This window comes from Sphingomonas sp. Root241 (assembly GCF_001428865.1).
In the GTDB taxonomy this organism is placed as follows: Bacteria; Pseudomonadota; Alphaproteobacteria; order Sphingomonadales; family Sphingomonadaceae; genus Sphingomonas.
In genome coordinates, this window is record NZ_LMIV01000001.1 from 1382321 (window position 1) to 1605587 (window position 223267).

At 66.1% G+C, this 223267-nt stretch carries 225 protein-coding genes and 4 tRNA genes (2 of these 229 cut by a window edge); 122 read left to right on the top strand and 107 right to left on the bottom strand.

All coding sequences use genetic code 11. From position 1 onward, the window contains the following. Positions 1-1115: the final stretch of a hypothetical protein gene (locus tag ASE13_RS06395; protein WP_056612784.1), read on the top strand. It extends 1120 nt beyond the left edge of the window; only the last 1115 of its 2235 coding nucleotides appear in the window; its start codon lies off the left edge, out of view; the stop codon is at positions 1113-1115. On the opposite strand, the gene ASE13_RS06400 is transcribed toward ASE13_RS06395, so the two are convergent. After that, complete coding sequence (locus tag ASE13_RS06400; RefSeq protein ID WP_056612787.1) at positions 1112-1603, bottom strand: hypothetical protein; 492 nt, start codon at positions 1601-1603, stop codon at positions 1112-1114. The genes ASE13_RS06395 and ASE13_RS06400 overlap by 4 nt on opposite strands. A gap of 83 nt (positions 1604-1686) precedes the next feature. On the opposite strand from ASE13_RS06400, the gene ASE13_RS06405 reads away from it, so the two are divergent. Together ASE13_RS06405 and ASE13_RS06410 are read left to right on the top strand one after the other, a co-directional pair. After that, positions 1687-1763 (top strand) — tRNA-Arg (locus ASE13_RS06405). A 419-nt stretch (positions 1764-2182) separates the two neighbouring features. Next, a complete protein-coding gene (locus tag ASE13_RS06410; RefSeq protein ID WP_162254672.1) occupies positions 2183-3163 on the top strand; it encodes a right-handed parallel beta-helix repeat-containing protein in 981 nt (326 codons plus the stop codon). An 82-nt stretch (positions 3164-3245) separates the two neighbouring features. Here the strand turns inward: ASE13_RS06410 and ASE13_RS06415 are convergent, their stop codons facing one another. The 7 genes from ASE13_RS06415 to ASE13_RS06445 form a co-directional block, all read right to left on the bottom strand. Next, entirely contained in the window at positions 3246-4823 is a 1578-nt protein-coding gene (locus ASE13_RS06415; protein ID WP_056612792.1) for a pectate lyase, read from the bottom strand. 65 nt (positions 4824-4888) lie between these two features. Further along, positions 4889-5101 carry a hypothetical protein gene (locus tag ASE13_RS06420; protein ID WP_056614825.1) on the bottom strand — a complete coding sequence of 71 codons (213 nt, stop codon included), beginning with the start codon at positions 5099-5101 and terminating at the stop codon, positions 4889-4891. 65 nt (positions 5102-5166) lie between these two features. Beyond that, positions 5167-6420 carry an N-succinylarginine dihydrolase gene (locus ASE13_RS06425; RefSeq protein WP_056612793.1) on the bottom strand — a complete coding sequence of 418 codons (1254 nt, stop codon included), beginning with the start codon at positions 6418-6420 and terminating at the stop codon, positions 5167-5169. Between the two features lie 5 nt (positions 6421-6425). After that, the gene (locus tag ASE13_RS06430; protein WP_056612795.1) at positions 6426-7436 is read right to left on the bottom strand and encodes an arginine N-succinyltransferase; all 1011 of its coding nucleotides are present in this window, start codon (positions 7434-7436) and stop codon (positions 6426-6428) included. Next, positions 7433-8641, bottom strand: coding sequence for a hydrolase (locus ASE13_RS06435; RefSeq protein WP_056612796.1), 1209 nt, complete (start codon positions 8639-8641; stop codon positions 7433-7435). The genes ASE13_RS06430 and ASE13_RS06435 overlap by 4 nt, the downstream gene beginning before the upstream one ends. A 172-nt stretch (positions 8642-8813) precedes the next feature. Continuing rightward, positions 8814-9707, bottom strand: coding sequence for a YdiY family protein (locus ASE13_RS06440; protein WP_056612798.1), 894 nt, complete (start codon positions 9705-9707; stop codon positions 8814-8816). Positions 9708-9766: 59 nt separating this feature from the next. Continuing rightward, complete coding sequence (locus ASE13_RS06445) at positions 9767-10261, bottom strand: RNA pyrophosphohydrolase (RefSeq protein WP_056612800.1); 495 nt, start codon at positions 10259-10261, stop codon at positions 9767-9769. Between the two features lie 197 nt (positions 10262-10458). Between ASE13_RS06445 and ASE13_RS06450 the strand changes: the two genes are divergently transcribed. The 4 genes from ASE13_RS06450 to ASE13_RS06465 all read left to right on the top strand — a co-directional run bounded on the left by ASE13_RS06450 (position 10459) and on the right by ASE13_RS06465 (position 16030). Beyond that, positions 10459-12399 carry a 2-oxoacid:acceptor oxidoreductase subunit alpha gene (locus ASE13_RS06450; protein ID WP_056612802.1) on the top strand — a complete coding sequence of 647 codons (1941 nt, stop codon included), beginning with the start codon at positions 10459-10461 and terminating at the stop codon, positions 12397-12399. After that, positions 12396-13430, top strand: a complete 1035-nt coding sequence (locus tag ASE13_RS06455) for a 2-oxoacid:ferredoxin oxidoreductase subunit beta (RefSeq protein WP_056612804.1) — start codon at positions 12396-12398, stop codon at positions 13428-13430. The genes ASE13_RS06450 and ASE13_RS06455 overlap by 4 nt, the downstream gene beginning before the upstream one ends. Positions 13431-13634: 204 nt before the next feature. Next, positions 13635-14873: an SAM-dependent methyltransferase gene (locus tag ASE13_RS06460; protein WP_056612806.1), complete on the top strand. Its 1239-nt coding sequence runs from the start codon at positions 13635-13637 to the stop codon at positions 14871-14873. After that, positions 14873-16030 (top strand): serine hydrolase domain-containing protein, encoded by a 1158-nt coding sequence (locus ASE13_RS06465; RefSeq protein ID WP_235536866.1) that lies wholly within the window; start codon positions 14873-14875, stop codon positions 16028-16030. The genes ASE13_RS06460 and ASE13_RS06465 overlap by 1 nt, the downstream gene beginning before the upstream one ends. A gap of 130 nt (positions 16031-16160) precedes the next feature. Here the strand turns inward: ASE13_RS06465 and ASE13_RS06470 are convergent, their stop codons facing one another. Further along, positions 16161-16871 (bottom strand): SDR family NAD(P)-dependent oxidoreductase, encoded by a 711-nt coding sequence (locus ASE13_RS06470; RefSeq protein WP_056612808.1) that lies wholly within the window; start codon positions 16869-16871, stop codon positions 16161-16163. A gap of 21 nt (positions 16872-16892) precedes the next feature. After that, complete coding sequence (purF, locus tag ASE13_RS06475; RefSeq protein ID WP_056612810.1) at positions 16893-18350, bottom strand: amidophosphoribosyltransferase; 1458 nt, start codon at positions 18348-18350, stop codon at positions 16893-16895. 130 nt (positions 18351-18480) lie between these two features. On the opposite strand from purF, the gene ASE13_RS06480 reads away from it, so the two are divergent. From ASE13_RS06480 to ASE13_RS06500, 5 genes are all read left to right on the top strand, one after another. After that, entirely contained in the window at positions 18481-18729 is a 249-nt protein-coding gene (locus ASE13_RS06480; RefSeq protein ID WP_056612812.1) for a Rho termination factor, read from the top strand. 101 nt (positions 18730-18830) lie between these two features. Continuing rightward, positions 18831-19193: a phosphoribosyl-AMP cyclohydrolase gene (gene hisI, locus ASE13_RS06485; RefSeq protein ID WP_056612814.1), complete on the top strand. Its 363-nt coding sequence runs from the start codon at positions 18831-18833 to the stop codon at positions 19191-19193. Then, positions 19190-19681, top strand: a complete 492-nt coding sequence (locus ASE13_RS06490) for a hypothetical protein (protein WP_056612816.1) — start codon at positions 19190-19192, stop codon at positions 19679-19681. Before hisI ends, ASE13_RS06490 begins: the two co-directional genes overlap by 4 nt. A 161-nt stretch (positions 19682-19842) precedes the next feature. Further along, the gene (locus ASE13_RS06495; protein WP_056612818.1) at positions 19843-20295 is read left to right on the top strand and encodes a hypothetical protein; all 453 of its coding nucleotides are present in this window, start codon (positions 19843-19845) and stop codon (positions 20293-20295) included. A 32-nt stretch (positions 20296-20327) separates the two neighbouring features. Then, positions 20328-20681, top strand: a complete 354-nt coding sequence (locus ASE13_RS06500) for a hypothetical protein (protein ID WP_056612820.1) — start codon at positions 20328-20330, stop codon at positions 20679-20681. Positions 20682-20697: 16 nt separating this feature from the next. On the opposite strand, the gene ASE13_RS06505 is transcribed toward ASE13_RS06500, so the two are convergent. The 4 genes from ASE13_RS06505 to ASE13_RS06520 form a co-directional block, all read right to left on the bottom strand. Next, complete coding sequence (locus ASE13_RS06505; protein ID WP_235536867.1) at positions 20698-21807, bottom strand: GGDEF domain-containing protein; 1110 nt, start codon at positions 21805-21807, stop codon at positions 20698-20700. Between the two features lie 238 nt (positions 21808-22045). Continuing rightward, the gene (locus ASE13_RS06510; protein ID WP_056614834.1) at positions 22046-23866 is read right to left on the bottom strand and encodes a DUF885 domain-containing protein; all 1821 of its coding nucleotides are present in this window, start codon (positions 23864-23866) and stop codon (positions 22046-22048) included. A gap of 16 nt (positions 23867-23882) precedes the next feature. Then, complete coding sequence (locus ASE13_RS06515) at positions 23883-24332, bottom strand: NfeD family protein (RefSeq protein ID WP_056612822.1); 450 nt, start codon at positions 24330-24332, stop codon at positions 23883-23885. 3 nt (positions 24333-24335) lie between these two features. Beyond that, on the bottom strand, positions 24336-25328 hold the full coding sequence (locus ASE13_RS06520) for an SPFH domain-containing protein (RefSeq protein ID WP_156404762.1): 993 nt from the start codon (positions 25326-25328) through the stop codon (positions 24336-24338). A gap of 50 nt (positions 25329-25378) precedes the next feature. Here ASE13_RS06520 and ASE13_RS06525 point away from each other — a divergent pair, with 50 nt between their 5' ends. The 6 genes from ASE13_RS06525 (at position 25379) to ASE13_RS06545 (ending at position 30270) form a co-directional block, all read left to right on the top strand. Continuing rightward, positions 25379-26191, top strand: a complete 813-nt coding sequence (locus ASE13_RS06525; protein WP_056612823.1) for an HpcH/HpaI aldolase/citrate lyase family protein — start codon at positions 25379-25381, stop codon at positions 26189-26191. Positions 26192-26309: 118 nt separating this feature from the next. Beyond that, positions 26310-26657, top strand: a complete 348-nt coding sequence (locus tag ASE13_RS06530) for a hypothetical protein (protein ID WP_056612825.1) — start codon at positions 26310-26312, stop codon at positions 26655-26657. Positions 26658-26742: 85 nt separating this feature from the next. After that, positions 26743-26865 carry a hypothetical protein gene (locus ASE13_RS20325; RefSeq protein ID WP_268801281.1) on the top strand — a complete coding sequence of 41 codons (123 nt, stop codon included), beginning with the start codon at positions 26743-26745 and terminating at the stop codon, positions 26863-26865. 62 nt (positions 26866-26927) lie between these two features. After that, complete coding sequence (guaB, locus tag ASE13_RS06535; protein WP_056612828.1) at positions 26928-28385, top strand: IMP dehydrogenase; 1458 nt, start codon at positions 26928-26930, stop codon at positions 28383-28385. Between the two features lie 161 nt (positions 28386-28546). Next, positions 28547-29731, top strand: a complete 1185-nt coding sequence (locus tag ASE13_RS06540; RefSeq protein WP_056612829.1) for an RsmB/NOP family class I SAM-dependent RNA methyltransferase — start codon at positions 28547-28549, stop codon at positions 29729-29731. Positions 29732-29763: 32 nt separating this feature from the next. Then, the gene (locus ASE13_RS06545) at positions 29764-30270 is read left to right on the top strand and encodes a tetratricopeptide repeat protein (RefSeq protein WP_056612831.1); all 507 of its coding nucleotides are present in this window, start codon (positions 29764-29766) and stop codon (positions 30268-30270) included. Here the strand turns inward: ASE13_RS06545 and rsmA are convergent. From rsmA to ASE13_RS06565, 4 genes are all read right to left on the bottom strand, one after another. Next, positions 30267-31082 (bottom strand): 16S rRNA (adenine(1518)-N(6)/adenine(1519)-N(6))-dimethyltransferase RsmA, encoded by an 816-nt coding sequence (rsmA, locus tag ASE13_RS06550; RefSeq protein WP_056612834.1) that lies wholly within the window; start codon positions 31080-31082, stop codon positions 30267-30269. The two genes, ASE13_RS06545 and rsmA, sit on opposite strands and share 4 nt — an antisense overlap. Continuing rightward, a complete protein-coding gene (gene pdxA / locus ASE13_RS06555; protein WP_082596623.1) occupies positions 31079-32083 on the bottom strand; it encodes a 4-hydroxythreonine-4-phosphate dehydrogenase PdxA in 1005 nt (334 codons plus the stop codon). Before pdxA ends, rsmA begins: the two co-directional genes overlap by 4 nt. Positions 32084-32099: 16 nt before the next feature. After that, on the bottom strand, positions 32100-33446 hold the full coding sequence (locus ASE13_RS06560) for a peptidylprolyl isomerase (RefSeq protein ID WP_156404763.1): 1347 nt from the start codon (positions 33444-33446) through the stop codon (positions 32100-32102). A gap of 113 nt (positions 33447-33559) precedes the next feature. Continuing rightward, positions 33560-35875 carry an LPS-assembly protein LptD gene (locus ASE13_RS06565; RefSeq protein WP_056612838.1) on the bottom strand — a complete coding sequence of 772 codons (2316 nt, stop codon included), beginning with the start codon at positions 35873-35875 and terminating at the stop codon, positions 33560-33562. 114 nt (positions 35876-35989) lie between these two features. Between ASE13_RS06565 and ASE13_RS06570 the strand changes: the two genes are divergently transcribed. Both ASE13_RS06570 and ndk read left to right on the top strand, forming a co-directional pair. Next, positions 35990-36430: a DNA polymerase III subunit chi gene (locus ASE13_RS06570; protein ID WP_056612840.1), complete on the top strand. Its 441-nt coding sequence runs from the start codon at positions 35990-35992 to the stop codon at positions 36428-36430. A gap of 316 nt (positions 36431-36746) precedes the next feature. Beyond that, complete coding sequence (gene ndk / locus ASE13_RS06575) at positions 36747-37169, top strand: nucleoside-diphosphate kinase (RefSeq protein ID WP_056612842.1); 423 nt, start codon at positions 36747-36749, stop codon at positions 37167-37169. Between the two features lie 165 nt (positions 37170-37334). Here the strand turns inward: ndk and ASE13_RS06580 are convergent, their stop codons facing one another. Continuing rightward, the gene (locus ASE13_RS06580; protein ID WP_056612843.1) at positions 37335-38630 is read right to left on the bottom strand and encodes a M10 family metallopeptidase C-terminal domain-containing protein; all 1296 of its coding nucleotides are present in this window, start codon (positions 38628-38630) and stop codon (positions 37335-37337) included. Between the two features lie 228 nt (positions 38631-38858). Here ASE13_RS06580 and ASE13_RS06585 point away from each other — a divergent pair, with 228 nt between their 5' ends. Then, entirely contained in the window at positions 38859-39098 is a 240-nt protein-coding gene (locus tag ASE13_RS06585; protein WP_056612845.1) for a DUF6894 family protein, read from the top strand. Here ASE13_RS06585 and ASE13_RS06590 read toward each other — a convergent pair whose 3' ends face one another. The 6 genes from ASE13_RS06590 to ASE13_RS06615 all read right to left on the bottom strand — a co-directional run bounded on the left by ASE13_RS06590 (position 39099) and on the right by ASE13_RS06615 (position 45711). After that, entirely contained in the window at positions 39099-40415 is a 1317-nt protein-coding gene (locus ASE13_RS06590; protein WP_056612848.1) for a sensor histidine kinase, read from the bottom strand. A 133-nt stretch (positions 40416-40548) separates the two neighbouring features. Beyond that, positions 40549-41268 carry a response regulator gene (locus ASE13_RS06595; RefSeq protein WP_056612850.1) on the bottom strand — a complete coding sequence of 240 codons (720 nt, stop codon included), beginning with the start codon at positions 41266-41268 and terminating at the stop codon, positions 40549-40551. A gap of 78 nt (positions 41269-41346) precedes the next feature. Further along, positions 41347-41811, bottom strand: a complete 465-nt coding sequence (locus ASE13_RS06600) for an EF-hand domain-containing protein (protein WP_056612852.1) — start codon at positions 41809-41811, stop codon at positions 41347-41349. 357 nt (positions 41812-42168) lie between these two features. Further along, complete coding sequence (locus tag ASE13_RS06605) at positions 42169-42942, bottom strand: acyl-CoA thioesterase (protein ID WP_056612854.1); 774 nt, start codon at positions 42940-42942, stop codon at positions 42169-42171. Further along, a complete protein-coding gene (locus ASE13_RS06610; protein WP_056612856.1) occupies positions 42939-44432 on the bottom strand; it encodes a class I adenylate-forming enzyme family protein in 1494 nt (497 codons plus the stop codon). Before ASE13_RS06610 ends, ASE13_RS06605 begins: the two co-directional genes overlap by 4 nt. 61 nt (positions 44433-44493) lie before the next feature. Next, the gene (locus ASE13_RS06615; RefSeq protein ID WP_200955581.1) at positions 44494-45711 is read right to left on the bottom strand and encodes an MFS transporter; all 1218 of its coding nucleotides are present in this window, start codon (positions 45709-45711) and stop codon (positions 44494-44496) included. 190 nt (positions 45712-45901) lie between these two features. Here ASE13_RS06615 and ASE13_RS06620 point away from each other — a divergent pair, with 190 nt between their 5' ends. From ASE13_RS06620 to ASE13_RS06630, 3 genes are all read left to right on the top strand, one after another. Beyond that, complete coding sequence (locus tag ASE13_RS06620; protein ID WP_056614845.1) at positions 45902-47122, top strand: acyl-CoA dehydrogenase family protein; 1221 nt, start codon at positions 45902-45904, stop codon at positions 47120-47122. Positions 47123-47293: 171 nt separating this feature from the next. Further along, positions 47294-48364 (top strand): acyl-CoA dehydrogenase family protein, encoded by a 1071-nt coding sequence (locus ASE13_RS06625; protein ID WP_056612858.1) that lies wholly within the window; start codon positions 47294-47296, stop codon positions 48362-48364. Positions 48365-48826: 462 nt separating this feature from the next. Then, on the top strand, positions 48827-51571 hold the full coding sequence (locus ASE13_RS06630; protein WP_056612860.1) for a TonB-dependent receptor: 2745 nt from the start codon (positions 48827-48829) through the stop codon (positions 51569-51571). Positions 51572-51621: 50 nt separating this feature from the next. On the opposite strand, the gene ASE13_RS06635 is transcribed toward ASE13_RS06630, so the two are convergent. Next, a complete protein-coding gene (locus ASE13_RS06635) occupies positions 51622-52857 on the bottom strand; it encodes a TetR/AcrR family transcriptional regulator (protein WP_056612862.1) in 1236 nt (411 codons plus the stop codon). A 141-nt stretch (positions 52858-52998) separates the two neighbouring features. Here ASE13_RS06635 and ASE13_RS06640 point away from each other — a divergent pair, with 141 nt between their 5' ends. The 5 genes from ASE13_RS06640 (at position 52999) to ASE13_RS06660 (ending at position 58216) form a co-directional block, all read left to right on the top strand. After that, positions 52999-54282, top strand: coding sequence for an acyl-CoA dehydrogenase family protein (locus tag ASE13_RS06640; RefSeq protein WP_056612864.1), 1284 nt, complete (start codon positions 52999-53001; stop codon positions 54280-54282). 149 nt (positions 54283-54431) lie between these two features. Continuing rightward, the gene (locus ASE13_RS06645) at positions 54432-55517 is read left to right on the top strand and encodes a Zn-dependent alcohol dehydrogenase (RefSeq protein ID WP_056612865.1); all 1086 of its coding nucleotides are present in this window, start codon (positions 54432-54434) and stop codon (positions 55515-55517) included. Continuing rightward, on the top strand, positions 55514-56533 hold the full coding sequence (locus ASE13_RS06650; RefSeq protein WP_056612867.1) for a phosphotransferase family protein: 1020 nt from the start codon (positions 55514-55516) through the stop codon (positions 56531-56533). The genes ASE13_RS06645 and ASE13_RS06650 overlap by 4 nt, the downstream gene beginning before the upstream one ends. Before the next feature lie 111 nt (positions 56534-56644). Further along, a complete protein-coding gene (locus ASE13_RS06655) occupies positions 56645-57412 on the top strand; it encodes an SDR family oxidoreductase (RefSeq protein WP_056614848.1) in 768 nt (255 codons plus the stop codon). Positions 57413-57430: 18 nt separating this feature from the next. After that, positions 57431-58216: an SDR family NAD(P)-dependent oxidoreductase gene (locus tag ASE13_RS06660; protein ID WP_056612869.1), complete on the top strand. Its 786-nt coding sequence runs from the start codon at positions 57431-57433 to the stop codon at positions 58214-58216. Here ASE13_RS06660 and ASE13_RS06665 read toward each other — a convergent pair. The 6 genes from ASE13_RS06665 to ASE13_RS06690 form a co-directional block, all read right to left on the bottom strand. Then, positions 58213-59106 carry a PhzF family phenazine biosynthesis protein gene (locus ASE13_RS06665; RefSeq protein WP_056612871.1) on the bottom strand — a complete coding sequence of 298 codons (894 nt, stop codon included), beginning with the start codon at positions 59104-59106 and terminating at the stop codon, positions 58213-58215. The two genes, ASE13_RS06660 and ASE13_RS06665, sit on opposite strands and share 4 nt — an antisense overlap. Positions 59107-59122: 16 nt before the next feature. Then, a complete protein-coding gene (locus ASE13_RS06670) occupies positions 59123-60004 on the bottom strand; it encodes an acyl-CoA thioesterase (protein ID WP_056612873.1) in 882 nt (293 codons plus the stop codon). A gap of 135 nt (positions 60005-60139) precedes the next feature. Beyond that, positions 60140-61243, bottom strand: a complete 1104-nt coding sequence (locus ASE13_RS06675) for an acyl-CoA dehydrogenase family protein (RefSeq protein WP_056612875.1) — start codon at positions 61241-61243, stop codon at positions 60140-60142. Positions 61244-61371: 128 nt separating this feature from the next. Continuing rightward, positions 61372-62532, bottom strand: a complete 1161-nt coding sequence (locus ASE13_RS06680) for an acyl-CoA dehydrogenase family protein (RefSeq protein ID WP_056612877.1) — start codon at positions 62530-62532, stop codon at positions 61372-61374. A 167-nt stretch (positions 62533-62699) separates the two neighbouring features. After that, positions 62700-64727 carry a 3-hydroxyacyl-CoA dehydrogenase NAD-binding domain-containing protein gene (locus ASE13_RS06685; RefSeq protein WP_056612879.1) on the bottom strand — a complete coding sequence of 676 codons (2028 nt, stop codon included), beginning with the start codon at positions 64725-64727 and terminating at the stop codon, positions 62700-62702. A gap of 156 nt (positions 64728-64883) precedes the next feature. Next, entirely contained in the window at positions 64884-66113 is a 1230-nt protein-coding gene (locus tag ASE13_RS06690) for a serine hydrolase domain-containing protein (RefSeq protein ID WP_235536868.1), read from the bottom strand. A gap of 143 nt (positions 66114-66256) precedes the next feature. Between ASE13_RS06690 and ASE13_RS06695 the strand changes: the two genes are divergently transcribed. Next, the gene (locus ASE13_RS06695) at positions 66257-68020 is read left to right on the top strand and encodes a class I adenylate-forming enzyme family protein (RefSeq protein ID WP_056612882.1); all 1764 of its coding nucleotides are present in this window, start codon (positions 66257-66259) and stop codon (positions 68018-68020) included. 117 nt (positions 68021-68137) lie between these two features. On the opposite strand, the gene ASE13_RS06700 is transcribed toward ASE13_RS06695, so the two are convergent. Further along, positions 68138-68425: a GIY-YIG nuclease family protein gene (locus ASE13_RS06700; RefSeq protein WP_056612884.1), complete on the bottom strand. Its 288-nt coding sequence runs from the start codon at positions 68423-68425 to the stop codon at positions 68138-68140. 2 nt (positions 68426-68427) lie between these two features. Then, positions 68428-69936 carry a glycerol kinase gene (locus ASE13_RS06705; RefSeq protein WP_056612886.1) on the bottom strand — a complete coding sequence of 503 codons (1509 nt, stop codon included), beginning with the start codon at positions 69934-69936 and terminating at the stop codon, positions 68428-68430. 181 nt (positions 69937-70117) lie between these two features. Here ASE13_RS06705 and ASE13_RS06710 point away from each other — a divergent pair, with 181 nt between their 5' ends. From ASE13_RS06710 to ASE13_RS06725, 4 genes are all read left to right on the top strand, one after another. After that, on the top strand, positions 70118-71254 hold the full coding sequence (locus tag ASE13_RS06710; RefSeq protein ID WP_056614851.1) for an AI-2E family transporter: 1137 nt from the start codon (positions 70118-70120) through the stop codon (positions 71252-71254). Between the two features lie 43 nt (positions 71255-71297). Beyond that, positions 71298-71374 (top strand) — tRNA-Asp (locus tag ASE13_RS06715). Positions 71375-71457: 83 nt separating this feature from the next. Further along, positions 71458-71534 (top strand) — tRNA-Asp (locus tag ASE13_RS06720). 99 nt (positions 71535-71633) lie between these two features. Next, positions 71634-72548, top strand: coding sequence for a hypothetical protein (locus tag ASE13_RS06725; RefSeq protein WP_156404765.1), 915 nt, complete (start codon positions 71634-71636; stop codon positions 72546-72548). On the opposite strand, the gene ASE13_RS06730 is transcribed toward ASE13_RS06725, so the two are convergent. The 5 genes from ASE13_RS06730 to ASE13_RS06750 form a co-directional block, all read right to left on the bottom strand. Beyond that, positions 72545-72967: a DoxX family protein gene (locus ASE13_RS06730; RefSeq protein WP_082596409.1), complete on the bottom strand. Its 423-nt coding sequence runs from the start codon at positions 72965-72967 to the stop codon at positions 72545-72547. The two genes, ASE13_RS06725 and ASE13_RS06730, sit on opposite strands and share 4 nt — an antisense overlap. A gap of 33 nt (positions 72968-73000) precedes the next feature. Continuing rightward, entirely contained in the window at positions 73001-73234 is a 234-nt protein-coding gene (locus ASE13_RS20240; protein ID WP_268801283.1) for a DUF2842 domain-containing protein, read from the bottom strand. Continuing rightward, positions 73216-73770 carry a 5-formyltetrahydrofolate cyclo-ligase gene (locus tag ASE13_RS06740; protein WP_200955582.1) on the bottom strand — a complete coding sequence of 185 codons (555 nt, stop codon included), beginning with the start codon at positions 73768-73770 and terminating at the stop codon, positions 73216-73218. Before ASE13_RS06740 ends, ASE13_RS20240 begins: the two co-directional genes overlap by 19 nt. A gap of 225 nt (positions 73771-73995) precedes the next feature. Further along, a complete protein-coding gene (locus tag ASE13_RS06745) occupies positions 73996-74298 on the bottom strand; it encodes a cell division protein ZapA (RefSeq protein WP_056612897.1) in 303 nt (100 codons plus the stop codon). Next, on the bottom strand, positions 74298-74486 hold the full coding sequence (locus ASE13_RS06750) for a hypothetical protein (protein ID WP_056612899.1): 189 nt from the start codon (positions 74484-74486) through the stop codon (positions 74298-74300). Before ASE13_RS06750 ends, ASE13_RS06745 begins: the two co-directional genes overlap by 1 nt. Positions 74487-74700: 214 nt before the next feature. Here ASE13_RS06750 and tkt point away from each other — a divergent pair, with 214 nt between their 5' ends. The 3 genes from tkt to ASE13_RS06765 all read left to right on the top strand — a co-directional run bounded on the left by tkt (position 74701) and on the right by ASE13_RS06765 (position 78962). Further along, the gene (gene tkt, locus ASE13_RS06755; protein WP_235536935.1) at positions 74701-76608 is read left to right on the top strand and encodes a transketolase; all 1908 of its coding nucleotides are present in this window, start codon (positions 74701-74703) and stop codon (positions 76606-76608) included. A gap of 52 nt (positions 76609-76660) precedes the next feature. Continuing rightward, positions 76661-77668: a type I glyceraldehyde-3-phosphate dehydrogenase gene (gap, locus tag ASE13_RS06760; RefSeq protein ID WP_056612904.1), complete on the top strand. Its 1008-nt coding sequence runs from the start codon at positions 76661-76663 to the stop codon at positions 77666-77668. A 103-nt stretch (positions 77669-77771) separates the two neighbouring features. Next, positions 77772-78962 (top strand): phosphoglycerate kinase, encoded by a 1191-nt coding sequence (locus tag ASE13_RS06765; RefSeq protein WP_056612906.1) that lies wholly within the window; start codon positions 77772-77774, stop codon positions 78960-78962. Here the strand turns inward: ASE13_RS06765 and ASE13_RS06770 are convergent, their stop codons facing one another. Further along, positions 78963-79481 (bottom strand): TlpA disulfide reductase family protein, encoded by a 519-nt coding sequence (locus ASE13_RS06770; protein ID WP_156404766.1) that lies wholly within the window; start codon positions 79479-79481, stop codon positions 78963-78965. It lies immediately after the preceding gene. Between the two features lie 229 nt (positions 79482-79710). Between ASE13_RS06770 and ASE13_RS06775 the strand changes: the two genes are divergently transcribed. Both ASE13_RS06775 and ASE13_RS06780 read left to right on the top strand, forming a co-directional pair. Beyond that, positions 79711-80625 carry a class I fructose-bisphosphate aldolase gene (locus ASE13_RS06775; RefSeq protein WP_056612910.1) on the top strand — a complete coding sequence of 305 codons (915 nt, stop codon included), beginning with the start codon at positions 79711-79713 and terminating at the stop codon, positions 80623-80625. 77 nt (positions 80626-80702) lie between these two features. Next, positions 80703-81005 carry a putative quinol monooxygenase gene (locus ASE13_RS06780; RefSeq protein WP_056614857.1) on the top strand — a complete coding sequence of 101 codons (303 nt, stop codon included), beginning with the start codon at positions 80703-80705 and terminating at the stop codon, positions 81003-81005. 3 nt (positions 81006-81008) lie between these two features. Here the strand turns inward: ASE13_RS06780 and ASE13_RS06785 are convergent, their stop codons facing one another. Beyond that, positions 81009-81227 (bottom strand): hypothetical protein, encoded by a 219-nt coding sequence (locus ASE13_RS06785; protein WP_156404767.1) that lies wholly within the window; start codon positions 81225-81227, stop codon positions 81009-81011. Between the two features lie 124 nt (positions 81228-81351). Further along, entirely contained in the window at positions 81352-82110 is a 759-nt protein-coding gene (locus tag ASE13_RS06790; RefSeq protein ID WP_056612912.1) for a DUF72 domain-containing protein, read from the bottom strand. Here ASE13_RS06790 and thiE point away from each other — a divergent pair. The 30 genes from thiE to ASE13_RS06935 all read left to right on the top strand — a co-directional run bounded on the left by thiE (position 82109) and on the right by ASE13_RS06935 (position 108033). Further along, positions 82109-82801: a thiamine phosphate synthase gene (gene thiE / locus ASE13_RS06795; protein WP_056612914.1), complete on the top strand. Its 693-nt coding sequence runs from the start codon at positions 82109-82111 to the stop codon at positions 82799-82801. The genes ASE13_RS06790 and thiE overlap by 2 nt on opposite strands. 74 nt (positions 82802-82875) lie before the next feature. Next, the gene (locus ASE13_RS06800) at positions 82876-83904 is read left to right on the top strand and encodes a L,D-transpeptidase family protein (protein ID WP_414885303.1); all 1029 of its coding nucleotides are present in this window, start codon (positions 82876-82878) and stop codon (positions 83902-83904) included. 5 nt (positions 83905-83909) lie between these two features. Next, on the top strand, positions 83910-84512 hold the full coding sequence (locus ASE13_RS06805) for a M23 family metallopeptidase (protein ID WP_056614862.1): 603 nt from the start codon (positions 83910-83912) through the stop codon (positions 84510-84512). Positions 84513-84600: 88 nt separating this feature from the next. Further along, on the top strand, positions 84601-85017 hold the full coding sequence (locus ASE13_RS06810) for a GFA family protein (RefSeq protein ID WP_235536870.1): 417 nt from the start codon (positions 84601-84603) through the stop codon (positions 85015-85017). 54 nt (positions 85018-85071) lie between these two features. Then, a complete protein-coding gene (efp, locus tag ASE13_RS06815; RefSeq protein ID WP_056612920.1) occupies positions 85072-85635 on the top strand; it encodes an elongation factor P in 564 nt (187 codons plus the stop codon). A gap of 165 nt (positions 85636-85800) precedes the next feature. Then, complete coding sequence (locus ASE13_RS06820; RefSeq protein ID WP_056612922.1) at positions 85801-86616, top strand: inositol monophosphatase family protein; 816 nt, start codon at positions 85801-85803, stop codon at positions 86614-86616. After that, a complete protein-coding gene (locus ASE13_RS06825) occupies positions 86613-87506 on the top strand; it encodes an SMP-30/gluconolactonase/LRE family protein (RefSeq protein WP_056612924.1) in 894 nt (297 codons plus the stop codon). Before ASE13_RS06820 ends, ASE13_RS06825 begins: the two co-directional genes overlap by 4 nt. Before the next feature lie 101 nt (positions 87507-87607). Next, entirely contained in the window at positions 87608-87982 is a 375-nt protein-coding gene (locus ASE13_RS06830) for an NADH-quinone oxidoreductase subunit A (RefSeq protein ID WP_029724239.1), read from the top strand. Next, entirely contained in the window at positions 87973-88509 is a 537-nt protein-coding gene (locus ASE13_RS06835) for a NuoB/complex I 20 kDa subunit family protein (protein ID WP_056612926.1), read from the top strand. The genes ASE13_RS06830 and ASE13_RS06835 overlap by 10 nt, the downstream gene beginning before the upstream one ends. Then, positions 88506-89420 (top strand): NADH-quinone oxidoreductase subunit C, encoded by a 915-nt coding sequence (locus tag ASE13_RS06840; protein ID WP_056612928.1) that lies wholly within the window; start codon positions 88506-88508, stop codon positions 89418-89420. The genes ASE13_RS06835 and ASE13_RS06840 overlap by 4 nt, the downstream gene beginning before the upstream one ends. Next, positions 89417-90658: an NADH-quinone oxidoreductase subunit D gene (locus ASE13_RS06845; RefSeq protein ID WP_056612931.1), complete on the top strand. Its 1242-nt coding sequence runs from the start codon at positions 89417-89419 to the stop codon at positions 90656-90658. Before ASE13_RS06840 ends, ASE13_RS06845 begins: the two co-directional genes overlap by 4 nt. 29 nt (positions 90659-90687) lie before the next feature. Further along, entirely contained in the window at positions 90688-90993 is a 306-nt protein-coding gene (locus ASE13_RS06850) for a nuclear transport factor 2 family protein (RefSeq protein WP_414885311.1), read from the top strand. Next, the gene (locus tag ASE13_RS06855) at positions 90990-91601 is read left to right on the top strand and encodes a hypothetical protein (RefSeq protein ID WP_156404769.1); all 612 of its coding nucleotides are present in this window, start codon (positions 90990-90992) and stop codon (positions 91599-91601) included. The genes ASE13_RS06850 and ASE13_RS06855 overlap by 4 nt, the downstream gene beginning before the upstream one ends. After that, a complete protein-coding gene (locus ASE13_RS06860; RefSeq protein WP_056612937.1) occupies positions 91594-92265 on the top strand; it encodes a complex I 24 kDa subunit family protein in 672 nt (223 codons plus the stop codon). The genes ASE13_RS06855 and ASE13_RS06860 overlap by 8 nt, the downstream gene beginning before the upstream one ends. After that, a complete protein-coding gene (locus ASE13_RS06865) occupies positions 92262-92435 on the top strand; it encodes a hypothetical protein (protein WP_156404770.1) in 174 nt (57 codons plus the stop codon). Before ASE13_RS06860 ends, ASE13_RS06865 begins: the two co-directional genes overlap by 4 nt. Then, positions 92436-93740, top strand: a complete 1305-nt coding sequence (gene nuoF, locus ASE13_RS06870) for an NADH-quinone oxidoreductase subunit NuoF (RefSeq protein ID WP_056612942.1) — start codon at positions 92436-92438, stop codon at positions 93738-93740. Then, the gene (locus ASE13_RS06875) at positions 93737-94435 is read left to right on the top strand and encodes a hypothetical protein (RefSeq protein WP_156404771.1); all 699 of its coding nucleotides are present in this window, start codon (positions 93737-93739) and stop codon (positions 94433-94435) included. The genes nuoF and ASE13_RS06875 overlap by 4 nt, the downstream gene beginning before the upstream one ends. Further along, positions 94428-96443: an NADH-quinone oxidoreductase subunit NuoG gene (gene nuoG / locus ASE13_RS06880; protein WP_056612946.1), complete on the top strand. Its 2016-nt coding sequence runs from the start codon at positions 94428-94430 to the stop codon at positions 96441-96443. The genes ASE13_RS06875 and nuoG overlap by 8 nt, the downstream gene beginning before the upstream one ends. 133 nt (positions 96444-96576) lie before the next feature. Next, a complete protein-coding gene (nuoH, locus tag ASE13_RS06885; protein WP_056612947.1) occupies positions 96577-97632 on the top strand; it encodes an NADH-quinone oxidoreductase subunit NuoH in 1056 nt (351 codons plus the stop codon). Next, positions 97629-98081 carry a hypothetical protein gene (locus ASE13_RS19755; RefSeq protein ID WP_156404772.1) on the top strand — a complete coding sequence of 151 codons (453 nt, stop codon included), beginning with the start codon at positions 97629-97631 and terminating at the stop codon, positions 98079-98081. The genes nuoH and ASE13_RS19755 overlap by 4 nt, the downstream gene beginning before the upstream one ends. Position 98082: 1 nt before the next feature. Beyond that, positions 98083-98568 carry an NADH-quinone oxidoreductase subunit NuoI gene (nuoI, locus tag ASE13_RS06890; RefSeq protein WP_056612949.1) on the top strand — a complete coding sequence of 162 codons (486 nt, stop codon included), beginning with the start codon at positions 98083-98085 and terminating at the stop codon, positions 98566-98568. Positions 98569-98601: 33 nt separating this feature from the next. Next, the gene (locus ASE13_RS06895; RefSeq protein ID WP_056612951.1) at positions 98602-99213 is read left to right on the top strand and encodes an NADH-quinone oxidoreductase subunit J; all 612 of its coding nucleotides are present in this window, start codon (positions 98602-98604) and stop codon (positions 99211-99213) included. Next, on the top strand, positions 99210-99515 hold the full coding sequence (gene nuoK, locus ASE13_RS06900; RefSeq protein WP_056612953.1) for an NADH-quinone oxidoreductase subunit NuoK: 306 nt from the start codon (positions 99210-99212) through the stop codon (positions 99513-99515). The genes ASE13_RS06895 and nuoK overlap by 4 nt, the downstream gene beginning before the upstream one ends. Beyond that, on the top strand, positions 99515-101602 hold the full coding sequence (gene nuoL / locus ASE13_RS06905; RefSeq protein WP_056612955.1) for an NADH-quinone oxidoreductase subunit L: 2088 nt from the start codon (positions 99515-99517) through the stop codon (positions 101600-101602). The genes nuoK and nuoL overlap by 1 nt, the downstream gene beginning before the upstream one ends. After that, positions 101599-103176, top strand: a complete 1578-nt coding sequence (locus tag ASE13_RS06910) for an NADH-quinone oxidoreductase subunit M (protein WP_056612957.1) — start codon at positions 101599-101601, stop codon at positions 103174-103176. Before nuoL ends, ASE13_RS06910 begins: the two co-directional genes overlap by 4 nt. After that, a complete protein-coding gene (gene nuoN / locus ASE13_RS06915) occupies positions 103176-104636 on the top strand; it encodes an NADH-quinone oxidoreductase subunit NuoN (RefSeq protein ID WP_056612958.1) in 1461 nt (486 codons plus the stop codon). The genes ASE13_RS06910 and nuoN overlap by 1 nt, the downstream gene beginning before the upstream one ends. A 41-nt stretch (positions 104637-104677) precedes the next feature. Further along, on the top strand, positions 104678-105334 hold the full coding sequence (locus ASE13_RS06920) for a biotin--[acetyl-CoA-carboxylase] ligase (RefSeq protein ID WP_056612960.1): 657 nt from the start codon (positions 104678-104680) through the stop codon (positions 105332-105334). Between the two features lie 11 nt (positions 105335-105345). Then, entirely contained in the window at positions 105346-106128 is a 783-nt protein-coding gene (locus ASE13_RS06925) for a type III pantothenate kinase (protein ID WP_056612962.1), read from the top strand. Next, complete coding sequence (locus tag ASE13_RS06930; RefSeq protein ID WP_056612964.1) at positions 106129-107763, top strand: ribonuclease J; 1635 nt, start codon at positions 106129-106131, stop codon at positions 107761-107763. A gap of 3 nt (positions 107764-107766) precedes the next feature. Beyond that, a complete protein-coding gene (locus ASE13_RS06935; protein ID WP_056612966.1) occupies positions 107767-108033 on the top strand; it encodes a DUF1467 family protein in 267 nt (88 codons plus the stop codon). Positions 108034-108270: 237 nt separating this feature from the next. On the opposite strand, the gene ASE13_RS06940 is transcribed toward ASE13_RS06935, so the two are convergent. Then, entirely contained in the window at positions 108271-110562 is a 2292-nt protein-coding gene (locus ASE13_RS06940) for a hypothetical protein (RefSeq protein WP_082596413.1), read from the bottom strand. A gap of 80 nt (positions 110563-110642) precedes the next feature. On the opposite strand from ASE13_RS06940, the gene ASE13_RS06945 reads away from it, so the two are divergent. Beyond that, positions 110643-110936: an Hpt domain-containing protein gene (locus ASE13_RS06945; RefSeq protein ID WP_056612968.1), complete on the top strand. Its 294-nt coding sequence runs from the start codon at positions 110643-110645 to the stop codon at positions 110934-110936. A 94-nt stretch (positions 110937-111030) separates the two neighbouring features. Here the strand turns inward: ASE13_RS06945 and ASE13_RS06950 are convergent, their stop codons facing one another. The 8 genes from ASE13_RS06950 to manD form a co-directional block, all read right to left on the bottom strand. After that, positions 111031-112209 (bottom strand): vWA domain-containing protein, encoded by a 1179-nt coding sequence (locus tag ASE13_RS06950; RefSeq protein ID WP_056612970.1) that lies wholly within the window; start codon positions 112207-112209, stop codon positions 111031-111033. A gap of 8 nt (positions 112210-112217) precedes the next feature. After that, positions 112218-113612, bottom strand: a complete 1395-nt coding sequence (locus ASE13_RS06955) for a hypothetical protein (RefSeq protein WP_156404773.1) — start codon at positions 113610-113612, stop codon at positions 112218-112220. Positions 113613-113649: 37 nt separating this feature from the next. Next, positions 113650-114222, bottom strand: coding sequence for a CHAP domain-containing protein (locus ASE13_RS06960; protein WP_056612974.1), 573 nt, complete (start codon positions 114220-114222; stop codon positions 113650-113652). A 61-nt stretch (positions 114223-114283) separates the two neighbouring features. Continuing rightward, complete coding sequence (locus tag ASE13_RS06965) at positions 114284-115129, bottom strand: DUF817 domain-containing protein (protein ID WP_056612976.1); 846 nt, start codon at positions 115127-115129, stop codon at positions 114284-114286. Positions 115130-115134: 5 nt separating this feature from the next. Continuing rightward, complete coding sequence (locus ASE13_RS06970; protein WP_056612978.1) at positions 115135-115560, bottom strand: GFA family protein; 426 nt, start codon at positions 115558-115560, stop codon at positions 115135-115137. Then, positions 115557-116402, bottom strand: coding sequence for an AAA family ATPase (locus ASE13_RS06975; RefSeq protein ID WP_056612980.1), 846 nt, complete (start codon positions 116400-116402; stop codon positions 115557-115559). The genes ASE13_RS06970 and ASE13_RS06975 overlap by 4 nt, the downstream gene beginning before the upstream one ends. Positions 116403-116440: 38 nt before the next feature. Then, positions 116441-117106: a DUF6975 family protein gene (locus ASE13_RS06980; RefSeq protein ID WP_056612982.1), complete on the bottom strand. Its 666-nt coding sequence runs from the start codon at positions 117104-117106 to the stop codon at positions 116441-116443. A gap of 239 nt (positions 117107-117345) precedes the next feature. Next, complete coding sequence (manD, locus tag ASE13_RS06985) at positions 117346-118557, bottom strand: D-mannonate dehydratase ManD (RefSeq protein WP_056612984.1); 1212 nt, start codon at positions 118555-118557, stop codon at positions 117346-117348. 77 nt (positions 118558-118634) lie between these two features. Between manD and ASE13_RS06990 the strand changes: the two genes are divergently transcribed. Next, positions 118635-119405, top strand: coding sequence for a FadR/GntR family transcriptional regulator (locus tag ASE13_RS06990; protein WP_056612986.1), 771 nt, complete (start codon positions 118635-118637; stop codon positions 119403-119405). A gap of 119 nt (positions 119406-119524) precedes the next feature. Here the strand turns inward: ASE13_RS06990 and ASE13_RS06995 are convergent, their stop codons facing one another. The 3 genes from ASE13_RS06995 to ASE13_RS07010 all read right to left on the bottom strand — a co-directional run bounded on the left by ASE13_RS06995 (position 119525) and on the right by ASE13_RS07010 (position 120834). Beyond that, entirely contained in the window at positions 119525-120121 is a 597-nt protein-coding gene (locus tag ASE13_RS06995) for a hypothetical protein (protein ID WP_056612988.1), read from the bottom strand. A gap of 129 nt (positions 120122-120250) precedes the next feature. After that, on the bottom strand, positions 120251-120502 hold the full coding sequence (locus tag ASE13_RS07000; RefSeq protein WP_056612990.1) for a hypothetical protein: 252 nt from the start codon (positions 120500-120502) through the stop codon (positions 120251-120253). A 242-nt stretch (positions 120503-120744) separates the two neighbouring features. Next, positions 120745-120834 (bottom strand) — tRNA-Ser (locus ASE13_RS07010). Positions 120835-120940: 106 nt separating this feature from the next. Between ASE13_RS07010 and ASE13_RS07015 the strand changes: the two genes are divergently transcribed. The 8 genes from ASE13_RS07015 to ASE13_RS07050 all read left to right on the top strand — a co-directional run bounded on the left by ASE13_RS07015 (position 120941) and on the right by ASE13_RS07050 (position 129436). Further along, complete coding sequence (locus tag ASE13_RS07015) at positions 120941-121987, top strand: lytic murein transglycosylase (RefSeq protein ID WP_082596414.1); 1047 nt, start codon at positions 120941-120943, stop codon at positions 121985-121987. After that, positions 121971-122954 (top strand): SPOR domain-containing protein, encoded by a 984-nt coding sequence (locus ASE13_RS07020; protein WP_056612994.1) that lies wholly within the window; start codon positions 121971-121973, stop codon positions 122952-122954. The genes ASE13_RS07015 and ASE13_RS07020 overlap by 17 nt, the downstream gene beginning before the upstream one ends. A 23-nt stretch (positions 122955-122977) precedes the next feature. Beyond that, positions 122978-124138 (top strand): D-alanyl-D-alanine carboxypeptidase family protein, encoded by a 1161-nt coding sequence (locus tag ASE13_RS07025; protein WP_056612996.1) that lies wholly within the window; start codon positions 122978-122980, stop codon positions 124136-124138. A 102-nt stretch (positions 124139-124240) separates the two neighbouring features. Further along, a complete protein-coding gene (locus ASE13_RS07030) occupies positions 124241-125215 on the top strand; it encodes an AAA family ATPase (protein ID WP_056612998.1) in 975 nt (324 codons plus the stop codon). A 40-nt stretch (positions 125216-125255) separates the two neighbouring features. Continuing rightward, a complete protein-coding gene (locus ASE13_RS07035; RefSeq protein WP_056613000.1) occupies positions 125256-125681 on the top strand; it encodes a MerR family transcriptional regulator in 426 nt (141 codons plus the stop codon). Between the two features lie 10 nt (positions 125682-125691). Beyond that, positions 125692-127494, top strand: coding sequence for an acyl-CoA dehydrogenase C-terminal domain-containing protein (locus ASE13_RS07040; protein WP_056613002.1), 1803 nt, complete (start codon positions 125692-125694; stop codon positions 127492-127494). Positions 127495-127535: 41 nt separating this feature from the next. Then, positions 127536-128012: a PH domain-containing protein gene (locus ASE13_RS07045; RefSeq protein ID WP_056613003.1), complete on the top strand. Its 477-nt coding sequence runs from the start codon at positions 127536-127538 to the stop codon at positions 128010-128012. Then, positions 128009-129436, top strand: a complete 1428-nt coding sequence (locus ASE13_RS07050; protein ID WP_056613005.1) for a PH domain-containing protein — start codon at positions 128009-128011, stop codon at positions 129434-129436. Before ASE13_RS07045 ends, ASE13_RS07050 begins: the two co-directional genes overlap by 4 nt. 1 nt (position 129437) lies before the next feature. On the opposite strand, the gene ASE13_RS07055 is transcribed toward ASE13_RS07050, so the two are convergent. The 4 genes from ASE13_RS07055 to ASE13_RS07070 all read right to left on the bottom strand — a co-directional run bounded on the left by ASE13_RS07055 (position 129438) and on the right by ASE13_RS07070 (position 133822). Next, positions 129438-130832, bottom strand: coding sequence for a cell wall hydrolase (locus ASE13_RS07055; protein ID WP_321164330.1), 1395 nt, complete (start codon positions 130830-130832; stop codon positions 129438-129440). A 180-nt stretch (positions 130833-131012) separates the two neighbouring features. Further along, positions 131013-131933, bottom strand: a complete 921-nt coding sequence (gene cysK / locus ASE13_RS07060; protein ID WP_056613008.1) for a cysteine synthase A — start codon at positions 131931-131933, stop codon at positions 131013-131015. Further along, positions 131930-133252 (bottom strand): MFS transporter, encoded by a 1323-nt coding sequence (locus ASE13_RS07065; protein ID WP_056613010.1) that lies wholly within the window; start codon positions 133250-133252, stop codon positions 131930-131932. Before ASE13_RS07065 ends, cysK begins: the two co-directional genes overlap by 4 nt. 66 nt (positions 133253-133318) lie before the next feature. Beyond that, on the bottom strand, positions 133319-133822 hold the full coding sequence (locus ASE13_RS07070; protein ID WP_056613012.1) for a hypothetical protein: 504 nt from the start codon (positions 133820-133822) through the stop codon (positions 133319-133321). Between the two features lie 173 nt (positions 133823-133995). On the opposite strand from ASE13_RS07070, the gene ASE13_RS07075 reads away from it, so the two are divergent. Then, positions 133996-134340 carry a hypothetical protein gene (locus ASE13_RS07075; protein WP_056613014.1) on the top strand — a complete coding sequence of 115 codons (345 nt, stop codon included), beginning with the start codon at positions 133996-133998 and terminating at the stop codon, positions 134338-134340. 15 nt (positions 134341-134355) lie between these two features. On the opposite strand, the gene ASE13_RS07080 is transcribed toward ASE13_RS07075, so the two are convergent. The 8 genes from ASE13_RS07080 to ASE13_RS07110 form a co-directional block, all read right to left on the bottom strand. After that, positions 134356-134880 (bottom strand): glycine zipper 2TM domain-containing protein, encoded by a 525-nt coding sequence (locus tag ASE13_RS07080; RefSeq protein WP_056613015.1) that lies wholly within the window; start codon positions 134878-134880, stop codon positions 134356-134358. Positions 134881-135024: 144 nt separating this feature from the next. After that, positions 135025-135450: a hypothetical protein gene (locus ASE13_RS07085; protein ID WP_056613018.1), complete on the bottom strand. Its 426-nt coding sequence runs from the start codon at positions 135448-135450 to the stop codon at positions 135025-135027. Next, the gene (locus ASE13_RS07090) at positions 135443-135835 is read right to left on the bottom strand and encodes a hypothetical protein (RefSeq protein ID WP_056613020.1); all 393 of its coding nucleotides are present in this window, start codon (positions 135833-135835) and stop codon (positions 135443-135445) included. Before ASE13_RS07090 ends, ASE13_RS07085 begins: the two co-directional genes overlap by 8 nt. A 116-nt stretch (positions 135836-135951) precedes the next feature. Continuing rightward, positions 135952-136110 (bottom strand): hypothetical protein, encoded by a 159-nt coding sequence (locus tag ASE13_RS19760; RefSeq protein WP_156404774.1) that lies wholly within the window; start codon positions 136108-136110, stop codon positions 135952-135954. A 199-nt stretch (positions 136111-136309) separates the two neighbouring features. Continuing rightward, positions 136310-136735 (bottom strand): type II toxin-antitoxin system VapC family toxin, encoded by a 426-nt coding sequence (locus ASE13_RS07095; RefSeq protein WP_056613022.1) that lies wholly within the window; start codon positions 136733-136735, stop codon positions 136310-136312. Beyond that, on the bottom strand, positions 136732-136980 hold the full coding sequence (locus tag ASE13_RS07100; protein WP_056613023.1) for a type II toxin-antitoxin system Phd/YefM family antitoxin: 249 nt from the start codon (positions 136978-136980) through the stop codon (positions 136732-136734). Before ASE13_RS07100 ends, ASE13_RS07095 begins: the two co-directional genes overlap by 4 nt. Before the next feature lie 35 nt (positions 136981-137015). After that, positions 137016-137750 (bottom strand): hypothetical protein, encoded by a 735-nt coding sequence (locus ASE13_RS19765; protein WP_156404775.1) that lies wholly within the window; start codon positions 137748-137750, stop codon positions 137016-137018. A gap of 101 nt (positions 137751-137851) precedes the next feature. Next, positions 137852-140164 (bottom strand): ATP-dependent helicase, encoded by a 2313-nt coding sequence (locus tag ASE13_RS07110; RefSeq protein WP_056613027.1) that lies wholly within the window; start codon positions 140162-140164, stop codon positions 137852-137854. A 72-nt stretch (positions 140165-140236) separates the two neighbouring features. On the opposite strand from ASE13_RS07110, the gene ASE13_RS07115 reads away from it, so the two are divergent. Together ASE13_RS07115 and ASE13_RS07120 are read left to right on the top strand one after the other, a co-directional pair. Then, positions 140237-140422: a hypothetical protein gene (locus tag ASE13_RS07115; RefSeq protein WP_056613029.1), complete on the top strand. Its 186-nt coding sequence runs from the start codon at positions 140237-140239 to the stop codon at positions 140420-140422. Positions 140423-140485: 63 nt separating this feature from the next. Further along, positions 140486-142126 (top strand): inorganic phosphate transporter, encoded by a 1641-nt coding sequence (locus ASE13_RS07120; RefSeq protein WP_056613031.1) that lies wholly within the window; start codon positions 140486-140488, stop codon positions 142124-142126. Positions 142127-142156: 30 nt separating this feature from the next. Here ASE13_RS07120 and ASE13_RS07125 read toward each other — a convergent pair whose 3' ends face one another. Then, positions 142157-142360, bottom strand: coding sequence for a hypothetical protein (locus ASE13_RS07125; protein ID WP_056613033.1), 204 nt, complete (start codon positions 142358-142360; stop codon positions 142157-142159). 126 nt (positions 142361-142486) lie between these two features. Here ASE13_RS07125 and ASE13_RS07130 point away from each other — a divergent pair, with 126 nt between their 5' ends. Further along, positions 142487-143758 (top strand): MFS transporter, encoded by a 1272-nt coding sequence (locus tag ASE13_RS07130; RefSeq protein ID WP_056613035.1) that lies wholly within the window; start codon positions 142487-142489, stop codon positions 143756-143758. 281 nt (positions 143759-144039) lie between these two features. Here the strand turns inward: ASE13_RS07130 and rsmD are convergent, their stop codons facing one another. Then, entirely contained in the window at positions 144040-144579 is a 540-nt protein-coding gene (rsmD, locus tag ASE13_RS07135) for a 16S rRNA (guanine(966)-N(2))-methyltransferase RsmD (RefSeq protein WP_056613037.1), read from the bottom strand. Then, positions 144579-145880, bottom strand: coding sequence for a pseudouridine synthase (locus ASE13_RS07140; RefSeq protein ID WP_235536937.1), 1302 nt, complete (start codon positions 145878-145880; stop codon positions 144579-144581). Before ASE13_RS07140 ends, rsmD begins: the two co-directional genes overlap by 1 nt. A 207-nt stretch (positions 145881-146087) precedes the next feature. On the opposite strand from ASE13_RS07140, the gene ASE13_RS07145 reads away from it, so the two are divergent. Continuing rightward, positions 146088-146519, top strand: a complete 432-nt coding sequence (locus tag ASE13_RS07145) for a response regulator (protein ID WP_056614868.1) — start codon at positions 146088-146090, stop codon at positions 146517-146519. Positions 146520-146533: 14 nt separating this feature from the next. Here ASE13_RS07145 and ASE13_RS20330 read toward each other — a convergent pair whose 3' ends face one another. After that, complete coding sequence (locus ASE13_RS20330; protein ID WP_268801284.1) at positions 146534-146659, bottom strand: hypothetical protein; 126 nt, start codon at positions 146657-146659, stop codon at positions 146534-146536. A 56-nt stretch (positions 146660-146715) separates the two neighbouring features. Continuing rightward, a complete protein-coding gene (locus ASE13_RS07150; protein WP_056613039.1) occupies positions 146716-147861 on the bottom strand; it encodes an aromatic ring-hydroxylating oxygenase subunit alpha in 1146 nt (381 codons plus the stop codon). Positions 147862-147918: 57 nt separating this feature from the next. Between ASE13_RS07150 and ASE13_RS07155 the strand changes: the two genes are divergently transcribed. The 4 genes from ASE13_RS07155 to ASE13_RS07170 all read left to right on the top strand — a co-directional run bounded on the left by ASE13_RS07155 (position 147919) and on the right by ASE13_RS07170 (position 152330). Further along, positions 147919-149280, top strand: coding sequence for an AmpG family muropeptide MFS transporter (locus ASE13_RS07155; RefSeq protein ID WP_056613041.1), 1362 nt, complete (start codon positions 147919-147921; stop codon positions 149278-149280). Continuing rightward, positions 149280-150041 carry a tetratricopeptide repeat protein gene (locus ASE13_RS07160; protein WP_056613043.1) on the top strand — a complete coding sequence of 254 codons (762 nt, stop codon included), beginning with the start codon at positions 149280-149282 and terminating at the stop codon, positions 150039-150041. Before ASE13_RS07155 ends, ASE13_RS07160 begins: the two co-directional genes overlap by 1 nt. Beyond that, positions 150038-150535, top strand: a complete 498-nt coding sequence (locus tag ASE13_RS07165; RefSeq protein WP_056613045.1) for a DUF2939 domain-containing protein — start codon at positions 150038-150040, stop codon at positions 150533-150535. The genes ASE13_RS07160 and ASE13_RS07165 overlap by 4 nt, the downstream gene beginning before the upstream one ends. Before the next feature lie 256 nt (positions 150536-150791). Further along, positions 150792-152330 carry a PQQ-dependent sugar dehydrogenase gene (locus tag ASE13_RS07170; RefSeq protein ID WP_056613047.1) on the top strand — a complete coding sequence of 513 codons (1539 nt, stop codon included), beginning with the start codon at positions 150792-150794 and terminating at the stop codon, positions 152328-152330. Between the two features lie 11 nt (positions 152331-152341). On the opposite strand, the gene ASE13_RS07175 is transcribed toward ASE13_RS07170, so the two are convergent. The 15 genes from ASE13_RS07175 to purM form a co-directional block, all read right to left on the bottom strand. Beyond that, positions 152342-152782, bottom strand: coding sequence for a DUF6628 family protein (locus ASE13_RS07175; RefSeq protein ID WP_056613050.1), 441 nt, complete (start codon positions 152780-152782; stop codon positions 152342-152344). 70 nt (positions 152783-152852) lie between these two features. Continuing rightward, positions 152853-154166, bottom strand: coding sequence for a bifunctional folylpolyglutamate synthase/dihydrofolate synthase (locus tag ASE13_RS07180; RefSeq protein ID WP_056613053.1), 1314 nt, complete (start codon positions 154164-154166; stop codon positions 152853-152855). 112 nt (positions 154167-154278) lie between these two features. Then, positions 154279-155139, bottom strand: coding sequence for an acetyl-CoA carboxylase, carboxyltransferase subunit beta (accD, locus tag ASE13_RS07185; RefSeq protein ID WP_056613054.1), 861 nt, complete (start codon positions 155137-155139; stop codon positions 154279-154281). Continuing rightward, a complete protein-coding gene (trpA, locus tag ASE13_RS07190; protein WP_056613057.1) occupies positions 155136-155942 on the bottom strand; it encodes a tryptophan synthase subunit alpha in 807 nt (268 codons plus the stop codon). Before trpA ends, accD begins: the two co-directional genes overlap by 4 nt. Next, complete coding sequence (gene trpB / locus ASE13_RS07195) at positions 155939-157183, bottom strand: tryptophan synthase subunit beta (RefSeq protein ID WP_056613059.1); 1245 nt, start codon at positions 157181-157183, stop codon at positions 155939-155941. Before trpB ends, trpA begins: the two co-directional genes overlap by 4 nt. A gap of 96 nt (positions 157184-157279) precedes the next feature. Continuing rightward, complete coding sequence (locus ASE13_RS07200; RefSeq protein WP_056613061.1) at positions 157280-157918, bottom strand: phosphoribosylanthranilate isomerase; 639 nt, start codon at positions 157916-157918, stop codon at positions 157280-157282. After that, entirely contained in the window at positions 157918-158427 is a 510-nt protein-coding gene (locus ASE13_RS07205) for a GNAT family N-acetyltransferase (protein WP_056613063.1), read from the bottom strand. The genes ASE13_RS07200 and ASE13_RS07205 overlap by 1 nt, the downstream gene beginning before the upstream one ends. Before the next feature lie 45 nt (positions 158428-158472). Beyond that, complete coding sequence (locus tag ASE13_RS07210) at positions 158473-159165, bottom strand: lysozyme inhibitor LprI family protein (RefSeq protein WP_056613065.1); 693 nt, start codon at positions 159163-159165, stop codon at positions 158473-158475. A gap of 24 nt (positions 159166-159189) precedes the next feature. Continuing rightward, complete coding sequence (gene pyrF / locus ASE13_RS07215) at positions 159190-159864, bottom strand: orotidine-5'-phosphate decarboxylase (RefSeq protein ID WP_056613067.1); 675 nt, start codon at positions 159862-159864, stop codon at positions 159190-159192. Further along, a complete protein-coding gene (locus ASE13_RS07220; RefSeq protein WP_056613069.1) occupies positions 159861-160190 on the bottom strand; it encodes a hypothetical protein in 330 nt (109 codons plus the stop codon). The genes pyrF and ASE13_RS07220 overlap by 4 nt, the downstream gene beginning before the upstream one ends. Before the next feature lie 205 nt (positions 160191-160395). Beyond that, positions 160396-162684 (bottom strand): patatin-like protein, encoded by a 2289-nt coding sequence (locus ASE13_RS07225; RefSeq protein WP_056613071.1) that lies wholly within the window; start codon positions 162682-162684, stop codon positions 160396-160398. Beyond that, positions 162681-163379, bottom strand: coding sequence for an endonuclease/exonuclease/phosphatase family protein (locus ASE13_RS07230; RefSeq protein WP_056613073.1), 699 nt, complete (start codon positions 163377-163379; stop codon positions 162681-162683). The genes ASE13_RS07225 and ASE13_RS07230 overlap by 4 nt, the downstream gene beginning before the upstream one ends. A gap of 54 nt (positions 163380-163433) precedes the next feature. Beyond that, a complete protein-coding gene (locus ASE13_RS07235) occupies positions 163434-163793 on the bottom strand; it encodes an MmcQ/YjbR family DNA-binding protein (protein WP_235536871.1) in 360 nt (119 codons plus the stop codon). After that, positions 163790-164311 (bottom strand): phosphoribosylglycinamide formyltransferase, encoded by a 522-nt coding sequence (purN, locus tag ASE13_RS07240; RefSeq protein ID WP_056614870.1) that lies wholly within the window; start codon positions 164309-164311, stop codon positions 163790-163792. Before purN ends, ASE13_RS07235 begins: the two co-directional genes overlap by 4 nt. A 141-nt stretch (positions 164312-164452) precedes the next feature. Further along, positions 164453-165547 (bottom strand): phosphoribosylformylglycinamidine cyclo-ligase, encoded by a 1095-nt coding sequence (gene purM, locus ASE13_RS07245; RefSeq protein WP_056613077.1) that lies wholly within the window; start codon positions 165545-165547, stop codon positions 164453-164455. 141 nt (positions 165548-165688) lie between these two features. On the opposite strand from purM, the gene ASE13_RS07250 reads away from it, so the two are divergent. Genes ASE13_RS07250 through ASE13_RS07265 form a run of 4 tightly spaced genes read left to right on the top strand, consistent with a single transcriptional unit; the run spans position 165689 to position 171260 of the window. Beyond that, on the top strand, positions 165689-166972 hold the full coding sequence (locus ASE13_RS07250) for a hypothetical protein (protein ID WP_056613079.1): 1284 nt from the start codon (positions 165689-165691) through the stop codon (positions 166970-166972). Next, positions 166969-167574 carry a hypothetical protein gene (locus ASE13_RS07255; RefSeq protein ID WP_056613081.1) on the top strand — a complete coding sequence of 202 codons (606 nt, stop codon included), beginning with the start codon at positions 166969-166971 and terminating at the stop codon, positions 167572-167574. Before ASE13_RS07250 ends, ASE13_RS07255 begins: the two co-directional genes overlap by 4 nt. A 46-nt stretch (positions 167575-167620) precedes the next feature. After that, positions 167621-169762, top strand: coding sequence for an RNA degradosome polyphosphate kinase (locus ASE13_RS07260; protein ID WP_235536872.1), 2142 nt, complete (start codon positions 167621-167623; stop codon positions 169760-169762). A 4-nt stretch (positions 169763-169766) separates the two neighbouring features. Next, a complete protein-coding gene (locus ASE13_RS07265) occupies positions 169767-171260 on the top strand; it encodes a Ppx/GppA family phosphatase (protein WP_056613087.1) in 1494 nt (497 codons plus the stop codon). A 13-nt stretch (positions 171261-171273) separates the two neighbouring features. On the opposite strand, the gene ASE13_RS07270 is transcribed toward ASE13_RS07265, so the two are convergent. Both ASE13_RS07270 and rnd read right to left on the bottom strand, forming a co-directional pair. Further along, on the bottom strand, positions 171274-171567 hold the full coding sequence (locus tag ASE13_RS07270) for an I78 family peptidase inhibitor (RefSeq protein WP_056613089.1): 294 nt from the start codon (positions 171565-171567) through the stop codon (positions 171274-171276). Further along, positions 171564-172736, bottom strand: coding sequence for a ribonuclease D (rnd, locus tag ASE13_RS07275; RefSeq protein ID WP_056613091.1), 1173 nt, complete (start codon positions 172734-172736; stop codon positions 171564-171566). The genes ASE13_RS07270 and rnd overlap by 4 nt, the downstream gene beginning before the upstream one ends. Before the next feature lie 95 nt (positions 172737-172831). On the opposite strand from rnd, the gene aspS reads away from it, so the two are divergent. The 3 genes from aspS (at position 172832) to ASE13_RS07290 (ending at position 176977) form a co-directional block, all read left to right on the top strand. Next, positions 172832-174670 carry an aspartate--tRNA ligase gene (gene aspS / locus ASE13_RS07280; RefSeq protein ID WP_056613093.1) on the top strand — a complete coding sequence of 613 codons (1839 nt, stop codon included), beginning with the start codon at positions 172832-172834 and terminating at the stop codon, positions 174668-174670. Between the two features lie 90 nt (positions 174671-174760). Then, positions 174761-176152: an L-serine ammonia-lyase gene (locus ASE13_RS07285; RefSeq protein ID WP_056613095.1), complete on the top strand. Its 1392-nt coding sequence runs from the start codon at positions 174761-174763 to the stop codon at positions 176150-176152. A 51-nt stretch (positions 176153-176203) separates the two neighbouring features. Next, a complete protein-coding gene (locus ASE13_RS07290) occupies positions 176204-176977 on the top strand; it encodes a polyphosphate kinase 2 family protein (protein WP_056613098.1) in 774 nt (257 codons plus the stop codon). Positions 176978-177018: 41 nt separating this feature from the next. Here ASE13_RS07290 and ASE13_RS07295 read toward each other — a convergent pair whose 3' ends face one another. Next, positions 177019-177648, bottom strand: coding sequence for a carbonic anhydrase (locus ASE13_RS07295; RefSeq protein ID WP_056613100.1), 630 nt, complete (start codon positions 177646-177648; stop codon positions 177019-177021). 116 nt (positions 177649-177764) lie between these two features. Here ASE13_RS07295 and lipA point away from each other — a divergent pair, with 116 nt between their 5' ends. Both lipA and ASE13_RS07305 read left to right on the top strand, forming a co-directional pair. Further along, a complete protein-coding gene (lipA, locus tag ASE13_RS07300) occupies positions 177765-178697 on the top strand; it encodes a lipoyl synthase (protein WP_056613102.1) in 933 nt (310 codons plus the stop codon). Next, on the top strand, positions 178697-179194 hold the full coding sequence (locus ASE13_RS07305) for a type II toxin-antitoxin system RatA family toxin (protein ID WP_056613104.1): 498 nt from the start codon (positions 178697-178699) through the stop codon (positions 179192-179194). Before lipA ends, ASE13_RS07305 begins: the two co-directional genes overlap by 1 nt. Here ASE13_RS07305 and ASE13_RS07310 read toward each other — a convergent pair. Continuing rightward, complete coding sequence (locus tag ASE13_RS07310) at positions 179119-179655, bottom strand: CinA family protein (RefSeq protein ID WP_056613106.1); 537 nt, start codon at positions 179653-179655, stop codon at positions 179119-179121. The genes ASE13_RS07305 and ASE13_RS07310 overlap by 76 nt on opposite strands. 38 nt (positions 179656-179693) lie before the next feature. Further along, on the bottom strand, positions 179694-180836 hold the full coding sequence (locus ASE13_RS07315) for a bifunctional 2-C-methyl-D-erythritol 4-phosphate cytidylyltransferase/2-C-methyl-D-erythritol 2,4-cyclodiphosphate synthase (RefSeq protein WP_056613108.1): 1143 nt from the start codon (positions 180834-180836) through the stop codon (positions 179694-179696). 84 nt (positions 180837-180920) lie between these two features. On the opposite strand from ASE13_RS07315, the gene dusB reads away from it, so the two are divergent. The 5 genes from dusB (at position 180921) to ASE13_RS07340 (ending at position 188139) form a co-directional block, all read left to right on the top strand. Then, positions 180921-181919, top strand: coding sequence for a tRNA dihydrouridine synthase DusB (dusB, locus tag ASE13_RS07320; RefSeq protein WP_056613111.1), 999 nt, complete (start codon positions 180921-180923; stop codon positions 181917-181919). Next, complete coding sequence (locus ASE13_RS07325) at positions 181895-182992, top strand: two-component system sensor histidine kinase NtrB (RefSeq protein WP_056613113.1); 1098 nt, start codon at positions 181895-181897, stop codon at positions 182990-182992. Before dusB ends, ASE13_RS07325 begins: the two co-directional genes overlap by 25 nt. Beyond that, a complete protein-coding gene (gene ntrC / locus ASE13_RS07330; protein ID WP_056613114.1) occupies positions 182989-184431 on the top strand; it encodes a nitrogen regulation protein NR(I) in 1443 nt (480 codons plus the stop codon). The genes ASE13_RS07325 and ntrC overlap by 4 nt, the downstream gene beginning before the upstream one ends. A gap of 70 nt (positions 184432-184501) precedes the next feature. Further along, a complete protein-coding gene (locus tag ASE13_RS07335; protein ID WP_056613116.1) occupies positions 184502-186763 on the top strand; it encodes a sensor histidine kinase NtrY-like in 2262 nt (753 codons plus the stop codon). Continuing rightward, positions 186760-188139, top strand: coding sequence for a sigma-54-dependent transcriptional regulator (locus tag ASE13_RS07340; protein WP_056613117.1), 1380 nt, complete (start codon positions 186760-186762; stop codon positions 188137-188139). The genes ASE13_RS07335 and ASE13_RS07340 overlap by 4 nt, the downstream gene beginning before the upstream one ends. Before the next feature lie 152 nt (positions 188140-188291). Here ASE13_RS07340 and ASE13_RS19770 read toward each other — a convergent pair whose 3' ends face one another. Further along, positions 188292-188699: a hypothetical protein gene (locus ASE13_RS19770; RefSeq protein ID WP_156404777.1), complete on the bottom strand. Its 408-nt coding sequence runs from the start codon at positions 188697-188699 to the stop codon at positions 188292-188294. Between the two features lie 98 nt (positions 188700-188797). Here ASE13_RS19770 and hfq point away from each other — a divergent pair, with 98 nt between their 5' ends. The 3 genes from hfq (at position 188798) to ASE13_RS07355 (ending at position 191141) form a co-directional block, all read left to right on the top strand. Further along, the gene (hfq, locus tag ASE13_RS07345) at positions 188798-189373 is read left to right on the top strand and encodes an RNA chaperone Hfq (RefSeq protein ID WP_268801285.1); all 576 of its coding nucleotides are present in this window, start codon (positions 188798-188800) and stop codon (positions 189371-189373) included. 6 nt (positions 189374-189379) lie between these two features. Continuing rightward, positions 189380-190672 (top strand): GTPase HflX, encoded by a 1293-nt coding sequence (gene hflX / locus ASE13_RS07350; RefSeq protein WP_056613119.1) that lies wholly within the window; start codon positions 189380-189382, stop codon positions 190670-190672. A 79-nt stretch (positions 190673-190751) separates the two neighbouring features. After that, positions 190752-191141, top strand: a complete 390-nt coding sequence (locus ASE13_RS07355; RefSeq protein WP_056613121.1) for a hypothetical protein — start codon at positions 190752-190754, stop codon at positions 191139-191141. A gap of 409 nt (positions 191142-191550) precedes the next feature. On the opposite strand, the gene mazG is transcribed toward ASE13_RS07355, so the two are convergent. Further along, positions 191551-192315 (bottom strand): nucleoside triphosphate pyrophosphohydrolase, encoded by a 765-nt coding sequence (mazG, locus tag ASE13_RS07360; protein ID WP_056613123.1) that lies wholly within the window; start codon positions 192313-192315, stop codon positions 191551-191553. A 194-nt stretch (positions 192316-192509) separates the two neighbouring features. Here mazG and ASE13_RS07365 point away from each other — a divergent pair, with 194 nt between their 5' ends. Both ASE13_RS07365 and chrA read left to right on the top strand, forming a co-directional pair. Continuing rightward, complete coding sequence (locus ASE13_RS07365; RefSeq protein WP_056613125.1) at positions 192510-193346, top strand: chromate resistance protein ChrB domain-containing protein; 837 nt, start codon at positions 192510-192512, stop codon at positions 193344-193346. After that, positions 193343-194752: a chromate efflux transporter gene (chrA, locus tag ASE13_RS07370; RefSeq protein ID WP_056613127.1), complete on the top strand. Its 1410-nt coding sequence runs from the start codon at positions 193343-193345 to the stop codon at positions 194750-194752. Before ASE13_RS07365 ends, chrA begins: the two co-directional genes overlap by 4 nt. 35 nt (positions 194753-194787) lie before the next feature. Here chrA and ASE13_RS07375 read toward each other — a convergent pair whose 3' ends face one another. After that, positions 194788-195504, bottom strand: a complete 717-nt coding sequence (locus ASE13_RS07375) for an MOSC domain-containing protein (RefSeq protein WP_056613129.1) — start codon at positions 195502-195504, stop codon at positions 194788-194790. 80 nt (positions 195505-195584) lie between these two features. Between ASE13_RS07375 and ASE13_RS07380 the strand changes: the two genes are divergently transcribed. The 6 genes from ASE13_RS07380 to ASE13_RS07405 all read left to right on the top strand — a co-directional run bounded on the left by ASE13_RS07380 (position 195585) and on the right by ASE13_RS07405 (position 201981). Next, a complete protein-coding gene (locus tag ASE13_RS07380) occupies positions 195585-196313 on the top strand; it encodes an enoyl-CoA hydratase/isomerase family protein (RefSeq protein ID WP_056614877.1) in 729 nt (242 codons plus the stop codon). Next, positions 196310-197041: an N-formylglutamate amidohydrolase gene (locus tag ASE13_RS07385; RefSeq protein WP_056613131.1), complete on the top strand. Its 732-nt coding sequence runs from the start codon at positions 196310-196312 to the stop codon at positions 197039-197041. Before ASE13_RS07380 ends, ASE13_RS07385 begins: the two co-directional genes overlap by 4 nt. 106 nt (positions 197042-197147) lie before the next feature. Next, the gene (gene ilvD, locus ASE13_RS07390; RefSeq protein ID WP_056613134.1) at positions 197148-198869 is read left to right on the top strand and encodes a dihydroxy-acid dehydratase; all 1722 of its coding nucleotides are present in this window, start codon (positions 197148-197150) and stop codon (positions 198867-198869) included. A gap of 306 nt (positions 198870-199175) precedes the next feature. Then, positions 199176-199394: a hypothetical protein gene (locus ASE13_RS07395; RefSeq protein WP_235536873.1), complete on the top strand. Its 219-nt coding sequence runs from the start codon at positions 199176-199178 to the stop codon at positions 199392-199394. After that, positions 199391-200794, top strand: coding sequence for a bifunctional ADP-dependent NAD(P)H-hydrate dehydratase/NAD(P)H-hydrate epimerase (locus ASE13_RS07400; RefSeq protein WP_056613136.1), 1404 nt, complete (start codon positions 199391-199393; stop codon positions 200792-200794). Before ASE13_RS07395 ends, ASE13_RS07400 begins: the two co-directional genes overlap by 4 nt. Next, positions 200785-201981 (top strand): class I SAM-dependent RNA methyltransferase, encoded by a 1197-nt coding sequence (locus tag ASE13_RS07405; protein ID WP_056613138.1) that lies wholly within the window; start codon positions 200785-200787, stop codon positions 201979-201981. Before ASE13_RS07400 ends, ASE13_RS07405 begins: the two co-directional genes overlap by 10 nt. Positions 201982-202127: 146 nt before the next feature. Here ASE13_RS07405 and truA read toward each other — a convergent pair whose 3' ends face one another. Both truA and fmt read right to left on the bottom strand, forming a co-directional pair. Then, entirely contained in the window at positions 202128-202874 is a 747-nt protein-coding gene (truA, locus tag ASE13_RS07410) for a tRNA pseudouridine(38-40) synthase TruA (RefSeq protein WP_056613141.1), read from the bottom strand. Beyond that, on the bottom strand, positions 202871-203773 hold the full coding sequence (gene fmt / locus ASE13_RS07415; RefSeq protein ID WP_056613143.1) for a methionyl-tRNA formyltransferase: 903 nt from the start codon (positions 203771-203773) through the stop codon (positions 202871-202873). Before fmt ends, truA begins: the two co-directional genes overlap by 4 nt. 98 nt (positions 203774-203871) lie before the next feature. Here fmt and recR point away from each other — a divergent pair, with 98 nt between their 5' ends. The 4 genes from recR (at position 203872) to ASE13_RS07435 (ending at position 207244) form a co-directional block, all read left to right on the top strand. Next, positions 203872-204468, top strand: a complete 597-nt coding sequence (gene recR, locus ASE13_RS07420; protein ID WP_056613146.1) for a recombination mediator RecR — start codon at positions 203872-203874, stop codon at positions 204466-204468. Between the two features lie 45 nt (positions 204469-204513). Beyond that, the gene (gene def, locus ASE13_RS07425; RefSeq protein ID WP_056613147.1) at positions 204514-205041 is read left to right on the top strand and encodes a peptide deformylase; all 528 of its coding nucleotides are present in this window, start codon (positions 204514-204516) and stop codon (positions 205039-205041) included. Positions 205042-205217: 176 nt separating this feature from the next. Then, the gene (locus ASE13_RS07430) at positions 205218-206489 is read left to right on the top strand and encodes a DNA recombination protein RmuC (RefSeq protein ID WP_056613149.1); all 1272 of its coding nucleotides are present in this window, start codon (positions 205218-205220) and stop codon (positions 206487-206489) included. Positions 206490-206545: 56 nt separating this feature from the next. Further along, a complete protein-coding gene (locus tag ASE13_RS07435; RefSeq protein ID WP_056613151.1) occupies positions 206546-207244 on the top strand; it encodes a tetratricopeptide repeat protein in 699 nt (232 codons plus the stop codon). Positions 207245-207427: 183 nt separating this feature from the next. Here the strand turns inward: ASE13_RS07435 and ASE13_RS07440 are convergent, their stop codons facing one another. The 8 genes from ASE13_RS07440 to ASE13_RS07475 form a co-directional block, all read right to left on the bottom strand. Further along, positions 207428-208132, bottom strand: coding sequence for an META domain-containing protein (locus ASE13_RS07440; RefSeq protein WP_056613153.1), 705 nt, complete (start codon positions 208130-208132; stop codon positions 207428-207430). A 226-nt stretch (positions 208133-208358) separates the two neighbouring features. Continuing rightward, positions 208359-209162, bottom strand: a complete 804-nt coding sequence (locus ASE13_RS07445; protein WP_056613155.1) for a TrmH family RNA methyltransferase — start codon at positions 209160-209162, stop codon at positions 208359-208361. A 139-nt stretch (positions 209163-209301) separates the two neighbouring features. Further along, on the bottom strand, positions 209302-209574 hold the full coding sequence (locus tag ASE13_RS07450) for an HPr family phosphocarrier protein (RefSeq protein WP_056613157.1): 273 nt from the start codon (positions 209572-209574) through the stop codon (positions 209302-209304). Then, positions 209571-209978, bottom strand: coding sequence for a PTS sugar transporter subunit IIA (locus ASE13_RS07455; protein ID WP_029934455.1), 408 nt, complete (start codon positions 209976-209978; stop codon positions 209571-209573). Before ASE13_RS07455 ends, ASE13_RS07450 begins: the two co-directional genes overlap by 4 nt. 1 nt (position 209979) lies before the next feature. Then, the gene (gene rapZ / locus ASE13_RS07460; protein ID WP_082596417.1) at positions 209980-210912 is read right to left on the bottom strand and encodes an RNase adapter RapZ; all 933 of its coding nucleotides are present in this window, start codon (positions 210910-210912) and stop codon (positions 209980-209982) included. Then, positions 210909-211352 carry an HPr kinase/phosphorylase gene (locus tag ASE13_RS07465; protein ID WP_056613160.1) on the bottom strand — a complete coding sequence of 148 codons (444 nt, stop codon included), beginning with the start codon at positions 211350-211352 and terminating at the stop codon, positions 210909-210911. The genes rapZ and ASE13_RS07465 overlap by 4 nt, the downstream gene beginning before the upstream one ends. After that, positions 211352-212926, bottom strand: coding sequence for a sensor histidine kinase (locus ASE13_RS07470; RefSeq protein ID WP_056613162.1), 1575 nt, complete (start codon positions 212924-212926; stop codon positions 211352-211354). Before ASE13_RS07470 ends, ASE13_RS07465 begins: the two co-directional genes overlap by 1 nt. Further along, a complete protein-coding gene (locus ASE13_RS07475) occupies positions 212895-213602 on the bottom strand; it encodes a response regulator transcription factor (RefSeq protein ID WP_056613163.1) in 708 nt (235 codons plus the stop codon). The genes ASE13_RS07470 and ASE13_RS07475 overlap by 32 nt, the downstream gene beginning before the upstream one ends. A gap of 178 nt (positions 213603-213780) precedes the next feature. Here ASE13_RS07475 and ASE13_RS07480 point away from each other — a divergent pair, with 178 nt between their 5' ends. The 5 genes from ASE13_RS07480 (at position 213781) to ASE13_RS07500 (ending at position 219283) form a co-directional block, all read left to right on the top strand. Continuing rightward, positions 213781-215394: a phosphoenolpyruvate carboxykinase gene (locus ASE13_RS07480; RefSeq protein WP_056613165.1), complete on the top strand. Its 1614-nt coding sequence runs from the start codon at positions 213781-213783 to the stop codon at positions 215392-215394. A gap of 158 nt (positions 215395-215552) precedes the next feature. Next, complete coding sequence (gene metG, locus ASE13_RS07485; RefSeq protein WP_056613167.1) at positions 215553-217055, top strand: methionine--tRNA ligase; 1503 nt, start codon at positions 215553-215555, stop codon at positions 217053-217055. Then, positions 217052-217831: a TatD family hydrolase gene (locus tag ASE13_RS07490; protein ID WP_056613169.1), complete on the top strand. Its 780-nt coding sequence runs from the start codon at positions 217052-217054 to the stop codon at positions 217829-217831. Before metG ends, ASE13_RS07490 begins: the two co-directional genes overlap by 4 nt. A 13-nt stretch (positions 217832-217844) precedes the next feature. Beyond that, the gene (locus ASE13_RS07495) at positions 217845-218612 is read left to right on the top strand and encodes an MBL fold metallo-hydrolase (protein WP_056613171.1); all 768 of its coding nucleotides are present in this window, start codon (positions 217845-217847) and stop codon (positions 218610-218612) included. Positions 218613-218629: 17 nt separating this feature from the next. Then, positions 218630-219283 (top strand): TIGR02281 family clan AA aspartic protease, encoded by a 654-nt coding sequence (locus ASE13_RS07500; RefSeq protein ID WP_082596419.1) that lies wholly within the window; start codon positions 218630-218632, stop codon positions 219281-219283. 347 nt (positions 219284-219630) lie between these two features. On the opposite strand, the gene ASE13_RS07505 is transcribed toward ASE13_RS07500, so the two are convergent. The 3 genes from ASE13_RS07505 to ASE13_RS07515 all read right to left on the bottom strand — a co-directional run. Continuing rightward, on the bottom strand, positions 219631-219984 hold the full coding sequence (locus tag ASE13_RS07505) for a response regulator (RefSeq protein ID WP_056613173.1): 354 nt from the start codon (positions 219982-219984) through the stop codon (positions 219631-219633). Between the two features lie 39 nt (positions 219985-220023). Then, a complete protein-coding gene (locus tag ASE13_RS07510) occupies positions 220024-222405 on the bottom strand; it encodes a response regulator (RefSeq protein WP_056613175.1) in 2382 nt (793 codons plus the stop codon). A gap of 91 nt (positions 222406-222496) precedes the next feature. Next, positions 222497-223267 carry the final stretch of a M13 family metallopeptidase gene (locus ASE13_RS07515; protein ID WP_056613177.1) on the bottom strand. 1320 nt of this gene lie beyond the right edge of the window, so 771 of the gene's 2091 nt are visible here — the last part of the coding sequence; its start codon lies beyond the right edge, outside the window — the gene reads right to left on this strand; its stop codon occupies positions 222497-222499.

Sequence of the window (223267 nt, forward strand, 5' to 3'; positions counted from 1 at the left end):
TCGCCGCGGGTGCGTTGATGCCGCAGACGTTCCTGTTTTCAGGGATCGCCCGGTTGTGGGAGGGCGACGGGCTGCCGATCAAGATCCTGGTGGCGGCCCTCCTCGTGGCGTTCTTCGTCGGGTTCGGCATCGCCAACCCCGGCGGCATACTCGGCGAGATGCATGAGCAATTCGCCTTCCTCGCCGTCGCCACCGTGGGGCTGATCGCGACCGGCATGCGCATCCCTTATCTCGTCGCGCTGGCAGGCGGGCTGTTCCTGTTCGGCGGCTATCGCGCGATCGACATCTCGTTGAGCGGCGACCGGACGCGCAGCTATTTCGGCGTCTACACCGTGAACGACCAGCCCGGAGAACGGCGGCTCGCGCACGGCACGACGCTGCACGGCATCCAGCTCAAGGGCGCGCGATCGCGATTGCCGACGACTTATTACGTTGCCGGATCAGGCGTCGGCCGCGCCATGCTGGCGGCGCCGGCGCTGTTCGGCCCCGCCGCGCGGATCGGCGTCGTCGGACTCGGGACCGGCACGTTGGCTTGCTATGCGCAGCCGGGCCAGCAGTGGCGCTTCTACGAGATCGATCCCGAGGTGGTCGATTTGTCGCGCGATTCGGGCAAATTCACCTTCCTCCGGCAATGCGCGCCTCAGGCTCGGATCGTCGTGGGCGATGCGCGCCTCCGCCTTGGCGAGGCCGCACCGGCGAGTCTGGACCTGCTCGCGCTCGACGCCTTCTCGTCGGATGCCGTGCCGATGCATCTGATGACCACCGAAGCGTTCGAGACCTATGGCCGTGTGCTCGCGCACGACGGGCTGCTGCTGGTGCATATCTCCAACCGGTTCCTCGCGCTGTCGCCGGTCGTCGCAGGTGCGGCTGCGCAGGGCGACTGGCATGCCGCACGGCTTGTCTACCAGCCGAGTGCGCTGGAGGCGCGCGATGAAGCGAGCGTTTCGGACTGGATCGCGCTCTCGCGCGATGCGGACACGCTCGCGCGACTGACGGCGAACGATCCGCAATGGTTTCCGCTGGCGTCCAAGCCCGGCTTCACGCCCTGGACCGACGACTATGCCTCGGTGGTGCCGGTGATGCGCGCCTTCAATCCGGCACTCGCCGACGATTAGGCGCCGGCGAGCGCTGCCTCGAGCGCGCCGATCCGGTCGGCCTGGGCATTCGCCATCGCGTCGGTGGCGGCCACTGCCGATTCGAGCGCGGGGTAGGGCGGCTGTCCCGCCTTGCCGCGTTCGATCACGATTCCCTCCAGGTCGGCCAGTGCGATCAGCGTCGGAGCACGCAGCGATTCGAGCGTGCTGAGCGCCGCCTGCGCGTCGAGCCATGCCTCGGAGCCTTCAGGAACGCCGCGCGCCACCGCCACCTTGGCCTCGGCCTCCTGCGCCGCCGTCGCGAATCGCTGGTTGCCCGCCGCCAGCGATGCCGTGACTTCGGCGATTCGCGCATCGAGCGCGGCATCGGGTGTCGCGACCGGCACCGGGCGCTCGGGCTCGGCGAAGCTCTGGGCCTCGATGGGTCGCGGCAACAGGGACGGATAGCTATCGGGGCTCTGGGTGCAGCCCGCAAGGGCGATCAGGGCGAACAGGGGCAGGCTGCGCATGGTCGTGCTCTATGCTTGTGGAAAACCGCACGCAACGGGGTTGCGCTCAGGAGATTCGGCTTCTAAGGACGCCGCTCCAATGCGCGCCCGTAGCTCAGCTGGATAGAGCATCAGACTACGAATCTGAGGGTCGGACGTTCGAATCGTTCCGGGCGCGCCACTTCCCTACTGTCGAAACACCCGCCCCGACGGGCGAGCGATTTCGAGCGTTCGAAAGCCGCTGCAGCGGCTTTCCGCAGGGAAAGAAGTCGGGACGAGCAGGATGCTTAAATTCCGGCGGCTTGGGAATTAAACCAGCAGGATAGCGGCCAGTGTTCAGGCGTTGAAGCTGCCCACGGTCCCAACATAGTCTAAATGTTTCAGACTGCATGGTTGCCAAGTCACGAATGCTGGCGCAATCTTTCGGTGACCGCCGAGAGCCGATTCGTGGCCTGTACCTAGGCGGTGGGCGCACCGGGGCCCGTTTCAGATAGAATAGCCCCAGTCAACTTTAGCGTATCACGTGCTCCGGAGCGGCTTGCTCGTTCGGGAACCGTCGGTGCGATGGAAATGTGCGCAAACGCCACAGGGGAGAAAGTTATGAACTCAACATCTATGCGGATTTCTGCGGTCGCCGGCCTTTTGGCAGGCTCGCTTCTGTTTGCGGCCCCGGCCGCCGCTCAGGCAACGCGCACCTGGGTTTCCGGCGTCGGCGACGACGTCAATCCATGTAGCCGCACTGCGCCGTGCAAGACCTTCGCGGGAGCCATTTCGAAGACTGCCGCCGGGGGCGAGATCAATTGTCTGGATCCTGCGGGCTATGGCACGCTCAACATAACCAAGTCGATAACCATCGACTGCACCGGGACGTTTGGCAGCGCTCTCTCGTCCTCGACTACCGGCTTCCTGGTGAATGGCGCCGGTATCGATGTCGTCCTGCGCGGGCTGTCGATTAACGGCGGCACACCTGTCAGCCCCGGTGTGAACGGCATACGCTTTCTCAACGGGTCCTCGCTCCTCGTCGAGGATTGCATCATCCTCGGCTTCCGGTCCGGGTCTCCGAACGGCTTTGGTATCAAGGTCGAGCCGAGCACCGCGGCCACGGTTTCCGTCAGCAATACCGTAATAACGAACAACGGCACCGGCGCCACCGGTGGCGGGGTCCTGATCCAGCCCACCGGCGCCGGGGGCACCGTGCGTGCCACGTTCAACAATGTGCAGATCGTCAACAATCTGGGCGATGGCGTGCGCGTGGACACGACGGGCAACAGCGGATCGGGCGTCGCGGTCACGCTCGAGGACGTCCGGATCAGCGGCGGCACACGTGCCGTCTCGGTCAATACGCCGGTCGGTGCTGCGGGTGCCGCTATCCTGATCAATGACTCGGTCGTCAGCAATGCGAGCAGCGCTGGCTTGCAGACTACTGGTCAGAACGCCGTCATCCGCGTCTCTGACACCAGCATCATCGGCAACGGCACCGGCATCAGCCCGGTGGGTGGCGTGATCGCGACGTTCGGCAATAATCGGGTCGTGGGCAATTCGGCCAACGGCGCGTTCAACCTGACGCTTCCGCCGTCCTGATCGGGCAATCTTGACAACAAATGGAGCGGGCCCTGTTCGGGCCCGTTTCCTTGTCCGGGATCGGCGCGGTCGGCGCCCCGGTTTATTGCCCCAGGGCGGCGATCAGCACTTTCATGTTCTCGATATAGGTGCCGGTCGAAATTCCCACCACAGGGTGATCGGTCTCGTATGGCGAGGTGTCAGTCGCGTCGCCGACCTTGGTGCGGCTGAAATCGCCCGAGGCCGGGGTGGTGGCGCCGTCGCCGGCATAGGGATTGCTCGTCGCCTTGAGCTCGGTCGGCCACCAGCCCGCCGCGTTGAGCGACTTGACCAATGCATCGGGCGAACGCTTGCCGCTGGCGGTGTTGAGGTCCGACGTCGCAGTCTCCTCGACGAGGAAATAGCGCGGCAGCGGCTGCGGCGCGCGCAGCGGCGAGGCACTGGCGATCGTCGCCGGATCCGAGGCGATCAGCTTGTCATATTCGCGGCGCAGGCCGGGCACGTCGATCGCGCGCGTCGAGCTGTAATGCGTGATGGTATTGGCGGGGTCGTAATCGGCATAATATTCGCCATTGACCACGTTCGAGCCGCGGCGGTGGACGTAGAGCGGGCGATTGGTGTCGATCTCGATGAAGGTGGGATAGGCGCGGCCGTTCTTCACCTGGTCGGCAGGCAGCTTGACGGACTCGAGCCAGTCGATCGCCTCGGGGATGCGCGCGAGGAACTTCTTGTCGCCGGTCAGCCGATAGAAGCGGAGCAGCTGCTTGATGTTCGCGGCGGTGGTGTGGGTGACCAATGCGGTCGGCTCATAGGTGCGCGCGCCGACGGGCTTCAGGTCGAGCGTATATTGCAGCCCCCAACCGGCCTGCGGCTTCGCCTGCTGGGTCACCAGAGTGATGTTCATCGCGCGGATGATGGCGTCACGCACCCGCGCATCGCCGCCCAGCGCTTGGTACGCGTAGAGCAGGAACTGGATATTCTCGCCGGCGACATCGTCGTTGAAGGTGATGAAGCTGGTGTAATCGGGCTTGCCGTGGTGGCTGAACTCGTTCTTGAGCGGGAAGCGCTGCGGCCAGCCGCCGATCGGATATTGGCTGTCGAGCACGAAGTTCAGCGCCTTCTTGAGCGCGGGCAGATATTTCGGATCATGCTTCTCGACATAGAGGCGCAGCAGGAACTGCATCGACTCCGAGGTGCCGGCATCGTCGAAGGTGGCATTGCCCCAATAATGCTGGAATTCCTCGAGCCGCCACGCGTTCTTGCCGATCGTGTCATACCAGCGCCGGGTTGAGGCCTCACCGCCGAAATCGCCGAAATAATGCCAGCCGCCGCTCTCCTGCTGGATCGCGATCAGCGCATTGGCGGCCTTCTCCGCCGCCGCGTAATAATAAGCATCGCCGGTGGCGTGGTAGGCGTCGAGATAGAGATGGCCCATCGTCGCGGTGCCCGGGGGCTGGACCCAGATCATCGTCGGGAACGCCTCCATCTCGCCCCAGCGGCGCGACATGTCGGGGAGATAGGACCAGACATAGCCGCCATTGGTGGCGACCTTCTCGACCATGAAGCGCGTGGCCCGCTTCATGGTATCCTCGATCTGGCGCTTGTCCGGAGCCGCGGCGGCGGGGACGGCGAGGCTCGCCGCAAGTGCCCATCCCAATGCCTTCAGCAGCAGTGCCCGCATTCATCCGACTCCACATTTCTATCGTTGGAGACGGTTTAGCAAAGGCCGAATGACACCGGTAGCAGCTATTGGGGAATATCGAAGGTATCAAGGATCTTGGCGCCGGCCATGAACACCGCAAGCGGGCAGAGCACGAACAGCATCTTGCCGCCGAGACCGGGGAAGCGATCGAGATAGTGCATGCCGCGCTCCACTGCGCCGGTGCCGAGCCCGTAGATCACGAGATAGGCCTCGAACTTGGTCTTGATCGTGAAGAGGCGGCGGACGCGATCGAACATGCCGAACATGAAGCAAGCGCCGGGCCAAGCTCGGAAATCCGCCATTCGCGCGTTAACGAAGATGGTTACCTGTCAATTAATTCGACAGTTCCGAGTGTTTCCAGCAGCGCGCGGCGAGCGGACTCGATGCGCGTCACCAGTGCCGGATCGCCGATCGCATCCGCATCGATCGCCTCGGGCCAGTGCGCCTCGACCACCGATGCGATCAGATCCAGCCGCGCCTCGTCGACGAGGAAGCGCGAGTCGATCGTGGCGGGATCGGCGACGACGCGGAGCCGCAGACAGGCCGGGCCGCCGCCATTGGCCATCGACTGGCGGACATCGACCACCTCGACATGGCGGATCGGCCCGTTGCCCGCGACGTGCGCCTCGAGCCACGCCCGGACGCTCGGCGTCTCGCGCGCTTCCTCGGGGACGATCAGCGCGGTCTCACCCGAGGGTAGGGTGACCAGCTGGGCATTGAACAGATAGGAGGCGATGGCATCGCCGAGGCTGACCTGGTCGGCAGGCACTTCGACGATCTCGACCTCGGGTAGTGTGGCGCGGAGATCGGCGTAGAAGCGCTCCTTGTCGGCAAAGGCGTGCTCGTGCGCGAACAGCACGCGGCCGTTGGCGACCGCGACGACATCGTTGTGGAACGCGCCGGCGGCGATCGCTTCCTCCGATTGCTGGACGAAGAGCGTGCGGGCCGGATCGAGCCTGTGGCCGCGCGCGACTGCGTAGCTGGCATCGGGGTGCTGGCGGGCCGGGAAGGGGCCGCCGCCGATCCCATAGACGAAGACCTCGATGCCGGGCGCATCATGGGCGGCAGCGAGACGCATGTGATTGGCCGCGCCCTCGTCACCGAACGGGGCGGGAACGGGCGCGTGGACCGCGAAGGCGGTGTCGGCGAAGGCGAGGCGGAGCTGCGCCAGCGTACCGGGCCATTCGTGGCTGCGATGCGGCATGGTCACGAGATTGGCGACGGTCAGGTGGCAGCGGCCGTCGGCAGTGTCGGGAGCTGGCGAAACGGTCGCGGCATTGGCTGCCCACATCGCCGAGGCGGACATCGCCTGCGCCTGCAGATGCGGGGCGGTGGCGGAATAGTCGGTGGCGAGGCTGGCCAGCCAGCGGCGATCGGGGCGGGCGTGGGGGAGTAGGACGCCCTGGGCGAGGCCCAGCCGCAGGTTCGCCCGCATCTTGGCGATGCCCTGCAGCGCCGCCGCGCGGGGATGCGCGGTCAGGCCGCGGTTTCGCGTCGCGGCAAGGTTGCCCGGGCTGAGACCGGCATAATTGTGGCTCGGGCCGATGATCCCGTCGAAATTGATCTCAACCAGCATCGATCTCACCGCGCGACATGGAGCACTTCGTCGCCGGCCGAGACGCCGAGCACAGACGCGGCGGCGGGATCGATCGCCACGCCCTCGTCCGATGACGTCACCTTGCCATAGCAGGCCTGAAAACTGGCCAGCCGGCCCGAGGCGAGCATTGCGGGTTCGCCGCCCGGTCCGACGCCGGTCACCCGCGCCACCTTCGCCTCGCGTACCGTGCGGACAAGGTCGGTACGCGCGGTCATGGTCGGGCCGCCGTCGAAGATGTCGATATAGTTCTCGAAGGCGAAGCCCTCGCTTTCGAGCATCCGCATCGCCGCACGGCCCGAGGGATGGGGCAGGCCGATCACCGAACGCGCGCTCTCCTGGAGCATCGCGGTGTAAATGGGATGCTTGGGCATCAGGTCGGCGATGAACTGGTTGCCATGGGTGGCGTTGAATTCGTCGGCCTGTTGGAAGTTCATCCCGAAGAAGCGCCCGGCGACGCCGTCCCAGAAGGGCGAGCCGCCTGCCTCGTCGATCACGCCGCGCAATTCGGCCAGCACCCGCTCGGCGAAGCGCGCGCGGTGCCGGGCGATGAACAGATAGCGGCTGCGCGCGAGCAGCATGCCGAGCCCGCCGGCGCGCTCGCCAGGATGCAGGAACAGCCCGCCGACTTCGCTCGAACCCTCAAGATCGTTGACCAAGCTCAGGATTTCGGCGCGAAAAGTCCGGTTGAGCTCCTGGCTGTGCTTGGTCACCGTGCCCATGCGATAGCTGTAGAAGGGCCAGTGCTGGCCGACATGGGTGAAGATCTGGCAGGTGCCGCGAACCTCCCCGGTGTCGACATTTTCGAGCACCAGCACGAAGAGGTCGTCGAACAGCCCGTCCTCGTCACGCGCAAAGGCGGCGTGGCTGCGGACCAGCTTGGCGCGGAGCGCGTCCTTTTCGGGCGGCAAATTGGTAAAGCCGCCGCCGGTCAATTTGGCCATCTCGTAGAGCGGCTGGAGATCTTCGTCGCGCGCGGCGCGGATGCGGAAGGTCATGCGAACGCTCCATTGGCGATGCGCAGGATGGTGACGGCCGACAATGCGGCGCGTTCGGGCAGACTTTCGGGGATCAGAAATTCCTCCGCTGAATGAATAGAACCCCCGCGTGCGCCCATCGTGTCGACTACGGGGACGCCGCAGGCGGCGATGTTGTTGCCGTCGCAGACGCCGCCGGTGTCCTTCCACGCGACGGGAATGCCGAGATCGGAACCCGCGTCGCGAACCAGGCCGAACAGGCGTTCGGCGCCCGGATCGATCGGCTTGGGCGGGCGATTGAAGCTGCCATGGACCTCGACCCGGACGTCGTGCGACGCCATGACGTCACTCGCCGCTTTCTCGAGCGCGGCCTTGGCGATGGCGATGCTCCATTCGTCGCGCGGGCGGAAATTGACCCGCAGGATCGCGAGATCGGGGACGACGTTGTTGGGCCCGCCGCCGTCGATCCGCGCCGGATTGACCGCGAGCCCGGCGGTCTTGGTTTCGGCCAGCCGCACCGCCAGCGCCGCCGCGGCGACCAGCGCGTTGCGGCCCTCCTCGGGATTGCGCCCGGCATGCGCGCTGCGGCCATGGACGACGAGCGAGAAATTGCCGGTGCCGCCGCGCGCTCCCGCGAGCGTGCCGTCGGGAAGGGCGGGCTCGTAGGTCAAAGCCGCGACCTTGCCGCGCGCCGCGCCCTCGATCAGCGCACGCGAGGAGAAGGAGCCGGTCTCTTCGTCCGAATTGATCAGCACTTCATAGCCGAGCTGCGCAGCTACCGGGCTCGCCTCGACGGCTTCGAGCGCTGCCAGCATCAGCGCCAGCCCACCCTTCATGTCCGCGGCACCGGGCGCATTGAAGCGGCCGTCGTCGAGCCAGCGACCGGTCTGGAAGGGATGATCGGCGCCGAACACCGTGTCCATGTGTCCGGTCAGCAGCATCTGGACCGGCGCATCAGGGCGCACCGCCAGATGGAGGTGGCGGCCATGCCCGATCGACTCGACCCGACCGTCCGACGTCACGCTCTCCGCCGGTGCGGGATCGACCAAGGCGAGATGGCCGGGAAGCGCCGAGAAATTGTCGGCGAGCGCTTCGGCGATCGTCGCCAGCCCGGCCAGGTTGCGCGTGCCGCTGTTGATCGCCGTCCAGGCTTCGGTCCGCGCGAGCATCGGCGCCTGCGCCACATGCTCGACCGCCGCCTGCTCGATGCTGGAAAGCCCGCTCATCCCCGGCTCGTAGCGCGAAATATTATTGCCGTCATCCCGGGCGAACGTTGGAGCCTTATGCAGGCCGGGCATGGATAACTCGTCATCCCGGCGAAAGCCGGGATCTCAGGCAAAGGCGCAGGGAAGGAGCCGCAAGAGATCCCGGCGTTCGCCGGGACGACGGTTGTGGGTCTCAAAAATCTACGACGAGTGCCGCGCGGCTGGTGGTGTCGGTGGTCTGGCGTCCGATCGGCGGCGTGCTTTCATATTGCAGCGTGTACGAAAACTGCGCCGAAAACGGCCCGAACAGCTTCGCCAGCAGCGCCGAGCGGCTCGATACCGTGCTGTTGGCGTCCTGCAGATAGGCCGAGGCATTCTGCGTCACCGAGATGCTCGGCGACAGCTTCAGGCCAAAATCCATGCTGCCGCGCGCCGCGAGGTTGCTCTCGGTCTTGTCGTCGATGAAGCGCGTGAGGCGGTATGCCGGCCCGAGTTCGAGGTCGAGCTTGACCGCCGGCGACTTGATCGCGCTATAGCCCGCGCCGGTCGATACCGAGATGCGATCGTAGAAGCCCGAGAAGCGATCGCTCTCATATTGCGCGGCGCCGTACATGTAGGCGCGATCGTCGAACTTCCAGTTGGGCTCGTAGGCCGCCAGATAACGCTCGCGCGTGACGAGGCCGAGGCTCTCCTGGTAATCGGCCTGGAGCCGCAATTTGTGCCGCCATTCGAGCGCCTCGCGCTTCACTTCGATCGCGGCGGTGAGCCCGATATTCTCGGTATTGCCGGTGCTCATATAGCCGCCCAGCTCGGCGCGGCCCTTCACCAGGTCGAAGAAATCGGCCTCGCGAATTTTCCGGTTGGCCTGAGCGAGGCGCTCGTTGCGCCAGTCGGTCGCGGTCTTGACCACGAGGTCGGCGCTGGCCGGATCGGCGTTCCTGGCATATTTGACGATCACCGCGACGTCGCCCTCGCTACCCGATTGCATCGCGGCATCGAGCATCGATTTGATCGTCGGCGGAATCACGGGATCTTCGGCTGCGGTGTTGGCCAGCAGCAGCGGCAGGGCAAGGAGCAGGGCGCGCATTCGCGTCCCCTAGTCAGATTAATAGGGCATCAAAAGGGCAGCACGCGACGGACCGATCGTTACGCCCGACGAACCGTTTCGAGCTGTTCCGCAAAAATGTCGAGGAGCTGGCGATAAAGCTCTCGTTTGAAAGGGACGATGATGTCGGGCAGTTCGGCGGGCTCGGCCCAGCGCCAGGCGCGGAACTCGGGTTCGGCAGTGGCGATGTTGACGTGGCGGTCCTCGCCGGTGAAGCGGAACAGGAACCAGCGCTGGCGCTGGCCGCGCCATTTGCCCTTCCAGACCTTGGCGACCAGATCCTCGGGCAGATCGTAGATGAGTTCCTCCGGCGCAGTCGCGACCAGTTCGGCATGCTCGCGCGCGACGCCGGTTTCTTCCCAGAGCTCGCGCCAGGCAGCTTCGAGCGGATCCTCGCCCGGATCGATCCCGCCCTGGGGCATCTGCCAAGCCTCGATCACCGAATCGAGCCGCTGCCCGACGAACACGCGGCCGTCGCGATTGACCAGCATCACGCCGGCGCAGGGACGATAGGGAAGGGAGGCGATATCGGTCATGGCGACCCCATACACATTCCCCTCCCTGCAAGGGAGAGGGTTGCGGTGGGTGCCGGGCGAGGGGTCCGATTCCCGCCTCGGGACGACAGCGCAAAGCAACCGTTGCAGCCCTCGCGGCATTTTCTACCTTGGGAGTAGCGCGTGTGAGGCGTAGAGCACTCGCAACGATAGACAAACCGCAGGAATAAAGACCGGCCATGGCCACCGCTGCCCACCAGCTGACGCCCGAGGCGTCGGCCAATCCCGCACCCGAAGCGATCGTCGTCCGCTTTGCCGGCGATTCCGGCGACGGCATGCAGCTGACCGGAGGCCAGTTCACGCTGGCCACCGCGCTGGCGGGCAACGATCTCGCCACGTTCCCCGACTTTCCCGCCGAGATCCGTGCGCCGCAGGGCACGTTGTTCGGCGTCTCGGCCTTCCAGATCAATTTCGGCTCGACCGAAATCGACACCGCCGGCGACCAGCCCGACGTGCTGATCGCGATGAACCCGGCGGCGCTGAAGACCAATGTCGACGCGCTCAAGCCCGGCGGGCTGATCATCGCGGACGAAGGCGAATTCGGCCAGCGCAACCTCGACAAGGCCAAATATGCCGCCAATCCGCTCGAGGATGACAGTCTCGGCAAATGGCAATTGCTCAAGCTCGACATCTCGCAGCTGACCCTCGATGCCGTGAAGCCGTTCGGGCTGGGCAACAAGGAGGCGCTGCGCTGCAAGAACATGTGGACATTGGGGCTGGCGCTCTGGATGTTCGACCGCGACCGCCAGCCGATCATCGACTGGCTCAAGGCCAAGTTCGCCAAGGCACCCGAGCTGGCCGAGGCCAATATCGCCGCATTGAACGCGGGCCATGCCTATGGCGAGACCGCCGAGCTGGGCGCGATGGGCATTTCGCAGCGCCATGTCGCGGCGGCGCCGTCCGAGCCCGGGCTGTACCGCACGATCACCGGTGCCGAGGCGATCTCACTCGGCCTCGTCGCGGGCGCGCAACTCGCCGAGCTGCCGATGTTCTTCGGCGGCTATCCGATCACGCCCGCCTCGGCGATCCTCCACCATCTCGCGCGCTTCAAGGAATATGGCGTCACCACCTTCCAGGCCGAGGACGAGATCGCCGCGATCGCCTCGGCACTGGGGGCCAGCTATGCCGGCTCGCTCGGCGTGACGTCATCCTCGGGGCCCGGCATCGCGCTCAAGGGCGAGGCGATGGGCCTCGCGATCATGACCGAGCTGCCTTTGGTGATCGTCAATTCACAGCGCGGCGGGCCCTCGACCGGGCTTCCCACCAAGACCGAGCAGTCGGATCTCTACCAGGCGGTCTATGGCCGCAATGGCGACTCGCCGATGCCGGTGCTCGCCGCGCGCTCGGCCGCCGATTGCTTCGACGTCGCGATCGAGGCGGTGCGCATCGCCACCCAGTACATGACTCCCGTAATGCTGCTCACCGACGGCTATATCGCCAATGCCGCCGAGCCGTGGAAAGTGCCCGACATGAGCGGCTACGCGCCGTTCCCGGTGACCTTCCACACCGAGCTGCCGGCCGAGGGCGAGAAGTTCCTGCCCTATGCGCGCGACGAGAAGCTCAAGCGCCCTTGGGTAAAGCCGGGCACGCCGGGCCTGCTCCACCGCATCGGCGGGATCGAGAAGGCGCTGGGCACCGGCAACATCGATTATTCGCCGGGCAACCACCAGGCGATGACCGACATCCGCCGCGACAAGGTGCTCGGCATCGACATCCCCGATCAGATCGTCGAGCAGGGGCAGGCGGGCGGCAAGCTCGTCGTGGTCGGCTGGGGCTCGACCTATGGCCCGATCGCCACCGCGGTCCGCCGCGCCCGCGCCAAGGGACTCGACGTCAGCCATGTCCATCTCCGCCATATCTGGCCGATGCCGAAGAATCTTGGCGATCTGCTGAAGAGTTACGAGCACATCCTCGTGCCGGAAATGAACACCGGCCAGCTCAAGACCGTGCTGCGCGACCAGTATCTCGTCAACGCCGTGCCGCTCAACAAGGTGTCGGGCCAGCCCTTCACCATCGCCGAGATCGAAGCCGCGATCGTCCGCCACCTCGGCAGCGACCGCCCCGAGGAGCTCGGCCCCGACGACACCCAGCTGCCCAGCCCGGAGGCTGTGAATCCATGAACGAACTGACCACCATCCGCCCCAGCACGCCCAAGGACTGGGAAACCGACCAGGAGGTCCGCTGGTGCCCGGGCTGCGGCGACTATGCGATCCTCAAGGCGGTGCAGCGCACCATGCCCGAGATCGGCGCCACGCCCGAGAACACCGTGTTCGTCAGCGGCATCGGCTGCTCTTCGCGCTTTCCCTATTACATGGAGACCTATGGCTTCCACACCATCCACGGCCGCGCGCCGGCGGTGGCGACGGGGGTCAAGCTCGCCAATCCCGATCTCGACGTGTGGATCATCACCGGCGACGGCGACGCGCTGTCGATCGGCGGCAACCATACGATGCATCTGCTCAGGCGGAATCTGAACTGCCAGATCCTGCTGTTCAACAACGAGATCTACGGCCTCACCAAGGGCCAATATTCGCCGACCAGCCGCGAAGGCACACGTTCGCCCTCCACGCCGTTCGGCTCGGTTGATCACCCGGCCAAGCCCTGTGCCTTCGCGCTAGGCAGCGGCGCGCGGTTCGTCGCGCGCGGGATCGACGTGCACAAGAATCTGCCCTCGGTGCTGAAAGCCGCGCACGCGCATCAGGGCGCGGCGTTCATCGAGATATTCCAGAACTGCATCGTCTATAACGATGACGTGTTCGAACCCTTCACGGCGAAGCCGAACGCCCAGCTCAACCAGATGTGGTGCGAGCACGGCAAGCCGCTGCTCTTCGCGGGCGGTGCCAAGGGGCTTTCGCTCGATGTGGAGCGGCTGACGCTCAAGGTCGTCGACGTGATCGACGGCGATTGGGAAGCTGCGGGCGTGATCGTCCACAACACCGCCAATCGCGCGATCGCGCACATGCTGGTCGAGATGCCGTTCGGACCGTTCCCGATGGCCCTGGGCGTTCTCTACGACGATCCCGCCCCGACTTTCGAGAGCGCCGTGATCGCGCAGAACAAGGCAGCGAGCGAGGGCAAGAAGCCCGACCTGCAAAAGCTTGTCGCCAAGGGCCAGACTTGGCTGGTCGACAAGGCACCGCACGCATTGTGATCCTTTTCCCCTCCCTCTTAGGGAGGGGCAAGGGGGTGGGTAAGAATAAGGTCGGGCTCGATGCCCGGCCTTTTCTTTATTCCCTGCAGCTCGATGGGCTCGCTAACGCTCGCACCCACCCCTAGCCCCTCCCTTACAGGGAGGGGAGCAGGTTTCGCTCAAACACTCTTGCCCGCACCGTCGCCGCGTGCATGTAGGGGCGTGATGAACGCGCCGACGCGAAGACAGGGTCGCAGACAGGAAACGGGACGCGGCGGCGGACCGTTGGGATTGCTCGCGCCCGTCTTCCATCGCCAGCTCGACCGGCTCGACCATGGGATCGCCGAGGGCAGCCTCGAATTGCTCCTCCCCAATGGCCGCGCGCGGCTGCTCGGCGGACGGGCGGAGGGGCCCGCCGCGGTCGTCGACCTGCGCAGCTGGCGCGCGCTGCTGCGGCTCGCGTTGAGCGGGTCGATCGGCTGGTACGAGGCGTGGGCGGCGGGGGAGTGGGCTAGCCCCGATCCGGTGCAGCTCTTCGCCTTGTTCAGCCGCAACCGTGCCGGACTGGCGCAGCCGGCGCGAGCGACCGGGCCGTGGCGGCTCGCCAAGCGGCTCTGGCACTGGCTGCGGCGCAATCACCGCGGCGGATCGCGCCGGAACATCCAGTTCCATTACGATCTGGGCAACGATTTCTACCGCCCCTGGCTCGACGCTGGGATGACCTATTCGAGCGCCCTGTTCACCACCCCCCGCAGCACGCTCGATCAGGCACAGCACGCCAAGCTCGAAGCGATGCTCGATCGCACCGCCACCGCGCCCGGCGACGCGATCCTCGAGATCGGCTGCGGCTGGGGCTCGTTCGTCGAACTGGCGGTGAAAGCGGGGCGGCGCGTGCACGGCATCACGCTGTCGACCGAGCAAAGGGCCTGGGCCGAGGCGCGCACGGCTGGGCTGGAGGGCGCCAGCTTTGCGCTCACCGATTATCGTGACGTCAGCGGCTATTACGACGCGGTGGTCAGCATCGAGATGGCCGAGGCGGTGGGCCGCCAATATTGGCCCGCTTATCTCGCGACGATCGCGCGGGCATTGAAGCCTGGTGGCCGGGCCGCGCTCCAGGTGATCATCTTCGACGACGCCTTGTTCGAGGGTTATGCCAGCAATGTCGACTTCATCCAGCGCTACATTTTCCCCGGCGGATTGCTGATCCGGACAAGCGAATTCCGGCGTCTTGCCGCCACCAACGGCATGGATTGGCGCGATGAAGCGCACTTCGGGCTCGATTATGCCGAGACGCTCAAGCGCTGGCGCGAGAATTTCGATGCGGCCGCGAGCGCCGGGCTGCTGCCCGCGCAATTCGATGCGCGCTTCGTCGCCTTGTGGCGCTATTATCTCAAATATTGCGAAGGCGGGTTTCGCGGCGGCGGCATCGACGTGGTCCAGGTCACGCTGGTCAAGGAGGGGTGATGAAGAGCTGGAAGCTGGCGGGCGCGTTCGCGCTCGCGACGATGGCGGGTGCTGCAACGGGGCAAAGCGCGCCGCAGGATACCAGCGGCCTCCGGAAAGTCGGCGCCGAAGTGCTGTTCTGGAGCCAGGAAAAGCGCGACGCCAATTTCCCGCACATGGAGAAGATCTTCCCCGGCCATGTCGTCAAAGCCGGCGGCAAGGTCCGCGCGCTGCCCGCCGGCAAGCCGCTGCCCTTCTCCGACGCCGAACTCGACGCCTTCATCGCCGGCCAGAACATTGCGGGGCTGATCGTCCTGCAGGACGGCAAGATCCGCCTCGAACGCTACGCCCGGGGCTATGGCCGGGAAGGGCGCTGGACCAGCTTCTCGGTCGCCAAGTCGTTCACTTCCACCCTGGTCGGCGCCGCGATCAAGGACGGCTATATCAAGTCGGTCGACGAACCGGTGACCAAATACATCCCGGAGTTGGCCGGCAGCGGCTATGACGGCGTCACCATCGCGCAGTTGCTCACCATGACGTCGGGGGTGAAGTGGAACGAGGATTATACCGACGCAAAGTCCGACGTCGCCCGGATGTTCCTCGAACCGGTGCCGGCAGGCGAGGACCCCACCGTCTATTACATGAAGAAGCTGCCCCGCGAGACCGCGCCGGGAAGCAAATGGGTCTACAAGACCGGCGAGACCAATCTCATCGGCGTGCTGGTGATGCGCGCGACGAAGAAGCCGCTCGCCGACTATCTCAGCGAAGAGGTCTGGCGGCCTTATGGGATGGAGCAGGACGCCTTCTGGATGATCGATCCGTCGGGGCATGAGGTCAGCGGCTGCTGCCTGTCGGTTTCGCTGCGCGACTATGCCCGGATGGGGCAATTGGCGCTCGAAGGCGGAAAGGGCGTGGTCCCGGCCAATTGGTTCGCCGAATCGACGCGTCCGCATGCCGATATCGGCGTGCCTGGCCGCGGCTATGGCTATCAATGGTGGACCTATCCGGAAGGGCGTTTCGGCGCGCAGGGCATTTTCGGCCAGACGATCCGGGTGGATCCGAAGAGCAAGACGGTGATCGCGGTATCCGCGGCTGCCGAGAAGGCGAGTGACCGCGACTATGGCCTCGCGCGGACCGCGTTCCTCGACAAATTGTTCGCGGCGGCAGCGGCCAAATAGCCTGTCCTCAAGTTCCCCTCCCGCTTGCGGGAGGGGCTAGGGGAGGGTGCGACGGAGAGGCTCACGCGACTCACGCACGTCAGGCCCTTCCCCGACCCCTCCCGCAAGCGGGAGGGGAGCAAAAGGAAGCTTACTCCACCCGCTCGAAATGCCCGGTCTCGAACCCGCCGACCGCCAGCGCCAGAATCCGCTCCGCCACCACCTCGGGCGCCTTCACCGTCTCCGGATTCTCCCCCGGAAACGCCCGCGCCCGCATCTTCGTCCGCGTCGCGCCCGGATTGAGCACGCCGACGCGCACGCCGCTGATGTGGCGCACTTCCTCGCCATAGCTGAGCAGCAGGTTCTCGAACGCCGCCTTGGACGCGCCATAGGTGCCCCAATAGGCCCGCGGCGTTCGCCCGACGCTCGAGGTGATTCCGATCACCCGCGCCTGCTTCGCCGCCTTCAGCAGCGGATCGAACGCCGCCAGCATCGCCGCCTGCGCGGTGACGTTGAGCGTCAGCACCTTGGCGAATTCCTTGAAGTCGATCGCCGGCACCGCGCTCAAACTGCCCAGCGACGCCGCGTTGAGCACCAGCAGGTCGAGCGCCGGCCAGCGCTCGCCGACTGCCGCGGCGAGCCGCGCCACGCTCTCATTCTCGGTCAGGTCCATCGGCGCGATCGTCGCCGAGCCGCCCGATGCGTAGATCGCCTCCTCGACTTCCTCGAGCCCGCCGGCGGTGCGTGCGGTGAGCACGACATGCGCACCCGCGGCGCCGAGCGCCCTGGCGGTGGCCGCGCCGATCCCGCGGCTGGCACCGGTGACGAGCGCGATACGGTCGGCGAGGGGCTTGTCGGTCATTCGAACTCCAGGAGAATCAGGTCAGCCGACCCGTTCCTCCAGAAGCGCGAACTGGTCAACCGGCGCGAGCTCATCCTGATCGGTGAGCGTGGTCGGATATTCGCCGGTGAAACACGCATCGCAATATTTGGGGTGGATGTCGGCGCGGTGCGCCTCGCCCAGCGCCTTGTACAGCCCGTCGATGCTGACGAATGCGAGGCTGTCGGCATGGATGAAGTCGGTCATCCCCTCGACGTCGAGCTTGGCGGCGAGCAATTTGGCCCGCTCGGGCGTGTCGACGCCGTAGAAGCACGAATGCCGGGTCGGCGGCGAGGCGATGCGCAGATGCACCTCGGCCGCGCCGGCCTCGTGCATCATCTGGACGATCTTGAGGCTGGTCGTCCCGCGCACGATCGAATCGTCGATCAGCACGATGCGCTTGCCCTTGATCAGTTCCTTGTTGGCATTGTGCTTGAGCTTGACGCCGAGGTGGCGAACCTTGTCGCCGGGCTGGATGAAGGTGCGGCCGACATAATGCGAGCGGATGATTCCCAGCTCGAACGGGATGCCGCTCTGCTGGGCATAGCCGATCGCGGCGGGCACGCCCGAATCGGGCACCGGCACGACCAGATCGGCCTCGACCGGCGATTCGATCGCCAGCTGCGCGCCGATCGCCTTGCGCACCGAATAGACGCTGCGATCCTCGGCAATCGAATCGGGGCGCGAGAAATAGACATATTCGAAGATGCACGGCCGTGACGCGACCGGCGGGAAGGGCTTGTGCGAGCTGATCTCGCTGCCCTTGACGATCACCAGCTCACCCGGCTCGACATCGCGGACATATTCGGCGCCGACCACGTCGAGCGCCACCGTCTCCGAGGCGAAAATGATCGAATCGTCGAGCTTGCCCATCACCAGCGGGCGGATGCCGAGCGGATCGCGGCAGGCGATCATGCCCTCAGGCGTCATCACGATCAGCGAATAGGCGCCCTCGACCTGCTTGAGCGCGTCGATGAAGCGATCGATCAGCGTGCGATATTGCGACGTCGCGACGAGGTGAATGATCACTTCGGTGTCGCTGGTCGACTGGAAGATCGCCCCGCGCCGGACGAGGTCGCGCCGCAGCCGCATCGCGTTCGAGATATTGCCGTTATGCGCCACCGCGAAGCCGCCGCTCGCCAGCTCGGCGTAGAGCGGCTGGACGTTGCGGATCGCAGTGTCGCCGGTGGTCGCGTAGCGGACATGGCCCGCTGCGGTGGTGCCCGACAGGCTGCGGATGACGTCGTCGCGGTCGAAATTGCCGGCGACGTGCCCCATCGCGCGGTGGGTGTGGAACTCGCGTCCGTCCCAGCTGGTGATGCCGGCAGCCTCCTGCCCGCGGTGCTGGAGCGCATGGAGTCCCAACGCCACCAGCGCGGCTGCGCCTTCGGAATTGGAAACGCCGAATATGCCGCACTCTTCGTGCAGCTTGTCGTCATCAAACGGGTGCGTGGTAAGCATCAGCCCTCGAGGGGGTTGGGAACTCTTGGAGGCCATATAGGCACTCCGTCGCGATTTGTCGCCGGTTTGTCACAAGGAAATGAACTGCGGGGCTGTTTCGCCGGTTTTTCAAGGCGAAAGGAGCCACATCATGGCCAAGGATCATGGATCGCAGATCAAGAATGACGACCTATACGAGAAGCTGCGCGACGACGGCGCCTCGAAGGAGAAGGCGGCGCGAATCGCCAATGCGAAGGAAGCGGGCACGCTCGACAAGGGCGGCACGCATCTCGAGAACCGTTCGAAGGACGAACTCTACGACGAAGCGAAGGAGATCGGCATCGAGGGCCGCTCGAAGATGGACAAGGACGGGCTGATCGACGCGATACGCGGGCATTAGCGCCAGAAACCGTCATCCCGGCGAAAGCCGGGATCTCATGCAATCCATTCGGCCTGAGGCCCCGGCTTTCGCCGGGGTGACGAGTTAGGTACAGCGGTCCCGTGACCGATAACCGCGACACCAGCCTCGCCCTGAACCCCAAATACGACGCCGCCGGCCTGATCACCGCCGTCGCGACCGACGCCGCGACCGGCGAGCTCCTCATGCTCGCGCACATGAACGCCGAGGCGCTGGAGGCGACGCTCGCCACCGGCGAGGCGCATTTCTGGTCGCGTAGCCGTGGCCGGCTGTGGAAGAAGGGTGAGAGCTCGGGCCACGTCCTGCGCGTGATCGAGGCACGGATCGATTGCGACCAGGACGCCTTGTGGCTCAAGGTCGAGGCGGCCGGCCCGGCCTGCCACACCGGCGAGCGCAGCTGCTTCTTCCGCCGCATCGAGGACGGCAGGCTGGTCCGCGACGCATGAGGACATTCGCTCTGGTCCTCCTCCTCACCGCCTGCTCAGGGAGTGGACAGGGGAGCGGCAATGCCCAGGCATCACAAGACCTCGAAAGCGCCGCGATCGAGCGCGGGCTGGTCCGTGATCCCGACGACAGCGACCTGACCGGCCTCTATGCCCGCGACACCGACCGGATCTGCGTGGTCCGCAAGGGATCCGATTACCGGATCGGCGCCTATGTCGATTATGGCGACCGGATCACTTGCAGCGGTTCCGGCACCGTCGAACGGAGCGGCGAAACCATCAAGGTGACGCTCGGCAAGGACGGGTGCAATTTCGAGGCGCAGTATGACGGCGACCGCATCAAATTCCCCGGTGCGCTCCCCGAGGCCTGCAAGAAGCTCTGCGCGCGCCGCGCCTCGTTCACCGGGCTCGAAGCCGCGCGACTGAGCGAATCCGCCGCCGAAGCCGCCGCGATGCGCGATTCGAGCGCGCGGAGGTTGTGCGGAGACTAGCCGTGCGGTGCGCACGTGTCTGCGTGCCAAAAAAGAAACTCGGACATCGCAGCAATGGCACTCGCTGGGGCATCGAGCCCCGGCCGGAGCCACGCACCGCTGACCACTCCCTTGCAGGGAAGGGGAAGAATTGAATGGCGATACGCCCTAGGAGCCGATCGATGACCGACTTCTCTCCCCGCCTGTTCACTTCCGATGCCGAAATCGTCCGTCTCGGCGAAGGGCTGCTCGCATGCAGCCTCGCGAAAGAGGATTGGACGCATGAGGCCCACCTCGCCGCCTGCCTCTATTTGCTGACCCGACGGCCCGACATCGACGTGGATGCGGAAATCGCCGGGATCATTTCGCGCTTCAACGAGAGCGTCGGCGGAGTGAACGACGATGAAGGCGGCTATCACGACACGATCACCCGCGCTTATCTCGCGGGTGTTCGGCTGTTCCTGCGCGCCCATCCCGAAGGCGGGCTCGCCGAACGAGTCAATGCGCTGCTGGTCTCGCCGGTGGGTCGTCGCGATTGGCCGCTCGGCTTCTATAGTCGCGAGCGGCTCTTCTCGGTGGCGGCACGCCGAGGCTTTGTAGAACCAGACCGTGCGCCCTTGCCGCCGATGTGCTAGAAACCGCGGCAGCGTCACTCAGGAGATCCGCGATGAGCATATTCGATGGTATTCTCGGCCAGGTTACCCAGAACGTCGATATCAAGAATCTCGCGGCCAAGATCGGCCTCTCGCCCGAGCAGGTCGAGTCCGCGGTCGGCGCGTTGGCCAAGGCGCATCCCGAGCCGGGCGACACCGCGCAGGGCGCCGCCTCGGCAACGGGGCTCCCGCTGGACAAGCTCCAGGAGATCATCGGCCATATCGGCGGCGAGGGCGCATTGGCCAATTTCGCGTCGCTGCTTCAAGGGCAGGCAGGTGGAGTCCTCGGCGCGCTCGACAAGGACGGCGACGGCAACCCCATCAACGACATGGGCAACATGATCTCGGGATTGTTCGGCAAGAAGTGACGGCAGCCGAACGGCGTCAGGCGACTGCCTTGCGCTTGCCAGCCACCGCCTCCCGCGTGCAGAAATGCGCGCGGGCCTTGCCGCCGTGCTTGGAGCGGTAGAGCGCCGAATCCGCGCGGGAAAGCAGGCGTTCCAGGTCGCGGCCGGCATCGGGCATCATGGCGATGCCTATGCTGGCGGAAATGTGCATGTTCGTGCCGTCGATCGCATAGGGCGCGCTCAGCTTCTTGATGATCCGGCGCGCGAGCATCTCCGCTTCGCCATTTTGCGCAACGCCGGTCTGCAGCACGACGAACTCGTCGCCGCCCAGGCGGGCGACGGTGTCCTCGCCCCTGACCGTCGCTTCCAGACGACCGGACACTTGCTGGAGCAGCAAGTCTCCCGCCGGATGGCCATGATGGTCGTTGATCGCCTTGAAGCCGTCGAGGTCGATATAGTGAACGGCAACGTTTTCCCCTCTGCGCGAGGCATGTGCGACGGCGTCCTGAAACCGCTCGCGCAGCAACAGGCGATTTGCCAGGCCGGTCAGCGCATCATGCTTGGCAAGCTGCGCCATATCGTGTTCGGTGGTGTGGTGCTGAACCGCTGACCGATAAAGATGTCCCACGCTCTGGAGGCTGAGGAGGGTGATCATGGCGAGCAGAAGCGCCTGGATGGCGAAGAGCTGCGTGTGAAGTGTCTCCAGGTCACTGCTGAATGCGTGCACGGCGAGCGCAGCTATCGTCGGGACAGTCGCCAGCATCAGGCTGGTGATGCAAATCAGCGGCCGTACCGAGGTTCGCGACACGACGCCGGCACCGAAGGCGAAGACCAGGCTCACCGTGATGAGGTGCAGGAGCGGTTGGTGATAGGTGAGCGCCCGAACGTTGAGCCCGGCCAGCAGCAGCGCAAATCCGCAAGTCCCGATCGCGTAGCGTAGCTCCCAGCACTTGAGTTGGCTGATGGAAGCAGCGGTGCCGACACGTCTGAAGGCCTGCATCGTCCACAGGCGGGCCGCGGTGAGCAGTCCGGCGGCGGCGGCCAGGGCGCCGATGATCGGGTCTTGCCATGTGAACGCGAAAAGCGTCGCGACGGCCACGAATACCACGCCCAGCCCCAGGACGGGCAGGCGCATGCCGAACAGCATGTCGATAAAGTCACGATAGACGGGATCGGGAAGCGGAGCGCCCAGATACCTTGCGCTTCGCCGCCGATCTCGCGACGCATATTGGTCCGACCGTCTCATGCCCGGGATAGTGGGTCATCACCCTTAAAGCCGCGTACACGACTCCCTCAGGCATTTTACGATGGTCGCCAGAGTCTTGGGATGTATCGACATTAACATTTCCCCCTCCCTTCTAGGGAGGGGAGCTTTTAGACTTACCCTAGCCTTTTCGCGCCGCCACGTGGCGATCGACCACATGCCCTAGCACCGTCATCGGCACGTTGCCGCCGAGCACAAGGGCGTCGTTGAATGCCTTGAAGTCGTATGCCGGCCCCAGCGCCGCCTTGGCGCGGTCACGGAGGCGATTGATCTCGCTGTGCCCCACCTTGTAGCCGCATGCCTGTCCCGGCCACGAACAATAGCGGTCGACTTCGCCACTGACTTCCTCGACCGATGAGCCGTTGGCGGTGACGAACCAGTCGATCGCCTGTTGCCGCGTCCAGCGCTTGGCATGCAGCCCCGTATCGACCACCAGCCGGCACGCGCGAAACCCGAGCGACTGGAGATAGCCAAGCTTCTCGGCCGGATTGTCGGCATAGACGCCGAGCTCGTCGGCGAGCTGCTCCGCATAGAGCGCCCAGCCTTCGGAATAGGCGTTGAACTGGAGCAGGCTCCGTACAAGCGGCAGCTTGAAGGTGTATTCGCCTTGCCAGACATGGCCTGGGATCGCCTCGTGATAAGCGAGATCGGGCAGGCTGAAGCGGGTGTGCAGGCTCGTCGTGCGCAGGTTGATCCAGAACTTGCCGGGGATCGTGCCGTCGATCGAGCCGGGGCCGCCATAAGCGCCGGGCGCGCCCGGCTCCTCCTCGGCCGGTATGCGACGCACCTCGACATTGCCTTTCACGAGCGTGTTGAACGCCTGCGGCATGCGCCCGCGGATATCGGCGATGCGCGTGTTCAGGAACTTCATGATCTCGGCCCGGCCCGGATCGCCTTCGGGGAAGGTGAAGCGCGGGTCCTTGGCCAGCGCCTCCATCCGCGCGCCGACGCTGCCCTGGCTGTATCCCTCCTTCTTGAGGATCGTGTCCATCTCCGCCTGGATCGTGCGGAGCTGGTCGAGACCCATCTGGTGGACTTCCTCGGGAGTCATCGTGGTGGTCGTACCGGCGCGCAGCGTCCAGGCGTAATAGGCCTCGCCGTCGGCGAACTTCCAGACGCCGGCGTCCGGAGTGGCGCGCTTGCGATGGCGTTCGAGCTCGGCGATCTGCCGGTCGAGCGCGGGCGCGATCTTGTCGTTGGCGAGCATCCACGCGGCGTTGCCGAAATCGCCTTCCATCCCGGCGGTGCGATTGGCGAGCGAAGTGACCAGGCCCCAGCCGGCGGTGTTGCCGCCGCGCGCGAGCTTCAATTGCTTGAGGTTCTTGTCCAGCAGGAAGTCGGGGGCGATCACCCCCTTCGAGGCGGCGATCTTGAGCCGCTCGGTCTCGCCGTCGAGCTGATCGGCATAGGATTCGACGCGATCGAGATAGGCCTCAGCATCCTCGCGGGTCTTCACCTGATGATCGGTGTCGAGCATCCGCGGGACATCGATATAGGCGCCGACATTCTGCGCCACCACATAGGGCGTATTGCGCCAGCTGCCGACCGCGACGTCGCCATAGCCGAAGCCGAACCCCTCCAGCCCGTTCGCATACGAAGCCTGCACCACTTCGACATTGGTCCGCATCACCGGGCTGAGCGCCGCGGCATCGAGCTTGGCCAGCTCGGCGAGCGTCTGGCGAAGATGCGCGACGATCTTGCGCTGCCCCTCGGGCGACCGGTCGGTGAGCTGGTGCTTGAGCGGCGCGCGCGTGTCCTTGTCGATCCCCAGCGAGGTGGCGTTTTCGGGATAGAGCTTGAGGAAGGCTTCGGCGGCGCGCGTGAGCAGCGCGTCGGCCGCCGCGTCCGCATCGGCGAACAGCGCGCCGGCGGAGCGGGGTAGGACAGTGGCCGCAAGGGTCCCGGCGGTGCCGAGCAGGAGCTGGCGGCGATTGGGTCGCATGGTCATTCCTCGAAAATCAGGCAGTCACGGGCTCGACGGTGAGCGACGTACCCGCCGCGCCGATGATCCGCACATGCGTGCCGATCGGTGCGTCCGGCCCGGAGGCGAGCCACTCGCCGTCGCCGACGCGGACCTTGCCCTTGCCGGCGACGATCGGCTCGACGACGGTCACCACTTCGCCGATCAACCGCGCGACTCGGTCGTTGAGCAGCGGATCGGCGCTCGCGACCGGGTTCTGCGCATACCAGCGCCGCCCGATCGCCACTGCCGTCGAAGTTGCGAGGATGAACACCGCCACCTGAAACAGCACTGCGAATTCGGGGATGATCAGCGTCACCACCCCGGTCAGCGCGGCACCGGCGGCGACGAAGACGAGGAAGATGCCCGGCATCAGCAATTCGGTGATGGCGAGCACTGCCGCGAGGATTAGCCAGGCGAGCCCGGGCGTTGCGAGCAGCGCGTCCATCGATCAATCCTCCTTCGGGCCGAAGGGCGCGGGACGTGCGCGCGACGCCGGAGCGGCGGGCGGTGTCGATGGCCGGGGCGGGGAGCCGGTGATCGCTTCCCGCGCCAGCTCGCCGATCCCGCCCAGCGTGCCCATCAGCTGGGTCGCCTCCACCGGGAACAGGATCGTCTTGGCATTGGGCGAGGTCGCGAACTTGCCGATCGCCTCGACATATTTCTGCGCGATGAAATAGTTGATCGCCTGGGTGCTGCCGCTTTCGATCGCGTCGGACACGGCGCGGGTAGCAGTCGCTTCCGCCTCGGCGGCGCGCTCGCGGGCCTCGGCGTCGCGGAACGCGGCTTCGCGGCGGCCCTCGGCCTCGAGGATTTGCGACTGCTTCTGACCCTCGGCGCGCAGGATCTCGGACGCGCGCATGCCCTCGGCTTCGAGGATGTTGGCGCGCTTCTCGCGCTCGGCCTTCATCTGGCGGCCCATCGCATTGACGATGTCGGCGGGCGGACGGATGTCCTTGATCTCGACGCGGGTGATCTTGACGCCCCACGGCGTGGTCGCGTGATCGACGACGTTGAGCAGCCGCGCATTGATCTCGTCGCGCTTCGACAGCGTCTCGTCGAGGTCCATCGAACCCATCACCGTGCGCAAATTGGTCGTCGTGAGCTGGAGCAGCGCGAGATAGAGGTCGGAGACCTCATAGGCCGCCTTGGCGGCGTCGAGGACCTGGAAGAACACCACGCCGTCGGTGGAGATCATCGCATTGTCCTTGGTGATGATCTCCTGGCCGGGGATGTCGATCACCTGCTCCATCATGTTCACCTTGCGGCCGACGCGATAGAAGAAGGCGGGGTAGAAATTGAGGCCGGGCGAGGCGACCGCGGTGAAGCGACCGAAATATTCGATCGTATATTGATAGCCCTGGGTGACGATCTTCACGCTGGAGAAGAGGTAGAGCAGCACCACCGCGACCAGCACGACCAGAAAAATGTTCAGCACGTCCATCCCCCGACTCCCCTCGCAATTCCTGCGCCTTGCTAGCATAGAGTCGCGCCATGACCACAGCCCCACTGGCCCCGCGCACCGCGCTGTTTTTGCCCGCCTCCAATCCGCGCGCGATTGCCAAGGCGAGGGAGTTGGCCGCGGATCTGGTCATCCTCGATCTCGAAGACGCCGTCCGCGATGATTCGAAGGCGACCGCGCGCGCCGCGGCTGTCGAAGCGGTGGCAACAGGTCTCGGGAACCGTTCCTGCGCCATCCGGGTGAATGGTGGCGAGTCACGCGAGCATGCGGCTGATCTGGCCGCGGTCGCCGGCTCCGCCTGCGATTTCGTGGTTTTGCCCAAGGTCGAGACGCCGGAAGAGGCGGCGATGGTCGCCGATGCTGCAGGCAAGCCGCTTCTCGCGATGATCGAGACGCCGAGGGGAGTGCTCGCCGCGGCCGAAATCGCGGCGATGCCGGGGGTGCGTGGTCTGATCGCCGGCGTCAACGATCTGCGCGCGACGCTCGGCATTCCCGCGGATGGCGGCCGCGATGGCCTTGTCCTTTCGCTGCAGATGATCGTGCTGGCCGCGCGTGCCGGAGCGATCTGGGCCCTCGACGGAGTCTTCAACGCGCTCGACGATCCCGAGGGCTTCGCCGCCGAATGCCGGCACGGGCGCATGCTCGGTTTCGACGGCAAGTCGCTGATCCATCCGAACCAGATCGAGATCGCCGCCGCCGCCTTCGGCGCGAGCGAAGCCGAACTGGCCGAGGCACAGGCATTGATCGCGGCCGCGACCGGCGGCGCCGAGCGCTTCGGCGACCGGATGATCGAGGCGATGCATGTCGAGCAGGCACGGGCGCTGATCGCGCGGAACTTACGCTGACCTCCGGGATTTCCCGCTGATTGCGAGATTTGGCCCGAGGATTATGCGGAAATCTCAAACGACTTCCCGAGGTGACGCCTTGCCTGAGCTTCAGACATTGCACGAGCAATTGCTCGAAATGCTCGATGAACTCGACACTTTATGCGAACGTCCTGCCCCGGACGAGGCGGCATTGGCCGGACTGCGGTATCGGCTGACACGCACCAGCGGCGCGCGACGCAAGCTGATCGAGAAGCTCTGCCTCGAACTGCAGACGACGCTTCCCGAGGTCGAAATAGGCCCCATCCGTGCCCTGCGTGAGTCGAATGTCGCCGCCATGACCTCGTCTTCGGATCACATCGGCACGTGGAGCCTGCGTGAAATCATGAAGGACTGGCCGGGCTATTGCCACGCGTCGCGGCAAATCCAGCGGTCGATGCGCGATCAGATCGAACTGGAGAAGACGACGCTCTATTCTCACCTTTGATCGGGTAAACAGTACTGAAACCATCCTTTCTCACATGATCTGAACATCATCGCCTCATGATGCAGATATCTGAGGAGGTGTCGAAATGGACCGTCGCAGCGAAGAACAGCCGAAGGAGCGCCGCGAGGGCGCCGATCGCCGGCAGGATGCGAGTGCCGATTATGACCGTGAGGAGCGCCGCAAGGGCGAACGCCGCGCGCGGCACTAGCAGTTTGCCCTGACCGCGGTTACATGGGCCGCCAACCTCCGACTCAGGACTTGGCGCACCCCATGGATATCCCCCTCGGCCTCACCTTCGACGACGTCCTTCTGTATCCGGGCGAGTCCGAAGTCCTGCCGAGCATGGCGGACACCCGCACTTTCGTGACGCGCAGCCTCGCGCTCAACATCCCGATCATCTCCTCGGCGATGGATACCGTCACCGAAGCCGACATGGCGATCGTCATGGCGCAGCTCGGCGGCATCGGCGTGCTGCACCGCAATCTCGACATCGAGGAGCAGGTCGAGGCGGTCCGCGCGGTCAAGCGCTACGAAAGCGGCATGGTGGTCAATCCGATCACCATGGCGCCCGACGGCACGCTGGGCGAGGCGCGCGCGCTGATGGAGCGCCACAGGATCAGCGGCATCCCGGTAGTGGAGGCGAGCGGCAAGCTCGTCGGCATCGTCACCAATCGCGATGTCCGTTTCGCCGAAAATCCCAGCCAGCCCGTCGCGGAGCTGATGACGCACGACAATCTCGCCACCGTCGCGACCGGGGTCGGCAAGGAAGAGGCGCGCCGCCTGCTCCACCAGCGCCGGATCGAGAAGCTGCTGGTGGTCGACAGTGACTATCGCTGCGTCGGGCTGATCACGGTCAAGGACATCGAAAAGGCCGTCAATTTCCCCAACGCGACCAAGGATCCTGCCGGCCGCCTCTGCGTCGCCGCCGCCACCACCGTGGGCGACAAGGGTTTCGCGCGAACCGAAGCGCTGATCGACGCCGAAGTCGACCTCATCGTCATCGATACCGCGCACGGCCACAACAAGGATGTCGGCCGCGCAGTCGAGCGCGTGAAGAAGCTGTCGAACCGCGTCCAGGTCGTCGCGGGCAACATCGCCACTGCCGAGGCGGCCAAGGCACTGATCGGCTCGGGCGCGGACGGGCTCAAGGTCGGCATCGGCCCGGGCTCGATCTGCACCACGCGCGTGGTCGCGGGCGTCGGCGTGCCGCAGCTCACTGCAGTGATGGACGCGGCAAACGAGGCGGCGAAGTCGGGCGTGCCGGTGATCGCCGATGGCGGGCTGCGCACCTCGGGCGATCTCGCCAAGGCGCTCGCCGCCGGTGCCTCGACCTGCATGGTCGGTTCGCTGCTCGCCGGCACCGAGGAAGCGCCGGGCGAGACCTTCCTCTATCAGGGCCGGGCATATAAATCCTATCGCGGCATGGGTTCGGTCGGTGCGATGGCGCGCGGTTCGGCCGATCGCTATTTCCAGCAGGATATCAAGGATCAGCTCAAGCTGGTGCCCGAAGGCATCGAGGGGCAGGTGCCGTTCAAGGGTACTGCGCGCGACGTGGTTCACCAGCTCGTCGGCGGCGTGAAGGCGGCGATGGGCTATGTCGGCGCGCCGACCATCCCCGAGTTCCAGAAAAAGGCCAAGTTCGTGCGGATCACCGGCGCGGGCCTGCGTGAAAGCCATGTGCACGACGTGACGATCACACGAGAGGCACCGAACTATCCCACGCGCTGAACCAGCTCGCCGCAGTTTGAGCTTCCAATGTAGGATTTCTTCTGCTTCGGGTTGGCGATGGGGTGCGCGGCAAATCTCGGCCCGCTTTTCGAGCGCACAATGATCTTCGATCCAAAGTTTACGAATGACACGCGACTCCCGCAACTTTGGGATGTTGTCAGTTGACTCCCGCTGCCCGCAGCCAGGCGGCGATCGACCTGCTCGACCGGATCATCGCGGCGGCACGCGATCAGGGCGCCGCCGCGGATACGCTGATCGCGCGCTGGTTCGCCGAGCGGCGCTATGCCGGATCGAAGGACCGCCGCGCCGTGCGCGAATTGGTGTACGACGCGATCCGGTTGTGCGGCGAGCGCCCCGAGAGCGGCCGTGCCGCGATGCTGGCACTGGTCGCCGATCGGCCGGAACTCGCCGAGACCTTCGATGGATCGCCTTATGGCCCGGCGGCGATCGAGACCGGCGAGCCCGTTGCGGTGCCCGGCCACGCGCCGGGCTGGCTGATCAAGAAGCTGCGCGCTTCGGATATCGGGATCGAGGAACAGGCCGCTTTGCTCGAGCGTGCGCCGCTGGATATCCGGGTCAATACGCTCAAGACTTCGCGGGGTCGGGTCGCCGCCACCCTTCCGGGCGCGGAGCCGCTCGGCATCGCACCCGATGCGCTGCGACTGCCGCACGACATTCGGGTCGACCAGCTCCCCGCTTATGCCGCGGGCGAGTTCGAGGTGCAGGATGCGGGCAGCCAGCTGGTGACGTTCGCCGCGGGCGCGGAACGGGGCCAGCACGTCGTCGATCTCTGCGCAGGCGGCGGAGGCAAGACGCTGGCCTTGGCGGCGCTGATGGCCAATCACGGCAGCATCCTTGCCTGCGACGTGGATCGCGGGCGGCTGCAGCGCCTGCCCGAGCGCGCCGCGCGGGCGGGGGTGACGATCGCCGAGACGCGGCTGCTCAATCCCAATCGCGAGGCCGAACAGCTTGCCGATCAGGCGGGGCGGGCCGACATCGTCCTCGTCGACGCGCCTTGTTCGGGAACGGGCACGTGGCGGCGCAATCCGGAGGCGCGCTGGCGGCTGACCCGCGAGCGGCTCGACAAATTGGTCGCGACGCAGCGCCACATCATGGGGCTCGCGGCGGAGCTCGTGCGCCCGGGCGGATCTTTGGTCTATGTCGTCTGCTCGGTACTCGACGACGAAGGCGCCGGGCAGGCACAGGCATTTCTCGATGCATATCCCGGCTGGACCGCCCGGACCCTGACCCTCGGCGCGGGAACGCCGCGCGGGGCGGGAATCCGGCTCACGCCGCTGGCGGACTCGACCGACGGCTTTTTTGTCGCGAAGATGATCCGACCGTGATAGCGCCACGCACTTCAGTTTCGGAGATTTTCATGCGGATCACTGCGATTTCGGCCGCCGCCGCGTTGATGGTGCTTTCGGTCTCGACGTCGTTGACGGCGCAGCGTCCCGACGATCAGATCGATCCCAAGTCGCTCGCGTTGCTCCAGGAAGGGCGTGCCGCAAAGGCGGCCGGCAATCTCGACGGCGCGCAGGACGCGCTGGAGAGCGCGCTGGCGGTGGACCCGCGCAACCGCGAGGCGTTCCTCGTGCTCGGCGAGATTGCACGCACCCGCGGCCTGCCGGGCAAGGCGATCCGTCTCTATCGTGAGGCGCTTACGCTCGAGCCGAACGATCTTGCGGCGCTGCGCGGGCAGGGCGAGGCACTGGTCGCCAAGGGCGCGACGGCGAAGGCCAAGGAGAATCTCGCCCGGATCAAGACGATCTGCAACGGCGAGTGCAGTGATGCGACCGTGCTCGCGTCATCGATCGCCAAGGGCCCGCCCCCGACAGCGACCGCACAGGCCGAACCGGCCAAGCCGTCGCCCGCCAAGCCCTAGCCGAGCGCGCGGGCGAGCGCGACGAATTCCTCGACGGACACCGTCTCGGCACGGCGGCTCGAATCCACGCCCAATTGTTCCATCGCTTCGATCGCACCCGGCACGCCTTTGAGGCTCTGGCGGAGCATTTTCCGGCGCTGCCCGAACGCGGCGGCAGTCAGTTTCTCGAGCGTCTTGAGCTGTACGCCCTCCGGCGCGGGCGCGGCGACGATATGGACCACGGCCGACATCACCTTGGGCGGCGGGGTGAAGGCGGAGCGGTGCACCGTCATCGCAATCCGCGGCGTCGAGCGCCACTGCGCCAGCACCGCGAGCCGGCCATAAGCATCGGAACCCGCCGGCGCGACGATCCGCTCGGCGACTTCCTTCTGGAACATCAGTGTCAGGCTCGCCCACCACGGCTCCCACGTCGCCGAGAGCCAGCCCACCAGCAGCGCAGTGCCGACATTATAGGGCAGATTGGCTACCACATGCGGCTTGCCCGCGAACAGCGCCGGTGCGTCGACCTCGAGCGCGTCGCCTTCGATCACCTTCAGCTTGCCGGGGAAGAATTCGCCCAGCTCGGCCAGGGCGGGAATGCAGCGGCGGTCGCGCTCGACTGCGGTAACCGAGGCGCCGGCCTCCAGCAGCGCACGGGTCAGTCCGCCGGGACCGGGGCCGACCTCGAACACTTCGGCACCCGCCAGATCGCCCGGGACCTTGGCGATGCGGGCGAGCAGTTGATGGTCGAACAGGAAATTCTGCCCCAGCGCCTTGCTCGCGCTGAGACCGTGCCTGCGGATGACGTCACGAAGCGGCGGCAGTTCGGTCACAGGCTTGGCGCGGTCGCTTCCACCCGACGCTCGGCCTGCGCGGCGGCCATGCGGATCGCAGCGATCATCGCCCCGGGATTGGCTTCGTCGCGTCCGGCGATGCCGAAGGCGGTGCCGTGATCGGGCGAGGTGCGGACGATCGGCAGTCCCAGCGTGGTGTTCACGCCGTCGTCGAAATGGAGCGTCTTGATCGGGATCAGCGCCTGATCGTGATAGAGACACAAGGCCGCATCATAGCCGGCGCGGGCGCGGGCATGGAACATCGCGTCGGCGGCGAAGGGCCCCACCGCGTCGATACCTTCGGCGCGCAATTGCTCGATGGCCGGCGCGAGGATCTCGATTTCCTCCCGGCCGATCGCACCGCCCTCGCCGGCATGCGGATTGAGGCCGGCAAAAGCGAGACGCGGCCGATCGATACCGAAATTGCGGTACAGGCCGCGCGCAGTCACCCGTGCCTTTGCGAGCACCAGCTCGATCGACAGCAGATGCGGCACATCGGCGAGCGGCACGTGAACCGTGATCGGCACCACCCGCAGCGTCGGCCCGGCCAGCATCATCACCGTATTGTCGCTGGCCACGCCGCAACGCTCGGCCACGAATTCGGTCTGCCCGGGATAGGTGAAGCCGATGCGATAGAGCTGTGCCTTGGAGACCGGCCCCGTGACCAAAGCGCTCGCCGCGCCCGAACGGGTCAGCCCGCAAGCCATTTCGAGCGATTGCAGAGCGCAGCGGGCGCTGTCGACATCGGGCACGCCGGGCGCGACTTCTCCCGCATCACCCACCGAGACGATCGGCAGGGCGTTCGCAAAGACGGCCTCGGCCTCGGCAGGGTCGCTGATCAGGGCGACGGGGCCGTCCCAGACCTTCTGGACCGCCCGCGGATCACCGACCGCGAAGAACGGTGCGAGCGAATGCAGTTCGCGCGCACTCCACGCCTTGGCGGTGATCTCCGGGCCAATTCCCGCGGAATCGCCCATGGCGATGGCGAGCGGGCTGGTCATCCGCTCGCCGCGCACTTCAGCGATATTCGACCAGCGCGTCGCGGCGCAGATCGCGCAGCATGCGCTGGGCGCGCAAGTTGGTACGTTGCTCCTCGAGCTGGTTCTGAACCTGCTCGACCGACGGCTCGTAAGCGTCCTTAGGATCGTCGCGACCGCATAGCACGAGCACCCGAACGCCGTCCTCGACCGATCCGAACGGCTGGGTCACCTGACCCACCTGGAGCGGCAGGATCATGTTCTGGAGCGCCGGCGGCAGTTCCTTGATCGCGATGCCATCACGATCGACGACTTCCGCATTCTGCGCCTGAGCGACGCCGGCGACGTCGCCGCAGCCCTTGATCGCGCGCGTTGCCGTGGCGAACTCGCCGGCACGCGCGGTGGCGGCCGCTTCGGTCGTGCCCTTGGGGAAGTTGATCGCGAGCTGGCGCAGGCTCAGCTTGGCGTCCTTGGGATCCGCGGTCAGCACCTTGCGCTTCTCGGCGAGATACAGAATCGAGAAGCCGGTCGGCAGCTGGATCGGGCCGGCTACCTGGCCAGGCTGCATTTCCTGCGCGGCGCCGGCGAGCTGCTCCGGCAGCATCGCGGGACGGACCCAGCCGAGATCGCCGCCGACCGACTTGGTCGACGCTTCCGAATAGGTCTTGGCGAGATAGTCAAACGGGGCGCCTTCGCGCATCTGCTGGATCATCTTCTGCATGCTCGCATGCACTTCCGGCGCGCGATCCGGCGTCGCGTTCATGTAGATTTCGTAGACGTGATATTCGTCGCTGCCCTTGGCGGCCTTCATGCGGTCGATCATCGCCTTCACTTCGGCCTCGCCGACGTTGATGTTGACGCGACGGCGCAGCAGGCGGTTCCAGGCGATGTCAGCCTCGATCTGGCGGCGGATCGTGCGCTCAGAGGCGCCGACTTCCTTGAGCCAAGCGCGCATCTGCTCGGGCGTCCGCTGGAAGTTCTTCGAGACGCGCGCGAAGCTCTGCTCGATTTCCTTCGGGTCGACGGTGATCTCGTTGGCCTTGGCCTCCTGGATCTGGAGCGCCTCGTCGATCAGCTGGCGCAGCATCTGCAGGCGAAGCTGGTCGCGCTCCTCCGGCTTCAGGTTGAGCTTGCTGATGCCGATGACCATCGCCATGCGCTGATCGACATCGGTGCCGGTGATCACCGTGTCGTTGACGATCGCGGTCGGCTTGCGGATGTTGGGATCGGACTTGCCGAACAACTGGAAGTTCTTGGGAATATCCAGGCCGGTATCCGGCACCTGCTGATCGGGAACGGTCTGCGCGATCGCGATCGACGCGACCCCGGCCAGGCTGAACGCCAGAATAGTCTTGCGGCCGAAGCGAGCCGCCTTTGCAACACCCATGTTCACGTGGAGCCGTACCCTCATCCATCTCGGGGAGATCGTGGCGCATACTCGCCAATTGTGCCTGAACCAAGGCTTGACGGGATTCGGATTACGCCCCGTCGGGCACCACGCTAGCGCCCCAGATTCTTGAATGCCAGCGACAAAAGAAAGCTGTTGCCGCGCCGCGCATCGCCAGTTGTCTCGTAATCGCGCTTCCAGGTGAGGCCGAGGCGAAGGCAATCGTCCTCATAGGTCACGCCGAGCCGGTGGCGCACCGGATCGAAGCCGTCGGCCTGGGAGAGGATGTCCTCGTCGCGATTGGTCAGGTCGACGAGGAGCGCGCCCGACACCGACCAGAAGCGCGCGATCTGGACGCGCCCGCCGATGCGCGCTTCCTCGCGGTCCTGCAGATCCTCGAGCGTCGCGTCGATGTTGCGATTGAGGCGGAGATAGCCGACCTGGAAATAGGTGCTTCGCGAGCCCACGGTCGCGTCGATCTCGTTGCGGCGGATGGCAAAGGTGTCCTTATCGATCCGGTAGCGATGCGTGAAGCTCACGAAATCGCGGAAGCGGACCACGGTGCGCCCGACAATGTCGGACACGCGATCGGCGAGCCCGGTGCCATCGGGGAAGATCGTCGGCCGCGACGTGAGACGGTAGCTCTGGCCGACATTGGCGTCGACGCTGAAGCCGGGGAGGTACAGCGCATAATCGACGCCCCAGGTGAAGCGGGTCGAATCCTCGAACCGGTCATAACCGGGGAAGCGATTGAGCGCGAAAAGGTTGGAATCCTCGAGGTCCACGGCGCGCGCATCCTCGTTGGGGACGGCGAGGTTCTCGAGCTTGGGTGCGGCGACGATCTGGATCCGCGGCGTGATTTTCTGGGTGCCGCCGAGGAACTCGCCGACGAACGGCCATTTCACGTCGATCGCGGCCGCGGCGATGCCCCGGAACCGGAACCCCTCGTCACCACGATAGCTGGGAACGAGCGTCGATAGCGTGTCGTCGGTATTGTAGGCGTCGGCGCGGCCGTAGGCAGTGAAGGTCACCTCCTGGCCCCAGTTGGTGAGCTTGCGCAGATCCCAGCGGGCACTGGCGAAGGCGCGCTGCGAATCCTGGCCGTCCGAGCGCCCGATCGCCAGCGTGTTCAGCTGGAATTCGAAGCGTCCGCCGAGCAGGCCCTCGTCCATGCGCCGGCGATAGTCGAGCTCGGGCAGAACGAAGGGCTGGGAACCCTGCCGGTCGCCTACCCGCAGCGTCTGCACCGCCCAGGCATTGATCGAGAAATAGCTATCAGAATCAATGTGTTCCAGCCGTACATTGTTGCGCAGCCGATCGTCGCGCGAAATGTCGTAGCGCCGGAGGAAGGTGCGATCGGTGGTGAGGCGAATCGAGGCGCTGGCGCTCCATTCGGGCGAGAACTGGAACCGGCCTGAGGCGTCGAGATAGCCGCGGAAATTGTTGCTCGACGTGGCGGGCGTGGTCGGCACCGTCAGGTCGTCGGCGCGGCGGCTATAGGTGCCATAGCCGGTCACGCGATAAGCGCCGAAGCTCTCGACCGCGCGATACTCGCCCTGCAGCATCGGCAGTGCTTCGGTGAAGACGCGCGGCGTGATCGTCAGGTCGCGGTTCGGCGCGAGGCTGAAGAAATAGGGCAGGGCGATCTGGAAGCCGTTGGTGCGATCGAGGCGGACGTCGGGCGTCAGGAAACCGTCGTCGCTGGTGCCGCCCGCCGGATGCGAGAAGACGGGGAGCGGGATCGAGGCGATGCCGAACACCGAGATCCGCGCACCGGTGTAGCGGATGCGCTTCTTGTTCGGATCGTACACCACGCGCCGGGCGGTGATCTTCCACGACGGCTCCTTCGGGCAGTCGTTCGAATCGGTCACTGCGCAGGGCGTATAAGCCGCGTTCTCGACCGTGATGATGCCGTTGTCGCGATGCCCGCGCTGGGCGGCGATCCGCCCGCCCGCCTCGAGCACGACGAGCATGTTCTCGACGGCGCCGTCCTTGAGCGTGTCGGTCAGCTCGATCCGGTCGCCATAAGCGGCGTCGCCCTCCGGATTGACGATGACGATATTGCCCTCGGCGACGACCTTTCCGGTCTTGCGGTTCCAGACGATCTTTTCGGCGCGGAGGCGATCGCTGCGGCGGTACAGCCGGACATCGCCGCTCGCGGTGACAATGTCGTTCTCATAATCGTAATCGAGCTGATCGGCGTTGAACTGGACTTCGTCGGGATTGATCGACGTCGCCTCGGTCGAGGGCGGCGGGGGTTCGACGGGGCGGTCCTGCAGGTTCGCGGCAGGCACATCGACAGTTTGCGGCGAGACGGGCTGGCTCGCCGGCGCTTCGCGCGGATCGGCAGTCTCCTGCGCCCGCGCCTGCGCCGCGAGGCACAGGCCGAGCGCGGCCGAGAGCAGCAGTGCCTTGCGCGAAACGACCATTCCCACCTTTATCTTCACTCCCGGGCACGCGGCACCGTCCGCCCTATCGCAGCGGTTGCGGCATCGCAACGTCACGTGCGTTGGCCCGAACGCACGGAATTGCTAACAGGAGCCATGCAGGTCGACTTCTACCATCTCACCAAACTGCCTCTGGAACGGGCATTGCCGCAGATCGCCGAGAAGGTGCTCGCCACCGGCGGACGGCTGATAATCGTGGCGGGCGAGGAAGGCCAGCGCGCCCGGCTCGATCAATTGCTGTGGAGCTATGCGCCCGAGAGCTTCCTGCCGCACGGCCAGGCCGGGGGCGAGGACGATGCGCGGCAGCCGGTGCTGATCGCCGATACGGCCGCGGCGGCGAACGGCGCCCGCAACATCGCGCTGGCGGACGGCATCTGGCGCGAGGAGGCTTTGGGCTTCGACCGCGCCTTCCATTTCTTCGACGAGGAGCGGATCGCCGAGGCGCGGGCGGCGTGGAAGGGACTGGCCGATCGCGACGGAGTCGAGCGGAACTATTGGAAGCAGAACGACTCGGGGCGCTGGGAAAAAGCGGCATAGATTCCGCGTTGCCGAGGGAAACGTGCAACGATTTTCGCATTTTTGGCGGGCGAGGCGCGTTTGTGGCGATTTGCTCTGGGGAAAGTGCACAAAAGCGCCTCCGAAGTTTGCACATGCACTTCTTGCATTCGTCATTCCGCCCCGGCTGCGGAATCGGGTTCAACCATGTCAAAGAGCGGCCTCGGCGGGGCGCTGGAACAATGGCAGAACATCGCCTTGTAGGAAAGCGCGGGGGCGTGCGCGGCTTGCATCCGCGGCGCCCGGGGACTAGGGAGCCGCGACTTTTCCACAACCCAAATACAGGAGCCGCACGGCCATGGCCGCGACCCGGACCTTTTCGATCATCAAGCCCGATGCCACTCGCCGCAACCTGACCGGTGCGGTCACCAAGATGCTCGAGGAAGCCGGCCTGCGCGTCGTCGCTTCGAAGCGCATCCAGATGAGCCGCGAGCAGGCCGAGGGCTTTTACGGCGTCCACCGCGAGCGCCCCTTCTTCAACGACCTGGTCGAATTCATGATCTCGGGCCCGGTCGTCGTGCAGGTGCTCGAGGGCGAGAACGCCGTCCAGCGCAACCGCGACATCATGGGCGCCACCAACCCCGCCAATGCCGAGCCCGGCACGATCCGCAAGGAACTGGCGGAATCGATCGAGGCGAATTCGGTGCACGGTTCGGATTCGGAAGAAAATGCGGCGAGCGAGATCGCCTTCTTCTTCAAGCCCGAAGAGATCGTCGGCTGATTTCTGGCGCTACTCCAAAGGGGTGGCGGCGAGATAGGAAAACGCCGGTGGGGTTCGCGCCCCGCCGGCGTTTTTCGTTTCTTCGTCATCCCGGCGAACGCCGGGATCGCATGCGGCAGGCACGCGGCCTGAGACCCCGGCTTTCGCCGGGGTGACGGTCCTGTTCTAAAGCAGGAAGTCGGAGCTGTAGAAGTTGAACTCGCCATTCACCTGGAGCTGGAAGTCGGCGACGCCATCGCCGTCGGCGTCCGCGTAGATGAAGGTATGGCCGCCCGCCTTCTCGTAGCGCAGCTGCCCGGCGGTGCCGGTGAAGGCGTTCGCGCCGAGGAAGGCGAAATTCTGGTTGCCGGCGAGGAGCAGGTCGGCGTCGATATTGGTCACCGAGATCCGATCGCCCTGGCCCCGGCTGAAGTCGAAGATCATGTCCGGGCTGCCCACGCTCGAATCGGCGAGCGCGTCGAAGCGGAACACGTCGCTGCCGGCGCCGCCGAGGAACTGGTCCACCCCGGCACCGCCGACCAGCGTGTCGCTGCCGGCGCCGCCGTCGAGCAGGTCCGCCCCGTCGAGCCCGAACAGCGTGTCGCCGCCTTCGCGACCGGCGATCGTGTCTGCATTCGTCGTGCCGGTGATCGTGTTGCTGGACGGGGTTCCGGTGAAGCTCGATTCGACCGCGGCGTTGGACACCGTCACGGCGAGCGTCTGCGTGACGATGTTGGTGCCGTCGCTGGCGCGCACGACGACGTCGTAGACATTGTTGCCGCCGGCATCGGCTGGTGCCTCGAAATCGGGCACGGCGCGGAAGGACAACAATCCGTTCCAGGGATTGATCATGAACAATGCCGCATCGGCGCCGCCAGCGATCGCATAGGGCGTGTTGACGAGGGCTTCGGGATCGATCGCGGCGATCGTTGCGACGATCAGGCTGTTCTCCGAGACCGTCACCGATGCCGAAGCCGCTCCGCCGAACGACGTGAAGCTCGGCGCTTCGTTGGCGTTGTAGACCTGTATGGTCAGCGCCTGTTCGTCGCTGTCCACACCATTGCTGGCGGCGACGACGATTTCGTAGCGATTGTCCCCGTCCGCGTCGGCGGGCGCCTCGTAATCGGGATCCGCATTCCAGGCGAAGCGGAGCGCGCCCGAGGCCGCGTTGATCTCGAACCGGGCGGCGTCCGCGCCCCCGACGATCGAATAGGTGATGCCCGAACCCACATCGCCGGTTGCTTCGACGCGGGTGAGATAGCCGACCATGTTCTCGATCCAGACGAGGTTCGCGGCGTCGGCGCCGTTTTCGGAAGTGATAGTGACGGTATCGTCCACGTCGAGCGTACTGACTGCCGCCGGATCCTGCGTGTTTCTTGCGGAGAGGGAAAATGCCTGGCCGCCGTTAACGGCGTCATGCCTGAGAAAAGCCTTCAGTCCAGCTGCAGGCATCGTCGAATCGAACCAGTTATGTGCGGCCATGATTACACCCTCCCTTGCAATCGATAGCTTCATGCTCGCCAAAACTTGTTGCCGATTTATGAATTTATGCTGGAGCTATCGCTGGATGTTCTTCGCGGGACTGTGCAGATCGGCCGTTGCAGGTCCGCCGAAAGCTCCGTCGGCCGGTGCAACGCCGCGCCGGAGCAAAATCGTGCTGATCCAGATTGATCGCCGCAACCGGTTGAAATTCAGTGCGTTTTAGCACGCATGCCGCTCTATTTCTTCAGCCTGAAGACACGCAACGCGATCCCCCATGCGGAGCGGCAGGGCGAGTTTCCGGATCTGCGTACCGCGCTTGCCGAAGCGCATTCCGCCGCGCGTGCCATGCTGCACACCCGCAGGCGCCATGCGCCGCTCGACATGCATGGCAGCCTCGACGTGGAGGACGAGCATCATCGGCCGGTGGCGCGCATCCTGCTGGCGGACGTGGCGCGCCAGATTTCCTGACTATCCCCGCGGCAGCGTGATCGTCGCGGTGAGGCCGCCGCCTTCGCGGTTGGCGAGCGTAATGTCGCCGCCTGCATCGTTGACGATTGCCCGGGCGAGGGCGAGGCCGAGGCCGATGCCGCCGGTGTCGCGGTTGCGCGAGGTTTCGAGGCGCGTGAACGGATCGAATACCGCGGCAAGCTTGTCGGGCGGGATGCCGGGGCCGCGATCCGCCACTTCGATCGCCACATTCTGCTCGCCGGGCAGCAATCGGACCTGCGCGCCGCCGCCATATTTGACGGCGTTCTCGATCAGGTTGCGCACCGCGCGGCGCATCAGCGAGGGGCGCAGGTGCATCTTGAGGCGCGGCGCTTCCTCGAACTCGACCTGGTGATCGAGCTCGCGGAAATCGTCGACCACGGCGTCGATCAGTGCCGACAGGTCGACATCGGTCGGCGGCTCGCTGGGACGGCCGAGCCGGGCGAGGCTGAGGATGTCGTCGAGCGTGCGGTTCATCTCGTCGATCGTGTCGGCCATGCGATTGCGGTCGTCGTCGTCCTCGACCGATTCGATGCGGACGCGGAGCGCGGCGAGCGGCGTGCGCAGATCGTGGCCGATCGCGCCGAGCATGCGATCCTTCTCGCCGAGCATCGCGTTCACGCGCAGGCTGAGCGTGTTGTAGGCGGCGATCACGGCGCGGACGTCGCTGGGGCCGCGCTCCTCGAGCGGGCCGGCATCGTCGCCGGGGCGGAAATCGCGCGCGGCGCCGGCGAGCGAGCGCAGCGGCTTCGAGATGCGGCGGACGATCCACATCACCGGCAGGAGGATGATGACGTAGAGGATCAGGGTCTGGAAGATCAGCGCCGCGATGAGGCGCCGATCGGAACGGTTCCAGGGCGCGTTGACGGTGAGCCAGCCGGTGCCGGGCTGTTCGACGGCGATGACGAGCACGCTGCCGGGGTTGCGGCCGCCGCGATTTTCTTCGGCGGTCTTCGTGCGGATGCCGGTGTCGATCCTGCCGACGGTGATGCCGAGCTCGGTGAGCTGGCCGCGCAGTTCCTCGGCGACTTCGTTGCGGCGTTCGAGCGCGGGCGGGATCGGATTGGCGGCGAGGCGGCGCACACGGCCGCGATCGGGCGCGATCGGACGGCCGGTGCTGCGCTCGCGCTCGAGCGCGTCGACGATGCGGGTGATCGCGGGGCGGGTCGCCTGGGCGAGGCGGAACTGGGCGCGATCGCGGACGGCGATGGCGAAGTTGAGCGCCTGTGCGGTGAAGAGCGCGACGGCGATGAGCAGCGCCATCTGGCCCGCGAGCGAGCGGGGGAGGAGGCGTTTCATCGATACCAAGGTTCGTCACCCCCGCGAAAGCGGGGGCCCATCTCCGGAACGCAGGGCTGGGCAGCACCCGTCGTACTCGGGGACAGTCCACGAGATGGGCCCCGGCTTTCGCCGGGGTGACGGTCGAAGAATGTCACAGCCGCGTCACTTCGGCGGCGAGGGTGTAGCCGCCGCCCCAGACGGTCTTGATCAGCGAGGGGTTCTTGGCGTCGGGTTCGATCTTCTTGCGCAGGCGGCTGACCTGGTTGTCGATCGCGCGATCGAATGCCGCGGCCTCGCGGCCTTGGGTGAGATCGAGCAACTGGTCGCGGGTGAGGACCTGGCGCGGGCGGGTGACCAGCGCGTGGAGCAGGTTGTACTCGCCGGTGGAGAGAGGGACCGACACGCCTTCGCGGTCGACCAATGCGCGTTCACCGGTCTTGAGCACCCAGCCGGCAAAGGCGAAGCTGCCGGTCTCGGGCGCGTGCTGCTTCGCGCCGCCGGCCGCCATGCGGCGGAGGATCACCTTGATGCGCGCGGCGAGTTCGCGAGGGGAGAAAGGCTTCACGACATAATCGTCGGCGCCCATTTCGAGCCCGACGATGCGATCGGTCTCCTCGCTGCGCGCGGTGAGCAGGATGACGGGAATCTCGCTGGTCTCGCGGATATGGCGGCACAGGCTGAGGCCGTCCTCGCCGGGCATCATGATGTCGAGGATGACGAGATCGATCGCATAGGCCGCCATCCGCGCCCGCGCGCCCTCGGCATCGCCCGCCTGCGTGACGCGAAACCCCTGCTTGGTGAGGTATTGCGCGAGCGGCTCGCGGATCGAGCGTTCGTCGTCGACGAGGAGGAGATGGGGGGCTTCGGACATGATGCGACCGTAACAACTCCGGCGGTGAAAAGAAGTGCCGGGCGGCGAGAGGAGGGTGCCGCCCGGCCAGGGAGAAGCTCAGTTGGCCGCAGGCTTGTCGCCGGCGCGGCGTTCCATCATTCCGCGCATGCGATCGCGCGCGGCGTCGCGCTCGGCCTGATCGATCTTGCCGTCGCTGTTCGCGTCGAGGCGATCGAAGCGGCGAATGGCCTGTGCGCGCTGCTCTTCGAGCGAGATCGCACCGTCGCCATTGGTGTCGGTGCGGCTCATCATCCGGGCGCCGCGGCCTTCGCCGCCATCGGGGCGCTCGTCCTTGGTGATCTTGCCGTCCTTGTTGGCGTCGAGCTTGGCGAAGCGCGCGTCGACATCGGCGAGATATTCTTGCCTGGTGATGACGCCGTCGTTGTTCGCGTCGGCCTTGCCGATATCGCCGCCGCGCATCGGGCGATCCTGGGGCGCGGGGGCGGGCGCCTGTTGCGCGGCATAGGCGCCGCCGGCGAGGAGGGAGGCGCCGAGCAGGGCGGCGGCGAGGGTCTTCTTCATGGCAAACTCCAGCATGAGGGCGGCCCGTGCCGCGACTGGTGTGCGTTTTGATGTGTGCGTGTCGCAGGGGTTTGTCAGGGGCGGGGGAAGTTGTCGCAAATTGTCGCGGGGGGCTACTCAAACCACCGTCATCCCGGCGGAAGCGGGGTGACGTTAGGTATAGAACCTATTCAAGCTGTTGATTTGACTACAGAGTTCGCCCCTCATTTCGTCATCCCCGCGAAAGCGGGGACCCATCTCCGACGTTATCCGCGAACGCGCCGGTGCATTTTGCTGCTCGTCCACGAGATGGGTCCCCGCTTTCGCGGGGATGACGGGTTTTGGATATGACTACCGCAACCTAAGGGAGGCGAGCCCTCAGCCGAAGATCGCGACGCCTTGCATCGCTTCGGCCACCGGTTCGCCGGCGGCGTTCCAGATTGCCATGCGCTGGCTCGAATAGCCGTGATGCGCGGTGTCGGCGCGGGCGTGGAGCAGCCACCAGCCATCCCGGGTGGCGGGCTGGGGCGTGAGGAAGTTGATCTGCCAGTTCAGCGAGCTCAGCGGCGTCTGGCGTTCGGCGGCGAGCTTGAAGGCGCCGGGCGGCAACGCGTCGCCGATCGCCAGCAGCTCGACCATGGGATGCAGATTGTCCCGGCCGCGCAACCGGGCCCAGCGCAGCCATTCGGCTGGGCCGAGATCGCCTTCGGCGTCGCGGAAATTGAAGTTGCCGGTGAAGAAGCTGTCGGGGCCGGTGTAGAGTTCGGCGTCGGGCGCGGGCGGCACGGCCGAGGCGCGCGGCGCGGCGTCGTGCGCGACCTGCGAGGCGAGTTCGGCCATGAAGACGAAGGTCGCGCGCAGGCCGAGGCCGGCTTCGGACGTCACGTCGGACTGGATGAAGGCGGCGTTGCGGCCGCGGCGGAGCTTGGTGGCAGTGACGGTCACATGGCCGGCGAGCGGGCCGATAAAGGCGACCTGCGCCGAGCGGAGCGGGGGCAGATCGGGTTCGAGATCGAGCGCCGCCTGCAGCGCGAGCGCGGCGGAGAGGCCGCCGAACGCCGTGCGGCCCTGCATCCAGTCTGTCGGGATCGCGGTGCGGAAGCCGGCGGCGTTGCGCTCGGCCGCGGCGAGGATGTCGGCGATCGGAGTCATGAATGCAGGTCGCGCAGCTCGCGCTTGAGGACCTTGCCGATCGCGTTGCGCGGGAGCTCGTCGACGCGGCGCAGATCGGTGAGGCGCTGGGTCTTGCCGAGCTTCGCGTTGCACCAGGCGAGGATCTCCGCGGGTTCGCCGCTGCCGACATAGAAGCCGACCGGGGTTTCGCCCCATTGCTCGGACGGCATGCCGACGACGGTGCAATCCGCGACACCCGGATGCTGGGCCAGCACCGCCTCGATATCCGAGGGATAGACGTTGAACCCGCCCGAGATGATCAGGTCCTTCTTGCGATCGAGCAGGGTGAGGAACCCGTCCTCGTCGAAGCGGCCGATATCGCCGTGGCGGATGAAGCGGTTGCCGGCTTCGTCATGCCAGGTGGCGGCGTCGGTGGCGTCGCTGCGGCCGTGATAGCCGCTCATCATCGCGCCGGAGCGGCCGACGACTTCGCCGATCCCGCCCTGCGGGACTTCGCGGCCTTCGTCGTCGATCAGGCGGATGTCGTGGCCGTCGAGCGGCTTGCCGACGGTGTGGAGCTTGTCGGGATGCGCGTTGCAGATGAGGATCGTCGTGCCGCCGCCCTCGGTCATCCCGTAATATTCGATGAGCAGCCCGGGCCAGCGCGCGAGGACATCGGCCTTGAGTGCGGCGGAGAAGGGCGCGCTGGTGCAGGTCTTGAGCATGAAGCTGGAGAGATCGAAGCGGTCGAACTCGGGATCGGCCATCAGGCGCTGATATTGGACGGGGACCAGCATGGTGACGCTGCCGCGGTGTTTTTCGGCGAGCGTCAGATATTCGCGCGCGTCGAACTTCGCCATCAGCACCACGGTCCCGCCCCAGCCGAGCGTGGGCAGGAAGCTGACCAGAGTGGTGTTCGAATACAGCGGCGTGGCGACCATCGTCACCGCTTCGCCGAAGCCTGGAGGGGCGCGGCTGATATGGACCCAGCGCATCGCATGCGGCTGGACGATGCCCTTCGGCGTGCCGGTGGTGCCCGAGGAATAGATGATGTTGAACGGGTCTTCGGGCGTGACCGCGGCCGGGGCGGGAACGCCGTCGCCGAGCCAGTCGTCGAGATGTTCGAGGGCGACCTTGCGGACGGGCACGGGGATATCGTGCGCGGCGTCGTGGAAGAGGATCGGCGCGCCGCAATCGGCGACCATCGCGGCGAGCTGTTCGGGGGTCGCCGAGGGGGCGAGCGGCGCGGCGACGCAGCCGGCCCGCAGCGCCCCGAGGAAGGCGAGGCCGTATTCGAGCGAATTGGGACCGAGGATCGCGACTGCCTGGCCCCGCTTCACGCCGTCGCGCTGCAGAGAGAAGGCGATCCGGTCCATCGTCCGGTCGAGCTCTGCATAGGTGACCACGCGGTCGCCGAAGATCAGCGCGGGCTTGTCGCCGCGTTCGCGGGCATGCGCGCGGATGAGATCGGGCAAGGCCGCGAAGTCGCTCGCGAGCATCGTCCCGGCGGTTGGTGCGGTGTCCCCCATATGTCCGGAACGCTAACCGACCGCCGGCACGAACGCCATACGCAAGTTTCGAAAAAGTGGATCAGCCGGTCGCGGGTGCCGTCCTGACGCGCGGCACGACTCGCAGGACCACGATCAGCAGGGCCGCGAGCGCGAGGGCGGCGGCGAAGACGAAATTGCCCGCGGGAAAGCCGCGCTCGGCGCCGAACGCGAGCGACTGGCTGAGCATCAGCGGCGCGAGGATCAACGCCACGCTGTTGAGGCTGGCCATCCCGCCCTGCAACGCGCCCTGATGCTGCGCGTCGGTCATCCGCGAGAGCAGGGCGTTGATCGAGGGGTAGGCCAGTGCCTGGAACGCGCTGATCGGGATCAGCGCATAGACCATCCAGCCCTGGCGCACGAAGACATAGCCGAGGAATACCGATCCGCCCGCGAGGATGCCGAGCACGACGGTGCGCTCCTCGCCCCAGCGCTTGATCGCGCGGCCGGTGACGAGCGTCTGGACGAGCGCCATCGCCAGCCCCGAGGCGGCGAGCGACCAGCCGATCGCCTCCTCGTCCCAGCCCAAGGCGATTTCGCTCCAGAACGCCCAGGTCGACGGATAGACCATGTGCGCGAACTGCCAGAGGAAGGCCGCCAGCAGCAGCCAGCCGGCATTGCCGGCGTGGAGCAGGGGCTTGAACGCGGCGAAGACATGCGCATTGCCCCAGCGGAACGCGCGGCGGCGCTCGGGGAGCATCGTCTCGGGGAGCGCGACGAGGATCCACAGCGCATTGAGCCCGGCGAGCACCGCCGCGGCGATGAACGGCGCGCGGGTGCCGAAGCCGGCGAGCAGCCCGCCCATCGCGGGCCCGAGAATGAAGCCGATGCCGAACGCGGCGCCCATCAGCCCGAAAGTGGCGCCGCGCTTCTCAGGCGGCGTGACGTCGGCGAGCACGGCGTTGGCCGGACCGTAGGAGGCGCCGGCGATGCCCGCGATCATGCGGCCGACGAAAAGCCAGGCGATGCTTGGCGCGGCCGCCATCAGCGCGTAATCGGCCGCGAAGGCGAGCATCGAGAAGAGCAGGACCGGGCGCCGGCCGAAACTGTCGCCGAGCGTGCCGAGGACCGGTCCGGCGAAGAACTGGGTGACGGCATAAGCCGCGAGCATATAGCCGCCGATCCGCGCGGCATCCTCGAGGCTGACATGCGCGAGCTGGACGATCAGGCGCGGCAGCACCGGCATGACGATGCCGAAGCCGATTGAATCGATCAGGATCGCGCAGAGCACGATCGGCACCGCGCGGTGGTGGAATTGCATCGACTCTATCCCCTTTTTCGGGTGGGTTGTACTTTGCCCGTCATCCCGGCGAAAGCCGGGATCTCGTGCCTTCGGGCCGTTCGCCTGCCGCCTGAGGTCCCGGCGTTCGCCGGGATGACGGGGAGGGCCTTGACGTCTTCCACGCCATACCGCATTTTCGAAACGAGCCGAACACGGCATGGAGAGGATGATGGCGACTATAGCCGAGATCGACGCGCCGACGGACCCGCTGGAGGCATTCCGCGCGCATGCCCGCGAATGGCTGGCGGCGCATTTCCCGCCTTCGCTGAAGGGCAAGGACAATGCGATGTCCGCAGTCGAGGGGCCGCACGAGAACTCGACCGAGGAGGAAGCCTGGCAGCAGGCGATGGGCGAGAAGGGCTGGGGCGTACCGACCTGGCCGAAGGAATATGGCGGCGGTGGGCTGAGCCGCGCCGAGGCGCGCGTGCTGCAGGAGGAAATGGCGCGCGCGGGCGCGTGGAATCCGATCGGCGGGATGGGCGTGATGATGTTCGGGCCGACCCTGCTCGAATATGGCAGCGAGGCGCAGAAGAAGGAGCACATCCCGGCGATCGCCAAGGGGACGGTGCGCTGGTGCCAGGGCTATTCGGAGCCGGGCGCGGGATCGGACCTCGCCAGCCTCCAGTGCTTCGCCGAGGATCGGGGCGACCATTATGTCGTCAACGGCCAGAAGACATGGACCAGCGGCGGGCAATGGGCGGACAAATGCTTCATGCTCGTCCGCACGGACAAGACGAAGAAGCACGAGGGGATCACTTTCCTGCTCTGCGACATGGATACGCCGGGCGTGGAAGTGAAGCCGATCCGGCTGATCTCGGGATCGTCGCCGTTTTGCGAGACCTTCTTCACCGATGTGAAAGTGCCCAAGGCCAATCGCGTCGGCGAGGAAGGGCAGGGCTGGACGATCGGCAAGCGGCTGCTCCAGCATGAGCGGAGCAGCCTGTCGGGCGGCGGATCGACTGCGGGGCGGATGTTCGCGGGCGCACCGCTGGGGCAGCTTGCGAAGAAATATGTCGGGGAGGACGAGCAGGGGCGGATCGCCGATGCCGACCTGCGCAGCCGGATCGTGCGGCACGAGATGGACCTGCGCGCTTTCATGCTGACGCTGCGCCGGGCCTCGCTGGAGGCGAAGTCGAACCAGGGGCCGTCGGCCGCCACCTCGATCATGAAGAATGTCGGGGCGCGGATCATGCAGGAGCGCTCCGAATTGCTGATCGAGATCCGCGGGCTGGCCGGGCTCGGCTGGGAAGGCGAGGGGTTCGAGGAGGAGCCGCTGAAGGACGTGCGCAGCTGGCTCTTCGGCAAGGCGGTGTCGATCTATGGCGGATCGAGCGAGATCCAGAACAACGTGATCGCGAAGCGCATCCTCGGGATGCTGGATCACCAGTGATCTTTAGCCCTCTCCCGCTCTCGCGGGAGAGGGTTGGGTGAGGGTCTTCTTCTGCTTCGATCGTTCGGCACAGGAGAAGACCCTCACCGCTGCGACTAGGCAGCAAGCTGCCAAGTCTCGCTGCCTCTCCCGCGAAAGCGGGAGAGGGGTTTAGGCGAAGAGGGAGTTGATATGGCCGTATTGACCGAAGAACAGACGATGCTCCGCGACATGGCGCGCGAATGGGCGGACAATGAATCGCCCGTCACCGCCTTCCGGAAGATGCGCGATGCGGCGCCGGCGGAATTCTACGATGCCGGGGCGTGGAGGGCGCAGGCCGAGATGGGCTGGGCCGGGATATTGATCCCCGAAGCGCAGGGCGGCGCGGGGATGGGCTATCTGTCGCTGGGTCTCGTGCTCGAGCAGCTCGGGCGCAACCTGGCCGCGACGCCGCTGGCCGCGACTGCCGCGGCGACGAGTGCACTGATCCTCGGCGGATCCGAGGCGCAGCAGGCGGAGTGGCTGCCGCGGATCGCCGCGGGCGAGGTGGTGGCGGCGCTGGCGGTGGACGAAGGGCCGCGCTTCGCGCCGGAGCGGATCGAGACGCGGGTCGAGGGCGGCAAGCTGACCGGCACCAAGCAGTTCGTCGCCGAGGGCGACAGCGCGCAATTGTTCGTCGTGGCCGCCATGGATGGGCTCTATTTGGTTTCGGGTGAGGAAGGGGTGACGCGATCCCCGCGCAGGTTGACCGATTCACGCAGCCATGCCGAAGTCCGGTTCGATGGCGCGCCGGCGGAAAAGCTGGAGGGCGGAGCCGATCTGCTCACGCAGGTGACCGACCGTGCCGCGGCCGCGCTCTGTGCCGAGATGCTCGGCATGGCCGAGGCGGCGTTCGCGCAGACCAACGACTATCTCAAGACCCGCGTCCAGTTCGGGCAGGTGCTCGCGTCGTTCCAGGCGCTGCAGCACCGGATGGCGAAGATGTTCACCGAGCTCGAGCTGATGCGATCGGTGGTCGAGGGCGCGCTGGAGGCGATCGATTCCGGGCGCGGGAATGTCGGCCAGGATGTCAGCCTCGCCAAGGCAGTGGCCGGCGAGACCCTCCACCTCGTCAGCCGCGAGATGATCCAGCTCCATGGCGGCATCGGCATGACCGACGAGCATGACGCCGGCTTCTATCTGAAGCGCGCGCGGGTGCTCGAGGCGATGTGGGGCAATGCCGCCTGGCATCGCGAGCGGTTTGCGCGACTGGGGGGGTATTGAGGTCGCCGCAGGTTCCTGGACTGAGAGCCTGTTCGACCAGTTGATTGGACTAGAGGGCTCGTCCCTCTCTTCGTCATCCCCGCGAAAGCGGGGACCCATCTCCCGAGCGAGCGGCAAAATGCACCGGCGCGCTCGTGGAAATTGTTGGAGATGGGCCCCCGCTTTCGCGGGGGTGACGGCTTTGAACATGGGTCCGACACCTCCTTGGCCTCGCTTCCCGACTTCGCCCGAAACAAACGGGAAAGGTTATCGCGTCACGCTCCTAGCGTTCCTGCCGCCCACTTTCCGAAAGTCGGTTTGCTGGCGCACGCTTGCCCGCCGACTGGTGCAATCGGGCAACACCTGAGAGCCAGTCCCGCTTTGCAACCTTTGTTATGCTTGACGGCCTCTAGGGAAAAGGCTGTTATTCGAGGGTAGGGTATGGAACCGCAAAGTGTTCCGGCCCGTGGTGGGAGAGAAATTATGATGCGGTTACGCCTTCTGTCGGCCTGTGCGGCTCCGGCAATGATCATGGCGCTCGCGGCGCCCGCTTATGCGCAGGATACTCCGGATACCACGACGACGAGCGAGGCCGACCAGCAGGGCGGCGGTTACGATGCGAACGAGATCGTCGTCACCGCGCAGGGCCGCGCCCAGGTGCTCGCCGACGTGCCGCTCGCGGTTTCGGCGATCAGCGCCGAGACGCTCCAGCAATCGGGCGCCACCGACATCCGCCAGTTGAACCAGGTCGCGCCTTCGCTGCTCGTATCCTCGACCGGCAGCGAAGCGAACGGCTCGGCGCGTATCCGCGGCATCGGCACGGTCGGCGACAATCCCGGCCTCGAAAGCTCGGTCGCGGTGTTCATCGACGGCGTCTATCGCTCGCGTTCGGGCATCGGCCTCAACGAGCTGGGCGAGATCGACCGGATCGAAGTGCTGCGCGGGCCGCAGGGTACGCTGGGCGGGCGCAACGCATCGGCCGGCCTGATCCACATCTTCAGCAAGGCGCCAGCGCCGACCTTCTCGGCGGGTGCCGAAGCCACCTATGGCAATTACAACCAGTTGCGCCTGTCGGGCTATGTCAACGCGCCGCTGGGCGACACGCTCGCGGCGCGCGTGGACGGCGTCTATGTGAAGCGCGACGGCTTCTATCACGACGTGGTCAACGATCGCGACATCAACGACCGCAACCGCTTTTTCGTGCGCGGGCAGCTGATGTTCGAGCCGTCGAGCGACCTCTCGATCCGGCTGATCGGCGACTATACCAAGCGCGACGAGGAATGCTGCGCGGCCACCTATCTCAACCGCAGCATGAACCCCTATATCGGTGGGCTCAACGATCCGACGCAGAACAGCATCGTTCGCGTGCTCAACTCTCTGGGCCAGCCCGCGGCGGCGTTCACCGAAGGCTATAGCCGTGACGTCTATGTCACTCCCGGCCGCAGCTACAAGGGCACGACCGAGGATTGGGGCGCATCGCTGCAGATCGACTGGAATCTCGGTGGCGCCAAGCTGACCTCGATCACCGGCTATCGCGACTATTCGAGCGACCAGGGATCCGACACCGATTATAGCTATGTCGACATCCTCTACCGCGCGGCGGACGGCAATTCCTCGCGCCGGTTCAAGACCTTCAGCCAGGAACTGCGGCTTCAGGGCACGGCGTTCAACGAGAAGCTCGACTGGCTGATCGGCGGCTATTACGCGAACGAGGATCTGGAGGTCACCGACAACCTCCGCTTCGGCAGCCAGTACGGCCGCTTCGCCACCTGTCGGCTTGTTTCGGGCGGTGGTCTCGCGGCGCTGTATTCGCCGACCTCGGCGGGATGCCTCGCGGCGCGCCCGGCGGCATTCGGCGCGGCATCGCCATTGATCTATGCGGCGATCGACCGGCTCGACGGGATCAACAATCGCGGTTCGACGCTCGACGTCTATGACCAGAACAGCCGCAACTGGGCGCTGTTCACGCACAATATCGTCCATGTCGCCAAGGGCTTGGATCTGACCCTGGGCCTTCGCTACACCAACGAGCGCAAGAAGTTCGATGCGACCTTCGGCAATGACAATGTCGCCTGTGCGCAGAACCAGGCATCGATCCTGGCGCTGCGTGCGAATGCGGCGCTGACCGCAGTGGTCGACGGCATCCTCGGCCTCTCGTGCCAGGGCAATTCCACCTCCGAGCTCAACGGCGTGTCGATCAACGACGAGCGCAAGGAGGACGAATTCACCGGCACCGCGGTGATCTCGTACAAGGCGACCGAGGACTTGCTGCTCTACGGCAGCTATTCGCGCGGCTACAAGGCCGGCGGCTTCAACCTCGATCGTTCCGCGCTCAAGGTACCGATCCTGCCGTTCGGCGGGCAGGCGGGCGCACAGGCGCTGGTGCACAATCTCCAGTTCGATCCCGAGACGGTCAACGCCTTCGAGATCGGCTTGAAGTATTCGACGGGGCCGTTCAGCCTGAACATCGCGGCGTTCCGCCAGGAGTTCAAAAACTTCCAGCTCAACACGTTCAACGGCACGGTCTTCCTCGTCCAGAACGTCAATGGCTGCAGCGACAATCTGAACGGCGGCGACCGCGACCAGAGCAAGTTCTCCACCGCGGGCAATTACAACGCCGCGGCCGGCACCACTGGGGCGTGCGCGGCGGACAATGTCACCTACGGCGTGCGTTCGCAGGGTGTCGAGCTCGAGGCGTCGCTGGTGCCGCATCGCGACATCCGCGTGGGGCTGGGCCTGACCTATTCGGAGGCCAAGTATCGCGATCAACTCGTCGGCACCGCGGCCGGCGCGCCGCTCGACCAGGCACTCCGCAAGCTGCCGGGCGACAATCTGTCCAACGCTCCCGAGATCGTCGCGACGGCATCGTTCGCGTGGACGCCCGACATCGGCAGCTCGGGGCTGAGCGGATTGCTCTATTTCGACAGCCGCCTGACCGACGACTACAACACCGGATCGGACCTGTTCCCGCAAAAGGAACAGGATAGCTATGCAGTCTTCAACGCCCGTATCGGCATCCGCGGCAAGGACCAACGCTGGGCGCTCGAATTCTGGGGCCAGAACGTCTTCAACCAGAACTACACCCAAGTCGGCTTCAACTCGCCGTTCCAGGAAGGTTCGGTCGGCGCCCCCTTCACCGACCCGCAATATCCGGGCGGCCGGCAGATATTCTCGGCCTATCTGGCCGAGCCGCGGACCTATGGCGTGACGGTGCGCTCGCGCTTCTGAGTTCGCAAAGGCAAAAGGGACGGGCTCGCGGGAGACCGCGGGCCCGTTTCTCAGGCGCCCAGCACCCGATCGTCGAACAGGCCGAAAGCGAGCGTGGAGGCATAGAATGCCACGGCCTTTTCGCGCGGCATGGTGCTAGCCCATTTGCGCATGTCGAACGCGGCGTTCTGGAGCGCCATCAGTGCCTGCGATGCGACGAGCGGATCGATCGCGCGGATCGAGCCTTCGGCGATGCCGTCCGACAGCATGCCGGCGAAGCGGCGGGCGATGCGGTTCGAGCGGTCGATCATCGTGGTGCGCACGCGCGGCGGCAGGCCGGACAGCGCAGTGGTGCGCAGCAACGGGCCGCGCTCGGAGAATTGATAGTCGAGCAACGTGGCGACGGTGCTCTCCAGCCGCTCCCAATGGCTGCCTTCGTGGCTCTCGGCGAGGCGCTGGGCATCGGCGATGATGTCGAAGCTGCGCTTGTAGCAGGCGATCACCAGCTCATCCTTAGCATCGAGATGGTGGTAGAAGCTGCCCTTGGTGACGTTGAGTTCGGAAGCGATGCGCTGGACCGAGGCGCCGCGATAGCCGAGTTCGTTGATCAGCCGCGTGGCGGCGAGCAGGAAGGCCTCGCGCCCCGGCTCGGGCTCGTCATGCTCGAGATCGAGCATCTCCGGCGCCCAGTCCTGGCCCGGCGCGGCGATGCCGGAGCGGAACACGTCCATCAGCCGCGCCTCGACGCGCGGATATTCGTCGACTTCGTAGCGCGGCAGCCAGGCAGTGAGCCAGAAGGTGTTTTCGAGCAGCACATGCGCCCGGGCGCCGTGCAGGTCGGTCTCGGCGCGGGTGGCGCCATTGCCCCAGAGATTGCGGGTCTTGCGGAAGATGTTGCGCCAGCCGGTGAGGAGCTGACCCTTCATCGGGTCCTCCATCGCGCGCAGGTCCGAGAGGATCGCGAAGTCGCGCTCTTCGCCGCGGCGGATGCGCGCGAGCCGCTCCATGTTGATGTTGAGATAGCGCGCCACGCGTGCTTCGGGCGTGGGCTCCTCGAGCGCGGCGTCGAGCATCGCGTCGAGCCGTTCGAGCGTCTGCTCGAAGGCGGCGGCGGCGAGATCCTCCTTGCGCTTGAAATAATAGGTGACCGAAGTCGTGTTGAGCCCGACGCGGCGCGCCACGTCGGCGAAGGTCATTCCCTTCGCGCTCTGTTCGTTGATCGCGTCAGCGGCCGCGGCGAGGATCGCGTCGCGTTTTGCCTGGAAGCGCTTGGTGCTTCCGCCTTCGATGTTGCCCGGTGCATTCATTGCAACTCAGCTTAGCGATTTCGCCGCGCAGCCAAAGCGTTTTTTGAAGGTGCATGTCTCGAATTTCGCTGCGTCGTTCCCCTTTACCGAATATGCGGTACGGTCTAGGCAGATCCAAACAACAGTCTGGAGAGTGCTGCGATGGACTTCACGCTGAGCGAGCGGGAAACCTGGTTCCGCGACCGGGTGAAGTCGTTCATTGATGGCGAGATCCGCCCGCGCGATGGCGAGTATCGCGCGCAGCAGAAGGAGGGCGATCGCTGGAAAGTGCTGCCGGTGATCGAGGAGATGAAGGCCAAGGCCAAGGCGGCCGGGCTGTGGAATTTCTTCATGCCGCCGCATTCGGGCCAGGCCCATGTCGACGACAGTTTCGCGTTCGAAGGCACGCAGCTCAGCAACCTCGAATATGCCTTGTGCGCCGAGGAGATGGGGCGGCTCGGCTGGGCCTCGGAATGCTTCAACTGCTCTGCGCCGGACACCGGCAACATGGAAGTGCTCCACCGCTACGGGACGCGCGCACAGAAGGATGCCTGGCTCAAGCCGCTGATGCACGGCGAGATCCGATCGGCGTTCCTGATGACCGAGCCGGCAGTCGCCTCGTCCGATGCGACGAACATCGAGACGCGGATGGAGCGGGACGGCGATCATTATGTGATCAACGGGCGGAAATGGTGGTCGTCGGGCGTGGGCGATCCGCGCTGCAAGATCGCGATCGTGATGGGCAAGACCAGTCCCGAGGCTTCACGCCATGCCCAGCAGAGCCAGATTCTGGTGCCGTTGGATGCGCCCGGCGTGAAGATCGAACGGATGCTTTCGGTTTTCGGGTATGATCATGCCCCGCACGGGCACGGCGAAGTATTGCTCGAGAATGTGCGCGTGCCGGTGGAGAATGTGCTGCTCGGCGAGGGGCGCGGGTTCGAGATCGCGCAGGGCCGGCTCGGGCCGGGGCGGATCCATCACTGCATGCGCACCATCGGCGTGGCCGAGGAAGCGATCGAGGCGATGGCGAAGCGGCTGGTGAGCCGGGTGGCGTTCGGCAAACGGCTCTCGGATCATTCGGTGTGGGAACAGCGCATCGCGCGGGCGCGGATCGACATCGAGATGACCCGGCTTTTGTGCCTCAAGGCGGCGGACATGATGGACAAGGCGGGCAACAAGGCGGCGCAGCTCGAGATCGCGATGATCAAGGTGCAGGCGCCGACCATGGCGCTGCAAATCATCGACGACGCGATCCAGGCGCATGGCGGCGCCGGCGTGTCGGACGATTTCGGGTTGGCACATGATTGGGCGGGGATCCGCACGCTGCGCCTCGCCGACGGGCCGGACGAAGTCCACAACCGAGCGATCGCGCGGGCGGAGTTCGGGAAACATGGGGACTTCAAGGCGGATCGGGTGTCGTCGGGCGAGATTGGGGTGAGCCGGTAACTACCAACGTCATCCCCGCGAAAGCGGGGACCCATCTCGTGCTCCCGCCACGCATACAACAGCAGTTTTGCGGGGTGCACGCGCCGGAGATGGGCCCCCGCTTTCGCGGGGGTCACGAAGAAGAGACGGATGATCGGTTAGGAGTACACATGAAAGCAGCCGTACTTTTCGAAGCCGGGAAGCCGCTGGAGATCGCCGAGGTGCAGGTCTCGAAGCCCGGGCCGCGCGAGGTGCTGATCCGCACCGTGGCGTGCGGGGTGTGCCGCTCGGACCTGCACTTCGTCGACGGGGCATTCCCGCATCCGGTGCCGACCGTGCCGGGGCACGAGGCGGCGGGGGTGATCGAGGCGGTGGGCAGCGACGTTGCACATCTGAAGCCCGGCGATCATGTCATCACCTTCTTCACGGTGTTCTGCGGATCGTGCGAGATGTGCGTCACCGGGCGGCCATCTTTGTGCATCGATCCCTCGACCCGGCGCCCTGCCGATGCCGAACCGCGATTGAAGCTTGCCGACGGGACGCCGCTCGCGCCGTTCCTCAATCTCTCCGCCTTTGCCGAGATGATGCTGGTCCACGAAAATGCCTGCGTGGCGATCAGCAAGGAGATGCCGCTCGATCGCGCCGCCTTGCTCGGCTGCGCGGTGATCACCGGCGCGGGGGCGATCTTCAACGACAGCCGGGTGCGGCCCGGCGAGACCGTCGCGGTGATCGGCGCGGGCGGGATCGGGCTGGCCGCGATCAATGCGGCGAAGATCGCCGGGGCCGGGCAGATACTCGCGATCGACCCGATGCCAGAGAAGCGCGAGCTGGCGATGAAGCTCGGCGCCACGGGCACGCTCGATCCCAATTCCGAAACGATCGTCAAGGACGTGCTCAAGCGCACCAATGGCGGCGTGCATTATGCGATCGAGGCAGTCGGCCGGCCGAACACCGCCGAGCTCGCCTGGAACATCCTCCGCCGCGGCGGCACCGCGACGATCCTCGGGATGATCGCACCGGGCGGCAATGTCAGCCTGCCGGGGCCGACTTTCCTGACCGGCAAGAAGATCCAGGGCTCGCTATTGGGGAGCACGCGCTTCCCGATCGACATGCCGCGGCTGGTGCAGATGTATCTCGACGGGCTGCTCGATCTCGACACCATGGTGGCCGAGCGGATCACGCTGGGCGAGGTCAATGAGGCGATGGAGAAATTGCGCGGCGGGCACAGCGTGCGCTCTGTGATCGAATTCGCATGAGCGACCTCGACGAAGCGAAGCTGGGCGAATGGCTGGCGGGCAACGTCGCGGGCTTTGCCGGGCCGTTCAGCGTCGAGAAGTTCGCAGGCGGGCAGAGCAATCCGACCTATCGCGTTGATGCGGAGAGCGGATCCTATGTGCTGCGCCGGAAACCGTTCGGGCCGATCCTGCCTTCGGCGCATGCCGTCGAGCGCGAGCACCAGCTGATCGCGGCGCTGCATCCCACCGGCTTCCCGGTCGCGCGGCCTTATGGGCTTTGCGAGGATCCCGAAGTGATCGGCGCGCCATTCTACATCATGGAGATGGTCGAGGGACGGACCTTCTGGGACGGTGCGCTGCCCGACATGGCGCCAGGGCAGCGGACCGCGGTGTACGAGGCGATCGTCGATACGCTGGCGGCGCTGCATTCGGTCGATTGCGCCGCGGTGGGGCTGGGGGAATACGGCAGACCGGGCAATTATTTCGAGCGGCAGGTGGCGCGCTGGTCGAAGCAATATCGGATGAGCCAGACCGACGACATGCCCGAGGTCGAGAAACTGATCGAATGGCTGCCGCGGACGGTGCCGCCCCAGACGCGGACTGCGATCGTCCATGGCGACTTCCGCATCGACAACATGATCTTCGATGCCGCGCAGCCCAGGGTGCTGGCGGTGCTCGACTGGGAATTGTCGACGCTCGGCGATCCGCTGGCGGATTTCTCTTATTTCCTGATGAGCTGGGTGACCGAGCCCGAGGGGCGTTCGGGGGTGAAGGGCCTCACCGGGCCGGCGACGGGGATTCCGACGATCGAGGCGGTGGTCGAGCGCTATTGCGCGGCGACGGGACGCGACGGGGTGCCCGACCTCAATTGGTATTTCGCCTACAATCTGTTTCGGCTGACCGGGATCGTCCAGGGAATCAAGAAGCGGATCATCGACGGCAACGCCTCGAGCGATCAGGCGGCGAAGACCGTCGAGCGGCTGCCGGGGCTGGCGGCGTCGGCATGGCATTTCGCGCGGGAGGTGGGGGCGGCGTGACGGCAGGCATCCGCTCGTGCTGAGCTTGTCGAAGCACGCCGACCCACCCGGCCTTCGCTCGCGGAGAGGTGCCCTTCGACAAGCTCAGGGCGAATGTATTTGGAGAATCAGATGAGCGGATTGTTCGACCTGACCGGCAAGGTGGCGATCGTCACCGGATCGACGCGGGGGATCGGCCGGGCTTCGGCCGAGGCGCTGGCGGCGCACGGCGCGAAGGTGGTGATCTCGAGCCGCAAGCAGGATGCGTGCGACGAGGTTGCGGCTGCTCTTGACGCGCAATTCGGCGAAGGCACGGCGCTGGCGGTTGCGGCGAGCATCTCGGACAAGGCTGCGCTCGAACATCTGGTCAACGAGACCCGGCGCGTGTTCGGCCGCGTCGACATTCTCGTCTGCAATGCCGCGTCGAACCCCTATTATGGGCCGCTCGAGGGGATCGCCGACGATCAGTTTCGGAAAATCCTCGACAATAACATCCTGTCCAACCACTGGCTGATCCAGATGGTCGCGCCCGAGATGCGGGCGCGGAAGGACGGATCGATCATCATCGTCTCGTCGATCGGCGGACTGCGCGGGTCGTCGGTGATCGGGGCGTACAACGTTTCCAAGGCGGCGGACTTCCAGCTCGCGCGCAACTATGCCGTCGAGTTCGGGCCTGACAATGTGCGGGTCAATTGCATCGCGCCGGGGCTGATCAAAACCGATTTCGCGCGGGCATTGTGGGAGGATCCCGAGCGGATCAAGGTCACCAATTCGACCACGCCCTTGCGCCGGATCGGCGAGCCGGAGGAGATTGCCGGCGCGGTGGTGTATCTGGCGAGCAAGGCCAGTGCGTTCATGACCGGACAGGCGATGGTGATCGACGGCGGCGTTACGATCTAGGCCTGACGAGGAGGGAATATGCGCTTCAAGGACAAGGTCGTCATCGTAACCGGCGCAGGATCGGGGATCGGGCGCGCCACCGCGCGGCTGTTCGCCGAGGAGGGTGCGAATGTCGTCGCCGCCGACCTGAGCGAGGCGGTGGACGAGACCGTGGCCGGGCGGGACAATATGCTCGCGATCCGGATGGATGCGGGCGACGAGGGCGATGTCGAGCGGCTGGTCGCCACCGCGTGCGAGCGCTTCGGCGGGCTCGACATCTTCTATGCCAATGCCGGCATTTCGGGCGGGGCTTCGGGCATCTTCGATTCGACCGTCGAGCTTTGGACCGAAGTGCTGCGCGTGAACCTGGTCGGCCCGGCACTGGCGATCAAGCATGCCGGGCCCAGGATCGTCGAGCGGGGCGGCGGCGCGATCCTGTGCACGGCCAGCGTTGCGGGGCTGCGCTCGGGTGCGGGCGGGCCGGCTTATTCGGCGAGCAAGGCGGGGGTGATCAACCTGGTACAAACCGCGGCGCAGCAGCTCGCGACCTCGAATGTGCGGGTCAATGCGATCTGCCCCGGGTTGATCGAGACGGGAATGACCGCGCGTGCCTTCGAATATGCGCGCGAAACGGGCAAGGAAGACAAGCTCGGGCGGCTCAATCCGCTTCGCCGTGCGGGCGCACCGGAAGAGATCGCGCGGGTGGCGCTGTTCCTCGCGAGCGACGAGGCGAGTTACGTCAATGGCCAGGCATGGGTGGTCGATGGCGGGCTTTCCTCCAGCCATCCCGTGACGCGGCAGGAGTTCGGCAAGCCCGCTTTCTAGAGCGTCGCCTCGCCACGCAGCACGGGAACACAGCTGCCGCCGACGCTGGCGCGGATGCCTTCGGCGGCGCGCCAGGCGCGGAGGCGGAGGTCGCTCGGGCGGCCCATCTCGACGCCCTGGGTGACTTCGAAGCGGGCTTCATCGCCGCCGAGGATCGAGAGCAATAGGGCGGCGAGGGTGGCATTGGCGCTGCCGGTGGCGGGATCCTCCCAGGTGCCTGAGAGCGGTGAGAACATGCGGGCACGAATGCGATTGCCGTCGCGGGCGTAGAGGAAGATCGACAGCCGATCGCCGGCGCCGAGATGCTCTTCCGCCACGCGGCGATAGATGGCGATGTCGGGAAGTGCACGCGACAGTGCGTCGGCGGCGACTTCGACGAGAGTGAAATCGACCCCGACGCTGGCGCGGGTGGGGATGTGCGTGGTGGTGACGAGGTCCACGGCGGTAAGGCCGATGCACGACGCGATTGCATCGACCGGCAAGGTGCCGAGGATCTGGAGCGGTTGGGGGGCGTCGATCTCGGCGCCGGTGGCATTGCCTTGGGCATCGCGGGCGATGCGGATTTCGACGAGGCCGGCGATCTCCTCGAAGCGCAGGACGTCGCCGGCTTCGGGGCGCAGGCCGGCGAGGACATAGCCGGTGCCGACATTGGGGTGGCCGGCGAACGGCATCTCGGCGGTACGGTGGAAGATGCGGACCCGCGCAGTGTTGGCAGGATCGGAGGGCGGGAGGACGAAGGTCGTCTCGCTATAGTTCATCTCGGCGGCGAGCGCCTGCATCTCGGCGTCGCTCAGCCCCTCGGCGGCAGTGAATACCGCGAGTGGATTGCCGCCGAAGCGAGTGTCGGTGAAGACGTCGAGGGTGACATACGGAAAGCTGCGCGTTGCCATGCGCCGCTCTTAGTTCCTAGCGGTCGTTGCGCAAGCGGATCAGGCCTTCCTGCGCGACGCTGGCGACGAGGCGCCCGTCGCGGCTGTAGATCTTGCCGCGGTTGAACCCGCGCGCATGGCCGGCCCAGGGGCTGTCGGTGGTGTAGAGCAGCCATTCGTCGAAGCGGAACGGCTCATGCATCCAGATCGCGTGGTCGAGGCTGGCGGTCTGAACGTCGCCGGTCATCCAGCTGACCCCGTGCGGGAGCAAGCAGGTGCCGAGCAGGGTCATGTCGCTGGCATAAGCGAGCATCGCCCGGTGGAGCGCGAGATCGTCGGGTAAGGGGGCGACGACGCGGAACCAGCTATGCTGGACGGGCTCCATCCTGTCGGGGGCGAACCAGTTGCGCGGGTTGACCGGACGGATCTCGATCGGGCGGGCGCGCAGGAAGAAGCGGCGGAATTTCTCGGGAACCTGGTCGCGGATCTGCTCGCGCAGTTCGCGCTCGGAGCGAAGGTCGTCGGGATCGGGGACGTCGGGCATCGCGTCCTGGTGGTGCAGGCCCTCGGACGGCGTCTGGAAGCTCGCCGTCATGTTGAGGATCGGCTGGCCCTTCTGCATCGCGATGACGCGGCGATTGGCGAAGCTGCGCCCCTCGAAATCGCGGACGACGCGGAAGATGATCGGATGGTTCTCGTCGCCCGGGCGCATGAAATAGGCGTGGAGCGAGTGCGCGGTCTTGTCGCCGTCCACCGAGCGTTGCGCGGCCTGCAGTGCCTGCGCGATGACTTGCCCACCGAAGACACGGCCGACGCCACCGGGGAGGCGGGGGCCGCGGTACAGGTCGGTGTCGATCTCCTCGACGTCGAGCAGGGTGGTGAGCTGGGTTACCAGCTCGGCGGGGGTGGGTTCAGGCATTATTCGTCACCCCTGCGAAGGCGGGGGCCCATCTCCGGGACGCGCCGCGCGCATAACAGCCGTTGTACCTCGTGGCCTCTGCACGAGATGGCCCCCCGCTTTCGCGGGGGTGACGGTATTGGGTTTGGAGGCGCATCAATATCCCGCCGCCTGGGCCAGCGCATCGGCGTGGAAATTGGTGTCGCCGAACAGCTCCGCGAGGACCCGCGCGCGCTTCATGTAGAAGCCGATATCATATTCGTCGGTCATCCCGATGCCGCCGTGCATCTGGATGCCTTCCTGCACCGCGAGCGTCGTGGCGAGGCCGGTCATCGCCTTGGCGACGGAGACCGAGTCTGCCGCGCGTTCATCGCCGGCGTCGAGCAGTTGCTGCGCCTTGAGCACCGCGGCGCGGGCGACTTCCATCTCGCTGTAGAGATGCGCGGCGCGGTGCTGGAGTGCCTGGAAGCTGCCGATCAGCTGGCCGAACTGCTTGCGTTCCTTGAGGTACGACACAGTCATGTCCATCGCGCCGCCCCCGACGCCGAGCAATTCGGCCGAGGCGCCGGTGCGGCCGGCGGCGAGCAGGCGGGCGAGGGGGGCTTGGTCGACTTCGCCGACCACGGCATCGGCATCGACTTCGACGCCGTCGAAGCTGAGTCGTGCGGCGAGGCTGGCGTCGGCGAGGCGCCGGGGATCGGCGGTGAGCCCCTTGGCGTCCGCGGGGACGGCGAAGAGCGTGGTGCCATGGTCGGTCGCGGCGGCAACGAGGAGCAGGTCGGCGACATGGCCGTGCGCGACAAACTGCTTGGCGCCGGTGAGGCGGAAGCCATTGCCGGCGCGCTCGGCCTTCATTTCGATCTTGCCATCGTGCTTGGCGCGCTCGTCGATCGCGAGCGCGGCGACGGCCTCGCCGGCGAGGATGCCGGGGAACCAGCGCGCGGCGTGCGGGGTGCCCTTGAGTGCTTCGACCGCGACGACGGCGGTGGTGAGGAAAGGCGAGGGCGAAAGGTTGCGGCCGATCTCCTCGAGTACCACGCCCGCTTCGACATGGCCGAGGCCGAGGCCGTTGTCCGCCTCGGGGATCAGGATGCCGGTCAGACCGAGTTCGGCGAACTGCTTCCACAAATCGCGCGAGAAGCCGGTCGCGTCGTCGGCGTCGCGCAAGCTCCGCATGTGGCTGACGGGGGCGTGCTCGGCGACGAAGTCGCGCGCGGTGTCGCGGAGCATCTGCTGTTCGTCGGTTAGGTAGAGGGGCATTTCTTTCTTTCCTTCCCCCTCTCCCGCTTGCGGGAGAGGGGCGGGGTGAGGGTGAGTCAGATCAATCAGCCGGTCGAGTGAGGCCACCACACACCCTCACCCAACCCTCTCCCGCAAGCGGGAGAGGGCTAAGAAGGCAAATCCAATATCCGCTTGGCGATGATGTTGAGCTGGATCTCGCTGGTGCCGCCTTCGATCGAATTTGCTTTCGTGCGCAACCATGCGCGCGGGGCGGCGCCGTGGTTCGAGGCTTCGCTTTCCCACTCGAGCGTGTCCGATCCACCCGCGGCCATGATCAGCTCGTGGCGGGTCTTGTTCAGCTCGGTGCCGTAGTACTTCATCATCGAGGGCTGGGCGGGATGCGCCTTGCCCGCCTTCAATTCGTCGATGAAGCGTTCCGACATCGCCGCAAAGGCTTTCGAGCGCACTTCGAAAAGAGCGATCTGGGCGCGCAGGATCGGGTCGGCACCCTTGCGTGCGGCCTCGATCAATGGATCTTCGCCGCGGCTGGCAAGGCCCATGCCCGAGATCATCTCGCGCTCATGGCCGAGCAGGTATTTGGCGACGTCCCAGCCCTTGTTCTCGTCATGGACGCGATTGACCTTGGGGACCTTCACATTGTCGAAGAAGGTCTCGCAGAAGGGCGAATAGCCGCTGATCAACAGGATCGGTTTGGTCGACACGCCTTCGCTGGCCATGTCGAACAGCAGGAAGCTGATCCCGCCCTGCTTGTTGGTCTTGTCGGTGCGGACGAGGCAGAAGATCCAGTCGGCCTGATCGGCATAGCTGGTCCACACCTTCTGGCCGTTGACGATATAATGGTCACCGGCGTCTTCCGCCGAGGTGGCGAGTCCGGCGAGGTCGGAGCCGGCATTGGGTTCGCTATAACCCTGGCACCAGCGGATTTCGCCGCGGGCGATCTTGGGGAGATGCTCGCGCTTCTGCTCCTCGGTGCCGTATTTGAGCAGCGCCGGGCCGAGCATCGAGATGCCGAAGCTGTTGAGCGGATTGCGGCATTTGAGGCGCGCCATCTCCTCGCGGAGGATCTTGGTCTCGGCGGGAGTGAGCCCGCCGCCGCCATATTCGCTGGGCCAATCGGGGACGGTCCAGCCGCGTGCGCCCATCCGGTCCATCCAGATTTTCTGGTCGGGGTGCACGAAGACGGGGTTGCGGCCGCCCCAGGTGGCGTCCTTTTCGCCGCGCATCGGGGTGCGCATGGTGGGAGGGCAATTCTCCTCCAGCCAAGCGCGGGTCTCGGCGCGGAAGGTTTCGACGTCGGTATCAGGCATCCTGGTTCTCCATACCCTCTCCCGCCTTCGCGGGAGAGGAGCGAGACTTGGCAGCTTTGCTGCCTAGTCGCAGCGGTGAGGGTCTTCTTCGATCGGTCGTGACGGGCAGAAGAAGAAGACCCTCACCCAACCCTCTCCCGCGAAAGCGGGAGAGGGCTAGGAAGGCGTCACTTGTTGAACTTCTCGCCCTTCTCCGCCTTTTCGCGGAGCAGGGGGGCGACTTCGAAACCGTATTTCTCGAGGCCGTCGACGATCTTCTTGAGGCCTTCGGTGTCGGCCCAGAACATCGGGCCGCCGCGGTACGGAGGCCAGCCATAGCCGTACACCCACACCACATCGACATCCGACGCACGCTGGGCCATGCCCTCGGCGAGGATCAGCGCGCCTTCGTTGACCATGGTGTAGAGCGTGCGGACGACGATCTCCTCTTCGGTGACCTCGTGCTGGGGCACGTTCAGTTTCTCGCGCCACTCGGCGATGAGCTCGGCTACGCGGGGGCTGTTCGAGGGCGTGCGCTTTTCGTCATAATCGTAGAAGCCGGCGCTCTTCTTCTGGCCCCAGCGGCCCTCGGCGGCGAGCGCGTCGCGGATGTTCTCGATGCGGTTGGGATCGCGGTGCCAGCCGATGTCGACGCCGGCGAGATCGGCCATCTGGAACGGCCCCATCGGCATGCCGAAGGCGACATGGACCTTGTCGATCTGCTCGGGCGTGGCGCCTTCGAGCAGCATCTTGTTCGCCTCGACCTGGCGCGGCATCAGCATGCGATTGCCGATGAAGCCGTAGCAGACGCCCGCGATGACCGCGACTTTCTTGATCTTCTTGCTGAGCGCCATCGCGGTCGCGAGCACGTCGTCGGCGGTCTTGGCGCCCCGGACGATCTCGAGCAGCTTCATCACGTTGGCCGGCGAGAAGAAGTGGAGGCCGAGCACGTCCTGCGGGCGGCTGGTGACCGCCGCGATCTCGTCGATGTTGAGATAGGAGGTGTTCGAGGCGAGGATCGCGCCGGGCTTGGCGATCTTGTCGAGCCGACCGAACACGTCCTTCTTGACGTCCATGCTCTCATAGACCGCCTCGATGATCAGGTCGCACTCGGCGAGATCATCGAAGTTCAAGGTCGGCTTGAGGAGGCCCATCGCGCCTTCGACCTGCTCGGCGGTCATCCGGCCCTTGGCGGCCGTGGCCTCGTAGTTCTTGCGGATCGTGCCGGTGCCGCGATCGAGCGCGTCCTGCGCCATCTCGACGATGGTCACCGGCACGCCCGCGGTGAGGAAGTTCATCGAGATGCCGCCGCCCATCGTGCCGGCGCCGATCACGCCGATACGCTTGATGTCGCGCAGCTGGATATCCTCGGCGATGCCGTCGATCTTCGTCGCCTTGCGTTCGGCGAAGAAGATGTGGCGGAGCGCAGCGGACTGGGTGCCCATGATCAGCTTCATGAAGCCCATGCGCTCGGCCTGGACGCCCTCGGCATAGGGCTTGCCGGCGGTCGCCTCGATCAGATCGACGATGGCGTTGGGGGCGTCCATGCCGCGGAAGCGCTTCGCATTCGCCTTGCGGAAGGCTTCGAACACCGCGGGATCGACAGTGACGGGACGCTCGCTAGAGCGCGAGACGGGCTTGCCGATGACTTCCTGCGCGAAGGCGACGGCGTCGGCGAGGAGATTGCCTTCGGTCGCGAGGCGATCGACGAGGCCGACGGCTTTCGCTTGTTCAGCCGAGATCGGATCGCCCTTGGTGGCGAGTTCGAGCGCCGTCTCGACGCCCGCGACACGCGGCATGCGCTGGGTGCCGCCGGCGCCGGGAAGGATGCCGAGCTTGACTTCGGGGAGGCCGAACTTCGCGCTGGGGACGGCGATGCGGTAATGCGAGGCGAGCGCGACTTCGCAGCCACCGCCGAGCGCAGTGCCATGGACGGCGGCGATCACCGGCTTGTCGAGCGCCTCGATCTGATCGACCAGCACGGGGAGCGAGGGCTCCTGCATCGCCTTGCCGAACTCGGTTATGTCGGCGCCGGCGAAGAAGGTCTTGCCCGCGCAGGTGATCACGACCGCCCTGATGCCGTCATCATTCTTCGCTTCCTCGATCCCGGCCTGCAGGCCCTGGCGGACGGCGGCGCCGAGCGCGTTCACCGGCGGATTGTCCGACGTGAGGATCAGGACGTCGCCCTGACGGCTGGTGGTGATGGGGGAAGTCATTTCATTCTCCTGTAAGCCTGTACCGTCATCCCCGCGAAAGCGGGGACCCATCTCGTGCGCTAACGCGACAGTACGACAGCTGTCGTATCGGCGGAGCGTTCCGGAGATGGGCCCCCGCTTTCGCGGGGGTGACGAAGGGGGTGGAAGCGGCGCTGATCATGAATCAGCCAGCGCCGAATAGATCATGGTCTTGAGTTCACGGCGGATCGGGTAGCGCATCGAGGGGGTGAGCTGGGTCATGAACACCATGTGGATGCGCTCGACCGGATCGATGAAGAACGCCGTCGAGAACATCCCGCCCCAATAATATTCGCCGGCCGAGCCGGGCATCAGCGTGCGCGCGACATCGGTGGTGATCGCGAAGCCGAGCCCGAAGCCGACGCCGGCATTAGTGGTCTCGCTGAACAGCGCCTTCGACATCGTCGCGAGGTCCGAACCGCCGGGGAGGTGGTTCATCGTCATCAGCTCGATCGTCTTCGGGCTGACGAGGCGGACGCCGTCGAGTTCGCCGCCGTTCAGGCAGAAGCTGCAGAAGCGGTGATAGTCGAGCGCGGTCGAGACGAGGCCGCCGCCTCCGGAGATCAGCCGGGGGAAGCGCGACCAGGCGGAGGCCTCGCCGCGATCGTACATCACGCGCTTGCCGCTGGCCTCGTCGAGCGCCCAGCAATCGGAGAGGCGGGCGATCTTGTCCTCCGGCACTTGGAAGAAGGTGTCGTTCATGCCGAGCGGAGCGAGGATGCGTGTCGTGAGGAAGGCGTCTAGCCGCATGCCCGAGACGCGCTCGACCACGGCGCCGAGCACATCGGTCGACACCGAATAATTCCATTCGGCGCCGGGGGAGAATTCGAGCGGGAGCTTGCCGAGCGCCGCGACGAATTCGTCGAGCGTCAGATTGCCGTGCCAGCTCTCGATCTTCGACTCGCGATAAGCGGCGTCGACATTGGTGCGGTTCTGGAAGCTGTAGGTGAGGCCCGAAGTGTGGCGGAGCAGATCGATCATCCGCATCGGTTCGGCTGTGGGCGCGGTCGTGAAGGGAGAATTGCCGCCCCCGCCGGCATAGACACCCACCCCCTTCAATTCGGGAAGGACATGGTGGACCGGGGTGTCGAGCGACACCTTTGCCTCCTCCACCAGCATCATGAAGGCGAGGCTGGTGATCGGCTTGGTCATCGAGGCGATGCGGAACAGCGTGCCTTCGTCGACCGAGGCTCCGCCTTCGCGGGCAGGGCCCTGATGCGAGAAATGCACGATCTCGCCACCCTGGGCGAGGAGCAGCTGTGCATGGGGCAGCTTGCCCGAGTCGAGATAGTGCTCCTTCACGAATGCATCGATCCGCGCGAGCCGGGAAGCATCGAATCCGTAGCGTCCGGGCCGTGTCATGTGCATCGGGAGCGGCATACCTCTCGTTCGAATCCGGTCAGGCGCACCTTATCCGTGGTGCGCTTCCCCTATTGCCTTGAGCGCGACACGAATCAACACTAACGTTGTTTCCGGTTGGGCAGCGACGCCCAAACCCAATGTTCAGAAATATGGAGAGACTTGGCTTGGCTCCCGAACCGATCGTGCCGCTCGACCCCGACTGGCCCAAAATGTCGCTAGAGCAGACGAAGGCGCTGCTGACTGCCCCCGGCGCGAAGTTCGAGATGGAGACGATCGACATTCGCGGAGTGCCGACTCGGGTGTGGAAAAACGCGCCGCCATCGCTGCGGATCCTCGCGCAGATGGTGCGAGCCTATGGCGCCCGCGAGTTCACGATCTACGAGAAGGAGCGCGTGACCTTCGAGGCGAACTATCGCGCCACTGCCCAGATCGCGCACAAGCTGGTCGAGATGGGCGTGAAGAAGGGCGACCGCGTCGCGCTGGCGATGCGCAATCTGCCCGAATGGCCGGCGATCTTCTTCGCCGCGGTGAGCATCGGTGCGATCATGGTGCCGCTCAACGCCTGGTGGACCGGCGGCGAGCTCGAATATGCGATGAAGGATTCGGGTGCCAAGGTCCTGTTCGTCGATGGCGAGCGGCACGAACGGCTCAAGCAATGCTACGATCAGCTGCCGGGCCTGGAGCGCGTGGTGGTGAGCCGGGCCAAGGGCGTGCTGGAGGCGCCTGCGATCGCGCTCGAATCGCTGATCGGCGAGACGGGCGGCTGGGGCGAACTGGAGGATATCGGTTTCCCCGACGCCGAAATCGCGCCCGACGACGACGCGACGATCTTCTACACCAGCGGCACTACCGGCAGCCCCAAGGGCGCATTGGGGACGCACCGCAACTTCGTCACCAACATCATGTCGAGCGCCTATGTCGCGGCGCGGACGATGCTGCGCCGGGGCGAGATTCCGCCGGCGACGCCCGAGCCCAAGGTCATGCTGCTCGTCATTCCGCTGTTCCATGTGACGGCGTGTTCGGCGGCGATGATGGGCGCGGTCGCTTCGGGATCGACTCTCGTGTTCATGCGAAAATGGGAGCCCGAGCTGGCGATGGAGATCATCCAGCGCGAGAAAGTCAACGCGACCGGCGGCGTGCCGACCATCGCGTGGCAACTGCTCGAGCATCCGGCCCGCGCCGATTACGACCTGTCGAGCCTGGAGACGATCGCTTATGGCGGCGCGCCTTCCGCGCCCGAGCTGGTCAAGCGGATCTACGAGGAGTTCGGCGCGCTGCCCGGCAATGGCTGGGGGATGACCGAGACCACCGCGACGGTGACGACGCATTCTGGCGAAGACTATCTGAGCCGGCCGACCAGCGCCGGACCTCCCGTAGCGGCGGCGGACCTGAAGATCATGTCGGTCGAGGGCGACCGCGAACTGCCGCTGGGCGAGGTGGGCGAATTGTGGGCGCGCGGGCCGATGATCGTGAAGGGCTATTGGAACAAGCCCGAGGCCACCGCGGCGACCTTCGTGGACGGCTGGGTGCGGACGGGCGACCTCGCGCGGCTCGATGAGGACGGATTTCTCTATGTCGTCGACCGCGCCAAGGACATGATCATCCGCGGTGGCGAGAACATCTATTCGAGCGAAGTCGAGGATGTCCTCTACGCGCATCCGGCGGTGACCGATTGCGCATTGGTCGGCATGCCGCACCGGACGCTCGGCGAGGAACCGGTGGCGGTGGTCCACCTCGCGCCGGGCGCCTCGGCGACCGAGGCCGAGCTGCAGGATTGGGTGCGCGCGCGGCTGGCAGGGTTCAAGGTGCCCGTGCAGGTGCGCTTCGCGAGCGACGTGCTGCCGCGGAATGCGAATGGGAAAATATTGAAGACCGAATTGCGGGCGCTGTTCGCGGGCGAGGCGGCGGCCTGATCTTACCCTTCGTCACCCCCGCGAAAGCGGGGGCCCATCTCCTGGACTTTCCGCGAATACGTCCGCGGTAGATCGGGAGAGCACACGAGATGGGTCCCCGCTTTCGCGGGGATGACGTTATTTGTTGATGTCGAACCAAAGGTCCCGCCAGCCGGGATTGGACTCTTCGATCAGCGCCACTTTCCATGCGCGATTCCATTTCTTGATCCGCTTTTCGCGAATGATCGCGTCCTCGATCCTCTCATGAAACTCGACATAGACGAGGCGGAGAATTTCGTGCTCTGCGGCGAAACGGCTGCCGGTGCCTTCGCGGTGTTGCATGATCCGTTGGGCGATGTCGGCGGTGACGCCGGTATACAGCGCGCCGTTCTTGCGGTTGGTGACGATGTAGATGTACCCGCCCATCTCTACTCGCTCGCCCGTGGGGGGGGCGGGAGATGGGTCCCCGCTTTCGCGGGGATGACGATATTTTGGACGGCCTTTGCCCAGCCTTCGAGCCTCGCGTTCCGTGCACCAGCCTTGAGCTTCGGCTCGAACGTCCGGCAGCTCCCGCGCATCGCCGCCGCCTCCTCCAGCCCGTTGAACAACCCGCAGCCCACGCCCGCCAGCATCGCTGCCCCCAATGCGGTGGTCTCGGCGAAATCCGGCCGATCTACGGGCACGCCGAGCATGTCGGCGAGGTCTTGCGCCAGCCAGTTGTTGGTGATCATGCCGCCGTCGACGCGCAGCCGCGCCCAGTCCGCCCCATCGGCAGCGAAGGCGGTTTTCAGGTCGTGGCTCTGGTGCGCCATGGATTCGAGTGCGGCGCGGACGATGTGCGCGCGGGTGCTGGAGAAGCTGAGCCCGGAGAGCGATGCACGCGCTTCCGGCTCCCACCACGGCGCGCCCAGACCGCTCAAGGCCGGGACGAGATAGACGCCGCCATTGTCGGGGACGGAGCGGGCCAGCGCCTCGGTCTCGGGCGCGGTCTCGATCAGGCCGACCGAATCGCGGAGCCACTGGATCAGGCTGCCGGCGACGAACACCGAGCCTTCGATCGCATAAGTGCGGCGGCCGTCGAGTTGCCAGAGCACGGTGGCGAGCAAGCGGTTCTTGGAGGCGGGTGGAGCGGTCCCCGCATTGGTGAGGACGAAGGCGCCGGTGCCGTAGGTCGCCTTGGTATCGCCCTTGGCGAAGCACGCCTGGCCGATCGTCGCGGATTGCTGATCGCCGGCGAGGCCGCAGATCGGGATCTCGCCGCCGAAGAGTTTGGTGACGCCGAAACGACCGGCGCAGTCGATGATCTCGGGGAGGGCGTCGCGGGGCGCCGAGAACATGTCGAGCAGTCCGTCGCTCCAGCCACCCGATCCGAGTCCCATCAGCAAGGTGCGCGAGGCGTTCGTGGCGTCGGTGATGTGGAGGCCATTGGTGAGCTTCCACACCAGCCAGCTCTCGATCGTGCCGATGGCGAGGCGGTCGCCCGCTTGCTTGAGCTGGGGCCAGTTTTCCATCGCCCAGGCGATCTTGGTGCCCGAGAAATAGGGGTCGAGCAGCAGGCCGGTGCGGGCCTGGACGCCGGGTTCCTCGCCGGCCTCGCGCCACGCGCGGCACATCGCGGCGCTGCGCCGGTCCTGCCAGACGATCGCGGGGGCGAGCGGCTCGCCGGTCGACTTGTCCCAGAACACGATGGTCTCGCGCTGGTTGGTGATCCCGATCGCGGCGATTGCCTGCGCGCCGCCCGCCTTGTCGATCATTGCCTGCGCGCAGGCCCGGCTGCGGGTCCAGATCTCGGCGGCGTCGTGCTCGACCAGCCCGGGACCGGGATAATGCTGGGTGAGCTCGGCGGATTGGGTGCCGACGCATTTGCCCGACGGTTCGAACAGCATCGCGCGGGTGGAGGTGGTGCCCTCGTCGAGGACCAGCAGGAGTTCGCCCATGAAGCCAGCCTAACCCGACTGGCAGGGCGTTGCTACCGCCCCTTGCGGCTCCTAGAAGCGAGGAGAAGGAGAGAGCAGGGTGGACGATCAACCCGGGGCGATGGGCGGCAGCAGCGAGGGCGAGGGCATTCGACCCGTGGCGCCGCGCGAGCCCTTGCCGGCGCCCGAAGGCCAGGAGAGCATGGGCGACGGGCTCAAGCGCGACCGGCTGATGGCCGCGCTGGCGCTGATGATCGGCATCGGGCTCCTGTTCCTCATTCCCTTCGCGCTCAAGGAGGGGTCGCCCTTTTTCCTGCCGCTCACTGCCGCGCTGGTGATCGCGATCGCGATGGTGCCGATGCTCGAATGGCTCGAGCGGCACCGGATGCCGGCGCCGCTGGCCGCTTTGACCTGCGTCTTGCTCTTCCTGATTGCCGCGAACATCGCGCTCGCCTCGATCGTGGTGCCGGCGTGGCAATGGATGCAGCGGCTGCCCGAGAGCATCCCGCAGATTCAGCACAACCTCGAGCCGCTGATCCGCTTCTATTCGAACCTCGAGCGGTTCGTGGACCGGACGCTGACCAATTTCGCCGCCGCGCCGGCGCGGCAACCGGAGACGATCGCCGTGGCGCCGCCGCGCTCGCTGCTCGATCTGTTCACTACGTCGGCGCCGTCGGCGCTGATCGAAATGTTCTTCGCGATCCTGGTGATCTATTTCTTCCTGTCGGGCTGGACCCGGCTCAGGCGCAACGCGATCACCCGGCGGGCGAGCTTCGGCGGCGCGATGGCGACGGCGCGGGTGATCCAGGACGTGGTCGACGATACTTCGGCCTATCTCGGCACGATCACGCTGATCAACGTCACATTGGGACTGATCGTCGCGGGAGCGCTCTGGGCGATCGGCATGCCGACGCCGTTGATGTGGGGCGGCATCGTCGCCTTGCTCAACTACATCCCGTATATCGGCCCGGTGATGGCGGCGTTGCTGCTCGCGATAGGCGGGCTGATGAGCTTCCCCGACATCTGGTGGGCGCTGCTGCCTGCCGTGCTGATGATCGGCGCGCATCTGATCGAGGCGAATGTGGTGACGCCGCTGATCGTGGGCCACCGGCTGACGATCAGCCCGATCCTCATCCTCGTCTCGCTGAGCTTCTGGGGATGGGTGTGGGGGACGCCCGGCGCGCTGCTCGCGGTGCCGCTGCTGATCATCATCCAGACCGTGCTCAACGCCGCGGGCAAGCCCGATATCGCCGGATTCCTGTTCGAACACGGCACGCTGATCCGCCATCCGGGGGAAACCCATGCGCACCGCCGGCAGAGTCGCGACCAATCCGGTTGACACCCCCGGAAGCCGGGGTTAGTGGCGCCTCCTCGCTTCGAGAGCGGGTGTAGCTCAGTTGGTTAGAGCGCCGGCCTGTCACGCCGGAGGTCGCGGGTTCGAGCCCCGTCACTCGCGCCACGCGGGATCCCTTGCGGGAATTCCGATGTGGTCAAATCGTAGCGCCTTCCAAGATGCGGCATGCGTCGCCCCGCCTGGTTCAAGCGGGTGTAGCTCAGTTGGTTAGAGCGCCGGCCTGTCACGCCGGAGGTCGCGGGTTCGAGCCCCGTCACTCGCGCCATGCCGTTCCCATCGCTGTCATTGACAAGCGGGGGCACTCCTATAGCTTCACATCTGCATAACAAAGCAGGTCGCCGTCCGTCCATCCGAGGAGGAAGCGATGCGATCCCGTGTCTTCGCCCAAGTTTTTTCGGCGCCCGCCTTGCTGGCCGCCGCCCTGCTGCTTTCGGGTTGCGGAGCCCAAAGGGACTCCGCGGAGAATGTCAGCGCGGTGGACTATGGCGAAGACGCCTATACCGGCGACAACGCAGCCGAGAACGTCGAAGCCAACGCCACGGGGCCGGAATCGAACGTCGTGACGGTGAACGCCAGCGCCGGCGACGACGTTGTCTTTTGCGAAGCGGTCGACCAGGACGCCAGCGCATCGGAATGCCGGCGCTACACGCGCGAGCGCGCCAACCTGCAAGCCGGTCTCGGGGTGTTCGAGGCGCCCAAGCAAATGAAGCTGGGTGAGAGCCGCGACCTGGTGCTGAGCGTGGGCAAGAAGGCCAATGCCGAAGACGTGCACGCCACGGTCGGCACCGAGCGCGCCAAGCATGTCGAAATCACTACCCAGGTCGGCCACTATATGACCGCCACGTTGAGCGGCGGCGGGTTCGACATCACGCCTCCGGGGCCGCAGGCCAAGACGCTGGCGGCGGACCGAAGCGAGGTCTGGCAGTGGCGGATCAAGGCGAAGGAGGAAGGCGCGCAGAAGCTGATGCTGACCATCTCGGTCGACGCCCAGGCGGCGGATGGCTCGCGCTCGCGCTATGACCTGGAGACCAGGACCTTCGACATCGCAGTGAACGTCACCGACAGCGAACGCCGCGCGCGCAAGGCACAGGAGATCAAGAAAGACCTCGACGCCGGCACCATTGTGCTGAGTGGGCTCGAGAAGCTGTTCATCGCGCTGGCGGCGGTCGTCGTGGCGCTGGGCGGGGTGTGGATCGCGATCCGGACCTTCGGCAAGAAGAAGGACGCCGAGAAACCGAAGGGCGAAGCCCCGAAGGACGATGGGCCCAAGAAGGACTAGCGGCGGGAGAACATCGCATCGATCGCATAGCGGCCCGCGCCGAGCGTCGCGAAGAGCAGCCCGAACAGGATCAGGCTGGTCGCGGGAAAGGCGGCGCGGATGCCGAGCCTGGCATCGACCATCGCGAGCGCGACCGCGAAGTTGACGGCGCAGAGCAGCCCCGCCCAGCGCGTCGCGAGCCCGAGCACGAAGGCGACGCCGCAGGCGAACTGCGCCCAGACCGAAATCAGCGCCATCCATTTGGGCTGGGGAAAGCCGTGCCCGGCGAGGAAGCGCGCGAACTCGGCCATGCGCGCGGCGCTCTGGATATTGTCCCAGACGCCCCAGATCAGAAAGGCGCCGACGACAAGGCGCGCCAGCAGCAATGCCGCATCCGAATACCCTGCAAAACCCGCACTACGCCTGCGCCCGAAAGCCATATTCTCTCCCTTGTTCCCCGATCACGCGACCGCTCAGTCGCGTCTCATTCTCCAGCGCCCGGTTTCCATCCAGAGCAGCAGGGGCTTGAGCGGTGCGATCCAGACGATGCCGAGCACCACATAGATCACCAGCTGGACGAGGATCGGCAGGCTGCCGATCTCCGCCGAGAAGCTGGCGACCAGCACCACCCAGACGAGGATCAGCAGCAGGATCGCGAGCATGCCCGCAGGCTTGCGCCAACTCGCCTTCACTTCTCCGCGTGCCACAACATGCCTTCCTCGGTGATGATCGCGTGCAGCGGCACGTCCCAGATATCGGCGGGGATAGCAGGGACTTCCTGTACCGACCATGCCACGCCGACGCGCCAGGCCGCCTCGTAGCGGGCGAAGGCGCGGTCGTAATGGCCGGCACCCTGGCCCAGGCGATTGAGGCGGCGATCGAACCCGACCAGCGGCGTTAGGATGACGTCGGGCGCGACTTCGGGGCTTGCGGGATCAGGCTGGCGCAGGTTGAACGGACCTGCGACGAGCGGCTCGCCGAGCTGCCAGGCGAGGAAGCGGATCGGCGCGCTGCGATCGACGACGAAGGGCAAAGCAAGCCTGCACCCGGCGGCAGCCGCAGCGGCTGCGAGCTGGGTCGGATCGGCTTCGCTGCCGACCGCGCAATAGGTTGCGACGGTCATGCCTTCGCGGATGCGCTCGACAAAGGCCTCGGGCGCGAGGATGGCCGTCGTCGATTCGGCGGCGAACTGGTCGCGATCGGCACGGAGCTTCGCGCGGAGCGCGGGTTTGTCCAGAATCATGCGCGAATGCGGTGGCGGGACCGCCATGGCCGTTTGCCAGAATATCCTCTGACGCCTGTTACGTCAGGTGGGAACCATGTGCGACAGACCAGGATCTGCACAGGGACAGCTCCCATGGATGATGAATAGCCTCAGGGATAATGCCAAGGCTCGTACCGGGCAGTGCCCGCCGCATATGCATTTAGGGTGGCGGGCGCGGAGAAGCAACCGCGCCGACGTGCGATTTCAAGCCTCGGCGGCGTCTTCTTCCAGCGCAAGGGCCACGGCTTCGAGGCGATCGGCGATCCGCTCGAGCAGCACCGGCGAAACGCCTTCGGGCGGATTGCGCTGCACTTCGTCGACCATGTCGGCGAGAATCAGCGCGAGATACACCAAAGTCCGCTCGGCGTTGAGCCCGCCCGAGGCGCGATGCGCGGTGACCGCATGCTCCTGCAGGATCGATTCGAGGTGGCGAAGATGCGGCTCGTCGCCTTCGCGCGCGGCGACGGAATAGGTACGTCCGGCGATGGTGAGGTCGATATCGGCCATTACTCGGCTTCCACGTTCGACGTCTCGCGGGCGATCAGCGCGTCGAGCGAGCTCACCGCTTCCTCGATCCGTGCGCGCAATTTGGCGTGGCGGCTGGCGAGACGCGCAGTGGCGTAGGCGCGCGCGGCTGCTGCTGCCTCGATCCGCGCGAGCGCCTGTTCGATCCGGTCTGCAGGGCTTTCGGCCATGTTATATCGATTAGGCAGAGCGAGCGGGCGCGGCAAGAGCGCATGCGCCGAACGGCCCATCGATTCTTCGGGAGCGGCCAGCGGCTTTGCCGAACCGGGCCCGTCGAGCGGTTGACGCGCGGGCGCGTGCGTCCCAAAGGCGTCCGCGACCAGCAGGGGAGTCCACGTGTCCGCATCCTTCACCGACTGCGCCAATGCCATCCGCGCGCTATCGATGGACGCCGTGGAGGCCGCCAATTCGGGGCATCCCGGCATGCCGATGGGCATGGCCGACGTCGCCACCGTCCTGTTCCAGAACTATCTGAAGTTCGATCCCGCCGATCCGCACTGGCCCGACCGCGACCGCTTCGTGCTCTCGGCGGGGCACGGATCGATGCTGATCTATTCGCTGCTCCATCTGACCGGCTATGCCCGGCCGACGCTGGAGGACATCCGCAACTTCCGTCAGGTCGGCAGCCCGTGCGCGGGGCATCCCGAGAATTTCGAGCTGGCGGGAGTCGAGGCGACTACCGGGCCGCTGGGGCAGGGCGTGGCGATGGCGGTGGGCATGGCGATTGCCGAGCGGCACCTCAACGCGACCTTCGGCGACGCGCTGGTCGATCACCGCACCTGGGTGATCGCCGGCGACGGGTGCCTGATGGAAGGCATCAACCATGAGGCGATCGGGCTCGCCGGGCATCTCAAGCTCGGGCGGCTGATCGTATTGTGGGACGACAACAAGATCACGATCGACGGCGCGGTGTCGCTCTCGTCGAGCGAGGATATCCCCGCGCGCTACACCGCGACCGGCTGGCATGTCGTCGAGTGCGACGGGCATGACGAAGCGAGCATCACCGCAGCATTCGATGCAGCGCTCGCCGATGAGCGGCCGTCGCTGGTCCGCTGCCGGACGATCATCGGCAAGGGCGCGCCCAACAAGCAGGGTTCGTCCAAAGTGCACGGCGCGGCACTGGGTGCGGACGAAGTCGCCGCTGCGCGCGAGACCTTGGGCTGGCACTATCCTGCTTTCGAGGTTCCCGAAGAGATCCGCGCGGCCTGGCTGGCGGCGGGGAAGCGCGGCGCGGAACCTCATGCTGCGTGGCGGCAACGGCTGGCAAGCGACGGCAATCACGCGGCTTTCGAGAAGCGCGGCAATGTCTCGCCCGACTGGCTGAAGCCCTATGTCGACGGCCTGCTCGCCAATCCGCAGAAGGTCGCCACGCGGAAAGCGTCCGAGATGGCGCTCGAGGCCATCAACGTGGCATTGCCCGAGACGATCGGCGGCTCGGCCGATCTAACCGGCTCGAACAACACGCTGACCAAAGGCCTCAAGCCGCTCACCGCGGCCGATTATTCGGGCCGCTACGTCTATTACGGTATCCGCGAGTTCGGCATGTCGGCGGCGATGAACGGGATGGCGCTGCATGGCGGCGTGATCCCCTATGGCGGCACCTTCCTCGTCTTCTCCGACTATGCCCGGCCGGCGATCCGGCTCTCGGCACTCCAGCGGACGCGCGTCGTCTATGTGATGACGCACGATTCGATCGGCCTCGGCGAGGACGGCCCGACGCACCAGCCGATCGAGCACGTGATGAGCCTGCGCGTCATGCCCAATCTCGACGTCTATCGCCCGTGCGACACGATCGAGACCGCGGAATGCTGGGCATTGGCGCTGGAGAAGACCGACGGCCCGTCGCTGCTCGCGCTCTCGCGACAAAATCTGCCGCAGCTGCGCACCGACGGCGGCGAGAACCGTTCCGCCAAGGGCGCCTATCGCCTGCTCGCAGCCGAGGCGGAGCGCCAGGTGGTGCTGATCGCCACCGGCTCCGAAGTAGAGATCGCGGTCGCCATCCGGACAGAGTTGGAAGCGCGGGGAATCGGCACCGACGTGGTGTCGATGCCGAGTTGGGAGCGCTTCGATGCCCAGAGCGCGGAATATCGCGACGATATCCTTCCCCATCACGTACTGCGCGTCTCGATCGAGGCGGGCACGACGATGGGCTGGGAGCGTTATACCGGGATCGCCGGCATGCGTTTCGGCATCGATGGATTCGGCGCATCGGGCCCTGCGCCCGCGCTCTACGAGCATTTCGGCCTCACCGCCGCGGCAATCGTGCCGCAGATCGTGGCGGCGCTCGCCTGAGCACCCATATAGCGAGCCGAACGGCTCAAATACGAAGCAGGAGTGAAGCGATATGACGAAGGTTGCGATCAACGGTTTCGGCCGCATCGGACGGCTGGTCGCGCGCGCGATCCTCGAGCGTCCCGACAGCGGGCTCGAGCTGGTCACGATCAACGACCTCGCCGATGCCAAGTCGAATGCGTGGCTCTTTTCGCGTGACAGCGTCCACGGCAAATATCCGGGCACGGTGAGCGCCGACGGCAACGATCTCGTCATCGACGGCAAGCGGATCAAGGTGACCGCGGAGAAGGATCCCGCCAACCTTCCACACAAGGACAGTGGCGTCGAGCTGGTGCTCGAATGCACCGGTTTCTTCACCGATCGCGCTTCGGCACAGAAGCATATCGATGCGGGCGCGAAGAAGGTGCTGATCTCGGCGCCGGGCAAGGGTGTCGACCTGACCGTCGTCTTCGGCGTCAATCACGACAAGCTCGAGGCCGGGCACACCATCGTCTCGAACGCGTCATGCACCACGAACTGCCTCGCGCCGGTCGCCAAGGTGCTCAACGACAGCGTCGGCATCGAGCGTGGCCTGATGACTACGGTCCACGCCTATACCAACGATCAGAAGATCCTCGACCAGATCCATCCGGACCTGCGCCGTGCGCGCGCAGCGGCGATGAACATCATCCCGACCACCACCGGCGCCGCGCGCGCAGTGGGCGAGGTGCTCCCCGAACTGAAGGGCAAGCTCGACGGCTCGGCCATCCGTGTTCCGGTCCCCGATGGCAGCCTCGTCGACCTCACCTTCACTCCGAAGCGCGACACCAGCCGCGAGGAAATCAATTCGATCCTCAAGGCAGCGTCGGAGAGCGGCCCGCTCAAGGGCGTGCTCGTCTATTCGGACGAGCCGCTGGTCTCGATCGACATCGTCCATACGCCGGCCTCGTCGACGGTCGACAGCCTGGAGACTGCAGTGATCGACGGCAAGCTCGTCCGCGTGGTCAGCTGGTACGACAACGAATGGGGCTTCTCGAACCGCATGGTCGATACCGCCTCGGCGATGGCGAAGCTGGGCTAACCACCAAAGGCCGTCACCCCGGCGAAATCCGGGGTCTCGTGCCACATGCCGCTCGCTCGCGGCCTGAGATCCCGGCTTTCGCCGGGATGACGAAGAGGGACAAATGGCGCGCAACTTCAAGACGCTCGACGACATGGGCGATGTCACCGGCAAGAGGGTACTCGTCCGCGAGGACCTCAACGTGCCGATGGCCGACGGCGTGGTGACCGACGACACCCGGCTGCGCGCCGCGGTGTCGACCGTCGCCGAGCTGGCGGACAAGGGCGCCAAGGTGATCGTCCTCGCGCATTTCGGGCGTCCCAAGGGGCAGCGTGATCCGAGCATGAGCCTTGCCTTGGTCACCTTGCCGTTCCAGCAGGTGCTGGGGCGCGAAGTGCGCTTCATCGACGACCAGCATGCCGCCGAGGTCATCGACAAGATGCAGGACGGCGAAGTCGGCATCCTCGAGAATACTCGTTTCGATCCGGGCGAAGAGAAGAACGCGCCCGAGACCGTCGAGCGGCTCGCCGCGCTCGGCGATCTCTATGTCAACGACGCCTTCTCGGCGGCGCACCGCGCGCATGCCTCGACCGAGGGTCTTGCGCACAAGCTGCCGGCGTTCGCGGGGCGGCAGATGGAGGCCGAGCTCGACGCGCTCGACAAGGCGCTCGGCAATCCCGAACATCCGGTCGCGGCAGTCGTGGGCGGCGCCAAGGTCTCGTCCAAGCTCGACGTGCTGCGGCACCTGGTCGAGAAGGTCGATCACCTGATCATCGGCGGCGGCATGGCCAACACCTTCCTCGCCGCACGCGGCGTGAATGTCGGTAAATCGCTATGCGAGCACGATCTGACCGGCACCGCCGAGGAGATCCTCGACGCGGCCGGGAAGGCGAACTGCACCGTCCATCTGCCCTATGACGTGGTGGTGGCGAAGGAGTTCAGGCCCAATCCGCCGACACGCACGGTCAATGTCCATGAAGTCGCCGCCGACGAGATGATCCTCGATGTCGGCCCCGCGGCTACCGAGGCCTTGGGCGATGTCCTCAAGAATTGCCGCACGCTCGTCTGGAATGGGCCGATGGGTGCCTTCGAGACGCCGCCGTTCGACGCCGCCACCGTGGCGCTGGCCAAGACCGCGGCCGCGCTGACCAAGGAAGGCTCGCTGGTTTCGGTCGCCGGGGGCGGGGATACCGTCGCGGCGCTCAATCAGGCAGGGGTGGCGGACGACTTCACTTTCGTCTCGACCGCCGGCGGCGCGTTCCTCGAATGGATGGAAGGCAAGGAACTGCCGGGCGTCGCCGCACTCGCGCGGTGATTATTGCGTAGGCGCGCGCTCGCGCAGCAGCGGCACCAATTGCTCGTTGAGTATCTCGAGCGTCAAGGCGCCCGCCTTCGCATAGCGAACCTTGCCGGATCGATCGATGATGTAGTTGGTCGGTACGCCGCCGTCGATCGGGCCATACGGCCCCTTGATCTTCCGGGCGGGCGCGATCTGGAGCCGCCCGAACAGGGGCTTGAGCCTGTATAGCGGGACCGATCCCTCGGTCGTCACTGCATAGACTCGCAGGCCGTGACGCTTCTGGATCTGGTAATAGGTGTCCAGGATCGGGAGTTCGGTCCTGCACGGGACGCACCAGGTCGCCCAGAAGTTCAGCACGACGACATCGCCGCGCATCTCGCCGAGATTCAGCTTGGTGCCGTCGACGAGGGTGAGTTCCGCATCCGGCGCGATCTGGCCGATAACCGGCTTCTTGCCCGCCACGGCGCCGCTCAGGGCCAGTGGCAGCAATGAGAGGCAGACGAGACGCAAGCTCCGCGCTGAAAGTCGATCCATCTGCATATTCCCCCCTGTTGCTTTATTGATGCGGCGCCGGCTCGTGGTCAACGCGGACATTGGTCCTCGCCCGCGAGTGCGAGCGCGCCAGTCTCACGCGGCCCGGCGCCCAACGGCGCCATTTCGCCTCGTTGCGCATCCGGAGCACGCTCGTCAGCGTTGTCAGCAGTTCCCGCCTCTTGTGCGGTGCGATAGGGACCGCGGCATAGCCACCGAATCAGGGGGAATCATGAGCATCACGCCTGCCGTCAAAGCCATTCTCGCCAATTACGAGTCCGATAATCCGGGCGTGAAGGCAAACCTCGCCCGCATCCTGATGCAGGGGCGGCTCGGCGGAACCGGCAAGCTGATCATCCTGCCCGTCGATCAAGGCTTCGAGCACGGTCCAGCGCGCAGCTTTGCGGTCAATCCCGATGCCTATGACCCGCATTACCATTTCCAGCTCGCGATCGACGCCGGGCTTTCGGCGTATGCCGCGCCATTGGGGATGATCGAGGCGGGTGCCGACACCTTCGCAGGGCAGATTCCGACGATCCTCAAGGTCAACAGCTCGAACAGCTGGGCGACGGGCATCAATCAGGCGGTTACCGGCGGCGTCGACGACGCGTTGCGGCTCGGCTGTTCGGCGATCGGTTTCACCATCTATCCGGGCGCCGACGACGTGTTCGACATGATCGAGGAGATCAAGGAGCTCTCCGCCGAGGCCAAGGCGGTCGGCATCGCGACGGTGATCTGGTCGTACCCGCGCGGCGGCAAGCTCTCCAAGGAAGGCGAACTCGCGCTCGATGTCGGCGCCTATGCCGCGCATATGGCGGCCCTGCTCGGTGCGCACATCATCAAGGTCAAGCTGCCGAGCGCGCATATCGAGCAGAAGGACGCAGTGAAATCCTATGAGGGCACCGACTGGTCGGCGCAGTCCGACCGGGTCCGTCATGTCGTGAAGAGCTGCTTCAACGGCCGTCGGATCGTCGTCTTCTCGGGTGGCGCGGCCAAGGGCGAGGATGCGGTCTATCAGGACGCGCGCGACATTCGCGACGGGGGCGGCAACGGCTCGATCATCGGCCGGAACACGTTCCAGCGCCCTCGTGGGGACGCGCTGGCGATGCTCGAAAAGCTGATCGGCATCTACAAGGGCGCCGAATGACTGTTGCGCGCCGCCCTGTGCTCGCAGGCCTCGCGCTAGCGATGCTGGGTGGCCGGGCCATGGCGAAGGGGAGCAAGATGGAAGATCCAATACCGTTCGGCATGATCGGCAAGATCAAGGCGCAGCCCGGCAAGCGCGCCGAGCTGATCGCGATCCTCAACTCGGGCACGAGCACGATGCCCGGTTGCCGCGCCTATCTGATCGCCGAGGACGTGAAGGACTCCGACGCGATCTGGATCACCGAGATCTGGGACGATGCATCGAGCCACAAGGCATCGCTGCAGCTTCCGGCGGTGCGCGATGCGATCGCGAAGGGGCGCCCGCTGATCGCCGGTTTCGAGATCAGCGCCGAGACGCGCCCGGTAGCGCGCCCCGCCTGAAAGTCAGTCCGAGAGCGGGATCGGATCCGCGGCCATTGCCGCCATGACGTCGGGCACGGTCGACCCGACCACCACTTCATGATCCTTGTCGTACGAGATCACTCCCACGTCGTCGCCGGCGAGGTTGATCGTCGTGACGGTGCGCACCAGCGACAAATTGACCAGGATCGGATCGCCGTTGATCGACTTGAGCAACAGGAAGCGGGGTTTGTCGTTGGTCATTTGGGCTGGCTCCGCCGGTCTCGGATAACTTGCACGGCCGTCCGATGCATTCGGCGGCATCGCATTGTTATAGCGGCGTCCCGGCAAGATCGGCGCATTCGCGGTGAATTCTCCTGCATATGCGTCAATGCGCTCGCCCGGCGGATTGCGCGATCATCGCTTTCAGCGTCAGCGCGTCGTGGATGGCATGCGCCTCGGCATCGTTGTTGAAATAGGCCCAGACCGGCCGGCCATTCCTCGCCTGATCGAGCATCCAGTCGGCCCAATCGAGCAGGCGCTCGTCGGAATAGCGGCCCCAATATTTGCCCTCGCCGCCATGGAAGCGGACATAGGCGGCCGGGCCGGTGGCGATCCGCAGACTTTCCGATCCCGGCATGTCGTGCGCGCAGAAGCCCGCATCGTATCGATCGAGTAGTGCGTAGACCTCGTCTATATACCAACTTTTGTCGCGAAATTCGAATGTGTTGACGACATCTTTTGGAAGCAGTTGCAAAAAACTCTCGAGGCGTTCGAGATTGAGGCGAAAGCGCGGCGGGAGCTGGTAAAGGATCGGACCAAGCGCGGGCTTCAGGTGGCGAAACGACGTCATCATCCGCTCGAGCGGTTCCTCGCAATCCTTGAGCTTCTTCGCCTGGGTGAGAAAGCGGTTGGCCTTGACCGCATAGCAAAAGCCTGGCGGCGCCTGTTCGCGCCATGCGTCGAACGTCTCCGCTTTGGGCAGGCGATAGAAGCTGTTGTTGATCTCGACCGTATCGAAATGCTCGGCGTAGAAGGCGAACCAGCGCTTGACCGCCAGCTTCTCGGGGTAGAAGCGGCCACGCCAATGGGCGTAGACCCAGCCCGAACAACCGACACGAATTTTCGCGAGCCCGGAGTTGACCATGCACGATCCCGACGACGATTTCGACGCCGATAACGCGCTGGAAGGCTTCGCGGATCATTTCGTTCGCGACGTTCGTCGCCCGGCCTGCCAGCTCTACCTGATCTCGCCGCTCGATGTTTCGGGCGAGTTCGCGGATCGGCTGGCGCGCGCGCTGGATGCCGGCCCTGTGGCGGCGTTCCAGTTCCGGGTGAAGGGCGTGGACCAGCATGCGGCGGCGGCGCTCGCCGAACCGCTCCAGCGGATCTGCGGCGATCGCGACGTGGCGTTCCTGATCAACGACAGCATAAGCCTCGCCAAAAGGCTGGGCGCCGACGGCGTACATCTGGGGCAGGGCGACGGCGACCCGCGCGAGGCGCGTACGGTGCTCGGGCCCACGGCCCAGATCGGCGTGACTTGCCACGACAGCCGCCATCTCGCGATGGAAGCGGGCGAGGCGGGTGCCGATTATGTCGCGTTCGGCGCCTTCTATCCCACCACGACCAAGGAGGTGCGGCACCATCCCGATCCGGCGATCCTGAGCTGGTGGACGACGGTGTTCGAGATACCCTGCGTCGCGATTGGCGGGATCACGCCGGTCAATGCGCGGCCGCTGGTCGAGGCCGGGGCGGATTTCCTTGCGGTGTCGGCTGCGGTGTGGAGCGGCGATGAAGCCGAGGTAGTGAAGGCATTCAACCAGCTACTTGCGACCTGACCATTCCGCGCGTTCCGGAAACAAGGCAGCCGGCGTTCGTTCTCGCCTGACCTCATTGGCCGGGAGCGCATGTTTTGCAGGTTTTTCATTGGTATAAGGTGTCGGGCCTCGCGCTGGGCGCCGTCCTGTTCGCGTCCGCGCCGATAGCGGCGCAATCCGCGGCGAAGGCGCCCCGGGAGAAACCTCCGATCGACTATTCGATCCTGCATGCGCAGGTGATCCTCGATTCGCTCGGCTTCTCACCGGGGATCGTCGACGGGCGCGAGGGCCAGTCGCTCACCGCCGCGCTCAAGGCGTTCCAGTCGACGCGCGGGATCCAGACCAGCGGGAAGCTCGATCGCGCCACGCTCGGTGCGCTCCACGAATATCGCGCGCGGCGCCCGGTGACGCGTGTGACGCTCGATCCGGCGATGCTCCAGGGACCGTATGTCAATCCGATCCCAAAGGAGCCCGAGAAGCAGGCCGAACTGCCCTCGCTCGGCTACACTCGCCCGCTCGAGAAGCTGGCGGAGATGTTCCACACCACGCCCGAAGTGCTGGTCGAACTCAATCCCGGGGGCGGGGCGATCCAGCCGGGCGCGACCTTCGTCTTCCCCAACGTGCTGCCCACATCGCGCGACTATGCAGGCGATCTCAAGCCCGAGTGGCGCCAGACGCTGACCGACCTCAACGTCGAGGCGCGCCAGCCCACGGGCGACCATATCGTCGTCGACAAATCGGAGAAGGTACTCAAGGTCTTCGACGCCGACGACAGGCTCGTGGCGCAGTTCAGCGCCACGATGGGCAGTCAGCATGATCCGCTGCCGATCGGGGCATGGAAAATCAATGTGATAGATACCAATCCGAAGTTTCATTATAACCCGGACTTGTTCTGGGACGCCAAGAAGGACGACGAGAAGGCGATGCTGCCGCCGGGGCCGAACGGGCCGGTCGGAGTGGTGTGGCTCGATCTCTCCAAGGAGCATTACGGCATCCACGGGACGCCCGAGCCGCAAAACATCGCGCGCACCCAGAGCCATGGCTGCATCCGCCTGACCAACTGGGACGCGGCGCGGCTGGCGCTGATGGTCAAGCCCGGCACCGAAGCCGTGTTCCAGGAATGACGGCCATGCTAAAGCGGCTGACCATGGGGATGGGGATCGTCTTGCTTCTGGGCCTGGCCGCGCTGGCGTCGATGATCCGCATCGTGCCGACGCCGCCTGCCGTGCCTGCGCAGCAGGCGGCACCGGCTCCAGCGCCGGCGCCCGTCGGTGCGTGGCAGCATCCATTGCTCATGGTGCCGGTGCAGGGTGTGCCGCGCGACAAGATCGTCGACACCTGGGGCCAGTCGCGGGCCAACGGCGCGCGGGCGCATCAGGCGACCGATATCATGGCTGCCGGCGGCACCCCGGTGATTGCCGCGGCGCCGGGCAATGTGGAGAAATTGTTCTACAGCGAGGGCGGCGGGGGGATAGCGCTCTATGTCCGTTCGCCCGACCGGCAATGGAGCTATTATTACGCGCATCTCCAGCGTTATGCGCCGGGCGTGGTCGAGGGCATGCCGGTACGCGCCGGCGACCTGCTCGGCTATGTCGGCGACACCGGCAATGCGGGGACGGGCAATTTCCACCTCCACTTCGCCATGTCGCACATGCAGCCGGGCGACAGCTGGTGGCAGGGGCAGCCGGTCAACCCCTATCCGGTGCTTGCGGGTCGCAGCGGCGCCCTTTAACCTCAAGCGAGAGGTAGGGAAAATTCCAATGCAGGGCGGGTGCAACTGCCGATATGTCCGCTTTCGGCTGACGTCGGCACCGATTTTCGTGAACGGATGTCACTGCCGCGTCTGCCAGCGTGAGACCGGATCGGCGTTCGCGATCAACGCGATGATCGAGGCGGACCGAGTCGAGATGCTCGGTGAGGGCGAGCCCGAGATCGTCGTCACCCAATCCGGCACCATGGCGACGCGTTCGGCGCGCTGCCCGCGCTGCGGCGTGGGCTTGTGGGGAACGCATCCGGATTTCGGAGACGCGATACGCTTCGTCCGCGGCGGCACGCTCGACGAACGCGTGATGCCCGACGCGCATTTCTTCACGGTGACGCGCCATCCCCTGGTGCAGGTGCCCGAAGACGTGCCGAATTTTCCCGGGCTGCCGACGCCCGAGGATCCGCCGCTGTGGGACCAGGAGGCACAGGGCCGCATCGATGCCGCGATGGCCGCGTGCTTGCCCGAACGCTGATGCATCGCTAAAGGCCCGGCCTTCGCTCTTTCTCAGCTTACAGGTCTCGATCCCATGAAGATCAGCGGCGTGGACATCCGTCCCGGCAATATCATCGAATATGAAGGTGGCATCTGGCGCGCCGTGAAGATCCAGCACACCCAGCCCGGCAAGGGTGGTGCGTACATGCAGGTCGAGATGAAGAACCTCATCGATGGCCGCAAGAACAACGTCCGGTTCCGTTCGGCGGAGACGGTCGAGCGCGTGCGCCTCGACACGACGGACTTCCAGTTCCTGTTCCGCGACGGCGACCAGCTGACGTTCATGGACAAGGTCACTTATGACCAGATCACGCTCGATGCGGGCATCCTCGGCGATGCCGCGGCGTTCCTGCAGGACGGCATGGACGTGGTTATGGAGCTCTATGACGAGCGCCCGATCTCGGTACAGCTGCCCGACACGATCGAAGCGACGATCGTCGAGGCCGATGCCGTTGTGAAGGGGCAGACGGCATCGTCGTCGTACAAGCCGGCGGTGCTCGAGAACGGCGTCCGCGTGATGGTCCCGCCGCACATCGCCGCGGGAACCCGGATCGTCGTCGACGTCTACGAGCAGACCTACGTCCGCAGGGCGGATTGAGGCCGAGCGGACGAGTCAAATAGCGGCGCTATTTGTCCGATCCGCCGGCCCGGCCGGTGAGCGCAGCTCGACCGACGACGCGGGCTTTGCCCGCGGCGGTCACGGATTGGGGATAGGCCCCACCCCAACCCCTCCCCTGAAGGAGAGGGGCTAGAAGGTACGATTATGGTTTCGCATTCCGGTATCATCACCGTCATCGAGCGCGCCGTCCGCAAGGCGGGACCGCGGCTGCGGCGCGACTTCAACGAGGTCCAGCACCTCCAGGTGAGCCGCAAGGGGCCAGCCGACTTCGTCAGCCTTGCCGACAAGCGCGCCGAGGACACGCTGATCGAAGAGCTCCAGAAGGCGCGGCCCGACTGGGGTTTCCTCGTCGAGGAGCGCGGCGTGATCGAAGGCGACCCCAGCAAGCCGCGCTGGATCATCGATCCGCTCGACGGCACCACCAACTTCCTCCACGGCATCCCGCATTTCTGCATGTCGATCGCGGTCGAGGACCCGTTCGGCAGCCAGGGCAAGCCCGAGATCACGCACGGCTATATCTACCAGCCGCTCACCGACGAGAGCTTCTGGGCCGAGAAGGGCCGCGGCGCCTGGGTGCAGGACCAGCGCCTGCGCGTCTCGGCACGCCGCGACCTCGCCGACGCGCTGATCGCGACCGGCATTCCCTTCCTCGGCCACGGCAATTTCGCCGAGTGGAGCCGCATCTTCGGCGCGGTGGCGCCTGAAGTGGCGGGTATCCGCCGGCTCGGTGCCGCGGCGCTCGACCTTGCCTGGGTCGCGGCCGGGCGGTTCGACGGCTTCTGGGAATCGGACCTCCAGCCATGGGACGTCTCGGCGGGCCTGCTGCTGATCAAGGAAGCCGGCGGCTTCGTCACCGATTATCGCGGCCAGGACCTTGCACGCGAGCGTGGCCAGTTCCTCGCGGCGAACGACGTCCTCCATTCCAAGCTGCACAAGCTGGTGGCGGGCGCGCTCCGGTGATCCGTGCCGGCGCGCTGCTGCTGGCGCTTGGCGCCGCAGCGGACGCGCCGCAGATATTGTTCACCGCGCCGGCGGCGCATCGGCTGGTCGAGGGCATCGCGATCGACGGCGGCGTCGTCTGGCTCTCCAGCGTGCTCGACCGGACGATCCTTGCCCGGACCCGGGGCACAATCCGCCGCTTCGCCATGCCCAAGGGCACGCTCCATCCGATGGGGCTGGCGTTCGATGTGCGGCGGAATTGGCTGTGGATCGCAACGGATTGCCCCGAGCTCCCCGGCATCGCCCGCTGCGACAGCGGCGCGCTGGTCGCAATGGACCGGATGGGCCGGCTCAAGGCAAAGCTCAGCCCCGCCAAGGGCTTCCATCCCGGCGACGTATCGGTAGGCGAGGGCAGTGTGTTCGTCTCGGACACGCTCAACGGCGCGGTCTATCGCTTGCTGCCGGATGGGCGCACCTTCCGGACGTTGATCGCACCCGGCGTGGGTCGCTCGGCGCAAGGCACCGCGCTCACCCCGGACGGCAGGCGGTTGATCGTCGCGGACTATGGCAGGGGTATCGCCAGCGTCGATCTGGAAAGCGGCGCACGAACGCCGCTGCCGCTGCCCGACGGCAAGCCCCTGCGCGGCATGGATGGGCTGGTGCGCGTCGGCGACCGCTATTTCACGATCTACAATGCGAGCAGCCCGGCCTCGCTGATCTCTTTCCGAGTGACGGAAACGGGGATCGAGGCCGATGTCCTGCATCGTGGTGCGCCGCTGACCGATCCCACCCAACTGGCAGTGGACGGCACGCATTTGCTGATCGTCGCGGATGCCGGCTGGCCGGCGGCGACCAAGGGTGACACGGCGCCTCGGCAACCGGTTCCGGTGGTTGTCTTCAACCTGCCCTAACCCCTCCCAGTTGCGAGTGATTCTCAAGGCTTTCGACCCTTGCCGCACTCCATTCACAGTCCTAGAAGCCCCCCAAGATTCCGCATCCGCGAGAAGGCACTTTGGTCGATCTAATCGAATATCTGCCGATCCTGCTGTTCCTCGGCGTGGCACTGGTGCTTTCGAGCGCCTTCGTGTTCCTGCCGATGCTGGTAGGCCGGCTCACCGGCACGCATCAGCCGACGCCGGAGAAGCTCACCGAATATGAGTGCGGCTTCCCCGCGTTCGAGGATTCGCGCAGCCAGTTCGACGTGCGTTTCTATCTGGTGGCGATCCTGTTCATCGTCTTCGATCTCGAAGCCGCGTTCCTCTATCCCTGGGCGGTCAGTGTGTTCGACCTCGGCTGGACCGCGTGGATCTCGATGATGATCTTCATTGCCGAGCTCGCGCTCGGACTGGTTTATGCGTGGAAGAAAGGTGCGTTGGAGTGGGAGTAGAACTCAACCCTCCGCCTGCGGGGACGCTCCCGAATGTGGCGTTCCTCGACGACATCAATGCCGAACTGGGTGACAAGGGTTTCCTCGTCACTTCGACCGAGGAGCTGTTCCAGTGGGCGCGTACGGGCTCGCTGTGGTGGATGACCTTCGGGCTGGCGTGCTGCGCGGTCGAGATGATCCACGTCAACATGCCGCGCTACGACATGGAGCGCTTCGGCGCCGCGCCGCGCGCCTCTCCGCGCCAGTCGGACGTGATGATCGTCGCGGGAACGCTCTGCAACAAGATGGCGCCGGCGTTGCGTCGTGTGTACGATCAGATGTCCGAGCCGAAATACGTGATCTCGATGGGGTCGTGCGCGAATGGCGGCGGCTATTATCATTACAGCTACAGCGTCGTGCGCGGCTGCGACCGGATCGTGCCGGTCGATATCTACGTCCCCGGCTGCCCGCCGACCGCCGAGGCTTTGCTCTACGGCGTAATGCAGCTCCAGCGTAAGATCCGCCGCATCGGGACACTCGAACGGTGAGGGCGCCTGCACCCCGTATGATGCCCAATGACGGCGTAATCGATGCGGCCGCTGCCGTGCTCGGCGACATGCTGGTCGAGAGCAAGGATGCCGTTGGCGAGATTTCGCTGACCGTGGTGCGCGAGCGCCTGGTCGATGCGATGCTGGCGCTGCGCGACACGCCCGGCCTCGAATATCAGCAGCTGAGCGAGATCGCTGGTGCCGATTATCCGGCGCGGCCCGAGCGCTTCGACGTGGTCTATCAATTGCTGTCGTTCACCCAGAACCGCCGCATCCGCGTGCGGGTGACGACCGACGAGGACGCGCCGGTACCGAGCGTGACAGGGATCTGGCCGGTCGCCGGCTGGCTCGAGCGCGAAGTCTACGACATGTACGGCGTGCTGTTCGACGGGAATACCGACCTGCGGCGCATCCTCACCGACTATGGTTTCGTTGGTCACCCACTGCGGAAGGATTTCCCGCAGACCGGCTATGTCGAGCTGCGTTACTCGGAAGAGTCCAAGCGCGTCGTTTACGAGCCGGTCAAGCTGGCACAGGACTTCCGCAATTTCGACTTCATGAGCCCATGGGAAGGCGCGCAATATGTGCTGCCGGGCGACGAGAAGGCAGCTCCCGGGCCTGGGCCCGCGGACACGCCGCAGGCCAAGCCGGCTGCGCCCGCGGCGGCGCCTGCTGCCGATGCTCCCAAGGTGCCCGAGGCGAAGGGTGCGCCGACGCCGCTCAGCGCCGACGAGATCCAAAAGGCGGATGCGCCTGCGGCCAAGGCCGCTAAGCCGCGGGCCAAGCGGGCCAAGACCGACGACAGCACCGCTTCCACCGGCGCCGGCGAGAAATCGCCGGGCAATCGCCGCAAGTCCAAGCCCAAGGACCCTGATGTGGTCCCGACCAAGGGCAAGGGGCAGAACCAATGACCGACACCGTCGAGAAGATGATGGAGCGCGGCGGCGAGGATCGGAAGGATCCCGCCACCGGCGACGTCGCCATCGCCAACTACACGATCAATTTCGGCCCGCAGCATCCGGCGGCGCACGGCGTGCTGCGCCTCGTCACCGAGCTGGACGGCGAGATCATCGAGCGGATCGATCCGCACGTGGGCCTGCTCCACCGCGGCACCGAGAAACTGATCGAGTACAAGACCTACACCCAGGCGCTGCCGTATTTCGATCGCTTCGACTATTGCTCGCCGCTCGCACAGGAGCACAGCTTCGTGCTCGCGGTCGAGAAACTGCTCGACCTCGAAGTGCCGCTGCGCGGCCAGTATCTGCGCGTATTCTTCGCCGAGCTGACTCGCATCTGCAACCACATGCTCAACCTCGGCAGCCACGTCATGGACGTCGGCGCGATGACGCCGAACCTGTGGCTGTTCGAAATCCGCGAGGATTGCCTCAACTTCTTCGAGCGTGCCTCGGGCGCGCGGATGCACTCCAATTACTACCGCGTCGGCGGCGTCCGCCAGGACGTGCCGCTCAAGCTGCTCACCGACATCGCCGACTGGCTCGACAACCGCCTGCCGCGGCTGTTCGAGGACGCGATCAGCCTCGTCGCCGAGAACCGCATCTTCAAGCAGCGCAACGTCGACATCGCCGTGGTGAGCCGCGACGACGCGATCGCCTGGGGCTTTTCGGGCCCGATGATCCGCGCCGCGGGCATCCCCTGGGATATCCGCCGCTCGCAGCCTTACGACGTCTATGACCGCATGGAGTTCGACGTGCCCGTCGGCACCCGCGGCGATTGCTATGACCGGTTCATGGTGCGCGTGGAGGAGGTCCGCCAGTCGGCGCGGATCATGAAGCAGTGCCTGAACGAGATGCCCGAAGGCCCGGTGCTGACGCTCGACCGCAAGGTCGCACCACCGAGCCGCGGCGAGATGAAGCAGTCGATGGAAGCGCTGATCCATCACTTCAAGCTGTTCACCGAAGGCTATCACGTCCCCGCCGGCGAAGTGTATGTCGCGACCGAGAGCCCCAAGGGCGAGTTCGGCGTCTATCTGGTGAGCGACGGCACCAACAAGCCGTATCGCTGCAAGGTCCGCCCGACCGCGTTCAGCCACCTCCAGGCAATGGACTTCATGTCGCGCGGCCACATGCTCGCCGACATCACCGCCATCCTGGGCGCGATGGATATCGTGTTCGGGGAGTGCGACCGGTGAGCGACGACAAGGTGGCAATCGCGCGCGAGATGATCGCCCGCTACAACGCGCAGGACGCCGACGCTTATGTCGAGCTGATGACCGATGGCGCGAGCGAGGCAGGATATCGCGGCGCGGTGGTCCGTGAGGGCAAGGAAGGCGTGCGTTCGGGCCTGAAGGCGATGTTCGCCGAGTTTCCCGGCAACCGCGTCGAAATCCTGGGCAGCTGGCAGCTTGGCCAGACCGCAGTGCTGCACGAGAAGGTGATGCGCTCGCCAGAGGCTGAGCCCTTCGAAGTGATGGCAGTCTATTCTTTCGCCGACGACAAGGTCGATCGGGTGGAGTTCATCCGGTGAGCCAGCGCGATGTCGCACACACTCTCGGCCATTGGACCGGCGTGGCGCTCATCGTCATAGTGCCGGTCGCTCTCGGATATTGGTGGGCTCGTCGCTTGAACGCCAAGCGCGAGGGATGTGATGCGGTACGCTGGCCTATTGCGACGGGATTTGTCGTTTCGCTGCTGATGTTAATAGGACAGTGCGGATCGCCGAGATCGGCGAATCCAACTAGTATCGATGCTGCTGCCAGCGACGAGAAGCACGTGATCGAAGTCATCGACAGCGGGGTAAGCGACCCTTTTCCGGTGGAGGTGGCTCCGCAGGATATTGAGGCGATGCGGCGAGCAATGGATGAGATGATCCTCAAAAACTACGGCGATCAAATCGGTTCGGTTAGCTCGAAAATTTCCGCTGAGAATCTCGGTGCGGGCACCGTGATTCATTACGACGCCCACGCTTCCAAGGGCTCTCGCATCTTTTCATACGTTGGTGTGCAGGCGGGAATGCGGAAGGTAGTCAGTTGCGTTTCGGAAGACGGTATTGAGTTTCCCGCCTGTCGCGAACGCGCGGTACAATTGTTTGGGCAGCCCTCGGTTGGCACCACGAAGAGTTCACAAAATGGCTGACGCCCCACAACTTCCCGACGAGGCCGAGACCCGCGCGAGCTGGGACGCGTTTGCGTGGACGGCCGAGAATGCCGAGAAGGCCAGAGAAATCCTCGGCCGCTATCCGGCGGGCCGGCAGATGTCGTGCACGCTCCCGTTTCTCGATCTGGCCCAGCGTCAGGTCGGCGCGGAGACCAATACGCAGGGTTGGCTGCCTGTGCCGGTGATCGAGTTCGTCGCGCGCGAACTCGAGCTGCCGTACATCCGCGTGTTCGAGGTCGCGACCTTCTACACGATGTTCAATCTCGTGCCCGTCGGCCGCTACCATGTGCAGGTCTGCGGCACGACGCCGTGCATGCTGCGCGGTTCGGACGACGTGCTGGCGGCGTGCAAGAGCCGTGGCATGCACAAGGGGCACACCACCGCCGACGGCATGTTCACGCTCACCGAGGTCGAGTGCCTCGGCAGCTGCGCCTCGGCACCGATGGTCCAGATCAACGACGATAATTACGAGGATCTCGATTACGATCGCACGATCGCGATCCTCGATGCGCTGGCCAAGGGCGAGCAGCCGAAGACCGGCACGCAGGAGCCGGGCCGACACACGGTCGAGGCGGCCGGCGGCACGACCAACCTCACTGCGATGGTGAACGAAAACCACGATTATCGCGGGGAATGGGCATGAGCCAGGACACCAAGAACCTGTTGTTCGTCATCCTCGCGGTGATCGCCGCGCTGGTCGTCGGCGGGTGGCTGCTCAAGATCGCGTTCAAGCTGCTCGGGCTCGTGATCCTGATCGGCTTCGCCGTGGTTGCGTACATCCTGATCCAGAAGATGGTGGGGCGGGGACGCTAAATGCTGCAGGACAAGGACCGCATCTTCACCAACGTCTACGGTTTCCAGCCGTGGAACCTGCCGGCTGCGCTGAAGCGCGGCGACTGGGACAATACCAGGGGCCTGATGGCGATCGGGCAGGACACGATCATCGACCGCATCAAGGCATCGGGCCTGCGCGGGCGGGGCGGGGCGGGCTTCCCGACCGGCACCAAATGGTCGTTCATGCCCAAGGAGCCGCGCCCCGACCGGCCCAACTTCCTGGTGATCAACGCCGACGAATCCGAGCCGGGCTCGTGCAAGGACCGCGAGATCATTCGTCACGATCCGCACAAATTGATCGAAGGCGCGCTGATCGCGGGCTTCGCGATGCGCGCGCGCGCCGCCTATATCTACATCCGCGGCGAATATATCCGCGAGGCCGAGACGCTCTTCGCGGCGGTGGCCGAGGCCTATGACGCGGGCATGCTCGGCAAGAATGCCGCGGGCTCGGGCTATGACTTCGACGTCTTCGTCCACCGCGGCGCCGGCGCGTATATCTGCGGCGAAGAGACCGCGATGCTCGAGAGCCTCGAGGGCAAGAAGGGCCAGCCGCGATTGAAGCCCCCGTTCCCGGCGGGCGCAGGCCTTTACGGCTGCCCGACCACGGTGAACAACGTCGAATCGATCGCCGTCGTCCCGACGATCCTGCGGCGCGGACCGGAATGGTTCGCGAGCTTCGGCGCCGAGAACAACAAGGGCACCAAGCTCTTCCAGATCAGCGGCCATGTGAACAAACCGTGCGTGGTCGAGGAAGCGATGAGCATCCCGTTCCGCGAGCTGATCGAGAAACATTGCGGCGGCATCCGCGGCGGCTGGGACAATCTGCTGGCAGTGATCCCGGGCGGATCCTCGGTGCCGCTCGTCCCCGCGGCGCAGATCATGGATTGCCCGATGGACTTCGACGGCCTGCGCGGCGTCGGCTCGGGCCTAGGCACCGCCGCAGTCATCGTGATGGACAAGTCGACCGACATCGTCCGCGCGATCTCGCGCCTGTCCTATTTCTACAAGCATGAGAGCTGCGGCCAGTGCACGCCGTGCCGCGAAGGCACCGGCTGGATGTGGCGGGTGATGGAGCGGCTGCGCACCGGCGACGCCGACATCAGCGAGATCGACACGCTCCACCAGGTCACCAAGCAGGTCGAGGGCCATACGATCTGCGCGCTCGGCGACGCCGCAGCGTGGCCGATCCAGGGCCTGATCCGCCATTTCCGCCCCGAGATCGAGCGGCGGATCAACGAACGCAACGGCACCGGCGAGGCGCCGATGCAGGAGGCGGCCGAGTGAGCTGCCAAGTCATTGGGCTGAATGGGCTGATCGGAGCGGCGGCGTTGATAAGCTGCGTCGTCATTTCGCCGGCGGCTGCGCAGAAGACCGGCACGCGGCTCGACCAGAACCGTGGGGCGGTCGGATCGATCAGCAAGCTTGATAAAAAGTCTGCGATCCGCGCGACTCACGCGTTCGGCCAGTGCATCGCCTATCGTGAGACCAAGAAAGCACAGCGTTCGCTGGAGCTTCCCTTCGCCTCCGCCGAGCAGCTCAAGGTGCTCAACGAAGCGACCAACTCCTTTGATGCCTGTCTAGGCACGTCGCCGGAATTCGACCTGCTCAGCTTCCCGCCGGTGCTTTTCGCGGGGAGCGCGGCCGAATATTTCGTTCGCCTGAAGTACGCGAAGTCAGACCTTGGCGGCCTTGCCGGGATTACCGATGAGGCACTCGACAAAACCGAGTTTCGTCCACGCAACGCGCTGGAGGATCTCGGTATGTGCGTCGTCCGCCGCAATCCGGGGAATGCGCGCGCGTTGGTGTTGACTCGACCGACGGAAACGGAGGAGGCGGAGGCACTCAAGATTTTGTTGCCGGACATCGGACCGTGCGTTTTCGAGGGGCAGCAGGTATCGCTGAATACGCCGAACCTTCGCGCAATCATTGCCTATGCGCTCTATCGCGCTGCATCAAAGTTGGGAGCGGCGGGTGCCTAAGCTCAAAGTAGACGGAGTCGAAGTCGAGGTGCCGCAGGGCGCCACCGTGCTCCAGGCCTGCGAAGCCGCGGGCAAGGAGATTCCGCGCTTCTGCTATCACGAGCGGCTGTCGATCGCCGGCAATTGCCGCATGTGCCTCGTCGAAGTGAAGCCCGGGCCGCCCAAGCCCCAGGCTTCGTGCGCGCTGCCCGCCGCCGAGGGGCAGGAGATCCGTACCGACAGCCAGATGGTGAAGGCCGCGCGCGAAGGCGTGATGGAATTCCTGCTGATCAATCACCCGCTCGATTGCCCGATCTGCGACCAGGGCGGCGAATGCGACCTGCAGGACCAGTCGATCGCTTATGGCAAGGGCCATAGCCGCTACACCGAGAACAAGCGGGCGGTGACCGAGAAGTATATGGGTCCGATCATCAAGACGATCATGACCCGCTGCATCCAGTGCACCCGCTGCGTCCGCTTCGGCGAGGAAGTGGCCGGCGTGGACGAAATCGGCGCGATCTATCGCGGCGAGGACATGCAGATCACGACTTATCTGGAGAAGGCGTTCAGGAGCGAGCTTTCCGGCAACACCGTCGATCTCTGCCCGGTCGGCGCGCTGACCCACAAGCCGGTCGCGTTCGAATATCGCCCGTGGGAATTGAAGCGGAACCTCTCGATCGACGTGATGGATGCCGTGGGCACCAACATCCGCCTCGACAGCCGCGGCCGCCAGGTGATGCGCGTGCTTCCGCGGATCAACGAGGACGTCAACGAGGAATGGGCGCACGACAAGACGCGCTACCATGTCGACGCATTGGTCCGCCGCCGGCTCGACAAGCCCTATGTCCGCAAGGACGACAAGCTGGTCGAGGCGAGCTGGGACGAGGCGTTCGACGCGATCGCCGCAGTGAATGCGGGTTCCAGCGTCGCGGCGATCGCCGGCGACCTGCTCGATTGCGAGACGATGTACGCCGCCAAGGCGCTGCTAAAGGGCCTCGGCTCGGAACTGATCGAGAGCCGCCAGACGGGCATGGACTATGACGTGTCGAGCCTCGGCGCGGTGGCGTTCAACCCGACCATCGCCGGTGTCGAGGATGCGGATGCGATCCTGCTGATCGGCAGCAACCTGCGTTGGGAAGCGCCGCTGATCAACACGCGGGTCCGGAAAGCGATCAAGAAGGGCGCCAAGGTCTTCGCGATCGGGCCCGAGACCGATCTCACCTACAAGCTCGAATGGCTGGGCAACGACCTGTCGCTGCTCGGCAAGCTGCCCGATCAGGTGGTGCAGGCGTTCGACGGCGCGAAGAAGCCGCTGGTGATCGTCGGCCCCGGCGCGCTGGGTGCGGGCTTCGGCGCGGCGCTCGCATTGGTCGAGCCGATGAAGCTGGTGCGCACGCTCGAGGACGGGTCGGCATGGAACGGCTTCGGCGTGGTCCATATCGCCGCGGCGCGGATGGGGGCGCTGATGCTCGGCTTCGCGCAGAAGGGCGGCATCGCTGATATCGTCGCCGCGAACCCGAGGCTCGCTTTCTTCCTCGGCGCCGACGAAGTCGATTTCTCGAAGTTCGAGAGCAGCTTCAAGGTGTTCATCGGCCATCATGGCGACAAGGGCGCGCATCATGCCGATGTGATCCTGCCCTCGGCGACCTATGCCGAGAAGCCAGGCACCTATGTGAACCTCGAAGGCCGCGTCCAGCGTGCCGACCGCGCAGTGTTCGCGCCGGGCGACGCGCGCGAGGACTGGTCGATCCTGCGTGCGCTCTCCGACAGGCTCGGCCGTACTTTGCCGTTCGACAGCTTCGAGGAGCTGCGCGCGGCGATGGCATCCGAAGTGCCGGCGCTGGGGCAGGAGGGCCTGGTGACCTTCGCGTGGAAGGCGCCCAAGCTCTCCGCCAAGGCCAGCGGTCCGGTCAACTATCCGATCGCCGACTTCTATCTGACCAACGCGATCTGCCGCGCATCTCCGACGATGCAGCGCTGCTCGGCCGAACTGGTCCATGGCGAAGATTTTGCGGAGGCCGCGGAGTGAGCGGGGTCGCCCTTCCTGGTTCCCCTGCGAAGGCAGGGGCCCAGCCCCTTGAACAAATCACGCGCGTTAGCGCGCTCGGCGCATCGCGCCGAGTCTGGGCCCCTGCCTTCGCAGGGGAACAGGGAGTAATCGCATGACCGCCTTCTTCCAGAACTTCGTGGGTCTGCCCTTCGGCTGGGCGTGGTTCGTCGCGACGATCGTCGGCATTCTCGTGATCGCATTGCCGCTGATGCTCGCGGTGGCGATGATCATCTATGCCGACCGGAAGATCTGGGCGGCGATGGCGCTGCGGCGCGGCCCCAATGTGGTCGGCCCGTTTGGCCTGCTCCAGAGCTTCGCCGACGGCCTGAAGGTGTTCCTCCAGGAAACGATCATCCCGTCGAGCGCCAACAAGGCCCTGTTCCTGATCGCGCCGATCATCACCTTCACGGTCGCGTTGATCGTGTGGGCGGTGGTGCCTTGGCAGGCGGGCGTGGTGCTCTCCAACATCAATGTCGGCTTGCTCTACATCCTCGCGGCCTCGTCGCTCGGCGTCTACGGCATCATCCTCGCGGGCTGGTCGTCCAACTCGAAATACCCCTTCTACTCGGCGATCCGCGCTGCGGCGCAGATGGTGAGCTACGAAGTCTCGATCGGCTTCGTGCTGATCTCGGTGGTGCTGTGGGCGGGGACGTTCAACCTCGGCGGTATCGTCGAGGCGCAGCGCGGCCATGTGTTCGGCCTTTTCAACGGCTTCGGGTTCAATCCGCTGCTGTTCCCGATGGCGGTGGTGTTCTTCATCTCGTCGCTCGCCGAAACGCAGCGCGCGCCATTCGACCTCACCGAGGCTGAGAGCGAGCTCGTCGCGGGCTATCAGACCGAATATTCGTCGATGAGCTTCGCGCTCTACTGGCTCGGCGAATATGCCAACGTGCTGCTGATGTGTACGCTCAACGCGACGCTCTTCTGGGGCGGCTATCTGCCTCCGTTCGACTGGGCGCCGCTTTATTGGGTGCCGGGCATTATCTGGCTGTTCGCCAAGATCCTGTTCTTCTTCTTCGTGTTCAGCTGGGTAAAGGCGACCGTCCCGCGCTATCGCTACGACCAGCTGATGCGGCTGGGCTGGAAGATCTTCCTGCCGCTGTCGCTGATCTTCGTGTTCCTGGTGTCGGGGTACCTTATGCTGATGCGAGTGGGGGTGCCCGCGTGATCGTTCTTCGCATTCTATTGACGTTGCCTCTAATTGGGTGCGCGGAGCAACCGTTCGTAGAGCAGCGAGCTGAGACCTTTGAAGGCGTGGGAATGGGATTTGTTTGCTCGAACGTTTCGACGCCACGGAAAAACAAACAGTTCGTGATCGCTGCTGCTCGATTGGATGGGCATAGCATCGTGCGTTACGGCTCCATTCCGGGAGGAGGGCTTCCGCGATTTGCCGGCAAGTTCGTAGATGCGATAAGTTATTATGCGATCCAAGACGGCCCCGATGGAAAAAAGTTGCGGATTCGCGCTGGCGGTCAAGCCTTGGCAGGGCATGAAGAAGTTGAGCTAACTATCCATCAGCTAAAGGCTGGGGAATGGAAGGCTGACGTGTCCGTAAAGGGGAGTGGCGTCGACTATCGAGCCTCCTGCCTTCCTGTCAATTCTGGTGCTGAGAGCTGAAATGAGCATCGCCCAACTCGTCCGTTCCTACACGCTGTGGGAGTTCCTCAAGGCCCACTGGCTGACCTTGCGATACTTCTTCAAGCCCAAGGCGACGATCAACTATCCGTACGAGAAGAACCCGATCTCGCCTCGCTTCCGCGGTGAGCATGCGCTGCGTCGTTATGCGAACGGCGAAGAGCGCTGCATCGCTTGCAAGCTGTGCGAGGCGGTGTGTCCGGCGCTGGCGATCACGATCGAGGCCGAGCCGCGCGACGACGGCAGCCGCCGCACGACGCGCTACGACATCGACATGACCAAGTGCATCTATTGCGGATTGTGCCAGGAGGCGTGCCCCGTCGATGCGATCGTCGAAGGCCCGAACTTCGAATTCTCGACCGAGACCCGCGAGGAGCTGATCTACGACAAGGATAAGCTGCTCGCGAACGGCGACCGCTGGGAGCGCGCGATCGCCGCGAACCTTGCCGCCGATGCACCGTACCGTTAAGCGCACCGCAATCGTCAGGGGCCGCCAGATTCCGTGATCCAGCTTCTCGCCTTTTATCTGTTCGCGACTGTCGTCATCGCCTCCGGGGCGCTGACGATCCTGTCGCGCAATCCGGTGCATTCGGTGCTCTGGCTGATCCTCGCTTTTTTCAATGCGGCGGGACTGATGGTGCTTGCGGGCGCCGAGTTCATCGCGATGCTGCTCGTCATCGTCTATGTCGGCGCGGTCGCGGTGCTCTTCCTGTTCGTCGTGATGATGCTCGATATCGACTTCGCCGAGCTGCGTGCGGGCGTGATGCGCTATGCCGCGATCGGCCTCGCGCTCGCGGTCGCGCTGGTCGCCGAGATCATCATCGCGATCGGCGCCTATAGCGCAGGCGGGGTCCAGCTCGGCCGCCGCATAGCCCCGATCGACGCAGGCGTGCCCAATATCGAGGCGATCGGGCAATTGCTCTACACGCGCTATCTGTTCGTGTTCGAAGGCGCGGGCCTCGTGCTGCTCGTCGCGATGATCGGCGCGATCGTGCTGACCTATCGCCAGCGCAGCGACGTCCGCCCGCAGAACATCAATCGCCAGATCAACCGCCGTTCGAAGGATGCGACGCGCAACATGAACCCACCGGTTGGGCAGGGGGTCGAACTGTGATCTCCGTAACGCATTACCTGGTCGTCTCGGCGATCCTGTTCACGCTGGGCGTGCTCGGCATCTTCATGAACCGCAAGAATTTGATCGTCATCCTGATGGCGATCGAGCTCATCCTGCTCGCGGTGAACCTCAACCTCGTCGCCTTCTCGGCGGCGCTCGGGGATCTCGTGGGCCAGGTCTTCGCTATGTTCGTGCTGACCGTCGCCGCCGGCGAGGCCGCGATCGGGCTCGCCATTCTCGTCATCTACTTCCGTAGCCGGGGCACGATCTCGGTCGACGACGTCAATCGGATGAAGGGCTGATGTCGCCGATTCTCCTCATCGTATTCCTGCCGCTCGCCGCGGCGGTGATCGCCGGCTTGTCGAACAAGGCGTTCGGCAGCGTGCTGCCCAAGGCGCTGACGACGGGTGCGCTGTTCGTCTCGTGCGCGCTCTCCTGGCCGATCTTCATCACCTATCTGCACGGTGGAGCCGAACAGACCGTGGTTCCGGTGCTCAACTGGATGACCTCCGGTGCGCTGCAGGTAGAATGGGCACTGCGGGTGGATTCGCTCACCGCGGTGATGCTGGTGGTGATCACCAGCGTCTCGGCGCTCGTCCACCTCTATAGCTGGGGCTATATGAGCGAGGATGCGGATCAGCCGCGCTTCTTCGCTTATCTCTCGCTGTTCACCTTCGCGATGCTGATGCTCGTGACCGCCGATAACCTCGTCCAGATGTTCTTCGGCTGGGAAGGCGTGGGCCTCGCATCCTACCTGCTGATCGGTTTCTGGTTCCGGAAACCGAGCGCCAACGCCGCGGCGATCAAGGCGTTCGTCGTCAACCGCGTCGGCGATCTCGGCTTCATGCTCGGCATTTTCGGCACCTATCTCGTGTTCGGCACCGTATCGATCAACGAGATCCTCGCCGCCGCGCCCAACATGCATGGCTCGACGATCGGCTTCCTGTGGTTCCGCGCGGACACGATGACTGTGCTCTGCCTGCTGCTGTTCCTCGGCGCGATGGGCAAGTCCGCGCAGTTGGGACTCCACACCTGGCTCCCCGACGCGATGGAAGGCCCGACCCCGGTGTCGGCGCTGATCCACGCCGCGACGATGGTCACCGCCGGCGTGTTCATGGTTTGCCGCCTCTCACCGATGTTCGAGACCAGCCCCGTCGCGATGGGCGTGGTGACCTTTGTCGGCGCCGCGACCTGCCTGTTCGCCGCGACTGTCGGCCTCGTGCAGACCGACATCAAGCGCGTCATCGCCTATTCGACCTGCTCGCAGCTCGGCTACATGTTCTTCGCGGCGGGCGTCGGCGCTTATGGCGCGGCGATGTTCCATTTGTTCACGCATGCTTTCTTCAAGGCTTTGCTGTTCCTCGGCGCCGGCTCGGTGATCCATGCGATGCACCACGAGCAGGACATGCGCTTCTATGGCGGTCTGCGGAAACATATCCCGCTGACCTTCTGGACGATGATGTTCGGCACGCTGGCGATCACCGGCGTCGGCATCCCCGCCGTGTTCGGCAATCCGACTGCGTTCGGCTTCGCCGGCTTCCACTCGAAGGATGCGATCATCGAGGCGGCCTGGGCGGCCGGCGTCCCCAGCGCCTTCTGGGTCGGGGTGTTCGTGGCGTTGCTCACGAGCTTCTATTCGTGGCGCGTCGTGTTCCTGACCTTCTACGGCAAGCCGCGTTGGGCAGGCTCGGAGCATATCCAGCACGCCGCCCATGATGCGCATGGTCATGACGGGCATCATGACGACGCCCCCTCGGCCGAGGATGCCGGGCATGCGCCCGACGCCCATCATGCCGCGCACGACGATCATGCCCATGAGGGGACGGCGGGCTATCATCCGCACGAGAGCCCGTGGGCGATGCTGATCCCGCTGGTGCTGCTGTCGATCGGTGCGATCGCCGCGGGCTTCGTCTTCCACGGCTTCTTCATCGAGGCCGAAGAGGGCGCGCATTTCTGGAACGGCGCAATCGCCTTCGACGCGCATCTGATGCATGCGATGCATGAAGTGCCGCTCTGGGTGAAGCTCTCGGCCACCGTCGCGATGCTGCTCGGCTTCGGAGGTGCCTGGTACGCCTATATCAAGCGGCCCAGCTTCGCCGGTGCCGTCGCCAGCAACTTCCAGGTGCTCTACACCTTCCTTCTCAACAAATGGTACTTCGACGAGCTCTACAACTTCCTGTTCGTGCGCCCCGCATTCGCGATCGGCCGGCTGCTCTGGAAGGCGGGTGACGAGGGGACCATCGACCGCTTCGGACCCAACGGCATCGCCCGTTTGGTCCAGCTCGGCAGCGTCGGCACGGCGCGCCTGCAATCGGGATATCTCTACACTTATGCGTTCATCATGCTGATCGGTCTCACCGCCGCGCTCACCTGGGTGATCGCAGGATGACCGGTTTCCCGATCCTTTCCATCATGCTGGCAGTACCCGCGATCGCCGCGGTCGCCTGCCTGTTCGCCGGCGCGCAGGGCGCCCGCTGGATCGCTTTGGGCGCTACCTTGGTCGATCTGGCGCTCGGCATCTGGCTCTGGGCCAATTTCGACCAGAGCGCTGGTGCGGCGCAGTGGCAGTTCGTCGAGCATGTCCGGCTGTTCGGCATCGGTGGCGTCGATTTCGCCTGGGCGCTGGGCATCGACGGCTTCGCCTTGTTGCTGATCATGCTCTCGGTCTTCCTCATGCCGATCTGCATCGGCGCGAGCTGGGTCGCGATCGAGAAGCGCGTCCCCGAATATATGGCGGCGATGCTCGTCACGCTGATCCTGATGATCGGCACCTTCGCCGCGCAGGACCTTTTGCTCTTTTACGTCTTCTTCGAAGGCGGCCTGATCCCGATGTACCTGATCATTGGCATCTGGGGCGGGGCGAACCGCATCTACGCGTCGTACAAATTCTTCCTCTACACGCTGCTCGGCTCGCTGCTGATGCTGATCGCGATGATCGCGATGCTGCTCAATGCCGGCACCGCCTCGATCCCCGAGCTGATGGCGCACGATTTCCCGGCGCAGTGGCAGACCTGGCTGTGGCTGGCGTTCTTCGCCTCGTTCGCGGTCAAGATGCCGATGTGGCCGGTCCACACTTGGCTTCCCGATGCACACGTGCAGGCGCCGACCGCCGGTTCGGTGATCCTGGCTGGCGTGCTGCTCAAGCTCGGGGGCTATGGCTTCCTGCGCTTCAGCCTGCCGATGTTCCCCGAAGCCTCGGCGCAGTTCATGTGGCTGGTGTTCGCGTTGTCGTGCGTCGCGGTGGTCTACACCTCGCTGGTCGCCTTGGTGCAGTCGGACATGAAGAAGCTGATCGCTTATTCCTCGGTCGCGCACATGGCGATCGTGACGATGGGGCTGTTCGCCTTCAACCAGCAGGGCGTGGAAGGCGCGATGATGGTCATGCTCGGCCACGGCCTCGTTTCGGGCGCGCTCTTCCTCTGCGTCGGCGTGATCTACGATCGCCTGCACACTCGCGAGATCGACCGCTACGGCGGGCTCGCGATCAACATGCCGCGCTATGCACTGTTGTTCATGCTGTTCACCATGGCCTCGGTCGGCCTGCCGGGAACCAGCAACTTCGTCGGCGAGTTCCTCGGGCTGGCGGGCGTGTACCAGGTCTCGACCTGGACCGCGTTGATCGGCACCAGTGGCATCATCCTGGGTGCGGCCTACATGCTGTACCTCTATCGCCGCGTCGTGTTCGGCGATCTGACCAAAGATGATGTCCGCGCGATGCCGGATTTGTCGGTGCGCGAGATTTCGCTGCTCGCCCCTATCGCCGCTGCAGTGCTGTGGATGGGCGTATACCCTGAGAGCTTCCTCAAGCCGATGCGGCCTGACGTCGAGCGGCTGGTCGAGCGGATGAGCCGCGTGATGCCTGCGGGTGACTCGCAGCCGACCGCCGGCAAGCCCGCGCCCGCCGCCGCGCATAATGAGGAACATGCTGCCCCCGCCGCTGCTGCGCACGGGGAGGCGCACTGATGAGCTATTCGATGCAATTGATGATGGTCCTGCCCGAGCTGGTGCTCAGCCTGGGCGCGATCCTGCTGATGCTGGTCGCCGCATGGGGCGGGCAGGCTTCCACCAAGCTGGTGAGCTGGGCGTCGATCGCCGTTCTGATCGGCGCGGGCATCGCGCTGGCGGGGCCGGCTTCGGCCGGCGGCGAGGCGTTCGGAGGGCTCTATCGCCCCGACATGTTCGCCGCTTTCGCCAAGGCGCTGATCTTCTTCGCCGCCGCGGTCTCGATCCTTATCGCGCCTCGTTTTTTCCAGACCACCTCCGGCGACGATCTGCGTCCCGAATATCCCGTGCTCATCCTGCTCTCGGCAGCGGGCATGGGGATGATGGTTTCGGCAGGCGATCTGATGAGCCTCTATGTCGGTCTCGAGCTGCAGAGCCTCTCGGCGTACATCCTCGCCAGCTTCATGCGCCGCGATACCCGTTCGGCCGAAGCGGGCCTGAAGTATTTTGTCCTCGGCGCGCTCGCCTCGGGCATCCTGCTCTACGGCATCAGCTTGGTGTACGGCTTCTCGGGCACGACGCTCTTCGCGGGCATCGCCGATGCCTATGGCACGACGGATCTACGTAGTCCTCAAGGGATTGGCCTGTTGTTCGGCCTCGTATTCGTCTTCGCGGGTCTCGCCTTCAAGATCAGCGCCGTGCCGTTCCACATGTGGACCCCGGACGTCTACGAAGGCGCGCCGACGCCGGTGACTGCATTCTTCGCTTCGGCACCCAAGGTCGCGGCGATCGCGCTCGCCACCCGCGTCGCGATCGAGGCGATGGGCCCGGCGATCCACGACTGGCGCCAGATCGTCATCTTCGCGGCCTTGGCCTCGATCATCTTCGGCGCGGTCGCGGCGATCGGCCAGACCAACATCAAGCGGCTGCTCGCTTATTCGTCGATCAACAATGTCGGCTTCGCTTTGATCGGCTTGGCGGCCGGCGGCGAGGCGGGTGTGTCGAGCGTGCTCTATTACATGGCGATCTACGTGGTCATGACGCTGGGCAGCTTCCTGATCGTGCTCCAGATGCGCGGGCCCGATGGCCAGCCGATCGAGAGCATTGCGAGCCTCTCGGGCATGTCGCGTTCGCGACCGGGCCTCGCGCTCGCCTTCGCGATCTTCATGTTCAGCCTTGCGGGTATTCCGCCATTGCTCGGCTTCTTCGCCAAGCTGCAGGTGTTCGTCGCGGCGGTGCACGCCGGGCTGTTCATCTTCGCGGCGGTCGGCGCCGCTGCCTCGGCGATCGGAGCCTTCTATTATCTGAAGATCGTCAAGACGATGTACTTCGACGAGCCGGGCGAGCCGCTCTCGGGCAAGACCGATCCGGTCGAGGGTGCATTGCTGGTGGTCGCCGCGGCGGTGATCTCGCCGCTCGGCTGGCCACTGCTCGGGCAGCTCGAGCTGTTCACTGCGTCGGCCGCGAAGGCGCTGTTCTGACCGCGACGATCCGGACCGTCGCCGAGACGGGCTCGACCAATATGGATGTGGCCGAACTCGCGCGGAGCGGCGCGAGCGAAGGCCTGTGGCTGCGCGCTGAACGCCAGACATCGGGAAAGGGCCGGCAGGGCAGGGCGTGGGACTCCCCCGCCGGCAATCTCTACATCTCGACTTTGGTCCGCGTGCGGCCCGGCGAGCCTGCGCCCGCGACACTGGCGCTGGTCGCGGCGGTGGCGCTGGAGGAAGCGGTATCGCTGTTCGGCGTGCAGCCGATGCTCAAATGGCCCAACGACCTGCTGGTCGGCGGCGCCAAGCTCTCCGGCATCCTGCTCGAGCGTGTCGAGGACGCAGTGATCATCGGCTTCGGCGTCAACCTCGCGCACCATCCGGTCGATCTCGATCGTCCCGCCACCAGCATCGCCGCGCACGCGCCTGCGCCGGAACCCCAGGTCTTCGCCGAGACGCTGGCCGAGATATTCGCCCGCTGGCTCTCGCGCTGGCGCGACGGCATCGCCCCGGTGCGCGACCGCTGGCTCGCTCGTGCACACCCCCTGGATACCGCGCTTACGGCGCGATTGGCCGACGGGACCTCGACGGAGGGGTTGTTCGGCGGACTCGATGCGCAGGGCGCGCTCATCCTGCGCTTGGCCGACGGCACTACCCGTGTCATTCACGCGGGCGACGTGTTCCTGCTCTGAAGGGAAGGCAAATGCTGCTCGCCGTCGATGCCGGCAACACCAATGTCGTCTTTGCGCTGATCGAGGACGGGGAGATCCGTGCGCGCTGGCGCATCGCCACCGATCCGCGACGCACCGCCGACGAATATGCGGTGTGGCTGAACCAGCTCCTCAACCTCGAAGGCTATGACCGTTCGGTCGTGACCGGAGTGATCATCGGCATCGTGGTGCCGCGCGCGCTGCACAATTTGCAGGTGCTCAGCAGCAAATACTTCAAGACCGAGGCGGTGATCGCCGGGCAGGGGAGTGCCGAATGGGGCTTCCCGCTCGATGTCGAGGAGCCCGGCAGCCTCGGCGCCGATCGCGCGCTCAACATGATCGCGGGGCACGCCCGGCACGAAGGCGATCTGATCATCATCGACTTCGGCACCGCGACCACCTTCGAGCTGGTCGACTATAAAGGCGCCTACAAGGGCGGGATCATCGCGCCCGGGATCAACCTGTCGCTCGACGCATTGGTCACCGCGGCCGCCAAGCTGCCCCGTATCGCGATCTCGGCACCCGAGAAAACCAGCGTGGTGGGGCGCAATACGGTCGACCAGATGCATATCGGCATCTATTGGGGCTATGTCGCGATGATCGAGGGCCTCGTCGCCCGGCTCAAGGCCGAGGTGGGACGCCCGCTCAAGGTCATCGCCACCGGCGGACTGGCGGTGCTCTTCGAAAAGCATACATCGGTCTTCGACACGATCGAACCAGACCTGACCATCCAGGGTCTGGCCATGCTGTGGGAACGCAGCCAGCAAGGAAATTAAGTGACTCCAGGCAACGAACTCCTCTTCCTCGCGCTCGGCGGCTCGGGCGAGATCGGCATGAACGTCAATCTCTACGGCACGCAGGGCAAGTGGCTGATGGTCGATTGCGGCATCACCTTCGGCGACGCCAACTATCCCGGGGTCGACGTGATCCTGCCCGACCTCCAGTTCATCGAGGAACGGCTCGACGACCTGATCGGCATCGTGCTGACGCACGGCCATGAGGACCATATCGGTGCCTTGCCCTATCTCGCCGGCGACCTTGGCGTGCCGCTTTATGCGACGCCGTTCACTGCGGGGCTGATCTACGGCAAGCTCGAGGAAGAGGGCATCACCGACAAGGTCGAGCTCAACGTCGTGAAGGAGGACGGCCCCTTCTCGATCGGGCCGTTCACCATCACCTACACTCCGCTCGCCCATTCGATCCCCGAGGGCAATGCGGTGCTGATCGAGACGCCTTATGGCCGGGTGTTCCACACCGGCGACTGGAAGCTCGAAGAGGCCCCCGCGCTGGGCGGCGCATCGACTGCGGCCGAACTCACCGCGATCGGCGACCAGGGCGTGCTCGCTTTGGTCTGCGATTCGACCAACGTGTTCAACCCCGAGGCATCGGGTTCCGAGATCGACGTCCGCAAAGGCCTCGACGAAGTCGTCGGCGCGGCGACCGGACGCGTGCTTGTCACTACCTTTGCGTCGAACGCCGCGCGGCTCCAGACGCTGGGCGAAGTCGCCGAGGATACCGGGCGCAAGCTCTGCGTCGCGGGGCGTTCGCTCGACCGGATCATCCGCGTCGCCAAGGCGACCGGCTATCTGCGCGACTTCCCCGAGACGATCGACTTCGACACCGCGATGAGCTTGCCGCCGCGGCAGGTGATGATCGTCGCGACGGGCGGGCAGGGTGAGCCCCGCGCCGCGCTCAATCGCATCGCCGAGGATACCCACGTCCTCAAGGTCCATGCCGGCGACACCGTGGTGTTCTCGTCGCGGCAGATCCCGGGCAACGAGATCGCGATCGGCAAGATCATGAACACGCTGGCCGGCAAGGGCGTCGAGCTGATCACCGATCGGCAGGCCTTCATCCATGTCTCGGGACATCCGGGACGCCCCGAGCTGGCCGAGATGTATCGCTGGATCCGGCCGGAAATCATCCTGCCTGTCCATGGCGAGGTGCGGCACATGCACGAGCAGGCACGCTTTGCGAAGGAGCAAGGGATTCCGCAAGCCATCACGCAGGTGAACGGCGACATCTGGAAGCTGGCGCCGGGCAAGCCGAAGCTGGTCGGACAGACGCATGCCGGGCGGCTGGTGCTCGACGGCGACGTGATCCTGCCGGCAGACGGCACGACGATCAACGAGCGGCGGCGGATCGCGCTCTATGGCCAGATCTCGGTCGCGGTCGCGATCCAGGGCGGGCGGCTCAAGGGTGCGCCGCAGATTCGCGTGCAGGGCGTGCCGGTCGAGGAGGATCGTGACGTGTTCCTCGAAGAGGCCGCCGAAGCCGCGGCCGAAGCCGTGAAGAAGGACGGCAGGGATATCGAGAAATTGCGCGAGAGCGTGCGGCTCGCGGTGCGCCGTGCTGCGGTGCGCTTCACCGGAAAGAAGCCGGTGGTCGACGTGCTGGTCGTGGAGCTCTGAGCCATGCGCTGGCAGTCGATGCTCGCGATCTACATATTGTTCTGGGCGTTCTCGGTGTTCCTGGTGCTGCCCTTCGGGGTCCGCACCGCGCAGGAAGCGGGGGCAGAACTCGTCCCCGGCCAGGCCGAGAGCGCGCCGCACGGCTTCAGCCCGAAGAAGATCGCGATCCGCACGACGATCGTCGCAACGGTGTTGTTCGGACTTTTCTTTCTCAACTACATCAACGGTTGGGTGACGGCCGACATGCTCGACTGGGTCCACCGGAAGTAGGATTTCGCGGGCTTAACTTCGCACTTTGCCCGCGGTTCGCGAATGAAAATTGCGGGCTCAAGCATGAAAATGTCGTGATGGGTTGAGTCTGATTCCACACTGTCAAAGAGCCGACAGCGAGGCTGGCACAGCAAATCCTACATTGGAAGTATCTCGTCATCCCGGCGAAAGCCGGGATCTCAGGCTGCGAGCGAACGGGACCGTTGCACGAGATCCCGGCTTTCGCCGGGATGACGGTTAGGTCCGCAGCCGCTCGATGGCCTGGGCGAGGGCGACGTAGAGCTTGCCCATATCCGAGGAGAGCAGGGTGACGCCCAGGGTCGAGCCGTCGCGCAGGGCGAGGATGTGGCGCAGCATCGACTCGAAATCGTGGATGTAACGATTCACGTGCTCGTTGAACGCCGGATCGGCGTCGTAGAGGCGCGCGATCTCGCGGGTTTCGCCCGCATCGAGCAGGCGCACGGCGCGGCGCGTGAAGACGCCACGATCGCCCTTGAGATAGGCGGCCCAGGCGCTGTCGGCGACTTCGGCGGAAAAAGCCTTGGCGATGTCGATCGAGGCCGAGTTGAGCGCTTCGATCAGCAAGGTGGTGCGGCGGGCGAAATTGTCGCTGTCGGCGCGTTCGCGATCGACGCGCTCCTCCTCGATCCGTGCCTCGATCTGCGAGGTCGTCTCGGCGAGCGACATCATCTGCTGGGTGAGCCGTTCGGAAGCACGCGTCGCGGCCGTGACCGCCGCTTCGGTGGTATCGACGAGATCGGCGATCTGACGGCGAACCGTGGCATCGACCGCGCGCTTGAGCGCAGTGCTGCTGGCTTCCTCGAGCGCACTGGCAGCGCTGGGCACGATCGTGGCGAGCGACTCGCGGGCATGGGCGGCGGCGGCGCTGGCGGTCTCGCGCACGCTCACCAGGGCATCGACGAGCTGCGGCGCCGCGGTCTCGGCGAAGCGACGGGTGGTATCGATGGTATCGTCGACGATCGCACCGAGCGAGGCTGCCTGTTCGCTGCCCGTGGCGAGCGTCTCGAGCAACGAGGCCTGGGTCTTGGCGAGCGTGTCGCGCTGCTGCGAGACGACATCGGCGATCGCCTCGATCGCGTCGTGCGTGCTCTCCGCGGCAGTGACGAGCGCGAGCAATTCGGGCTTGGCGCCGGAGACGACCTTGCGGCTGGCGCTGATCCGATCGTCCAGCCGGGCGAGGGCTTCGGGCAGTGTCTCGTCGATTTCGCGCGCGGAGGCATCGAGCGCAGTGAGCAGGTCTTCGGACGTGCCGATCGCCTTACGGGCGAGTTGATCGCCGGTGCGCAATGCTTCCGACATCGCCTCCATCGAACCATGGAGCGCACTGACCGACGCGGCCAGCGACTGGGTGCGATCGGTGCCTGCGGCGTGCAGGACCTGGAGCTCGCGATCGAGCCGGTCGACACCCGAGGAGAGGCCAGCGAAGAGGACGTCGCCGCGTCCCTGCTCCTCGGCCAGGCGTGCGCCGATGCGGCCAATGGCCTCTTCGATCACAGCCATGCGCTCACCGAGCGCTTCGGCGCTGTCGCGGCCGGCGCGGTCGAGCGCGGCCTGATTGGCGCTGAGCATCGCGAGGATCGCCTCGCCCTGCGTGGCGATGCCCTTACGGGCTTCGTCGACGGCGCCGGCAGCACGATCGAGCACGGCGTCTACCGCGACCGACATCTGGCCGGTAACCTGTTCGAGCCGCGAGCTCGCAGTCTCGCTGGTCGCTTCCATGCGGGAGATGTGCGCGGCGAGACGCTCGGCGGCGCCGCCGGCGATCTGGTCGGCCTCGCGGCCACGTTCGGCCAATGCGGTGAGCTGTGTATCGAGCGAGGCGGCGCGCTGGCTGGCGAGCAGCCCCGCATCGTCGATGCGGCTGGCCAGCCCGTGCATTTCCTCATGCGCCTTGGGCAGGGTGGTCAGGATGATCTCGAATCGCTTCTCGGCCTGATCCATCGCATCGCCGAAGGTGCGGATGCTGCCGTCCATCAACTGCGCCTGGTGGCCGACCATATCGGCAGCGCCCTCGACGCGCTCGGCCGCGCGTTCGCCGAGAGAGGCGAGCGCTGTGGTGTGTTCAGCGAGCGCGGCACGGTTCTCGGCGATGCGGGCGGAGATCGTCGCCATCGCCCGGTCGAGCGCGGCGGCTTCGGTACGCATCGCGCGGGCAGTGGCGTCGAAACGGCGGGCTTCCGCGCGACTCGTGCGCATCGCGAGCATGTAGAGGATGCCGATCAGCGCCGGCGGCACGCAGAGCGCCGCGATCAGCTGGATAAGCGCAACCGGCTCCATGCCCTGCTGAAAGGCGGGAAGCGCTAGCCAGCCCATGCCGACGAACCACGCCGCGGCGGCGAGCCATGCCAGCGCGGGAAGGAGCCAGGCGGTATTGCGGCGCGGCGCCTCATCCTCGTCGAAGGAGAGATCCTCCAGCGGCCCGGGCAGGGCCGAATTGTCCGAAAGGACGAGCTCTTCGTTGCCGTTGGACGGCTCGATGGCGACCTGCGCGGTGTTTCCCCCAGTCATGGCGCAACTGTACCATGTTTGGACGTTTCGCCAAATATCGCCGCAACCAAGAATTAAGCCTCTTCGGGGTAGCACGGGGCATGGCATATGACCCCGGTGCAATCGATGCGACGCTGGCGGCAGCGGTGGGCGACGAACCCGCGCTGATCGCCGAATTGCGCGAATCCTTCCTCGAGAGCGTGAGAAAGTGTGTCGGCGCGATGAAATCGGCGGAAGGGCCCGATGCCTGGGCGACGGCGGCGCTGCGGCTCAAAGGACTGGCGGCGAGCTTCGGCGCGGTCCGGCTGATGGCGCTGGCCTCCGAAGCCGTGAACGGCCCCGCGCAGGACGGCGCGGTGCTGCGCCGGCTGCATCGCGCGATCGACAGGCTTTAAACCATTCCGTCATCCCGGCGAACGCCGGGATCTCGTGCTGCGAGCGGAACGTGCCATTTCCTGAGGTCCCGGCGTTCGCCGGGACGACGGTCTGCTACCGCTTCCTGCTCAGCTCGCGCATTGCGGCGTCCAGTCCCGCGAGCGTGAGCGGGTACATGCGATCCTGCATCAGCTCGCGGATGATCCGCACCGACTGGGTATAGCTCCAATGCGCCTCGGGCAGGACGTTGAGCCAGACCGCGGCGGGATAGGTGTTGACCAGGCGCTGCATCCAGACGCCGCCGGCCTCTTCGTTGAAATGCTCGACCGAGCCGCCGGGGTGGCTGATCTCGTATGCGCTCATCGAAGCGTCGCCGACGAAGATCAGTTTATAGTCGTGGCCATATTTGTGGAGCACGTCCCAGGTCGGCGTGCGCTCGGTGAAGCGGCGGCGATTGTCCTTCCACACGCCCTCGTACGGGCAATTGTGGAAATAGAAGAATTCGAGATTCTTGAACTCCGACGTGGCGGCCGAGAACAGCTCCTCGCAGAGCTTGACGAACGGGTCCATCGAACCGCCGACGTCGAGGAAGAGGAGGAGCTTGACGGCATTGTGGCGCTCGGGGCGCATGCGGACGTCGAGCCAGCCTTGCTTTGCGGTGCCCTCGATCGTCGCGTCCATGTCGAGCTCGTCGGCGGCGCCTTCCCGGGCGAAGCGGCGCAGGCGGCGTAGCGCGACCTTGATGTTGCGGGTGCCGAGCTCCTTCGTGTTGTCGAGGTTGCGGAATTCACGCTGATCCCAGACCTTGATGGCGCGGCCGTGCTTGCCTTCGCCGCCGATGCGGACGCCTTCGGGATTGTAGCCGCCATTGCCGAAGGGCGAGGTGCCGCCGGTGCCGATCCACTTGCTGCCGCCCTGATGACGGGCATGCTGCTCCTCGAGCCGCTGCTTGAGCGTCTCCATGATCTCGTCCCACGAGCCGAGCGACTGGATGGCGGCCATTTCCTCGGGAGTGAGGAATTTCTCGGCGATCGCCTTGAGCCAGTCTTCCGGGATGTCCGCGGGGGCGACGCCGTAGCTGGTGGCGATGCCGCGGAAGACCTTGGCGAAGACCTGGTCGAAGCGATCGAGCAGCCCCTCGTCCTTCACGAAGGTGGCGCGGGCGAGATAGTAAAAGGCCTCGGGCGTGCGCTCGATCACGTCGCGGTCGAGCGCTTCGAGCAGGACCAGGTGCTCCTTGAGGCTGGCCGGGATGCCCGCGGCGCGCAGCTCGTCGAGGAAGGAGAAGAACATCGCCCCTTTTAGGGCTGGCGCTCGTACAGCGTCCAGTGGGTGCCCGACATGCCATGGGCGTGGGCTTCGGCGATCGGGGCGTAATGCGCGCCGCAAAGCGCGATCAGGCGGGGCGGCTCCTCGCCGCGGAACCGATCGGCGAAGAAGAAGCGCGCGGCGGTGCAATCGGCGAGCTGGACCTGCAGGGGATAATGCGCGGAGGCCGCCGCCGCCTCGAGCGTCGCTATGCCGGTCTCGCGATCGAGAAGGAGGTGGGTGCCCTGCGGTGCGCGCGCCTGCATCGCGCGGATCGCGGCGCCGGGATCGCCGCGGCGGTTGATCGCCAGATCCATGTCGAGCGCCAGGCTGGCAGCGGTGATCGCGGCGAGCGCGCCGGCGGCGAGCCAGCGCTTCCAGCCCCCGGCACGCCAGCCCAGCCAGAGGAACTCGGCGATCAGGATGAGGAGTGCGATGCCGACAAGGAGATAATAACGCGGGTGCGCGACATTGCCCGGGCGGAGCAGCACCAGCGCCAGCGGGAAAGCGAGGATCGCGAGGCGGTGAAAGGCGATACGTGAGACACCGGCGGAAGGCGCGAGGATGACGAGCGCCGGAATGGCGGCGAACCACCAGATGCTCACCACCGGCAGGCCGACGACATATTGCACCAGCTCCGACACGCCGTGGAGCAGTCCCATCGTGTCATACGGATCGTAGCGGCCGAACTTGAAGCCGGTGTGCGCTGCGGCCGCGCCGAGGATGATCACGGCGACGAGGCCCAGCGCTATCGCCGAGGGGAGGAGCAATCGCATCGTGCGCAGGACCGCCGCCTTGAACGACTCCCGCCTCCACAGCGCGAAGAATACCCAGCCTGCGATCGCGCAGAAGCCGAAGAACATGATCAGCTGCGAGAAGGCGCCGAGGAAGAAGCAGATCGCCAGTGCGAGTGCGGGGCTGCGCTCGGCTTCGCCGGCGAGCCAGCGATCGACGAGGAGGATCGCCATGAGCAGAGCGAGCGACATCGGCGCGTAGCCCCGCGCCTCTGAGCCCAGGGTCACGAGGGCGGGCGAGACCGCGAAGAGCAAGGCAGTGATCAGTCCCAGCGCGAGGCTGCGGCGCGCGCCGATCATCGCCGCCACGAGGATCGCCAGCGTGCCGGTGACGATCGACAGCGCGCGGGCAAGCGGCGGCGGTGCGTCGAATCCGACCAGCAGCAGCCATAGCGAGTTCAGATGGTGGTTGTTGTCGTGATTGATGTTGAGGAAGATGGCGAGCGGGGTGCCGGCATCGTGCGCCTGCTTCGCCGACCATGCCTCATCGAGCCAAAGCGCGCCCTGCGCACCGGCGATGCGGAGCGCGAGCCCGAGCACGACGATCGCGCCGAGCAGCCACCAATATCGCCTGTCGGCACCCTCAGCCCCCATGGCGCCTTTCATGCTTCAGTGCCGGGGCCCACACAAGTCAGCGCGCATAGGCGTCGATCAGCGAACCGACATAATCGGGCTGGCGACTGCTCAGCTCCGCCGCGGGGCGGGCGGGGCGGATCGCCTTGCCCGCGGCGGGATCGGGGGTGCCGTAGATGAAGCCGTGCGCGGGATAGATCGAGCTGCCGAGCCCGTTGGTGTCGCGGTACCAGACCTTGACGAGGCTCCAATCGCCGCGCTCGGAGACGTCGAACAGGGTCACGTCCTGTTCGGCATGACCGCGTTCGCCATTGAGGCGCGACCAATTGGCATGCGTGACCATCAGCACGCGCTTGTCGACGATCCGGCTGACCACGGCGACGTGGCCCAAGGGCAGCCGCGCGCTCTTGGAGAAAGCCAGCACCGCGCCGACCCGCGGCTTGCGGCCGCGCTGGTAACGGCCATCGGCCTGGTCCCACCATGTCCACGCGTCGCCATAGATCTGGATGCCCGACGCCGCGCGGGCGAAGGGGACGCATTGGCCGACATATTCGAGAAGCGACTGCGCCTGCACGGGTGCGGCGGTCAAAGCCGCGGCGACGAGCGCGATCGGAAACGCAAAGCAACGCATATATGGGCACCGTACAAGTGCCCCCCCAACCTCCGGGTATCCCGGAGTGGTTAAAAATGAGTTAACTGTGTTTTTTGCGTCCGTGCACCACCTCGACCAGCACGAACGAGATGATCATCAAGAGGTACCATGCGCCGAGCTTGGCGGGTGAGACGAGTTCCCAGCCATCCTCTTGGCCCGGATACATCCATGCGCGCGAGAAGGTGCCGACATTCTCGGCGAGCCAGATGAACAGCGCCACCAGCAGCCAGCCGAGCAGCAACGGCATCCAGCGCTCCTGGCGCCAGACGGTAAAACAGACGCGCGTGCGCCAGAAGAGCAGCGTCGTGGCGGCGAACAGTGCGAGACGGATGTCCGGCAGCCAGTGATGCGCGAAGAAATTGACGTAGATCGCGACCGCAAGGAGCCAGCTGGTCCAGCGCGGCGGATAGCCGGGAAAGCGGAAGCCAAATATCCGCCAGACCCGCGCGATATAGCTGCCGACCGCAGCGTACATGAAGCCGGAGAAGAGCGGCACGCCGCCGATGCGCAGCAGGTTCGCCTCGGGATAGAGCCACGATCCGTGCGCGGTCTTGAACACCTCCATCACTGTCCCGACGAGGTGGAAGGCGAGGATGACCTTGGCTTCCTCGAGGCTTTCCAGCCGGAAAGCGAGCATGCCGACCTGGATCAGCAGCGCGCCGATCACGAGGAAGTCGTAGCGCGCGAGGGGAGCGTCGGCGGGATAGAGATAGTGCGTGCCGAGCAGCAACGTCAGCAGCAGCGCGCCGAACAGGCAGGCCCAGCCCTGCTTGAAGCCGAACAGCAGGAACTCGTAGGCCCAGGCGTGCCAGCCCGGGCGCGGTTCGAACGCCTCCAGCCGCGCGCGGACGCGGGCGAACCGGGTTGCGCCCGCACGCGACTCCATCGGGTTCAGGGCTTGGCGGCGGGCGGCGGAGGTTGGCGCGGGAAGCGTTCGAGCGCCGGGTCGATAGCCGCCCAGGCAGGCGCATCCTCGATCCAGATCGCGACCTGCGGGGCGAGATCGTGGGGCGGATCGAGGAAGCCGAGACGGATCGTGCGGAACTGCGGCCGCGCCGAGGATTGGCCCATCACCGGCGTGCAGCACTTCGCGCAGAAGCTCTGGGTCAGGGTGTTTCCGCTCGCCGCCGTGTAGGACGTGGTCGCCAGTTCGCCCTCGATCATGAGATCGTCGGTCGCGAACATCGCGTTGGTGGTGGGCGAGCCCGCGGCGATCTGCTGGCATTGGCGGCACCAGCATTGGCGCACGGTGAGCGCTTCGCCGGCGATCGTGGCAGTGACCGCGCCGCAGGCGCAACGTCCGGTGTAGCGGCTCACTTGCTCTGTCTCCGGCTCATGAAGGCGAGGCGTTCGAACAGCATCACATCCTGTTCGTTCTTGAGCAACGCGCCGTGGAGGGGCGGGATCGCCTTGCTCGGGTCCTTCGACTGGAGCACGTCGAGCGGCATCTCTTCGTGGAGGAGCAGCTTGAGCCAGTCGAGCAATTCGCTGGTCGACGGCTTCTTCTTGAGGCCGGGGACCTCGCGGATGTCGTAGAAGATGTCCATCGCCTTGCCGACGAGGATCTTCTGGATGCCGGGGAAGTGGACGTCGATGATCGCCTGCATCGTCTCGCGGTCGGGGAATTTGATATAGTGGAAGAAGCAGCGGCGCAGGAATGCGTCTGGTAGCTCCTTCTCGTTGTTTGAAGTGATCACCACGATCGGCCGCTCGGCGGCGCGGATGGTCTCCTTGGTCTCGTAGACATGGAATTCCATGCGATCGAGCTCCTGGAGGAGGTCGTTGGGGAATTCGATATCGGCCTTGTCGATTTCGTCGATCAGCAGGACGGGGACCTCGGGGGCGGTGAACGCCTCCCAGAGTTTGCCCTTGCGGATGTAGTTGGCGATGTCGTGGACGCGTTCGTCGCCGAGCTGGCCGTCGCGCAGGCGGGCGACCGCGTCATATTCGTAGAGGCCCTGCTGCGCCTTGGTGGTCGACTTGACGTTCCACTCGATCAGCGGCGCGCCTACCGCCTTGGCGATCTCATAAGCGAGGACGGTCTTACCGGTACCCGGCTCGCCCTTGACGAGCAATGGTCGACGGAGCGTGACGGCCGCGTTGACGGCGACCTTCAGGTCCTCCGTCGCGACATAGCTTTGGGTACCTTCGAAGCGCATGCGCTCTCGTAGAGGGGCAGGGCGCCCCGGCGCAAGCTTCAGGCGCGGTTGCGGGCGCTCGTGCGGGCTTCGAGCAGGTCCCACAGGCCGCGATGCTGGGCGAAGACCTGTTGCGCGCCGAACAGCATCGCACGCTCCATCGATGCCTCGCGGGCGAGGGCATCGACGACGCTGACGGTCTCTTCCGCCAGCGGAAGCGTCGAGACGGGGATGGCCAAGCCCAGCCGCGTGGCGACGGCGTCGAGGACTTCGCGGATCGTCGCCCAATCGATCGCCAGGGCCAGCGCGGCACCGGCGGCACAACCGGCGCGATCGGACTGGGCGAGCATGTCGAGCGCATGGCGCTGTGCGTGCGCCGCGGCTTCCGATTCGGCATGGCCGGGCGTGCTCGGCAGTGGACCGGCGGCGGCGACGATGCGGACGAGATAGGCGCGCTCGGTGGCAAAGGCATCGGCGGCGGCCTCGAGCCAGTCGCGCTCGAGCGAGACGCGGGCATGGTCGAGCGCATGGTCGACCACGCCCGGATGGCGGCCGTGGAGCACGCAGATGAAATGCGCGGCATCGGCGAGATCGCGCAGCGGCTCGAGGTGATCGGCGAGGTTCTGGAGATAGGGGTGATTCGCGCTGCCATCAGAGGCGACGAGCGAACCCATCGCTCCCCATGTGCCACCGAGACGGGCGATCTGTGCGGTGTCAAACGGCATTCTGCCCCCAAATCCCTGAACTGCCGGAGATACCGGCGCGCTCGCTATGCAGCCCGGGGATATACCGAAGCACGTAAATACGTGGTTGACGGTGAATTTACCGTTCAGTCGCAGTTTGTGGAGAAATAGGAATTCGCATTACCCAAGTGCTTCTGCAGAGGCAGAAGCGCAGGATTACGAACTATTACCTTTTCCCGGTTCCTGCCTTCGCGGGAGCTCCGCACCATTGTCCAAGTAAATCACCAGCTCCACATCGTCCCGTCTTCGAGCCGGTTCACCGGAAGATAAGCGCGCTTATACTCGTGCTTCGCGGCCAGCGCCTCGTCGATATCCACGCCGAGCCCGGGCTTGTCGCCGGGGTGCATCAGGCCGTTGGTGAGACTGTAAGCGTGCGGGAAGACCGCGTCGGTCTCGGGAGTGTGGCGCATATATTCCTGGATGCCGAAATTGGGGACCGACAGGCCGAAATGGAGCGCAGCGGCCATGCTCACCGGCGAGAGATCGGTCGCGCCGTGGCAGCCGGTGCGGACCTGATGGAGATCGGCGAGGCCGGCGATGCGGCGCAGATGCGTGATGCCGCCCGCGTGGACCACGGTCGCGCGGACGTAATCGATCAATTGCTCTTCGATGAGTTGCTTCGCGTCCCACACCGAATTGAAGATCTCGCCGACCGCGAGCGGGGTGGTGGTGTGCTGGCGGATCAGGCGGAAGCCGGCCTGGTTCTCGGCCGGAGTCGCATCCTCGAGCCAGAACAGCCGGTACGGCTCGAGATCCTTGCCGAGCCGGCCCGCTTCGATCGGGGTGAGGCGGTGATGGACGTCGTGGAGCAGGTGGATGTCCCAGCCGAGCGCATCGCGGCCCTTCTCGAACAGCTCCGGCACATGGCGCATATATTTCGACGTCGACCAGACCGTCTCGTCGGGCAGCGATCCCTTGGCGGGTTCGTAATAGAAGCGCTCGCCCGACACGCCATAAGTGGCGGCGAGGCCGGGCACGCCCGACTGGAGGCGGACGGCCTTGTAACCCTGTTCGAGATATTCCTGCGCGCGCTCGATCGTCTCGGCGATGTCAGAGCCGTTCGCATGGCCATAGACCATGCAGCCCTCGCGCGCCGCACCGCCGAGGAGCTGGTAGACCGGCATGTTGGCGAGCTTGCCCTTGATGTCCCACAGCGCCATGTCGACCGCGGCGATCGCGCTCATCGTCACCGGGCCGCGGCGCCAGTACGCGCCCTTGTAGAGATATTGCCAGATGTCCTCGATCCGGTGCGCGTCGCGGCCGATCAGGCAGGGGATGACATGATCGGTGAGGTAGCTCGCCACCGCCAGTTCGCGGCCGTTCAGCGTCGCATCGCCGACGCCATATACGCCCTCATCGGTCTCGATCTTGAGCGTGACGAAATTGCGGCCAGGGCAGGTGACGACGACGCGCGCGGAAGTGATGCGAGGCAAGGGTAGACAATCCTTAGAAGTGGTCAGGCCAATATCCGCTTGTGATGGGTGCCGTGTCAACCTAGGGTGGGCATGTTATGAAGATCACGGGCAAAAAGCTGTACCAGCGGGTGGCTGCTTCGATCACCGAAGCGATCGAGGCGGGACGCTGGTCGCCCGGCACGCGGCTGCCCGGCGAGCGCGATCTCGCCGAGGAATATGGCGTCAGCCGCCCGACGATTCGCGAGGCGATGATCGCGCTCGAGATGAAGGGTTGGATCGAGGCGCGGCACGGATCGGGCCTCTATGTCACCAAGCGCGATCACGGCTCCGGTCATCGCGAGGATGCGCTCAATTTCGATATCGGCGCATTCGATCTCACCGAGGCGCGGATCCTGTTCGAAGGCGAAGCGGTCGCGCTGGCGGCGGTATCGATTTCCGACGAGCAACTCGATGAGCTCGATCAGTTGCTCGTCGAAATGGCGGCCGATGATTCGAACGAACCATCGGTGATGGACGCGGATCACCGCTTCCACCTCGCGATCGCCAATGCGACCGGCAATGCCGCGATCCGCAGCGTGATCGAATATCTGTGGGAGCTGCGCACCAATTCGCCCTTGTCCGCGAACATGTTCGCGCGGGCGAAGCGCGGCGGCATCACCCCGCGAGTCGAGGAGCATCGCCCGATCGTCGAGGCGCTCCGCGCGCGCGATCCGCACGCCGCGCGGAGCGCGATGCGCAGGCACCTGCGCGGCGTGGTCGACGATCTGCTCGCGGCGACCGAACTCGAAGTGATGGAGCGCGCCCGCAGCGAATTGGACGCGCGCCGGGACAGCGTGGCGCGCCGGCTCAAGATCGGCTCGGTCTGAAGGCGCTGCGGCCGGAATTGGCCTGACCAATCGAGAGATGACGGTGTCGCGGGATCTACGAGACGCTGGCGCCGCTTTGCGTCGTCGGGTCTAGAGCGCTAAGCTGACTAGCCCTCTCTTCAATCCCCTGAGGTGAAGAGGGGGCGCCCTTCTTGCAACGGATAGCCGCCAAGGAAGTGGATCAACGGGTGCAGCGCCCGCTGCCATGCCTCTTTCGCCTCTTCAGCTGATGGAAGATGAGGCGTGTAGACCCAAACCGTGCACGTGAAGCCATCTACATCGGCGCTCGAGAAGTGAGCGCCTTCTAGCTCCCAGCGGTAATTCACTACCTCAGTGAAACTGCTCCCATGCAGCATCTGGTCAAACTTGAAAAACAACGGAAAATAGTTGCGTGCGTCTGCAATGGCTTCTGCGGTGTTGATGGCAAACTCCACGTAGCCGGACCAACGATATCCTTTGTCCTCTGAGAACGACCAACCGGCGCAACCCACACTCACCAAACCGTTCTCCGGCTGGCTTATGGTTTCGACCAAATCAAAAAGCGCAGGATCGTCATCAAGCTCCGGCACTTGGGCGAGAAGGTGTGGGTTTCCCTTAAGGTCCTTGAAGCCATAATTCGCTGCGCCGTCTCCGCGCAGCTCACCGTGCCCACCATACGGAATCCCCTTTCCGTTGTGCCCGATCGTCAGCACGACACTATAGGACTTCTTAGCCATATCGCCTCCACTTGCTCGCCACGCCCGCGCCAAGGCCACCGATCCCCGCTATACAACATCGGGGCCAAAGAACTTCTTCCGCCTGACGCTGCTAGTATCTGCGCCCTCGGGCGTGGGATGTTGTTATGATTAGGCGTTCGGTTTCCCGACGATGTATTCGTAATCGCCCATCATCGGGTCGGGATATACGTATCGGCCCCGATAGGCCCGCATTTCCCATTTCCAGAGGATCATATCGACTTCCTCTGTCGTGAGCAGTTCCCGAACCAGAAATTGGCCCGCGAGTCTGAAGCCCATTTTGATACCTGAGGGGGTATCAGGCAAAGCGTCGATCTCTGCATCTATCGCTGCGCGAAGCTCCGCGAACTCGTGGTCTTTCATACTGCGCCTCCTTTATGATCGCTGAGATTACCACGGTTGGCGAAAGAGGTGGGATTCGAACCCACGGACGGATTGCTCCGTCGCTGGCTTCCAATACCAGTTCCTCAAACCACTCAGCGACGCTTGAAGGACATCCACTTTCGGCAACCCCGCCGAGGGGCAAGCGACCAGAACTTGCGCGCGAAGCAATCATGACTGCTGGAGAAGCCGCGGCGGCTTCTAAGCGGAAAACCGGCGGTCTCTGGCGGAGAGGGTGGGATTCGAACCCACGGTGAGCTTGCACCCACGGCGGTTTTCAAGACCGCTGCCTTAAACCACTCGGCCACCTCTCCGCTGGCGCCCCCGCTATCGCGCTCCGCGGCGGCGCGCCACAAAATCTTGCTCGGCTGCCGATTTGAGGGGCTTCATGCCCGCGCCCGGCTGTGGCACAAAACCGGCATGTTGGCTTTGCGTGCGATGATCGGGAAGGTGGCGGCCCTGGCCGTGGCCGTGGTGCTGGCTACCCCGGCGGCGGCGCCGGCGATCGCGCAGGACGAAAGCGGCTTCCAGGCGTACCTTCAGACGCTCGGGCGGCAGGCGGTGGCGGAAGGCGTCACGCGGCGCACCGTCGATCGGGTCATCCCGACCCTCACTTTCAATGCCCGCGTCGTCGAGCTCGACCGGCAGCAGCCCGAGACTCGGCCGAATGCGCCGATTTCTCCCTTCGAACCCTATCGCGTGAAGCATGTCGATGCGGCACGGATCGGGCAGGGGCGCAGCGCATATCAGCGCCAGCGGCCGCGGCTCGCGCGGATCGAGCGCGAGACCGGCGTTCCCGAATCGATCATGGTCGCGATCTGGGGGCACGAGACCAATTACGGCCGGGTGATGGGCGGATTCGATTTGCCCCGCGCGCTCGCCAGCCTCGCTTATGAAGGACGGCGGCGCGACTTGTTCGCGAGCGAGTTCATCGCGACGCTCAAGATGATCGACCGGGGCGTGCCGCGCGAGAAGCTGGTCGGGAGCTGGGCCGGCGCGTTCGGCGGGCCGCAATTCCTGCCGAGCGTCTATCTGAGGCTCGCGGTGGACGGCGACGGCGACGGGCTCGCCGATATCTGGAGCAGCGAGGCGGACACGCTCGCCTCGATCGCCAATTATTTCGTCAATGCCGGCTGGCGGCCCGGGCAACCCTGGGGCATCGCAGTGCGCGTGCCGGACGGGTTCAACCGCGCGGCGATCGCCGGGCGCACCACCGCGCCGCGATGCCCGCGCGTCCACGAACGCCACAGCCGCTGGAAGACGATAGCCGAGTGGCGCGCGCTGGGGCTGGTTCCGCAGGGCAGGGCCTGGCCCGCCGACAATGTGCAGGCGACCCTGCTCGAGCCCGACGGCCCGGGAAGGACCGCCTATCTGCTCACCGGCAATTATCGCGTGATCCTCGATTATAATTGCTCGAATTTTTACGCTTTGTCGGTAGGCCTGCTCGCCGATGAAGTGGAACGCTAGCGCAATCGCTGCTCTTCTCCTCCTCGCCGGATGCGGCGGGGACCGGAGCCTTGCCCATATCGCACCCGAGCTTCCCGGCTCGGTCGCCGCCCGGAATTCGGGGCAGCACGCGCCTGCGATCGGGGCGTTCGCCGTCGCTCCGAACGGCCAGGCTGCGCCCGGCGCAAGCTATGCCGTTCCGGGCAGCGTACCGCCCCCGCCCGCACAGGACGGTTATGCCGATCCCGCCGCGAGCGCGACCGGTCCGCGCGGCTCGTCGCAGCGGACTCCGGGCGAGCAGCGTTATGACGAAGTCGGCTACGCCGGAATCGGCTTCGAAGATGCGAGCATCACCGGACTCCACGCCTCACTTGCGCCCGACACGCTCGTCGAAGTGACCTCGCTGGAGAATGGCCGCACGATCGTGGTGCTGATCACCGGGTCCATGGCGCCGGGAACCCGCGGCCCGATCGATCTTTCGAGCGGCGCCGCCCGTGCGCTCGGCCATGACGGCGCCGGGCCGATCGCCGTGCGCGTGCGGAAAGTCGCTGCCGGTCCGGGAGACATGCTGGCGCTCCGCTCGGGCCGTTCGGCGGCGGCACGGCCGGATACGCCGCCGATCCTGCTCAACGCGCTGCGCAAGCATCTCGGCGCGCCAACGGTAGCGGCCGCACCCGCTCCGGCGACCACGCGGCCCGCCACGCCGCCACGTCCCGCAGTGTCTCGCCCGAGCGTTTCGCGCCCCGCGCCGGCGCCCCGCGCGGCACGCCCGGCATCGGGCCGGGGCTTTTACGTTCAGGTCGCCGCACTTTCTAACGCCGGGAACGCGCAATCGCTTGCACAGAGGATGGGCGGCTTCGTAAAGCAGGGCGGAGGGCTCCATCGCGTGCAGCTCGGCCCCTTTGCGACAAAGCGGGAGGCGGATGCTGCACGGGCCGGGGCCGCACGCGCGGGTTATGGGGACGCGCGCGTGATCGCCGTCAACTGAGTAACCCGGGGACCCGGACACCGATGAACAAGCTTTTCGCCGCCTCGATCCTGGCCCTCGCCGTCGCTTATCCCACCACCGCGCAGACTCCGCCCTTCGATACGCCGGCGCCGATCGCCTATCTGGAGGACCTGTCCTCGGGCGCGGTGCTCTATGCCAAGGATGCCGATCGCCGCATCCCGCCGGCATCGATGGCGAAGATGATGACGGTCTATGTCGCGTTCGACCTGATCAAGCAGGGCAAGCTCAAGCTGAGCGACACCGCCGAAGTCCGCCCCGAGACGTGGAAGAAGTGGCATTCGCAGGGCTCGACCATGTTCCTCGCGGTGGGTGAGAATCCGCGCGTCGAGGATCTGCTCAACGGCATCGTCACGCTTTCGGGCAACGACGCCTGCGTCGTCCTCGCCGAGAAGATCGCGGGCACCGAGGAAGCGTTCGTCAACCTGATGAACCAGCAGGCCAAGAAGCTTGGCCTCACCAACAGCCAGTTCGGCACGTCGAACGGCTGGCCCGACGAGGGCCGCACCTTCGTCACCGCGCGCGACCTGGCGCATCTCGCCAAGGCGACGATCCAGGATCACCCGCAGCTCTACAAGCAGTTCTACAGCCGCACCTCCTACACCTGGGGCAAGACGCTCGGCGCGGGCGAGGCGATCACGCAGGGCAATCGCGATCCGCTGCTCGGGCGCGTCCAGGGTGCCGATGGGCTCAAGACCGGGCATACCGACGAGGCGGGATACGGCTTCACCGGATCGGCCGATCAGAACGGGCGACGGCTGGTGATGGTCGTCGCAGGTCTCAGCACCTACGGCCAGCGCGCCGAGGAATCGGTGCGCTTCATGCAATGGGGCTTCCGCGCATGGAGCCCGCAGCCGATCGCGTCGAAGGGCAAGAGGATCGGCGAAGTCGAAGTGCAGGGCGGCGGATCGAGCAGCGTCGGCGTCGTCGCGCCGCGCGATCTCAACGCCACCGTGCCTGCGGGCACTTCGCCCAAGATGACCGGCAAACTGGTCTATCTCGGCCCGGTGAAGGCGCCGATCAAGGCGGGGCAGCACATCGCCGACCTGATCGTCGAGACGCCGGGCATGCCGACCCAGACGCTGCCGGTGGTGGCCGAGGCCGATGTCGGCGAAGCGGGATTTTTCCGGCGGGTGTGGCTGGGGCTGACGTCGCTGTTCGGCTAATCCGTCACCCCGGCGAAAGCCGGGGCCTCATGCCATCTGCCGCTCGCTTGCGGCCTGAGATCCCGGCTTTCGCCGGGATGACGATTGGTGTCTAAAACCCTCATGCTCCTCGGCAACGAATCCGCCCGTGATGCGCTCGCCGCTGCGATGGCCAGCGGTGCGCTGCATCATGCCTGGCTGATCGCCGGACCCGAAGGCGTGGGGAAGGGGGCATTCGCGCGCATCGCCGCGGCGCGGATGCTCGCCGAGGGCAGCGAGCCGCAAAAGCTCGGCCCCGGCTGGGAAGTCCCCGAAACCACCCAGACCGCGCATTTGATCGCCGCGGGTGCACATCCCGATTACCGCGAGCTGGTGCGGCTGCCCAAGGATGCGGCCAAGCCGGAAGAGGCGCTCGCGCGATCCATCACCATCGCGCAGGTGCGCAGCCTCCAGCCCTTGTTCGCGACCAAGCCGTCGCTCAGCAGCCGCCGCGTCGTCGTCATCGATTCGATCGACGATCTCGAACGCGGCGGCGCCAATGCGCTGCTCAAGAATCTCGAGGAACCGCCGGCGGGAACGATCTTCCTGCTCGTCAGCCATGCGCCGGGGCAATTGCTGCCGACGATCCGCTCGCGCTGCCGGCTGCTGCGCTTCGAGCCGCTGCCCGCCGAGCAGGTCGCCGCGATCCTGCGGTCCGAGCTGCCGCAAGCGAGCGCCAGCGAGATCGAGGCGCTGGTGCGGGCCGGCGAAGGCTCGCCCGGCCGCGCACTCGGCTTTGCCGGGCTCGATCTCGCCGCGCTGGAAGGCGACATGGCCGCGCTCGCCGAAACCGGCGATCCTTCCAATGCGGTGCGCTCGCGGCTCGCCAAGCTGCTCGGCGCGAAGGCCGCCCAGCCGCGCTACGAAGCATTCCTGCATCGTTCGCCGAGCTTCATCGCCGAGCGTGCCCGCACGCGATCGGGAGAGGGGCTGCGTGTCGCGCTCGACGCCTATGCCGAAGCGCGCGAGCTGGCGGGTGCGGCGACCGGGCTGTCGCTCGACGCGGGCGCCACCGTGTTCGAGATGTCGGGGCTGATCGCGCGACTGTCGCCGCGCTGATCGCTTGACGTTCACGTAAAGGTAAAGCTATAAAGCGGCCATGCCCGCTGCCGCCTTTCCGATCGAGGCCCTGGCGCCGATCGAGCCGCGTCCCGAACAGGATGCCTTCTCCATCTCCGATCTGTGCGCGGAGTTCAGCGTCACGCCGCGGGCATTGCGCTTCTACGAGGATGAGGGGCTGATCGCGCCCGAGCGGCGCGGCACCCAGCGCATCTATTCGCACGCCGATCGCGCCCGGCTCGCCTGGATCCTGCGCGGCAAGCGCGTCGGCTTCAGCCTGGCCGAGATCAAGGAGATGATCGACCTCTACGATGTCGACGACGGCCGCCGCATCCAGAAGCAAGTGACGCTCGCGCGCTGCCGCGATCGCATCCAGCTGCTCGAAAACCAGAAGCGCGATATCGACGCGCACATCGCCGAGCTCCAGCAATTCGTCGAACTGCTCACAAGCAGCGACAGCCACTGAGGAACCTGAAATGCCGCAATATACGCCGCCCGTGCGCGACACGCGCTTCATTCTGGATTCGGTGATCGGGCTCGATCGCTACGCCAATCTGCCCGGCTTCCAGAACGCGACGCCCGACATGGTCGAGGCGGTGCTGGAGCAAGGCGGCCAGTTCGTCGCGGAAGTGCTGTTCCCGCTCAACCATTCGGGCGATCAGCAGGGCTGCACGCGCCACGACGACGGCAGCGTGACCACGCCCGACGGCTTCAAGGAGGCGTACCAGCAGTTCGTGGAGAGCGGCTGGGGCACGCTGAGCGCGCCCGCGGAATTCGGCGGCCAGGAGATGCCGCATGTCATCTCGACGGCGTTCCAGGAATATATGATCTCCGCCAACATGGCCTTCGCCATGTATCCGGGGCTCACCCACGGCGCGATCGCCGCTCTGCTGGTCAAGGGCTCGGACGAGCAGAAGGCCAAATATGTGCCCAAAATGATCTCGGGCGAGTGGGGCGGCACGATGAACCTCACCGAGCCGCAATGCGGCACCGACCTCGGGCTGATCCGCACCCGCGCCGAGCCCAATGCCGATGGCAGCTACAGCATCACCGGCACCAAGATCTTCATTTCGTCGGGCGAGCACGACCTGACGAGCAACATCATCCACCTCGTCCTGGCGAAAACCCCCGGCGCGCCCGAGAGCACCAAGGGCATCTCGCTGTTCGTGGTCCCCAAGTTCATGGTCGGCGACGACGGATCGCTGGGCGAGCGCAACGCAGTGACCTGCGGCTCGATCGAGCACAAGATGGGCATCCACGCCAACTCCACCTGCGTGATGAACTATGACGGCGCCAAGGGCTGGCTGGTCGGCGAGGAAATGAAGGGTCTGGCCGCGATGTTCATCATGATGAACGCGGCGCGGCTCGGCGTGGGCCTTCAGGGGCTCGGCGTCGGCGAGACCGCCTTTCAGAACGCGGTCCAATATGCCGAAGACCGCCGGCAGGGACGTGCATTGACCGGGCCGGCCGAGCCAAATGAAAAGGCCGACACGCTGTTCGTCCATCCCGATGTCCGCCGCATGCTGATGGAAGCCAAGGCGCAGACCGAGGGGCTCCGGGCATTGTGCCTGTGGGGGGCGCTGCAGGTCGATCTCGAACATGCCGCGGCGACCGAGGAGGAGCGTCAGCTCGCCGCCGATCTGGTTGGCCTGCTCACCCCGGTCATCAAGGGCGTCGGCACCGATATCGGCTACAAGGTCGCGACCGACGCGCAGCAGGTCTATGGCGGGCACGGCTACATCGCCGAATGGGGCATGGAGCAATATGTCCGCGATGCCCGCATCTCGATGATCTACGAAGGCACCAACGGGGTGCAGGCGATGGACCTCGTCGGCCGCAAGCTCGCGATGAACGGCGGGCGTGCGGTGCAGGCGTTCTTCAAGCTGGTGAGCGATGAGATCGCCGCGGCGAAGGGCGACGAGAAGCTCAAGACCTTCGCCGAGGCGCTGGAAAAGGCGCTCGGCCATCTCCAGGGCGCGACGATGTGGCTGGCGGCGAACGGCTTCCAGAACCCAAACCATGTCGGCGCGGGTGCCTATCCCTATATGCAACTCACCGGCACGGTCGCGCTTGGCCTGATGTGGCTGCGCATGGCCAAGGCGGCGGTCGATGGCCTCGCCGGCGGCGCGGAGAATGCCAAGTTCCTCGAAGCCAAGCTGGTCACGGCGCGCTTCTATGCCGAGCGCTTCCTGCCGGATGCCGGCGCGCTCCGGCGCAAGGTCGAGAGCGGCAGCGACGCCGTGATGGCGCTCGATCCGGAGATGTTCCGGGCGGCGTGAAGCCGCTTGAGCGGCGGGCAAGGGCATAGCATGGTCGGGCGATGAGCCTGACCATCGTGCCTTTGCATCCCATCGAACGCGGCCAATTGAACGTCATGCGCGCGCGCGGCGCAGTGATGGCGCTCGTGCTGATCGTGCCCGCGATCATTGCCGAGGTCGCGCTGGCGGACGGACTTCCGGTGCACGGAGCGATTGCCGGCGTAGCGCTTCTCACCGGGATCTGGCTGGCGGTTATCGCGCCGCCGCGGCGGTGGCGGCACTGGGGCTATGCCTTTACCGGGCGCGAACTCCATGTCGCGCACGGCTGGTGGACGCGAGTGCACACGATCGTGCCGGTGATCCGGGTCCAGCATATCGACGTGGCGCAGGGGCCGTTGGAGCGGACCTTCGGCGTGACGCGGCTGATGCTGCACACCGCCGGAACCGATCAGACCGTGGTGACGCTGCCCGGCATCACCCGCGGCACCGCCGAGGAAGTACGCGACGCCATCCGCGAACGGATCGGCAGCGCGGCGTGAGCGACGAAGTACCGCGCCGGGTGCATCCGGGCACGATTGCCATCGGCCTGGTCAAGTCGGCGCCGTCGACGCTCCTCGCGCTGCCGGCGTTGCTCGCGTTCGGCGGCGAGTTCGGGATCGGCAGGGTCGTGTTGCTGACGCTCGTCGGCATCGCGGCGATGGCGTTCTTCACCTGGCTGGGCTGGTGGCATTTGACCTACCGCCTGACCGACGACGAGTTCGTGATCGAAAGCGGGGTACTCCACCGCAGCCGCCGTTCGATCCCGCTCGAGCGCGTGCAGGACGTGTCGATCGAGCAGAAGCCGCTTGCACGGTTGTTCCGGCTTGCTCTGGTGCGGATCGAGACCGGTGGCGGCGACAAGGACGAGGCGACACTCGACAGTGTGACGCTGCGGGAGGCGCACCGGTTGCGGCTGGCGCTACGCCGCACGCCGGTTGCGGTGAGCGTCGAGGCACCCGTTTCCGAAGTCGCGGAGGCCGGGAAACCGCTGTTCGCGATGCCGTTGGAGCGCGTGCTGCTCTATGGACTGTTCAACTTCTCGCTCGTGTGGCTCGCGGCGATCTTCGCGCTGCTCCAGACGGCGGATCAGGTGATCGCATTCGACTGGAAAGAACTCGTCGGGATCGCCGGACGCGAAGTGCGCAGCCATTTGACCGTGAAGGCGGGGCTGACCGTCCTCGCACTGGCGCTCGTATTGGGCATCGTTGCGGGCCTTGTCCGGACTGTCACGAAGGAATTCGGCTTCCGGCTCGACGCGGAGGAAGGGCGCTTCCGGCGCGTGCGCGGGCTGCTGACGCGGAGCGAAGTGGTGATCGTCAACGCGCGCGTACAGCTGGCGCTGGTCCGCCGGGCGCCGATCAGCGGGCGGCTCGGGTGGCGGAGTCTCGAATTCCAAACCCTCGGCGGCAGTGACGACCGCTCGGGGCGACAGGAAATGGCGCCCTTCGCGCGCGACGACGAGATCGCGGAAGTGATCGACGCGGCGGGGCTGCCGCGCTTCGAGGCCGACGCGCTGACTCCAGTATCGCGTGGACATGTGCTGCGCGTGGCGCTGCGGCATGGGCTACCGGTGGTCGTCGTCTTCGCAATCGCCGGTGCGTTCTTCCCGCTGCTCTGGCTGGGGCTGATCCTCGTGCCCGTGCCGGTCGGGCTCGCATTGCTCCAGCGGCGGCGGCATCGTTACGGGCTGCGCGAGAGCAGCGCGCAAGTGACGCGCGGCGTGCTGTCGCAGCGGGACTGGACCGTGCCTTATACCGCCGTCCAGACGATCTCGGTGCGGCGAAGCTGGCTGCAACGGCGGCTGGGGCTTGCGACCGTGACGATCGACACCGCGGGGGCAAAGGGCCTGCACCGACCCGATATCGCCGATGTCGCCGCGCCGATCGCAGTGGGGCTGGCGCAGGAACTGGTGGCGCACGCCTGATTCAGTTTGTCGGTGTAGGCGTGGCCTTGGGCACGGACAGCGTGAAGCTCACCGGTGGTTTGGTGGTCGGCGCGGGATCGGTCTTGCGGCGCACGCCGGTCAGCGGAGCCGGTCCGGCCACCGCCGATTTCGTGTCGGGGAGTGGAGTCGCGGCCGCAACGGGCTGCGCCACCGCGACCGGGGCCAGCGCCGGCGGCTGGATGCGCATGCATTGAAGCGGGCTGGGGCGCTTGAACTGCTGGCAGTTCCACAGCGCCTTGGCATAGCCTTGCGCCTGATCACGCAGATAGCTGAACGACATCGCCACGGTCTGCGCGGGGGTGGCGGGGAGCTTGGCCGGCTTCAACTTGGGATCGGTCCACGCCATGAACTTGCAGTAGAGCCGTTCGCCGCAGGTCTTGATCGCCAGCGCGGCGAAGGCGTCGGCGTTCATCTTCCTGTCGAGCACGACGAGGAAATGATTGGCGTCCAATCCCGCCCCGACCGGATTGGGTACCGCGCTGTCGGGGATCGTCGCGGGATCGATGAGCGAACCGTCGCCTTGCAACGCCGCCTCGAGCGGATTGGTCGTGTCGCCCTGGTGGGCATTCGACAGCCGCGCCATCTGGGGCACGTTGGGCTCGACCCCGGCATAGCCGCGCGTGAAGGCCGGGGGCGTGCCCCACCAGCCGGTCCAGCGGAAGAACAGATGCGTGTCGACCGCAGTGATCTTCTCAAGGCTGGCGCTCCAATAAGGGACGACCCAGTTGGTGTGATAGTGCGTGGCGTGGCCGACGGCGCGATAGACCGAGCCGTTGAGCGCCGCGCGTGCCACGTCGCGGGCGCGCTCCCACGCCGCCGGGCTCGGCGAATAGCGCAGCATCGCACCGTCGCACGTGAAGGTGAACTGGCAGCCGGTGCTCCGCTCGGATCCCTGGAAGACCACGCCGCAGATCGTCTTGGGAAAAGCAGGGTGGCGCATCCGGTTGATGATCACCTGCACGACTGCGCGCTGTCCCTTGGCATCGTCGCCGGCCTCGTAATAGCCGGCTGCGGCGAGGCAATCCACGGCGCGGGCCTGGCTGTCGGCGGCGCCGGAAAGGTGGAAGGCGCGCGCCGCCGGGTTGGGCAGGGTCGAAAAGGGGATCGCGGCGTTGATCGCACGCGCATCCTCGGGGGCGACTTCCTGCAGCTTGAGCGGATCGACCGGCGGCAGCTCCTGCTTGGGAACGACCCGCTTCGAGATCACCACCGGCGGGCGCTTGTGAACAATCGTGCGCGGCGTGTTGGACACGAGCAGCACCGGTACCGCGACCGCCACAAGTGCCAGCAAGGCGATGACGATGCGCAGATAGAGCGGCGCGGGGCGCCGGGGCTCCGCCGGCGCAAGCGCGGCCTCACGGGTTTGCATGAGCATCTTCGCCGCTGCCCTCAGCCCCGCCGCACGGGCTGGCAAATCGAGGTCGAGAAACGGCGAACGGACAAGATACTGCTCCAGCGGGGTCGCCGCCCATAACGCAGCAAATGCGAATTTGGAACCATTGCGCCGTCGAAACGCCGCAATGGCCCGATGACCTGCATTATGCCGGCGCCGCGGTCAGCTCTCCGGCAGGAACTCCGGAACGCTCAAATAGCGCTCGCCGGTGTCGTAGTTGAAGCCGAGCACGCGGCTGCCGTCGGGCAGGTCGGGCAGCTTCTGCAGGATCGCGGCGAGCGTCGCGCCGGACGAGATGCCGACGAGCATGCCTTCCTCGCGCGCGGCGCGGCGGGCCATGTCCTTGGCGACGCCGGCATCGACCTTGATCACGCCATCGATTGCGTCGGTGTGGAGGTTCTTGGGAACGAAGCCTGCGCCGATGCCCTGGATCGGGTGCGGACCGGGCGTACCGCCGGAGATCACCGGCGAGAGCTCGGGCTCGACCGCGAAAACCTTGAGGTTCGGCCAGCTCTTCTTGAGCGTCTCGGCGACGCCGGTGATGTGACCTCCCGTGCCGACGCCGGTGATGATCACGTCGATCGGCGAATCGGCGAAGTCGTTGAGGATCTCCTGCGCGGTGGTGCGCATGTGGACATCGACGTTCGCCGGGTTCTCGAACTGCTGCGGCATCCAGGCGCCGGGCGTGGTCTCGACGATCTCCATCGCGCGTTCGATCGAACCCTTCATGCCCTTTTCGCGCGGCGTGAGATCGAAGCTCGCGCCATAAGCCAGCATCAGGCGGCGGCGCTCGAGGCTCATGCTCTCGGGCATGACGAGGATGAGCTTATAGCCCTTGACCGCGGCGACCATCGCCAGGCCGACGCCGGTGTTGCCACTGGTCGGCTCGACGATCGTGCCGCCGGGCTGGAGATCGCCCGAGGCCTCGGCCGCCTCGACCATCGCGAGCGCGATACGGTCCTTGATCGAGCCGCCGGGATTGGAGCGCTCGGACTTGATCCAGACCTCGGCGCCGGGGAACAGCTTCTGCACACGGATGTGCGGGGTGTTGCCGATCGTCTCGAGGATCGTGTTCGCCTTCATGTCGTCATCTCCTTGGGAGGCACTTCGAGGTTGGCCGGAGGATCGAAGGTGCGAGCCCGCCTGAGTTCGGGGAATAGCTTGGCCCATACCAGTGTGACAAGGATCGCGCCGATGCCGCCGCCGATCACCGCGGCCAGCGGGCCGATCAATGCGGCGAGGAAGCCAGATTCGGCTTCGCCCAGTTCGTTCGAGCCCGAGATGAAGAGGGTCGACACCGCGCCGACGCGACCGCGCATCTGATCGGGCGTATAGAGCTGGATCAACGATTGGCGGACATAGACGGATACCATGTCGGCGGCGCCGAGCACGAAGAGCGCGGCGAGCGAGAGCAGGACCGCCGGCGCCAGATCATGGCCGATCGCCGAGGGGCCGAGCAGCCCGATCAGAACAGGTGCCGAGGCGCCGAACACTATGGTCGCGGCTCCGAAGACCGCCACGGCGAACAGCATCTTCTTGCCCACCTCGGTCTTGAGCGGGCGCCACGAGAAGAACAATCCGATCATCACTGCGCCCAATGCCGGCGCGGCGCGCAAATGGCCGAGGCCTTCGGAGCCGACCTGGAGGATGTCGCGGGCATAGACCGGCAGCATCGCAGTGGCGCCGCCTAGCAGCACAGCGAAGAGGTCGAGCGAGATCGCCCCGAGCACGAGTCGGTTGCGACGGACGTAATGGAGGCCGTCGACCATCTGCGCCCAGGGGCTGCCGGTGAATTTCACGCTGGTGCGCGGGACTGGCGAGATCAGCAGCATCATCACCAGCGCCAGCGAGAACAGCCCGGCCGCGACGAAATAGGGCACCGAGGCACCGGCGGCGTAGAGATAGCCGCCCATAGCCGGGCCGATCACGGTGCCGATCTGCCACGAGACCGAGCTCAATGCGATCGCCGTGGGCAGGCTCTCCTTGGGTACGAGATTGGGCGCGAGCGCCCCGAGCGCCGGGCTGGCGAATGCGCGCGCCACGCCGAGCAGCGCGGCGATGCCGAACAAAGCGGGGAGAGTGATCGTACCGGTATAGGTGAGCCAGCCCAATGCCAGGCCGCACAAAGCCTCGAGCGCCAGCGCCGCCCGGGCGATCCAGCGGCGGTCGATGCGGTCGGCGAGCCAGCCGGCGAACAGCGACAGCGCCAGCAGCGGCAGGAACTGCGCCACCCCGATCAGCCCGAGCTGGAACGCGGCTTCCTTGATCGTCATCGTCTCGCGGGCGATGTCGTAGACCTGCCAGCCGATCACGATCACCATCGCCATCTGGCCGAGCGTGGCGGCGAAACGAGCCACCCAATATGCGCGGAAATTGGCAATCGCGAAGGGATGGATCGGCATGCCGCGCTCTTGGCGCTTCCCGCGCGGCACTGCAACGGCGGATTGCACGGCGACGAATGGTCCGCGTCAGACGGGCAGCTTGATCCCGTCGAACAGGGTTTCGCGGATCTCCCACGCCTCGGCGGCATAGGTCTCCCGGGTCGGGCCTTCGCGCGAACCATCGGACTGGACCGGGAGCAACGGGACGATCTCGACCGCCTCGGCTTCCAGGCGCGCGCGGATTCGCCGCATCAGCCGGGCGAGGCCGCGGCGATAGGTGTCCCATTGCTCGCCGGGATGGGGGCCCTGCCAGCGCACGACGTGCTGGCGATATTCGGCCATCAGCGCTGCGGTCTCGACGCTCGCCCGTGCGGCGCTCTGCCGGGCATGCTCGCGGCGATCGCTCATCATGGGGCCATAGACGGTCGATTCCATCCGCGCGAAATGGAGCAGCAGGTCGCGGGTGAAGGCCCAGCGCTTGTCGGCCAAAGCGTCGCCCTGCAACGGAGGCGGCCCTGCGGCAAAACGCTCCACCGCATCGATGTTGGCGAGGATGCGGCAATGTTGGGCAAGCAGGCGATCGACGGACATTCGGGGACAATACTCCTCGTTCCCCTTTGTCCCTGATCTAGCTGATCCCGGGTGAAACCGCGGCTCCGGGGAAGGACGTAATGGTGTTGCTACAGAAGCCATCGCAGCAGCGCCCCCACGCGCGTTCGCGGCATCTTGCTGCACTGCGGCATAAGGCCTATATTCCCCCCGTCATGTATCTCAGCGACTCAGACCAGACCGCGCCGAGCGGCACCGTGCCGACCCTGTTCGAAGCCATCGTCCGCACCCGCTGCGTCGAGGCGACTTACAATGGGGGCCGCGTCGTCCTCGCCCCCCACGTAGCCTTCACGCGCCACGGCGAAGTCTATGTCGGCGCCACCACGATCGAGCGCGACGGCATGCCTCCCAAGGAGGAGAAGCTCGGCCTGTTCAAGCTCGCCGGACTCGGCGGCTTCACGCTGGCCGATCGTGGCTTCACGCCCAGCAACATCTTCGATCCCGCCGACGAACGCTTCGCGGCCGAGACCCTGCTCGCGGTGGAACGCACCGCGGCCTGATCCCGGCCGAGACGCTTAGCGGCAGCGGACCTGCTGCTGGTTGCGATCGATCGCCGAGCCCGCGGCGCCACCGGCGATCGCGCCGAGCAACGTGCCCACGGTGCTCGAGCGGCGGCCGGCGATGACGTTGCCGAACAATCCGCCCGCCGCCGCACCGACGATCAGCCCGGTCGTGCCGTCATTGCGCTTGCAATAATAGCGCCCGTCCTCGCCACGATAGACGCGCTCGTCCTGCGTGAGCACGCGCTCCTGGTAATTGCCCGAGCGATAATAACGCGAGGGCTCGTAATTCGCGTCATCCTCATAGCGATCGGGACCGCGATCGTCATAGCTGGACCGCGACGTGCGGGCGCGGCGATAGCGATCGACCGCGGCCTGATATTGCTCATATTCATTGTCGAAGCGGCGCTGCGCGGCATCGAAGCGCGCCTCCTCGTCCTGATACGAGCTGCTGGCGTAGCGCGTGCTGGTCTGCGCCGAAGCGGGCGCGGCGACGACGAGCGCCGCGGCGAGGGCCGCAAGGCTGGTGATGGTCTTCATAATGCTCTCCTTCAGTGCCGTGATACGGACGGCGACTCCGAAACGTTCCGGCAATACGCGTGAAGCGTGACTGAACGCCGGGCGACATCGCTCGAAATCGACCAAATCCCCGCGCTAAATTGACTCTTTTGGCCGAAACGCGATTCATTGCGCAACTTTCTTGCGCGGCGGCACAGGCGGCGCATTGAGCACGGCGAGCGCGAGGCGATAATCGAAGCGGTGGCGCGTGCCGACCTGCTTGCCCCGGTAAAAGCGCGGGCTGATGATACCATGGATCGCGCGCTCTATCGCCTGGCCGAATGCGTCGTCATAGCCCATCTGCAGCGCCACATCCCAGGCGGCGGCGAAGCTTTCGGCGCCGGGCCGATCGCGAAGGTTATAGGCCGATTGCTTGGTCATGCCGACCGCGCGGGCGGCGTGGAGCACCGTGCCCATCACGGCAAGCGCAGCGATGAAATCGCGCTGGCGGCGCTCGGTCCAGCCATTGTGGCGGACGCGATCGAGCGCGACTGGCGTGAAGGCGAGGGGATCGAGCTCGGCTTCTGGCGGGGCGGGCGGAAAGTCAGTCACAAGCCGGACCCTTTGCTGCGCGGTTGGCGCGGTACGCCAAAGCGAGCGCCAGCCGTGCCTTGGCCATCCCATGGCAGGCGGCATCGACGCGTGCGAGTTGGGCGGCATCGAGACCGCCCCGGCGCAGGACGCGGGTGGCGAGGGCGTCGGCCTCGGCTTCCTCGACCGCCCGCCGCCACGCCCGCGAAAAGGCACTGTGCCGGCCAAGGCTGCGGCGGAAACAGGTGACGGCATGCGCGCTGGCGCCGACGCTGGCGGCCGCGGCGGGGACGTCCCCAGTCCGGAGCAGCATGTAGAGAAAGGCACGCTGGCGTTCGGCCGGCCATTCCGGGTGGGGCGCGAGCTTGCGTGCGGCGAAGGGGTTGAGGGCTGGCGACTCGGTCATCGACGAGTCTATTTCAGACGAAATCCTACATGGGAAGGATTTTCGGAACGAAGCGAGAACGAGGCCGTGAGCGTCGGGAGCTCGGGATCGTGCGAAGCCGCGTTCCCCGGCCGGGATCAGTCGGCTTCGGGCTTGCCGTCGGAGCCTTCGGGATAATCGTCGGGCGATACGCTGGCCTGGTTCTTGACGGCCTGCAGCTCCTCGGCGGGTCGATCCCCGCCATGGCTGAGTTCGCCGTCGGGCTTGTTGGGCTGGGGTTTTTCAGGGGCGGTCATGCCGGGAGAACGCGCGGGCGGCGGCAGGGGTTGCGCGCGGCGCTCAGGTGGCGGGACGCGGTTGATCGGTGTGACGGAGCAGCCATTCGCGGGCGTGCGCGGCTTCGTGGCGCTCGGCGACGATCTCGATCGCGCGGGGGGAGAGGGGGGTGATGGTTAGCATGGGGGGTGGAACGCGCTAGACGGCTTGTGGTGCCGATCAAAAGTGCTCGACGGGAATGCCGAGTTCGAGTGCCGCGCCTGCCATTTGGTTGTCGAGCGTGACTACCGAAAGTCCCGTCTGACGCGCGATGGCGAGATGCAGCGCATCGCCCGCGCGTAAGCCAAGGTCATGCCGGGCGGCGAAGTGCGCGGCGGTTTCGAAATGTTCGGTCGTCACGGCGAGGGTGGGAAGGCTGTTGGCCGCCAGTTGGGCGAAGACGCTCGCGGCTTCGGCGCGTGCTTCCAGTGTAAGCGCGCCGGTTCGAAGCTTGAGTGCCAGCGCACTGGCGACTTCGGTGTGGGTCCATTCGCTGATCAGGACGGTCGCCGGCTCCCGTGCGCGAAGCCACTTGTTGACCCGCGGCGCTTCCGCCTCGCGAGTGAGCGCGCAGACCAGCGCCGACGTATCGAGGTAGAAGCTCAATAGCGTGCGTCTTCACGCATGCGCCGGACGAACTCTCCAGCGGGCTCCTGCTGCACCGGCATCTTCGCCTGCAATCGTTCGAGCAGGTCCACGTCGATCGGCTTCCACTCGCGCTCGGCCGCGGGTGGCAGGAGGCGAGCGGCGGGTTTGCCGCGGCGGACGATCTCGATGCTCTCGCCCGCCTCGACTCGGTCGACGATCTCGCTGAGGCGGGCCTTGGCGTCGGCCAAGTTGATGCGTTCCATAATGGGGTCGGCTCCTGACTAGGTTGGTGACTATATCAGGGTGCGGGCTCTTGCGGAAGCGGAGGTAGCTCGTTCAAAACGAGTTCGCTAACCTGTTCAAGGAGGTTGCTTAAAGCATCGGCGCCGAAGCGCACCTTCTTAACCCAGATATTGACCGCGGTCCTATGTATCCCACTAGAGCTAAGGTAATCCTTTATCTCAGGCGTACCAATTTCGAGCAATTGCAGCATCGCCAACTGATCAGTATATTTATCTTCGTATCTTCCCTTGTGATGAACTCGATTGCGCTGCTTAATTTCCCATAGGAAGGCTTTATCATAAGCCTTTACAATTCTCCCAATATAAAAATTTTTCTCCGGGAAGAGGCGCTGCGCGGCGTTAAGGGACGATTTCATTCTGTCACGAAACTGAACGATTCTGTCGAAATACATTTCGCAGCAATTTCGTAAATGATCCGCTCTGCTAATCGGTAGCCCTCCGAATCGACATCTGCGGAAATAGTATTCCGTCGAGCGGACTACATCTGCCATTGAAAATAGCGCAAGAAATCCAGTGTACATTTCATGCTGTAGAGATTCTATTGGTGAAACTATTTCATTGGGTATTTTTGACAACTCGCCGACGTCTCCAACTAGAGCCGCGATCATGCGTTTGTTCGTTCGCTCCTGCCGTCCTTCTGCCGACAGCTCCGTTGTGATGTACGCGGTTACCCTATCAAAGAGCGCCCGCTGATTAGGGCCCCAAGTGTTATTTGCCACTGGTTCTGTCATTCGCCCCCCGCCGCAAAACCATCCATAGCCCGTTTTCCAACCGGCCACGAATCTCAAGCTTGTTGCCTTTCCTCTCCCGTTTGCGGGAGAGACTTTGCCGCTCAGTCCCCCACGCTCACAAAACTATCCATCACCCGCTTCCGCCCCGCCACTTCGAAGTCGATCTCCAGCTTGTTGCCTTCGATCTCGGCGATCACCCCGTAGCCGAATTTCTGGTGGAACACGCGTAGGCCCACCGACAGGTCCGCGCGCGGCTTGGCGCCGAAGCTCACTGCGCTCGCGTGGCTCTCCAGCACGCGTGCCGGTTCGCGGGAGAAGGTGCGGCTGGTGAAGGTGCCGCCGGGGTTCTTGGCGTCGATCCCCGCGGCGCGCTGCCAGCCGGGGCCGCGGCCGGTACTTCGGCCGACATCGGCGAAGGGGTCGGCGCGCTCGGACCAGTTGGCGCGCCACAGGCTCTCGCCGCCCGACATGGTGGTTTCGCTCTCGACATGCTCGCCGGGGAGCTCGGCGACGAAGCGGCTGGGGAGCGACGAGGTCCATTGGCCGTAGATGCGGCGATTGGCGGCGTGGAGGATCGTCGCGCGGCGGCGGGCGCGGGTGATCGCGACATAGGCGAGGCGGCGTTCCTCCTCGAGGCTGGCGAGGCCGCCTTCGTCGAGTGCGCGCTGCGAGGGGAAGATGCCTTCCTCCCAGCCGGCGAGGAACACCGTGTCGAATTCCAGGCCCTTGGCGGCGTGGATCGTCATGATCGTCACCTTGGGCTCGTCGGCCGAGGCTTCGTTGTCCATCACGAGGGAGACGTGTTCGAGGAACGCAGTGAGCGACTCATATTCCTCCATCGCGCGGACGAGTTCCGACAAGTTTTCGAGGCGGCCGGCGGCTTCGGCAGTGCGATCGGCCTGCCACATCGCGGTGTAGCCGCTCTCGTCGAGGATGATGCGGGCGAGCTCGGGATGGGGGAGCGTGTCGCCCATGCTGCGCCAGCGCGCGATGTCGCCGATGAGATTGCCGAGGGATCGCCGGGCCTGGGGGGTGAGTTCGTCGGTGTCGAGGATGCGCGCGCCGGCGGTGGTGAGCGGGAGGCCCTGTGCGCGGGCGAACTGGTGGACCTTCGCCAGCGCCTTGTCGCCAAGGCCGCGCTTGGGGACGTTGACGATGCGTTCGAAGGCCAAGTCGTCGGCGGGCTGGGCGACGACACGCAGATACGCCAGCGCGTCGCGGATCTCGGCGCGCTCGTAGAAGCGGAAGCCGCCGATGATGCGATAGGGCAGGCCGATGCTGATGAAGCGGTCTTCGAACTCGCGGGTCTGGTGCTGGGCGCGGACGAGGATCGCAGTGTCGTCGAGGCTCAGGCCGCCACGCTGGAGGCCCTCGATCTCCTCGCCGACGCGGCGCGCTTCCTCGGGGCCGTCCCAGACGCCGAGCACCTTGACCTTCTCGCCCGCGTCCTTCTCGGTCCACAGCGTCTTGCCGAGGCGGCCGCCATTATTGGCGATGACGCCGGATGCGGCGGCGAGGATATGCGGGGTGGAGCGGTAATTCTGCTCGAGGCGGATCACCTTGGCGCCGGGGAAGTCCTTCTCGAACTTGAGGATGTTCTCGACCTGCGCGCCGCGCCACGAATAGATCGACTGGTCGTCGTCGCCGACGCAGCAGATGTTCTTGCGTTCCTGCGCGAGGAGGCGGAGCCAGAGATACTGGACGCTGTTGGTATCCTGATACTCGTCCACCATGATGTAGCGGAAGCGGTTCTGATATTGGGACAATATCTCGCGATCGGTCTTGAGGATCACGAGCATGTGGAGGAGCAGGTCGCCGAAATCGCAGGCGTTGAGGGTGCGGAGGCGATCCTGATAGGCGGCGTAGAGCGCCTGGCCCTTGCCGTTGGCATAGGCTTCGGACTCGCCGGCGTCGATCTCCTTCGGGGTGAGGCCCTTGTTCTTCCACTGATCGATCAAGCCGGCGAGCTGGCGTGCGGGCCAGCGTTTCTCGTCGAGATCGGCGGCGCTGATGAGTTGCTTGAGCAGGCGCAGCTGATCGTCGGTATCGAGGATCGTGAAATTGGACTGGAGGCCGACCAATTCGGCATGGCGGCGGAGCATCTTCGCGCCGATCGCGTGGAAGGTGCCGAGCCACGGCATACCCTCAACCGCTTCGCCGACGAGGCGGCCGACGCGCTCGCGCATCTCGCGCGCGGCCTTGTTGGTGAAGGTGACCGAGAGGATCTCGCTGGGGTACGCCTTCCGCGTGAACAGCAGGTGGGCGAGGCGCGCGGTAAGCGCGGCGGTCTTGCCGGTGCCGGCGCCGGCGAGGACGAGGACGGGGCCTTCGGTGGTGAGCACGGCCTCGCGCTGGGGTTCGTTCAGGCCCCGCAGATAAGGGGCGTCGTCAAAGGCGGGCGCGGGGAGAGTCATTGGCGAACAGGTAGGGAACGCGAGCGCCGGGAGCAAGTTGCTTCGGGCGCGGCGGGCGGCTAGGGCGGGCTTATGTGGCGCAACCGGAAATTGAGGCTGGGCATCGTGCTGGGGATCGCCGTGATCGCGGCGTATGTGGCATGGCGGACCAACCAGGTCGAGACGCGCAAGCCGCCGTGCGAGCCGGGGCGTCACGAGGAGAAGGACGCCAGCGGCAAGGTGATCAAGGTCACTCGGACCACCTGCTTCGAGAAGTGATCCACAGATTCGTGACGGGGGTGTCATCACTCTGTCACCTCCGCGAGTCAGGGCCACGATATCATGGCCACACTCGCACTGGACCAGGCTCCGACGGCCGACACGCCGCGGGCCTCGCGATTCGACTATAATCCGCACCCTTTGGCCAAATATCTGTTCGCGGCGTTGCTGGCGGGCGGATTGGCCTTTGCCGGGTGGAACGTGCTCACCGACACGCGCGGCGTGGGTGAGGAATTGGCGCTGGGGGTATTCGCCTTTCTCGGGCTGGCGCTGCTGATCGCTCTGGGGTTCGAGTTCGTCAACGGCTTCCACGATACCGCCAACGCCGTCGCAACCGTGATCTACACCAATTCGATGCCCGCGCATTTCGCGGTCGTCTGGTCGGGGTTCTTCAACTTTCTGGGCGTGATGTTCTCGAGCGGGGCAGTGGCCTATTCGATCATCACGCTGCTGCCGGTCGACCTGATCCTCAATGTCGGCTCGGCGGGCGGGTTCGCGATGATCTTCGCATTGCTGCTCGCGGCGGTCCTGTGGAACCTCGGCACCTGGTATGTCGGGCTGCCCAATAGCTCGAGCCATACGCTGATCGGTTCGGTGCTCGGGGTCGGGTTCGCCAACCAGCTGATCCAGGCCGGGTCGCGCGGCGGCACCGCGGGCGTCGACTGGAGCCAGGCGCAGAAGGTGCTGACCGGGCTATGGATGGCGCCGCTGATCGGCTTCGGCGCGGCGTTGCTGCTGCTTCTCGTGATGCGCGCGCTGGTCCGCCGGCCCGAGCTCTACAAGGCGCCCGACGGCGACAAGGCGCCGCCGCGGGGCGTGCGTGCGCTGCTGATCTTCACCTGCACCGCGGTCTCGTTCAGCCATGGCTCGAATGACGGCCAGAAGGGCATGGGGCTGATCATGCTGATCCTGATCGGCTGCGCGCCCACCGCCTATGCGCTCAACCGGACGCTGCCGACCAGCGCGACCCCCGCCTTCGTGCAGACCGCGAACATCGCGACCGCGGCGTTCGACGCGCGCAGCGGCGGGATCGTGATGGCGCCTGACCAGGCGCGTGCGACGCTGACCGGGGCGCTCCAGCAGCGCAAGGCCGAGGGGCCGAATGTGTTCGCCGCGCTCGAAAGCCTGTCGAGCGACCTGACCCAGCGCGTCGCGAGCTATGGCTCGCTGAGCAAGGTGCCCGCCGAGGCGACCTCGAACGTGCGCAACGACATGTATCTGGTGCTCGACACCACGCGTCTCGCGACGAAGCAGCCCGACGGTTTCCAGCCCGACGAGCTCAAGGCGATCAAGGCGTTCCAGACCAGCCTCGAAGCAGGGACCCGCTTCATCCCGCTTTGGGTGAAGATCGTCGTCGCGATCGCACTCGGCCTCGGCACGATGATCGGGTGGAAGCGGATCGTGATCACCGTCGGCGAGCGGATCGGCAAGCAGCACATGACCTATGGCATGGGCGCGACCGCCGAACTGGTCGCCGCTGCGACGATCCTGAGCGCCGATCGCTTCGGGCTGCCGGTATCGACCACGCACATCCTCTCTTCGGGGGTAGCGGGCGCGTCGGTCGCCAATGGCCAGGGGCTGCAGGGCAGGACGATCGCCCAGCTCGCCGCGGCATGGCTGCTCACGCTGCCGGCGGCAATGGCGCTCTCGGGCGGGCTCTATTGGCTGATGCTGACGGCGGTCAGGGCGTACGGGCTGAGCTGAGGCGTCATGGCCAGCTGATCTATCGGCTGGTCAGAGGGGCGGCGATGCCTGGACCCGCTCGCAGACCTTCTCGACCGCGCGTGCGGCAATTTCGAGGCTGATCTTTACGCCGCCGGTATCCGCACGAAGGTCTGCGCGGACATGATCCACCGGGTTGTAGAAATAGACCAGAACCCCGGCGCCCAGCGCCATGAGCATCGCGAAAAATAGCCTGCGTCCCGCTGACTCGCGCATGGCCGACTCCCTAGTTCCGGTGCTGCGTTGGTGCGCTTTCGATACAGAGGCGAAACTGTCGCGGCGATGAACGGGGCTCCCCAAGCCGCCGCTTCCTTTCTAGGAAGAGCGGAAGGAAGGAAGTCCATGGCCGTCACTCCGATCGCATCGCATCGCCGCATCCTCTTCGCCAGCCTGGTCGGCACGTCGGTGGAGTTCTACGACTTCTACATCTACGCCACCGCCGCGGCGCTGGTGTTCCCGGCATTGTTCTTCCCCGCCACCGATCCAGCGCTAGCGCAGCTCGCTTCCTATGCCAGCTTCAGCGTCGCCTTTTTCGCGCGGCCGCTGGGCGGACTCGTCTTCGGGCATTTCGGCGATCGGATGGGGCGCAAGTCGACGCTCGTCGCCTCGCTGATGCTGATGGGCATCTCGACCGTGCTGATCGCCTTTCTGCCGACCTATGCGATGATCGGCTGGGTGGCGCCGACGCTGCTGTGCCTGTTGCGCTTCGGACAGGGGCTGGGGCTGGGCGGCGAATGGGGCGGGGCCTCGCTGCTCGCGGTCGAGAACGCGCCACCGGGCTGGGCCAACCGCTACGGCGCCTTCCCGCCGCTCGGCGCGCCCGTGGGGTTCATCTTCGCCAACGGCTTTTTCCTGTTGCTGGGCGCGCTGCTCAGCGACGACCAGTTCCGCGAATGGGGCTGGCGGCTGCCCTTCCTCGTCAGCGCGGCGCTGGTGGGGCTGGGCCTGTGGGTGCGCATCACCCTGACCGAGACGCCGGCATTCATCGCCGCGCAGGAAGCGGCGCCACCGCCGCGTGTGCCGGTCGGCGAGCTCTTCCGCGATCACTGGCTGCCGACGCTGGCGGGGACGGTGGGGACCGTCGCCTGTTTCGCCTTGTTCTACATCGCGACGGTATTCATCATCGGCTATGCGACCAAGGGGCTCGGCTATGATCGCGAGACGTTCCTCGGCGTCGAGCTGGTGGCAATCCTATTCATGGCGGCGGGGATCTGGATCGCGTCGAGCCTCGCTGATCGCAGCAGCGCCGCGCGCGTGCTCGCGATCGGCTGCGTCGCGACGATCGCGGCAGGGCTGTCGATCGGGGCGTTCGTCACCGCCGGTGCGCTGGCGAGCCTGTTCCTATGGCTCGCGGGTGGGCTGTTCGTGATGGGTTTCGTTTATGGACCGCTCGGCGGCTGGCTACCGAGCCTGTTCCCCGCGCGGGTGCGCTATACCGGCGTGTCGGTGACCTTCAACCTCGGGGGGATCATCGGCGGCGGGCTCACGCCGCTGATTGCCGCGAAACTGGCGGAAATAGGCGGATTGACGCTGGTCGGCTATTATCTCGCCAGCGCCGCGGTGCTCAGCCTGTTGGGGCTGGCACTGGTTTCGCGGAAGAACCGGTTGGCGTGAGAAGGTGCGCACGAGGCTGAGCATCTGCCTTCGGAAGGCACGCTACGCGTCCGAGGAGGAGGGGCTGCGCGCGGCGCGGGAATATGGGCTCCCGCTGAGACCCTATCGCTGCGATCGCTGCCGGCAGTTTCATTTGACCAGCCGGACCAAGGGTAAGCGGGTGCCTGCGCCGGTGTGACGCTCAAACGGCGATCTGTGCTCCGGCGAAGGCCGGAGCGGTGGGTCATGCAGCCCTTCGCTCTCCAGCGCTCCGGCCTTCGCCGGAGCACAGGTGGGCATTTTCAGGCTTTCCGGAGCAGCGTCAGCCGGGCCTTGCCATGGACGCGACTGGTGTCGATCTCGAAGCCGGCGACTTCGATTTCCTCGTTCTTCGCCGTCTCGATGCTGATCCACGTCGCCGGACCCGTCCAGCCGAGACGGGCGAGTTTGTCGAGCGCGACCACGCCAGCGCCAGTGCCGTAGGGCGGGTCCATCAGGATCAGGTCGAGCGGCTTGATCGCCGGGCCGAGCGCGAGAGCCGATGTCGGGCGGACTTCCGCGCCCTTTGCCCCGAATTTGGCGATATTGGCCTTGAGGATGTCGAGCGCGGCCTTGTCCTGTTCGACGAACAGGCACGAGGCGGCGCCGCGCGACAGAGCCTCCAGCCCGAGCGCGCCCGAGCCGGCGAAGAGATCGGCGACCGCGAGATCCTCGAAGCTGCCGACCCGGCTCGCGAGCATCGAGAACAAGGCTTCACGGGTGCGATCGGCAGTGGGGCGGGTGGTGTCGCCCTTGGGCGCGGCGAGCGGACGGCCGCGCCATTCTCCGGCAATGATCCGCATTACTTGCGCGTCCTCGGCGGCCGCCCGGGCTTGGCGGGCTTGCCGCGACCACCGGCCGGTCCCTTGGTGGGGCGGCGCGGGCCACGGGGCCGCTCGACGATCTCGCCGACGCGCGGCTCCTGCTGGTCGCGATGCGCCTTGGCGCGGGCGGCGCGGGCCGGCTTGCCGACGGGCTTGCCGTCCTCGCGCGCCGGGCGCTCCGGACGTGCCGGACGATCGGTGCGCGGGGCAGGCGTGGTGCGTGGCGTGAAGCGGCTATCGCCCCGGGCCTGCGGGGAGCTATCGTCGCGTGCCGGGCGCTCGGGCCGGGCCGGGGACTTCGTACCGGGCTTGAAACGAGTCTCGCCGCTCGCCGGTCGGCCTTCTCCGCGCGGGGCGCGCTCGGGGCGACCCACGGGCTTGGCGCCCGGAGCGAAACGGCCTTCGCCGCGCGGTGCGCGACGCTCACTTTCTGCCGGCCCCTCGCTCCGTGCAGGCGGGGTGGCGCGCGGCGTGAAGCGTGGGCCCATGGGCGCAACGGGCGTGGGTTTGACCGGCGCGCGGCGGAGACGGCGATCGGGCTCCTCGACCGATTTGGCCTTGGGCGCGGGCGGCGCGACGCGGGCGCGGACCGAGAATTGCAGGTTCGACGCGGTCTTGCCGCCGCCCGGCTTCGACAGCACGGTGCGGAAAGTGATCAGGTCGCTCTGGCGGATCTCGTCGACATCGCCGGGGGGCAGGTCGCCCAGATAGAAGGGGCCGTAGCGCGTGCGGATCAGGCGGCTGACCTCGAGCCCGAGATGTTCGAGGACGCGGCGAACCTCGCGGTTCTTGCCCTCGGTCAGCGTCATCTCGATCCAGACATTGGCGCCGGTACGGCGCTCGATATTGGCATTGATCGAGCCGTAGCGGACGCCTTCGATCTCGACGCCGAGCATCAACTCCTCGAGCTGGGGCTGGCTGACCTGGCCGTAGGCGCGAGCGCGATAGCTGCGCTCGACGCCGGTGGCGGGAAGTTCGAGCTCGCGCTTGAGCTCGCCATCGGTGGTGAGCAGCAGCAGGCCTTCGGTGTTGAGGTCCAGGCGGCCGACCGGCATCACACGCGGCAGCCCGTCGGGCAGGCGATCATAGATGGTGGGGCGACCGGTGAAATCCCGCTCGGCAGTGAGCAGTCCGGCGGGCTTGTGATAGCGGAACAGGCGCGCGGGCTCCGGGGCCGCGACCGGATTGCCGTCGACGGTGACGCCATCGAGCGACGTGAGCAGGGTCGCGGGCGTATCGAGCACCTTGCCGTCGAGCGCGATGCGCCCTCCGGCGATCATGCGCTCGATCTCGCGGCGCGACGCGATTCCTGCACGGGCGAGCAGCTTCGCGATGCGCTGCGTTTCGGGGGGCTTGGATGGGGGCACGGCGGCGATATAGCGATAATGCTCCGCTCGGCAAAAATTATTGCGGCGCCGAAGGAGTTTTCGCGCGTTGGGAACGGCTCGCGGGGGGCACGGGGCCTCGTCGCGGATGAAAGCGGTGTAATGTTGTTCGCGAAGAAGAAACGGCGGATCGAGCGGATATTGCTGGTGGAGGATGAGCCGTTGGAGGCGTTCGACACCGAGCATTTCCTGAACGGCGAGGGGTTCACGATCGTCGCGACGGTCGATTCGGTCGCCGACGCGCTGGCTTGGATCGACGACGAGGAAGAGATCGATCTCGTGCTGGTGGATGTGCGGCTGTCCGACGGCAACGGTGTCGACGTGGCGCACGCGGCGAAGGCGCGCGGGATCGAGGCGCTGTTCGTGACCGGCGATTGCCCGCCGGAAGCGCGGTGGCTGGCGGCGGGATGGCTCGCCAAACCCTATCCGCAGCGCGATCTGCTGGGGGCGATCGAGGCGATCGAGACGCTGATCGGTGGAAAGAGGCCTGAGAAACTGCCGGGGAGCTTCAGCCTGTTCGCCGGTCTCGCCTGAGCGGGGACTTCAGATCAGCGCCAGAACAGCGTCGCGACCACGCCGACCCAGGCGAGCAGTGACAATGCGACCGAGACACGCGCCGCGGCTTCGGACGGCGTGGCCGGGGCGGCCATGTCGGTCGTGAGCTGGAATGACATCTCAGTTTCCCGCAATAGCTTAATTCTATTGTAGGGCAGCCGGAGCGGCTTCGGGCTCAGTACGAATGCGTAGCGCCGGCCCCGAGTTGCGCCTCGACCGCATCGTGGAACCGGCGGATGCCGAGCTCGAGCGTGCCGAGGGTGAGCCGGTCGAGCGCGCCCGAGGCGAGTCCCTGCTGGCCGAGTTCGCAGGCGCGAAAATCCTCCGCGGCGAAGACGCCGCCGTCGAGCAGCTGCCAGCTCTTCTCCCAATGGGCGAGCGCCTTGTCGTTGGCGGGCGGCTCGGGGATGAGCATGAAATCCTCGACCAGCACCCGATCGGGCGCCTGGGGCATCAGCACCATGAGGTTGATATAGTCGGGGCTGACGACGAGCACGGTGCCGGGGAACATTTGATAGGTATAAGTGATCGCCGAGCGCAACGTCGCCCAGTCGCTGGAGGACAAGGCCGCCAGCGCGGCCTCGCGGCCGACCGCCGAGCGCTGGTGCGGGCCGATGCTGTCGGCGGTCGAGATGCCGTCCCTGAAGAACGGGGCGATCGTGTCGGCGTGGAGGCGCTGGATGTGATAGCCTTCGAGAAATGCGTCCATGATCAGCTTCCAGTTGGCGCGGACGTCGTGCGTGCGGCGACGGAACAGGTGCTGGCCGGCGAGGTCGAATGCCTCGAAATCGCGCGCGAGCGTCTCGGCCTCGGCGAAGTCTGCGGCCTCGTCGAAGGCGAACCAGATCAGTCCGCCCGCCTCGTGCGTGGGGAGGCGCTTGAGGCCGTGTTCGGCCTTGTCTAGGCCGGGGAAGGTGTCGGGGCGGGGCAGGCCGGCGAGGCGGCCGTCGAGCGCATAGGTCCAAGCGTGATAGGGGCAGACCAGGCGTGGCGATCGGACTGCGTCGGCACCCTCGACCAGACGCGTGCCCCGGTGGCGGCAGACGTTGAGGAAGACATGCGCCTCCCCCGTCTTGTCGCGCGTGATCAGCAGCGGCTTGCCGAAGCCGTCATGCGGCACCGCCATGTTGTTTTCGGGCAGCAGGGAGGACGGGGCGATGACCAAAGGCACGCGGGCGAAGATGCGCGCCTGCTCGGCCGCATGGCGGGTCTCGCTGGTGTAAGCGGACGCCTGGACATAAGCGATCGTCCCTTCGTCGCGGCGGCCGCCACCGGCGAGTTGGGCGGCGAGCGCGAGTTGGCCTTCGGTCGGCGCGTTCATCCTTCCTCTCCGCAACTTTTCGGCTAGTGTCGCGCGGAAGGCGAGAGGGAGCAAGGGATGGCGGACGGGGCGACTCTGGAGGAAGGCACGCGCGGCGGCTTCGTCGCGACGATGGCGCCTTATTTCCGTCCGCGACCGATCGCGGCGCTGCTGCTCGGCATCTCGAGCGGCTTCCCGCTGGCGCTGTTGCTCGGCACGATGACCTTCTGGCTCGCCAAGGTCGGCATCGACAAGAAGACGATCGGCTTCGCGATCGGATTGACCACGCCCTATACGCTCAAATTCCTGTGGGCGCCGCTGGTGGACCGGCTCAAGCTGCCCGTCCTCACGGGGCTGTTCGGCCAGCGCCGGGCATGGCTGTTCTTCGTCCAGGCATTGCTGTTCGCGTCGGTATGGATGCTCGGCGCGAGCCAGCCCGAGCTTCACCTCGGCCTATTCGCTTTTTGGGCGATCGCGACGGCGTTTCTCGGCGCGACCCAGGACATCATCATCGACGCATATCGCATCGAGATCCTTCCCGAGGACGAACTCGCGCACGGTACCGCGAACAACCAGTTCGGCTATCGGCTCGGCGCCTTCGCCGCGGGCGTGGGCACGATCGCGATGGCCTCGCCCGAGGGGCTCGGGCTAGGCTGGGCCAAGGCCTATGGACTGACTGGCTTCTGCGTTCTCCCCGGACTTCTCGCGGCGCTCTGGGCCGGGCGCGGACTGCATGATCGCGTGCTGAGCGCGGAGGGGCGCCAGTCGATCGGGCAATGGCTTCAGTCGACGCTGATCGGGCCGTTCCGCGAGTTCCTGATGCGGCGCGGCGCAGTGCTGATCCTGCTCTTCGTTCTGGTCTACAAGCTCGGCGACGCGATGGGGCAGTCGATGCTCAACCCGATGATCGTCGAGCTCGGCTTCAGCGACACCGAGTTCATCGCGATCAACAAGGTGATCGGATTCTGGGGGCTGATCGTCGGCACCGCATTGTCGGCGCCTTTGCTCGCCTGGCTTGGCATGGGCCGCGCGCTGTTCGTCTCGGGGGTGCTGATGATGTTGAGCAACCTGACCTTTGCGATCCTCGCGAGTCAGGGCCATTCCAATTTGTGGCTGACGATCGCGGTCGCGACCGAACAGGTGACCAGCGGGCTTGGTCTCACGATCTTCGTCACCTATCTCTCGGGACTGTCGAGTCTTGCCTATACCGCGACGCAATTCGCTCTGCTCTCGTCGCTCGCGGGTGTTGGACGGACCTGGCTGTCGAGCCCGGCGGGGATATTCGCCGAGCAGCTCGGCTGGGTCGGATTCTGGATCATGACCACAATCGTGGCGCTGCCCGGCATGGTGCTGTTGTGGTTCCTGTGGCGGAAGGGCTTCGTCGTCGAGAGCGTGCGCAAGGCGCGGGCAGGCGCAGAGGCGGTGGAGGCCAAGGCCTGATGCCGTTCCTCGTCGTCATCGGGCTGCAGGTGCTCTGTATCGTCCATCTGATGCGCACCGGGCGCAATCCGCTGTGGCTCACCGCGTTGATCTTCCTTCCCGTGGTGAGCGCGCTCGCCTATCTGATCGTCGAGGTGCTGCCGGGGCTGGGCAGCAACCGTCATGTCCGCACCGCCCGCGCCAAGGCGATCGAGACGATCGATCCCGAGCGCGAGCTGCGCGCCGCGCGCGATGCGCTGGGGCTTGCCGATACCGCCGCGAACCGGCTCCGCGTCGCCGATGCGCTGGCGGCGCTGGGGCGACACGGCGATGCGGTACCGCTCTATCGCGAGAGCATCGCGATGACTCCCGGCGATCCCGACGTGCGGAGCCAGAACAAGCTCGCATTGTCGCTGTTCGAGTCGGGCGCAGCGGCGGAATCGCTGACGCAGCTCGACGCTATTCCCGAACCCTCGGGACAGAGCGAGCGCGACCGGCAGGCGCTGCTGCGCGCGCGGGTGCTCGATCATCTCGGGCGCAAGCAGGAGGCACTCGACCTTTATGCGGACCTCGTCACGCGCATGCCAGGCGAAGAGGCGCGCTGCCGCTATGCCGCGCTGCTGATCGAGCAGGGCTGGAACCGCAAGGCATTGGGCGTGCTCGAGGAAGTCGAGGGGCGGATGCGCCGGTTGAGCCGGCACCAGCGCGCCGCGGATGCCGGCATGTATCGCTGGGCAATGGAGGCACTGGCTGGCCTCCGGGCGAAAGGCGTCGGCGCATGAGGCGCTGGCTGATCGCCGCCGCCGTGTTGCTGGTGATAGCTGGCGGCGGTTGGCTGTGGGGTTCGCCGTATCTCACGCTGTGGCAACTCAAAAAGGCGGCGGATACCGGCGATCTCGCCGCGATTTCGGCGAAGATCGATTACCCGGCAGTCCGCGCGGACCTGAAGACGCAGATGCACGAACGGCTAGGTCGCGGCGGCGGGTCGGCGCTCGACAAACTGGGAGCCGCGGTTGCCGAACGATTCGCCGATCCTGTAGTCGACGCGGCGGTTACGCCGGAAGGCATGCGTGCACTATTCGCGAGCACGGCGGTAGCCGATGCCGCGCGGCCGGAAACCTTCGGCGACAAACGGGGCGAGATGCGGGTGCGGCGCGACGCCTTGGGAGAATTCGTGCTGAGTCCTGTCGATGGCACCGGCCCGGAAATCACGTTCGAACTGCAGGGTCTGACGTGGCGAGTCATTGCGGTGCGCCTGCCGGGCAAGCTGCTCTAGAGAACAGCAAAAGAGAACAGCAAATCGATTTGGCGCAGACAGCCCTGCACCAAAAAAATGGTGACAATCTCATTACCGCTCGCTGCCGGCGAAACAAATCCGGTTATTGTGTCGCGGAAATCTCTTCTGGCGACCCCTTCCGTGTGATACGCTCTCACTCTATCGTTGGGGAGCGAAAGTCGTGTCAATTCAGGTTGTTGGGATCGACTGGTTAGATGCTGCGCAGAGCGGCGCGAAACATTGTCGTACCGCTCTTGTGGCGCTTGCCTGCGCGGGCGCAGTTTCGCTTGCGGGATGCGATGGAGGTTCCTCGAAGCCGACGCCGGCCCCCACTGCGACTCCTACACCGGTCAACGGCGCGCCGAGCTTCACCTCCGCCGCCACGGTCTCGGTGGCCGAATCCAGCGACGTCAGCTCGATCGTGTATCAGGCAGTTGCCACCGATCCCGAAGGGACGGCGCTCACTTATGCCATTGCCGGCGGAGACGATGCTGCCCGCTTTGCGATCACCCAGGCGGGAGCCCTCACCTTCGTTGCCGGCGCCAATTTCGAAGCGCCCGCTGACGCTGACCGGAACAATCAGTACAAGGTCAGGATCACGGCCAGCGACGGACAGGCCAGCGCCGCGCTGGATCTGGTGGTGACCGTGACCAATTTTCACGAGAATGCCTATCTCGTGCGGTATTGCGGCACCTCGACCTGCCAGGCGTCTCTCCAGGCAGTGACAGGCACGAGCTACGTAAGTGCCGCCGGCTCGCTCCGTTTGTTCATCGGCGGACAAAGAGGCGGAATCAGGGAATTCAGCTTCACCGCGCCGATGGTCGGTGGCGAGGCGGGGGTCCCCGTCGCAGGCAGCGGTGGCGACCGCGGACAGGTCAGCATTGCCGCGTTGCCGCGTGGCAGCTTCACTTCTCCTCGTGATCCCAACGGAGTCCTGCAATACTTCCTCTCGCTATATGCCGATGCGGCAGGCGATGTCATATTGTCACAAGTGAGCGGACAAAGCGTTCCGGAAACCGAGGTGGCCCGTCTCCGCATCCCGCATGCGCAATACGACAACAATTACGGCGGCTGGGTAGAATTGGGTCCCGACGGCAACATCTACGTTGCGACGGGCGACGGTGGCGGAGTGGGCGATCCCTTGGGCACGGCCCAGGACTCGTCCTCGTTGCTCGGGAAGGTCCTGCGCATCAGCCCCGACTTCTCGACGGTGACGGTGATCGCCAAGGGCTTTCGCAACCCCAATGGCGGGTTCTTCCACAACAACATGTTGATATTGGCGGACCGCGGGCAGGATCTGGCCGAGGAAATCAATTTGATTCCGCTCGACGGCACGGTGCGCAACTATGGCTGGCCCTATAAGGATGGCACCACCACGGTACGAGCCGGCGGACCGGCGGGCATGATCGACCCGATTGCCGAGTGCCGCCACGACGCGGTGCCGAACGCTTGCCACAAGATCGTGGGCGGCGTGGTCTATTCGGGCACCAACGCATCGCTTCAGGGCGCGTATATTTTCGGGGATCGCAGCGTCAATGGTCAGCCCGGTGCGCTGATCACACTTCCTGCGGCGCGGCTCGTCTTCGGCCAACCGACAATACAGGCGGCCGATATGGAGTGGCGAGGTGCGGACATGTTCGCTTATTCGCCGGGCAGCCTTGGACTGCCGGATCCAGCATATTTGATGTTGCGGCGCGGCACGCTCTACATGGTCAACTATTATCCCAATCCTCTTCCGCAGGGCAGCCGCCCGAACAGCGAAGTCTGGTATCTGGGCTGTCGAAATGGCTGCTGAGCGCGGCTGACTCAGGCCGGGGTTCCTCCCTCGAGCGGCAGCGCAAGGTCGGCAAAGGCATTGGCCAGCGCGTGCGCGGTGCAACCGATGCTCGCGGCATCGCGCACGCCGAGCAAATCGGCGAGGAGCATGTTGGCTCGGTCCGGATTCGTCCGAATCCGCGCGATCACTTCGAGCAGGGTCGCTTCAGGACCGGTCATGCGCGGGCAGCACCACGGCGCGATCTGGATCGGGCCGGCCGAGGCTGCCGACATCTCGGCCATCAGCGCCCGAAGGAGCACCAGCGGCCGCTGAAATCCCTTGCCGAACGCCGTGACGAAGGCGTGTGCGGTGCACGCGTCATGGAGCCCGTGCGCGCCCATCTGGCGGATGCCGAACAGCAGCAGCCGGGCGCCGGCATCCTCGGGCTGGAGCACGGGCAGGGCAGCGGCAAGGGTCTTGGTAGCGGACATGAACGACTCCCGCGTGAACGATGCGGGATTGTTGCCAGTCCGCTATTGCAAGTCAATCGCAATAACTGACTCAGTCGGGTAGTTCGTCGTTCGCTTCGAGCGCCATGCCGGCGAGATAGAGCGAACCGAGGATCAGCACGACCGGCGCGTCGTCCTGCGGGATGGCCGCAAGCGCCGTGGGCAGATCGGCTGCCTCGCCTGCCGCGAGGCCCGCGCGCCGGGCGAGATCCGCGAGGTGAGACGGGGCGTGGTGCGGATGACCGGGAACCGGAACGGCGGTGAGCGATCGGGCGATCGGCGCGAAGCGATCGATTACCGCAGCGGCGTCCTTGTTCGCGAGCATGCCGAGGACGAGATGGAGCGGGCGCCCCTGCGCCACACCGGCGGCAGCGCGACTCACTGCCTCGGCGGCGTTGGCATTGTGGCCGCCGTCGAGCCAGAGCTCGGCATCGGCGGGGAGCAGCGCCGTCAACGGTCCGGACGAGAGGCGCTGCATGCGCGCCGGCCAGCGCGCGTTGCCGGCGGCGGCACGCAGCGCGTCGTCCGGAATGGCCAAGGTGCGCTGGTGGCGCAAAGCGGCGATGGCGAGCGCGAGATTGGCCGGCTGGTGCGGGCCGGCCAGCGCGGGGAGGGGCGTGATCACCTCGCCTATGCCGTCGCGATAGTGCAGCGCGCCGTTTCGTGTTTCGAACGACCAGGCCTGACCCTGCGCGAGGACCGGTGCGGCGACGGTTTCGGCGAAGCGGTCGACCACGTCGGCGATGTCCGGGGAATAGGCCATCGTCACCAGAGGGACGCCGGGCTTGGCGATGCCTGCCTTTTCCGCGGCGATCTGCGCGAGCGTGTCGCCGAGGAACGACTGGTGGTCGATGCCGAGCTGGGCGATCGCCGTGATGGCCGGGTTCGGGATGACGTTGGTCGCGTCGAGGCGGCCGCCGAGGCCGACTTCGACGATACACGCATCGGCGGGCGTGCGGGCGAAGGCGAGGAAGGCGGCGGCGGTGGTGACTTCGAAGAAGCTCGCGCCGATGTCGCCTCCGGCATCGAGCACTTCCGCGAGCAGCGGGGCGAGTTGGTCGTCGGCGATCAGCGTGCCGGCGAGGCGGATGCGTTCGTTGAAGCGGACGAGGTGGGGGCTCGAATAGACGTGGGCGGTCAGGCCGGCGGCCTCGATCGCGGCGCGCAGAAAGGCGCAGGTCGAGCCCTTGCCGTTGGTGCCGGCGACGTGGAGGACGGGGGGGAGTCGCAGATGCGGGTTACCGACGCGGTCGAGCAATCGGGTGATGCGCTCGAGGCCGAGGATGTCGGCGCCGGGCGAGAGCGCGGTCAGGCGGTCGAGCTGGCGCTGGACGGCGGGATCGGTGGAAGTGGCGAAATCGGGCATTACTCCCTCTCTCCGCTTGCGGGGAGAGGGCCGGGGAGAGGGGCATGGACGAGAGCTGGCCGCACTGCCCCTCTCCCCAACCCTCTCCCCTGAAGGGGAGAGGGAGTTTTCGTCACGCCGCCGCTTTCGCGTCGACCAGCAGACCGATCAGGCGGCCGAGCACCTGGCGCAGATCCTTGCGGTGCTCGACCATGTCGACCAGGCCGTGGTCGCGATAATATTCGCTGGTCTGGAAATCGTCGGGCAGCTTTTCGCGGATGGTGTTCTCGATCACGCGGCGACCGGTGAAGGCGAGCGTCGCGCGCGGTTCGGCGATCTGGACGTCGCCGAGCATCGCATAAGCGGCCATCACGCCGCCCGAGGTCGGATCGGTGAGCACGACGATATAAGGCAGGCCCGCATCGTGGAGCATCTCGATGGCTACGGTGGTGCGCGGCATCTGCATCAGGCTGAGGATGCCCTCCTGCATGCGCGCGCCGCCCGAGGCAGTGAAGACGATGTACGGCGCCTTGGCGGCGATCGCGGCCTCGACACCGGAGATGAACGCCTCACCGACCGCCTGGCCCATCGATCCGCCCATGAAGGCGAAGTCCTGGACGCCGATCACGGCCTTCTGGCCGAGGATCGTGCCGCTGGCGTTGAGGAACGCGTCGGGCTCGCCGGTCGCAGTGCGGGCAGCCTTGAGGCGGGCGGGATAGGGCTTCTGGTCGCGGAACTTGAGGGGGTCGTCGACGACTCTGGGGCTGGTCAGCACCGTGTAGCTGCCCTCGTCGAACAGATATTCGAAGCGCCGTGCCGGCCCGATGCGCTCATGATGATCGCAGGTCGGGCAGACGTAGAGATTCTCCTCCAGCTCCTTGGAGAAGACCATCGTCCCGCACCCCTTGCACTTGTGCCAGAGATTGTCGGCGGTCTCGCCGGGGCGCGTGGTGACATAGGCGAGGGCGTTGCGGACGCGGCTGATCCAGCTCATGCGACTTCCTTGGGTGCGGCGAGCGCCGCGGAGAGGGATTGGATATAGGCGCGGACATGCGCGGGCGCTTGCGTGCCGTATTTGCCGACCAGATCGACGATCGCCGAGCCGACCACGACGCCGTCGGCGACGCGGCCGATCTGCGCCGCCTGTTCAGGGGTGCGGACGCCGAAACCCACCGCGATGGGTAGGTCGGTGGCGGCCTTGAGCTGCGCGATTGCGGTCTCGATCGAGGCCTGCGCGGCTTGCTGGAGCCCGGTGATCCCTGCGACCGAGACGTAATAGACGAAGCCCGAGGCGCCGGAGAGCACGGCGGGCAGGCGCGCCTTGTCGGTGGTCGGAGTGGCGAGGCGGATGACGTCGAGGCCGATTTCGCCGAAGGGGGCGAGCGTGTCGGCCTCCTCGGGCGGGATATCGACGCAGATGATCCCGTCGACGCCGGCATCGAGGGCCATCGCGGCGAAGCGGACGGGATCGGGGCGCGTCATGGTGTTGGCATAGCCCATCAGCACCAGCGGGACGTTCGCATGGCGCTGCCGGAAGGCGCGAGCGATCGCGAGCACGTCGGCGGTGCGCGTGCCGGCGCCGAGGCTGCGCAGGTTTGCAGCCTGGATCGCCGGGCCGTCGGCCATCGGATCGGTGAACGGCATGCCGAGCTCGATCACATCGGCGCCGCCCTCGACCAGCGCATCGAGGATGGCGTCGGTATCGCCGTCGCCGGCTGTCACGAAGGTGACGAGCGCGGCGCGGCGCTGCTCCTGCGCGGCGGCAAAGGCATTGGAGAGACGGTTACGTGCGCTCACAGGTCGAACCCCAGTGCGTCGGCGACGGTGAAGATGTCCTTGTCGCCGCGGCCCGAGACGTTGACGACGATGATCTGATCCTGCCGCATTTCGCGGGCCTTAACGGGCACAGCTGCGAGTGCGTGCGAACTCTCCAATGCCGGGATGATGCCTTCGAGGCGGCAGCAGAGCTGGAACGCGTCGAGCGCCTGGGTGTCGGTGATCGGCAGATAGTCGACGCGGCCGCTCTCGTGGAGCCAGCTATGTTCGGGGCCGATGCCGGGATAGTCGAGCCCCGCCGAGATCGAATGCGCCTCGGTGATCTGACCGTCTTCGTCCTGAAGCAGATAGGTGCGGTTGCCATGGAGGATGCCGGGGGCGCCGCCGGTGAGGCTGGCGGCATGCTCACCGGTCTCGATGCCCTTGCCCGCGGCCTCGATGCCGAGCATCGCCACGTCGGGATCGTCGAGGAACGGGTGGAACAGCCCGATCGCGTTCGATCCGCCGCCCACCGCGGCGATCAGCAGGTCGGGGAGGCGGCCCTCGGCCTTGAGGATCTGCGCGCGCGTCTCGGTGCCGATCACGCTCTGGAAGTCGCGGACGAGCTCGGGATAGGGATGCGGGCCCGCGGCGGTGCCGATGATGTAGAAGGTGTCGTGGACATTGGCGACCCAGTCACGCAGCGCCTCGTTCATCGCGTCCTTGAGCGATTGCGAGCCGCTGGTCACCGGCTGGACCTCGGCACCGAGCAATCGCATGCGGAAGACGTTGGGCTTCTGCCGTTCGATGTCCTTGGCGCCCATGAAGATCGTGCAGGGCAGCCCGAAGCGTGCCGCGACCGTTGCGGTGGCGACGCCGTGCTGCCCGGCACCGGTCTCGGCGATGATCCGCGTCTTGCCCATGCGGATCGCGAGCAGGATCTGGCCGATGCAGTTGTTGATCTTGTGCGCGCCGGTGTGATTCAGCTCCTCGCGCTTGAAATAGACCTTCGCGCCGTGCCCCGCGGGCGCGCTCTCGCGCAAAGCCTCGGTCAGCCGCTCGGCGTAGTAGAGCGGGCTGGGGCGGCCGACATAATGTTCGAGCAGATCGTCGAACTGGGCCTGGAAGGCGGGGTCGGCCTTGGCCGCGCGATAGTGGCGCTCGAGATCGAGGATCAGCGGCATCAGCGTCTCGGCGACGAAGCGGCCACCGAACTGGCCGAAATGCCCCCGCTCGTCAGGCAGGTTTCGCAGCGAATTGGGCAGGGTAACGGTATCGGGCATGCTCTGTCTCCGGAAGCTGGGTGCGTGGGCGCCGACGTGCGTCGTCAGGCGATCAGCGCCATCGATTTCCGAGGCAGAAGACAGAAGAGATACGGTTCAGCATTGCGCCACCGCTTTAAGGAAAGCGGCGATCTTGTCCACATCCTTGACGCCCGGCGCGGACTCGACGCCCGAGGAGACGTCCACTGCAGTGGCGCCGGTGACGCGGATCGCCTCGACGACATTGTCGGGGGTCAGGCCGCCCGAGAGCGCCCAGGGCACGGGATGGATATGCCCCTGCAGCAGCGTCCAGTCGAAGCGCAAGCCCATGCCGCCGGGGAGTGCGGCCGAATCCGGTGTCTTGGCGTCATAGAGGAGGCGATCGGCGGCGCCCGCGAAGCTCGCGGCGGGAGCGAGATCGGCGCGGGTCTTCACCGCGACTGCGGCCCAGACCTCGCAACCGGTGCGCGCGCGGATCGCCGCGGCGCGATGGGGCGTGGCCTTGTGGAGCTGGAGGATGTCGAGGCCTCCCGCGGCAATTGCGGCATCGAGCAGCGCATCGTCGGGATCGACGAACACGCCGGCCTTGCGCACACGATTGGGGACGCGGCCTGCCAGGCCTCCCGCCTGCTCGAAGGTCAATGTTCGCGGCGAAGGCGGGAAGAAGACGAAGCCGACCTGTGCGGCGCCCTGGGCGACCGCAGCGTCGAGCGTTTCGAGCGTCGAGAGGCCGCAGATCTTGGCGGTGATGGGCATCAGAGGTCCTTGACCAGCACGTCCATGAACAAGGGCGGATCGAGCGCGATCGGGAAGTCCCGCTTCTCGCCGGAGATGCGATAGCCGCGGCGCTCGTAAAATTCGATCAGCTTCCGGCGGACATCGATCACGGTCATTTCCATGCGGTGTGCGCGGAAGGCATTGCGTGCCGCGTCCTCGGCCGCGGCGACGAGCTGCTTGCCATAGCCGCCGGTCTGCAGCGTGGGATCGATGCACAACAGGCCGAGATAAGCGAGCCCGTCGCCGCGATCGCTCACCTGCACGCAACCGATCGTCGCACCGTCCTGCAGCGCGATCAGCAGGCGCTGGACCGGATCCTCGACGATCGCGGTGAGAGTCGAGATGTCGATGCGCGCGCCTTGGATAAGATCGGCCTCGTGCGTCCAGCCGCCGCGTGCGGTTTCGCCGCGATAGGCGCGCTCGATCACCGGGTGGAGCGCAGGCAGATCGTCGCGCGTGGCGACGCGGATCGTGACACTATTGGGCATGGCCGCGCTCTCTCGGACGCGCACGCGGCTTTGGCAAGAGGCAGGCTATTGGTTGCCGGCGACCCAATTGTTGGCGGGCAGGAAATTGTCGCTCAGGCCGTAATTGCCCTTGCAATAACGCTTGCAGCCGGCCGAGGCGGTGGTGTCGATCCGCGTGACGTGGCCGGTCTTGTCGCGGGTGAGCGCGAAATCGATCCTGCACGACCCCGCGCTCCAGCTCGATTTGACGGGCGAGACGCGCGTGGCGACGGCGCCGGCTTCGCTGTCGTTCGCCGGCAATTTGCAGAGCTCTTCGCCCTCGCGATCGCGGACCAGCGCGAAATCGAACGCGTTGCCGTCGATATGCGAGATCGTCAGCGTCGCGACATCGGAGGTCTTGTAGCTCGCCTCCCAGGTCTCTTCGTCGAAGTGATTGAGCGTATCGCGTTGGCGGGTGTAGTCGGCTTCGACGGCGGCCGGGTCGCAGCGCTTCGCGCAGCGGGTGCGCAGGAGCTGCTGCCAGTCGCGCTGCTGACTGCGGAAGCTTTCCTTGTCGAAAAGCTGCGCGAGCCGGGCCCTGTAGAGCGCGGCGACCTCGCTATCGAGTTTCGATAGCTTCGGACTGGCGCAGATCGTCTTTTCGAGCGGGTGGCTGGCCTTGGCACAGTCGAAGCTGGCGGACTGGAGCGGCGTTGCGGCGTGGAGGCCGAACCAGGCGAAGAGACAGGCAAAAAATCCCAAACCTACGATCCGCAACATCGCCGTCCCCCCGTTATAAACCCGCTATAAGGTTGCCTCTATCTCGCGCGCTGCCATGTCCGGATCCTGCGCCTGCGTGATCGGGCGGCCGACCACCAGGATCGAGGCGCCGGCGTCGAGCGCGGCACGCGGCGTGACCACGCGTTTCTGGTCACCCACCGTGCCGTTGGCCGGGCGCACCCCGGGAACGACGAAGAAGCCATCGTGCCAGAGTTTCTTCGCGGCGGCGACTTCCGCGCCCGAGCAGACGATGCCGTCCACGCCCGCCGATTTCGCGAGTTCGGCGAGCCGGACGACCTGCTCGTGCGGATCGGGAGCGAGCCCGATGGAAACGAGATCGCGATCGTCGAGGCTGGTGAGCATCGTCACCGCGACCACCTTGGTGCCGCTGGGGGCAGCCGCTTTGGCATCTTCGAGCATCGCGCGGCCGCCCGCGGCGTGGACGGTCAGGATCGCGGGCTCGAGCGGGCGCAACGCCTGGATCGCCTTGGCGACCGTGTTGGGAATGTCGTGGAGCTTGAGGTCGAGAAAGATCGGCAGCCCGATCTCCGCCATTTCGCGGACGCCCTGGCGGCCATTGGCCATGAAGAATTCGAGACCGAGCTTGATCCCGCCGACATGGTTGTGGACGCGCTGGGCGATCGCGCGGGCGCGCTCGATGTCCGGCGTGTCGAGCGCGACATAAATGCGCGAGCTCATGATCTGGGCTCGGCCAGTAGGGGGAGGCCGGGGGAAGCGGAGACGTCAGCAGCGGACTCGGGCGAAGGTGCGACCGCGCGCAGATCGGCGAGCGCGCGCTCGAGCCCGGCGAGCCGCTGACGCGACCGCCAGCGAAGCGCCTGGAAGGCGACGAGCGAGGGCAGCAGTCCGAGCAGGAAGACGAGGATGAGCAGCAAAGGCAGGCTGAAATCGGCGATGAGACCACCCCAGAGCCGGATTTCGACGCGCTCCCCGCCATTATAGATCACGAAGGCCGCGACGAGGCCGCCCAGCAACAGCCAGAACAGCACCTTCAGAAACCGCATGCCTCTCCCTTCCGCTGTGGAGGCGCAACGATAGTCGCACATCGTGCACTTTGCCAACTCTCCCTCTCCCCTTGTGGGAGGGGGAAGGGGCCCGCTCGCGAAGCGAGTGGGAAGGGTGAGGGGGACGTAGCCTTCTCATCTGTTCCCCTCACCCTTCCGCCGACTTCGTCGGCTCCCTCCCTCTCCCACAAGGGGAGAGGGAATATCAGCCGATCTCTTCGCGCAGCTCGGCCAGCAGGCCGGGGATCAAAGTCAGCCGCTCCTCCTCCTCGTCGAGGATCGCGTGGAAGGCGCCTCGCTTGATCGCCGCGACGCGATCATCGGCAAGCCGATCCTCGAAGGGCAGCGCCGAGAGGACGATGTCGATCAGCCGATCGGCACCGTGGAGGCGGCCCCAGAGATAGTCGTTCTCGCGATAGGCGCGGCTGAAGAACGCGCCGAAGCTGTTGAACTGGATGCCCTTCAATGTCGCGGCGGCGCCGCCGGTGCGGATCGCACAGGCGTCCTCAGGCGAGATGCGATCGACGCGGATCGGATCGAACTCGTCCATTCCCTCGCCCTGGAGCAGGGGCAAAGTGGCGATGTCGAAGAAAGGGAAGCCGAGATGCGCGAGCAGCATCGGGCGGCGCAGGTCCTTCGAAAGTGCGCTGAATCCGTCGGACAGGCGCGCGTCTGTCGCCTGATCGAGCGCCTTCAATTGCATCCGTTCGGCGAGCAGATCGAGGATCGGACCGGCATCGTCGGTCATGTCGCGCACCGCGCCGCGCAGATCGGCGAAAGTGTCGGAGCGCTTGAGCTCGAGATAGGCGGCGAGCGATTCGTAGATCGCTTCGCGCATCGGCAGCAATTCGGCATGCGAGCTGGGCAAATCGATCTCGGTCAGCCGGCGCGCGAGCAGCCGCAGGCGGCGGATGCGGAAGCCGAGATCGTGGGCGCGGAGGAATTCGAGGGTTTGCGGGCTGGCTCCGTTCGACTGGGTGGCGCCGAAGCGATCTGCGCCGCGGGACTGCACCGCATGCGTGACTGCCTCACGAATCTCGCGCAGCCGTTCGGGGCCGTGGCGATCGCCGATCGTATAGAGCAGGCGCGAGATGCGATCGATCGCGCCGTCGACCTTGAGCAGGCCGTAAGCGGTGTGGCCATAGCCTGCCTTGGCGGCCGCGGCGACCTGCGCGCGGCGGCGCCAGCTCGCCAGCCTTTTGGGCGTGGGATAATCGAGCCACAAAGTGTAGCCGAACAGCGCCTCGACCTGCGTCTCCACCTCCGCACGGATCTCGGCGACGATCGCCAGCATACGCTCGATCCGGTCCGATCGGGCCGAGATCGCCTCCAGATTGTCGCGGATCGGCTGCTCGCGCGGCAGTTCGGACAGCGCACCGATGATCGTCTGGAAGAAGCCGGGTTTCTCCTGTGGCGTGCCGTAGAAATCGAAGCGCATTCCGGGCGCGGGATCGATGAACACGAAGCGGCGATCGATCTGCCGACGCGCCGGGCGTTCGCGCAGCGCATCGATGGCGGGACGAAAAGGGGCGTTGGCGAGCACCGAGCCGTCGATCAGGATCGCCTTTTCGGCGCGATTGTCCGACCATTGCTGGGGCAGCATGCATTCGAGGAACGCGTCGCGATCGGGCCAGGCGGTACCGCGCTCGGCGAGGAAGCCGTCGATCTCCTCGACGGTGGCGGGCGGGAAGGCGCCGGGGAAGCTGGAAGTCGCGCGCGCCGCGAAGGCGAGGCCGGGAGGTTCCGCGAAGGGCACGCCTTCGTCGCCATGATCGGTGAAGCGGAAGACGAGGCGATGCTCGGTCTCGATCACATGCGGCGGGGAATTGAGGCGGAGCTCCTCGGGGTGGCCACGGAAATCGGTGACGGTGACGAACAGGTCGAGCGGCTGGCCCGCGGGCAGCAGGCGCTTGTAGCGCGGGCCCTTGGCCATCGCGTCGAACGCATCGAGCAGCATGCCGAGCAGGCGCTTGCCGCCGAACGGGGGCTCGAACCAGCGCGAGCGGACGAAGCGCTCGAGCTTGAGCCGCACTTCCTCACGCGCGATCGGATCGACGGTCTCGTCGATCGTCTTGCTGCGATTGGCCACGATCCACGCGATCGGCGTCGCCCAGATCTTGGCGAAGCGATGCGAGGGGGCGTGGCGGGGCTCGAGCAACGCCTCGACATCGGCCTGCTCGATCCACATGTCGGTGAGCGGATCGAGCGACTCGCCGGTGGAGATCGCCCGGGCGAGGAAGATCGCGTTGATCCCGCCGGCGCTGGCGCCCGACAGGATGTCGACCAGCACGCGCAGATTGATGCCCGACGCTTCACGGATCTCGTCGAGCAGCTGGCGATAGACGCCATTGCCTTCCTCGCCTTCGCGCGCGGCGCAGCTGGCGCGGGCGAGCCGCCAGATCTCCTTGGTGATGCCGTGCATGTAGACGGCAAGACTGATCCCGCCATAGCAGACCAGCGCCAGCCGCAATTCCTTGTCGCGGGTCTCGCTCATCCGGCGGGCCGGATCGTCGCCCAGATGGGCAGATGGTCCGACGCGGTACGCGCGTTCATGCTCTCATGGACACCCGACGCGCCGATCGCGAGATCGCGGCTGACCATGATCCGATCGAGCCGCGCCATCGGGCGGCGGGCGTGGAAGCTCTTGCCGGTGGCGGCGAAATCGAAATGCTGGGCGAAATCGCGCAGGCACCCGTTGTGGGGGCTCCATTCGTTGAGGTCGCCCATCAGCACCGTCGGATATTGGCGCGCGCTGGCCTGGAGATGCGCAATGATCGCATGCGCCTGGCGGCGACGCCATAGGCCCGAGAGGTCGAGATGCATGCCGACGATGCGCAGCATTTCGCCGTGTACCCGGATGTCGGCCATCACTGCGCCGCGCGGCTCGAGCGCGGGCAAGTGAATCGCCTCGCAATCCATGATCTGCGCATCCTTGCGGACGAGCAATGCATTGCCGTGCCAGCCCATCGAGCGCGCACGCATGCCGAAGGGGATTGCCTTCCAGTCGCCATGCTCGGCGAGCAGATGGCCGGTGAGCACCGCCTCGCGCGGGCCGAAGCGGCGATCGGCCTCCTGCAGCGCGATCACGTCGGCATTGATTTCGCACAACACCTGCAGCGTCCGTTCGGGCCTGCGCCGTCGATCGGTGCCGATCGACTTGCGCATATTGTAGCTGGCGACCTTGATCATGTGTGCCCCTTATCGCGGGGCCGGGGGGGAATGGGCAAGGGGCTCGGCGGACAATCAGCGTCCGCCGGCTTCAAGCAGGCGGCGTGGGGCGGCGAGCTCCCAGCTGCGGGCGATGCGGTCGCCGACATGCGCCCAGTCAGTATCGTCGGCGCCGACCGCGAGGCCGACCCATTCGGCGCGGAAATAGGCGACGCGCGAATAATCGTCGGGATCCGCCTCGATCAGCATCCGCGCCTCGTCGGCATCGGCGGTCTTGACCGCGACGATGGTGCGGCCGTCGCCATGGTGATCGTGGCGGAACTGCGCGAACATCTTGCCGGCGACGAAGAAGGTCGGCTGGCCGTGGCTGACGCGCTCCTCGGTCTCGGGCAGGTCGAGCGCGAGCGCACGGACCTTTTCGAGCGGGGAAGTCATTGCCTCAGCCATTCCGCGACAACCCGGGGATAAAGACGATGTTCCTCGGCGAGCACGCGCGCAGCGAGGGTTTCGGAGGTGTCGCCGGGCAGCACCGGCACTTCGGCCTGGCCGAGGATCTCGCCGCCGTCGAGTTCCTCGGTGACGACGTGCACCGAGCAGCCGGCGAGCGCGTCGCCGGCGTCGAGGGCGCGCTGGTGGGTGTCGAGACCCTTGTATTTGGGCAGCAGCGAGGGGTGGATGTTGACGATCCGGCCCCGCCAGGCGTGCACGAAATCGTCGGAGAGGAGGCGCATGTAGCCGGCCAGCGCGATCGCCTCGACTCCGGCATCGCGCAGGGCGGCGTCGATCCTCGCCTCGTAGTCCGCCTTGGGCATGCCCTTGGGCGACTGCGCAAAGGTGTCGATGCCCTGTTCGCGGGCCCAGGCCAGGCCCGCAGCTTCGGGCTTGTCGCTGGCGACGAGTGCTACCTCATAGGGACAATCGTCGGCGCGGGCGGCTTCGACGAGCGACGCCATGTTCGAACCGCGGCCGGAAATCAGGATGCCGAGCTTCTTGCGGGTCACTGTTCAGTGCTCCTGCGAAAGCGGGAGCCCAGGGCAACGAGCGACGACCTTTGCGACTCCTGGGCTCCTGCTTTCGCAGGAGCACTGAAGGTATCAATCATTATGCGTCGCACTCCAGTCGGCGCGCGCGCTCCAGGTTTCGACGGGTCCGAACACGGTGCAGCCGCGCTGTCCCTCTTCGACCACGCCGATGCGGAACACCGTTTCGCCCGCTGCGGTCAGCTCTGCGGCGACGGTCTCCGCATCTTCCGCCGCAACCGCCGCAACCATGCCGATTCCGCAGTTGAAGGTACGCGCCATCTCCTCGGGCTCGATATTGCCCTGCGCCTGGAGGAACGCCATCAGCCGCGGCAACGGCCAGGCAGCGGCGTCGATCCGGGCGTGGCAATTCTCGGGCAGCACGCGGGGGACGTTTTCGAGCAGCCCGCCGCCGGTGATATGCGCGAGGCCGTGGATCGTGCCCTTGCGCAGCTGGGGCAGCAGGCTGGCGACGTAGATTCGCGTCGGCGCCATCAACGCGTCGATCAAGCGGACATCCTGATCGAACACCGCGGGGCGATCGAGCTTCCAGCCCCTGTCGGCGGCGAGTCGGCGGACGAGCGAGAAGCCGTTCGAATGGACTCCGGTCGAGGCGAGGCCGAGCAGCACGTCGCCGGGGCGGATCGCGCTGCCGTCGAGCAATCGGTCGCGCTCGACCGCGCCGACGCAGAAGCCGGCGAGGTCGTAATCGCCCTCGGCATACATGCCAGGCATCTCGGCGGTCTCGCCGCCGATCAGCGCGCAGCCGGCCTGACGACAGCCCTCAGCGATCGAGGCGATCACGCGCTCGGCAGTCTGGGGAACCAGCTTTCCGCTGGCGTAATAATCGAGGAAGAACAGGGGTTCGGCGCCCTGGACGATCAAGTCGTTGGCGCACATCGCGACCAGATCGATGCCGACGCCGTCATGCGCGTCATGCTCGATCGCGAGCTTCAATTTGGTGCCGACGCCGTCGTTCGCTGCGACGAGCAGCGGATCGGTGAACCCGGCCGCCTTGAGATCGAACACGCCGCCGAATCCGCCCAGCGCGGCATCGGCACCGGGCCGGCGCGTGGATTTCGCCAGCGGGCCGATGGCGCGCACCAGCGCGTTTCCGGCCGCGATCGAGACGCCCGCCTGGGCGTAGGTGTAACCTTTGGGTTCGCTCATGCACAGCCGCTTAGCGCCGACTTGTCCTCCCGTCACCCCGGCCTATCGCCTCGGCACTTCGGGCGGGGGTGACGCAGAAACTACCCAATGGGGATAGTTCCGCTTGGATTTCCACGTCCGCTTCGCCAAAAGGGCGGCCGCATGCAGTTGTCCCGCATTTCGCTCACCATCGGATTGGCCAGCGCGCTCGCACTTGCGGGCGCGGGCGTGGTCGTCGCGCAGGGGCAGGGCGCAGGTGCCAGCGCCGTGCCGATCGACGCCTCCGGCAGCTTCGAAGTCTCGGGCGTGCAGGTCGACGTGCACGGCAAGGATGCCGATGCCGCGCGGCAGGGCGGCTGGCGGATCGCTCAGCGCAAGGGCTGGGAAATGCTCTCCGAGCGACTCACCGGCAAAAAATCGACGCTGAATGACTCGGCGCTCGATGCGCTCGTCACTGGAATCGTCGTCGAGCGCGAGCAGATCGGACCGACGCGCTACATCGCCCGTCTCGGCGTGCTGTTCGATCGCGGCAAGGCCGGCGCGATCCTCGGCGTATCGACGGTGGTGACGCGTTCGCCGCCGATGCTGCTGGTCCCGCTCGAATTCTCGGGCGGAGTCGGCCGGGTGTTCGAGCGCGAGACCACATGGTCGCGCGCATGGACCCGCTTCCGCAGCGGCGGCAGCACCATTGATTATGTGCGTTTGCGCGGCACCGGGCCCGATGCGATGCTGGTCAATGCCGGCCAGACGCTGCGCCGCGGGCGCAACTGGTGGCGTACGATCCTCGACCAGTACGGCGCATCCGACGTGCTCGTCGCCGAAGTGCAGCTCCGCCGCGAATATCCGGGCGGACCGATCGTCGGCGTTTTCGCCGCGAGTCACGGTCCCGATCGCCGCCCGATCACGAGCTTCGCGCTACGCGTCGACAATGGCGATTCGCTGGATGCGCTGCTCGATGCGGGCATCGTCCGGCTCGATCAGGCGTATCAGAGGGCGCTCGCGTCCGGCGCGCTGCGCACCGATTCGCTGCTCGTAGTGCGTCCACCTACAACCAAGACCCCCGAACAGCTGGCTGCCGAAGCCGCCGCAGCGGCTGCCGCAGCCGCGGCTACGCCGGACCCGAACGCCAGCAGCGCAGCGACGGCGAGCTACACTGTCCAGGTCGAGACCCCGAATGTCGCGGCGCTCAACGCCTCCGAGTCGGCGGTTCGCAGCTTGCCGGGAATACGCTCGGCGGCGACCACCAGCCTCGCGCTGGGTGGCATCTCGGTGATGCGCGTCTCCTATGACGGCTCCCAGGCGAACCTGCGCGCGGCGCTCGAGGCGCGCGGCTGGCAAGTTCAGGAAGGGCCCGGCGTGCTACGCATCCGCCGTGGTGGCGGCGGAGGAGCCACTCCCGCGGCCTCGCCGACGCCTCAGAACACGGCGACACCGGCGGCCAAATGAGCCAGCTGCGCCTGCCGCTGGGGCTGCCGGAAGCGCATGAGACGGAATTCCTGGTCGGCGAATCGAATGCCCGCGCCGTCCACCAGCTCGAACATTGGGCGACGTGGCCGGTGATGAGCGCGTTGCTCGTGGGCCCGCGCAAGTCGGGCCGCAGCCTGCTCGCCCGGATCTTCGCCTCGAAGAGTGGCGGAAGGATATTCGACGACGCCGATCGTGCCAAGGAGACCGACATCTTCCATGCCTGGAACCTGGCGCAACAGGAACGGCGGCCGCTACTGATCGTCGCGGAGGCCGCACCGCCCGTCTGGGAGGTCAAGCTGCCCGATCTACGCTCGAGGCTCGCGGCCTCGCCCTTGCTCGAACTCGGCCCTCCGGACGACGTGCTGATGCCGCAGTTGATCGAACGTGCCTTCGAAAAGCATTTGCTGCACGCCAAACCGGACGTGATCACCTGGGTAGCGAAACGTATCGAACGCAGCCATGTCGCGATCCTGCGCGTTGCCGATGCGCTGGAGTCCGAAACGGACAATCGCCTGTCGATTCCGGCAGTGCGCGAGGTGCTGGGCGCGAACGGTCTCATAACCGCAACGGACGATCCCTAGGGCCATGACCAAGGCAGCAAACAAGCGGGCCGAAGAGGGACCCTTGATGACCGATAATCCGGGCGAGCCGGTAAAACGCTATTTCAATCGTGAGCTCAGCTGGCTGGCGTTCAATCGCCGTGTGATGGAGGAGGCGTGCAATCCCGCGCATCCCTTGCTGGAGCGGCTGCGCTTCCTGTCGATCTCGGGCTCCAACTTCGACGAATTCTTCATGGTCCGCGTCGCTGGGCTTATGGGACAGCAATTGCAGCGCGTGGAAGCACATTCGGCCGACGGCCGAACGCCGGGCCAGCAGCTCACAGCGATCTCCGAGGAAGCCGAGATCCTCGCCGACAGCCAGCAGAGCGTATGGAACGACATTCGCGCGCAGCTGACCGAAGTGGGCATCCACGTCCTCGAATCCGACGAGATCGAGGGCAAGACCGAAGCGTGGCTCGAAAACCATTTCCGCGAGCAGATCTTCCCGATCCTGACCCCCCAGGCGCTTGATCCCGCGCACCCATTCCCGTTCATCCCCAATCAGGGATCGAGCGTGATCTTCGACCTGGTGCGGCGCTCGGATCGCGAACCGATCCGCGAGCTGGTGCTGCTGCCGACGACGATGCCGCGCTTCGTGCGGCTACCCGGCGAGCCGGCACGCTATGTGGCGGTCGAAGTCCTGCTCAAGCGCTTCACTCATCTGCTCTTTCCCGGATACGACGTGCTCGGATCGGCGGCGTTCCGCGTGCTGCGCGACAGCGACATCGAGATCGAGGAAGAGGCGGAGGATCTGGTCCTCACCTTCCGTTCGGCGATCAAACGCCGCCGCCGCGGCCGGGTGATCCGCCTCGAAATGGAGGACGGCATCGCTCCGGAGCTGGAAGCGGTGCTCAAGGAGGAGCTGGGCGGCAGCGAGGCGTTGCTGACCGAGACCGGCGGTTTCCTCGGCATCGGCGATCTATCGGCGCTGGTGGAGGAGGACCGGCCCGACCTCAAGTTCACGCCCTATTCGGCGCGGTTCCCCGAGCGGATCCGCGAATATGGCGGCGATTGCTTCGCGGCTATCCGGGCGAAGGACATCCTCGTCCATCACCCTTATGAGAGCTTCGACGTCGTGCTCTCGTTTCTTGGGCAGGCGGCGAGCGATCCAGACGTCGTCGCAATCAAGCAGACGCTCTATCGCGCCGGCAAGCAGCCCGCAGTGATCAACGCGCTGATCGCGGCGGCCGAGGCGGGCAAATCGGTGACCGCGGTGGTCGAATTGAAGGCACGGTTCGACGAGGAGCAGAACCTCTATTGGGCGACCGCCCTCGAACGCGCGGGCGTGCAGGTCGTCTATGGCTTCATCGACTGGAAGACTCACGCCAAGGTCTCGATGGTCGTCCGGCGCGAAGGCAATGGCTATCGTACCTACTGCCATTTCGGGACGGGCAATTATCATCCGATCACCGCGCGCATCTATACCGATCTGAGCTTCTTCACCGCCGATCCGCGGGTGGGGCGCGATGCCGCGCAGCTGTTCAATTACGTCACCGGCTATGTCGAGCCCGCATCGCTGGAGCTGCTGCACATCAGCCCGCGCGACCTGCGCAACGACCTGGTCGCGCTGATCGACGCGGAGATCGAGCATGTTCGCGCCGGGCGACCCGGGGCGATCTGGGCGAAGATGAACTCGGTGGTGGACCCCGCGGTGATCGAGAAGCTCTACGAGGCCAGCGCGGCGGGGGTGGAGATCGATCTGATCATCCGGGGCATCTGCTGCCTGCGCCCCGGGGTTCCCGGGCTGTCGGAGAACATCCGCGTCAAGTCGATCGTCGGTCGCTTTCTCGAGCATAGCCGCGTCTGGGCTTTCGGCAGCGGCAAGGGGCTGCCGAGCGACGGCGCGAAGCTGTTCATCTCCTCGGCCGACTGGATGCCGCGCAACTTCGATCGCCGCGTCGAGTTCATGCTGCCGATTCTCAACAGGACGGTGCATGATCAGGTGCTCGATCAGGTGATGGTCGCCAATCTGCTCGACGACGAGCAGAGCTGGCAGCTCCAGCCCGACGGCCGCTATGTCCGCGCCGAGCCGGGCGAAGAACCGTTCAACCTGCACCGCTATTTCATGACCAATCCCTCGCTTTCCGGACGCGGCGCCGCGCTCGAGAAGCGCAAACCGGTGCCGAAGCTGTCGCTCAAGCGGCGGCGCGGGGCGAAGAAGGAACATTGACCTGATGGCCACGCTCCTCCGCAAGCCGGAGCAACGCACCGTGCCGGCAAAGGCGCGCGTGGCGATCATCGACATCGGATCGAACTCGGTGCGCCTCGTGGTCTATGACGGCGCAGCGCGGCTGCCGGCGGTGCTGTTCAACGAAAAGGTGATGGCGGGGCTCGGCCGATCGCTCAGCGAGACCGGCGCGATCGACAAATCGGGACTGGCGCGGGCTCGGGGCGCGCTGGCGCGCTTCGCCGCGCTCGCCCGCGAGATGCAAGTGAGCGAATTGCGTACGGTGGCGACTGCCGCGGTGCGCGACGCCTCGAATGGCGGCGAGCTGATCCGCGCGGCCGAGGCGCTGGGGCTCCGGGTGGAGCTGCTATCCGGCGAGGAGGAGGCGATGGCCTCGGGCATGGGCGTGCTCTCGGGCATCCCCGAGGCCGACGGCGTGGTGGGCGATCTGGGCGGCGGCAGCCTCGAACTGGTGCGTGTCGTCGCGGGAACGGTCACCGATCGCGTATCCTTTCCGCTCGGCGTGCTCCGGCTCGGCGTGATCCGCGCGGAGGGCAAGGGGATGCTCGATCGCAAGGTCGCGAAGCTGTTCGCCGATTCGGGTTGGAGCGGGCGGGGGAAGGGGCTGCCTTTTTATCTGGTCGGCGGATCGTGGCGCGCGCTCGCGCGGCTCGACATGCACCGCACCGGCTATCCGCTACCGGTGGTGCACCAATATCCGATCGCGCTCGATCGCGTCGGCGATCTGCAGCGCGTCCTCGCCGAGATTCCGAAGACCGAGCTCAAGGCGATTCCCGACATCTCCAGCGCGCGTATCCCGACCTTGCCCGATGCAACTGCGCTGCTGCTGAGCGTGCTCAGGCATCTGGGAAGCAGCGGCAGCGTAGTATCGGCTTATGGCCTGCGTGAGGGACTGCTCTATCAGCGGCTCACCCCGACGCAGCGCCTTGAGGATCCTCTGATCGCCGCGACACGTGACGAAGGCGAGCGCTCGGGCCGCTTCCCCGAGCATGGCGATCTGCTCGACGCGTGGATCGCACCATTGTTCGATGATGCGCCCGAACTGGCCCGGCTGCGCCACGCGGCGTGCCTGCTCGCCGACGTCGGCTGGCGCGCCAACCCGGAATTCCGTGCCGAACGCGGCATGGAGATCGCGCTCCACGGCAATTGGGTGGCGATCGACGCGGCGGGGCGGGCGATCCTCGCCCAAGCGCTCTACACGGCGTTGGGCGGCGGCCTCGGCTGCCCCGAGGCGCTCGGCCGGCTGGCCGACGCAGAGTCGCTGGCGCGGGCGCGGCTATGGGGTTTGGCGATCCGGCTGGGGCAGCGGCTGAGCGGCGGCGTCGCGGCGCCGCTCAGCCGCTCGCACGTGGCATTGGAGAAAGGCACGCTCACGCTGAGCCTCGATCACCAGGACGAGGCGCTGTACGGCGAGGCGGTCGAGAAGCGCCACAAGGCGCTCGCCGCAACGTTCGGCAGGGAGCCGGTGCTGGAAGTCTAGCTAGGCTTCCGCGTTATCCGCAGTGCCCGCGGACGATCCTGCCCTTGTCGTCGAGATCGAGGTTCAGGCGGGCTTCGCTGAAATCCATCGTCACTGCCATTCCGGGCGAGATCCAGCGGACTGTCTTGGCGCCCGAGAGCCGCATCGCCTGCTTTTCGACTGCGTCGGTGCGGGTCTTGCCGTTGAGGCTGGCAAGCCCGTCGGCCACGCATTTGCCGGAAGGCGGGGAAGGGGTGGCTTCGGGCCCATCGCCATAATGGCACGCGGAGGTGGCGAGAATGGCAAGTGGCAGAAACGCGCGGATCATGATGGCTCCTCGGTTCGAGTCATCTTGAGCTTACCATTGCGGACGGTGAACCCGAGCTGACCCTCCACGAGTTCGAGCGCGTCGCGGCCGAACTGCTCGAAGCGCCAGCCTTCGAGGATCGGCAGGTTCTCGCGCACGCCGGCGGCCAGCGCTTCCAGATCGTCGGAGCGGGCGAGCAGGCGCGCCGCGACGTTGATCTCCTTGGCGCGGATCTTGAGGAGCAGCTTGAGTAGATCGGCGACCAGCGCGCCGTCCTTGCCGAGCGCCGGCTTGCGGTCGTCGCGCGCAGGAAGTTCGTCGGCCGACATCGGCTTCGCGCTTTCGAGCGCCGCCATCAGCCGGCCGCCGATATCGTTGCCGCCCCAGGTGGGGGAGAGGCCGCGGATTCGTGCCAGATCAACTTGCTTGCGCGGCGGCGTGCCGGCGAGATCGGCGAGCGTCTCGTCCTTGATGATGCGGCCGCGCGGCAGATCCTTGCCTTGCGCCTCGAGCTCACGCCAACGCGCCAGCGCCTTCAGGCGGCCGAGCACTTCGGGCTTGCGGCTGGAGACGCGGACGCGCTGCCACGCCTGATCGGGGTCGTTGCGGTAATTCTCGGGATCGGCGAGCCGCTCCATTTCCTGGTCGAGCCAGGCGCCGCGGCCGGTTTTCCGGAGCTTCTCGAGCATCTTGGGGAAGATCTCGGAGAGGTAGGTGACGTCGCAGATCGCGTAGTCGATCTGGCGCTTGTCGAGCGGGCGGCGGCTCCAGTCGGTGAAGCGGGCGCCCTTGTCGACGGTGATGCCGAGATAGGTGTCGACGAGGTTCGAATAGCCGATCTGCTCGCCTTGCCCGAGCGCCATCGCCGCGACCTGCGTATCGAACAGCGGGTGCGGGGTCTTGCCGGTGAGATTGTAGACGATCTCGATGTCCTGGCCGCCGGCATGGAAGACCTTGAGGACATCCTCGTTGTTGGTCATCAGTTCGAGCAGGGGCGTCATGTCGATCCCGCCCATCGGATCGATCGCCGCGGCCTCCTCGTCATCGGCGATCTGGATCAGGCAGAGCTCGGGCCAATAGCTGTTTTCGCGCATGAACTCGGTGTCCACGCAGATGTACGGCTTGTTGGCGAAGCGCGCACAGAGATTGGCGAGGGCGGCGCTGTCCTCGATCAGACCATGGATATGCATCGGGGGCCCATATACTGGTCTTCGGGTTGACAAAAGGGTGCGTGAGGGGAAAGCGCACGCCACTGTTGATCCCTCACGCAAAAGTTGAAATCTCGATGCACGCCTATCGCTCGCATACCTGCGCCCAGCTCCGCGCCGTCAATGTCGGCGAGGAAGTCCGCCTTTCGGGATGGGTGCACCGCAAGCGCGATCATGGCGATCTCGTCTTCATCGATCTGCGCGACCATTATGGCATCACCCAGATCGTCACCGATGTGAGCGGCCCGGCCTTCGCGGTGATCGAGTCGCTGCGCGCCGAATCGGTGATCACGGTGACGGGGAAAGTGATCGCGCGCGATGCCAGCGTAGTGAACCCGAACCTGCCGACCGGCGAGATCGAGGTCCGCGCCGCGGAAGTGACTGTCCAGAGCCCGGCGCAGGAGCTGCCGCTCCCGGTGTTCGGCGACGCCGAATATCCCGAGGACATCCGCCTGCGCTATCGCTTCCTCGATCTGCGCCGCGAGCGCCTCCACAAGAACATCCTGCTGCGCTCGAACGTCATCGCATCGCTGCGCCGCCGGATGATCGACCAGGGCTTCACCGAGTTCCAGACGCCGATCCTGACCGCGAGCAGCCCCGAGGGCGCGCGCGACTATCTGGTCCCCAGCCGCGTCCATCCGGGCAAGTTCTACGCGCTCCCGCAGGCGCCGCAGATGTTCAAGCAGCTGCTGATGGTCGCGGGCTTCGACCGCTATTTCCAGATCGCACCCTGCTTTCGCGACGAGGACGCGCGCGCCGATCGCTCGCCGGGTGAGTTCTACCAGCTCGATTTCGAAATGAGCTTCGTCACGCAAGACGATGTTTTCGCGGCGATCGAGCCGGTGCTGCACGGAGTGTTCGAGGAATTTGCGAACTGGGAAGAGAAGGGCCGCACCGTCTCGCCGCTGCCGTTCAAGCGCATCCCGTACCGCGAGTCGATGCTGAAATACGGCAACGACAAGCCCGATCTGCGCAACCCGATCCTGATCACCGACGTCTCGGAGTTCTTCAAGGGCTCGGGCTTCAGCCGCTTCGCCTCGATGGTCGAGAGCGGCGACGTCGTTCGCGCGCTCCCCGCGCCGAACACGCACGAGAAGAGCCGCAAGTTCTTCGACGACATGAACAGCTGGGCGCAGAGCGAGGGCTTCCCCGGCTTGGGTTATGCGACGCAGAAGGACGGCGTGTTCGGCGGCCCGATCGCCAACAATCACGGCCAGGAAGGCATGAAGGCGATCGCCGATGCGATGGGCCTCGGCCCGAACGACGGCATCTTCTTCGCCGCGGGCAAGGAAGCGCAGGCCGCCAAGCTCGCCGGGCTCGCGCGCACCCGCGCCGCCGAGCAACTCGAACTGATCGACCAGAGCCGCTTCGAGTTCTGCTGGATCGTCGATTTCCCGATGTTCGAAGCCGACGAGGACACCGGCAAGATCGACTTCAGCCACAATCCCTTCAGCATGCCGCAGGGCGAGCTGGAGGCGCTGGAGACCAAGGATCCGCTCGATATCCTGGCGTACCAGTACGACATCGTCTGCAACGGCGTGGAGCTGAGCTCGGGCGCGATCCGGAACCATCGTCCGGAGATCATGTACAAGGCGTTCGAAATCGCCGGCTATACCCAAGCCGACGTGGATACGAATTTCGCGGGCATGATCAACGCCTTCAAGTTCGGCGCGCCGCCGCACGGCGGCTCGGCCCCGGGGGTCGACCGCATCGTGATGCTGCTCGCCGACGAGCCCAACATCCGCGAGGTTATCGTCTTCCCGATGACTCAGAAGGCCGAGGACCTGATGATGCAGGCGCCGAGCTTCGTGAGCGAGAAGCAGCTCAAGGAGCTCAATATCCGCCTCGCACCGCAGGTCGCCGCCGATCTCAACAAGAAGAGCATCGACGGCGTGGTCGATCCCGCAGCGGGCTGATACCTCTCCCTTAACGCGGCAAGGGGCGCTACAGCCGGTTTGGTAACAACGGAAACCAGACCGGTCGCCAGAGCCGGGGCAGGAGCGAGAATGTTGGACGAGAACAACGCCCGGGCGCGTGCCCGCGCGGAAGCGACGATCGGGCTGGCCGATCTGTTCACGATCGGCATCGGCCCGTCGAGCTCGCACACCGTGGGCCCGATGCGCGCAGCCTGCGCCTTCGCCGAGGCGGCGCTCGACCGCGGCACCCCGGTTTCGGTCTCGTGCGAGCTGTTCGGATCGCTGGCGCTGACCGGGCGCGGCCATGCCACCGATACCGCGGTGATGCTCGGGCTCGCCGGTTATCGCCCCGAAGCAGTCGATCCCGACGCCGTCTCGATGATCATCGCGACGATCCGCGCCGAGGCGCAGCTGGCGTTGGGTGGGCACGTGCCAGTGCCCTTCGTCGATGGGCAGCATTTGGTCTTCCGGAACGACCGGTTCCTGCCCTCGCATCCCAACGGCATGCGCTTCGTCGCGCATTATGCCGAGGGCGAGCATTGGGAGACCTTTTATTATTCGATCGGCGGCGGCGCGATTGTCGAGGGCGGGTGCGAACCGCCGCAGACCAATGTGAAGCTGCCACTGCCCTTCGCATCGGGTGCCGAGCTGCTCGCCGTCGCCGAGGCGCAAGGCGTCTCGATCGCCGATATCGTCCGCGCCAACGAAGCGGCGTGGCGCGACGATGCCGAGACCGACGCCTTTCTCGACAGCCTCCGCGCGGCGATGTCCGCGTGTATCGATCGCGGATGCCGGGGAGAGGGGGAATTGCCCGGCGGGCTCAAGGTGCGGCGGCGCGCGCGTGATCTCCACAATCGGCTGATCGCGCGGGGGCCGCGCAGCGATCCTTCCCTCGTGTTCGACTGGGTGAGCCTGTGGGCGCTGGCAGTGAACGAGGAGAACGCCGCGGGCGGGCGGGTGGTCACTGCGCCGACCAATGGCGCGGCGGGGGTGATCCCGGCGGTGCTGCGCTATTACGAGACCTTCTGCGCGGCGCCGACGCCGGCGGGGGCGCGGACCTTCCTGCTCACCGCTGCGGCGATCGGCTTCCTCTACAAGAAGCGCGCATCGATCTCGGCGGCGGAGATGGGGTGCCAGGGCGAAGTGGGCGTAGCCTGCTCGATGGCCGCCGCGGGGCTCGCCGCGGCGCTGGGAGCGACCAACGCGCAGATCGAGAACGCCGCCGAGATCGGCATGGAGCACAATCTCGGCCTCACCTGCGATCCGATCGGCGGGCTGGTCCAGATTCCGTGCATCGAGCGCAACACGATGGGTGCGATCAAGGCGATCAATGCCGCCTACCTGGCGATGCACGGCGACGGCAGTCACATCGTCAGCCTCGACGCCGTGATCGAGACGATGCGCCAGACCGGCGAGGACATGCGGTCCAAATACAAGGAAACCGCGCAGGGCGGGCTGGCAGTGAACGTCGTCGCCTGCTGATTGCAGGATCGCGTCGGCTGGCTGTACGTTCGTGACCGACCAGGAGGCCGGATGGCGATCGATCTCAGCGACTATGAGTCAGGCGAACCCTTTGACGGGCATTACAAGGACGCGCTGGAGAAGCTGCAAAAGCGGCTCAGCCACATCCATTATGCGCATATCGTCCACAAGCGCCGCGCGATCATCGTGTTCGAGGGTTGGGACGCAGCGGGGAAGGGCGGGATCATCCAGCGGCTGACCGCCGAATGGGACCCGCGCTATTTCGAAGTCTGGCCGATCTCGGCGCCGACGCCCGAAGAGCTGGCGCACCACTTCCTCTGGCGATTCTGGCGGCGGCTGCCCGCCCAGCACAACATCGCGATCTTCGACCGCAGCTGGTATGGCCGCGTCCTCGTCGAGCGAGTCGAGGGCTTCGCCAGCAAGGCCGAATGGCAACGCGGCTATGACGAGATCAACGATTTCGAGGCGCAGCAGGTCGAGACCGGCGCGACCCTGATCAAGGCCTTCGTCCATGTGACGCAGAAGACGCAGGACAAGCGCCTGCGTGACCGGCTCGAGCATCCGTGGAAGCGCTGGAAGACCGGCCTCGATGATTATCGCAACCGGGCGAAGCGGGCGGATTACCTCGAGGCGATGGCCGAGATGTTCGAGCGCACGGATACGAAGCATGCGCGCTGGATCGTGGTGGACGGCAACGACAAGAAAGCGGCACGGATCGCCGCGCTGACGGCGATTGCGGATGCACTGGAGGCAAAGGTGCCGATGGAGCCGCCGGAGCTCGATCCTGAGGTTAAGAAGGTGGCGAAGAAGGCGCTGGGGCTTTAGCGTTTCCATCATCCTCGCGAAAACCGGGATGATGGTTCTCCTCAGGCCGGTGCGAACTCGCCTTCGTCGTCCATCACGTGGAGCACCCCATCGCGGATTGCGAAATAGGCACCGTGGATCTTGAGTGTGCCTGCCGCCTCGCGCTCGGGAATGCAGGGGAAGGTTCGCAAATTGGCGATCGAGACGCGCACCGTTTCCAGTTCCAGGGCGCGGATCGCTTCCTCGCCTTCGCCATGTTCGGCGACGATTCGGTCGCGCGCTTCGTCGAGCATGTCGACCCAGTGGGCGATGAAACCGCCGGCGCCTGGAGGTGCGCCCTCGAAGCGGCGAGTGAGCGCGGCATGGACGCCGCCGCACGCGCCGTGACCCATCACGACGATCTCGGGCACTTCGAGCTGAGTCACTGCGAATTCGAGCGCCGCCGAGACACCGTGACGGCCGCCGCCGAGTTCGAACGGGGGAACGAGATTGGCGATGTTGCGCACGACGAAGATCTCGCCGGGCGAGGTGTCGAAGATCTGTGCGGGATCGACGCGGCTGTCCGAGCAGGCGATCACCATCACCTTGGGCGCCTGGCCCTCCGACAGCTCATCCCAGCGATTGCGCTGGCGCCCATATTCGGTCTGGCGGAAGCGGCGATAGCCGCTGAGCAGGTCGCTGAAGTCGGTCATGGCGGCTCCATACCGCTTCCGTAGCGTTTGCGAACCCCGTTCGCGTTCGCGGACTGCAAGCAGGGATGCTCGCACGGTTGTTGTGCGTGCACGCGTGCATCGCTATCTGGCCTCGTATGAACGAGATGTCCCCGTTGCCGCGGCCCGAGCGCGTCCGCAAACCCGACTGGATCCGCGTCAAGGCACCGACCTCGGAGGGCTTTGCGGCAACGCGTGCGCTGATGCGCTCGAAGAGCCTGACCACCGTGTGCGAGGAGGCCGCCTGCCCGAATATCGGCGAGTGCTGGTCGAAGAAGCACGCGACGGTGATGATCCTCGGCGACACCTGCACGCGCGCCTGCGCCTTCTGCAACGTCAAGACCGGCATGCCGCGCGCGGTGGACCCGATGGAGCCGCAGAACGTCGCCGACGCCGCGGCGCAGATGGGGCTCGAGCACATCGTCATCACCTCGGTCGATCGCGACGACCTGCCCGATGGCGGTGCGAAGCAGTTCGTCAAGGTGATCGAGGCGATCCGCAAGTCGAACCCGACGACGACGATCGAGATCCTGACCCCCGATTTCCGCAACAAGCACGAAGCGGCGATCGAGATGATCGTCGCGGCGCGGCCCGACGTCTACAATCACAATCTCGAGACCGTCCCGCGGCTCTATCCGACGATCCGTCCGGGCGCGCGCTATTACGCGTCGCTCCGGCTGCTAGAGACCGTCAAGAGGCTCGACCCGTCGATCTTCACCAAATCGGGCATCATGCTCGGGCTCGGCGAGGAGCGGCTCGAGGTCCATCAGGTGATGGACGACATGCGCAGCGCCGACGTGGATTTCCTGACGATGGGCCAGTATCTCCAGCCGACCCCGCGCCACACCAAGGTCATCGAGTTCGTGACGCCGCAGGCGTTCGGCTCGTACGGCGCGATCGCCCGCGCCAAGGGCTTCCTGCTGGTCGCCTCGTCGCCGCTGACGCGGTCGAGCTATCACGCCGGCGACGATTTCGCCAAGATGCGCGACGCGCGGGCGGCCAAGCTGGCGAAGGTGACCGCAGCCGTCTGATGCCCAAGCACAGCGAGACCCGCGCGCTGCCCTATTCGCCGGAGCAGATGTTCGATCTGGTCGCCGATGTCGGGCGTTATGGCGAGTTTCTGCCCTGGGTTTCGGCGGTGCGGGTGCGCTCGAACAGCGATACCCAGATGGTCGCGGACCTGATCGTCGGCTTCAAGGGGCTGCGCGAGAGCTTCACTTCGCGCGTGGAGAAACAGCGGCCGGGACATATCCGGGTCGACTATCTCGAAGGGCCGCTGAAGCACCTCAATAACGACTGGAAATTCCGTAGCGACGGGAAGGGCGGGTGCCTCGTCGATTTCTGCGTCGACTTCGCGTTCAAGAACCGGGTGTTCGAGATGCTGGCGGGGCAAGTGTTCGATCGCGCGCTGCGGAAGATGATCAACGCGTTCGAGGAGCGTGCGGCGCGGCTTTACGGCGACTCGGCAGGTGCTTCCGAGGCGACTGCGCCCGGCATCAGCAAGTCGAGCGCGCACAACGCCGCCTGAAGCCGAACGCCGGCACGCCCATTATCCTCGAAATGGCGCGCATCGGCGACGATGTGCTGCGGATCGGCGCCGCGCTCGGCCTGGGCGAACACCACCGTGCCCACCGGCTTCTTCTCGCTGCCGCCATCGGGACCGGCGATCCCGGTAATCGCCACCGCGACATCGGCGGTGCTGCGCTTGAGCGCGCCCTGCGCCATGCTCCACGCCACTGCGATCGACACGGAGCCGAAGGTTTCGAGCACGTCGGTGCTGACCTTGAGCACCTCCGTCTTGGCTTCGTTCGAATAGGTGACGAAGCCGGCGTCGAACACATCGGACGAGCCCGGAATCTCGGTAAGCGCGGCGCTGACGAGGCCGCCCGTGCAGCTTTCCGCCACGGCGATGCGGCGCCCGACGGCGCGATTGGCTTCGAGCACGCGGCGCGCGGCGTCGACGAGCTGGGGCGGGAGAATCGTGTCCATGGCGAGGCCCTGTGCCACCGAGATGTGTCGAACGCGAGTCAGGCGTTGTCCGCAGGGAGACGAACCGTGGCGATCGCCTGCGCGGCCATGCCTTCGCCACGCCCGGTGAAGCCCAGCCTCTCGGTGGTGGTGGCCTTCACGCTGATCCGTGCGGCCGGCAGGTGCAGGATCGCCGCGATGCTCGCGCGGATACTGTCCCGATGCGGGCCGATCTTCGGCGCCTCGCAGATGATCGTCAGGTCGATGAAGTCGATCACGCCGCCCTGCGCCACGAGCAGGCTTGCCGCATGCTCAAGGAACCGCGCCGAGGCGACACCGCGCCACTGCGGGTCGCTGGGCGGAAAATGCATGCCGATATCGCCTGCGCCAATGACTCCGAGCAACGCGTCGGTGATCGCATGGAGCGCGACATCCGCATCGCTATGCCCCGACAAGCCCTTGTCATGGGGGATGCGGACGCCGCCGAGCCACAATTCCTCACCCGCGGCGAAGCGGTGGACGTCGAAGCCTTGCGCGGTGCGGACGCGCATCGCGGCGGCATGTCGCGCCTCGGCGGCGGCGAAATCGGCGGGGTGGGTGATCTTCTCCAGGGTGATGTCTCCGGGGACGAGGGCGACTGTGCGCCCCAGCGCGCGGACCATCTGCGCGTCGTCGGTGGCTTCGCGATCCGCAGGCCAGGCGCTGTGCGCTTCGCGGATCGTGGCGGTGTGGAATGCCTGCGGCGTCTGGACGCGGACCAGACCGGCGCGTGGCACGGTTTCGCCGAGCGTCTTACCGCCTTGCGCGAGCGTGTCGGCGACGGGGAGGGCGGGGAGGGCGCCCGCGTGTGTTTCCAGTGCCGTGAGGAGGGCATCGATCACGATGTGCGAAAGAAAAGGGCGGGCAGCGTCATGGATCAGCACCCGCTCGACGTCGATCACGGCGAGACCGTTCGCAACCGACTCGCGCCTAGAAGCGCCGCCGATCACGAAGGGAACAGGGCCGAGAGAGTCGTGAAGCGCGGCTTCCTGTCCTTCGCCAATGACCACCATGACGCTGTCGATCGCGGGATGCGACGATAGGGCCGCGAAGCTGTGCGCGAGCATCGGCCTGCCGGCGAGCGGCGCGAATTGTTTGGGCACGGTTCCGCCGATCCGCGTTCCCTGCCCGGCGGCGACGATCAGCGCTGCAGTCTTGCCCATGGGCGCGCGGCGTAGCGGGGAAGCCCTGCCTTGCCAATCCGGGCTTGTGCCGCTAGGCGTCGCTGCCTATTTTTCAGGCAGATCATGCGCGAACTCGCTCCCATCCAGATCGGCCCCGTCCGGGTCGAAGCACCGGTGCTGCTCGCGCCAATGACCGGCGTGACGGATTTGCCGTTCCGCCGGGTCGTGCGGCGCTATGGTTCGGGGCTCAACGTCACCGAGATGGTCGCCAGCCAGGCGGCGATCCGCGAGACGCGCCAGTCGCTGCAGAAGTTCGCCTGGGACCCGATCGAGGATCCGGTATCGATGCAGCTCGTGGGCTGCACGCCGCACGAGATGGCCGAGGCGGCGAAGCTGAGCGAGGACCGAGGCGCCGCGATCGTCGACATCAACATGGGCTGCCCGGTCCGGAAAGTGACCAGCGGCGACGCCGGCTCTGCGCTGATGCGCGACTTGAAGCTCGCCGCATCGCTGATCGAAGCATGCGTGAAGGCGGTCAGCGTGCCCGTCACGGTCAAGATGCGGATGGGCTGGGACCATGCCAGCCTCAACGCCCCCGAGCTCGCGCACATCGCCGAGGACCTAGGGGCGAAGATGATCACCGTCCACGGCCGCACCCGCAACCAGATGTACAAGGGCTCGGCCGACTGGGGCTTCATCCACACGGTGAAGGATGCGGTGTCGATTCCGGTGATCGTCAATGGCGACATCTGCACGATCGAGGATGCGCGGACCGCACTTGAGCAATCAGGCGCGGACGGCGTGATGATCGGCCGCGGCGCCTATGGGAAGCCGTGGATCCTGCGCCAGGTGATGGACGCGCTGACCGGCAAGGATGCGCTGCCGGATCCCTCGTTCGACGAGCAATATCGTGTGATCGTAGAACATTATGTCGACACGCTCAGCCATTATGGCAACGAGGTCGGCGTCAACATGATGCGCAAGCATATCGGCTGGTACACCAAGGGTATCCACGGCTCGGCCGAGTTCCGCAACAACGTCAACAAGATCTCCGATCCCGTGCGCGTGCTCGATATGCTCGCCGAATTCTACGCGCCATGGTCTTCGCGCGCGGCGGCCTGAGGCGCGCCAGGCCGGAGCCTCTAAAGGGACCCGGCTTCGGCGAGCTGTTTGCGGCCTTACCCGTCGCAGTGCTGGTGATCGATCCCGACGGCCGCATCGCCCATGCCAATTCGGCCTGCGAATTGCTGCTCAATCATAGCGAGACGACGATGGTCGGGCAGCCCTATGACGCAGTGCTGCTCCCGCCGGCGGACTATGCCGACCGGCGCGACGGCCATGGCTTCGCGGCGTTCGACATCGAGATCGAAGCGATCCGCGGGCCGCGCATCCGAGTCGATTTCGTCGAGACGCTGATCGCCGACCAGCCCGGCTGGCGGATCGTCACGCTCCACCACGCCCCACAGTCGCGCCGCGTGGCGCAGGGCGCCGATCGCACCGCTGGCGCGCGCGCGGCGGTGGGAGCGGCGGCGATGCTCGCACACGAGATCAAGAACCCGCTTTCGGGGATCCGCGGCGCCGCGCAATTGCTCCAGAGCGGCGGCGAGGATGGCGAACTCACCCAGCTGATCACCACCGAAGTCGACCGGATCGTCATGCTGATCGATCGGATGCAGGATTTCACCGACACGCGCCCGCTCAAGCTGGAGCCGACCAACGTCTATCCATTGCTCGATCACGCGCGGCGCGTAGCGCTGGCGGGCTTCGCGCGCGAAGTGACGATCGAGGAACGCTTCGATCCTTCGCTGCCGCCGGTCCTGATCGACTCTGACGCTTTTCTCCAGGTGCTGCTCAATCTGCTCAAGAACGCTGCCGAGGCGCTGTGCGACACCGCCGGGCCGCGGATCACGCTGGCGACCGCCTATCGCCACGGCATGTCGGTGAGCACCGGCCCGGGCCGCCCGCGCCAGCCGCTGCCGATCGAGATCCTCGTTAGCGACAATGGCCCCGGTGCGCCGGCCGATATCGCCGAACATCTGTTCGAGCCGTTCGTCTCGGGCAAGCCGGAAGGGAAGGGGCTGGGATTGCCTTTGGTCGAGAAGCTGGTCCGCGACATGGGCGGGATCGTCCAATATGCCCGCGAGCGTGATCCCGAGGTCACGGTGTTTCGTATCCTGCTGCAGAGGGCGTCATGAGCGGTTCGGTCCTGATCGTCGATGACGACAGCGCGATCCGCACTGTGGTCGCCGCCGCGCTCAAGCGTGAGGGGCATCGGGTGACGACTGCGGCGAGCGTGGCCGAACTGCGCCGCGCACTGGCATCGGAAGTGCCCGACGTGCTGGTGACCGACGTGGTGCTTCCCGACGGCAACGGGCTCGACGTCGCGGCGGGCCTCGCCGGCGAGCATCCCGAGCTGCCGATCATCGTCTTCTCCGCGCAGAACACGTTGGCGACGGCGGTGCGCGCGACCGAAGTCGGCGCGTTTGATTACCTTCCCAAACCGTTCGATCTCGATGTGCTCGCCCAGGCAGTGCGCGGCGCGATCGCGCGCCGGCAGCGTGAGCCGGCCGAGCTGGCCGAGGCCGAGGTCGGCGGGGGGCCGTCGCTGATCGGCCGCTCGCCGGCGATGCAGGAAGTCTATCGCGTGATCGCCCGGGTCGTCTCGAACGACCTGACGGTGCTGATCTCGGGCGAGTCGGGGACGGGCAAGGAACTCGTCGCGCAGGCGATCCACGAAATGGGTCCGCGCCGCCGTGCGCCGTTCGTGGCGCTCAACATGGCGGCGATCCCACGCGAGCTGATCGAGGCGGAACTGTTCGGGCACGAGCGCGGCGCCTTTACCGGCGCGGCGACGCGCGTCGCGGGCAAGTTCGAGCAGGCGGCTGGAGGCACGCTCTTCCTCGACGAGATTGGCGACATGCCGATGGATGCGCAGACGCGGCTGCTGCGGGTGCTCCAGTCAGGCGAGTTCACAACCGTGGGTGGGGCACGGACCATCCGCGCAGATGTCCGCATCGTCGCGGCGACCAACAAGGACCTGGCCCAGCTCGTCCAGACGGGGCAATTCCGCGAAGACCTGTTCTATCGGCTCAACGTCGTTCCGGTGAACCTGCCAGCCTTGCGCGAACGCCGCCAGGACGTGCCGTTGCTCGCGCGCCATTTCCTCGATCGTGCCGCCGAGGCGGGGCTGCCGCGCAAGCAGCTCGGCAAGGACGCAATCGCCGTGCTCGAGGGCTTTGACTGGCCCGGCAATGTACGTCAGCTCGAAAATCTGATGCGCCGCATCGCCGCTCTCAGCCGCGACGAGTGGATCGACGGCGATGCGATCCGCCGCGCGTTGGGGGAGGCGGGCAGTTTCCAACCTGAGGCTCGCGATGCCGGGATCGATGCCGCGGTGCGCGCACGACTCGAACGCATGGCGATCGAGGAGCCGCGCGCGCTCGACGACGGCAGCCTCTACGAACGCATCATCGGTGAAGTCGAGCGCCCGCTGATCGAGGCGATGCTGGCGCGCCACCAGAACAACCAGCTCCGCGCCGCGCGGGCGCTGGGGATCAACCGCAACACGCTCCGGAAACGGCTCGACACACTGGGCATCGAGATGGGCTCGGATCGATCGGACGGTGCCGCTTAACGACGGTTTGTGACGATTAGCCGAAAATTATGTGTTCTTTCGGCCACAATCTCGTTGTATCCAAGCAACGATGGATGCCGTGACCGAGCAGTTGACCGAAGCCGCACCGCGCAAGCGGCGGTTGAGCGTCACGCCCGCGGTAGAGGTGACCGTTCTCTGCCTCGCGATCTGCGCCGCTATTGCGACATATCTGATTGTTCAACGCACCGATGCGACGGGACGGCTGTTGAGCCCGCTTGCCGGCGTGTTGCTCCTGTTCGCCAATCTCGTGCCGCTGGTCGCGCTGATCGTCCTCGCCGGACGCAGGATCGCCCGTCGGCGCGCCACACGATCCGCGGTTGGCGGCGGAGGCCGACTCCATGTCCGGCTGGTCGCGATGTTCTCGCTGATCGCGAGCGTCCCGATCGTGCTGACGGTGATTGCGGCGTCGGTGATGTTCCAGTCCGGGACCCAGTTCTGGCTTTCCGACCGGGCACAGACCGCGTTCAACGCTTCGCTCAAGCTAGCCGAAGAGGGGCAAACCCTGGTCGCGCAGCGCTGGGCGGGGGAGGCCAATGCCATCACGGTCGACCTCGCGCGCGAATATCCGCGCATACCTCTGCGATCCCGCGAGTTTCAGGCCTTTTTCGACCAGCAGACCTATTGGCGGAATCTCGAACAGTCCGTGCTCTTCGTTTATGAGCCGGGTCAACCTGTCCAGCCGCTCTACACTTTCAATCCGCCTCCCGAGGCGACGTTCGCGCGGCGCGTCAATCCGAAGCTTATCGGTGCCCTGCGGCAATCAGGGCGGTTCCCCTATGTCGATCGTGACGCTCAGGCGATCTGGGTGATCACGCAGGTGACCGGCACGGACAATCTGTACCTCTACGCTGCCACCAGCGTGAACGTGGAATTCCTCAACCGCCAGGTAACCTCCGCGGACGCACTCAACCGCGAATATTCCTCCATTCAGCAACGGGCGCTGTCGCTCCAGCTCAAGTTCAATATCGCGCTCTTCGTCGTGGCGCTGCTGATCGTCGGACTGACGATGCTCGCGGCACTCATGTTCGCCGATCGGCTGGTGCGGCCGATCAACCAGCTGGTGGGCGCCGCGCGGCGCATTGCGGGAGGCGACTTCACGGCGCGGGTGCCCATACCGAAAACGCAAGACGAAATCGGCACCCTTGGGACCGCGTTCAACGGGATGACCGAGCGTCTGGAGGAGCAGACATCGGAACTCGTCACTGCGAACGCCCAGCTGGAGAGCCGGCGTGCGTTGATCGAGGCGGTGATGTCGGGCGTCTCGGCGGGCGTCGTGTCGATCGCCTCCGATCGGACGGTGCGGCTGATGAATGCCTCGGCACTGGCTTTGCTCAGGCGGAGCGAGGCGGAGTCGCTCGGCAAACCTCTGGGCATTATCGCCCCCGAGCTCGACGCCTTGCTCGACAGCCCCGAGCGCGAGGCGGTGGCGCAGGTCACCGTGGGTGGCGAGGCGCGGACGCTCGCAGTGAAGATCACTTCGGACGAAGCGGGGCAGGTGCTCACCTTCGATGACATCACCCAGCAATTGCTCGATCAGCGCCGCGCCGCCTGGTCCGACGTCGCGCGGCGGATCGCGCACGAGATCAAGAACCCGCTCACGCCGATCCAGCTCGCCGCCGAGCGCCTCCAGCGCCGCTACGGCAAGCAGATCGAAGGCGGGGAGGGCGTGTTCGGCCAGTTGACCGGCACGATCATCCGCCAGGTCGGCGATCTGCGGCGGATGGTCGACGAATTCTCGTCCTTCGCGCGGATGCCCAAGCCGCTGTTCCGCCGCGAATCGCTGCTCGATATCGCGCGGCAGGCGATGTTCCTCCACGAAGTCGCGCACCCGACGATCCGCTTCGAGCTCGACTCGCCGGAGGATCCGCCGAGCCTGGTCAGCGATCGCCGGCAGATGGGGCAGGCGCTCACCAACGTCATCAAGAATGCCGTCGAGGCGATCGAGGCGCGCGGCGAGGGCGAGGCGCTGGCGCAGGGCGAAGTGGTGCTCACGATCCGCAGGGAAGACGCGCACCGCATCCTGCTGACCGTCACCGACAACGGCGTCGGGCTGCCGGTCGAGCGCGATCGCATCGTCGAGCCCTATATGACCACCCGCAGCCGCGGTACCGGGCTCGGCCTCGCGATCGTCAAGAAGATCGTCGAGGAGCATTTCGGCACGATCGCCTTCACCGACCGCGACGGCGGCGGCACCGTCGTCACCATCTGCTTCGACACCGAAGCGCTCGAGAAGCTCGAGCTCCAGAACACCGATGCCGACGCCGCCGAGCCGCGCGCGCCGGCCCTTACCAGAACCGGAAAATCCTCATGAGCCTCGATATCCTCGTCGTCGACGACGAACGCGACATCCGCGAGCTGGTCGCGGGTGTGCTGGAGGACGAAGGCTATGCCACGCGCGGCGCCGCCGACAGCGATGCCGCATTGGAAGCCATCGCCGAGCGCCGGCCGAGCCTGGTGCTGCTCGACGTATGGCTGCAGGGTTCGCGGCTCGACGGGCTCGAATTGCTCGACGAGATGAAGCGGCGCGACCCTTCGATCCCCGTGCTGGTGATCTCGGGGCATGGCAATATCGACACCGCAGTTGCCGCGATCCGCCGCGGCGCGGTCGACTTCATCGAGAAGCCGTTCGAGGCCGAGCGGCTGCTGCTGCTCGTCGAGCGAGCCACCGAGACCGAGCGCCTGCGCCGCGAAGTCGTGTCGCTGCGCGCCTCGGTAGGCCGCGAGAACGACCTGACCGGCAATTCGGCGGCGATCAACACCGTGCGCGCCACGCTGAAGCGCGTCGCTTCGACCGGCAGCCGCGTGCTGATCACCGGCGGCCCCGGCGTGGGCAAGGAAGTCGCGGCACGGCTGCTCCACGGGTGGAGCCAGCGCACGTCCGCCCCGTTCGTGATCGTCAGCGCGGCGCGGATGACGCCGGAGCGCGTCGAAGAGGAATTGTTCGGCGTGGAGGAGGGGGGCGATCTCGTCCGCCCCGGCCTGCTCGAACAGGCGCATGGCGGCACCCTGTTCCTCGATGAGATCGCCGACATGCCGGTGGCGACGCAGGCGCGGATCCTGCGTGTGCTCACCGACCAGAGCTTCAGCCGGGTGGGCGGCACCCGCGTGGTCAAGGTCGATGTCCGCGTCGTCTCCGCCACTGCGCGCGACCTGATGGCGGAGATCGCCGCGGCGCGCTTCCGCGAGGATCTCTATTACCGGCTCAACGTGGTGCCGGTGCTGATCCCGCCGCTCACCGAGCGGCGCGAGGACATTCCCGTGCTCGTCGAGCATTTCGTCGCGCATTATGCCAGCGAGCGCCGCGTGCCGACGCCCGAAGTGGCGCCCGACGCGATGGTCGCGCTGCAGAGCTATGAATGGCCGGGCAATGTCCGCCAGCTGCGCAACGTCGTCGAGCGCACCGTGATCCTCGCCCCGGGCGACCGGATCGGACGGATCGACCTCGACCTGCTGCCCCCCGAAGTGCTCGGCAAGCCCGGCGATATCGGGGGCGGCGTCGGCGCCAATGCGATCATGGGCGCACCGCTCAAGGAAGCGCGCGAGACCTTCGAGCGCGAATATCTGCGCGTCCAGATCCGCCGCTTCTCGGGCAACATCTCGCGCACCGCCAGCTTCATCGGGATGGAGCGGTCGGCACTTCACCGCAAATTGAAGCTGCTGGGCATCACCGAGACGCGCGAGGAATAGGTCTCCTGGCGCGCAGTTTGAGCACAGCTCACGCGGATCAAATGTCGGTGCGAAGCCCTACGCGCCCGCGATAAGGAGGGAAGCGCGTTTAGCCCAACCTTCCCTCCAAACCACAGACACCAGTGCATCATTGCGCAAAGCGTCGAACGTCCTCAGCAGCCGCCTAACCCAAGGCGTCCCGGTGACCCGTAATAACGACACGCCTGGCCACCGCTGGGTAACGCAATCATATAGGACGCGCTGTCTCCTACGCTAAACGGTCCCGGCGTAGTCTGAATAAATACATCATCAACGCACTGTTGATACGAAGTATAGCCGGTAACTTCGAGACTGTTGGCCCCGCAAAATGCTTGTGCCCAAGCCATTGCCTGCTCAGGAGTATCGCTACCGATCGGTGTATCGTCGTTGTATTGCTGAGCATTCGCGGGGCATGCCGCGAATCCGAGCGTAAAGACCACACATGCAGCGGCGTATTTAAGGTGCTTCACCAGATAACTCCTTTTTGCCGGAATCACGTTTTTAGAAATATTATTTTGGGATGATCCCAATTCAATTGTCAACCGGGCTCAGCAGAACCGTGTTGCAACTTATTTGGATGCGATACCGCCTCACCACCGCAGGTGTTTACGCGCGCTCGCGAAACGCCTACATTGAGGCGATGCGCCCGCGCTCGGGGGCGCAACTCCGACGCCGGAGAACGGCGCTCAGCGGGACAGTACCCGCCAATAAAATGGAGCCACTCTTGGCCGAAAAGCAGACCTCGCTTCAGGACCTTTTCCTCAACTCGCTTCGGCGCTCCAAGGTGCCGGTGACGATGTTCCTCGTGAAGGGCGTCAAGCTCCAGGGGATCGTCACCTGGTTCGACAATTTCTCGGTGCTGCTCCGCCGCGACGGCCAGTCGCAGCTGATCTACAAGCACGCCATCTCGACGATCATGCCCGCCGGCCCCGTGGACCTCGCCGCGCTTCTCGAAGCGGCCGGAGAATTCCAGCACAAGAACCCGGTTCTGCAGGAGATTTTCCTCAACGCCGTGCGCAAGCAGCAGGAAAACGTGACGATGTTCCTGGTGAACGGCGTCATGCTCCAGGGCCAGATCGCCGCATTCGACCTGTTCTGCATGCTGCTCCAGCGCGAGGGCATGGCGCAATTGGTCTACAAGCACGCGGTGTCGACCATCCAGCCGGCGCACCCGCTCAACCTCGCCGAGGAAACCGCCGTCCCCGACGGCGATTGAGGACGCATGAGTACCGGTTTCGATCGTGACGCCGACGAGTTCTCCCGCGGCGCGCGCGCGATCGTCGTCTATCCCGAGATGGGCGGCAGCTCACGCGACGCCGAGGCACGTCTCGAGGAGACCGCCGGCCTTGCCGCTGCCATCGGCGTGGAAGTGCGTGAGAAGGTCGCGGTCAAGCTGCGCCAGCCCAAGCCGGGGACGCTGATCGGGTCCGGGCAGGTCGACGCCATCGCAGAAACCGTTCGAGATCAAGAACTTCAGCTCGCCGTTTTCGATGCGGCCTTAACCCCGGTGCAGCAGCGCAATCTCGAGACGGCGCTCGGCTGCAAGGTGATCGACCGTACCGGGCTGATCCTCGAGATCTTCGGCGAGCGCGCGCGCACCGCCGAGGGGCGGCTGCAGGTCGAGCTCGCGCATCTCGATTACCAGGCAGGCCGGCTGGTGCGCAGCTGGACTCACCTCGAGCGCCAGCGCGGCGGCTTCGGCTTCCTCGGCGGCCCGGGCGAGACCCAGATCGAGGCCGACAGGCGCCTGATCCGCGACCGGATGGCGCGGCTGCGCAAGGAGCTCGACCAGGTCAGCCGCACCCGCACGCTCCACCGCGACCGCCGCCAGCGTGCGCCGTGGCCGGTGATCGCATTGGTAGGCTATACGAACGCAGGAAAATCCACGCTTTTCAACCGCTTGACCGGATCTGACGTCATGGCGGAAGACCTGCTCTTCGCGACGCTGGATCCGACGTTGCGGCAGATCTCACTGCCGGGCATCGACAAGGCGATCCTGTCCGACACGGTGGGGTTCGTCTCCGAACTGCCGACCCAGCTCGTCGCGGCGTTCAAGGCGACGCTGGAGGAAGTGGTGTCGGCCGACCTGCTGATCCATGTCCGCGACATCGCGCATCCGGACAGCGAGGCGCAGCGCGCCGATGTCGAGAAAGTGCTGAGCGAGATCGGCGTGGCCGAGGCGACGCCGCGGTTCGAGGCGTGGAACAAGCTCGATCTGCTCGACGGGGAACGCCGCGCCCAATTGCTGGAGGATGCCGGCAAGCGCGACGACGTGATGCCGATCTCCGCAGTGACCGGGGAGGGGGTGGACACGCTGATCGAAACCGTCGCCGCGCGGCTCACCGAAGGGCATCGCCGCTACACGATCGCGCTCGATCCGGCCGATGGGGCGGGGGCCGCGTGGCTCCACCAGCATGGTGAAGTGATCGAGCAGCGAGTCGAAGGCCCGCAATCGGTCTACGAAGTCCGGATGGCGCCGCGGGATTATGAGCGGTTCGAGACGCGCCGCGCATAAAGCGACGATTCCAAGCTGGTTTTGACGCCGGAACGTTTGTGCTAAAATCGGCACGGGCGGGGGACATGGAGTGATGCCTATGAAAATCCTTCCTTTCCTTGTCCTGTCGCTCGGCGCCACCGCCCTTGGTACTGCCACCGCCGCGCAGGCGCAGGCGGGCTGGCGTACCGTCGGCTACAAGACGGTGAGCCGCGGCAGCGATCGGGACACCATCAATCTGCGCGGCAACATGCGCGACCGCCAGATCCGCGTCTGCGCGCTCAATCGCCCGATCCACTTCACCCGCCTGACCGTGCGGTTCCAGAATGGCGGCGTGCAGGATCTGCCGGTGCGCCGGATTCTCAATGCCGGCACCTGCACCGCGCCGCAGAAGCTCAACGGGCAGCGCCGCAACATCGCCGCGGTCAACATGACCTATTCGCGCTTCGCGCCGGGCACCTTGCCGATAATCCGCGTTCAGGCCCGCTGAAACGGGGCGATTCCCGATCCGGCAGGGTGAAGGCGGACAATGGGGACGCGAAAAAGCGGGTTTTGCCGTGGTGTGCCGATATTGTCCGTTCGCTAAGGGGAACGGGGAACAAATAGTCGCCGAAGTTGACACGGGCGGGTGTGCGGATTCCCTGTTTGTGAGACGGCGCGCGCATATCCGTCATCGCGGCATGCCGGGATTCGGAGCCACGAGCGGCACGGCCGCCGGCTTTGGGTCCCGGCGTTCGCCGGGGTGACGATTATGGGGGTGGCGATGCCGGTATTGGCCGGGATGTCGAGGGGTTCACGGGTTCAAAGAGCATCGCGCTTGCCGCCTGAGGTCCCGGCGTTCGCCGGGATGACGGCCTTTTCCAGTCGAGCAGACGAAATCCTACATTGCAATCGATGCGTCATCCGCGCTTGGCCTTGACCCACAGGGCTTCCTTGCCGTCGAGATCCAGCCCGGCGAACGCTTCGCCGGCCTCGACTTCCATCGCCTTGAAGCGCCGCTCGAACTTGGCATTCGCCCCGCGCAGAGCAGCTTCGGGATCCACGCCTTGCTTGCGTGCCCAATTGACCACCGCGAACAGCAGATCGCCAATCTCTTCCTCGCGCTCCTCCTGCGTCGCCGCGGCTTCCACCTCGGCGAGTTCCTCGTCGATCTTGGCGCGGGCGCCGCTGGCGTCGGGCCAGTCGAAGCCGGTGCGCGCGGCGCGCTTCTGGAGCTTTTCGGCACGAAGCAAGGCGGGAAGGCCGAGCGCGACGCCCTCCAGGGCACTTACGGCTCCCGCGCTTTCGTGCCCCTTGGCGCTCCGTTCCGCGGCCTTGATTTGTTCCCACAAATGATGACCGCCCTCGGCCTGCCCGAGAAAGATGTGCGGATGGCGGCGCTCCATCTTGTCGCTGATCGCGGCGACGACGTCGGCCAGCGCGAAATGGCCGGCTTCCTCGGCCATGCGGCTGTGGAACACGACCTGGAGCAGCAGGTCGCCGAGCTCGTCCTTGAGATCGGCCATGTCGCCGCGCTGGCAAGCGTCGGCGACCTCATAGGCTTCCTCGATCGTATAGGGCGCGATCGTCTCGAAGGTCTGGACCGTATCCCATTCGCACCCGGTCTTTGGATCACGCAACCGCGCCATGATCGCGACGAGGCGCTCGATATTCGGAAAAGTCATGCGGCGGGGCTTTCCTGGACGATGATGGGTGAAACCCGGCCTTAGCAAAAGCCGGTTTCTGCGCGGATACAAATCGGCGGCTGCGCTTGACAAGGAACGAGTCTCGCGCTCATTTTGGAGCCATGGGGAATGCGATCTCCCCACGAGGCGTCAGCCGAAGCATCGCGTCCTGATTTCGATATAAGGGACGCATCATGCCTGTTCAGAATTCGATCGCCATCGACAAGCTCGTCCGTCTCATCGGCACAGCGAACGCGCCCGCGATCGTCGACCTTCGTGAAGATGAGAGCTTCGCGGTGGATCCGCGCTTCATTCCCGGAGCGCTGCGCCGCCGGGCGGGCGACGTCGCCGGCTGGGCCGACCAGTTCGCGGGCCGCAACGTGATCGTCGCCTGCGATGACGGCCTCGCCGCCAGTCAGGGCGTCGCCGCCTGGCTGCGCCATGCCGGGATTTCCGCGGAGGCGCTCGAAGGCGGATTCGGCGGCTGGCGCGGGGAGGGGCTTCCGCTCGTCCCCGAAGCGCCGCTGCCCGCCCGGAATGCCGAGGGAAGGACCGTCTGGGTCACGCGGGCGCGCCCCAAGGTCGACCGCATCGCCTGCCCGTGGCTGGTCCGCCGCTTCGTCGATCCGCAGGCGGTGTTTCTCTACGTGCCGCCCTCCGACGTGCTCGACGTGGCTGCGCAGTTCGGGGGTGCGGCCTATGACCTCGAAGGCAAGGACGTATTCTGGAGCCATCGCGGCGAGCGCTGCACCTTCGACCTGATGGTGGAAGAGTTCGGGCTGGGCGGCATCGAGCCGCTGGCGCATCTCGCCACGATCGTGCGGGGTGCGGACACGGGACGGCCCGAGATCATCCCCGAGGCCGCCGGGCTGCTGGCGGCGTCGCTCGGCCTGTCGCGCATGTACGCCGACGATCTCGAGCAGCTCGAGGCGGGCATGGCGCTTTACGATGCCTTCTACCGCTGGTGCCGCGACGCGCGCGGCGAGACGCACAACTGGACGTCGCACAAGCCGGCCAAGGTGCGGGCATGACCGCGGCAAGCATGGCGGCCGTTGCCGTCTCCACCCGGCAGCGTCCCGCCGCTGTACCTCTTGCCGAGGCCTTTTGGGTCTGGTTGCGGATCGCCGCCCTGTCCTTCGGCGGCCCGGCCGGGCAGATAGCGGTGATGCACCGCATCCTCGTCGAGGAGAAGCGCTGGATCGGCGAGGAGCGGTTCCTGCACGCATTGAACTATTGCATGCTGTTGCCCGGCCCCGAGGCGCAGCAGCTTGCCACCTATATCGGCTGGCTGATGCACAAGACGCGCGGCGGCATCGTCGCCGGCGGGCTCTTCGTGCTGCCGGGCGCCCTCTCGATCATGGCCCTGAGCTGGATCTACGTGCTGTTCGGCGCGGTGGGCTTCGTGTCGGCACTGTTCTTCGGGCTCAAGGCCGCGGTGCTCGCCATCGTGCTCCACGCCGTGGTGCGCCTCGGCAAGCGGGCGCTGAAGAACAACGTCATGCGCGGCCTCGCAGCTTTTGCCTTCGTGCTGATCTTCTTCCTCGGCGTGCCGTTCCCGATCATCGTGCTGGGCGCCGCGCTCATCGGCTATGTCGGCGGGCGGGCGGGAAGGGCGGAGTTCCGCGCCGGCGGTGGCCATAAAGCAAGCGGTGGCGCCCTCGTCGCGGATTCCGAAACGCTGCTCGGCGAGGAACTTCCGGCACACGCGCGCCCGACAATGGGGCAATCGCTGCGCGTGGCGCTGATCTGGCTCGCTCTGTGGCTCGTCCCGGTGGCGGCCTTGGTTCTCGCGCTCGGGCCGGACAATGTGTTCAGCCAGATCGCGACCTTCTTCTCCAAGATGGCGATGGTGACGTTCGGGGGCGCCTATGCGGTGCTGGCGTACGTCGCGCAGGAAGCCGTGCAATCCTATCACTGGCTCCGCCCCGAGGAGATGCTCGACGGCCTCGGCATGGCGGAAACCACTCCCGGGCCGCTGATCATGGTGCTCCAATATGTCGGGTTCCTCGGCGCCTATCGCGATCCCGGACTGCTCTCGCCGCTGGTGGCCGGCACCCTAGGGGGGCTGCTCGCAACCTGGGTGACCTTCGTCCCGTGCTTCCTGTGGATATTCCTCGGCGCGCCGTTCATCGAGCGCTTGCGAGGGAATGCGGCATTGGCCGGGGCGCTGTCGGGGATCACCGCGGCGGTGGTCGGCGTCGTGCTCAACCTCGCGATCTGGTTCGCGATCCACAGCATCTTCCGCCAGGTCGTTCCGTTCGCGGCGGGCCCGGTGCGCTTCGACATGCCGATCCTGGCGAGCGTGGATCTCTGGGCGCTGGCGCTTTCGGCCGCCGCGGTGATCGCGATCTTCCGCTTCAATGCCGGGGTGCTCGTCACTTTGGCGGCGACGTCGGCCGTCGGTGTGGCGCTGCACCTCACAGGCCTTATCGGCTGACGAGCGCGGATCGGCACCGCTTGCAGGCAGCTTCGTCAGTCCACCACCCGCACCGGATCCCCCGCCCGGATCAGCCCCGGCCGCGCCGGCGTCGCATAGACGCCGTAGGCATTGCCGAACTGCTGCGCGACCGTCCGGAGCACGCGCACGTCCTTCGCGGCAGTATCGGGATCGAGCGTGATCAGCACGCAGCGCGGGATCGGATCGGCCATCTGCACCACCGCGCCGTCGGCCTCGTTGCCGAAGGCGAGCCGCAGTCCCTGCCATTCGTTCACCGGCAATTCGCTTTCGACCAGGATGTTCGCGCGGAAGCGCCGGGGATCGAGCGCGCAGCCATGGACCGTCTCGACGCTGGCGTGGCTCGCGGTCGTCACGATCGAGATCGGCATCGAATCGTAGATGCCCCGCGCGACCTGGACCAGCCCGATCGGCTCCCCCGCGGCAGTCTCGAGATGCGCGTGCAACAACGGATCGTGGAGCGACACTGCCGCCCCGTCCGGCGTTTCGACCAGCACTGGGGAGGTCTTGGGCGCTCCCGGATCGGTGAAGCTGGCGTGGTGCAGCACCATCGCCGGCACTTCGCGCGCAGTCAGCCAGGGGAAGCGCGTGCCGTTGGCTTTGCGGAGGAAGGCATATTGCCGGTCGCCCTCGATCCCCTGCCAGTCGATCTCGGCGACCGCGAGCTTCTCGCCCGCCATGGATTTGACGGGAAAGCGGTTGAGCGCCGCGACATGGCCGACGATATTGGTCATGCGCGGCGGGCTATCGGGCAATGCCTTGCGCCGCAACCCACCGGCGTGACAGAAGCGGCTTGATCGGGCAGAGCGCGGACATGATCCACCTCACCCGCGACGGCCCGGTCGCGACCATCGCGCTGGCCCGCCCCGAAGCGAAGAACGCGCTGCCCATTGCCGCATGGCAGGCGCTTGCCGCCGCCGCGCGCGATGTCGGCGACGCTCGTGTCGTGATCCTCAAGTCCGACGTCCCCGGCATCTTCTCCGCCGGCGCCGATGTCCGCGAGTTCGAGGCGCTCGCCGACGATCCGGAACTTCGCCCGATCTTCCGCACCGCCATGCGCGACGCGATCGAGGCAGTCGCGGCGCTCCCGATGCCGGTGATCGCCGCGATCGACGGCGGCTGCTTCGGCGCTGCGGTCGCGCTGATCCTCGCCGCCGATATCCGGGTCGCCGGCAACCATGCCGAGTTCGCCACCACGCCCGCGCGGCTCGGCTTGGGCTATCCGCAGGAAGACGTCGCTCGGCTGGCGGCGAAGGTGGGGCAGGGCATGGCCTCGCTGATGCTGTTCACCGGCGACCGGCTCGTCCCCGACGAAGCCAAGCGCATCGGGCTGGTCGAACTGCGGTCGAAGAAAGCCGATGAAACAGCGGCCGCGCTTGCCTCCGCGATCGCCGGCAACGCGCCGCAAGCGGTGCGCCTGCTCAAGCGCACACTACGCGGTGGCGAGGGACTCGATCAGGCGTTCGACGATGCGTTCGGCAGTGCCGAGTTCGCCGAAGGTCTCGCCGCCTTCCGCGAACGCCGAAAGCCCCACTATCAATGAGTGATGCCGCTGATATCATCGAAGGAAAACAGCAGGATATCCTGCTGCTCTGCGATCACGCCTCAAATGCAGTGCCCGCCGATGTGGATCTCGGAATCGCTCCAGAACTGCTCGATCTCCACATCGCCGTCGACATCGGCGCTGGCCCGCTCACCCGCAGCCTCGCCGCGCGGCTCGATTGCCCCGCGATCCTCGCCACCGTCTCGCGGCTGGTGATCGATCTCCACCGCGAGCCGGATCATGTCAGCCTGATCCCCCATCGCAGCGACGGCCATCTGATCCCGGGCAACGATACCATGGATCGCGCCGCGCGGATCGCCCGCTTTCATGCGCCGTACCACCGCTTTCTCGCGCGCCGCATCCGCGCGCGGCGACCCAAGCTGATCCTCTCGATCCACAGCTTCACGCCATGCCTCGAACATGGCGGCACCGATCGCCCCTGGCAGGTCGGCGTGCTCTACAACCGCGATGCCCGCGCCGCGCGTCCGGCGATAGAGTTCTTCCGCGACCAAGGCTTCGTCACCGGCGACAACGAGCCTTATTCGGGCCGCCTGCTCAACGCCACGCTCAATCGCCACGCCGAGGCGAACGGCATTCCCTCGGTTGCGATCGAGGTCCGCAACGACCTCATTCGCGATCCCGCCGGAATCGAGCGATGGGCGACGCTGCTTGCTAGCCTTGCAGCCCATTTGAAAGCCGTCATCCCGGCGAAAGCCGGGATCTCATGAGAAGGGTTCACGCCGCTGGCCTGAGATCCCGGCTTTCGCCGGGATGACGAAAGGGGCGTAATAGTCTTGCGCAAACTACCCCTCCCGCGACATAGGCTTGCGCGCCATGACAAACCGATTCGACAAGTCCCGCCTTCCCAGCCGCCACGTTTCCGTCGGACCCGAGCGCGCGCCGCACCGCAGCTATTATTACGCGATGGGCATTCCCGAAGAGGATATCGCCAAGCCCTTCGTCGGGATCGCCAGCGCCGGCAACGACAGCGCGCCGTGCAACACCACGCTCGATTTCCAGGCCGATGCCGCGCGCGAGGGCGTGATCGCCAATGGCGGCATGCCGCGCCGCTTCAACACGATCACCGTCACCGACGGCATCGCGATGGGCCATCAGGGAATGAAGTCCTCGCTGGTCAGCCGCGAAGTGATCGCCGATTCGGTCGAGCTCAGCGTCCGCGGCCATTGCTATGACGCGCTCGTCGCCTTCGCCGGCTGCGACAAGTCGCTCCCCGGTATGATGATGGCGATGCTCCGCCTCAACGTGCCTTCCATCTTCGTCTATGGCGGCTCGATCCTGCCCGGTCGCTTCCACGACAAGGACGTCACCGTCGTCGATGTGTTCGAGGCGGTGGGCAGGTTCGCCGCCGGCAATTGCCCGCTCCACGAGCTGACCGCGCTCGAGAAGGTCGCGTGCCCGGGCCATGGCGCCTGCGGCGGCCAGTTCACTGCCAACACCATGGCCTGTGTCGGCGAGGCGATCGGCCTGTCGCTGCCCAATTCGAACATGGTCCCTGCGCCATACCAGTCGCGCGAGCAGATCGCCGTCGCCGCCGGGCACCAGGTGATGAACCTGATCGAGCGCAACCTGCGCCCGCGCGACATCTGCACCCGCGAGGCGTTCATCAATGCCGCACGCGTGGTGGCGGCTACCGGCGGCTCGACCAACGCCGCGCTGCACTTGCCGGCCATGGCGAGCGAGGCTGGGATCGAATTCGATCTCCACGACGTAGCGGAGGCCTTTAAATCAACTCCTTACATCGCTGACCTGAAACCGGGCGGCAAGTACGTCGCCAAGGATATGCACGAAGCCGGCGGGGTCTACATGCTGATGAAGACGATGCTTGCCGGCGGATTCCTCGACGGCAATTGCATGACGGTGACGGGCAAGACGCTGGGCGAGAATATCGACCAGGTCACGTGGAACCCCGACCAGAAGGTCATCTATGACGTCAAGACGCCGCTCTCGCCCACCGGCGGCGTCGTGGGTCTGCGCGGCAGCCTCGCCCCCGAGGGCGCGATCGTGAAGGTCGCCGGCATGCACCGCCTGCAGTTCACCGGGCCTGCCCATGTGTTCGATTGCGAGGAGGATTGCTTCGAAGCGGTCGAGAATCGCCGGATCAGGGAAGGCGAGGTCCTCATCATCCGCTATGAAGGCCCCAAAGGCGGCCCCGGCATGCGCGAGATGCTGTCGACCACCGCGGCGCTCTATGGCCTCGGCATGGGCGAGAAGGTGGCGTTGATCACGGACGGGCGCTTCTCGGGCGCCACCCGCGGCTTCTGCATCGGCCATGTCGGGCCCGAAGCGGCGGAGGGCGGGCCGATCGCCCTGGTCCAAAATGGCGACATCATCCGCATCGACGCCGAAGCCGGCACGATCGACCTCGATGTTCCCGAGGATGTGCTCGCCGCACGCCGCGCCAAATGGCAGCCGCGCGTCAACGATTACCAGTCCGGCGCGCTGTGGCGCTATTCCCGAACCGTCGGCCCCGCCTATAAGGGCGCAGTGACGCATCCGGGAGCCAGCGCCGAACGCCATGTCTACGCGGATATTTGAGTCTCCATTCCCCTCCCTGCAAGGGAGGGGTTAGGGGTGGGTGCGCGACCCGCAGGGGCGCGCCCAACGAGCTGCGTCGATGGGCTCGCTCCGCTCGCACCCACCCCCATCCCCTCCCTTGCAGGGAGGGGCGTGCTTGGGGCGTTGGCTGTCGCCTTATCTCTCGCCGGTTGCGGGGCCCAACCGACTGAAAATGCGGTTGAATCGCCTGCACAGGCGCCCAATCAAATCGCGCCCGCCCAATCCGAAGCCCCCAAAATCCCCTGCGCCGCCCCCGGTAGCCCAGAGTTCGCCCCGGTCTGCACCGTGGACCGCACCGAAACCCCCAACGGCGTCATCCTAACCCTCCGCCACCCCGACGGCGCCTTCCACCGGCTGCAGATCACCCGTGACGGCCGCGGCGTGATCGCCGCTGACGGTGCCGAACCCGCGAAAGTGACGCCGCTCGCCGCCGACCGCATCGAAGTCGAACTCGGCGGCGCGCGCTATCGGCTGCCCGCCACGGTCCGCGAACCGGTGCAATGATTCCCTCGGGCGCCCCGATCGTCACCGCCGCCGAGATGCGCGCCGCCGAGCAGGCGGTGTTCGCCAGCGGAGTCGCGCAGGACACGCTGATGGAGCAGGCAGGGGCGGCAGTCGCCCGCGAGACCGCGCGCTTCGCGATGGGCCGCCCGATCCTGATCCTCGCCGGCCCCGGCAACAATGGCGGCGACGCCTATGTCGCCGCGCGGCTGCTCCACGCCGAGGGCCATGACGTCAGCCTCGTCGCCACCGGCGCCCCCGCATCGGGTGCCGCCGAGCGCATGCACGCTTTGTGGCATGGGCCCACCAGCGCGCTCTACGCCGCGCGCCCGAGCCCGGTACTGGTCGACGGGCTGTTCGGCACCGGCATGACGCGCCCGCTCGAACGCGGCCTGGCCGCCGTTTTCGCCGATCTGTGCAAACAGGCCGAATTCACCCTCTCGATCGACTTGCCTTCGGGACTCGATACCGACACCGGCGCCGATCTCGGCGCTCCCAGGGGCATTGACGTCACGCTCGCGCTGGGCGCGCTGAAGCCGGCCCATGTCCTCGATGCTGGGCTCGAGCGCTGCGGCAAGGTGCTGCTCGCCGATTTGGATATCCCGGTGGACACCCGCTGCCGCACCGTTTCGCGGCCGCGGCTCGAAGCTCCGGGCGCGCATAGCCACAAATACAGCCGCGGCCTCGTGGCGGTGATCGAGGGCGCGATGCCCGGTGCCGCGCGCCTAGCCGCCCGCGCCGCGATGGCGGGCGGAGCGGGCTATGTGGTGCTCGCCGGCGATCGTCCCTGGGGCGACGGCCCCGACGCGCTCGTCCGCCGCGAAGTGCGCAGCGCCGAGGATCTGACCGAATTCCTCGGCTGGGACCGTATCGACGCCGTCGTGCTCGGCCCCGGTCTCGGCCGCGATCGCCGCGCCGAGGCCTTTCTCCGCGCCGCCTTCGCCGTGCCCAAGCCTCTGGTCCTCGACGGCGATGCGCTGACCCTGCTCGGCACCGGCGCTACGCGCTGGCTCGAGACCCGCGCCGCGCCGACCTGGATCACCCCGCATTCGGGCGAGTTCGACCGGATGTTCGCGGGCGAAGGCGGCAAGATCGATCGCACGCTCGCCGCAGCCGCCGAAGCGCGCTCGACGATCGTCCACAAGGGCGCCGACACCGTGATCGCCTCGCCGAAGGGGGATGTCCGTGTCCTAGCCGGCGCCTCGCCTTGGCTCTCCACCGCGGGGACCGGCGACGTCCTCGCCGGCCTTCTCGCGGCGCAGATCGTGCAGGGCGGGAAGGGGACCGCACCGGCCGAGGCCGCGACCTGGCTCCACGCCCGCGCCGCGCAGCTTGCGGGACCGGCGCTGATCGCCGATGCACTGGTCATGCATATCCCGGGGGCGGTTTCGGAATGCCTGTGAACGACGACGAAGTGCTGCGGGTAGCCGCGCGTGGCGATGGCGTCACTGCGGATGGCCGCCATGTCGCCTTCGCCGCGCCGGGCGACCATGTCACGTCCGAGGGGACGATCGTCCCCGGCCGGCATCACCAGACGCCGCCGTGCAAGCATTTCCCCGAATGCGGAGGCTGCCAGCTCCAGCATCTCGACGATATCAGCTGGTCGCAGTTCATCGCCGATCGCATCGCCGGCGCGCTGGCCGCGCAAGGCCTCGAGGCGGATATTCGCGCGCCTTTGCTCTCGCCGCCCAACACGCGCCGCCGTGCCACGCTCCACGCCGAGCGCCGCGGCCGACAGGTGCGCCTCGGCTTCACCCGGCAGGGCAGCCACGAGCTGATCGACGTGGAGGAATGCTGGATCCTCGCTCCCGAGCTGTTCGCGTTGGTCGCCCCCTTGCGCGGCATGCTGGCGGCGTTGATCCCCGGGACGCGGCGGATCAACGTCCATCTCGCACAGACCGATCAGGGTCCCGATGTCCTGATCGACGGCCTCGAAGCCGAGGGTCTCGCCGCGGCCGAGGCACTGAGCGCCTTCTCGCACCGTCATCACCTCGCCCGCCTGTCGATCGACGAGGGCTTCGGCCCCACCGCGCGCTACGAGCCCGAGCCGGTCACCGTGACGCTGAGCGGGGTTCCGGTGCCGTTCCCGCCGGGCAATTTCCTTCAGGCCACGCTTGAGGGCGAGGCGGCTCTGGTCGCGGCGGTGCAGGAGATCGCCGGCAAGGCGAAGGCAGTCGCCGATCTCTTCGCCGGTCTCGGCACCTTCACCTTCGCTTTCCCCAAGGCCAAGGTCTACGCCGCCGAAGCCGCCCGCGATCCGGTCATGGCATTGAAGGCCGCGGCGGGCGCTGCCGGGCGGCCCGTTTTCGCCGAGCATCGCGACCTGTTCCGCCGCCCGGTCACTGCAAGCGACCTCTCCAATTTCGGCGCCGTCATCCTCGATCCGCCCCGCGCGGGCGCCCGCGAGCAGGTTGCCGAGATCGCCAAGTCCACTGCGCCGCTGATCGCCTATGTCTCGTGCAATCCCAGTACCTTCGCTCGGGATGCCGAGATTCTATCTCAAGGTGGATACCGGCTCGACTGGATCCGGCCGGTAGGCCAGTTCCGCTGGTCGACGCATGTCGAGCTCGCCGCGCAGTTCAGCCGTTAGAGGCAGATTCAGCTTGTTGAATCTGTTCCCCGGCGAAGGCCGGGGCCCAGTCGCGAGCTGCCGTCGAGGGCGGGATGTCTTCTCAAGTCCGTCGGAACTGGGCCCCGGCCTTCGCCGGGGAACACGAGTGCTTCAACGCAGCTGGATCAATCTCCAGGATAATCCGCCCGCACGAAGAACAGCCCGTCGGGCGGCGCGTTCAGTCCCAGCCGCGCCCGATCGCGCGCCTCGAGAGCGTCGCGCAGGTCTTCCGCGCTCCATTTGCCCTGGCCCACCAGCCCCAGGCACCCGACCATCGATCGCACCTGATGGTGCAGGAACGAGCGCGCCGAGGCGTGGACCAGCAATCGGTCGCCGTCGCGTGACACGTCGAGCCGGTCGAGCGTCTTGACCGGGCTCTCGGACTGGCAATGCGCCGAGCGGAAGGTGGTGAAGTCATGCCGCCCCACCAGCGATTGCGCCGCCGCGTGCATCGCGCGTGCATCGAGTTCGGCGGGGATCCGCCACGCCAGCCCCTTCTCCCAGGTGAGCGGCGCGCGCCGCGTGACGATGCGATATTCGTAATGCCGCGCCAGGCACGAGAAGCGCGCATGCCAATCGTCCGCCACCCCGACGCAGTCGAGCACCGCCACCGGATGCGGGCGCAGCCGGGCGTTGAGCGCCTCCATCAACCGGAACGGGGTGATCTCCCGTGCAATGTCGAGATGCGCGCGCATGCCCAGCCCGTGCACCCCCGCATCGGTGCGCCCCGCCGCATGCACCACGACCGTCTCGCCGGTCACCGCGAACGCCGCATCCTCGATCGCCTGCTGGACACTCGGGCCATGATCCTGCCGCTGCCAGCCCATGAACGGCCGGCCGTCAAACTCCACGGTGAGCGCGAACCGCGTCAAAGCCGCGTGCCCGAAGGGATGGGGAAGCCGCGCAGCAGCTCCTCCGACGTCATGACGCCACGCCCCGCGCGCTGGACCAGGGTCGGCCGGATCGCGCCTTCGCTGCAGGCGATCGTCATCTGATCGTCGATCACAATGCCGGCCTCTCCGCGCTCCGCCAGGACGGTGGCGGCATGCACCCGCACGCGCTCGCCATGGACCTCGAAGAATGCCCCCGGCGCCGGGTTGAACGCGCGCACCTGCCGCTCGACCTCCACCGCCGGCTTCGAGAAATCCAGCCGCGCCTCGGCCTTGTCGATCTTCGCCGCATAGGTGACGCCATCCTCGGACTGCGGCACCGCCGGATAGCGATCCACATCGGCCAACACCTGGACCATCAGCCGCGCGCCCATCGCGCTCAGCTCGGCAGTGAGCGCGCCCGCAGTCTTGCCATCCACGGGCGTCCGTCCCTCGAGCCGCACCGGCCCGGTATCGAGCCCCGCCTCCATCTGCATGATCCCGACCCCCGTCTCGGCATCCCCGGCAAGGATCGCCCGCTGGATCGGCGCCGCCCCCCGCCAGCGCGGCAGCAGCGAGCCGTGCACGTTGAGGCACCCCAGCCGTGGTGCTTCCAGCACCGCAACCGGCAGGATCAGCCCATAGGCCGCGACCACCGCCACGTCCGCCTCCAGCGCCGCGAAGGCATGGATCGCTTCGGGTTCCTTGCGGAAGGAGAGCAAAGTACGCACCTCGATCCCCAGTGCCTCGGCGCGCGCATGCACCGGCGAGGGCGCAGTCTTGCCCCGATTCCCGCGCCGCGGCGGCTGGCTGTATGCCGCCACGACGTCGTGCCCAGCCGCGACCAGCGCATCGAGCACGGGGACGGCGAATTCGGGGGTTCCCATGAAGATGATCCGCATGGACTGCCCTTACCCACAATCGTCCCCCCGGCGAAAGCCGGGATGACGGAGCGGGCAGGGGAGTTTCCTTTCTGTTCCCGCATGGCTATCTCTCCCGCATGGCATCCCCCGAAATCGAGGCACTGACCCAGGCGCTGTCCCGCCTTCCCGGGCTCGGCCCGCGCTCGGCGCGCCGCGCGGTGCTCCATCTGCTCAAGAAGCGCGAGACCGCGCTCGATCCGTTGCTCTCGGCGCTCACCGCGGTCAGCCGCCGGCTCAGCACCTGCGGGATCTGCGGCAATGTCGATACCAGCGACCCCTGCGCGATCTGCGCCGATCCGCGCCGCGACGCCCGCGCGCTGTGCGTGGTCGAGGAAGTCGCCGATCTCTGGGCGCTCGATCGCTCGCGGCTGTTCCCCGGCAAGTTCCACGTGCTCGGCGGCCGCCTCTCCGCGCTCGAAGGCATCCGCCCCGAGGATCTGCGCGTCGACGGCCTTGTCCGCCGCGTCGCCGCCGGCGGGATCGACGAAGTCGTCCTCGCGATGAACGCCACGCTCGACGGCCAGACCACTGCGCACTATCTCGCCGAGCGGCTGGAGGCCTATCCGGTGCGCATCACCCAGCTCGCCCACGGCCTGCCGGTCGGCGGCGAGCTCGATTATCTCGACGAAGGCACGCTCGCCCAGGCACTCCGCGCGCGTCGCCCGGTCGCGTAATTTCCCACCCTTGCGGCGGAGCGGGTCGCGAATTAAATCGGCTTTATGGCTCTGTTACCCATCGTCGAAGTCCCGGACCCGCGCCTGCGCCTCATCTCCCAGCCCGTCGAGGAGGTGAACGACGAACTGCGCGCGCTGATCGCCGACATGTTCGATACGATGTACGACGCCCCCGGCATCGGCCTCGCCGCGATCCAGGTCGGCGTGCCCAAGCGCGTCATCGTCATGGACCTGCAGGAGGAGGAAGACGAGGAGGGCAAGCCGATCCGTGCACCCCGCGTCTTCATCAATCCCGAGATCCTCGATCCCGCCGAAGAGCATTCGGTCTATACCGAAGGCTGTCTCTCGATCCCCGAGCAGTTCGCCGATGTCGAACGCCCCGCGCGCTGCCGCGTCAAATGGCTCGATGAGCAGGGCGAAGCCCATGACGAGCTGTTCGAGGGCCTGCTCGCCACCTGCATCCAGCACGAGATGGACCATCTCGAGGGGATCGTCTTCATCGACCATCTCTCGCGCCTCAAGCGCGACATGATCCTCAAGAAGCTCACCAAGGCGCGCAAGGCCGCGGCGTAAGCCCTCCGTCACCCCGGCCTTGTGCCGGGGCCCACCGCGCCGCGCGGAAGCGGCTGGAGGTTCAGGGACATTGCTCAGCCGCATGGTGGACTCCGGCACTTCGGCCGGGGTGACGACTATGGGTTGCCCCCAGAGTCGCTAGCGGCTAGGTTCGCCTTCTGTTCCCGGAGGCAAAGTTGGACCCGCTCGCTCTCATCGCAATCCTGGCGGCGCTGCTCGGCGGCCTCGCGCTCGGCTGGTTCCTCGGTTCGCGCGGTGTCGCGGAGGCCCGCGCCGAACGCGACAAGCGGGAAAGTGACTTCAAGGCGGCAATCTCCGACCTCAACCGCAAGGATATCGAGCTCGCGACCTTGAAGGCCGAGACCAACGGCCTCGAAGCGCGCTTCGCCGAACTCGCCGCGCGCGCGCTGGGCGAGGCGCAGGAGGCGTTCCTCAAGCGCGCCGACGATCGCTTCAAGCAATCCGAGGCGATGGCGGGGGAGAATCTCAAATCGCTGCTCCAGCCGGTCAACGATCGCCTGCTGCGTTACGAGGAAGGCGTCGCCAAGGTCGAGGCCGAGCGCCGCAATGCTTTCGGTGAACTCAAGGGCCAGATCGAGCAGATGCGGATCGGCACCGAGCGCGTCAGCACCGAAGCCGCCAAGCTGGTCAATTCGCTGCGCAACGCCCCCAAGTCGCGCGGCCGCTGGGGCGAACAGCAGCTCAAGAACGTGCTCGAGACCTGCGGGCTTGCAGAGCACACCGATTTCGCCACCGAAGTCAGCGTCGCGCACGAGGACGGCGGCCGGCTGCGCCCCGACGCGATCGTCCGCGTGCCCGGCGGCCGCGCGCTGGTGATCGACGCAAAGGTCTCGCTCAACGCCTATCAGGACGCGTTCGGCGCAGTGGACGACAGCGAGCGCCATATCGGCCTCGCCGCGCACGCCGCCTCGATGAAGGCGCATATCAACGCGCTCGGCAACAAGGCCTATTGGAGCCAGTTCGAGGACGCGCCCGATTATGTGATCATGTTCGTGCCGGGCGAGCATTTCCTCTCCGCGGCGCTCGAGCACGATCACACGCTGTGGGACTTCGCCTTCGAAAAGCGCGTGCTGCTCGCCACGCCGACGAACCTGATCGCGATCGCGCGCACGGTCGCCGCGGTGTGGCGTCAGGAGAAGCTCGCCAAGGAGGCCCGGCAGATCGGCGAACTCGGCAAGGAGCTGTACGATCGCCTCGCCAAGGCGCTCGGCGATCTGCGCGTCGTCGGCAGCGGCCTCAACACTGCGGTCAAGAATTTCAATACCTTCGCGAACAGCCTTGAGACTCGTGCGCTGGTCAGTGCCCGCAAGCTCAAGGACCTCAACATCGAAACCGGCGCCCGCGAGATCGAATCGATCCCGCCCGTCGAACTTCTCGCCAGCCATGCCGGCGATCCCGATCTGCCCGAGGCGCAAGCCGCAGAGTAAGCGAGACATGCCGCGGCCGGATTGATAGCCTGTTGGCGAACTGGGGGAGGTTCGTCATGATTCGAATGCATTGGCTCGCGGCGCTGGCGCTGATCGCGGCAAGCCCGGCGTTGGCGCGGCCTTCGCAGGACACTCCGGAACAGGTAGCGCGCGGTGCGAAGCTGGGCGAAGCGCTCGTTGCGATCAAATCAGCCAAGCCGGACGAAGCGATTGCGATCCTCGATCCGCTGCTCGCCGATTACCAGAAGCTCTATGCCGCGGAGAAGCGCAGGATCTATTGCGCGCACGATCTGAAGCAGAGCCTGCTTTATATGGGTAAGGCCGCAGCTGCGAAGCAGGAAGCGATCGCGATCGATCCGGGTTGGTGCAATGCCTTGTGGGCGCGGGGGTTCGCGTTGATCGACCTGCAGCAGGTCGATGCGGCGGTGCCGTTTCTCGAGCGCGCCGTCGCGCTGTCGCCGTCGCATCCGCATTATCTGTCCGAGCTGGGCTATGCCTATCAGGTGCAGAAGAAGTGGCAGCTCTCCTACGACATGTACCAGCGCGCTGCCGCCGGCGCGGCGCTGGAGGACGAGGGCCAGCGCAAGAAATCGCTCCGCCGCGCCTGGTTCGGCATGGGCTTCAACCTCATCGAGCTCGGAAAGCTCGATGAGGCGGAAAAGGTGCTTGCGAAGTGTCTGGAGCTCACGCCCGACGATCAGAAGGTCAAGGATGAGCTCCAGTACGTCCGCGAGCAGCGCAAGAAGGCCAGCTGAGCCAAGCGAGGCTCAGGACTCATATTCGAAGACCGCGAAGCGGGGACCCATATCCTGAGCGCGCGGCAAAATGCACCGGTGCGGTTGCGGAAACTGTTGGAGATGGGTCCCCGCTTTCGCGGGGATGACGAGGAGAGGGATCAGCCCGTAATTAAAATCAACAGGTTGAATGGGCCCCCCAATCTACCGCCGCCCGATCGGCGCCAGCACCACGGTCTCGCCGCCGCGCGCGGTCATCACCAATTTGCCGTTCCGGTTGCGGCTCACGCTCAGCCGCTGGCCGAACAGCCTGATCAGCTTCTGCTCCTGCGTGTTGAGCGCGCCGGGGCACGCGCGCCGGGTCGTCGCCAGCGGTCCGGCGGTCAGCCGGCCGCGCTCGAAGCGGAAGCCGCCGTTGAAATTGTTGCAGCCGGTGCTGCCGCTCATCTTCGTGTTGGTGAAAGTCACGCGCGGATTGCTTTGTGCCACCGGCGGGCGCCCGGCGATGGACTGGATCCTCCATTCGCCCTCGACCACCGAACCCGGCGCGGGCCGGTCGGACAGCACATCGCCGCCACAGCCGCGCAGCGTGCGTCCGCGCAGGGTCACCGTAACCGTGTCGTGATAGGTGCGGTCGCTCATCCCGTCGCTGCACTCGACATGGGTGATGTCTACCGTCATTCCCCGCGCCTGATAGCGCTCGCCGTTGAAGCCGACGATCGGCCGCGGCTTGGCAACGCTGACCGCGCGGCCGCCCGCAGGCTCGTAACGGATCGTGCGGCCGTCGATCGTCAGCGACCAGAACGGCTCGGTGCCGAGCGCGCGATAGGGCTGGCTGCCCGACTGGGCCAAAGCGGGCAGGGCGGCCAGCACGAGCAGGCTGGTTGCGGCGATCGTCGACAAGCGCATTCGAAAACTCCCTTCGAGAGCCCGCGTTCTGCCGGAACCCGGCTGAACGCTTCATGGCCGTAACGATCGGTTCGCGTTCAGGTTTCGCATCGGCCTGGCAATGTAGGATTTGCCGTGCCAGCGTCGGCCCATGCTCTTTGAAATTGTGAGAGGCACCACCCGTTAGGCGACACAATCTTACGCCTACGCGTAACGAAATTGCCGATTCACCGTGCAAAGTGTGAAATTAGGCGCCGCGAATCCTACTCAGCACCTCATAGGCCATCACTGCTGTCGCCACTGCCGCGTTGAGGCTGTCGGCCTTGCCGAGCATGGGGATCTTGACCAGCAGGTCGCATTCCTCGGCCATGAAATCGGGCATGCCCTGCGCTTCGTTGCCGGTGAGCAGGAAGGTCGGCGCCTGATAGGCCGGCGCCTTGTAATCATGTTCGGTGTCGAGGCTCAGCCCCACCAGCTGCCCCGGCCCCGAGCGCAGCCACGGCACGAACTCAGCCCAGCTCGCCTTGGCGACCGGCACCGTGAACAGCGCTCCCATGCTCGCGCGGACGGCCTCTACCGAGAAGGGGTCGACGCACTCGTCGATCAGGATCAGCCCGCCCGCGCCGACCGCGTCGCCGGTGCGCAGGATCGTGCCCAGATTGCCCGGATCGCGCAGCCGCTCGGCGACCAGCCAGATCGGCGCGGCGGCGCGGTCCAGGTCGGCCAGCCCCAGCGCGAACTCGGGATAGACGCCCACCACGGCGCCCGGATTATCCTTGCCGGACAGCTTGGAGAGGATATCGGCATTGGTCTCGATCGCCTCGCCGCCGGCCCTCTCAGTGGCCTCGACCAGTGCCCGCACCAGCGGATGGTCCGCCATGTCCCTGGCGAAGAACAGGAACTGCGGCAGCCGCCCGGCCTCGCGTGCCTCGGTAAGGATGCGCAGCCCCTCGGCGAGGAACAGCCCTTCCTCGCGCCGGTGGCGCTTGTCGCGCAGCAGCCGGACGCGCTTGATCAGCGGATTGGAAAAGGCGGTTATCTCGCGGGGCATGGGAAAGCCTTAACCCGTTCGCCCTGAGCTTGTCGAAGCCTGTCCTGAGCTTCGCCGAAGGGGGGCTGTTCTTCTTTGGTGGAAAATCGATCGAGACGGTGCTTCGACAAGCTCAGCACGAACGGATCGGGGTTCTCCGCTATTCCTCGCCGAAGCGCGCCTCGACGAGCTCCGCCAGCGCCTGCACGGCTTCGTGCGCGCCGTCGCCCTCGGCGCTGATCGTGATCGAATCGCCCTTGGCGGCGCCGAGCATCATCAAATCGAGGATCGACGTGCCGGAAGCGCTTGCCCCGTCCTTCTCGACGATGAGCTCGACCGGCTGGCCGGTGGCGAGCGTGACGAACGCCATGCTGGCACGGGCATGCAGGCCGCGGCGGTTCTCGATCATGACGGTGCGGATCGCCCGGCTCACGCGGCGGCCTCTCCCAGGACCTCGGATGCGACGGTGATGTACTTGCGCCCGGCGTCGCGCGCGGCGGCGACGGCTTCGGTCACCTTCATCGTCTTGCGCGCGCTGCCCAGCCGGATCAGCATCGGCAGGTTGATCCCGGCGATGACCTCGACGCGGCCCGCTTCCATCAACGAGATGGCGAGGTTCGAGGGCGTGCCACCGAACAGGTCGCTGAGCACGATCACGCCGCGCCCCTCGTCGACGCGCGCGATCGCCGCGGCGATGTCCGCGCGGCGGGCCTCCATATCGTCGTCGGGGCCGATGGAGATCGGTTCGATCCGCTCCTGCTGACCCACCACATGTTCCATCGCGACCACGAACTCCTCGGCGAGTCGTCCGTGCGTCACGAGCACCAAACCAATCATTTCAAACTCCGCCCCCTGATATGGTCACCGGGGCCCCCTCCAGCGAGTCCTGCGGCGCGGTCTGCAAATCGCGGTGGGTCACCGTGGGCGAAAATCCCTCTTCACGCAACCGCCGCGCCATCCGTTCGGCGACGTGGACCGAGCGATGGCGGCCCCCCGTACACCCGAATGCGGCGGTAACATATGCCTTTCCTTCAGCCTGATAGCGGGGAAGCAGCAGTAGCAGCAGCGACTCGATCTGCGCCATTGCCTGTCCATAAGCGGGATCGTCCGCGATATAGGCCGAGACGTCGTCGTCCCGCCCCGTCCCAGGACGAAGCGACTCCACCCAATGCGGGTTGCGCAGGAAACGCATGTCGAACACCAGGTCGGCGTCGCGCGGCAATCCGCGGGCGAAGCCGAACGAGGCGATCGTCAGCACGGTCTGCCCCATCCCGTCGCTGGTGAAGGTCGAGCGGATCTGCTGCTGCAGCTCGTTGGAAGAGAGGCTGGTGGTGTCGATCAGCCGGTTGGACCAGCGCCGGAGCGGCATGAGCAATTCGCGCTCGCGGGCGATGCCGTCGCTCGCCGGGCGGTCCTGCGCCAGCGGGTGGCGGCGTCGCGTCTCCGAATAGCGGCGCTCGAGCTCGGCGCCGGCGCATTCGAGGAACAAAGTACCGACATGATGGCCGTCCTCGCTCAGCTTCTTGATGCGTCGGACGATGCTCTCCGCGTCGAAGCCGCGCGTCTGCGTGCCGATGCCGAGCGCGAGCGGACGATCGTCCTCGCCATCGGCGCCTTCGCCAGGCGGCGTGTCGAGCAGCCGGTTGAGGAGGAGCAGCGGCAAATTGTCCACCGTCTCCCAGCCCAGATCCTCGAGCGTCCTGAGTACGGTCGACTTGCCGGCACCCGACATGCCGGTCACGAGCAGGATATGTTTAGGCCGGCGGCTCACCGTGCCGCCTGCTTGAGGGCCAGCTCCACCTTTATCGGCGCCGAGGGCTCGAGCGCGGCCAATGCCAGCACCGGCACATCTATCCCCGCGATGCGCCGCGTCCGCGCGTCCTCGGGGAAGGCGGGCGGGGCATCGAGGATGACGATCAGCAGGTCCACCGGAACGCGCTCCACGCTGGGCATCTCGACAATGCCCAGACCGCGCACTTCGATCCGTCCGGCGAGATGCGTCGGGGCGCTCGCCAGCAGCACCTTGTCGCTGCGCTGGCAGATCACCTGCCCGTCGGCGACCAGCGCGGCGCCGCGATCGATCAGGCGTAGCGCGAGATCGGATTTGCCCTCGCCCGAGCGGCCCTCGATCAGCACAGCGCGCCCGCCGATCGCGACGCAGGCGCCATGCACCGTCTCGGAAGAGACCTCCGGAAGCCTGGCTTCAGGCATCAGTCGCGCTCCACCAGGGGCAGGCGCACCACGAATCGAGCTCCGCTCAATCGATCTTCTCTCGTTTCCACTGAAATGCTCCCCTGATGGCCTTCGACGATGGTGCGCGCGATGGCAAGGCCTAGCCCCGAATGCTGACCAAAGGCTTCACTCTCCGGCCGGATCGAGTGGAATCGCCGGAAGATCGCGTCGCGTGCCTCTTCGGGCACCCCAGGGCCTTCGTCCTCGACCCGCACCACCAGCATCTCGCGGTGAGTCGCGGCCGAGATCGTGATCAGGCCGTTGGCGGGCGAAAAGGAGACGGCGTTCTCGACGAGGTTCTCGAACACCCGCTCGAGCCGCGCCCCCTCGCCGAGCACCGTGAGCGGCTCGCGCAGTGGATGATCGAAGACAATCCGGATGCCGTTGGGAAGCCCGCGGGCTTCGCGCTGGTCGAGCAGCGCCTGGATCATCGCGCCGACATCCACCGGTTCGAATGTCGCCCGGCTGAGCTGCGCGTCGAGGCGCGAGGCGTCGGAGATGTCGGTGATCAGCCGGTCCAGCCGGTGCACGTCGTCGCGGACCACCGCCAGCAATTGCTCCTGCAGCTCGGGGTCCTTGACCTTCGACAGTCCTTCCACCGCCGAACGCAGCGAGGCGAGGGGGTTCTTGAGCTCGTGCGTCACATCGGCGGCGAAGCTCTCGGTCGCGTCGATCCGCGCGCGCAGCGCCTGGCTCATGTCCGAGAGGGCGCGGGCGAGCATGCCGATCTCGTCGCTGCGCTCGGGCAATCGCGGCACGACAACCTCCCGCGCGCGCCCAAGGCGAACACGCACCGCGGCCCGCGCCAGGCGACGCAACGGCCGCACGATCGTCCGGGCGAGGAACAACGAGAGCAGGATCGAAAGCAGCGAGACGATCGCCAGCACCACGCTCAACCGGAAGCGCTCGGAGCGCACTGTCTGGGTGATGTCGCGGGCGTTGACCGTGGTCATCACCACCCCGAGCTGGGTGATCGGCGCGGCGGCGGTGATGACGGGCGTGCGATCGGGCGCACGCCACACGGTGGCGGGAGTGCCGTGCGTCTCCCGCGCGGTGCGGACGTCCGGCCACTCCATGCCGCCGTCGCGCGGTTTTTCGCGATAGAGCGGCGCGCGGTCGGCGCCCACGACCGTGTCGATCACCGCATCGAGGAAGCGGGCGGTGGACTGGTTGAACGGATCCTTGTCGGGATCGCGCAACACGAGATTACGCAGTCCCAGCTCATGGCTGTCGGTGATGAGCTTGCCGTCCTCGTCGAACAGGCGGATCCGCGTGCCGGTATCGCGGGCGAGGCTGAGCACCAGAAGGTCGCGGCGCTCAGGGGTCGCCGAGGCGATGGCCTGGGCGATCAGCCGGACTTCGCCACGCGCTTCCGCCACCCGGCTGTCGACGATCCGGCTGCGATAGGAATCGAGATAGAAAAAGCCGCTGCCGAGCAATGCGAGCGCGAAGATGTTGACCGCCAGAATCCTCGGCGTGAGGCTGACGCGGTTCGACCATTTGAGCGCGAGGTCGCGCTCGCTATTCGTCCGAGAAGCGGTAACCGGCGCCATACAGCGTTTCGATAGCATCGAACTCCGGATCGACCTGCCGGAATTTGCGCCGCACGCGTTTGATGTGGCTGTCTATGGTGCGATCGTCGACATAGATATCGTCCTGATAGGCAGCATCCATCAGCTGGTTGCGCGTCTTCACGATGCCGGGACGCTGCGCGAGCGTCTCGAGGATCAAGAACTCGGTGACGGTCAGCGTCACGTTGATGCCGCCCCATGTTACGCGGTGCCGCGCCGGGTCCATCGTCAGCCGTCCGCGCTCGAGGATTTCGGCGGGCACCTGGGGATCGCCCTCGGCGGCGGGCTGCGTCGCCTCGGTGCGTCGCAGGATCGCGCGGATACGGGCGATCAGCAGCCGCTGGCTGAACGGCTTGGCGATATAATCGTCGGCGCCCATCGCCAGCCCGAGTGCCTCGTCGAGCTCGTCGTCCTTGCTGGTGAGGAAGATCACCGGGATCGCGCTCTTCTCGCGCAGCCGCCGCAGCAGCTCGAGCCCATCCATCTTGGGCATCTTGATGTCGAGCACCGCGAGATCGGGCGGGTTCTCGATCAACGCCTTCAAGGCGCTTTCGCCGTCCGAATAGACGCGGGTGAGGAACCCTTCGGTCTGGAGCGCGATAGAGACCGAGGTCAGGATGTTGCGGTCGTCATCGACCAGCGCGATCGTCGCGGTCATGCCGGGCAGCGTGCGTGGCTTTGGAGCATCATCAGGGGGGTTAAAGCAAAGTGGCGGGCGGCTCAATCATTGACACCGCTTACCCGGATTGACGCGATTTCCGCGCGCTGCCTATGCGATTCCATTGATAACGCAGCCCCGCCTTCGGGAAAGGGGCTCGCGATTAGGAGTTGGACCTGTGACCAAGCGCATCCCGCGCCACGGTCTCGATGCTCAGGGCATCGAGACCGGCGCTGAGCTATTCTGGAATCTCGAAACCGCACCCTTGGTGGAGCACGCCGTCCTTCGCGGCGAAGGCAGGCTCGCAAAGGACGGCCCGCTGGTGGTCACCACCGGCAAACACACCGGCCGCTCGGCCAACGACAAGTTCATCGTCCGCGACGCTGAGACCGAGAACACCGTCTGGTGGGGCAAGACCAACAAATCGATGCGCCCGGAGCATTTCGCCACGCTCAAGGCCGATTTCCTCGCCGAGCTGGCGCAGCGCGAAACCCTGTTCGTCCAGGACCTGTACGGCGGGTCGCAGCCCGAGCACCGAGTCAATGTCCGCGTGATCAACGAGCTGGCGTGGCACAATCTGTTTATCCGCACGATGCTCGTCCGGCCCAAGGAGAGCGAGCTCGACTGGTTCGCGCCCGAATATACGATCATCGACTTGCCGAGCTTCCGTGCCGATCCCGAACGTCACGGCACGCGCAGCGAAACCGTGATCGCAGTGAACTTGACCGACAAGCTGATCCTGATCGGCGGCACGGCCTATGCCGGCGAGATGAAGAAGAGCGTGTTCGGCCTGCTCAACTATCTGCTCCCGCCCAAGGGCGTGATGCCGATGCATTGCTCGGCCAATATCGGCCCGAACGGCGATACCGCAGTGTTCTTCGGTCTTTCCGGCACCGGCAAGACCACGCTTTCGGCCGATGCCAGCCGCACGCTGATCGGCGATGACGAGCATGGCTGGTCGGACAGCGCGGTCTTCAATTTCGAAGGCGGCTGCTACGCCAAGATGATCCGCCTCTCGCCCGAGGCCGAGCCCGAGATTTTCGCGACCACCAAGCGCTTCGGCACGGTGCTCGAGAATGTCGTGATGGACCCGGAGAGCCGCGAGCTCGATCTCGACGACGCGAGCCTCGCCGAGAATAGCCGCGGCGCCTATCCGATCGACTTCATCCCGAACACCTCGACCGATAATCTGGGGCCGGTGCCGAAGAATATCATCTTCCTCACCGCCGATGCCTTCGGGGTCATGCCGCCGATCGCGAAGCTTACGCCCGAGCAGGCGATGTACCATTTCCTCTCGGGCTATACCGCCAAGGTGGCCGGCACCGAGATCGGCGTGACCGAGCCCGAGGCGACCTTCTCGACCTGCTTCGGCGCCGCCTTCATGCCCCGCCATCCTTCCGAATATGGCAATCTGCTCAAGGAGCGGATCGCGAAAGGCGGCGTGAATTGCTGGCTGGTCAACACCGGCTGGGCAGGGGGCATGGCCACCGAGCCGGGGATCAAGCGCATGCCGATCAAACTCACGCGCGCATTGCTCAATGCCGCGCTCGACGGCAGTCTGAACAATGCCGAGTTCCGCATCGATCCCAATTTCGGCTTCAAGGTCCCGGTCAGCGTCACCGGGGTGGATCCCTCGGTTCTCGATCCTCGGGAAAGTTGGGTGAACAAGGCCCAGTACGACACGACCGCGGCGAAGCTGGTCGACCTGTTCAACGAGAACTTCGCCCAGTTCGCCGATCATGTCGACGAGAGCGTGCGACAATCGGCGCCCCACGCCCCACTACCCGCCTGACTTGCCCGGTCATCGATCGGGCCTTCAGGCAGTATCGACATTCAGCAAACTGACGCCCCTCCCTGCTTGCAGGGAGGGGCAGGGGGCTCGTGCTTTCGCAGGAGCATGAAAGACGGGAGGCGGTTGCCCCCATTGCGCGTCGCTCCTAAAGCCGCGCCATGGCCGATCCCTTCTACATCTCGACAGCAATCCACTATCCCAATGGCCGTCCGCATATTGGCCATGCCTATGAGATGGTCGCCGCCGACGCGATCGCGCGCTATCAGCGCCAGCGCGGCCGCGACGTTTTCTTCCAGACCGGCACCGACGAGCACGGCCTCAAGATGGTCCAGACCGCCCGCGCCCGCGACATGACTGCCCGTGAGCTGGCAGACGAAATGTCCGGCTATTTCCGCGAAATGGCCGATATCCTGGATATTTCGTATGATCGTTTCATCCGCACCTCCGAGCCTGAGCATTATGCCGCCAGCCAGGCGATCTGGCAGGCGATGGCGGACGCCGGCGACCTTTATCTCGATCGCTACGAGGGCTGGTATTCGGTCCGCGACGAGGCGTTCTACGAAGAGAAGGAACTCACCGACGGGGAAGGGGGCGTCAAGCTCTCCCCCCAGGGCACGCCGGTCGAATGGACCGCCGAGGAGACCTGGTTCTTCAAGCTCTCCAAATACCAGCAGCCCTTGCTCGACCTCTACGCCGCCAACCCCGATTTCATCCGCCCGGAATCGCGCCGCAACGAGATCCTCCGCTTCGTCGAGGGTGGGCTGGTCGATCTCTCGGTCAGCCGCACCAGCTTCGACTGGGGCGTGCCGGTGCCGGGCAGCCCCGACCACGTCATGTACGTCTGGGTCGATGCGCTGACCAACTACATCACCGGCGCGGGCTATCCGCACGACGTGCCCCGCTTCGAGAAATTCTGGCCCGCCGACATCCATTTGATCGGCAAGGACATCGTCCGCTTCCACGCGGTCTATTGGCCCGCCTTCCTGATGTCCGCGAACCTGCCGTTGCCGAAACAGGTCTTCGGCCACGGTTTCCTGCTCAACCGCGGGGAAAAGATGTCCAAATCGGTCGGCAACGTCGTCGATCCGATGCAGCTCGCCGAACTCTATGGCGTCGACGCCTTGCGCTATTTCCTGCTGCGCGACGTCAGCTTCGGCAATGATGGCACGTTCAGCGACGAGGCGATCGTCACCCGCGCGAACGCCGATCTCTCGAACAGCTTCGGCAATCTCGCCCAGCGCGTCCTCGCCTTCATCGCCAAGAATTGCGAAGGCCATGTGCCGGAGGGCAGGGCGGAGGAGGCCGACGCGGTCCTCCTCGCCGAAGTCGACGTGGCTTGTGCCGGCTTTCGTACCGCGTTCGACGATCTCGCTCTCAGCCAAGGCGTGGAGACGTGGATGACCGGCGTGTTCGCCTGCAACCAATATATCGACGCACAGGCGCCCTGGGCGCTCCGCAAGACCGATCCCGAGCGGATGAACGCCGTGCTCCGCACGCTGCTCCGCGCGATCCGCCACCTCGCCACCACGATCCTGCCGGTGATCCCAACCTCGGCGGGGAAGCTGCTGATCCAGCTCCCCTCGGTCGACGACGAGGACTTCCGCATCGCCGCGCCCACACCCATCTTCCCGCGACTGGAATTGCAGGCGAGCGAAGCGTGAGACTGGCCGACAGCCACTGCCATCTGATCTACAAGGGCCTCGGCGAGCAGCAGCCCGAAGTGCTGGCGCGCGCGCGCGACGCCGGCGTGGTGGCGATGCTCAACATCTCGACGCGGGAAAACGAATGGGATGACGTCATCGCCGTCGCCGAACGCGAGCCGGACGTCTGGGCCAGCGTCGGTATCCACCCGCACGAAGCCGACCAGCACGCGCATGTCGACACTGTCAAACTGGTCGAGCGCGCGCAGCATCCTCGCGTCGTCGGCATCGGCGAAAGCGGCCTCGATTATTATTACGACCACTCCGACCGCGACCGCCAGCGCACAAGCTTTCGCGCGCACCTCGCCGCGTCGCGCGAGACCGGTCTTCCGATCATCGTCCACACCCGCGATGCCGAAGCCGACACCGTCGAGATCCTGCGAGACGAAATGGGGAAGGGCGCCTTCCCCGGCGTGATCCACTGCTTCACCGCCAGCGGCGAATTCGCCGACATCGCACTGGAACTCGGCTTCTACATCTCGATTTCAGGCATCGTGACCTTCAAGAACGCCAAGGACCTGCAGGAGACCGCCGCGCGCCTCCCGCTCGACCGCCTGCTGATCGAGACCGACGCCCCGTTCCTCGCCCCCGTCCCCCATCGCGGCAAGACCGGCGAGCCCGCCTTCGTCGCCGATACGTGCCGTTTCCTCGCAAACCTTCGCGGCGAGGACCCGGAGGCGCTCGCCGCGGCCACCCGTCACAACTTCCACAAGCTCTTCGCCAAGACGCTGGCGTGAGCCGCCGCGGCCGATGAAAATCCGCATCCTCGGCTCTGGCACATCCTCCGGCGTGCCGCGGATCGGCAATGATTGGGGGGTGTGCGACCCCGGTAACCCGCGCAACCGCCGCACCCGTGCCTCGGTGCTCGTCACCACCGAAACCACCAGGATTCTCGTCGATACCAGCCCGGATATGCGCGAGCAGCTCCTCGCCGCGGACATCTCCGACGTCGACGCAGTGATCTGGACCCATGATCATGCCGATCATACCCATGGCATCGACGATCTGCGTCAGCTCATGCATGCCCGGGGGGGCGAGCCGGTGCGTGGTTTCGCGCGGCCGTTCACGCTCGAGCAGCTCCAGCACAAGTTCCACTACGCATTTTTCGGCCGTGCGCTCTACCGCCCGACGGTTGCGATCGAGCCGCTGCCTGACACGCTCACGATCGGCGATATTCGCATCACCGTGGCAGATCAGCCGCACGGCGGCATCACATCGGCTGGCCTTCGGTTCGATAGTAACGATAAATCAATAGGTTATGCTACAGACTTCCATGTGATGACGAGCGACATGCGCGCGCTGTATGCGGGGCTGGACGTGTGGCTGGTCGATGCGCTGCGCCGCGCGCCGCACCCGACGCACCCCCATCTCGCCGAGGTGCTGGAGTGGGTGCGTGCGTTGGGCCCGAAACGTACCGCGCTTGTTCATATGGATCATTCGATGGACTATGTCGGTCTCGCCGCCGAGCTGCCCGAAGGGATCGAGCCAGGCTATGACGGCCTGGAGATACGCGCGTGAATTCGTCCTGGGATAGCATGGACCTGATCTGGCTGGTGGGCGTGCTCGTGCTCGTCCTCAGCGCGCTCACGGTGCGGAAATTGTCGTTCGGCTTCGTCGTGCGCTCGCTGATCAGCTGGGCGCTGATCATCGGGCTGACCGTCCTCGCGGTGGCGCACCGCCATGAACTCGGCGCGCTGTTCGCGAGCGCTTCGGCCAAGCTCGGGATCGACGATCAGCAGGTCAACGGCAAGACCGTGCGCATCCGCATGGCGCCCGACGGGCATTTCTGGGCGCGCGTGAAGCTCAACGGCGTCGAGCGGCGGATGCTGATCGACAGCGGCGCGACGATCACCGCGATCTCGGATCGCACCGCGGCGGCGGCGGACATCAGCGCGAGCAACGGCCTGCCGGCGATCATCGAGACCGCCAATGGCAGCGTCACCGCGCGCCGCGGCAACATCCAGCGGCTCGCGATCGGACCGCTCGAGACCGAGGATCTCGGCGTAGTGGTGTCGGAGAATTTCGGCGATCTCGATGTGCTCGGCATGAACTTCCTGTCGCGGCTGCACAGCTGGCGCGTCGAGAACAGGACGCTGATCCTCGAGCCCAAGGTCGGCGCCAGCGACGAAGGCGGCGACGCCACGACCGCGCCAGCGGACGCTGACCAGCCGAGCAGGGAAGACATCTGAGCCGCTATCCCCACCTGAATTTTACATAATGTATATTATCGTTCTCATATTGTGTAAGCCCCCGAGCCGAAGGAGACGCTTCTCCCCGTTCGGTTGGCTTGGTGCGTGGGTATCGCAGCGCATAACTACGCGAGCCGCTATTGGTATCCGATGTGGGCGCTGGGCTTAGGAAGCGGCTGGAGCATGAAAGGCTATGGCCGCAAGGCACTGATTGGTTTGGCGTTTTTATAGGCGCGATAGCAGTTGGATTGCCGCTGGAGGCATCGCCGAGTTAGCTCGCGGGTGGGGCTGATCGTAGGTCTGCTAACCAACCGATAGCCGACATTCCATCGGCACCGATACGGTCCTCAGTCCAGCCCCTCGAGCGCCTTCTCCACCCCGTCCATCGTGAAGGGCTTGGACAGGATCGGGCGACCGCGCCAGCTCTCGGGGATGGTGTCGCCCGCCCCGCCGGTCGCGAGGATGAAGGGGATGTCGAGCTCGGCGAGTTTCGCCGCAACCGGCCAGCTCTGCTCGCCGCCGCGCAGATTGACGTCGAGGATCGCCGCTTCGACTCCGCCCGCCTCGATCCGCGCCAGCGCGCTCGCGACATCGTCGGCGGTGCCGGCGACCTCGCGCTCGAGGGCGTCGAGGAAATCCTCGAGCATCATCGCGATCAAGGGTTCGTCTTCGACGATCAGGACACGGCGGGGGGCGGGCATATCCGGCCCTTTGCAGGAAATATCGTCGCCGCCAAGAGATTATTTCGCAGCGAGAACGTCGCGTGCCGCCTCGGCAAGCTGTTGAACCGAAAAGGGTTTGGGGAGGAAAGCGACATTGCCAAGGTCGATCGACTTGCGCAATTGCTCCTCGGCATAGCCCGACATGAACAGGATCGGTAGGTCCGGATATTTGGCCCGGATGCGGCGCGCCATGGTGGGCCCGTCCATCGAGGGCATGACGACATCGCTGATCAGCAAATCGGGCTTCCCCATGCCTTCCAACGTCTCGAGCGCCACCTCGCCATTCTCGGCAACGACGACGGTATAGCCCTGGCGGGTGAGCGCGCGTTCGGCGACGGCGCGGACCATGTCCTCGTCCTCGACCAGCAGGATCGTGCCCGAACCCCATAGATCGATCTGGCGCGGCTTGACCGGCGCCTTGGCAATCACAGCCTCGGGTGCGGAATGGACCGGCAGATAGACAGTGAATTCGGCGCCGCCGCCGGGGACGTTGTCGGCGAAGATGAAGCCGCCCGATTGCTTGATAATGCCATAGACGGTCGACAGGCCGAGCCCCGTCCCCTTCCCCACTTCCTTGGTGGTGAAAAACGGCTCCCAGATCTTGCCGAGGATGTCGGGCGGGATGCCGGTCCCCGTATCGGTGATGCGCAGCGCGGTATAATCGCCGACCGGGAGGACATCGTCGTCCATCTGGCGGACTTCCGCGGCGGCGACGCTGGCGGTGGCAATGGTCAGCGTGCCGCCGCCATTGGGATTGGCGCTCAGCATCGCATCGCGGGCATTGACCGCAAGATTGACGACCACCTGCTCGAGCTGGCCCGGATCGGCGCGGACGGGCCCAAGGTTGCGCCCGTGCTTGACCTCGAGCCGGACGGTTTCGCCGAGCAGGCGCTTGAGCAGGTTCGAGACCTCGGAGATGACGTCGGGGAGCTGGAGGACCTGCGGTCGCAGGGTCTGCTGGCGCGAGAAGGCGAGCAATTGGCGGGTCAGCGAGGCGGCGCGGTTCGAATTGGCGCGGATCTGCTGGATGTCGTCATAGTCGCTGTCGCCGGGCGAGTGGCGCATCAGCATCAGATCGCAATGCCCGATAATCGCGGTCAGGATGTTGTTGAAGTCGTGCGCGACGCCGCCGGCGAGCTGGCCGACCGCCTGCATCTTGGTGGCTTGCGCGATCTGGCGCTTGAGCTTGCCCTCCTCGCCCGAATCCTTGAGGCTGATCAGCACCGCGGCATCGCCGAGCCCACGTGCGCCCGCGATGGTGAGCGCGACCGGCTCCTCGGGCGCATCGACGAAGCGGACCGTCATCTCGGCGGACTGGGCGGCGCCGCCGGCGAAGCGGCGGACGGCATCGGCGAGCGCTGCCTTGTCCTCGCGCACCACGAGATCGATCGGGTAGAGCGGCGGCGCGGCGGGATTGATCCGCGCGGCGCGCACGAACGCGTCGTTCATGCTGACGAAGCGGCCGTCGCGGTCGACCAGAGCCAGCCCCGAGGGTAGCATCGCGATCAGCGAGCGGACATGCGCCGAGGCGCTCGCGCCGATCGCCGGCGACGGCAGGTTGAGATTCTCCTCGTCGAGCAAGGCGACGAGCATCGGCGAATCCTCGCCGTCGAGGAACGGGATCTGGAGGACGCGCAAAGGCGTACCGCCGAGCCCTTCGCGCTCGAAGCGGACGAGCCCCATCGAATCGGTGATCAGGAAGCGCGTGAAGTCGCGGCCCTCGGCGGGCGCGTCGGGCGAGCCCATCGCCCGTGCCTTGAATACGCGATTGGCGGAGCGGACGCGCCCCTCGGGGGTGACCATCACTGCCATGATGCCCGCGGCGGCGAGCCGCTCGCCGGTATGGCCATGGATCAGCGCCTCGACCTGCGCCGCAAGATCGAGCGCCTGGATGCCGACGAAGCGCCAGACCAGGGATTCGTCGCCGACGCGCGAGACGCGGGCGGAAACCGGCGCGCCGAACACCTGGACATTTTCGACGCGCGCCTCGCCGTCACGCCATGCGGCGCGGGCGGCGGCACCCAGATCGGCGATGGCGGCATCGCTGACCGGCAGGTTCGGCGGCGTCGGCCAGCCTGCGAACAATATCTCGTAACGGGCATTGGCGCAGACCATCCGGCCGGCACGATCGGTGACCGCGAGCGCATCGTCGGAGGCCGCGGCCAGGCGCTGCGCGACTGCCCAGTCGACATGCGTCTCGGCGGCCTCTTCGCTGTGAAGGAGCCTGCGCGCGCCGAGAAGCACGCCGGCGGCGAGTATGCCCGCGGCCGCGAAGCCGAGCGCGACCGCGCGATCGTTGAGCGTCAACAGAATGAGCGCGGCGGCGACGAAGCCGGCGACCACCGACGCCATCAGCGGCAGGAATCTCCGGGAGTGCGCAGGATTGGGCAGCGTGGCCATGGCGCTACCGATGTTCGGTACGCAGGCGCGGGTCAAGCGCCAGTATCGGCAGCCCCTCCCCTCCCGTCGCAACGGGAGGGGAGACTGGCGATTACCAGATCCGGACGCGCTGCTCGGGCGTCAGGAACAGCTTGTTGCCCGATGCCGGCGCGAAGGCCGAATACCAGGGATCGAGATTGCGCACGACCCAGGCGCGCTGCTGCGACGGGCTGTGCGGATCGGTGAGCAGGCGCTGGCGGAGATTGGCCTCGCGATAGTTGCGCCGCCAGACTTGCGCCCAGCCGAGATAGAAGCGCTGATCGCCTGACGTGCCGTCGAGCACCGGCGCGCCCTCGCCACCCAGCGAATGCTTGTAGGCATCATAAGCGACGGTGAGGCCGGCCAGATCGGCGACGTTCTCGCCGAGCGTGAGCGCGCCCTTCACGTGCATGTCCGGAAGCGGCTCATATTGATCATATTGCGCGACCAGTGCGTCGGTGCGCTTCTTGAACGCCGCGACGTCGGCCGGCGTCCACCAATCGGTAAGGCGGCCTTCGGCGTTATACTTGGCGCCCTGATCGTCGAAATGGTGGCTCAGCTCGTGGCCGATCACCGCGCCGATGCCGCCGTAATTGATCGCCGGATCGGCGTTCGGATCGAAGAAGGGCGGCTGGAGGATAGCGGCCGGGAAGACGATCTCGACCATGCCGAAATTGGCATAGGCGTTCACTTCCATCGGAGTCATGCCCCATTCCCAGCGCCGGATCGGCTGGCCGAGCTTCGAGATCTGATCCTCATGCGCCCAATTGTTGGCGCGGACATTGTTGCCGTACGCGTCGCCGGCGACGATCTGCAGGTTCGAATAATCGTGCCACTGATCGGG

Coding starts and splice junctions, on each gene's coding strand:
- ASE13_RS06400 (WP_056612787.1), bottom strand. CDS start 1,603: ATGCGCAGCCTGCCCCTGTTCGCCCTGATCGCCCTTGCGGGCTGCACC.
- ASE13_RS06410 (WP_162254672.1), top strand. CDS start 2,183: ATGAACTCAACATCTATGCGGATTTCTGCGGTCGCCGGCCTTTTGGCA.
- ASE13_RS06415 (WP_056612792.1), bottom strand. CDS start 4,823: ATGCGGGCACTGCTGCTGAAGGCATTGGGATGGGCACTTGCGGCGAGC.
- ASE13_RS06420 (WP_056614825.1), bottom strand. CDS start 5,101: ATGTTCGATCGCGTCCGCCGCCTCTTCACGATCAAGACCAAGTTCGAG.
- ASE13_RS06425 (WP_056612793.1), bottom strand. CDS start 6,420: ATGCTGGTTGAGATCAATTTCGACGGGATCATCGGCCCGAGCCACAAT.
- ASE13_RS06430 (WP_056612795.1), bottom strand. CDS start 7,436: ATGACCTTCCGCATCCGCGCCGCGCGCGACGAAGATCTCCAGCCGCTC.
- ASE13_RS06435 (WP_056612796.1), bottom strand. CDS start 8,641: ATGAGCGGGCTTTCCAGCATCGAGCAGGCGGCGGTCGAGCATGTGGCG.
- ASE13_RS06440 (WP_056612798.1), bottom strand. CDS start 9,707: ATGCGCGCCCTGCTCCTTGCCCTGCCGCTGCTGCTGGCCAACACCGCA.
- ASE13_RS06445 (WP_056612800.1), bottom strand. CDS start 10,261: ATGACCGATATCGCCTCCCTTCCCTATCGTCCCTGCGCCGGCGTGATG.
- ASE13_RS06450 (WP_056612802.1), top strand. CDS start 10,459: ATGGCCACCGCTGCCCACCAGCTGACGCCCGAGGCGTCGGCCAATCCC.
- ASE13_RS06455 (WP_056612804.1), top strand. CDS start 12,396: ATGAACGAACTGACCACCATCCGCCCCAGCACGCCCAAGGACTGGGAA.
- ASE13_RS06460 (WP_056612806.1), top strand. CDS start 13,635: ATGAACGCGCCGACGCGAAGACAGGGTCGCAGACAGGAAACGGGACGC.
- ASE13_RS06465 (WP_235536866.1), top strand. CDS start 14,873: ATGAAGAGCTGGAAGCTGGCGGGCGCGTTCGCGCTCGCGACGATGGCG.
- ASE13_RS06470 (WP_056612808.1), bottom strand. CDS start 16,871: ATGACCGACAAGCCCCTCGCCGACCGTATCGCGCTCGTCACCGGTGCC.
- purF (WP_056612810.1), bottom strand. CDS start 18,350: ATGCTTACCACGCACCCGTTTGATGACGACAAGCTGCACGAAGAGTGC.
- ASE13_RS06480 (WP_056612812.1), top strand. CDS start 18,481: ATGGCCAAGGATCATGGATCGCAGATCAAGAATGACGACCTATACGAG.
- ASE13_RS06490 (WP_056612816.1), top strand. CDS start 19,190: ATGAGGACATTCGCTCTGGTCCTCCTCCTCACCGCCTGCTCAGGGAGT.
- ASE13_RS06495 (WP_056612818.1), top strand. CDS start 19,843: ATGACCGACTTCTCTCCCCGCCTGTTCACTTCCGATGCCGAAATCGTC.
- ASE13_RS06500 (WP_056612820.1), top strand. CDS start 20,328: ATGAGCATATTCGATGGTATTCTCGGCCAGGTTACCCAGAACGTCGAT.
- ASE13_RS06505 (WP_235536867.1), bottom strand. CDS start 21,807: ATGCTGTTCGGCATGCGCCTGCCCGTCCTGGGGCTGGGCGTGGTATTC.
- ASE13_RS06510 (WP_056614834.1), bottom strand. CDS start 23,866: ATGCGACCCAATCGCCGCCAGCTCCTGCTCGGCACCGCCGGGACCCTT.
- ASE13_RS06515 (WP_056612822.1), bottom strand. CDS start 24,332: ATGGACGCGCTGCTCGCAACGCCCGGGCTCGCCTGGCTAATCCTCGCG.
- ASE13_RS06520 (WP_156404762.1), bottom strand. CDS start 25,328: ATGGACGTGCTGAACATTTTTCTGGTCGTGCTGGTCGCGGTGGTGCTG.
- ASE13_RS06525 (WP_056612823.1), top strand. CDS start 25,379: ATGACCACAGCCCCACTGGCCCCGCGCACCGCGCTGTTTTTGCCCGCC.
- ASE13_RS06530 (WP_056612825.1), top strand. CDS start 26,310: ATGCTCGATGAACTCGACACTTTATGCGAACGTCCTGCCCCGGACGAG.
- ASE13_RS20325 (WP_268801281.1), top strand. CDS start 26,743: ATGGACCGTCGCAGCGAAGAACAGCCGAAGGAGCGCCGCGAGGGCGCC.
- guaB (WP_056612828.1), top strand. CDS start 26,928: ATGGATATCCCCCTCGGCCTCACCTTCGACGACGTCCTTCTGTATCCG.
- ASE13_RS06545 (WP_056612831.1), top strand. CDS start 29,764: ATGCGGATCACTGCGATTTCGGCCGCCGCCGCGTTGATGGTGCTTTCG.
- pdxA (WP_082596623.1), bottom strand. CDS start 32,083: ATGACCAGCCCGCTCGCCATCGCCATGGGCGATTCCGCGGGAATTGGC.
- ASE13_RS06560 (WP_156404763.1), bottom strand. CDS start 33,446: ATGGGTGTTGCAAAGGCGGCTCGCTTCGGCCGCAAGACTATTCTGGCG.
- ASE13_RS06565 (WP_056612838.1), bottom strand. CDS start 35,875: ATGGTCGTTTCGCGCAAGGCACTGCTGCTCTCGGCCGCGCTCGGCCTG.
- ASE13_RS06570 (WP_056612840.1), top strand. CDS start 35,990: ATGCAGGTCGACTTCTACCATCTCACCAAACTGCCTCTGGAACGGGCA.
- ndk (WP_056612842.1), top strand. CDS start 36,747: ATGGCCGCGACCCGGACCTTTTCGATCATCAAGCCCGATGCCACTCGC.
- ASE13_RS06580 (WP_056612843.1), bottom strand. CDS start 38,630: ATGGCCGCACATAACTGGTTCGATTCGACGATGCCTGCAGCTGGACTG.
- ASE13_RS06585 (WP_056612845.1), top strand. CDS start 38,859: ATGCCGCTCTATTTCTTCAGCCTGAAGACACGCAACGCGATCCCCCAT.
- ASE13_RS06590 (WP_056612848.1), bottom strand. CDS start 40,415: ATGAAACGCCTCCTCCCCCGCTCGCTCGCGGGCCAGATGGCGCTGCTC.
- ASE13_RS06595 (WP_056612850.1), bottom strand. CDS start 41,268: ATGTCCGAAGCCCCCCATCTCCTCCTCGTCGACGACGAACGCTCGATC.
- ASE13_RS06600 (WP_056612852.1), bottom strand. CDS start 41,811: ATGAAGAAGACCCTCGCCGCCGCCCTGCTCGGCGCCTCCCTCCTCGCC.
- ASE13_RS06605 (WP_056612854.1), bottom strand. CDS start 42,942: ATGACTCCGATCGCCGACATCCTCGCCGCGGCCGAGCGCAACGCCGCC.
- ASE13_RS06610 (WP_056612856.1), bottom strand. CDS start 44,432: ATGGGGGACACCGCACCAACCGCCGGGACGATGCTCGCGAGCGACTTC.
- ASE13_RS06615 (WP_200955581.1), bottom strand. CDS start 45,711: ATGCAATTCCACCACCGCGCGGTGCCGATCGTGCTCTGCGCGATCCTG.
- ASE13_RS06620 (WP_056614845.1), top strand. CDS start 45,902: ATGGCGACTATAGCCGAGATCGACGCGCCGACGGACCCGCTGGAGGCA.
- ASE13_RS06625 (WP_056612858.1), top strand. CDS start 47,294: ATGGCCGTATTGACCGAAGAACAGACGATGCTCCGCGACATGGCGCGC.
- ASE13_RS06630 (WP_056612860.1), top strand. CDS start 48,827: ATGATGCGGTTACGCCTTCTGTCGGCCTGTGCGGCTCCGGCAATGATC.
- ASE13_RS06635 (WP_056612862.1), bottom strand. CDS start 52,857: ATGAATGCACCGGGCAACATCGAAGGCGGAAGCACCAAGCGCTTCCAG.
- ASE13_RS06640 (WP_056612864.1), top strand. CDS start 52,999: ATGGACTTCACGCTGAGCGAGCGGGAAACCTGGTTCCGCGACCGGGTG.
- ASE13_RS06645 (WP_056612865.1), top strand. CDS start 54,432: ATGAAAGCAGCCGTACTTTTCGAAGCCGGGAAGCCGCTGGAGATCGCC.
- ASE13_RS06650 (WP_056612867.1), top strand. CDS start 55,514: ATGAGCGACCTCGACGAAGCGAAGCTGGGCGAATGGCTGGCGGGCAAC.
- ASE13_RS06655 (WP_056614848.1), top strand. CDS start 56,645: ATGAGCGGATTGTTCGACCTGACCGGCAAGGTGGCGATCGTCACCGGA.
- ASE13_RS06660 (WP_056612869.1), top strand. CDS start 57,431: ATGCGCTTCAAGGACAAGGTCGTCATCGTAACCGGCGCAGGATCGGGG.
- ASE13_RS06665 (WP_056612871.1), bottom strand. CDS start 59,106: ATGGCAACGCGCAGCTTTCCGTATGTCACCCTCGACGTCTTCACCGAC.
- ASE13_RS06670 (WP_056612873.1), bottom strand. CDS start 60,004: ATGCCTGAACCCACCCCCGCCGAGCTGGTAACCCAGCTCACCACCCTG.
- ASE13_RS06675 (WP_056612875.1), bottom strand. CDS start 61,243: ATGCCCCTCTACCTAACCGACGAACAGCAGATGCTCCGCGACACCGCG.
- ASE13_RS06680 (WP_056612877.1), bottom strand. CDS start 62,532: ATGCCTGATACCGACGTCGAAACCTTCCGCGCCGAGACCCGCGCTTGG.
- ASE13_RS06685 (WP_056612879.1), bottom strand. CDS start 64,727: ATGACTTCCCCCATCACCACCAGCCGTCAGGGCGACGTCCTGATCCTC.
- ASE13_RS06690 (WP_235536868.1), bottom strand. CDS start 66,113: ATGCACATGACACGGCCCGGACGCTACGGATTCGATGCTTCCCGGCTC.
- ASE13_RS06695 (WP_056612882.1), top strand. CDS start 66,257: ATGGAGAGACTTGGCTTGGCTCCCGAACCGATCGTGCCGCTCGACCCC.
- ASE13_RS06700 (WP_056612884.1), bottom strand. CDS start 68,425: ATGGGCGGGTACATCTACATCGTCACCAACCGCAAGAACGGCGCGCTG.
- ASE13_RS06705 (WP_056612886.1), bottom strand. CDS start 69,936: ATGGGCGAACTCCTGCTGGTCCTCGACGAGGGCACCACCTCCACCCGC.
- ASE13_RS06710 (WP_056614851.1), top strand. CDS start 70,118: ATGGGCGACGGGCTCAAGCGCGACCGGCTGATGGCCGCGCTGGCGCTG.
- ASE13_RS06725 (WP_156404765.1), top strand. CDS start 71,634: ATGCGATCCCGTGTCTTCGCCCAAGTTTTTTCGGCGCCCGCCTTGCTG.
- ASE13_RS06730 (WP_082596409.1), bottom strand. CDS start 72,967: ATGGCTTTCGGGCGCAGGCGTAGTGCGGGTTTTGCAGGGTATTCGGAT.
- ASE13_RS06740 (WP_200955582.1), bottom strand. CDS start 73,770: ATGATTCTGGACAAACCCGCGCTCCGCGCGAAGCTCCGTGCCGATCGC.
- ASE13_RS06745 (WP_056612897.1), bottom strand. CDS start 74,298: ATGGCCGATATCGACCTCACCATCGCCGGACGTACCTATTCCGTCGCC.
- ASE13_RS06750 (WP_056612899.1), bottom strand. CDS start 74,486: ATGGCCGAAAGCCCTGCAGACCGGATCGAACAGGCGCTCGCGCGGATC.
- tkt (WP_235536935.1), top strand. CDS start 74,701: ATGGACGCCGTGGAGGCCGCCAATTCGGGGCATCCCGGCATGCCGATG.
- gap (WP_056612904.1), top strand. CDS start 76,661: ATGACGAAGGTTGCGATCAACGGTTTCGGCCGCATCGGACGGCTGGTC.
- ASE13_RS06765 (WP_056612906.1), top strand. CDS start 77,772: ATGGCGCGCAACTTCAAGACGCTCGACGACATGGGCGATGTCACCGGC.
- ASE13_RS06770 (WP_156404766.1), bottom strand. CDS start 79,481: ATGGATCGACTTTCAGCGCGGAGCTTGCGTCTCGTCTGCCTCTCATTG.
- ASE13_RS06775 (WP_056612910.1), top strand. CDS start 79,711: ATGAGCATCACGCCTGCCGTCAAAGCCATTCTCGCCAATTACGAGTCC.
- ASE13_RS06780 (WP_056614857.1), top strand. CDS start 80,703: ATGGAAGATCCAATACCGTTCGGCATGATCGGCAAGATCAAGGCGCAG.
- ASE13_RS06785 (WP_156404767.1), bottom strand. CDS start 81,227: ATGACCAACGACAAACCCCGCTTCCTGTTGCTCAAGTCGATCAACGGC.
- thiE (WP_056612914.1), top strand. CDS start 82,109: ATGCACGATCCCGACGACGATTTCGACGCCGATAACGCGCTGGAAGGC.
- ASE13_RS06790 (WP_056612912.1), bottom strand. CDS start 82,110: ATGGTCAACTCCGGGCTCGCGAAAATTCGTGTCGGTTGTTCGGGCTGG.
- ASE13_RS06805 (WP_056614862.1), top strand. CDS start 83,910: ATGCTAAAGCGGCTGACCATGGGGATGGGGATCGTCTTGCTTCTGGGC.
- efp (WP_056612920.1), top strand. CDS start 85,072: ATGAAGATCAGCGGCGTGGACATCCGTCCCGGCAATATCATCGAATAT.
- ASE13_RS06820 (WP_056612922.1), top strand. CDS start 85,801: ATGGTTTCGCATTCCGGTATCATCACCGTCATCGAGCGCGCCGTCCGC.
- ASE13_RS06845 (WP_056612931.1), top strand. CDS start 89,417: ATGACCGACACCGTCGAGAAGATGATGGAGCGCGGCGGCGAGGATCGG.
- ASE13_RS06850 (WP_414885311.1), top strand. CDS start 90,688: ATGATCGCCCGCTACAACGCGCAGGACGCCGACGCTTATGTCGAGCTG.
- ASE13_RS06860 (WP_056612937.1), top strand. CDS start 91,594: ATGGCTGACGCCCCACAACTTCCCGACGAGGCCGAGACCCGCGCGAGC.
- ASE13_RS06865 (WP_156404770.1), top strand. CDS start 92,262: ATGAGCCAGGACACCAAGAACCTGTTGTTCGTCATCCTCGCGGTGATC.
- nuoF (WP_056612942.1), top strand. CDS start 92,436: ATGCTGCAGGACAAGGACCGCATCTTCACCAACGTCTACGGTTTCCAG.
- nuoH (WP_056612947.1), top strand. CDS start 96,577: ATGACCGCCTTCTTCCAGAACTTCGTGGGTCTGCCCTTCGGCTGGGCG.
- nuoI (WP_056612949.1), top strand. CDS start 98,083: ATGAGCATCGCCCAACTCGTCCGTTCCTACACGCTGTGGGAGTTCCTC.
- nuoL (WP_056612955.1), top strand. CDS start 99,515: ATGTCGCCGATTCTCCTCATCGTATTCCTGCCGCTCGCCGCGGCGGTG.
- ASE13_RS06910 (WP_056612957.1), top strand. CDS start 101,599: ATGACCGGTTTCCCGATCCTTTCCATCATGCTGGCAGTACCCGCGATC.
- nuoN (WP_056612958.1), top strand. CDS start 103,176: ATGAGCTATTCGATGCAATTGATGATGGTCCTGCCCGAGCTGGTGCTC.
- ASE13_RS06920 (WP_056612960.1), top strand. CDS start 104,678: ATGGATGTGGCCGAACTCGCGCGGAGCGGCGCGAGCGAAGGCCTGTGG.
- ASE13_RS06925 (WP_056612962.1), top strand. CDS start 105,346: ATGCTGCTCGCCGTCGATGCCGGCAACACCAATGTCGTCTTTGCGCTG.
- ASE13_RS06935 (WP_056612966.1), top strand. CDS start 107,767: ATGCGCTGGCAGTCGATGCTCGCGATCTACATATTGTTCTGGGCGTTC.
- ASE13_RS06940 (WP_082596413.1), bottom strand. CDS start 110,562: ATGACTGGGGGAAACACCGCGCAGGTCGCCATCGAGCCGTCCAACGGC.
- ASE13_RS06945 (WP_056612968.1), top strand. CDS start 110,643: ATGGCATATGACCCCGGTGCAATCGATGCGACGCTGGCGGCAGCGGTG.
- ASE13_RS06950 (WP_056612970.1), bottom strand. CDS start 112,209: ATGTTCTTCTCCTTCCTCGACGAGCTGCGCGCCGCGGGCATCCCGGCC.
- ASE13_RS06955 (WP_156404773.1), bottom strand. CDS start 113,612: ATGGGGGCTGAGGGTGCCGACAGGCGATATTGGTGGCTGCTCGGCGCG.
- ASE13_RS06960 (WP_056612974.1), bottom strand. CDS start 114,222: ATGCGTTGCTTTGCGTTTCCGATCGCGCTCGTCGCCGCGGCTTTGACC.
- ASE13_RS06965 (WP_056612976.1), bottom strand. CDS start 115,129: ATGGAGTCGCGTGCGGGCGCAACCCGGTTCGCCCGCGTCCGCGCGCGG.
- ASE13_RS06975 (WP_056612980.1), bottom strand. CDS start 116,402: ATGCGCTTCGAAGGTACCCAAAGCTATGTCGCGACGGAGGACCTGAAG.
- ASE13_RS06980 (WP_056612982.1), bottom strand. CDS start 117,106: ATGCCGTTTGACACCGCACAGATCGCCCGTCTCGGTGGCACATGGGGA.
- ASE13_RS06990 (WP_056612986.1), top strand. CDS start 118,635: ATGAAGATCACGGGCAAAAAGCTGTACCAGCGGGTGGCTGCTTCGATC.
- ASE13_RS06995 (WP_056612988.1), bottom strand. CDS start 120,121: ATGGCTAAGAAGTCCTATAGTGTCGTGCTGACGATCGGGCACAACGGA.
- ASE13_RS07000 (WP_056612990.1), bottom strand. CDS start 120,502: ATGAAAGACCACGAGTTCGCGGAGCTTCGCGCAGCGATAGATGCAGAG.
- ASE13_RS07015 (WP_082596414.1), top strand. CDS start 120,941: ATGTTGGCTTTGCGTGCGATGATCGGGAAGGTGGCGGCCCTGGCCGTG.
- ASE13_RS07020 (WP_056612994.1), top strand. CDS start 121,971: ATGAAGTGGAACGCTAGCGCAATCGCTGCTCTTCTCCTCCTCGCCGGA.
- ASE13_RS07025 (WP_056612996.1), top strand. CDS start 122,978: ATGAACAAGCTTTTCGCCGCCTCGATCCTGGCCCTCGCCGTCGCTTAT.
- ASE13_RS07030 (WP_056612998.1), top strand. CDS start 124,241: ATGCTCCTCGGCAACGAATCCGCCCGTGATGCGCTCGCCGCTGCGATG.
- ASE13_RS07035 (WP_056613000.1), top strand. CDS start 125,256: ATGCCCGCTGCCGCCTTTCCGATCGAGGCCCTGGCGCCGATCGAGCCG.
- ASE13_RS07040 (WP_056613002.1), top strand. CDS start 125,692: ATGCCGCAATATACGCCGCCCGTGCGCGACACGCGCTTCATTCTGGAT.
- ASE13_RS07045 (WP_056613003.1), top strand. CDS start 127,536: ATGAGCCTGACCATCGTGCCTTTGCATCCCATCGAACGCGGCCAATTG.
- ASE13_RS07055 (WP_321164330.1), bottom strand. CDS start 130,832: ATGCTCATGCAAACCCGTGAGGCCGCGCTTGCGCCGGCGGAGCCCCGG.
- cysK (WP_056613008.1), bottom strand. CDS start 131,933: ATGAAGGCGAACACGATCCTCGAGACGATCGGCAACACCCCGCACATC.
- ASE13_RS07065 (WP_056613010.1), bottom strand. CDS start 133,252: ATGCCGATCCATCCCTTCGCGATTGCCAATTTCCGCGCATATTGGGTG.
- ASE13_RS07070 (WP_056613012.1), bottom strand. CDS start 133,822: ATGTCCGTCGATCGCCTGCTTGCCCAACATTGCCGCATCCTCGCCAAC.
- ASE13_RS07075 (WP_056613014.1), top strand. CDS start 133,996: ATGTATCTCAGCGACTCAGACCAGACCGCGCCGAGCGGCACCGTGCCG.
- ASE13_RS07080 (WP_056613015.1), bottom strand. CDS start 134,880: ATGAAGACCATCACCAGCCTTGCGGCCCTCGCCGCGGCGCTCGTCGTC.
- ASE13_RS07090 (WP_056613020.1), bottom strand. CDS start 135,835: ATGACCGAGTCGCCAGCCCTCAACCCCTTCGCCGCACGCAAGCTCGCG.
- ASE13_RS19760 (WP_156404774.1), bottom strand. CDS start 136,110: ATGACCGCCCCTGAAAAACCCCAGCCCAACAAGCCCGACGGCGAACTC.
- ASE13_RS07100 (WP_056613023.1), bottom strand. CDS start 136,980: ATGGAACGCATCAACTTGGCCGACGCCAAGGCCCGCCTCAGCGAGATC.
- ASE13_RS19765 (WP_156404775.1), bottom strand. CDS start 137,750: ATGACAGAACCAGTGGCAAATAACACTTGGGGCCCTAATCAGCGGGCG.
- ASE13_RS07110 (WP_056613027.1), bottom strand. CDS start 140,164: ATGACTCTCCCCGCGCCCGCCTTTGACGACGCCCCTTATCTGCGGGGC.
- ASE13_RS07115 (WP_056613029.1), top strand. CDS start 140,237: ATGTGGCGCAACCGGAAATTGAGGCTGGGCATCGTGCTGGGGATCGCC.
- ASE13_RS07120 (WP_056613031.1), top strand. CDS start 140,486: ATGGCCACACTCGCACTGGACCAGGCTCCGACGGCCGACACGCCGCGG.
- ASE13_RS07125 (WP_056613033.1), bottom strand. CDS start 142,360: ATGCGCGAGTCAGCGGGACGCAGGCTATTTTTCGCGATGCTCATGGCG.
- ASE13_RS07130 (WP_056613035.1), top strand. CDS start 142,487: ATGGCCGTCACTCCGATCGCATCGCATCGCCGCATCCTCTTCGCCAGC.
- rsmD (WP_056613037.1), bottom strand. CDS start 144,579: ATGCGGATCATTGCCGGAGAATGGCGCGGCCGTCCGCTCGCCGCGCCC.
- ASE13_RS07140 (WP_235536937.1), bottom strand. CDS start 145,880: ATGATCGCCGGAGGGCGCATCGCGCTCGACGGCAAGGTGCTCGATACG.
- ASE13_RS07145 (WP_056614868.1), top strand. CDS start 146,088: ATGTTGTTCGCGAAGAAGAAACGGCGGATCGAGCGGATATTGCTGGTG.
- ASE13_RS20330 (WP_268801284.1), bottom strand. CDS start 146,659: ATGTCATTCCAGCTCACGACCGACATGGCCGCCCCGGCCACGCCGTCC.
- ASE13_RS07150 (WP_056613039.1), bottom strand. CDS start 147,861: ATGAACGCGCCGACCGAAGGCCAACTCGCGCTCGCCGCCCAACTCGCC.
- ASE13_RS07155 (WP_056613041.1), top strand. CDS start 147,919: ATGGCGGACGGGGCGACTCTGGAGGAAGGCACGCGCGGCGGCTTCGTC.
- ASE13_RS07160 (WP_056613043.1), top strand. CDS start 149,280: ATGCCGTTCCTCGTCGTCATCGGGCTGCAGGTGCTCTGTATCGTCCAT.
- ASE13_RS07165 (WP_056613045.1), top strand. CDS start 150,038: ATGAGGCGCTGGCTGATCGCCGCCGCCGTGTTGCTGGTGATAGCTGGC.
- ASE13_RS07175 (WP_056613050.1), bottom strand. CDS start 152,782: ATGTCCGCTACCAAGACCCTTGCCGCTGCCCTGCCCGTGCTCCAGCCC.
- ASE13_RS07180 (WP_056613053.1), bottom strand. CDS start 154,166: ATGCCCGATTTCGCCACTTCCACCGATCCCGCCGTCCAGCGCCAGCTC.
- accD (WP_056613054.1), bottom strand. CDS start 155,139: ATGAGCTGGATCAGCCGCGTCCGCAACGCCCTCGCCTATGTCACCACG.
- trpB (WP_056613059.1), bottom strand. CDS start 157,183: ATGCCCGATACCGTTACCCTGCCCAATTCGCTGCGAAACCTGCCTGAC.
- ASE13_RS07200 (WP_056613061.1), bottom strand. CDS start 157,918: ATGCCCATCACCGCCAAGATCTGCGGCCTCTCGACGCTCGAAACGCTC.
- ASE13_RS07205 (WP_056613063.1), bottom strand. CDS start 158,427: ATGCCCAATAGTGTCACGATCCGCGTCGCCACGCGCGACGATCTGCCT.
- ASE13_RS07210 (WP_056613065.1), bottom strand. CDS start 159,165: ATGTTGCGGATCGTAGGTTTGGGATTTTTTGCCTGTCTCTTCGCCTGG.
- pyrF (WP_056613067.1), bottom strand. CDS start 159,864: ATGAGCTCGCGCATTTATGTCGCGCTCGACACGCCGGACATCGAGCGC.
- ASE13_RS07220 (WP_056613069.1), bottom strand. CDS start 160,190: ATGCGGTTTCTGAAGGTGCTGTTCTGGCTGTTGCTGGGCGGCCTCGTC.
- ASE13_RS07225 (WP_056613071.1), bottom strand. CDS start 162,684: ATGAGCGAGACCCGCGACAAGGAATTGCGGCTGGCGCTGGTCTGCTAT.
- ASE13_RS07230 (WP_056613073.1), bottom strand. CDS start 163,379: ATGATCAAGGTCGCCAGCTACAATATGCGCAAGTCGATCGGCACCGAT.
- ASE13_RS07235 (WP_235536871.1), bottom strand. CDS start 163,793: ATGACTTCCCCGCTCGAAAAGGTCCGTGCGCTCGCGCTCGACCTGCCC.
- purN (WP_056614870.1), bottom strand. CDS start 164,311: ATGGCGTCGCTCGTCGAAGCCGCCCGCGCCGACGATTGTCCCTATGAG.
- purM (WP_056613077.1), bottom strand. CDS start 165,547: ATGAGCGAACCCAAAGGTTACACCTACGCCCAGGCGGGCGTCTCGATC.
- ASE13_RS07250 (WP_056613079.1), top strand. CDS start 165,689: ATGCAGTTGTCCCGCATTTCGCTCACCATCGGATTGGCCAGCGCGCTC.
- ASE13_RS07255 (WP_056613081.1), top strand. CDS start 166,969: ATGAGCCAGCTGCGCCTGCCGCTGGGGCTGCCGGAAGCGCATGAGACG.
- ASE13_RS07260 (WP_235536872.1), top strand. CDS start 167,621: ATGACCGATAATCCGGGCGAGCCGGTAAAACGCTATTTCAATCGTGAG.
- ASE13_RS07265 (WP_056613087.1), top strand. CDS start 169,767: ATGGCCACGCTCCTCCGCAAGCCGGAGCAACGCACCGTGCCGGCAAAG.
- ASE13_RS07270 (WP_056613089.1), bottom strand. CDS start 171,567: ATGATCCGCGCGTTTCTGCCACTTGCCATTCTCGCCACCTCCGCGTGC.
- rnd (WP_056613091.1), bottom strand. CDS start 172,736: ATGCATATCCATGGTCTGATCGAGGACAGCGCCGCCCTCGCCAATCTC.
- aspS (WP_056613093.1), top strand. CDS start 172,832: ATGCACGCCTATCGCTCGCATACCTGCGCCCAGCTCCGCGCCGTCAAT.
- ASE13_RS07285 (WP_056613095.1), top strand. CDS start 174,761: ATGTTGGACGAGAACAACGCCCGGGCGCGTGCCCGCGCGGAAGCGACG.
- ASE13_RS07290 (WP_056613098.1), top strand. CDS start 176,204: ATGGCGATCGATCTCAGCGACTATGAGTCAGGCGAACCCTTTGACGGG.
- ASE13_RS07295 (WP_056613100.1), bottom strand. CDS start 177,648: ATGACCGACTTCAGCGACCTGCTCAGCGGCTATCGCCGCTTCCGCCAG.
- lipA (WP_056613102.1), top strand. CDS start 177,765: ATGAACGAGATGTCCCCGTTGCCGCGGCCCGAGCGCGTCCGCAAACCC.
- ASE13_RS07305 (WP_056613104.1), top strand. CDS start 178,697: ATGCCCAAGCACAGCGAGACCCGCGCGCTGCCCTATTCGCCGGAGCAG.
- ASE13_RS07310 (WP_056613106.1), bottom strand. CDS start 179,655: ATGGACACGATTCTCCCGCCCCAGCTCGTCGACGCCGCGCGCCGCGTG.
- ASE13_RS07315 (WP_056613108.1), bottom strand. CDS start 180,836: ATGGGCAAGACTGCAGCGCTGATCGTCGCCGCCGGGCAGGGAACGCGG.
- dusB (WP_056613111.1), top strand. CDS start 180,921: ATGCGCGAACTCGCTCCCATCCAGATCGGCCCCGTCCGGGTCGAAGCA.
- ASE13_RS07325 (WP_056613113.1), top strand. CDS start 181,895: ATGGTCTTCGCGCGCGGCGGCCTGAGGCGCGCCAGGCCGGAGCCTCTA.
- ntrC (WP_056613114.1), top strand. CDS start 182,989: ATGAGCGGTTCGGTCCTGATCGTCGATGACGACAGCGCGATCCGCACT.
- ASE13_RS07335 (WP_056613116.1), top strand. CDS start 184,502: ATGGATGCCGTGACCGAGCAGTTGACCGAAGCCGCACCGCGCAAGCGG.
- ASE13_RS07340 (WP_056613117.1), top strand. CDS start 186,760: ATGAGCCTCGATATCCTCGTCGTCGACGACGAACGCGACATCCGCGAG.
- hfq (WP_268801285.1), top strand. CDS start 188,798: ATGCGCCCGCGCTCGGGGGCGCAACTCCGACGCCGGAGAACGGCGCTC.
- hflX (WP_056613119.1), top strand. CDS start 189,380: ATGAGTACCGGTTTCGATCGTGACGCCGACGAGTTCTCCCGCGGCGCG.
- ASE13_RS07355 (WP_056613121.1), top strand. CDS start 190,752: ATGAAAATCCTTCCTTTCCTTGTCCTGTCGCTCGGCGCCACCGCCCTT.
- mazG (WP_056613123.1), bottom strand. CDS start 192,315: ATGACTTTTCCGAATATCGAGCGCCTCGTCGCGATCATGGCGCGGTTG.
- ASE13_RS07365 (WP_056613125.1), top strand. CDS start 192,510: ATGCCTGTTCAGAATTCGATCGCCATCGACAAGCTCGTCCGTCTCATC.
- chrA (WP_056613127.1), top strand. CDS start 193,343: ATGACCGCGGCAAGCATGGCGGCCGTTGCCGTCTCCACCCGGCAGCGT.
- ASE13_RS07375 (WP_056613129.1), bottom strand. CDS start 195,504: ATGACCAATATCGTCGGCCATGTCGCGGCGCTCAACCGCTTTCCCGTC.
- ASE13_RS07380 (WP_056614877.1), top strand. CDS start 195,585: ATGATCCACCTCACCCGCGACGGCCCGGTCGCGACCATCGCGCTGGCC.
- ASE13_RS07385 (WP_056613131.1), top strand. CDS start 196,310: ATGAGTGATGCCGCTGATATCATCGAAGGAAAACAGCAGGATATCCTG.
- ilvD (WP_056613134.1), top strand. CDS start 197,148: ATGACAAACCGATTCGACAAGTCCCGCCTTCCCAGCCGCCACGTTTCC.
- ASE13_RS07400 (WP_056613136.1), top strand. CDS start 199,391: ATGATTCCCTCGGGCGCCCCGATCGTCACCGCCGCCGAGATGCGCGCC.
- ASE13_RS07405 (WP_056613138.1), top strand. CDS start 200,785: ATGCCTGTGAACGACGACGAAGTGCTGCGGGTAGCCGCGCGTGGCGAT.
- fmt (WP_056613143.1), bottom strand. CDS start 203,773: ATGCGGATCATCTTCATGGGAACCCCCGAATTCGCCGTCCCCGTGCTC.
- recR (WP_056613146.1), top strand. CDS start 203,872: ATGGCATCCCCCGAAATCGAGGCACTGACCCAGGCGCTGTCCCGCCTT.
- def (WP_056613147.1), top strand. CDS start 204,514: ATGGCTCTGTTACCCATCGTCGAAGTCCCGGACCCGCGCCTGCGCCTC.
- ASE13_RS07435 (WP_056613151.1), top strand. CDS start 206,546: ATGATTCGAATGCATTGGCTCGCGGCGCTGGCGCTGATCGCGGCAAGC.
- ASE13_RS07440 (WP_056613153.1), bottom strand. CDS start 208,132: ATGCGCTTGTCGACGATCGCCGCAACCAGCCTGCTCGTGCTGGCCGCC.
- ASE13_RS07445 (WP_056613155.1), bottom strand. CDS start 209,162: ATGCCCCGCGAGATAACCGCCTTTTCCAATCCGCTGATCAAGCGCGTC.
- ASE13_RS07455 (WP_029934455.1), bottom strand. CDS start 209,978: ATGATTGGTTTGGTGCTCGTGACGCACGGACGACTCGCCGAGGAGTTC.
- ASE13_RS07465 (WP_056613160.1), bottom strand. CDS start 211,352: ATGCCTGAAGCCAGGCTTCCGGAGGTCTCTTCCGAGACGGTGCATGGC.
- ASE13_RS07470 (WP_056613162.1), bottom strand. CDS start 212,926: ATGGCGCCGGTTACCGCTTCTCGGACGAATAGCGAGCGCGACCTCGCG.
- ASE13_RS07475 (WP_056613163.1), bottom strand. CDS start 213,602: ATGACCGCGACGATCGCGCTGGTCGATGACGACCGCAACATCCTGACC.
- metG (WP_056613167.1), top strand. CDS start 215,553: ATGGCCGATCCCTTCTACATCTCGACAGCAATCCACTATCCCAATGGC.
- ASE13_RS07495 (WP_056613171.1), top strand. CDS start 217,845: ATGAAAATCCGCATCCTCGGCTCTGGCACATCCTCCGGCGTGCCGCGG.
- ASE13_RS07500 (WP_082596419.1), top strand. CDS start 218,630: ATGGACCTGATCTGGCTGGTGGGCGTGCTCGTGCTCGTCCTCAGCGCG.
- ASE13_RS07505 (WP_056613173.1), bottom strand. CDS start 219,984: ATGCCCGCCCCCCGCCGTGTCCTGATCGTCGAAGACGAACCCTTGATC.
- ASE13_RS07510 (WP_056613175.1), bottom strand. CDS start 222,405: ATGGCCACGCTGCCCAATCCTGCGCACTCCCGGAGATTCCTGCCGCTG.